The sequence below is a fragment of the Paenibacillus sp. FSL R5-0527 genome, assembly GCF_038008055.1.
Classification (GTDB): domain Bacteria; phylum Bacillota; class Bacilli; order Paenibacillales; family Paenibacillaceae; genus Fontibacillus; species Fontibacillus macerans.
This window is the reverse complement of the sequence record NZ_JBBOYI010000001.1, coordinates 6,708,014-6,938,699: the sequence shown is the minus strand read 5'-3', so window position 1 is coordinate 6,938,699 and position 230,686 is coordinate 6,708,014. Positions and strand designations below refer to the sequence as shown.

Here is a 230,686-nt window from a genome sequence, read left to right as displayed (position 1 = left end):
TCGCCGATGCGTTTAACGTCATGGCCGCCAATATCCAAACGTTGATCAACAGCGTCTACGTGCAGGGAATCCAGAAAAAACAGGCCGAGCTGGAGGCGCTGCAGGCGCAGATCAACCCGCATTTTCTATACAACACACTGTCTACGATCAGCAGCCTGGCCAATTTGGGAGAAACGGAAAAAGTGACCCAAATGGTGCAGGGCCTATCCCGCTTTTACCGCCTCACCTTAAACCAAGGCAACGTGTTTACGCCGCTCGAAAACGAATTAAAGCAGGTCGAGACGTACCTGGACATTCAGCGCGTCAAATACGCCGGGGCGTTTACGGTCCATATCGATGTGGCCCCTTCCATTTTGCAGGTTCAGGTCATGAAGCTCATTTTGCAGCCTTTTGTGGAAAACAGCTTTAAACATGCCTGGTTTGGCGAAACGATCGCCATCATCATCAAAGGGCAAAAAATAGGCGATCAAATCGAGCTGAAAGTGATCGACAACGGCATCGGCATGCGGCCGGAGACGGTGAGCCGGTTATGGATCGGACCAAGCCAAACCGGAGGCTACGGCGTCAAAAACGTAAACGAACGAATCAAGCTGAGGTACGGCGATAAATACGGGATTCGCATCGCCAGCGTTTACGGCGGGGGGACGACGGTGCGCATTATGCTCCCGGCCAATACGGAAGATCAGCCCGCTTTGGAGTAAACCGGTAAATTACCGAATGGGAATCATCGCCAAATCTCTTAAAATCGGTGAATTTGTATAGGTTTTCATTGAAAACCGCTATATTTTTGGAAGCTGCCTGCAAGTATGCTCGAAATATAAGGAGTAAAGAAGTAAACCATCCGGAGGATGACAGATATGACAATCAATGTATTGCTGGTTGATGACGAAGCGATTGACCTCGAGTGGCTGCGCCGCAGAGTGCTGGCCGGCGGATTGAATCTCCAGGTGGCGGCCACGGCCAACAACGGCTTCAATGCGTTAAAAGCGATGGAGCAGGAGCGCATCGACTTGATCCTGTCCGATATCCGCATGCCGATTATGTCGGGGATCGAATTTGCCCGCAAAGCGAAAGGAATCAATCCGCAGGTCAAAATCATATTCATCAGCGGCCACGACGATTTCGAATACGCCAAGGAAGCGATCAGAATCAGCGTGTCGGGTTATCTGCTGAAACCGGTGGAAGACCAGGAGTTGTACAAAATGCTCGGCGAGCTTTGCGCCGAAATCAAACGTGAACGCGACCAGGACCGAACGTTTGCGGAAGCGCTGACCCTGGTGAACGAGGAGCTGCTGCTGCGCTGGCTGAATGACATTTCCCCGGAACAGGTGGAAGGCCATATCCGCGGGTTTTTGGACATGCTCCTGAAAACGGGGACGGCGGCCGCTTTGGTGGAAATCGATGACCTCGAGTGGAAGACCCGAGCGATGGACGAGGACGAACGACGCCGGCAAATCCATAAGGTGATGGATTTCGTTCAGCAGTTTTCGCTGCAAATGAAGATGGGCACTTTTCTCGTCAATCATCCGACGAGGTTCGTCCTGCTGTCGGCCGTTCCGGAAACGACGTTTCTGGAAATGCTCGAAGAGTTGATCCGCGCCGTTCGCCAGATTTCTCCGTTTTCCGTCACCGTCGGCGTCGGCGGATTTGCCTATGACGGGCAGCAGCTGCGCGAGTCTTACCGCCAGGCCCAGGCGGCGCTGAGCGCGAAGTGGCTCGTCGGCAAAGACCGGCTGATCCGGGAGGCCGGCGTGTTTTCGCCGGAAAGCCGGTTTGCGGCCAAACGGACGGACGAAATCCTCGAACGGATGCTGAAGGCGATTCTCAACTATGACCTGGTCACGATCGACGACTGCCTGCTGGAGCTTTTTTATCAAGGGGCGCCCCTCGCCCAGAAAAACGACGTCTACGACCTGATTATCCGGATTACGACCAAACTTCATGCCGATTTGCGGGAAATGGGCGAAAACTTGTACGAGCTGTTGAAGTGGGATTCGCATCAGCCGTTGCTGCTGTTCCAGTTTGAAACGATTCATGACATCATGTCATGGCTGCGGAGACGGTTTTTCGAGCTGTCGGAGCTGCTCTACGCCAAAAAGCGGAAGCAAAAGCGCAAGCTGATCCGGGACATTATGCAGTACGTGGAGAACAATCTGGAGCAAAAAATTACGCTGAAGGAAGTGGCCGCGCAGTTTGACTTTACCCCGAATTATTTGGGTTATTTGTTTAAGGAAGAAACCGGCGTCCATTTCAGCGAATATTTGAACGATCTGAAGACGAAACGCGTATGCGAGCTGCTGACCGAACCTACCTTGAAAATCTACGAAATCGCCGAGCGGATGGGGTATAAAAATATCATTTATTTTAACCGCCAATTCAAGCAGGCCACCGGGATGACCCCGGGCGAATACCGCAAAGCGCAAAAAATATAAGCGGGTATCGTGGAATTAGTATTACTTTTTGTTGCTTAGCTGAATCCCTCTTGAAAACGCTCCCTTCTATAATTAGACATATAGTACGTGTTCAAAAAGTCGGCTTTTCAGCACCGAGAAGGTTGGATGAAGCCTGGGACTGAGTAGCGGAGCGTACGTTTTGGGTACGTGAGCAGCGGAAGGCCCGGCTGAATTCAAGATTCGACGTCGAGCCTGCTTCCTGACCTGCTTCGTGATAAGAAAAACTCTATCGACGAATAATCAAAGAAGACAGACCGCCCTAAGCTGAAGTTTTTCTTGCGATTTAAGGAAGAGACGCTTCGGTGACTATTCATTCTTAAATCTTCAAAAGACGACTTTTTGAACTACCTCATATAGAGACAATCGAGAGGGGAGTATGGATCAGATGAAGCGACGCGGATTTTGGAGCGATGTCATGCAATATAAAGTTCTGCTGCTCATGCTAACACCGGCCGTATTGTTTTTTCTGCTGTTTGCCTATGTGCCAATGGCAGGGATCGTGCTGGCTTTCAAACAATATAACTATACGGACGGTGTGTTCGGAAGCCCTTGGAACGGACTCGACAACTTCCGCTTCTTTTTCGATTCCGGAGATGCCTGGCGGGTGACCCGAAACACGGCTTTGTACAACATTGCCTTTATCGTGATCAACAATGTGATCCAAATTTTTGCGGCGATCCTGCTATTCGAGGTGGCCGGAAAATGGTTTCGCAAAATCACGCAAACGGTAATGTTCCTGCCGTATTTCATCTCCTGGGTCGTAGTAGGCGCCATCGCCTACAACCTGTTCAACTACGACTACGGCACGATCAACGTTATCCTGAACGCGCTTGGACTGGAATCGATCGATATTTACAACACGGCCGCCTATTGGCCAGTAATCCTCGTCGTCGTTTCGGCGTGGAAAGCGCTCGGATACGGTACGATCATGTATCTGGCGGCGATTACCAGCATCGATACGGAAATGTATGAAGCGGCCGAAATCGACGGCGCCAACGTGTTCCAACGGATTCGCAAAATCACGATGCCGAACCTGTACCCGACGGTCATCATTTTGGTGCTGCTGGCCATTGGGAATATTTTCAGAGGAGACTTCGGGATGTTTTACAATATGGTCGGCAATAACGGCCTTTTGTTTTCCTCGACCGACGTTATCGACACGTTCGTGTTCCGGTCGCTTACGACCTCGAACGAGATCGGGATGTCTGCCGCAGCCGGTTTTTATCAGTCCATCCTGGGCTTTGCCACCATCATGCTCGCCAACTATGCAGTACGCAAATACGACAAAGACCGCGCCTTGTTCTAATCCGCAGAGGTTGGCAACTTGAACAAACTGCATAAACACGACGAAAATATTGGAGGTAAACGATATGAGTACGATGGCACCGAACTTGAACCCGGCCGTCCAAACGACGGCGAAAAAACGCAAATCGGTCGACCGCCTGCTGCTGCAGATTATCGGATACGTCACCTTAACTTTGCTGGCGATATTTTGTCTCTTTCCTTTTATTCTTGTGATCTCTTCCTCTCTTACGGAGGAGAGCAAGATCATTGAGAACGGGTTCCAACTCATCCCGACCGACTTCTCGTTAGAAGCTTACAGTATCCTGTTCAAATATCCGCAGGAAATGTTGAACGCATACGGTGTGACGATTTCCGTCACTCTGCTGGGCACGTTGTTCGGGTTGTTCCTGACATCGATGACGGCCTATGTGCTGGCGAGAAAAGATTTTAAGTGGCGGAACCACTTCTCGTTATTCTTTTTCTTCACCACGCTGTTCAGCGGCGGACTTGTTCCGTGGTACCTTCTGATCGTCAATTACCTCGAGCTGAAGGATACGTTGATCGTGCTGATCCTGCCGATGCTGCTTAATGTCTTCTACATCATCGTCATGAAATCGTTCATGGGCAGCATCCCGGAAGCGATTATCGAATCGGCGAAAATCGACGGCGCCAGCGACTTTCAAATCTATAGGCGATTCGTACTGCCGCTGTCTAAGCCGGCATTGGCAACGATCGGTCTGTTTATCGCCTTGGGGTACTGGAACGACTGGTACAACGCGCTGCTGTTCATTTCCAACTCCGACCTGATGCCGTTGCAGTATTACCTGTACCGTTTATTGGGGAACATGGACGGTATGCGTAAAGCCATGATGGCCTCTGGAGCGGTTATTTCGGTGAATATCCCAACTGAAAGTTTGAAGATGGCCATGACGATCGTGGCGACCGGTCCGATAATGATCGCGTATCCGTTTATTCAACGTTATTTTGTGCAAGGCTTGACGATCGGTGCAGTCAAAGGATGACCACAGGGCAACCTGGTTATCACATAGATGCAGCAGTTCATCATATATTAAGGGGGAACTTCAGTAATGAAACTGCAAAAGAAAGCAACGTTTCTTATGATCATGGTGTTGGCATTGACCACTTTGCTCTCCGCGTGCGGCGGTGGCAATAGCGCCAATAGCCCTGATGCTGCGGCTCCGAACAACGCGGCCGCCAATACGGGAAGCGAAGGCGGCTTAGATATCTCAAAGGAAGTAACGCTGAAAATGATTCTGCTTGGCAGCAAGCCAACCGATTACGAGGAGGTATTCGGGGAGCTTAACAAGCTGCTGAAAGAGAAAATCAACGCTACCGTCGAAGTCGAGTTTCTTGATTGGTCCGACTGGTCGCAAAAATATCCGCTGAAATTCGCTGCCAATGAAAATTTTGATATCGCTTACACGGCTAACTGGGCCCTTTATAACGACCAGGTGCTCAAGGGCGGTTTTTTAGAGTTGACGGATGAAATGCTGCAGAAATATGCCCCAAAAACATGGGAAGCGATGCCGCAAACCTCCTGGGATCAAGCGAAAGTGGGCGGCAAGCTTTATATGATTCCGAACAATAACCGGGAAGTGACCGACAAAGTTGTCTTTATCCGCGAAGATTTACGCAAAAAATATAACCTAGAGCCGGTCAATAGCCCGGAAGCCTACGCCGCCTATTTGAAGACGATCGGCGCCAATGAAAAAGGTATCACCCCGTTCGGTGCCAAACCGGCCGACGGCTGGAAATGGCACGAGCTAGATCAAATCTTGCTGGAGCAGCAAAACGAGTGGAATCTAGTGGATTACAGCTTCCCGTTCGCTTATAAACTGGACGATGGCACGGGCAAAGTATTCAACGTCTACGACACGCCGGAATTCACCGAACTGTTGAAGTACTACAAAGATTTGGCCGATAACAACGGCTGGTCCAAAAATATCGTGAGCAACAAAAACGACGTCTGGCAGGATATTAAAGCTGGAAAAACAAGCTCCTACTCTCATACCCTTGGTACGGTTTCCAACAATTTGGGCGAAATGCGCCGCGATAAACCGGAGTATGAGGGCGGGATCGCGGATCTGACGCCGGACAAGAAGAAGATCGGGGCGATTTCCACCCAAAACGGGATGGCGATTCACGCGACATCCAAAAACGCGGAACGTTCGCTGATGCTGATTGACCTGCTGCAAAACGATAAAGAAATTCATGACTTGACCATGTACGGGATCGTTGGCAAACACTATGAGCCGGTGGGCAACGACAAGTTTAGCCCCGGCCCAAATGCTTCCAATTACACTAACTTCTCAAACTGGGGGTGGAACTCGCAGCTGAACCGTACCGATGCTTCCTATCCGGAAGAGGGCAACCAGATCGCGGCGGATTGGCAGCCTAAAGTGTACCATTTCCCGCTGGAAACTTTCGTCTTTGACGATACCAAAGTGAAAAACGAAGTGGCGAACGTCGGCAACGTGATGCTGCGTTATGCGATTCCGCTGGAATACGGTCTGATCAAGGACCTGGACAAAGGTCAAGCCGACCTGATCAAACAGTTGAAAGCGGCCGGGTTGGATATGATTCAACAAGAATTGCAAAGTCAAATCGACGCATTCCTTGCCGCCCAAGCCCAATAAGGGCGTTTAGGATGAAAGGAGGGGCGCCCGTTCTCCTCCATTTCTTTTTTGTGATTACAAAATTGAAGCTGAATCCAATACATAGACGAACGGAGAGGACGATAGCATGAGCACAAAATCGATGAAATTTCCCCCAATCAGCGCTAAGCTGCCGGCGTTTATGCACGGCGCCGACTACAATCCCGATCAATGGCTGCACGACCCGCAGGTGCTGGCCGAAGACATTCGGATGATGAAGCTGGCCCATTGCAACGTGATGGCCGTGGGGATTTTCTCCTGGGCTACATTGGAGCCGGAAGAGGGCGTGTACCGGTTCGAATGGCTGGACCGCGTGCTGGACACCTTTGCGGAAAACGGCATCTACGCCTGGCTGGCTACCCCCAGCGGCGCGCGCCCGGCCTGGATGTCGGAGAAATATCCGGAGGTGCTGCGCGTAGGCGGCAATCGCCAGCGTAATCTCCACGGCATGCGGCATAATCACTGCTTCACGTCGCCGGTCTACCGCGCGAAGGTGACGCAAATGAACATGCGCCTGGCGGAGCGCTATTCCGGCCACCCTGCGGTCCTCGGTTGGCATGTGTCCAACGAATACGGCGGGGAATGCCATTGCGATTACTGCCAAGAGGCGTTCCGCGGCTGGCTGAAGCGCAAATACGGATCGCTGGACGCGCTGAACCGCGCCTGGTGGACGGCGTTTTGGAGCCATACGTACATGTCTTGGTCGCAGGTGGAATCTCCGGCGCCGCACGGCGAGACGATGGTGCACGGGCAAAACCTCGACTGGCGCCGCTTCGTCTCCGATCAGACGATCGATTTCTACAAGCATGAAATCGCCCCGCTCAAGGCGGTGAATCCCGATCTGCCGTGCACGGTCAACATGATGGATCTGTTCTACGGGCTGGATTACCGCGAATTTGCCAAAGCGGTGGACGTTATTTCCTGGGACGCTTATCCGACGTGGCACGAGGCGGAAACGGAAGCCGGCGTGGCGTCCTGGTTCGCCTTCAACCACGACCTGTTCCGCTCATTGAAGAAACAGCCGTTTATGCTGATGGAAAGCACGCCATCCTTAACGAACTGGCAGCCGGTCAGCAAGCTGAAGCGTCCGGGCATGCACCGGCTGTCCTCGCTGCAGGCGGTGGCCCACGGCTCCGACACGGTGCAGTATTTTCAATGGCGGAAAAGCCGCGGCTCCAGCGAAAAGTTCCACGGTGCGGTCATCGACCACGTCGGCCACGAGCATACCCGTGTGTTCCAGGATGTGGCTTCGCTCGGTGAGACTTTGGCCGGACTGACGGAGGTGCTCGGCACAACGGTTCCGGCGGAGACGGCGATCCTGTTCGACTGGGACAACCGCTGGGCGGTCAACGACGCGCAGGGGCCCCGAAACAAAGGGATTCACTATGAAGAGACCGTCATGCAGCAGTACCGCGCTTTGTGGGAATTGGGCGTACCGGCCGACATCATCGGGTCCTTCGACGATTTTTCCGGGTATAAGCTGCTGGTCGTACCGATGGCGTATCTGCTCCGTGAAGAAACCGGGAAAAAGATAGAGCGGTTCGTCGAAAACGGCGGCACGCTGTTCGTCACCTACTGGTCGGGCATCGTCGACGAAAACGACTTGTGCCATCTGACCGGCTTTCCCGGACCTTTGCGGAAGACGCTGGGCGTATGGGCGGAGGAAATTGACGGGCTGCACGACCATGACCGGAACGGCCTGGTGATGGAGCGCGGGAACGAGCTTGGCCTTAGCGGCACGTTTGAAATTCACGAGCTATGTGAGCATATCCATGCCGAAGGTTCCCGAGTGCTGGGCGTCTACAGCGATGATTTTTATGCCGGCAAACCGGCGTTAACCGTAAATCGCTTCGGCGCAGGCAAAGCGTATTATTTGGCGGCCCGCGTCAGCGACCCGGCGTTTTACGAAGCGCTGTACGGCAAGCTCGCCGAGGACGCCGGTGTGCGCCGCGCGCTCGATGCCGCGCTGCCGGCGGGGGTGACCGCGCAGCTGCGCACGGACGGGGAGCACGATTACGTGTTCGTGCAGAACTTCTCCGGCCAAGCGGCTCGCGTCGAGCTGGACGGGCGCGGCTACACGGATGCCGAAAGCGGCGAAGCGCTCCCCGGCCCGCTGCTGGAACTGCCCGTGCACGGCATCGCGATTTTGAAGCGTAAAGCGCAGGAGCAAGGCGCGCAGGCGTAAGGCACAGGTGTAAAACGTAGGTGTAAGCCGCAGGTGTACGGCGAGGCTACCGCATCAGGGCTTCCGATCCTGGAATTGTAGCTGGGAAGTTCCAACTCGCAACTGGGGAGTCAGCCTCTTCGCGTCCTATGGTAAGAATAAGGGACAAAAATGTCGCTATTTTCAGCAGAAACCGGGGATGAGCAAAATAGCGGAATAAAAAGTACTTATTTTCCTCCGGCTGGATAAAAACAGGTAAAAATAAGCGGGCTTCGCAAAAATAGAGCCCAAAAATGTCGCTATTGCAATGAAATGGCACGGAATGAGGGAATAACACCATAAAATGCCGTTATCGCAGGGCTCGGACAATTACAACAAGCGAACTACAAAGCCCACTGCAATAACCGCAACACAGCCACTGCAACACAGCCACTGCAACTGCAACACAGCCATTGCAACACAGCCATTGCAACACAGCCATTGCAACACAGCCACTGCAACACAGCCACTGCAACACAGCTACTACAACATAGCAACTGCACTGCAACAAGGGCAATACTGGCAACCGCAGTACAACAGCCGCTGACCCGATTCAGCGGCTTTTTCAATGCCGGAAAAAGAAGTAAAATGAAAAACAACATTTACTTAACACCGCGAAAGGATGAAGGCACGGATGTCCTCATTGATCTTTGACCCCGCCAGCTATACGGTAACGTGCGGTTCGGATTCCATCGGCTTGCTGGCGAAGGAGTTCGCGCTTCTGCAATTTCTGTACGATCACCGCAACCAGGCGTTTACGCGGGAGCAGCTGCTCGACCGGGTATGGCTGCTGGAATATCCGGTTGAGCGGACGGTGGACGACCATATTTACCGCCTGCGGAGGAAGCTCCGCCACTGGCCGCATATCGCCATCAATACGGTGCGGGGATACGGGTACAGCCTTACGGTCCGCGACAGAAGAGCGGTCGGCAATCCTTCGGTGCAAGATCCGGAAGTGCAAGAGGCGATGAGGGAGCTGTTCAAAAAATACCACTTGCTGGGGCAGGGCAGATCGCTGCTTGCTTTGGCCGACCGGCAGGAAGTGCTGGGGTTTGAAGTGGATGAATTTTATACGCTTTACGTTCATTTCATTCAAGGCGATATCCCCTGGTTTCTGGAAGAGAACGGAATCCCCTTCCGGGAAAAATTGTATTGGATGCTGCTCATGTATCGGGGAATGGCGCTGCGGCGGGAGGAGGTTCTTTCCTTTCTGCAATTATGCGAGAGAGTGCTGGCACTGCACATTCTTCCGGACCGGCAGCACCGGGAAATGGAGATTTTAAACATCCTGGACGTATATGCCGATGCCGGACGGCCCGGGGAGGCGATAAACCGATTCGAAAAGACGCGGCAAACGGTCGAATCTGACGGACTATCCGGCTTTGTCATCCCTGTTGCAATTATGGAAATGTACGTTCAGGTCGTTGCCGGCCAGAGCTCTGAAGCGGAACGCGCCTCCGGCCGGATCGAGCGGCTTTTGCAAGGTTCGCCGTATCTCCGGGAGATCGGACGTTACCATATTGTCAAAGGTCTGCACCTGCTCACCCAAGGGCAGCGCCAGGCTGGAGCCGATTTGATCGACGAAGGACTGGAAGTGCTGCAAGCGTCCATGCATGTGCCGATGCTGCTGGGAGCGGTTTGCCAAATCGTGTTGTTCCTGCAGGAACGTCTGCCGGATGCTCCCCGGCTTGAACAAAAATACCGTGCCTTTTACGATGCCTTGGATAAAGAGTTCGGCTTGTCCCGCTATCGGACCGATCTAAAAGAGGTTATTCAAAAAGCCATCTTTCCATGACGAAGCGGTTTTATGAAGTGGGTTCGACGCCGAATCTTGAATTCAACCGACTCTCCCTCTCAAGTAAGTCGGATTCCGTCTGATTTTCCTCTGACATTGCTCCGTTACAATGTGGCTGTAAGCCGAACGTGAAATGGAGGAATGCCCGGTGCAAAATCAAAATAACGAATCCTGTCCATCCCTGCGGTCGAACCGCAGCTTCCGGCACATGTTTGCCGCCTATGCCCTGGCCACCTTTGGCGATTGGTTTGACGCCCTGGCAATCCAGGTAATTGTCGCTTACCGTTGGGGAGCCGATCCGCTTTTGCTGGCACTGATTCCGGTCACCATGGCGCTGCCGGGAGTCCTGCTGGGCTCTTTTGCCGGAGCGCTGGCCGACCGGCTGCACAAAGCGAAGCTTATGCTTCTGTGCGATCTGGTGACCGCGCTCCTGACCGCGGCCATACTGGCTGTGCCGAACCTGTATTGGCTGCTGCCGCTGCTTGCCTTTCGTGCGGCGGCAGGCGTCTTCCACGTACCGGCTCAGCAGGCACTGACACGCCAGATTGTGCTGCCCGGCCAACTGCTCCAGGCTACAGCGCTGAACGGGTTGGTCGGGCAAGGCTCCAAGGTGGCCGGGCCGCTGCTGGGAGCCGTGGCCCTGGCGGCATTTGGCCCCAAGGCGTGCATCGCGATCAATATTGGCGCGAGGCTCCTGTCCGCAGCGCTGCTGTATCCTCTTGGCCGGCTGCCGAATGGCAACGCGGAACGCATCCACGTTTCCGGCGCCCGGCGTCCGCATATGCTGCGCGGACTCCTTGACGAATGGCGGGAAGGCTGGCTGCTTCTCGCGCAAACGAAACTGCTTAGAAATACGATGCTGTTTGGACTCGTAGCGCTGATCGTTTTGATGATGGTCGATTATCAGTTTGCCGCGCTGTTGCGCGGGATCGCGCCCGGCAACGAATCGCTGATCGGCTGGCTCGTATCCGCGATCGGAGCCGGAGCCGTGCTGGTCCTCCTGCTGCTTAACCGGTTCCGCCGGATTTCCTCAGGCTGGGGACTCGGTGGCGGCTGCGCTCTGATCGGCGGGGGGATCGCCCTACTGGGCCTCTGTCCTCCCGGAATGGGACCGGCATGGCTGCTCGGATTCGGCCTTCTGATCGGTATCGGCAACGGCGCGTATATGGTGACGCAAAATTATGTCCTGCAGAAGGAATCGCCAGAACAGGCGATCGGCCGCGTATTCGGCATTCAAAATACGATCTCCAGCACGATCATGCTGACCGCTCCGCTGGCCGGGGGCGTCTTGATCCGGCTGGTTTCGGCAGGCACCGCGTTTCTGCTGATCGGCCTGCTGCTTGCCGCGATCGGGACGGCGGGCGTGCTGTTTCGCGCGGCCTTATGGCCCGTTTCGCCGCCGGAGAGTGAAGAACCCGGCCTGCCGCCTGTGGCCGAGCGTTCTTATCCGGACGGGGCGTGACCGCCAGGCATTATTTGATGCTAGATTCGAGCAGTGCCACAAATCGACGCCAGGTGGGGGGGCTGTTTAAAGGGGCTGCTTAAAGGGACTGTCTATAGCGCTCGTGTCTTGGTGTCCCTGCCTTCTGCCTGCCTTTGCACGATTATCCCTTTTGCTCATGGAGCAGGGAGCAGGGGGTGGCTAGAGCAAGGGGTCCAAAAAAAAGAGATGAAAAAAACAAAAAAGATGAGGAAAAAATGAGGCGCTTCAGGTGAGATTTTCGGCTTGATAAGGGAACGTGCGTTTGGTATAATGAAATAAATGGAACTTGTGTTCGTATATTCTTGATTCGGGGGCGAGCGGATATGGAAGCCAATGCGGGAACGGAACTTCAACCATTCAGCAGCCGTTATAACAGCGAGCAGGACTGCATGGAGGCGCTAATCGCGATGAAGTGGCCAAACGGCTTCGTCTGCCCGCGCTGCGCTTACACCCGGTGCAGCCGTCTGACTTCCCGGCATATCCCCTTGTTCGAGTGCGGAAAGTGCAAGCATCAAACATCGCCTTTGGTCGGCACGATTTTTGAAGGAACGCATCTACCCTTGCTCAAGTGGTTCAAGGCCCTGGATTTATTCCTGCTTGAGGGCGGCATCTCGGCGCTGCGGCTGCGCCAGGTGATCCGGGTCGCCTACAAGACCGCCTGGCTGCTGCTACATAAAATACGCCATGCCGTCGGGGAGTTTGATGCCCGGGAGCTGCTCTCCGGAGACGTGAAGGTGAACAGCGATCAGTATGGGCGTGATCCGTCCCGGTGTCAGCTTTCGCATCCGTATGCCTCGGCGGTCGTAGCCGGCTGCACGGTCACGGAGTCGGGCGAGCCGGAGCAGGTCAAAATCCGCCTGGTACCGCATAAGAGGGGAGACGGGAAAATGGCAAACCGTCAAGATCTAACCGCGTTTATTGGCGGGCATGTGGATGTCCGTACATCGGCGGTGCAGTCGTTCCTTCAAGCCTTTCGGCTGTATGCGCCCTTGCGGAAAGTGGTGAGAGAGGCGTGGGAATCGCTGAAGAGTACGTATGGAGCCTTGGGACTGAAGCATCTGCAGGCGTACCTGAACGAGTACACTGGACGCCGCCGGCTGCGCCTGTCCGGAGGACTGCCCGGAGCGGAAGAAACGATGCGGCAGGAGTTGCTGCAGATGTGTGTGGCGATTCCGGCGATCCCTTACCGCCGGCTGATCGCGCGCCAACCGAACCAGCCCCTTGCGGCTGCTGCAGCCTGATCGAGACGCTTGAACGGTGGGGGGGTTGATGTGGATTAACTTGATAGGTGGGGGTGAGCATGAACAGTGCGGGCATTGCTGCAGATGGAAGGGTTCAGGGTTCAGGCTACAGCAAAATCACGGTCTTTTCGTTTCACTCGTGTCTTGTCCTTGATCTCCTGTCTTGATCGCTTGTCCGGTCTGTTTCACCTACCCTAAACCTGATTCCTTCTCCTAAGCCCGTCTAAATTATCTCAAACCTATCTGTTTCTCCACCAAATATTTTTTTCTCCCGAGCTTGTCTTGCTCTCTGCTACCTGATTAAATGGGATAATCGTGCAAAGCCTCCGGACAGGGAGTGTTGATCTGCCGCCCCTCTCCCCCCCACTTCCCTATCCTCAAGCTTTTAACGCCGGGCAAAGAACCTCGCCAGCGGCGATGTTTTTCTAATAATATCCATCATATTGTTGATTATTCAGGCCGGGAATTCGGGCCCGGATATAGTATAATGGGGGCACCCGGATAGGAGAGGTGAAGTTTATTGTCAGGCGCAGAACTTAGCATGATGGATTATTTTACGGAACAAAATATAGAGCTCTTCCTGGAGCGATTCCGCTCTCTGGGGCCGCTGCCCGGCATTCTGCTGACCTTCCTGAAATCGTTCGTTCCGCCGCTGCCGACGATTGTGATCGTGGGGGCCAATGCCGCGATTTACGGGATGTGGCTGGGCTTCTTATACTCCTGGATTGGGCTCGTGAGCGGGAGTTTGCTGACCTTTCTGCTGATCCGAAAAGCGGCCGAGACTCCCTTCATGCGCCGCTGGGCGGCCAAGCCCAAGGTGCGGAAAGCGATGATATGGGCACGCAGAAACGGATTCAGCTTCGTATTTCTGCTCAGCATGCTGCCGGTAGGCCCGTTCGTCGTGATTAACATGGCCGCGGGGCTAACGCGGATGCCGGCCGTTTCCTTTGGCACGGCGGTAGCTTTGGGGAAGGCCGTCATGGTCTTCTGCGTGTCCTATATCGGCACGCATCTGTCCGATTTTGCCGCGCAGCCGGCCAAGCTCCTTGGCGTCGCGGCGTTCATTGCGGCTTCCTTGTGGTTGAACCGTAAGCTGCAGAGCTACTTTACGGCAGCCGCGGCCGAGCCCGCCGAGTAAACATGGGATAACAAGACTGGAGTTGGTTTGGCGTTATGAAGACCTGCGTGAAATCCCCCCAAATCAAAGAACCCCCAACTTCTGCGGACTTTCTTTCAAACAGAGCGTAACCGGTTCGAGATGCTGCTGCGGGGCATCCTGCCCGTGCAGTTGGCCTTTGAGCAATTCAACGGTTTTTCGGCTGATCTCCTCAATATTTTGCGTAACGTAGGACACACCGGGCAATTCGGGATTGTCAAAGGTTATGAGCTCGATCCGGTCCAGTAAATGCTGCTCGCTCAAATAATCGTACACGTAATGGGCCAATTGGACATTGACGGTAAAAACAGCGGTAATTTGCTCCCTGTCCTTTAAAAAATCGGTGATTTCCCGTTTCGCCTGATTTTGCTGAAGCGATTGCAATTCAAGCATACACCATAACGTTTTATCGATAGGGAACTGGTGTTTCAAATAGGCTTTTTCATAACCGGCGGCCCGGTCTTCCGTGACCGAATTCGTAATTTCCGGAGAAATATAGGCGATATGCCGGTGTCCCTTGGACAGCAAATACTCGATAGCTTCAAAGGTTCCTTGCATATTATCCGAGGTTACGCTGGCCATGCGAATATTTTTAAAAAACCGGTCTACCAATACAACCGGAAACTTGTCGAACGCCAGCTGAATAATGGTCTCGTTATAATTCTCCGCTTCGGTCGGAAAAATGATCAATCCTTTAACCCCAAAATCCAATAACTGACGAATCCCCAAGGTTTCCCCTTCGGCGGACTCCCGCGTGATCCGCAGCATAATTTGGAACCCTTCCTCGCTGGCGTATTTCTCAATATAGTTGAGCAGCTGTTGATCTATTCGGGTTTTCATGCTGGGGAAAACAACGCCGATCATCACCGGAGAGTTCGAAACAGGCCGCAATTCCGCGGACTGGCGGGAGACGAAGGTCCCTTTTCCCTGGATTCTTTCGACCCACCCTTCCTCGGCGAGGCCAATGAGCGCGTTTTTGGTCGTGATTTGACTAACGCGGTATAAGCTCGACAATTCCTTCTCCGATCCGACCCGATCTCCCGGGCGGAGCACGCCAAGCTTAATCTGTTCTTTGATGCTCTCCTGGATTTGTTTATAAAGCGGCAGTTCTTTCATAGATTCGCACCCACACCTAAATAGGATTGTATTATACTAAGTTGATTATATATTTTGTAAGAAGAAGTGTCTACAGAAATTGGAAATAGAAATTAGTATATTATGTAATGATATTTAAACGAATTTAGACACAGGGAATTCATCTATGTTTATAACTTTATACTATATTTAGTATATATTATTTAGGTGGTATATACTAATATAGATTTTGCAGATGAAACCGCGTCATAGTATATCTTGCCAATGTTTATAGCCGGGAGGTGGCGGAGTACTGAAGCTGCAGTGCAAGAAAACTGCAAGTGAAAATCTCAAGCAATTGAAAGCGCATCCAGAAAAGGGGTGAGGGAAATGATTGTGAAAGCGGACACAGGGCAAGCTAAAAAGTTTTCAGAGAGAATGCTGCCCTATATCTTTATTGGACCTGCCGTAATACTTATCACTTTATTGGCTATCGTGCCTTTGTTTTACTCCGTTTATATCAGCTTGTTGAACTATAATCTGTCTCTGCCAAGCACGATGATCAAGTTTGCCGGGTTGGAAAACTACCGGTATATGTTCAGCAACGGTCCGTTTATGAAGTCCATCGTATGGACGCTGGTCTTCACTTTCTTTACGGTATCCTTGAACGTAACGTTGGGGATGGTCCTGGCGCTTATTTTAAATAACGAGAAAATCAGCAGACAGACGCGGATATTCAAAAGCTTGTTTATTCTTCCGATGATGCTGGCCCCCGTCGTTTCAACAACGATGTGGAAAATTATGTTTGGCGCCATTTACGGGCCTATCAATTATATTATCGAATCCCTCGGACTGAAAGCGGTGGCCTGGACGGGGGAGACGCTGCCGGCAAAGATCGCCGTCATCATGATCGATGTGTGGGGTTCAACCCCCTTTTGCATGCTCATCCTGATCGCGGCTTTGCAAACGGTGCCAAAAGATATTTATGAAAGCGCGTATATCGACGGAGCAAACCGGGTAAACACATTCTTCAAGATTACGTTGCCGCTGATTCGTAATTTTATAGCGCTCGTCGTTTCGCTGCGCGTGATGGATGCTTTAAAAATATTCGATTCGATCATGATTTTGACGGATGGCGGCCCCGGGGATACGACCGAAACGATGGGAACGATGATCTACAAGACGGCCTTTCGTTATATGAACGTTGGGGCCGGTTCCGCGGGAGCGATCATTTTCTTCGCGATTATCGTCGTCGTCACGCTCGTGTTCCTGAAAGTGCTTCGTAACGATCGGCAATAGGAAGGGGGGAGAACATGAAAAAATTTTATGCCGAAAAAAGCGCGCTTTATTTGCTGCTTCTTCTTTTTATCGTCCTGTTTTTGTTTCCGATTTATTGGGCGGTAACGACTTCATTCAAGTCTGTCGGCCAGATTATGAAAGTACCTCCGGAATTTTTTCCCTCCAAGTGGGTTTTGCAGAACTATGTAGAGGTGTTTACGGAGCATCAGATCGGAACATATTTTCTCAACAGCCTGATCGTTGCCGTTGTTACTACGTTGTGCACTTGCCTTGCGGCTACTTTTGCCGGATACGGCTTTTCGCGTTTCAAGTTCAGCGGGAAAGCTTTCTGGCAGTATGCCATCATTGTGATGCGTATGGTTCCGGGGCTGGTATTCATCATTCCCTACTATATTATTTTCCAAAAGCTAGGCATTCTTGATACGCTTTTCGGACTTATTATCGTTTACATTACCGCCTCTCTTCCGTTGGCTATCTGGCTGTTTATGGGATTCTTCGACGAGTTGCCGGCAGAGATGTTCGAGGCGGCCAAAATCGACGGCAGCAGCGAGTTCGGCATTTACTGGAGGATCGCCCTGCCCCTGATCGTGCCGGGGATCGTCGTGGCTTCTATACTCGTGTTTCTGGCTGCGTATAACGAGTTCAGCCTTTCTCTCGTGCTTGTGTTTACGGACCAGAACAAAACGCTTCCGCTCGGTATCAGCGGCATGATTCAACTGCAGAAGGATACGCCGTTCGGCACATTGGCCGCCGCCGGCACCATCGCCTTCATTCCGGCGCTCATTCTGGCGTTGACGACGCAAAAGTATGTGCAAGCCGGGATTACTGCCGGAGCGGTCAAAGGTTAAACAACCATAACAACAAAATTTTGATCAGGGGGTTTCAGATATGGGAAGAAAATTGCAGTTAACGATGACATGCCTGCTGGCAACGACGCTGATCCTCAGCGCATGCGGTTCCAAAAAGGCCGAACCTTCGGCTCCGGAAGGCGAATTTAAGGAAATTACGGTACAAGCCCCGGACGTGCTCGGCATTAAATTGAACGATCTGAACGGAGGAGGAACGCTCGGCGGACAATATGCGGGGCAAAAAATCGTAGTGGCGACAAGAACGGGGGACTTTGCGGACGCGCTGAAAAATGCCGCGAAATACTTTGAGCAGGCTTCGGGAGCGTCGGTGGAGGTACAAAGCTTTCCGGCAGGCACCGATGTCGAGAAAATTCAATTGGATTTGAACACGGGACATCACTTTGACGCGGTGTTGATGCCGGTGGCCAATGTGCACGGCTATGCGGAGGGAGGACTTATCCAGGACTTGCAGCCGTACGTTGATTCCATTGCAAGCCCGAATCTGGACTTGGATGATTTTATTCCAAGCTTATTGCAAAGTTATGGCAAGTATAAAGGAAAGCTGGTTGCTTTCCCGTACAAACCGGATTCGCAGTTGTTTTTCTACCGCAAGGATCTGTTTGAGGATCCGAAAATCAAAGAGCAGTATAAAGCAAAAACGGGCAAAGAACTGGCGGTACCGACCACGGTTGAAGATTTCTTGACGACGGCCGAATTTTTCACGCAGAAGTTCAATCCGGAGTCTCCGACCAAATACGGGTACAGCTCTATGGCTTCCAAAACCAACAGCCGGTTGATTTGGCAAAATCGTTTGGCGGCTTTCGGCGGGAAAGATGTGGATGAAAATTTCAAGCCGGCATTTAACAATGAAGCGGGGCTGAAAGCGATGGAAACGATGGTGGAATTGCGGAAATACGCCCCTTCCGAGTGGCTGCAATTGGGCTGGGACGAGGCGAATGCGCTGTTCGCCAGCGGTGAAGTTGCCATGATGGAACAATGGCCGGGGCTTTATAGCACCATTGAAGGCGATCAATCGAAGGTGAAGGGCAAGGTCGGCTTTGGAGTTACTCCGGGCGGATCGCCTACGATGGGCGGTTGGGCGATCGCGATGACGAGTACGACGAAATATCCCGAAGCTACTTATAAATTTTTGGAGTATGTCACTTCGAAGGACGGGGAATTGCTGAAAATCGATTATACCATGGACCCGACACGTACTTCCAATTACGAACGTCCGGAAGTGATGGCTTCCAATCCGATGTATCCGGCACTGCTCGACTCCTTGTCCGCGGCGAAAATTTTGGTGGATCCGGACGTGCCGTTCGTATCGTCAAAACTGAACGATATTATGGAAAATGCGGTTCAGGCCGTGCTGAGGGACTTCCTTACTCCGCAAGCGGCGCTTGACGAGATGCAGCAAGAGTTCGAAAAAGAAATTAAATTTGCCGGTTTAAGTCAATAGTTGAGGGGAGTTGCGGACAGCATGAGCGGTATGCATACGCGCGGGGAGTATCCGCGTCCACAGTTTGAACGGAGTTTGTGGTTAAACTTGAACGGCGAGTGGCAATTTCAATTCGACGACAAACAGGTCGGGGTTGCCGAACAATGGTTCAAGGACAAGATTCTGGAGCAAAAAATCCGCGTGCCTTTTTGTTACCAAAGCAAATTGAGCGGAATCGGAGTTTCGGAGTTTCACGATACGGTCTGGTACAAAAGGACGGTCGACATTCCCGAGGAGATGAAGGGCAAGCGGATTATCCTGCATTTCGGAGCGGTTGATTACGCTTCCCGGGTTTGGGTGAACGGCCATATGGTCGCTGCACATGAGGGAGGACATACCCCGTTCGCCGCAGACATTACGGATGCGCTGAAGGAGAGCGGCCCGAACGTAATTACGCTGCGTGCGCAAGACTTCAGCAGGGATGTTACCTTGCCGAGAGGCAAGCAATATTGGAGAGAAAAATCCGAACTGATCTTTTATACTTCGACAACGGGAATCTGGCAGCCCGTGTGGATCGAGGCGGTAGAACCGATTCATTTGCGCCGGGTTTACTATTACCCCGATATTGACCGGAATGAAATCGGTATTCAATACGTAGTGGAAGGCTGGACGGAAGATACGGAGATTACGATCCGGACCCAAATCTCTTTTGAAGGGGAAACGCTCGCGGTCGATGAGTGTAAAATGACGGCATCCCGGCAAAAGCGCCGGATCGAGCTGCATGATTTTAACGATCACGGGATGGGGCGCTGGTGGAGCCCGGAGCATCCGCATCTGTACGATGTGGAATACCGTTTGTATGCCGGAGGGGCTTTGCTGGATACGGTCCGCAGCTACTTTGGGATGCGCAAAGTGTCCGTGGACAGCGGCAAACTGTGCCTGAACAACCGCCCGTTTTACATGAAGGCTATCCTGGATCAAGGCTATTTTCCTGGCGGCATCTTGACAGCCCCGGCGGATGAGGATTTAAGACGGGATGTGGAGCTGACCAAACAAATGGGGTTCAACGGTGTCAGAAAACATCAAAAAATTGAAGATCCGCGTTTTCTGTACTGGTGCGATAAACTGGGACTCGTCGTTTGGGGGGAGGCCGCGAATGCCTATGCTTTCAGCGAGAGCTACGTGAAGAAATTTACGGCGGAATGGGCCGAAGCGGTGGATCGCGACTTCAACAGCCCTTCGATCATCACCTGGGTACCGCTGAATGAAAGCTGGGGCATCCCGAACGTGAAGGTGGACGAGCAGCAACGGCAGCACGCCATCACAATGTATCATTTCACAAGATCGCTGGATCCGACAAGATTGGTCATTTCCAACGACGGCTGGGAGCACGCGCAATCGGACTTGTGCACGATCCACGACTACCGGTGGGATTACGGCGAACTAACCCAAAAATACAGCCGGATCGAAACAGCGCTGGATGCGCCGCAAAATCGGGATATGTATGTGAAAGGGTATCGGTATGAGGGACAACCGGTTTTAATGACGGAATTTGGAGGGATTTCCTTCCAGTCCGGAGACCAGAGCGGCTGGGGTTACTCGGGGGCGATCGACGCCGCGGACTTCGAGGTGCGCGTGCGGGCGGTGATCAAGGCGATGCATGATTCACCGCTAATCCAAGGTTACTGTTATACGCAATTAACCGATGTCGAGCAAGAAATCAACGGGCTGCTGACCTTTGACCGCGAATCGAAAATTCCTCTGGGAACGATACGGCGATTTAACGAGGGCAAATTTGAACCGGAGGAGGACCTATGACAACAACGGCAATACCAAGAGCGGAATATCCGCGTCCGCAATTCGTCAGAAATAGTTGGCGCAGTCTGAACGGGACATGGTCTTTTAAGTTTGATGACCGGATCGTCGGGGTTAAGGAAAAATGGTACCAAGGAAAGGCGAATTTTCCGCTGGAAATCACGGTGCCTTTTTGTTATCAGAGCGAACTGAGCGGGATCGAAGACAAGCAGGTACACGAATGTGTGTGGTACGAAAAAACCTTTACGATCCCCGATGAATATGCGGGCAAACGGGTAATCCTGCATTTCGGGGCGGTGGATTACGAATGCAGCGTGTGGGTGAACGGCTTGCCGGCCGGGAAACACCGCGGCGGGTTTGCCTCTTTTTCGCTCGAGATTAGCGATCTGATCGCCGGGAAGGACAATCGGATTACCGTAATGGCCCGGGATTATCTACGGGATTTGACGATTCCCCGGGGCAAGCAATACTGGAAGGCTAAGGGGGAAGTCATGTGGTTTACGAACATGACCGGTATCTGGCAGTCCGTGTGGCTTGAATTCGTTGACGAAATTTATATGGAAAAGGTGCGGTTCACACCGCATTTGGATACGAATGAAATCGAAATTCAGGCGTTTATCGACGGTTGGGATGACCGGCATCGGATAGAGCTGGATACGCGTATCGAATTCGCCGGGGATGTCGTCGCGGAGGAAAGCAGGAGAATCCTGGCGGGCACGGAGGCTTGGCGCGTGAATTTGCGGGACTTTAACGATCACGGCTTGGGACGCTGGTGGTCGCCGGAAACCCCCAACTTGTACGACGTCAGCTTTGAACTTAAAGTCGATGGAGTGACCGTCGATCAAATTGGCAGTTACTTCGGGATGCGCAAAATATCCGCAGACGATGGGAAACTGTGCCTAAATAACCGCCCATACCGTATGAAGCTCGTGCTGGATCAAGGTTATTTTCCGCAAAGCTTGTTGACGGCCCCAACGGAGGAAGCGCTTCGCCGCGACGTCGAATTGTGCAAAGAGATGGGATTCAACGGAATGCGCAAGCATATGATGGTAGCGGACCCGCGATATTTATATTGGTGCGACAAACTTGGCGTGTTGGTTTGGGGAGAGATGGCGGCCGCCTACGTATATAACGAACAATATGCCTACCGCATGATCGAAGAATGGAAGGAGGTCATCGACCGCGACTACAACCACCCTTCCATCGTTGTTTGGGTTCCGCTGAACGAAAGCTGGGGAGTTGCGGATATTTATTATAACGAGAAGCAGCAGCATCACGCGCAATCCCTTTACCATATCACCAAATCGGTCGACTCAACCAGATTGGTCATATCCAATGATGGCTGGGAGCATTGCAAATCGGATTTATGCACGGTGCATGATTACTGCAAAGACCCTGAAACTCTGCGCCGGCGCTACTCGAGCATCGAAAATATCATCGCCGATATGCCCGGCCTGGAAGGAAGAAAGTTTATCTACAACCCGGGTTTCTCCTATCAAGGCGAGCCGGTGCTTTGCACGGAATTCGGCGGGGTAAACTACCATGTCGAGCCGAGTTCTCCTGTCGTTGAGCCCAAAGCGGAGAACGGCGAGCAGTTTGTGTCGCAACTGGTGGACGTGATTCAGCCTTTCGTGGTTTCGGGGCTTGTCCAAGGCTACTGTTATACGCAATTAACCGACACGGAAACCGAAATCTGCGGCTTATTGACATGGAATCGGGAGCCCAAGGTTCCGGTGGAAGTCATCCGTAGAATTAACGAAGGATACGCTGACTTTTAATCGAAGATTGCTCAAACGACGATGGGCCCTCCGGTATCCGGAAGGGCTCATTTTGTTTTGGTTCGATAAGAAAATATCTCTTTTTGTGAAAGCGTTGACAATCATCACGGAAAGCATTATCGTTGTAAAATAAATAAAATATTTGTATTAAAACAAATATTTTATTTCACTTGCCAGACTCAATTTATAAAGGAGGCCAAACATGACTCAACATTCGTTCCGTAATCCGATTTTGGCGAATGGGGCCGATCCCTGGATTATCCGGCATCGCGACGGGAGTTATTATATGTCGGTGACGTTGGGAGACCGCATCGCGCTTTGGCGCAGCGCGACCCTGACCGGACTGGCCGAGGTTCAGCCGAAGACGGTCTGGGTTCCCGCAGCGTCCGGCCCGTATTCCCGTAATTTATGGGCGCCAGAGCTCCATTATATCGAGAATCGCTGGTACATCTACTATACGGCGAACGATGGCGGCGGAGACGACACAAGGAGAGTGTGCGTGCTTGAACTGTCGGGGGATGATCCGCTGAACGGCGAGTGGCGTTTTAAAGGCGCCGTCAATACGGAGTTCCCTGGGCTGGACGGGACGGTATTGCCGCACCGAGGGGAACTGTATTTCTTTTACTCCGGTTACGGATATTTTCCCGATTACGGATCGGCCGTTTATGCCGCCCGCATGGCCAATCCCTGGACCCTGACCGGGCCGAATGTGTTGATTACGGCACCGACGCTAGGCTGGGAGAAGCAGGGAGGGATGGCGATCAACGAAGGCCCGGTGTTTTTGCGGCGGGGCGGCTGGATTTTCCTCGTGTTTTCGGCGAGCGCCACCTGGTCGGATGATTACTGCCTGGGAATGACGAGGATTGCGGAGTCCGCGGATCTTCTGGACGCGAAGGCCTGGATCAAACATGAAGGCCCGGTTTTTGTTAAAAATCCGGAGTCAGGGGTCTATGCGCCGGGACATAACAGCTTCACCGTGTCTCCGGACGGCTCCGAGGATTGGATCGCTTACCACGCCTACTCCTATTCCGAGGCGGAGCAGCCGCGCTCATCGGGATCTCCCCGCAGCACGCGCCTGCAAAAATTCGGCTGGAAGAAAGACGGCATGCCGGACTTCGGCGTTCCGCAAGGGGTCGATACCCCTATACCTCGCCCATCGGGAGAATAAAAAAATATCTTCGGAACAAATATTTTGCAACTAGAAAGACTCCCAAAAATCAGGTTTGCGGAAAATAATGGCGTTGACATGCCGCAAATGCCGGATTACAATCTATCAAAATATACAAAATTATTGTATTAAAACATAATATTAGTTTCGACCGTGCCAATTTTGATTTTGCTGGTGTGTCCTTTTCTGCAAGCTGATTGGATCATGTACCCTATGGCCCAATACGACGGCGGCGGGGCGAGTGCGTTTTGTTGGCCAGAACCGTGGGCGGGAACGAAGGCGGAGAAGCGTCTTATCTCGATCTTAGTGTAAATTCAGGGACTCCCGTCAGCTTGTATGTCACCCGTAAAGGTTGGGAAAATGGGGGGCTGATCGTGAAATGAATAACGTTGCTTTATTGCGGCTTTTTATAGTAAAGTCAATAAAGATAGAACAATTTTTGGGAATACGGTTACGGAGGTTCATATGCTGGAAGTCGGTATACATGAACCAGATAAGCTGGTTCAGGTCGCTCACGCGCTCTCGACGCGCTCTAGGGTCGACATGCTTCGTTTGCTCAACACGCGAAGCATGAATATTATTGAACTTGCCGAGGCCCTTCAGCTTCCGGTGTCGACGGTGGCGAACAACGTGAAGGTGCTGGAAGCCGCCGGGCTGATCAATACGGAACTGCTTCCGGCGGTACGCGGAGCGATGAAGGTATGCAGCCGGAATTATGACGATATTCTGATCTCGCTGAACTCAAGCATCCGGACCTCGAAGGACGGGATGAAATATTACGAGGTCGAGATGCCGATCGGCCATTACAGCGATTGCGAGGTGCATCCGACCTGCGGCATGGCGTCAAGCGAAGGGATGCTGGTGCGGGAAGACGAGCCGGCGAGCTTTTATCATCCCAAGCATGTGGCGGCGCAGATTTTGTGGTTCCGCAAAGGTTATGTGGAGTATCAGTTTCCGCTGGAGATTCCGCAAAACGCACGAATCCAGTCGCTCGAACTGTCCATGGAAATGTGCTCGGAAGCGCCGAATTACGACAATGATTGGCCTTCGGATATTTCCGTGTGGATCAACGGCGTGGAGATCGGCATGTGGACGAGTCCCGGCGATTTCGGCGACCGGCGCGGGGCGCTGAATCCGCCGTGGTGGGAAGATTGGTCGACGCAATACGGTCTGCTGAAGACATGGCGGGTTGACCACGAGCGGACCACGTTGGATATGCAGAAAGTGTCCGATGTGACGCTGAGCGATCTGGGCCTTGACCAGCGTCCGAGCCTGCGGGTGCGGATCGGCGTGAAGCCGGACGCTGTCCATAAAGGCGGGGTCAATCTGTTCGGCAAGCAGTTCGGGGATTATGAACAGGATATGATCATGCAGGTTGCGTATACGCTCGATGATCCGGTCGAATAAAACGATCGGAAACGAAACCATGAACTGGATCTGCTCATGCGCGTAATGTATACATTGGATGAAAATGAGTGAAAAAAGAAAGCCGAGCCGTTAATTCCGGTTTCCCGGAGTTGGCGGCTTTTTCTTATGGGTGAAGCTAGCTGTCGGTATGTCATTGGGGAAAGGGGCCCCTGCATACGTTTTGGTGGGGGCCACCGCGGAAATAGCGGTAAAAAAGGGGTGAATGCGGAATAGCGGATTTTTTTACCGCTATATTTTGAAAGCTAGGAGCAAAAAGCCCTTTTTCCAGGCTTCGACTTCAAATAGGAACAAAAAGTTCCGCTATTTTCCGCAGGAGGAGCAAAATCGTAAGGATAGCGCCCCAAATTACCTCTATTTCCGGCAGAGGCGGTAGCAGAGAGCTTCCCGACTCATTCCTGCCCCGCCTAAAGTCCCGAAGCACCGCAGCTGACCGCAGCTAACCGCAGCTGACGCTTGCCTGCGCATGCTTCTTCACAAGTTCCCCTTCCCCGCCGGGTTGCGCATCAAAGGACCGCAGGAGCCAATTCCTCCGGCACTTCTTCTTCTAGCTCGTCCGTTTATTATAATCAGCCGCAGCAGCATGCATTATAAATTACAAAATTATTGTAACAAACAAAAATATTACAAAAAATCAGTATGAAACCGTTGACAAAGTAACCTTCCATCATTATATTAGGTACAAAGGTTCGGAATTTATGTAATAAATCATAAATTCTGTTCCATATTTCACCAAAGTGAAAAGGGGAGGCCAACATGAAAAAAAGCTTTGCAATGCTGCTCGTTTTGTTGCTGTCAATCTCTTTTGCGTTAAGCGCGTGCGGCGGCGGCGGAAATAACGCTGCGGCGCCATCCGGTAATGAAGAGACGAACGGGCAAAGTGATGAAAGCGCTTCAAGTGGTGGCGGCGAGAAGATCCAGTTATCGTTCTGGACGCTTTTCTCCGGCGGAGACGGCGACAATATGCAGGCGATGATCGATGCCTTCAACAAGGAACATCCCGACATTCAAGTGAAAAATACGAAGCTGGAATGGGGCGAGTATTACACCAAGCTGATTACCGCGGTCGGCAACGGCAACGGGCCGGATGTCGGCATCTCCCACATTTCCCGGCTGCCCGATCTGATCGACCAGGGGGTCGTCACCGAGCTTGACGATGTGGCCGCCGAAGCCGGCGTGGACTGGTCTTCCTTCAACCAAAACATCCTCGACGCCTCCGTGGTGGATGGCGCGCATTATGCGGTGCCGATCGATACGCACCCGTTCATTATGTACTACAACAAGAAGCTGCTGAAAGACGCCGGGCTGCTCGGCGAAGACGGCAAACCGGTCATGGAGCAATCGGCCGACGGCTTCGTTGCTTTCCTGAACACGTTGAAAGAAAAACTGCCGGCAAAAGTGACTCCGTTTGCTTTGTCCAACGCAAATGACGATCCGTTCCGTTTGTGGTGGGCGCTGTACTCCCAGCTTGGGGGCAATGACGTCGTTTCCGACGACTTGACCACCGCCCAGGTAGATACGGACAAGGCGGTTCAGGCGGCCCAATATGTCCAGGATCTTTTCCATAAATATAAAGTCATCAAACTGAACGACCCGGACTTCTACAAAAATTTCCAAAGCGGTACGGCCGCCATTATGATGACCGGGGTTTGGGCCACAGGCACCTGGGAGTCCACGGAAGGGCTGGATTTCGGCGCGATGCCGATCCCGAAAATCTTCGATCAGGAAGCGACCTGGGGCGATTCCCATACCGTGATTCTTCCGGTGACCAAAGATGAAGACCCGGCCAAGCGGAAAGCGGCGATCACGTTTGCCAACTGGCTGGCCGACAACGGCCAAGTATGGGCGAAAGCCGGTCATATCCCATCCAAACCGTCCGTGTTTGAGAAACAGGAGTTTAAGGATCTGCCTTACCGGAGCGATTATGTATCCGTGGCTTCGACCGTGAAGTTCAGCAAACCGTCCACGAAAAACTGGCAAATCCGCGATTTGGCCATGTTCAAATATTTGAATGAAGTATGGGCCAACAAAATGACGCCGGCGGACGGCATCGCCAAAATGACCGAGGAAGTCCAAAAGGTATTAAACGAATAGCGGTTAGATCATGACGCCGGCCGGCTTTGAGGCAAAACGCAAGGTCAAAGCCGGCCGGCCAATGGGGAGGCTTGAAACGATGAAGATGAACAAACTGAGAGCGGACGTGCAGGCATTCCTGTTCCTGCTCCCCTTCTTGGTCGTTTATTTCCTGTTTACGATCTGGCCGATGATCAAGGGCGTGGAAATGAGCTTCTATAAATGGACGCTGATCAAAAAGATGAAATACCTCGGCTTGGGCAACTACGAGCGGATGTTTCAGGACCACGAATTTTGGGCGGCGATCGGACACTCGGCCATTTTCGTCATCACTACGACCCCGGCGATGCTTGCCCTGTCCATCGTGCTGGCGCTGATCGCCAACCGGAACTCCAGGCTGCAGCGGTTTTACCGCAGCGTGTTTTTTATCCCCAGCATTTTGTCCGTGGCGGTCGCGTCCTATCTGGGCTTGTTTCTGTTCCAGCCTTATACGGGACTGGTGAACTCCCTGCTTCACCTGCTGAGGCTGCTTCCGGAAGGCGCGGAAATTTTCTGGTTGTCGGAAACGGGGCTGGCCTGGATCGCCGTTTCACTGCTCACGCTCTGGTGGACGGTCGGCTTTAACTTCATTTTATATTTGTCGGCGATGCAGGATGTCCCGGATGAGGTTTATGAAGCGGCGCGCCTGGACGGGGCCACCGATTCCCAGGTTTTTTGGAAAATCACCCTCCCGCTGCTGAGCCCGATCACCAAAACGATCACCATGCTGCAAATTATCGCTTCATTTAAAGTTTTTATGCAGATCTACGTCATGACCGGCGGCGGTCCTTTGGACCAAACCCGTCCCGTCATCCAGTACATTTGGCAAACGGGTTTCCGCAAAAACGACCTCGGTTACGCCTCGGCCATGTCCTACATGCTGTTTGTCATTTTGCTGGTGTTGTCCGGGCTGCAGTATTGGGTGAACAACCGGAAGGAGGCGAGATAGCATGAAGTGGTTTTACCGGATTTTCTCCCTGTTGATGGCGCTGCTGTTCGCTTTTCCGTTAATTTGGATGCTGGTCGTTTCGGTCAAAAAGGAAGGCATGAAAATCATCTCCGTCGTCGACTGGTTTACCCCGCCTTATTCGCTGGCGGTTTACAACGAAGTCATTACCGGCACCAAACTGTTGGCCTGGTCCTGGAACAGCTTTTTCATCGCCGTCTGCGTCACCGTGCTTACGCTGATCATCGCCGCGATGTCGGGGTTCGCCATGTCCAAAATTCCGTTCCGGTACCGGACGTTTATGTTCTTTTTCATTTTGGCGGGGCTGCTGATTCCCGGCGAAGCGACTTTGATTCCGCTGTATCAGGTGGCCAAGGACATGGAGATTCTCAACACTTACATGGGGCTGATTTTTCCCGTTTTGGCCTCCCCGTTTGCGATCATCGTGCTGAAAAGCTTTTTCGACGGCATTCCGAACGACCTGCTGGAAAGCGTGCAGATGGACGGCGGCGGCATCTGGCGGATTTTCATCAACATCATGCTTCCGCTTACCCGTCCCGCGCTGGTGTCGATCGCGATTCTAACGTTTATCGGCTCCTGGAACAACTTCCTGTGGCCGTTCCTGTCCGTCACCGACGACAACCTGTTTACTTTGCCGATGGGAATCCCGACGTTAATGAATCAATATACCGAAGATTATGTCAAACCGATGGTTATCAACACGGTGGCGTCCCTGCCGATCATGGTGCTGTTCCTGATTTTCGAACGGCAGATCATCAAAGGCGTCAGCCTCTCGGGGATCAAAGGGTAACTATATTTGAACTAAAGAAATGGCGGACTTAGGCAAGAGTGTGAAATGATTCTGAACATTTTACACGGCTGCCCCTTTCCGTACAGTTATTAGTTCAACTCATATACTTGAACTTACGATAGATAGAGAAGGAGAGAAGACGATGACAAACCAACTTATGCGCGGTGAATATCCGCGGCCCCAGTTCGTCCGCGAGAAGTGGGCGAGCCTGAACGGAGAATGGGAATTCGCCTTTGACGATGACGGGATAGGGGAGCGGGAAGCCTGGTATGAGCAGGGAAAAGGGCGGTTCAGCCGGAAAATCACGGTTCCCTTCTGTTTTCAAAGCCGGCTGAGCGGGATCGGAGACACGGCCGTTCACGATCAGGTCTGGTACCGCAAATCATTCACCGTTCCCGATGAATACTACGCGGGCAGAGTGCTGCTGCATTTCGGCGCCGTCGATTACGAGGCCAAAGTATGGGTTAACGGCAAGCTGGCGGCGGTTCATGAAGGCGGACACACGCCGTTTCATGCCGACATCACGGACGTTCTCGTCAAGGGCGGCAATACCGTCGTCGTGAAGGCGACCGACTACAGCCGCGACGTCTCGTTGCCGCGCGGCAAGCAGTATTGGGAGGATCGATCAGCGGGAATCTTCTACACGCGCACGACCGGGATTTGGCAGAGCGTATGGCTGGAGCCGGTGCCGGAAACGTATGTGGAGCGCATCCGGATGACTCCGGACATTGACAAAAACGATCTCGATCTGGAGGTGTTTCTGGCGGGCTGCCGGCCTGGCGCCCAGGTTAGCGTTAAGGCCGTTATATCCTTCAAGGGCGAGTTTGTATCCGAAGACTGCTTCGCCTTGAACCATGCTACGGGGCGCCGCTCCATCCATCTGGAGGATTTTAACGATCACGGCCTGGGGCGGTGGTGGACACCGGAACACCCGAACCTTTACGATTTGGAGCTGACGCTGCTGGTGGACGGGGAAACGGTGGATTCGGTAAAAAGCTATTTCGGCATGCGGAAAATCTCCATTGAAGACGGCAAGCTGCTGCTCAACAATCGGCCTTATTATATGAAAATGGTGCTGGATCAAGGTTATTTTCCGGAAGGGCTGTTGACTGCCCCCAGCGACGACGACTTGCGCAGAGATGTGGAACTCACCAAGGCGATGGGCTTTAATGGAGCAAGGAAGCATCAAAAGATCGAGGATCCCCGGTATTTATATTGGGCCGACCGGCTTGGCCTTCTGGTATGGGGGGAAATGGCCAATGCTTTCCGTTTTTCCGAAACTTACGCGGGCCGTATTACCCGGGAGTGGATTCAGGCCGTGGAGCGGGATTTCAATCACCCGTGCATCGTGGTTTGGGTGCCGCTGAACGAGAGCTGGGGCGTCACCAACATTTTGGTGGACCGGCAGCAGCAGCAGCACGCTTTGTCTCTGTATCATTTAACGAAATCGCTGGACCGGACGCGCCCCGTCATCTCCAATGACGGATGGGAGCTGGTCGCCACCGACTTGCTCACCATTCACGATTATGAATGGCGGCGGGAGGTGCTCGCGGAACGGTATGCCGCGCGGGCAACCGCTTTGGCCGCCAAGCCGGGCAACCGCTGGATTCTCGTACCCGGGTTCCCGGACGAAGGCCAGCCGATCCTGCTGACGGAGTTTGGCGGCATTTCCTTCAAAGCCGGCGATTGGGACGGATGGGGTTATTCCGGGGCCGAAAATGAGCAGGATTTTGCGGCGCGTTTGCAGAATGTAATTGAACCCGTTTTGCAATCGCCGGTGGTGCAGGGCTTTTGTTACACCCAATTTACGGATGTGGAACAGGAAATCAACGGCCTGTTGACCTATGACCGGAAGCCGAAAATTCCGCTGGAAACCATCCGTTCGATTGTTGCGGGAACCTAAAAGCCAGAGGAGAGCAAAATGACCGATTCAATCCGAAAAGACGCCGGCTTGACCCGCCAAGGCGCCGCCCTGATCAACGAAGTTATCCGTACCGAGGTTCCTTACGGAACGCTTGCGCTATGGTTTCTGGGGCAGGAGAGCGTGATTATTAAAGGAGACGGAATTACGCTTTATGTGGATCCATACGTATCGGGCGACCTTGATTCCGGAGACTGGAGACGGACTTTTCCGGCCCCGATCGAACCGGGGGATATTCTGGGGGCCGATTTATGCCTGATCACGCATGAGCATGACGACCATATGGATGGGGGGACCTTGCCCTATTTTCACCGGCAGAACCCGGCGGCGCCGATCGTGGCCCCGGCCTGCTGCAAGCCGGCTTTGCAGGAGATGGGGATTGCGGCCCCGCAAATTTGGGAGGCCGATGACCGCCGCCAGTTGGAGCTGTTCTCCAAACTCCGCCTTACGGTCATTCCCGCCGCTCACGAACAGTTGGAACGGGATGAGGAAGGAAAACCCCGTTACGTCGGTTACGTGATCGAACTGAACGGCGTCACGCTGTACCATGCCGGGGACACGCTGGTGTACCCCGAATTGATCGAGCGGCTGCGGGAGATCCGGCCGGACGTCGCCCTGCTGCCGATCAACGGCCGCGATTATTTCCGCGGGCAGCGCGGCATCGTCGGCAACATGAACTACCGGGAAGCCGCGGAGCTGGCGGCCGCTATCGACGCCGACACTGTCATCCCGCTGCATTACGACCTGTTTGCCGTCAACGCGGAGAAGCCTGGCCATTTCGTGGACGATTTGTACGAACGTTTTCCGGAGCAAAAATGCCATGTCATGGCCTGCGGAGAGCGGTTCGTATACGTGTCGCCGCGGGCGTTTTTGTAGTTGGATTGGCCGCGGGCCCGCGCCGGCCGTCACTCGCCCGACCCGGAGTACAGCTGGAAGATCGCCTCGGCCTCGCGCCTTACCCGTTCGCGCAGCTCCGGCGGTTCCAGCACCCTGGCCTCCGGGCCGCAGGCGAGCACGATCTCGCACGCCGATTCCAGCGTCTGAAATTCGATATCCGCTGTGACAAACCCCTGTTCGTCCGGTTTTGCGGCATGGAGCACTTTGGCGTAACGCTCCCTGCGCAGCCGGTCCAGCCGGGGTTCTTTGACGTTCACCCGCGCCGGATAACGGGGTAACCTGGATTTGAAGTCGGCGGTGGACTGTTCCCAATATTCCGCCAAATTAAAACCGGCCGGCCGCGCGAAGGTTTCAGCGAGCAGCTCCGCGTCTTCCAGCCGGGAAATGCGGTACGTCCGCATCTCGCCGCCGTCCTCCTGCGCCGCCGCCAGGTACCAGACGCTGCGTTTGGCGATAAGGCCCAGGGGGAGCAGCGTGCGTTCCACGGCCGCATCGTCTTTCCGGTAGCGGATGCGCAGCTTCCTTTGCGCCCATACGGCTTCCTGTACGGTGGCCAGCCAGGGGAAGGCTTCACCCGAAGCGTGCCAGCCGGCGCCGTCGATATGGATGCGCTGGCGGATCAGTTCGGCGTCCTGCCGGATCGGGGCGGGGGAAGCGGCCAACAGCTTTTGGTAAGCCGTTTGGAAATGCCCCTGGATTCCCAAATCGCCGAGCAGCTCGTTATGGCTGGTCAGCAGCAGCGAAACGATTTCCTCCGGCCGCATGCCGGTCAGGTTCGTCCGGTAGCTTTCCGCCAGCATCCACCCACCTTGCGAGCCTCTTTCCGCATAAACCGGGATGCCGGCTGCGCTTAACGCCTCCATATCCCGCCCGATCGTCCGCTCCGATACCTCAAGCTCCTTCGCCAATTGGCGGGAGCTCATTTTCCCCCGATTTTGCAGCAGCAGCAAAATGGCCAGCAACCGATCCGCTCTCAAGTGGCGCTCCTCCCTTACAACGTTTTAGAGATTGTTTCAAAACGTCCGCTCTGCTCCTTACGCCCTAGCTTCATCCGACCTCAAGCGTTTTGAAAAAGCGCACTTCGTAAGCATACGCTTCAGTGCTGAAAGCCGACCTTTTTGAACACTTTATTTAATTTTACCATGAATATAAGACAACGGATGTCGTATATGCCCTGTTACACTGCTATAGAATAAACAACACAAAATGGTCAGGGAGGATGTTGACACGATGGACTTAAAGGACATGCAAAGAGAAAAACCGCTGCAGGGGAAAGTGGCGGTCGTCGCCGGGGCTACGCGGGGAGCGGGGCGGGGCATCGCCGTCATGCTGGGTGCCGCCGGAGCGACCGTTTACTGCAGCGGGCGGAGCGTTCGCGGACAGGCGTCGGATATCGGCCGCAGCGAGACGATCGATGAGACGGCCGAAATGGTTACGGCCCGCGGCGGCAAAGGCATTCCCGTACGCACGGACCATACCTCCGAGGAACAGGTGCAGGCTTTGTTTGCGCGAGTGGAGGAGGAGCAGGAGGGGCGTCTCGACATTCTCGTCAACGATATTTGGGGCGGAGAAAATCTGACCCATTGGAACACGCCGTTTTGGGAGCAGCCGCTGGCCGACGGCCTGCTGATGCAGGAGCGCGTGGTCAAGACGCACATGATTACCAGCTACTATGGCGCTCCGCTGATGGTGAAGCGGAAGGCGGGGCTGATCATCGAGGTCACCGACGGCTCCACCTACAATTATCGCGGCAATCTGTATTACAGTCTGGCGAAAATATCGCCGATCCACCTGGCCGCCGCCATGGCCGAGGAGCTGCGGTCCTTTAATGTGACGGCGCTGGCGGTTACCCCCGGCTTTTTGCGGTCCGAACAGATGCTGGATTATTTCGGCGTTGCCGAGAGCAACTGGCGGGACGCTATTCAGAAGGAGCCGCATTACGCCGAATCGGAAACGCCGTATTTCGTAGGCCAGGCGGTGGCTGCATTGGCTGCGGACCCGCAGGTTGCGGACAAAGCCGGTAAGGCGCTCACCAGTTGGGACTTGTCCGACGAGTACGGATTCGCCGACATCGACGGCCGTAAGCCGCATTGGGGCAACTACGCGCGGCGGCAGGGTCTGCCGGTCAACTGAGGCGGGGAGGATGACGAGCTAACGCAAAAAGCGCGAGCGCAGCGTTCCAACCGCTGCCGCTGGCGCTTTTCAGTTTATCCGCCGGCGACAGGTTCCCTCTCCGGGTGGCCTGACAGAACCCGACAGACCGTTCTGATTGGAAATATCCAATAGAACTAAAATTGAATGGCAGATGCAGCGGTTTGATTGGATTTTTCCAATAGATTTGGCTCGCTTGCTGCTAAACGGGCGATTTGAGTGAAATCTATTGGATATTTCCAATGAGAGCTCCAAATTGCGGATGATGCGCGTCAATCTGTTGGATTTTTCCAATGGGAGGTAAAGCGGCGCGCCTCATATTTTCGGAATCCAGTTGCGGTCTGCCCCATTTATTTTCACCGGCGCATTAAGGTCCGCTCCTTTAAAATGTCCCGCCGCTGCGGTTTTGCGCCATATCGCGTTCGAACGCCACGATCCAATCGCCCTGAACGGCCGCGTATCCGGCATCGCCTTCGGCAACAAGGCCGTACAGGTTCTTCACGTCAAGGTACTCCACGCGTTGGCCGTTATCGAATTCCAGCGTAATGTAATAATACGTCCGGGACGAGGAAGAATGCATATGATTATCGCCGTGGTGGCTTGATGAGCTGTGCCGGACATCCATCCGTTTGGACACGATGCGGGCATACCGGGTTTCGCGGGGGGAGCGGGCGTTTTGGACATATTTGACGCCGCTTCCGATGAGCCCTACAATTACGATAACGAAGATAATGCCTATAAAAATCGGGACAAGCGTAAACATAAAATCAAAACCGCCTCCGAAGCCGCCTCCAAAGTCCCCTCCAAAGCCTGCACCGCCAAACAGCGGATTAAAACCGCTCATGATAAGCCCTCCTTAAGTCTCTTTATGGTCTCTTTATGGTTTCCTTATGTTCCCTATGTTCCCTATGTTCCTTATGTTCCCTATGTTCCCTATGTTCCTTATGTTCCCTATGTTCCTTATGTTCCTTATGTTCCTTATGTTCCCTATGTCCCCTTGTGTTCTGCTATATGATATCAACCTGCCTAATCTCGCCGATGTTCTTCCTTATTTACGCAAAACGGGGAGATATGTTTCATCTTACCATGCTTTTCGCACCGATTGTGAACGAATACGAATTGTGATAAACTGGAACCATCTTAAGAAGAACGGAGGGTTCCCCGTGTTGTACATTAAATTCCGTTTTACCACTTTGCGCGGCTAATTGAATAGTGCCAAAGGCTCCGCGCCTGTGCGGGGCAAACGGGATAGGTGTGCTATGATAAAGGGAACCTGCAGGAACTTTAGAATAGAATATGCCTTGTGACCTGCCGCTTTCGGCTGGCGTTTTTCGCTGCCGGGGCGCTTTTTGCCATAGGTCCGTTTGCTTGTAAACACAGGTGTGGCGCCTGTGTTTATTTTTTTCTCAAGGGAGGAAGCAACTATATGGAACAACAACAGCTCGAACAAAAAGCCATCTTGGTTGGCGTGAACTTAAACCATCAGGAAGATTTCGAATACTCTATGGAGGAACTGGCGAATTTGGCGGAAGCCTGCGACATCGAAGTCGTTGGGACGCTTGCGCAAAATCTGCTCAAAATCAATACCTCGCACTATATCGGAACGGGGAAATTAACCGAGGTCAGGGCGCTGCTTGAGGCGCACGAAGGCAATCTCGTCATTTTCAACGATGAGTTGTCCCCTTCGCAAATCCGCAATCTGGAGGCGGACCTGGATTGCAAAGTGATCGACCGGACTGTGCTGATCCTCGATATTTTTGCGCAGCGGGCCAAAACCCGGGAAGCGCAGCTGCAGGTGGAGGTCGCACAGCTCAAATACATGCTGCCGCGCCTCGTCGGGCTGCGGGAGTCGCTGGGCCGCCAGAGCGGCGGCGTCGGCACGAAAAACCGCGGCGCCGGGGAAACGCGCCTCGAGCTTGACCGCCGGCGGATCGAGGAGAAAATTACGGCGCTTAGCAAGGAATTGGAGCTGCTCGTGGCGCATCGGCAAACGCAGCGCAAGCAGCGCAAAAAAAACGAGCTGCCCGTCGTCTCGCTGGTCGGCTACACCAATGCGGGCAAATCGACGATCATGAACGCGCTGATGGAGCTTTACAACCCTTCTCAGGAAAAGCTCGTGCTGGAGAAGGATATGCTGTTCGCCACGCTGGAAACGTCGGTCCGCAGCATTCCGCTTCAGGATAACAAAGCTTTTTTGCTGACCGATACGGTCGGGTTTGTCAGCAAGCTGCCACACCATCTGATCAAAGCGTTCCGCTCGACGCTGGAGGAGGTGGCCGAAGCCGACCTGCTCATCCATGTCGTCGATTATTCCAATCCGGAATACGAGCGGCTGATCGACATCACCAACCGGACGCTGAAGGAGATCGGCATAACGGACATTCCCACGGTTTATGCCTACAATAAATCCGATCTGACCGATCAGGCTATTCCGGAGGTTCGCGGAGATATCGTCTATATGGCCGCAAAACCCCGGATCGGCATCCAGGAGCTGGTCTCCGAAATCCGCAGCCGGATTTTCAAAGACTATGTGCAGTGTCAAATGATGATCCCTTACGAACAGGGGGCATTGGTTTCTTACTTTAACGAGCACGCCAACGTCTTGGAAACGAGCTATGAGCCGGAGGGCACGAAACTGTCCCTGGAATGCAAGCTTAGCGATTACGGAAAATACAAGGAATATGTGATCGAGGCGTTGAAATAACTTATAATAGCCCTCAAATCACGAACTTTCCAAAGGAGACTTAAGCGATGTCGGATATGCTGGTCAAGTTGTACGATTTGCCGCCTTTTGAACCGGTGGAGCAATATGAAGCGGGCACGGGGGTGACGATCCGACGGGCGATCGCCCCGGAAAAGCACGTCGTCGCCAAATGGGTCGGCGAGCATTTCAGCCCGTTTTGGGTCAGCGAATGTGAAGTGGCTTTTGCCCGGGCGCCGATCACCTGCATCATCGCCATCGATAATGGCAAACTGCTCGGCTTTGCCTGTTACGACACGACGGCCAAAGGATTCTTTGGCCCCACCGGGGTCGATGAGCAGGAGCGCGGCAGAGGCATCGGCAAAATGCTGCTGCTGCACACCCTCGATTTGATGCGTCTCGACGGCTACGGTTACGCGGTGATTGGCGGGGCGGGACCCAAGGACTTTTACGCCAAAGCGGCGGGCGCGGTCGTAATCGAAGGCTCGGAGCCGGGGATATATAAAGGAATGCTTCGCTAGTTAGCGTAACGGGAAGCAAAAAGAGCCTCATCCATCATCGTTTGGATGGGGCTTCTGCCTTTTTTGAGAGTGGTTGCTGCTCAGACCAGTAGGTAGAACGTTGAATAGTTGTAAAATAAACAGTTGCTTATCCGGATATATAACCAAACACTTGTTTAAGTGTAAAACATGCAATTAGATCTGTTTAATCTGAAGAGCTGAAGAAAATGGTTGGATGGTAGTTGCAGGAAATGCAATTAAAACCTTTAAATCCGTATCTTAAATTGAACCTAGGTGTAAGTTTTGCAACTATGGCCCAAAGCACATCGATGGATGTTGTTGGCGCGTATACGTAAACCGGATATGAGCGATTAACTTCATCGGCTCGATCAAATGCAAAAATGCATTTCATTTTCTCTAAATTTCCACTCTAAAGCGATTGAAATGCAAAAATACATCTCATTCAGAGCTATATAATAAAAAAGTAACTTTTGACCGGAAATGAACTGCAGTTTCGCATTTGAACCACCCGTTTCGAGGGATTTCGACGAAATTCGCATGCCCTTTTGCATTTCGTGATAGTGAGCTACGTGCATAACGCCGTATCCCTATCCCGTATCCCGTATCCCGTAGCCTGCTAACCGTTTCTTTTTCTATGCTAACGCGGTAGCGTAAACAAAGCCTGGCCAGCGGCCAGGCTTCTCTTATTCGTTTGGGACCGTCGTACATCATACTATCTTCCATAAAACTGTCCTCTACAGCGCCGGCAGCACAACGGTAAACGTCGCTCCCGCACCAGGTTCGCTGGCTGCGGAGATGTGCCCGCCGTGCGCTTCGACGATCGACTGGGAGATCGCCAGCCCCAGTCCGGCGCCGCCTTGTTTGCGCGTCCGCGAGGCGTCGCTGCGGTAAAACCGCTCGAAGACGTGAGGCAGATGCTCTTTGGCGATCCCCGGCCCGTTATCCTTGACCTGAAGCAGTGCCCGTCCGGGCTCGTGAGTCAAGGTTACCGCAATCCGGCCGGTTTGCCGGTCGGTATGCTGAACGGCGTTATGAAACAGGTTCAGCACGACCTGCTTGATTTTATCGTTGTCGCACATCGCGGCCAGCCCCGGATGCAGCGCAAACCGGACCTCCCGGTCTTCGGCCAGCATCCGGAGGTGCGGTTCCATTTCCCGGATCAATTCGTCCAGCAGAACCTGCGTCCGCTGCACGACTGGAGTGCGGTCCAATTTGGCCAGCGTCAGCAGGTCCTCCACCAGCTTCTTCATCCGCCCCGATTCGCCAAGCATGCTGTTCAGCGCCGCGTGAAGCTGCTCCGGCCGGTCGGCGGCCCCCCGCAGCAGCACTTCGAGGAACCCGTGAATCGAGGTCAGCGGGGTGCGCAGCTCATGGGAGGCGTCGGCGACGAAGCGGCGCATCTGCTCCTTCGCCTCCCGCTCCGCCTCAAAGGCGTTCTCCAGCCGCTCCATCATCCCGTTAAACGAAACGCCGAGCCGGTCGATTTCCGATTGCCCCGAAGCCGCCGGAAAACGGTTGCCGAGATTGCCCGCGTTCGTATCCTCCACCGTTTTGACCATCTGGTTCAAAGGATTAAGCGTGCGCCGCAACACCGGGAAATACAACGCCAATCCCCCGGCTAACGCGAGCAGGGAAAGCCCGGCGAACGTCAGCAGCTGCCGAAACACCACCTTCAGCATCGGAGCGGTGTAAATCCCCATTTGCACAAGCCAGGCCTGCTCCCCGTTGTCCCCGGGAAACACCACTTCGCGGAATACGACAAGCTGCTCGTTGCCTTCCCCGTCCTTCATAACGCGGTATTCGCCAGGACGCGATTTGCCCCAGTTCCGGTTAAACAGCTTTCCGTATTCGCTATCGGTCAGCCGGGGGGCGGTAATGCCCGTTTCGGAGGCCAAATCGATAAATTTATAATCGGAGTTGATGATGGCCAGCGAGGAATCGGGCAAAAACAGGAGCGGACGCGGCTCCGGAACGTTTTTGTTTCCGGCCCCGGCCCCGGGGCCGGGGCCTGCAGGCGCAGGTCTTTGCCCGTCGCCTCCCCAATGCTCGGGAGTTTGCCCGCTCCGGTCGAACACTTCTCTCAACGGACCTCTCATCTGTGAAGCCATTTTCTCGGCCTGATTTTTATATATAAAATCCTTCATAATTACGTATTGGAACGCTCCGATCAAAACGAGCAAAGCGGCCAAAATGAACAGGGAACGCGACAGCAGTTGAAACCGCAGCGAACCCGGCAAAAACAAGCTTCGCCATCTTTGCCCAAAATTGCTTTTGTTGAGTTTGGGGCTATTCATCATCGCAAGTTCCTTTCCTTATTAAGAAGGGCTTCAGGGCAAATCGACGCGATAGCCCGCGCCGCGAAGCGTGCGGATCAGCCGGTGCTCTTTGTCGTGCAATTTTTCCCGAAGCGAGCGGATATAGACTTCCACGATATTTTCCTCGCCGCCGAAATCGTACCCCCATACTTTATCCAATATTGTGGTTTTGCTAAGCACGATCCCGTGGTTGAGGATCAGGTATTTGAGCAGCTCGTATTCGGTCGGGGACAGCTCCAGCGGCTGCTCCCGGTATATAATTTCTTTTCTCCGGTCGTCCAGGCGGAACGGTCCGATAACGACTTCGCCGAACAGCGCCGGAAACTGGTTGCGCAGGCGCGCCCCGATGCGGGCCAGCAGCTCCTCGAAGCTGAACGGCTTGACGACGTAATCGTCGGCGCCGATCGTCAGCCCCTTCACCCGGTCGTCCACCTCGTCCTTGGCCGTCAGCATAATGATCGCGACGTTGTCTCCGTTTTTGCGCAGCAGCCGGCACACTTCCCAGCCGTCCATGCCCGGCATCATGACGTCCAGCACAACGACATGCGGCTGAAATTCCGCCGCCACGCTGACGGCGCTCATCCCGTCCGCCGCGGTCCGGACCTCAAAGCCTTCATTCGCCAGACCCAGCTCCAGAAACTGCACGATATGCGGCTCGTCGTCCACCAGCAATATTTTTGCGCCTTTCACGTTATTCATCATAAAAATGCCTCCTATAATATAAGGCCGCAGCCTATCGTCTTCGGATGATCTCTATTATGGCCGATACCGCTGAACGTTTGCTGAAAGCCGCCTTAACGCTGACTTAAACTGAGCGGGCAGGTAAACTGCCCAGGCAGGCGGAACGCGCCGTACATAGCGGATCAGGGTATTTAGCGAACCTTAATCGCCTTCTTTCATCCTGATCGTACCCGGTTTGCCCCGCGATGTAAATTATTCTTTGCATTCCGCCGGTTCGTCCTTGCCGCTCTTGATTGCCACTCAATTTATAAGCTATACTTTTGTCATTAAGTCTTTGAAAAGGGGAGTAACGAGATGGAAAAAGTGTTGATTTTCGGACATAAAAATCCGGACACGGATACGATCTGCTCGGCGATCGCCTATGCCGATTTGAAATCGAAGCTGGGCTGGAACGTGGAGCCGGTACGGCTTGGGGAAGTGAACGGGGAAACGGCGTTTGCGCTGGAGCGGTTCGGCTTTGCCGCGCCCCGGCTGGTGGAAGCGGTGGCCGGGGAGGCGAAGGAGGTCATTTTGGTCGACCACAACGAACGCCAGCAAAGTGTGTCCGACATCGATCAGGTTCGCGTGGCCGAAGTCATCGACCATCACCGGATCGCCAATTTCGAAACGAGCGGCCCGCTCTACTATCGCGCTGAACCGGTCGGCTGTACGGCAACGATTCTGAACAAAATGTACAAGGAAAACGGCATCGAAGTTCCGGCCAATATCGCCGGGCTGATGTTGTCCGCGATCATTTCCGACTCGCTGCTGTTCAAATCGCCGACCTGCACCGAGCAGGATGTGGCCGCAGCCCGCGAACTGGCCGGCATCGCCGGCGTCAACGCGGAGGAATACGGACTCGACATGCTGAAAGCCGGGGCCGATCTGAGCGACAAGACGATCGAACAGTTGATCACGCTTGACGCCAAGGAGTTCGACATGGGCGGGTCGAAGGTGGAAATCGCCCAGGTGAACGCGGTGGACGTAAACGATGTCCTGTCGCGGCAAAGCGAAATCGAAGCCGCGTTAAACGGCATCATCGAACGTAAAGGATTGGACTTGTTCTTGTTCGTCGTCACTGACATTCTGAACAACGATTCCGTGGGCCTGGCACTCGGAAAAGCGGCCGACGCGGTTGAGCAGGCGTACAGCGTCAAGCTGGCCGACAACAAGGCGGTGCTGAAAGGCGTCGTATCCCGCAAATCGCAAATCGTGCCGGTACTGACCGACATTTTCAACAAGCGTTAATCGCAAGTTCGAACTGCATATTACGGAATGAAAAAAGTCTTGAAGCGGCGGGTGTGGCCCGTTTGCTTCAAGACTTTTTTGTTGTAAATACCGTGCGCCCGTCTAAGGGCAGGCGTTTTTCGCGCCTACGGCTGCTCGGCCGCCGGAGTAGGGGCCGGAGCCGGCTTTTTATATTTGAAGATCGGGATCAGAATCGCCGCCCCGGCCAGCATGATGATGCCGGAGACCGCATAGATGCCGACCAGCGGGAAAAACTTTTTGAGCACGCCGGACAACGACATCATGATGACCATCATGCCCATGAACATCGGGCTAAGCACGCCGTTGACGCGCCCGACGTATTCCTGCTCCGTCCATTGCAGAATGAGCGTGTTAATGCCGATTTGGATGCAGGGCATCGTCAGGCCGTTAATAAATTGCAGCGTCAAGGTGAGCGGAACGCTTGTCGAGAAGCCCATACCGGCGATACACAACGCGCTGATCGTTATTCCGAACGCCAGCAGGATCTGCGGCGGGATGCGTTTGGCCAGCGTCATGACGACCGCTCCGCCGATCAGCATGGCGATCCCGTTCACCATCAGCAGAAATTGCAGGAACTCCTCGCTTTTCCCCAGATTTTCCGTGACTAAAAACAACCCCAACGTCTGAATCGTACCGACGGAAAAACCGGCGATCGCAAAGGTCGCGCCGAGCACTTTGAGCACCGGGCTGCCCCAGACGTAGCGGAAGCCGGCCGCCAGCTCCTGGCGGATATTCGATTGCCGGGGCGATTTTTCTTCCGGCGTTTCATCGGCCGGGATGCGGAACAGAACAACCGCTGACAGCAGAAAGGCCACGCCCATCACGCCGATCGAAAGATGAATGCCAAATTGATGATAAGCAAAGATGCCGAGCGACGGCCCCAGCACCATAAAGATGGCGATCAGCGACTGGAACAGGGCCATGCCTTGCTGCACCTGATCGGGATGGACGTGCTGCTTGAACAGCTTCATCACCGACGGCTGAGAGAACTGCGACAAAATCGCCGAAATGAAGGTGGCGAAATAAACGGTTTCCCATGATTCGTACAATAGCGTGATCAATACGACAAACACCGACACCGCGGAAAGAAAGTCGCACCAGATCATCGTTTTTTTCGGCTTCCAACGGTCGGCAAAGGCGCCTCCGATAAAGGAAAACACAAAAATCGGCGCAAACTCCACCACCGAAATCAGCGAGATGGCCAGCGGGTCGTTATGCGTTTTTTCCGAAACGAACATCAAAATGGCGAAATTGCGGACCCAGATCCCAATCTGCAAAAAAATGTTGGAGATCAGAATCGTCTGGTAAAATTTGTTGCGAAACAAACTGGGAGCGGGGGAAGCATGCGCTTGATTAGTCATTATTACCACCTCAATATGGTCTCGTTTTATTAGTGAAGCTTACCCAACTTTCATATAATAAGTGTTTTTGGTTGTTTAGGAAAGAGAAAAAACGATTATAATCGGACATTCCTAAAGTGGTATATTTCAATTTTTAAGTATTTTCGCGGATACCGGAGTATTCGGGAGCATACTTGCCGATTAAGCGATTTTCTCGGATGAGATGTATTTGAGCGGGGCGGCGTTTCTTTAATATAATCGGGAGCGTTGGCGTTGCACCGGACCTTTAAATCCATCAATTATTATAGGAGGTATTTATATTTTGCTAAAACAACTTCATATTAAGCAGACCTGGTTTTCGAATACGCAAAGCGATATTCTGTCCGGATTGACGGTTGCTTTCGCCTTGATTCCCGAAGCGATCGCCTTTTCCATTTTGGCCGGCGTCAGCCCGATGGTCGGGCTTTACGCCTCATTCACAATCGCGGTCGTGATCGCTTTCGCCGGCGGGCGCCCGGGCATGATCTCGGCGGCTACCGGCGCGATGGCGCTGCTGATGGGCGGTCTCGTCCGCGACCATGGCATCGAATATTTATTCGCCGCCACGATTTTGGCCGGGATCCTGCAGATCATCATGGGCATGCTGAGACTGGGAAAATTCATCAGCTTTTTGCCGCATTCGGTCATGACCGGCTTTGTGAACGCGCTGGCGATTTTGATCTTTATGGCGCAGCTGACGCATTTTTCCGGCCAAGGGTGGATGATGTACGCGCTGGTGGCGTTGACGCTGGCGATCATTTACCTTTTTCCGCTGATCACCAAGGCGGTTCCGTCCGCCCTTGTGGCGATCATTGCCGTATCGGTGCTCGCGATCTCGCTGCGCCTTGATGTCAAAACCGTAGGCGACATGGGGGAAATGACGGCGTCCTTGCCCGTTTTCCATCTTCCCGATGTCGCGGTTTCCTGGGAGATGCTGAAAACCATTTTCCCGGTGTCGCTGTCGCTGGCCTTTGTCGGCCTGTTGGAGTCGCTGATGACGGCGACGCTGATCGATGACATCACAAATACGTCCAGCAACAAAAACCGGGAAATGAAAGGCCAGGGCCTGGCCAATATCGTGACCGGATTTTTCGGCGGCATGGCCGGCTGCGCGATGATCGGACAGTCGATGGTCAATATGAAATCCGGCGGACGGACGCGGCTGTCCACGCTGGTGTCCGGCATCGGCCTGCTGTTTCTCGTCATCGTGCTTGGGGACGTCGTCAAGCAAATCCCGATGGCGGCGCTTGTCGGCGTCATGTTTATGGTATCCATCGGGACGTTCGATTGGGGCTCCCTCAAATCGCTGCCCAAAATTCCGCTGTCCGACGCGCTGACCATGGTCATTACGGTCGTGGCCGTTGTCGCTACCGATAATTTGTCCATCGGCGTAGGGATCGGCGTGCTGCTGAGCGCGCTTGTGTTCGCCTGGAAGATGGCCAGCATCCGTGTCGCTGTGAGCCTGGAGCAGGGAGTTAAAACGTATGCCGTGACCGGGCAGATGTTTTTCGGTACAGTGTCCCATTTTTTAAATGAATTCGATCCCGAAGGCGATCCGGAGCATGTGACCGTCGATTTCGCGAAATCGCATGTCTGGGACCAGTCGGCGGTTAACGCGATTTCCAAATTGCTGCACAAGTACCGGCTGCAAGGCAAAAACGTTACGATTGTCGGGCTCAACGAAGAAAGCACCCGGCTCGTCGAACGCATCGGTTTGTCTACGCCGGCCGGGCATGGTTGATCTTGATCCGCTCCCGCCGGAAGCTGAACAAAAAAGCTGTCCCAAAGTCTGTTGGCTTTGCGGGCAGCTTTTTTCAAGATTATAGGCGGTCTGGTGGGATGAGCTGCAAAAGTGCAGCTTATTTTCCGTCTTCAGCCCCTTTCAGGGCTATTGAAATGCAAAAGTACATCTCATTTAAGGCTATACGATAAAAAAGTAACTTTTGAGCGGAAATGAACTGCACATTTGCATTTGAACTGCCCATATTGAGGAGTTTCGACAAAAACCGCATGCACTTTTGCATTTCGCAGGAGTACACCATTTTCCTTATATCGTAACGTGGCGGGAGTGGGAGTGGTATATAGTTCCTTTTACGCGCCCCTTGCTTTTAAGTGGATTTTTGTTCTGGCGGTCCGTTCAATTTAAACCGCTCCAATTGCGACCAAAGCCCTTCTTTGCGCAAAATTTCACGCTGCTTGGGGCCGATCAGGTCGAAATGGGGAAACGGCGAGCGGTTATGGATATATTTCGGGTCAAGCCCGTGCTCGCGGCACCAGGAGGCCAGGCGCCCCAAGTCCGAGCAGCCGACCTTCGTCACCGTTTTGGCGCCGGGAAAACGCGGGTCCAGCCAATAATGGGTCAAATAGGCGATGTCGCCGCGGGCGACGTTTCGTTTCCATTCGTTCAGTTCTTCGCGTGTCACGCCAAAAGCCATGGCCAAGCCTCTTTTCTTTGAGATGTGACTTATTATATCACAGGCCATTTTGCGGTAAAACGCTGCTTACATATTTCCCGGGATTCGGCTGCAATATAAAGAAGTGGCTAAAGACCTGATCATACATTTTACGGAAATGAGGGAACTGAAATGGCAGAAGCGAGGGGCGAAGAGGAAGAAAAGGGGACCCTCCGATGGTGGCAGCTGTCCCTGCTTGGGGTGGCGTCCACGATCGGGACGGGGTATTTTCTGGGTTCGGGAATCGGCATTCGCATGGCCGGACCGTCGATTCTGATTGCTTTTATCCTTGCGGCCATCGGCACTTATACGGTGTTCGAGGTCCTGGCCCGCATGACGGCGGACCGCCCGGAGAAGGGGTCCTTCCGTTCCTATGCGAAACGGGCGTTTGGCCGTTGGGCCGGTTTTTCCAGCGGTTGGATGTACTGGTGCTCCGAACTGCTTATCATGGGCAGCCAATTGACCGCTTTATCCCTGTTTTCGCGGTTTTGGTTTCCCGGCATGCCGATGTGGATTTTTGCGATTATTTATGCCGTGCTTGGATTAGCCGTTATCTTTTTGGGCAACCGGGTATTCGATTCGATGGAAAATGTGCTGTCCGTCATCAAAATCGCCGCGATTTTGATGTTCCTGATTGTGGCCGGGGCGGCGCTCATGGGATGGATACCGGGAGGCGGCAAAGCCCCGGCGTTTCCGCATACGGCGGACACCTTTTTCCCTACCGGCTACCGCGGTTTGTGGTCAGGGTTTATTTTCGCGTTTTATGCCTTTGGCGGTATTGAAGTGATGGGCATGCTGGCGGTGCGCCTACGGAACCCGAAGGATGCGCCGAAGGCGGGCACGGTGATGCTGGTGCTGCTGGCGATCGTGTATTTGCTGTCGATCGGGCTCGCGCTGACCTTCATTTCGTATAAGGCCATCGATCCGAAACGCAGCCCGTTCATTACGGCTTTGGCGAATTACAATCTTCCGTTTATCCCGCATGTTTTTAACGGTGTGCTGATCGTCGCCGGATTCTCCACGATGGTGGCCTCCTTGTATGCCGTAACGACGATGCTGGTCACCCTCGCCAAAGACAAGGATGCACCCCCGCTATTCGCCCGTAAAGCCTGGGGCAAGCGGCCTTTATACGCGATCGGCCTGACCGCCGCCGGGCTGGCCGCTTCCGTCGTAATGTCGTTCGTGATGCCCGGGCGCATTTACGAATACATTACGACCGCCGCCGGACTGCTGCTGCTTTACAACTGGTTTTTCATTTTGGTCACGGCGGGCAAGCTGCTGAAGCTCAGCGCGTTCGGCCGGGTCAAACGCTGGACGGGCATGGCGCTTATCGCGCTTGCGGTGGTCGGTACGCTATTTCATAGTACAAGCCGCCCCGGGTTTTGGGGAAGCTTGATCTTCATCGGCGTCATCGGCATCGTCACGCTGGTTATGCAGTTTACCGTCTGGAAGCGCCGGAAAATCGCGCGGCGCCGGCAGAGCAAGCCGCTGGTGCTGCGCCCGAAGCGCACGACGTGAGTAGAAAGTGCGCGGTCAAAAAGGCCGTTTTGCTCAAAGCCGCTCCAGCAGCAGGAGCGCGGCTTCGTAACCGAAGTACAGCCCGAAGCCGATCAGCGATATACCGGATATGACGGAGATGGTGACGAGAATCCGGTCGGTCAGAAATCTGCGGAATACGCTGGCGAACCCGGCCATCGCCAAATCCCAAACGATCAGTCCGGAAATGATCGCGCAGCTGTTGACGATCAGTTCCTGCGTTCCGGCGGCGGATGCCGCCTGGGCCAGCACCGAGCCGTAAATGCCGAGCCAGAACAAAATGGACAGCGGATTGCTGACGGACATCATGAATCCGAACAGCAACGATTTCATCAGCGGTTCGCCGCCCCGCATTTCGTTCAAATGGATGTTTCCCGCCTGTTTTAAGCTGTCGATGCCGGTATAAGTGAGGATGAAAAAGCCGAACAGCCACAGGAACGTTTTCATAAACGGGGTGTTCAAAAAATGAACAACGCCGAAGTATACGAGCAGCATGTATAAAATATCGGCGGCAAGCGCCCCGATCCCTACAAACCAGGCATGGAAAAAACCGCCGCGTATCCCTTTGTCGAGTTGGGCCGCATTGACCGGGCCGATCGGCGCGGACAGGGATAACCCCAGCAGCACGTAGCTGATGAAACTGTTCATTCAACCCTTCCCTCCAGACTGCGATTTTATCGTGCTTGTACATCCTATTCGGAAAATGCGGCTTGTACGACTAAAAAAAAAACAGTTGCGAAACTAATGGTATTAGTTTAAATTAAAACTAAAGGTCTTAGTTTTGGAGAATTCATTTTCGTAAACCAGTTTGGGGAAGAGGGAATTAATAATGAGAATCCGCAAGTATGGAAAGTTAACGCAACTGTCGTTTCTTCCACGGCTTTTTCCGGTAAATTGCTATTTGGTCGAGGAGGAGGATGGCGTTACGCTGATCGACGCCGCTTTGCCCTACAGCGCCGCCGGGATTTTGCGGGCGGTGCAATCGACCGGCAAGCCGCTTGCCCGCATCGTCCTGACGCATGTTCACGACGATCATGTGGGGGCGCTGGACGCGCTGAAGGCGATGCACCCGGATGTTCCGGTGCATGTCTCCGCCCGGGACGCCCGGCTGATGAGCGGCGACGTGACGCTCGACGCAGGCGAACCGCAAACGCCGATCCGCGGCGGCGTCCCCAAGCGGCTGAACACGCGCGCCGACGTCCTGTTCACGGACGGAGAGCGCATCGGCTCGCTGCTCGCCGTAGCCTCGCCGGGGCACACGCCGGGCTCGTATTCGCTGCTGGACACGCGCAGCGGCGCGCTGATCGTGGGCGACGCCTTTCAGACGCGCGCCGGCATCGCGGTCAGCGGCACCGTCCGCCCGCTGTTCCCGTTCCCGGCGCTGGCCACCTGGAATAAGCCGGCGGCGCTTAACAGCGCGCGCAAGCTGGCCGCCCTGCAGCCGTCCTTGCTGGCGGCCGGGCACGGCGATGTGCTCGAGCGGCCGGGCGCCGCGCTGGAGCGGGCCATCCGCGCCGCAGAGCGGGCGCTTGCGGGCGGTGCGGATCGCCGGCCGCGGGAGGTGTAGCGGCATGTCGCCAAGAATCGGCCTTGACAGTACCGCCGTTTTGATGGCGGCGGTAGAGGTGGCCAACGCCGAGGGAGCCGCTGCCGTCAGCATCTCATCGGTCGCCCGGAAGCTGGGGATCCGGCCGCCTTCTTTATACAATCACGTCAGCGGGCTGGACGAGATTCGCGCCATGCTGGCCAAATATGCGCTGGAGCGGCTGTACGAACACATCGTGGCCGCGGTTGGCGGCCTGAGCGGCGAACATGCTGTCCGCCGCTTTGCCGACGCCTACCTCGATTTCGCGCACGAGCATCCCGGGCTGTACGAAGCCGTGCAAATGGCCCCGAGCCAGGAGGGACGCGAGCTGCAGGAAGCCTCCGGCCGCATCGTCGCGCTGACGCTGCGTTATCTCGGCGGCTTTCCGCTGACCGAGGAGCAGGCGCTCCACACCGTGCGCGGCCTCCGCAGCCTCATTCACGGCTTCGCTTCGCTAGATCGGCAGGGAAGCTTTGGACTTCCGCTGGAGGTGCGGGACAGCCTGCATTTCAATCTCGATTTGCTGCTTGGGGGGCTGGAGCGTTTGGGGGGCGAAAGAAACTGACGGATGCGGTCATATCGGCCGCCCCTTTAATGATCGGCGGAGTTGGCCGGCCCCTCCCTGACGCCGGCTCCTCCGGCGATCCTCCGACGACGCTTCGGCGATCCTCCGCCTTCCACCGCTCTACCAATGCGCCCTTGCGCCTGCTCCGCCCTCCACCGCTCTTCCACGGTACGTCCTTCCGCCTTTTGCACCCTCCATCGCTTTTCCAATGTTCGCCCTTCCGCCTCCGCCTCTCTACGAACCTCCGCGTCTTTCCGCTGTACTTGCGCTATATTCCGCTATCTTATCACCGTTCTTCCGCCATTCCTTCCATTGACAACCTTCCGGAGGACGGTGATAATTTAGGCATAAACCAGTGGATCGCCCCGGGGATAACGTGCGTTTAAGCTGGAGTTGAAGGGAACCGAACGGTTTATTTTTCAACCCGGCAGAAGAGGGGCGTCGCATTTTAACGGACCACAGCGCCGTTATTTCGGCGGGATCGGAATGTCATGCCGCTGGCGATGCATTAACTTTTGCTCAAGCTTTCCCGTAAAAGCTATCCGAAATCATCTAACGGTTGCAGCAGCGGCTATTTGCCGAAAAAAGACCTTTTCTAAATTTTAACGGTTGCCAGCGCCGTTATTTGCCTGATCCAAGCAAAAATTACCGGTTTTCAGCGAAATAAGCTCCATGGCAACCGTTACAATTTGAAATCAACGGGCTTGGAACAAATAGCGCTTGTGGCAACCGTTAGAATATTGGTGTGCTCAGCAAATGTATCTTGCCAGATTTAAATGCACCGCTAGTGATGTCTTGCGATGTAACGGACACAGTTGACCTTGTTTGGCATTTCAGCGCAAGTTTCCAGCCGTTTTCGGGGAAATAAGCGCATCTCGGTCCGTTAGAAAGTGAAACCCGCCTTTTTTGGGGAATAGGAGCATCCATGTCCGTTGCTAGCGAAGTGACGCTAAACCGGATTAACAGCTAACGCTGTTTTGGAGCTGTCTACCGGCGAGGCTTTAAAGAAAACGAGGTGAAACGTGATGGGAAAGAAAAAAGGACAACGGCCCACTCAGGCCGCGGCGTCCTCCGCGGATAAACCGGCGACGCTGAAAGACCTGCTGGGCGGGGATACGATCGCCAAGCTGAAAGCCCAGGCTGAAGAGCTGAAGAAAGAAGAGGAAGCGCGCAAGGAGCAGGCCCGCATCCAGGCCGAGGAGGCCCGCCGGGCCGAGCAAAAGCGGCTGGACAACGACTTCGAGCACCTGCTGAACACGAGCGATATGGACTGGCACAAGTTTAAATCCTGACTTTGACAACCGGGTTTGGCCCATGTTACGCTTGATTAGTCCAAAACTTTTGACATTTGGGGGATGCCCTTGAACAATAAAATCAAGCAGTTCCGCAAGCGGCTGGGGTTAACCCAACAGCAGCTGGCCGCCGCCTGCGGCGTCGCCAGGCAGACGATCAACAGCGTGGAAAACGACCGGTACGATCCGACGCTGGAGCTTGCGTTCAAGCTTGCGCAAATTTTACAGACGAAGGTGGATGATTTGTTTATTTATGAGTAAATTCAACAGCGATTACATCATAATGATGGATGACATCGTTCGCGAAGGGGCGCCCATTTTGCGCGTTGTGACCGAGCCGGTCAGCGTTCCTCCCACCGAGGAGGACCGCGAGGAAATGGCGGCGATGCTGCGCTTCCTCAAAAACAGCCAGGATCCCGAGACGGCCAAAAAATACAACCTGCGCGCGGGCGTGGGCCTGTCGGCCAATCAAATCGGTCTGAACAAGCGGATGTTTGCCGCCCTGCTGACCGACGACCAGGGACATCCCCGCGAAATCGCCATGTACAATCCGAAAATCATCAGCCATTCGACCGCGATGATTTATCTGCCGGAAAGCGAAGGCTGCCTGTCGGTGGACCGCCCGGTGCAGGGCTTTGTGCCGCGCTACGAGAAGGTGCAGGTCAAGGCGTACGACGAGCAGGGAAATGAGGTCAAACTGCGGTTCAAAGGCTACGACGCGATCGTGATGCAGCATGAAATCGACCATCTGAACGGCATCATGTTTTACGATCATATCAACAAAGAGCACCCGTTCAAGCTGCCGAGCGGCGTGCAGATCTCCAGCTTATACTAAAGGAATCGAGAACGGAGGAGTTCATTTGTCAACAAAATCAATTGCCGCCATGATCGACCACACCCTGCTGAAGGCGGAAGCGGGACAAGCGGCCATTCTCAAACTGGCCGAGGAGGCGAAGCAATACGGATTCGCTTCGGTTTGCGTCAATCCGGTATGGGTGGAAACGGCCGCGGAGGCGCTACAAGGCTCGCCGGTAAAGGTATGCACGGTCATCGGCTTTCCGCTCGGCGCGTCGGCGCCTGAAGTTAAGGCGTTCGAAGCGGCCCATGCGATCCGGCAGGGGGCCGGCGAGGTCGATATGGTCATCAATATCGGCGCTTTAAAAGACGGGAACGACGAGCTGGTCGCCCGCGATATCGCCGGCGTCGTGGAGGCCGCGAAAGGCAAGGCGCTGGTGAAAGTCATTATCGAAACGTGCCTGCTGACGGATGAGGAAATCGTGCGCGCCTGCCGGCTTTCCGTTTCGGCCGGGGCCGACTTCGTCAAGACGTCCACCGGATTTTCGACGGGCGGAGCCACGGTGGAGGCGGTGGCGCTCATGCGCCAAACGGTCGGACCGGACGTGGGCGTGAAAGCTTCCGGCGGCGTCCGCACGCTGGCTGACGCGGAGGCGATGATTCGGGCCGGTGCCACGCGCCTCGGAACGAGCGCGGGCGTGGCGATCGCCCAGGGTCAAAGCGGCGCAAGCGACTATTAAGCATGCAGCTGTCCATAGGCGCCAGCGGCGATTAAGCCGGGCTGCCCGGCGGCGAAAGCGCGCGGGACAAACCCGCGTATCCCGAATAAAACATATCATGGAAAACAGGGTGCCATTCCAAAGCGAACGCGGGAATCGGCACCCTTTTTTGCGCCGGAGTCAGGAAATTTTTAACTTTGCCCTCCAAGGTTAAACTTTTTTGCGGCGGCATCCGTTACAGGAACAGAAGGTCGCCCGCGCGGAGCGATCCAACCTAACTCTGGCAGAAAGAGGAAGCTTATGATTCAGATCGATCATTTATCCAAAAAATATATGCGAGGCGGCTGGGCGCTTGACGACGTCACGCTGACGCTGCAGGAAGGCATGGTCGGCCTGCTCGGGCCGAACGGAGCCGGGAAATCGTCGCTGCTGCGGATATTGGCCGCGCTGACGGCCCCCACTTCCGGCGGAGCGGCCTTGTTTGGCGTTCCGCTGACCCGGGCGGAGGAGATTCGCCGCATGATCGGATATTTGCCGCAGCAGTTTCAGGCTTATCCCGGGCTGACCGGGGCGGAATTTCTCGATTTTGCCGGAGTCATGAAAGGGATCAAGGACAAAAAACGGAGGAAGGCGGAAATCGCTGCTTTGCTGGAACAGGTGAACCTGCAGAATCAAGCCGGAAAAAGAGTGCGGACCTACTCCGGCGGCATGAGGCGCCGCCTCGGCATCGCCCAGGCGCTGCTCGGTTCGCCGCGGGTGCTGATCGCCGACGAACCGACGGCCGGGCTCGACCCGGAAGAGCGCGTCCGCTTCCGCAATTTGCTGGCCCGGTTCAGCGTCGGAAGGATCGTGCTGCTGTCGACCCACATTGTCGCCGACATTGAAAGCAACTGCCGGCAAATCGCCGTCCTGAACAAAGGCCGGGTGCGCTTGTCCGGCGAGCTCGACGACCTGCAGGAGCGCGGGCGCGGCAAAGTATGGGAGGCACGCTTGTCCGAACGGGACTTCGCCCGGCTTGATCCGCTGTCCGTCGTTTGGACCCGGCCGGCGGCGGGCGGGCTGCGGTGCCGCATCGTCGGCGAGGCGCCTCCGGCTGCCGATGACGTAACGCCGGTTCAGCCGACGCTGGAAGACGGTTATTTGGCGCTGCTAAGGACGGGTCTCCCGGAAGGAGCGGGGGGACGATGAGCAGATGGCGGCGATTGTTGATGTTTGAACTGCGAATGATTTTTCGCAATCCGTGGTTTTTGGCCATGCCGGTGCTGTTCGTTTTGCTGCTGGTCTGGTTCGTCGGGCGGGTCGCGGTGCGGGAGGCTGATTTTTACCAGGAAGCCTATACGTATATGGCGCTTTTTCACACGATGACGTTAGGCCTCGTCATGCTGCTCGGCGTGCTCACGGTCCGCCGGGATATCCGGCGCCCTTCCTATGAATGGAGTACGGCATTGCCGGTGCCGTATGCGGCCAAAATTTCCGCGAAGTATGCCGCCGGCTTGCTCTATTTTTCGCTGTTTACTTTACTGGCCGGGGCGGTTTACGCTTGGGCGTCCGCGCAAGTCGGCGCTGCTTCCGGGGTGACGCTGGAATTTACGGGCTATTTCGCCGCCAGCTACGAAGTGTCTTATATCGTCACACTGGCGCTGGCGATGCTGCTGGCGATTTGCATTCCGAATCGGGCCTGTTACCTGATTGCGTTTTGCGCCTGGATGTTCGGCACCTTTTTTATGGATATATTCCTGCTGGACCGGAATCACTGGTACGTGCTGCGCGCCTTTCATCTCAGTCAATTGGCGATGAACGGCGATTTGGGAATGGATACATGGGGCATGCGTTTGATCGCCGATGAGCAGGCCGCCTCCCGCCGCTTTGTGCTGGCTTTCGCGCTGCTGCTGTTAACGTCCGGAACGGTGATCCTCGACCGGCTGCGGCCGGCGGGGCGCCGGGCCTATTCCTGGATTGCGGCCGGTGTTGCGCTGCTGCTGACGGCGGGCGCGTTCGTTCCCTACGGCTCGATCTGGCGGGAACGGTATGCCGAGTACGAGGCGAAGCAGCTCGACCCGAGCATCCCCACGGTTAACGAATTTCTGATCGCCCAAGCTTCCTCCGCTTCCCGGAGCGCCGGGGTTTTTGCAATTACCGGTTATGACATTGACCTAAAAAGAACTCCGGACGACCGTCTTCATTTCAATGTCCGGCTGCAAATCCCCGCGAAACGGCTGCATGGAAGCCCGGAGCTAACCTTTACCTTAAACCGGACTTTCAGCGTTGAGGACGTCCGGGTGGCCGGGGCTGCCGCAGCGTTTGTGCAGCAAGGGGAGCGGTTGACCGTTAAGCCTGCGGAACCCGCAACCGGGGAACTTCTTCGAGTGGAGATGAAATACAGCGGGGCGGTGATGGACTATATGCCCCGGAATCAGGCCCAGGAAGCTTACAACGCTTTTGTCCGAGGAAAAAACGTTGATTTGCCGTGGTACATGGCCTGGTATCCGCTGCCCGGCGACCGTCCGGTGTACCTGAAGAAGGGCGAGGCATCTACGCTGCGGCTGGCGGAAGAATTCAGGCTGATGAAAGAATCCGGGGAACGTGGATTTTCGCCGATTCATGTCCGCCTGAACGTTTCCGGTTTTGAAACTCCGCTGTTTTCCAACCTGACGGAATCCGTGCGCCGCCGGGACGGGCAAACGTTTGAAAGCGACGTTTTGACCGGCGTTCGCTTAGTCGGCGGAGAATTTGTCGAGCTGGAGCATCCCGGGCTGCCGGTGCGGATGGTCACGACTCCTTATGCCGTTCGCAGAGTGGAGAAGATGTTCGCAGAGTGTAACGTGATGTACCGATATTTTACTTCCTGGCTCCCCGATTTTCGGCCCAAGCTGGAACAAGTATTGGTGCTGCCCATGTACATTCCCAATAACCTTACGAACTTGGAAGAACGGACCTTGCTGATGAACTGGTTGAGCAGGGACCGGGAAGAAGACTCCGGAACGGATGCCGAAACTTTGATGTATCGGATGCTCCTGGGAACGGATGACGGCAAATTCGAGATTACGGATTCGTACACGGATGTGCGTCCGCAGATTCGCGCCTTGATATGGTATGTGTATTGCCGTGAACAGACGGATTATACGGATGAGGATATGGAAAAAGGACCCCAGAGCAAAATCCTGTCCGATCTTTTTCAGAATAACGTGGGATTGCGGATGGTACGGGAGGTGGAAACCGCCCTGGATGAGGGCAAATCCAAACAGGTCAAGGAAATGCTGAACTATTTTTACAGCCGGGGGTTGGAAATCCCGGACACGCAATTCAACGCGGACAAGGGCAGTATTACTTACAGGGAATGGCTGCGGGAATGGAAGAAGGCGATGCGGATGAGAGGGGAGGGATGACATGATTTCGGACCAGCTGCTGGTAGAGCGGATGGCGGCGGGGGACCGGGAAGCGTTCGAGCTGTTGGTCACGAGGTACCACGGACCGCTGCTCAGTTACGTGACCAACCGGCTCAAGGACCGAAGCAAGGCGGAGGACATCGTCCAGGAGACTTTTATCCGGCTGATCCGCCACCTGAAAAGGCACGGCGGGATGGAACATCTCCGCCCCTGGCTGTATACGGTGGCGCTGAATTTGTGCCGGGATTACTGGCGGAGCGCCTCCTACCGTTCAGAGCATGCCGGTGCGGACGAACTGCCGGACGATGTGGACCCTTCGCCGCAGGCGGAGGCATTGATCGAACGGCAGGAGACGGCGCAGCAGCTTGCCGAATCTTTGGCCCTGCTGCCGCAGGTGCAGCAGGAGGTTGTGCGCATGCGCTTTTTTCACGAACTGAAGCTGCAAGAAATTGCCGAAATGCTGGAAATGCCGCTAAGCTCGGTGAAATCGAACCTTTACAGCGCATTGCGGAAGCTGAAACGCGTACTATGCGGGCCAAAGGGCGCTTCCTCCGCCGGGTCCGGCGAGCGAATGGATACATTTACGGAAAGTGAGGTGCCGATTCATGGAACACTCCATTGATAAAGAACTGAAACGCTTGGAGCAGGAGCTGTGCGAACCGCTGCGGCAGGCTGTGCAGAATGCTCCGGCGCCGTCGGAAACGGCGGCGCTGATCGCGGCCCTGGAGCCGGAATTTGCCGAGCTTCAGGCGCAAAACGCCGCAAAAACGCTCGATTTCAACCCGCACGTCGAAGCGCCTTCGCTGCGCAGATTGCTGCTTAGCCAATTCCGTCTCAACCGCAAAGCGCTCGTTTTGGCCGGCGCGGCCGTATTTTTGATGCTGATTTTGCTGGTTGATCCAAACCGCCCGTTCTCCAATTATTTACTGGGCGATCGTATGCCTAGTTTATTCCCGATGATTACACCCTTGATGCTAATCGCTTCTATGCTGTACAGCTACCGCTCCTGGGACCCGGGCATGCGCGCGGTCGAGAGCATTACGCCTTATCCTCCCGCTCTAGTCGTCTACAGCCGGATGCTTATGGTGATCGCTCTTGTGATCGGCTGGGCGCTGATCAGCTCCGTCGTTGTGGGCATTCGCGTGGAGGCGGCGGGCGAGGCAGGGATGCCCTTTGTGCCGTTTTTGCTGCAATGGCTGGGCATTTCGCTGCTGACCGGCGGGACGGCGATGTACGCATTGTTCCGTTACGGCATGAAACCGGCGCTGTTTTTCGCTTTTGCGGTTTACGTGCTTTGGTTTATGCTGGAAATCCAGGCCCAGGCGGGAGGATGGGCCGCCGGTACGCGGACGGCGCTCGACGCGCTGCTGCTGCTCATCGGGGCGCTGCTGCTGTTCCGCTCGTATTACCGTAGCCGAAGTCTGAAAATAGGTGGAGTGAGGACGGAGAATACGCATGATTACCGTTGAAAATATCGATGAGCCGTTGGACGGCTTCTCCCTGCATATCGATGCCTTGCGGCTGTATCCGGGCCTAACGCTGTTGGTCGGCGCCAACGGGGCGGGCAAAACGACGCTGCTTGAGCTGCTGGCGACCGTCAGGATGCCGCGCAGGGGGAGGATCCTGTACCGGCAGCGCTCCGTGCTTGACGATTTGCCGCTAGTGCGCAGTCAAATCGGTTATGTACCCGCGGAAATCGAATTGTACGAAGAAATGACGCCGTACAAGCTGCTGGCTTATTTGTCCGAACTTAAGGGCTTAACCGGCCCGGATCGGGCGAAGGAACTGCTGGGCGATTTTAATCTGGAATTCTGCCGGAACACCAAGATCAAACGGTTGTCGCTTGGGGTTCAGCGGCGGATTGCCCTTGCCCAATCCCTCTTGGGGGCCCCGAATTTCCTGTTTCTTGATGAGCCGTTAAACGCGATGGATTCCGCGGAGCGCAAGCTGGCGATCAACTATTTGAACCGGTACGCCGAAGGGCGGACCGTCATTGCGGCGGTGCATGAGATGAACGAATGGGCGGCCATGGCCGATTACGTGCTTTGGCTCGATCGGGGGGAGGTTCATTTTTACGACAGGAAATCGCTATGGACGGAAGACTTGCCTTGCCCGATCTGGGAAGGAGTCATTCCCCGTGAACGGTTAGGCGAGCTGCCGCCCGAGCGCCTGATCGAGATTCGGGAGGTCCGGGAGGGGGTATACGTTAAAATGGCGGCGGAATCTCCCCCGTTTCCCGGCCTCACCGAAGGGGAACCGCTGCTGGAAGATGCCTATTTCGTGCGGAAATTCAAGGGGAAGTAAATAAAATATATAATTCACATAAAAATTATCGGATTTTCTATTTTCAAACGGCTTGAGATGTGAGAGAATATGAAAAAACATCGTCATCCCATCACTTTCGAGCGATTTGAAGGAGGAATTATCCATGTCTGAAGAGCGTCAATACGCCCCCGAAACCCTGGCGATCCATGCCGGGCAGGAAATCGATCCGACTACGTATTCCCGGGCGGTCCCGTTGTACCAAACGACTTCCTACGGCTTCCGCGACACCGAGCACGCCGCCAATTTGTTCGGCCTGAAGGAATTCGGCAACATCTACACCCGCATTATGAACCCGACGACCGATGTGTTCGAGAAACGGCTGACGGCGCTCGAGGGAGGCGTCGGCGCACTGGCAACGGCATCCGGTCAGGCGGCGATCACGTTTTCCATTTTGAATATCGCCGGGGCCGGGGATGAGATCGTGTCATCGTCCACGCTGTACGGCGGCACCTACAATTTGTTTTCAACGACGCTGCCGAAGCTTGGCATCAAGGTCAAATTCGTTGATTCCGCAAATCCCGACAACTTCCGCGCGGCCATCACGGACAAGACGAAAGCGCTTTATGCCGAAACGCTCGGCAACCCAAAGGGCGACGTGCTCGATATCGAGGCGGTGGCGGCGATCGCCCATGAGCACGGAATTCCGCTGATCGTCGACAATACGTTCCCGAGCCCCTACCTGCTGCGTCCGATCGATTTCGGCGCGGACATCGTCGTGCATTCGGCCACGAAGTTCATCGGCGGGCACGGCACATCCATCGGCGGAATCATCGTTGACAGCGGCAAATTCGACTGGTCGGCGAGCGGGAAATTCCCCGGCCTGACGGAGCCGGATCCGAGCTACCATGGCGTTGTCTACACGGACGCCGTCGGGCCGCTGGCGTACATCATCAAGGCGCGCGTCCAATTGCAGCGCGACCTCGGCGCTCCGCTGTCGCCGTTTAACGCTTGGCTGCTGCTGCAGGGGCTGGAGACGCTGCATCTGCGCGTCGAACGCCACAGCCAAAACGCGCTGAGGGTGGCGCAGTACCTGGAAGCCCACGACAAAGTGGAGTGGGTCAGCTACGCCGGGCTGCCGAGCCACGAATCCTACAAGCTGGCGCAAAAATATTTGCCGAAAGGGCAAGGCGCGATCCTTACCTTCGGCATTAAGGGCGGCGTAGAAGCCGGGCGCAAGCTGATCGAAAACGTGAAGCTGTTCTCGCACCTGGCCAATGTCGGGGATTCGAAGTCGCTCATTATCCATCCGGCGAGCACGACGCACCAGCAGCTGACGGAAGAGGAGCAACTGGCGGCCGGCGTCAATCCGGAACTGGTCCGCCTGTCCGTCGGCACCGAGTCGATCGACGACATCCTGTACGACCTGGAGCAGGCGATCGCCGCCAGCCAGGCATAATTCAACGTATTATCATTAAGCGAAAAGCCGCTGTTTCGGTGTCGGGATCACTCATCCGGCCGGACAGCGGTTTTTTGTGATCATAGAAGTGGCGGCTGGAGCCCAGGTGCAAGTACCATCATGCTGAAAGGCTGCACAGGTTAGGATGAAGATGAAACTATTGGCAGAGCGGCCGCGTTTAAGATATAGACAGCGCAGAGATAACGAATCCTTAGGGTTGTTTATATACGTTTTGGAGGAGGTTGTTTTTTTGAAAAAGATAAAATGGCTGCTCCCGGCTGCGGCTGCCGCCGGACTGCTGCTGGTAAGCTGCTCGCCGGCAAACCGCCCGGTTAACGGGGGAGAAAACGCTGCGCGGGACGCGTCCCAGCAGGAGCCAGGGAATGCGTCGTTGCCGGCTAATCAGGGAGAGGCAACACGCGTAAAAGTAGCCGAGCAAGGTGGAGCACAGGAAAAGATGCCGGCACAGAGCGTCAAGCTGGCAAAAGGAGAATTTAGCGCAAGCCGGAATGCGAAGGGAGAACTTGTCGCAGTTCCGGCCGGCCTGGCGGATTATAGCATCGACTACGGGGCGGTGGTTGAGCTGGAGGGACAAACGTTGGTGATGGCCAATGTATTTTATGGGGACGATGATGTGATCAAAGTTCTGCTGTCCCATAAAACGGGCGAAGACCAGGTGAAGACCGTCTGGAGCGAGGGGATCACGGACACGAACAACCGCTGGTATAACACGTTTATCGGGCAACTGCTCGTCAAAGCGGACGAGGAGCGGGTGTTGTTTTTGGAGCCGGAAATCATAGGGCAAGGCGGAAAGTATCATCTTTCCGAGTATAATGTGCGGACGGGGAAAATTACGCGGATCAGGGAAGATTTTTGGCCGCTGCCGGAAGATTATGACTATATTTACCAATCCCATTGGGACGGCGAGCGGAAGAAAGTGTTTTTGCAGAGCTACTTGGGTTTGGTGAGAGTGTTTGATTTGCAGGGCGGGAAAGATGATGCTCCGGACCGGTTGTTCCGGGTGATTCCGCACTCGACGACCGGGGCTCCGTCCTTGTTCCTGTCACCTGATTTTGAACGGTTTGCTCATGACGATGAGAGCGGAAAGGTTACTTTCTATGATATAAAAGGCGCTGCGCTCGGGAAAATCAAGCTGTCTGAGGACAAGTATGTTCCGTCCGAAAAAATCAAGTGGAATCCGTCCGGTTCGATCGCTTGGATGGAGTCTTCTCCGGGAGAGCATAGCCGGATTAAAGACATCGATATCGACTATTTAAGCATTGCCCCGCAGCGCATTGATTTCTACGACAGAGACGGGGGCGCTTTGGGATCGATTAAGGCGGATGCGGGGGACGACCGCGCGCTGGATATCGCCGGCTGGCTTGATGACTCCACCGCGCTCGTCAAGTCCTACCGGTTCGAGCCGGACGGCAGCAATACTTATGGGATGGTAGAGAAGGAACCGGCCTATTTCTACTACGATGTTCACAAGAAAGAAAGACGGCCCGCGAGCGAGGCGGATCTGCCGGAAATGCTCCCGGCGAAGGCGCGCACGTCATGGTCGCGAATGGCAGAACCGCATACGTCAGAGCCGCAAACCGGGGTCGTTGTAGAACGGAAAGAAATCGTGTTTCCTAAAGAGTAATAGCCCTAGTACGTACTTTTGAGGTTTCCCGTAACAGTGCAGGTTTCCGACAGGGAACACGCCTGCCGGAAATCTAACGGTTGCAGCAGCCGCTATTTTGCGAAAAAAGCCCCTTTCTAAAATCTAACGGTTGCGAGCAGCGTTATTTGCCTTAATTTGGGCCTCAATAGCTGGTTTTTAGCGAAATAAGCGCTGTGGCATCCGTTAGAGTTTGAAATCGGCGTTGTTGGAGCAAATAGCGGTTGTGGCATCCGTTAGAATGGGGGTGCCGGTTAACAAGCAGGGGCGAGCTTATGCCTGACGCGGAGACAGACCGGCCCCGTCTTGTTCCTTGCCTCATTATTCCAATGTAAAATCGCCCGTTGTTGTGGCTGCCTTGACGCTATATTTACCGCTGCCCACTTTTCCCGCGATCCCTTGATCCGTCCGGCGGCTGAAATCCATGCCCGGGACATTCACCTCAGCTTCCCCGCCTACCGTGGTGAACTCCAGCGATAGCGGCTGATTCTTTTTCAAGACGATGTCGATATCCCCATGGATGGATTCGGCCGTGATGTCGCCGGCCAGATCGACCGTCTGCAAGCCGAGGTCCAGGTCTCCATTCACGGAACTGGCGGCAATTTCGCCTTTCAGGGCGGAGGCCTCGATGCTGCCGTTGACGCTGTTTAGTTCTATTTTGGCCGCTTTAGCGCGGTCTAACGTGATTTCCCCGTTTGTGGTCTCAAGCTTGATGGCCTGCTTCATCTCCAGTTGGAGGTTTCGATGTCCCCACTGACCGTGCTAATGGACAACTTTCCAAAAGACTGCGCCGCCGGAATGGTCACGGTTAACGCCAGATCGGCGCGGAAGCTTTTGCCGTCTTTTTTCTCCCGTTCCGTTTGAATGTACAGCGTATCGCCTTGCTTGTTTAACAAAGGGGTGAGCTCGTTGTCTTTAATGCTGCTTCTTACCTTCCCCGTTAGTTTGGCTTCAATGTCCGATGCAGCGGAGGCGGTGAGCTTTACGTCGGAGGCGGCGGTATCGATGACGATGTTGCGGATTCCTTGGGCGGCGAGATTTTCGGAGAGGGAGATGCGCCGGCTTTTGGCGTTATCGGGATCATCCGTGGAATCGCGGGACACGGCGTCGTCTACGACTTCGGAGACATTATCCAAAATTCCGCCCACCATATCGGTGGTTCCTTCCATCAAATCGGTTTGAAAATCCTCGATGATCCCGTTCAGGTCATTCGGCGTTGCCTGCCGGTCACGGTGCGGAGCGTTCTGGCTTCCGTCCTGCTCTGGGGCCGTTTCCTTGGCTTCCTGAAAAAGGCCAAACGCTTTAAGCGTCTCCCCTTTGGGAAAGGTGACGATGGTTCCGATGGCCCCGATGAGCAGCAAGCCTATGGCAAAATAGACGATTTTTTTCATAGCGAAACGCTCCCTTGAAATCCGGATTTATTTTTGACCAACCGTAAGATCACGCCGTACAGCCGCCCGGCAAGCTGTCTGAGGCCCACGGCAAGCAGGATCCCCAGGCTAAACAACGTCATGGTTGCGAACAAGTTGAAAAGAAACAACTCGAATCCGCGCTGGATCAAGGAGACGATGATCAACAGCGGACTAAGCAGCATAGCGGCGGCGATGATGCTGAGAGAGGCGGCCAGGAGCAGCAGGATCGCTACGGGCAAGGCAACGGCGAGCATATTGATAAAGCTCATTCCAGCGGCCCGCAGCACCGCGCGCATCACATTGGCGAAGCTTTTCTTGCGCTCGGCCACCGAAATACTGTAATCGAGCAGCAGTTCTTTGGCCAGCAGTGAAGGCGTCCCCAGCTTTTTAATGATTTCTTCCTCGCTTTTCCCGGCGGCTGCGCCTGCCTCGAAATGCTCCTCGTAATCGTACAAAATTTCTTTGCGCTCCTCCGGAGGTATGCCGATCAGCAACCCTTCCAGGGTGCGCATAAATTCAGTTCTCTCCATGGCTACTCGTCCCTTCTGCGATAAAGTCATCAACCGCCTTGGCAAATGGCATCCATTGCGCGATAAGTTCGGCAAGCTGCTCCCGTCCCGGCGCGGTGATCGAGTAGTATTTGCGCGGCGGCCCTTCCGAAGAATCGGACAAATAACAGGTCAGGTAGTTGTCTTTGGTCAGCCTGCGCAGGATGGGGTAGAGCGTTCCTTCCGCCAGTTCGATTTTTTCGCTGATTTTCTGCGCAAGCTCATAGCCGTAATAGTCCTTTTGGGAAATCAGAACGAGCACGCAGAGCTCCAGCGCTCCTTTTTTGAACTGTACATTCATTGGCAACACCTCGGTTATCACGGCAGGATACGGAGCAAAAAATACAACAAATAGATTTTATTCAGTACTGGATATTATCTACTAGATGATCTTAGTATAGTATTCTGTACTGAATAATGCAACATACCATTTACATACTGAAGCAATTAGTTTAAAATGAAAGTAAAGTTTCGTTAACCCAAAATTATTGTACCAATACAAAAATGATTATCGTTCTCAATTGCATGCTGCTCCGGGAGATCCCGGGGCAGCATGTGCCATTTTTAGGGGGTTAACAATAGTATTCATTCTCAATTAGCGCTGCCATCCAACATGAAGGGGGAAATATTTATGCGTGCTGTTCAACAAACCTTGCCTGCCGCCGCAAAGCCATCGGCCAATTTGCCTGATCCGGGGAGACGGCGCCGTTCTTCACTGCTTCGTCTGCTGCGGCATCGGGAAATGCTGCTGGCTCTCGCTAGCGGAGCGCTGATGTGCGCCGCTTGGGGGCTGCACGGCTGGCTGCCTTTGTTGTCGATTGTCCTTTATATAACCGCTTATATTGTCGGCGGGTTCGTGAAAGCGCGGGAGGGGCTGGCTACTTTATTTAAGGATAGGGATTTGGACGTTAACCTGCTGATGATCGCCGCCGCGCTTGGAGCGGCATCGATCGGGTATTGGAATGAAGGGGCGATGCTTATCTTCATTTTCGCGTTAAGCGGCGCGCTGGAGTCGTTTGCCGGCGAGCAAAGCCGCAGGGACATCTCGGCGCTGGCCGCGATGAAACCGGAAACGGCCCTGCGGATCGATGCGGACGGAATGAAGGAGGTCGCGGCCGAAACGCTGCTGGTCGGGGATTTGGTCCTGGTAAAACCCGGCGAGGTGATCCCGGCGGACGGAATCGTGAGCAGCGGGGGCTCTTCCGTCAACCAATCCGCGATTACGGGCGAGTCGATGCCGGTGGACAAACGCGCCGGCGACGGCGTATACGCCGGAACGATCAACGGCGAAGGAGCGCTGTATGTGGAGGTGACCAGTCCGGCGGACGGTACGCTGTTTGCCAAAATCATCGCCCTCGTGGAGCAAGCCGAGCGGGAGGTGCCGAAGACGGAGCGCTTTATTAAGCGGCTTGAAGGCGTTTATGCCAAGGTGGTGCTCCTGGTCACTGCGGCGCTTGTTCTGCTCGCCCCGCTGACTTTCGGATGGAGCTGGCCGGCGGCTTTCTATAAAGCGATGGTGTTTCTCGTCGTGGCCTCGCCCTGCGCGCTCGTATCCTCCGTGATGCCGGCGATGCTGTCGGCGATGTCCAAAAGCGCGCGAAACGGCGTGCTGTTCAAAGGCGCCGCTTATATGGACCTGCTCGGCGGCGCGCGCGTCGTCGCCTTCGACAAGACCGGCACGTTGACGGAGGGGATTCCGGAGGTTACCGAGCTGTACGTGGCCGAGGGATATGACCGGCTGCAGGTGCTGGCCGCTTGCGCGGCGGCGGAGAGTTTGTCCGAGCATCCGCTGGCCGAGGCGATCGTGCGCAAAGCCGAAGAAGAGGGCCTGACCATCCGGAGTGCGGATGAATTGCAGGCGCTGCCCGGCTGGGGCATTGAGGCCAAGATCGGCGGCGAGGTGTGGAGGGTCGGCAAGGCGGATGAAGATGATCCGAATTTGCCGCCCGAGTTCGCCGAACGGATGCGGGCCTGGATCGCGGAAGGGCATACGGTTTCCGCGATTCAGGCCAGCGGGGAATACGCCGGACTGATCGCGCTGCGGGACCGGATTCGCCCTCAAGCCAAGGCGGCGGTCGACCGCCTGCACCGGCTGGGGATCGCCGCCGCGATGCTGACCGGCGATCGCGGCGGCACCGCCCGCGCGGTCGCCAGGGAAGCGGGGATCGATCTTGTGTACGGGGACCTGTTGCCCCAGGACAAGGTGGAGCATGTGAAGGCGCTGCGCAGCCGTTACGGCAGCGTCGTCATGGTCGGCGACGGCGTCAATGACGCGCCGGCGCTGGCGGCGGCGACGGTCGGGGTGGCCATGGGCGGAGGCGGAAGCGCCGCGGCGCTGGAGGTTGCCGACGTCGTGCTGATGAACGACAGTCTGGAGCGGGTTGCCGAGGCGATCTCGCTCGCCCGCCGGGCCCGGAGAATCGTCAAGCAAAATCTTGTTTTTGCCGGCGCGGTCATCCTGCTGCTGATCGCGAGCAATTTTTTGCGCGGCATCCCTCTGCCGCTTGGCGTTGTGGGGCATGAAGGCAGCACGCTGCTCGTCATTTTGAACGGGCTGCGGCTGCTCCGGTAATTCGGGGCTGCGCAAAAAAAGCGGACGCCTCTTCATCATTCCTTCATTTAAACTTCACAGAACCGTTCCGGTACGCTTGTTGACACCATGCAGTCGTTTTAACATAATTGAAGTAGATCATAGATTTTCCATCTTGATATAAAAAAACAGTGTGTCGAAGCCTTACTATATAAGTTGAACTAAAGAAAAACGAGAGTAAGGCAAGAGTGTGAAATGATTCTGAAGAAACGGCAGTGGTCGCCTTTGTGAGCGGATTTCTACCTTGTATGAATCTACGTAATCATAGAAATCTGGGAGCAACAGCGATCGTAAGAACATTTCACACGGCTGCCCTGATCCGTATAATATTGTTCAACTTATATAGCAGATTGCCTGAAATAGAGTGCTTACTTTCTATCGATCACACTTTTAGGAGGATGTCATTATGTATAAATCGATTATTATCGGTACCGGTCCGGCCGGACTTACGGCGGCCATTTATCTGGCCCGCGCCAACCTGAACCCGCTGATCATCGAGGGACCGCAGCCGGGCGGACAGCTGACGACGACGACGGAAGTGGAAAACTTCCCGGGATTCCCGGAAGGGATCATGGGTCCGGAATTGATGGACAACATGCGCAAACAGGCCGAGCGTTTCGGCGCGGAGTTCCGCACCGGCTGGGTCAACAGCGTTGATTTGAGCAAACGTCCGTTTAAGCTGCAAGTGGAAGGGATCGGCGAACTCGTTACCGAAACGCTCGTTTTGTCGACCGGCGCGACGGCCAAATATTTGGGAATCCCCGGCGAGCAGGATAACGTTGGACGCGGCGTAAGCACCTGCGCCACCTGCGACGGATTTTTCTTCCGCGGCAAGGAAATCGTCGTCGTTGGCGGCGGCGACTCCGCTCTTGAGGAAGCCGGCTTCCTGACCCGCTTCGCGACGAAGGTGACGCTCGTTCATCGCCGCGATGAGCTGCGCGCTTCGAAGATCATGCAGGATCGCGCCCGCGCCAACGAGAAGATCGAAATGGCGCTGAACCGCACGCCGCTGGAAGTCATCGCCGGCGAAAACGGCGTAACCGGCCTGAAAGTGCGGAACAATGCGACCGGCGAAGAAGAGATTATCAGCGCGAGCGGGGTGTTCGTCGCGATCGGCCACCAGCCGAACACGGCGTTCCTCGGCGGGCAGATCGATACGGATGCGAACGGCTATATCGTGGTCAAACCGGGCACGTCGGAAACGAACGTACCGGGCGTATTCGCTTGCGGCGACGTGCAGGATAACCGCTATCGCCAGGCGATCACCGCCGCGGGCAGCGGCTGCATGGCCGCGATCGACTGTGAGAAATACATCGAAAACCTCGAGCATGAAACGGCCGCAGCGGCCGCAAAATAAAATCATCGGAAAAGTAATATAGTTCCGGATAGGAAGGGAGAAATCATCATGGCAAATGTGATTGTATACACCAGCACCAATTGCCCGCATTGCAAACAAGTGAAAAGCTTTCTGAGCGACAAAGGCGTCGCTTATGAAGAGCGCAACATCGAGCAAAACGACGAATACGCACAGCAAGTTTGGGACATGGGCATGCGCGCCGTTCCGGTAACGGTCATCGGCGAGCACCGCATCTTGGGCATGAACAAAACCCAGTTCGATAAAGCGTTGGCGGAATTGGCGTAAGGCCAGCCGCCAGCCGAAACCCGAAAGAGCACCGCCCTTGCAGCCTGCACGGCCGTCAAGGACGATGCTCTTTTTTGTTCCGCCCAAATCAGCTCAACCATCCGGCGAGAAGCTGAAAGATCAGATACCCTGCCACCCCGCAGCCGAGGAGGGTAAATCCGGCTTTTTTCCGGCCCTGGAACAACCGCATAACTCCCAGGCTCACCAAGGGGGCGATCAGCAGCAAGAAGAACATGACGGCAACAAACATTTCAACGGAAATATCGGAAGTATCCACGATGGTCATGAGCAAACGCATCTCCATGTAAACGATTTATATTTTTTCGGCAATGATATATATCACAAATTCTATGTTTTTTATTATACTTCTATTTTTTAAAAATTGTAATGCGCGAAAGCGGCAAAATTGGGGAGAAATTGCGTCTTTTCGCGCCACGGCCCAAGGGCAGACGTTTCGACAAAACTAGTAAGCTTTTTTAACGGGAGCTATGGTACAATAAGCCTCAAGAAGATGCTGGAACAAGCTATCAAGGCTTGATGCACCGACAACAAGCCGGATAGAGGGAAGGAGCTGTCGGTTGTGGAATGGACATCCATGAGAAAATTTGCTGCAGCGGGAATTGCCGGCACATTGTTGTTCGGCACGGCTTCGGGTGAATGGAAAACCACAATAGCTTACGCCGCGCCTGCGATATCCAGCGTAACGTCGGCCAAGGACATACAAGACCAATTGGCGGCGGGGCTTGAAGCCCGCAAGACGCAAATCAAACTGCTATATAAAGGGAGTACGGCAAAGCTGGAAAGCCTGATGAGCACGGCCATGAGCCAAGCGCTGGATCAGGATCCCTATACGAAATACGTGGTGAATCGCTATTCCTACGAATGGGAAGGAACGTCGGAATTCGCGACAGTTTCGGTCAAATTTCAATACCGGGAGACGTTGGAGCAATCCAACTATGTTTTCGCGAAAATAAAGAGCATCGTGGCGGAAATCATTCAACCGGACATGAACGATCACCAAAAAATCAAAGCGATTCATGACTATGTGGTGCGGTATTTGAAATACGACCAGGATTTGCAAAAGTTTACGGCCTACGAAGGGTTGACGACCCGCGAAGCCGTCTGCCAGGGTTATGCGCTGATGACCTATCGGATGCTCCGGGACGCGGGGATAGACAATCTAATTATCGAGGGCAAAGTGAACAATACCGCGCATGCCTGGAATCTGGTGCTGCTGGACGGCAAATGGTATCATCTCGACACGACATGGGACGATCCGGTGCCGGACGAGGGCGACCGTGTGCGATATACGTATTTTTTGCTGACGGACGATCAGATTCGGAAAGACCATAGCTGGACGCTTAGTTATCCGGCCGCCTCGACCGCTTACCGGGATGTGTTGGGTTCGCTGATTGCCGCAGGCGGAGGGAACACCGGATATTACAAGGAACTATATAAAACGCTGGAATACGATTTGTTTGATGATGGCGCGGTTGTGACAAGCAGAGAAGGAATCCGCAGCAAAGTCGTCGAAGCCCTGAACGACAATCGGTCTTCGGTCACCATCAGATACGGCGGTTCAGAGCAGAGCTTGCTCCGCCATCTCAGAGAGCTCTATACCTTAAACCTTCAAAACATCAAGTATAACGAGGAACAACTTGAAGGCACGAATGATTTGAAGGTTGAAATCGTTTGGGAGAAATAGTGTGTACTATGCAAAACCGGCTTCACGGGAGAAGAAATTCTTCCATGAAGCCGGTTTTTTTGGTGAGGCGTTAACGTTGATCCGGTACTTCGAGATCGCATTTATCCAGCGGAATCAGCTTGGACTTTTTGGTCCATTTGTACCCGAGCCACACGAGAAGGAACAACGGAACGCTGATGTAGGAAACAATGACGCCGTACCAATCGATCGTTTCGCCCGAGAAGGCGGACAGGTTTTGCCCGAGAATGACGATAAAGCAAAGGATGAAGGCGAATATCGGGCCAAACGGGAACCAGCGCGCTTTATACGGCAGATCGTTCAAGTCGCGGCCTTGGGCCATGTAGGCCCGGCGGAAACGGTAATGGCTAATGGCGATGCCAAGCCAGGTGATGAATCCGCACATGCCTGAAGCGTTCAACAGCCAGTTATAGACGACGCCGTCGCCGAACAGCGAAGCCAGGAAAGCCAGCATGCCGACGAGCGTCGTGAGAAGCAGGGCGTTCATCGGGATGCCGCGCCGGTTCAATTTGCCGAGGAATTTCGGCGCCTTGCCGCGCAGGGCCAGGGAATAAAGCACCCGCGAAGAGGCGTACATCCCGGAGTTGCCGGCCGACAGCACGGAAGACAAAATGACCGCGTTCATGACCGAAGCCGCAAAGGCGAGCCCGGCTTTTTCGAACACCAGGGTGAAGGGGCTGACGCCGATGCTTTCCAGACCGCTTTTGAGCAAATTCGGATTCGTATAAGGGATCAGCAAACCGATGACGAGAATAGCTAAAATGTAAAAAAGCAGAATCCGCCAAAAGACCTGCCGGATCGCCCGCGGCACATGCTCGCGCGGGTTGTCGCTTTCCCCGGCGGCCACGCCGACCATCTCCGTGCCTTGGAAGGAGAAGCCGGCGGCCATAAAGACGCCGAGGAAGGTGAAAAATCCGCCGTGGAACGGCGCGTCGCCGATCGTAAAGTTGGAAAATCCGACCGCTTCGCCGCCCATGATTCCGAAGATCATCAGCACGCCAACGACCAGGAAGATGATGACGACGGCGATTTTGATCGTCGCAAACCAGTATTCCGACTCCCCGTAGCCTTTGACCGACAAAATGTTGAGCCCGAGGATCAAGGCGAGGAACAGCACGCTCCACAGGGGCGAAGGACTGTTCGGGAACCAGTATTTGATAATGAGCGTGGCGGCCGACAGCTCGGCCGCGATCGTAATCGCCCAGTTGTACCAGAAATTCCAGCCCATCGCGAAGCCCAGCGAAGGATCGACGAAACGGGAGGCGTAGGTTTCAAAAGAGCCGGAGTCCGGCAGATACGTCGCCAGCTCCCCCAAGCTGGTCATCAGAAAATAGACCATGATGCCGACAGCCGCGTAGGCGAGCAGCGCTCCCCCCGGTCCGGCGGATGCGATCGCGCCGCCCGAGGCCAGGAACAAGCCGGTTCCGATCGAGCCGCCGAGCGCGATCATCGTCATGTGGCGGGCTTTTAAGCCCGGTTTCAGCCGGCCGCCCGTCCCTGTATTTTTATTGCTCATAAGAAAAACACTCCTTCGGTATCCTAATATTCCCTCGGCGCGGGGCCGAAGATGCATTCAGGTACAGGCCGAGGCTTGGAGCGTGCAAAAAAAGGGCCGCGGAAAGGATTCCGCGGCCTGTATATACCGTGTATCCCACCATACCATGAAGATAGCTCAACACGAAGTTCCCCGGGTGACGGGAACCCTCGTGACAGTTCTGTCCCTTTCGGCAACAGCCCCAGCCTACAGCCCTTAGAAGCCGGCTAATAAGCTTCGGCGACGGCGCCTTTCCATCCGGATTCTCTGGCGGCTTCTAAGCGCCTCCTCCGGTGTACTCATCGCAATCGCGACCTCTACCTCACCGTAATGATGAGGTTATTTATTCACTTTGCACTTGAACACATTTTAATAGTATAAAACAAGGTTGGACGGGCGGGCAATGCCAAAATAATGACAACCTGCCGCGCCGAAGCGAATTTTCGGTGAATTTTTTTAATTTCGGGTTTCGCCGCGGTCCCGGTTCGCCATTTGCTGCCAGACGGTGCCGGCGGCTTGTTCGCCGGATTCGATCCGCTCCACGGCCATTCTCGCCTGCAGGCCGACTTCGAACTCGGGATCGTCCGCCGCCGCCCGCAGTGCTTCCAGCGCGTCGTCGGTTCCGACCTCGTACAGGAAGCGGGCGGCCCGCCAGCGGACCAGCTTGCTGCTGTCCCGCAGCGCCGCGATCATCGGCCCCGTGGCCGCGGGATCGCCGATGTCGGACAGCGTGTCGCCGGCGGTGCGCCGCACGGCGGCGGAGGAGTCGCGCAGCGCTTCATACAGCAGCTCCATCGCCTCCGGCGTACGCACGTCGCCGAGGTAGACGACGGCGAGCCGGCGGAGCTGCATCTGCGGGTCGCGCAGCGCCTGGGCCAGCAGCGGCAGCGCTTCGGGGCCCGGCTGCTGCAGCGCCTCGAGCGCGGCGTAGCGGATGCGCCAGTCGCTGTCCGCGAACCGCTCGCGGATCTCGTCCAGGCTCAGCTCGCGCCGCTGCTCGACGAACTCGGTCTCGCTGCGGCCGTGGGCGATCGCCTGGGCGACGATCCCTGCAAGCCGCTCGGGCGGATACGCCGCTTCCAGCTCCTGCTCGACCTCGCGGGCGATCTCCGCGAGCTCCCCGTAGCGCACGCCGTAGTCGGTCAGCTTGCGCTCCTTGATCAGCGTGGCGCTGGCCACCTCCGTAACCGCGTTTACGAACCGCTCGGACAGGGAGATGCGCTCTTCCTTGCTTCCCGCCTTGACCCGGATTTGCATCGGGATGCCGCGGAAAAACTGCACGAATACCTGTGCTTCCCCGTACGCGGCCGCCTCATCGCTCTCCGGGCTCCAGGCGGATTCGACGCCTTCCTGGCCGAATTGTTTTTGCACCTCGGACAAGATGGCGGCCCAGTCGGCGCTGCCTTTCCGGTCCAAAGCGACGAAATCGAGGGTATGGAACACGCTTTTCACCCCGGGGATGCCGAGCAGATTGCGGATCCAGGCAGGGGCGGAGCGTTCATTGTCTGGGGTATATGTTTTTCGAATCCCCGGCTCCAGGCTTTCGTCCAAATGCAGCTTCATCGTATTGGGACTGGGAGTCGGTTCGATAAATACAATTTTCATAAAAGTTTCACATCTCCTTTCCCATATATTGTACCTCAACCTTTCCGTTTGCCCAAGCTTTTCATCCGCCGCTTTAGACCGTCGCCTTGGCTGTCCATCTATTATATAAGTTGAAGTAAAGAAATACGGAAGTTAGGCAAGAGGGTTCAATATTCTAAAAAAGTGACATCCGTACAATCAATAGTTCAACTTATCTAGGCAAAGGAATAAAAAGGAACCCTAACGACACAATAATCTTAGTACATGACATATATTATTCCAGCAACCGGACTTGGCGAATTTGGATTGCCTCCGGGATTGTTTTAGAATGGAAAGAAAGAAATCGGAGAGGAGCACCTGGATCCATGCCGAGAACGCGCTACAACAATCTCGATAACGTAACCACCGACAAAACGTTGAAGCAGTTCAAGCAATGGCGGGAAGAGCGCCGCAGCAAAAAGAAGGACTATTCTTACGTTATTCCCCATTCGCCGCCGGACCTCGATTATTTGCGGCAAAACCGGCGGGACACGACGGTAACCTGGATCGGTCATTCCACTTTTCTCATTCAGTATCTTGGACTTAATATCGTGACCGATCCGGTGTGGGCTTGGCGCATGGGATTGACGCGGCGGCTGACCGCGCCGGGAATCCCGATCGAAGACGTCCCGGACGTCGACGTCATTCTCATTTCGCACTCCCATTACGATCATATGCATATCGCCTCCATTCGGCGTTTGTACGGGAGCGATACGCAGCTGCTCGTGCCGGCCGGCCTGGGGGCCAAAATGATCCGCAAAGGCTTTCGGCGGACGCGGGAGCTGAGCTGGTGGGAAGACCTGCGGGTAGGAGACGCAAAAATCACGTTTGTGCCGACCCAGCATTGGACCCGGCGCACCCCGTTCGATACGAACACGTCGCATTGGGGCGGCTACGTCTTGGAGCCGGCGGTGTCCGGACAGGGCGGGTACGAACGGGACGGCCGCGAACAAGGCGGGCACGAACAGGGCGGGCATGAACGAGACGGCCACGAACTAGGCGGGCACGAACAAGGCCGGCAGGAACAAGGAGGCCAAAAGCCGCAGGTTATTTATTTTGCCGGGGACAGCGGGTATTTCCGCGGTTTCCGGGAAATCGGCGAGCGGTTCAATATCGACGTGGCGCTGCTGCCGATCGGGGCGTACGAGCCTGAATGGTTTATGACGAGCCAGCACACTACGCCGGAAGAGGCGCTGCAGGCTTTCGTCGACGTCAAAGGCAAGCTGATGATCCCGATGCATTACGGCACGTTTCGCTTGGCCGACGATACGGCGCGGGAAGCGCTCGACCGCCTGGAAGCGGACCGCAAACGCCGCGGCATACCTGCCGAGACGGTACGGATTCTGCACCACGGGGAAACGTTCCGGTTGCCGGAGCGGGAGTCGTGAGGGAAAGAAGTTCACGTTTTTGTGGTCTAAAATAAAACCCACCGACCAAGGCGAAGGGCCTGCGGTGGGTTTCTATTTATGCTGGGGCATGGGCGGCGTGCGGAAATAGCGGTACAAAATGGCGTTATTTTCCCTGGGTAAGGGGTTCGGCACAAATAAGGGATTTTTTTGCCGTTATTTTTGGAAAGTGAGAGCTTAGAAGGGAACTTTTCCAAAATTGGTGAAAAATAGGTACCAGAAGTGTCGCTATTCCTCTGATGAGGGGCAAAATATGCAAAATAGCGACCAAAATTGCCGTTATCTCCGAGTGGCTCCCGCAGGGCCAACCATCGTAGCTCAGCTTCCCGCAGCACGGCTCTCTCTCCTTAGTTGACTCCCCGGGCGGCTCCCCGGGCAGCTCTCCGGATGGCTTCCCGGACTGGCCCTCCGGTTTGCCCCTCCGGATTAACTCTCTGGTTCCGCTGTTGCTCTCCCGCTGCACCCGTCGCAGTTTTTCGCCGCTCCCCTCGCACTACCAAGGTTCGGCGAGTAGCAGCGGCACCTTGTCCTGGCAACTTTCGCGAGTTACCGCGTGTCCCCGCATCCGCTTCTTACCACGGCGTCCCGGCCTTCGCCGCTCCCCTCGCACTACCAAGGTTCGGCGAGTAGCAGCGGCACCTTGTCCTGGCAACTTTCGCGAGTTACCGCGTGTCCCCGTATCCGCTTCTTACCACGGCGTCCCGGCCTTCGCCGCTTAACGCCGCGCCTCGGCGAACCGCTGCGCGAGTTCGCGGTAATTCAGCCCGGTAGTAGCGGGCAGCACGACGTCCGCTTTCGGGAACTGCGAGCCGCTGCCGATCGCTACCGCGAACATGCCGGCCGCCTTGATCGCGTCGATGCCGGAGACGGCGTCCTCGATGCCGATGCAGGCGCCGGGCTTCACGCCCAAGGAAGCGGCCGCGGTCAGGAAAATTTCCGGATCCGGCTTGTTGTTTTTCAGCTTGGTCACGTCTACGACAGTGTCGAAGCGGCCTGAGGCGCCGAGGCTGCGCAGCACCGCCGGCGCGTTTTTGCTGGCCGAAGCAATCCCCGTCTTGATTCCGGCTTCCCGCAATTCGCTCAAAAACCGGTCGATTCCCGGCAGCAGGTCGGCGGGCGTAATGCTGCCGATCAGCTCGACGTACAGCCTGTTTTTGCGGTCGGCCAGCTCGTTCATTTCCGCTTCACTGTAGTCTGCGGGCGGATTCGCTTGCCCCAGCAGAAGCTTTAGGGAATCGATCCGGGACACGCCTTTGAGATTTTCGTTAAACTCGCGCGTAAACGGGATGTTCAATTCCTCCGCGATTGCCTTCCAGGCTTGATAGTGGTATTCCGCAGTATCCGTAATGACGCCGTCCAGATCAAAAATGACCGCCTTCAAAACTTGATCCATTTACACAAACCTCCTTCAGCTCGATCCATTTACACAAACCTCCTTCAGCTCGATCCATTTGCACAAAACTGCTTAATCCATTTACATAAAACTCCCTTGACTTGGTCCATTTCCACAAAATTCCTTAGGCTCGGTCCATTTGCACAAAGCTCCTTAGGCTTGATCCATTTTGCATAAAAACCTTCGGCTTGATCCAACCGCATAAAACTCCTTCGGTTTTGATTCCTCATTGATGATTCTGACTTGATCCCTTGTGTTGAAGGTCAATTCAATCTCTATGCATTAAATTGTTTATCTTTATGCAACCTGCTTACAGCAGTTAGCCCTGCAACTCCCGGGTAAGCGCGGCGCCCGGCTGCAGCGTCACGTCTTCATCGTAAAGCTTAAGTCCGATCGCCTCGCCTTCGGCGAGCTCCAGAACGACGCTCTTTTGGCCGATGCGCACGTCGATCAGGCGGCCGCGGAACGTCAGGCGGAAGGCATATTGCTCCCAGTCCTGCGGAATGGCCGGGGCCAGCGAAAGGCCGGATTCCTTGAGGCGCATGCCGGCAAAACCGTACACGATGGACATCCACGTTCCGCCCATGTTGGCCAGGTGCAGACCGTCCTTCGTATTGCCGTGCGTATTGTCGAGATCGAGCCGCGCGGTTTCGATGAAATACTCGTACGCTTTTTCCATATTGCCGATTTTGGAGGCCATGATGCTGAAAATGCAGGAGGACAAGGACGAATCATGGGTCGTAATTTTTTCATAATAATCGTAAGAACGGCGGATCGTTTCATAATCCTGCTCATCCTCCAGCAAAAAGTGCGCGAGCACGGTATCCGCCTGCTTGCACACCTGATAACGGTAAATCGTCAGCGGGTGGTAGTGCAGCAGCAGCGGATAGTTTTCCTTTGGCGTGTTTTCGAAATCCCACACCGCTTTGCGCAGGAACGTGTCGTCCTGCGGGTTAATGCCTAGGCTGGCGTCGTACGGCAGCAGCATCGCGGCGGCGGCTTTGTCCCAAGCGGCGATTTCCGTCTCCGTTACCCCAAGGCGTTCGCAAAGCCCGCGGTAGGCGGCAGGATCGTAGTCCTGCAAAATGGCGCAGCTTTTGGCGGCCCATTTTAAATTGTGCTTGGCCATGACGTTCGTGTAATAGTTGTTGTTGACGCAGCATGTGTACTCGTCCGGCCCGGTCACCTCATCAATATGAAAAGCGCCCTGATAATAATGGCCGATGCCGGCCCACAAGCGGGCGGTTTCGATCAGCATCTCGGCTCCATAGTTCAGCAGAAAATCTTTATCCTGCGCGGCGAGATAATATTGAATGTAGCTGTAGGCGATATCCGCGCTGATATGGTACTGCGCCGTGCCCGACGGGAAAAAGGAGGAGCATTCCGTTCCCGCAATGGTGCGCCAAGGGAACAAGGCTCCCTGCTTATGCCCCATTTGGCGTGCTCTCGCTTTGGCGTCGTCCAGCTTGGAGTAGCGGTAGAGCAAGAGCTGGCGGGCGATGTCCGGCCGGGTCAGCAAAAACACCGGGAACATATAGATTTCCGTATCCCAGAAGTAGTGTCCTTCGTAACCTTCCCCGCTCAGGCCTTTGGCGGAGATGTTGCTGTGTTCGTCGCGGCCGGCCGATTGCAGCAGCTGGTACAGGTTGAAACGGATGCCTTCCTGCAGCTTGTCGTCGTTTTGAATCATACAGTCGGCCGATTTCCAGTAACTGCTCATATATTCCGCCTGCTCGGCCAGCAGGTCTTCAAAGGACAGACCCGACAGCGGCTCGTGCAGCTCCAGCGCCCGCCCCAGGAAGCCGTCGCCGTGGCGCAAATTGTCGGTATATACGTTGTATTTCGTAAAATGCACCGGCCCGGTCAGGGACAAAACGGCCGTATATGTCACTTCGCCGCTGTTCTCGCCGCTGCCGGCTTCAAGCGTGACGGAGGCTTCGCCGTTAAGCCGATGGCGCGTAACGCAGGCGGCTTTCATTTTGGACACCATCGTTTCATCGACGACGTAACCATATTGGCCTTGAACTCCGGCATCCGCGATCGTCATCCGCTTGGCATGGCCGGCGCCGACCCGGGGATCGTTCGGGTTGGTGTAATTTTCGACCTTGCCGTTTACGGTGGACACGATTTTCAAGTTGCCGGTGAAGTTGACGGGCTCGATAGAAATATCAATGGCAAACAATTCGCGGCGCGTGAAAGACACCAGCCGCTTGAACGTCAATTTGACCTCTTTTCCCTGCGGGGATTTCCATTGTACGATCCGCTCCGAATACCCTTTGTCCATGTGCAGGGTCCGTTCGTATCCGGTAATCGTTCCATGATCGAGCCGGAACGGAGCAGCGTCGCCGTCGAAATAAAGCAGCACCGTTTGCGCGTCGATGTTGTTCACCAGCTTTTGCTGCGTGTCCGGAAAGGCAAACAGTTTTTCGCCGTAAGGAATTTCGATCACATCGTGAAAAGCGTTTAAATAAGTGCCGCGAATGCTGGCCATTTCCGGGCCGTACGTTTCCTCAAAATTGCCCCGCACGCCCAAATATCCGTTGCCCAGCGCAAAAACGCTTTCCAAATTGAGCAGTTCGGACTGGGTTAAGGCGGAATTGGCGATTTTCCAGGTCATGGGTTATGCTCCTCTCAGGAAGTGTTATGGTTGAATTTTAGAATCTAAAAAGGTAATGTTATACTAAATATTTTGGATTTTTATCAATATTTTTAGGTGGAGGGAGGATTATGAAGCGAATGCGGTACCTGCGGGAAAATTTCGTGCATCCCCCCGTCGATTATGAGGAAGAGCTGCTGGAAGCGATCCGGACGGGCAACGAACAGGGCGCAAAGCAAGCGCTGGCCAAAATCAACGAACTGGAGGCCGCCGTGCTGGCCGCTTATCCGCTCCGTTCGAAAAAAAATGCGCTGATCGCCTCGTGCACGCTGTTCACCCGCGCGATCATCAAAGGCGGCGTCGATCCGGAAATCGCCTTCCACCTTAGCGACAAAATCATTTTGGACATTGAAAAAATCGGGGACGTGGACCGCGCCGTTCAGTTTGAATACGAGATGCTGGTGCAATTCGTGTCGGTGGTTCGCCGGGAACAGGAAGAGCTGCCTTACTCGCACCTGGTCAACCTGGCGATATACTATATCCGGCAAAATATCTTTGAGGATCTAGCGCTGCCTCAAATCGCGGCCCACTTGAACGTACACCCCAGCTATTTGTCGGACCGCTTCGGGCGCGAGACCGGCATGTCCCTGACCCATTACGTCAACAGCCGGAAGATCGAGGAGTCGAAGCATATGCTGCTCTATACGAACCGCCCGATCTCGGAAATCGCTTTTACATTCAAATTTTGCAGCCAAAGTTATTATACGCAGCTGTTCAAAAAATTTACGGGAGTCACTCCCAGGCAGTTCAGGACAAGCCGGGCCGGGACCGGGTTATCCGAGCGGGGGTGAAAGGCAAAGCCCAGGGTTATACTTTGAAAATAAACCTAATGTGATGATGGGGGATGGTTATGGAATATCGCGTCATTAAAGAAGGAGATCTGTTTCTGCTGACGGATTTAAGCGGCGACATCGCCCCCGGCAATGAACAGGGGCACGGCTTGTATTCGCAGGATACGCGCTTTTTAAGCCGTATGGAGCTGCGCATTGACGGAGATAAGCCGGCGGTGCTGTCGTCCGCCGGGGACAAAAGCTATGTGGCCAACTTCCGGCTGATGAAGGACGTTAAGGATGAAGGGGCCATTGAGGTTAAACGCGACTGCTTTATCTATGACGGCATTTTATATGTTCGTATTGCGATTACGAATTATTTTGTGCATGACAGCCGGTTTGGTCTGTCCGTCGCCTTTGGCGCGGATTTCCAGGACATGTTCCTGGTACGGAAATACCGTGCCGGGGAAGTCGGCTTTATGGAGGAGCCGGTCATCGGCGATGGGGAAATCATGCTCGGTTACGTCGGCGCCGACCGGGAACGGAGACAAACCCGGATTACCTGGGACGCGCAGGGCGGAGCGGTTCATCGGGATGGGACGGTATCGTTTCCCCTATCCCTTAAGCCGAAAGAGGAACGCAAAATCACGTTTTTTATTGCGCCGGTGTCCAAGCGGCATCCTGAGGGCAAGTTGCTCGGCTTTGAGGAAGGGCTGCGGAAGCTGGAACAATCTTACGAGCGGTGGTATGAAGACAACGCCCGCGTGGAATCGGATTTCCCGGTATTTAACGGCCTGTACCAGCGGGGCTTGCAGGATTTGCGCATGCTGACGGCCGATATCGGCTTCGGCGAAACGACGGTGGCCGGACTGCCGTGGTTTGCCGTTCCGTTTGGCCGGGACAGCCTGATCACTTCGCTGTTTATGCTCCCGGCGAACCCGCGCCATGCATCCGGGACGCTGCGCACGCTGGCGGCTTACCAAGGGGAGAAAAGCGATCCTTGGCGCGACGAGCAGCCCGGCAAAATCATGCACGAGATCCGCTTCGGGGAATTGGTCACGACGAAGCAATCGCCGTTTTCGCCTTATTACGGGACGATCGACTCCACGCCGCTGTTCCTGGTCCTGATCGGTGAATATTACCGCTGGACGGGCGACCTGTCGCTGGTCAAGGAGCTCAGACCGAACATCCTGCGCGCCCTGGAATATATCGACGCGTCGCTGCAAGCGGGCTCCGGTTTTATGGCGTACAAGCAGGAGGCGGAAAAAGGCTTCCCGAACCAAGGGTGGAAGGATTCGGCCAACTCCGTCATCCATGAGAACGGAACGTACGCGGCATCGCCGATCGCTTTAGCGGAGGTGCAGGGCTACGTCTACCAGGCGAAGCGGTCGCTCGCTCCCTTGTTCGAGCTGATGGGCGAGCCGGAGGCGGCCCGCAGGCTGGCCGAGGAAGCCGAGGCGTTAAAGGAGCGGTTCGAGTCGGCCTTCTGGATGGATGACGAGCAAAGCTACGCGATCGCTCTTGATAAAGAGCTGCGGCAGGTGCGCAGCGTGACTTCGAACCCGGGGCATCTGTTTATGAGCGGTTTGCCGGAGGGGTCCCGGGCCAAAGCCCAGGCGGAGCGGCTGCTGCGCCGGGATATGTATAACGGCTACGGCATCCGTACGATGAGTACGGATGCGGCCGGCTACTATCCGATGAGCTATCATAACGGCAGCGTCTGGCCGCACGACAATGCGATGATTTTGCTAGGCCTAGGCAAAATGGGCTTCAAAGCCCAGGCGCAGCAGGTGATCGAAGGTTTATTGAAGGCTTCCCGGTACTTCGAATATCAACGGTTCCCCGAGCTGTTCTGCGGCCACGATTCCGAGCTGGGGTATCCGGTTCCGTACCCGACGACCTGTTCCCCACAGGCCTGGGCTGCCGGAACTTCGCTTGCTTTCCTGCAGGTGATGCTCGGTTTGTACCCGGACGCGCTGCGGAAGGAGATCCGGCTGTCGCCGTTCCTGCCGGATGGTATGAACACGTTGCGGGTGCGGCGCATCTCTATCGGAAACGGACATCTGTCCGTGAACGTATCGCGGAACGAAGACGGCGTTACGTTCCGGGCCGAAATTGCGGAAAACACGACCGGATTTGCCGTCGCCGGATTATGATGCTTGGAGTCTATCAAAATGCGGACAACCCTGTTCCCGAAAAGGAGGGAATAGGGTTGTTTTTTGCGCGAAATTGTTGCCAATCCCGGGTAAATCGCGGCCAAGGTTCAATTTATGTACGAATCTATGATATAATCTAAAGCCAGTAGTGATTAACAATAAAGGATGGTAATGCCTAACATGATTAGTACAAACGGTGTAACGCTCCGCTACGGAAAACGGGCACTTTTCGAAGATGTAAATATAAAATTTACGCCAGGCAACTGCTATGGCCTCATCGGCGCGAACGGGGCGGGGAAATCGACGTTCCTGAAAATTTTGTCCGGGGAGATCGAACCGAACCAGGGCGAAGTGTTTATGACGCCGGGGGAAAGACTTGCCGTGCTCAAACAGAACCATTTCGAGTATGACGAGTATCCGGTGCTGGAGACGGTTATTATGGGCCATACGCGACTCTATTCGATCATGAAAGAGAAGGACGCCCTTTACGCCAAACCGGATTTCACCGAGGAAGACGGTTTGCGGGCCGGCGAATTGGAAGGCGAGTTCGCCGAGCTGAACGGCTGGGACGCCGAGCCGGACGCCGCCGCGCTGCTGATCGGCCTCGGCATTCCGCGCGAGCTGCACGATAAGAAAATGGCCGAGCTGAGCGGCAACGAGAAGGTCCGCGTATTGCTGGCCCAAGCATTGTTCGGCCGGCCGAACAATCTGCTGCTCGACGAACCGACAAACCACCTGGACCTCGAATCGATCCAGTGGCTGGAAAACTTCCTGATGGACTATGAAGGCACCGTTATCGTCGTATCCCACGACCGTCACTTCCTGAACAAGGTGTGCACGCATATCGCGGATATCGATTTCGGCAAAATCCAGCTGTACGTCGGCAACTACGATTTCTGGTACGAATCGAGCCAACTGGCGCTGCAAATGCAGCGGGACGCCAACAAGAAGAAGGAAGAGAAAATCAAAGAGCTGCAGGCGTTTATTCAGCGCTTCTCCGCCAACGCTTCGAAATCGAAGCAGGCGACTTCGCGGAAGAAGCAGCTGGACAAAATCACGCTGGAGGACATCCGTCCGTCCAACCGGAAATATCCGTTCCTGCACTTTAAAGCGGAGCGGGAAGCGGGTAAGCAGCTGCTGACGGTCGACGGGCTGACGAAAACCGTCGAAGGCGAAAAAGCGCTGAATAACGTCAGCTTCGTCGTGAACAAAGGCGACAAGATCGCTTTTGTAGGCCCGAACGGCCTGCCGAAAACGACGCTGTTCCAGATCCTCATGGGCGAACTGGAAGCGGACGGCGGGGAGTATAGCTGGGGCGTAACGACTTCGCAGGCGTATTTCCCGAAAGACAACTCGGATTATTTCGACGGGGTGGAGCTCAATCTGGTGGAATGGCTGCGCCAATATTCGAAAGACCAGGACGAAACGTTCCTGCGCGGCTTCCTGGGCCGGATGCTGTTCTCGGGCGAAGAAGCGCTGAAGAAGGCGAGCGTGCTGTCCGGGGGCGAAAAGGTCCGCTGCATGCTGGCGAAAATGATGCTGAACGGCGCCAACGTGCTGCTGTTCGACGAGCCGACCAACCACCTCGACCTGGAGTCGATCACCGCGCTCAACAACGGGCTGATCGATTTCGACGGGACGATTTTGTTTACGTCGCATGACCACCAGTTTATCCAGACGATCGCCAACCGCATCATCGAAATTACGCCAAACGGCATCATTGACCGCGTCATGACGTACGATGAATATCTGGAAAGCGAAGAAATCCAAAACCTGCGCAAATCGATGTATCCGGAAGAGGTTAATGCTTAAACCGGAAAATTAGTTGAGTCATTCAAGCCGCATGGGGGTCCGCCGGACGCCTATGCGGCTTTTTTGCCCAGGATATAGAAAGGGCGGGATTGGCTGCAGGTTACTGATTGCTGGTTGCTGGTTGCTTGTTGCTGATTGCAGGTTACTGATTGCAGGTTACTGATTGCTGATTGTTAGCTGCTAGCTGCTGTTTGCTGGCTACTGGTTACTGGTTACTGGACTAGTTATTGGCTGGGTTGGGCGAAGCGTGCAGAGAGATAGCGGCAAAAAAGGTACTTATTTCGGATGGATGATGGGTGCTGGGCAAAATAAAGGCATTTTATGACGTTATTTTTGGGGCGGACCTGGTAAAAGGCAGTTTTTTTGGAGGTAGAGGAGAAATAAGGACCAAAATGTCCTCTATTGCCGGGGGTTGGCCAAGGATTTGAAAAATAGCGGCAAAAATGTCCGCTATCCGGATGGGGTTGAGGCGGGCGGCAAGATTTTGTGCGGGTTAGCGGGCCAAACCCGGCCTAACTAAGGTCGGCAGCCCGTACCCGCTGGGCCGGGAGACTGGCACCGGATAGCCGGAATCGCAGCATCGGCATTCCAGCGCAGCGCCCGGCGGACATCCGCGGGCAACCGCAACCTGGCATGGCAGCCTGCGCCCGCTGGGCTGGGAGGCTGGCACCCGGATAGCCGGAATCGCAGCATCGGCATTCCAGCGCAGCGCCCGGCGGGCATCCGCGGGCAACCGCAACCTGGCATGGCAGCCCGCGCCAGGAAACGGCATGCATAAAGGCACGGGGTTCCCGTGCCTTTATGTGCTGCGGCAACTTTTTGCCGGGCGAATTGCCCTGAGCGCCGCCTTACCAACCACCCTGCGAACCCGCCGGACGGTCCACCCTACGGGCGTTCTACGACCTGCCGGAAGGGCCGTTCTACGAGCTATCGCACGAGTCGCCGTACAGCCGCCCAACGAGCTGCCATACAGCCGCCCTACGAGCCGCCGCAAGAGCTGCCGCACGGACCGCCCTACGCGAGCCGCCGCAAGAGCTGAGCCGTACGGACCGCCCTACGAGCCGCCCGTACGGCGGCGCTGGTTGTTGGGTTTTTTGTTGTTTTGGCTTTTCAGCGTTTTGGTTTGAAAGCCATCCTTCATTCCCGGCTTACCAGCGGCTTGCTGCTGCTGTTTTTTCTGGGCCAGCTTTTGCCGCATCGCTTCGGCCAAATCGATTTTGCGCGGTTCATTATTTTCGGTCATGGTGATCATCTCCTCGAAATTAGGAAAGGGGCTGTCCCTATTCTATACGTTTTTAAAAGCGTGTACAACGGGAATAATGGAGGCTGGAGCGCTTTTGCCTCGGCCAACACTGTTTCTCTGGACTCACACGGAGGTTATTTGTTACGATGATTAAACGTTTTAATTCCTGACTGGTTCGGGAGAGGTCTGGAGGTGCGGGACTTGGTGGATATATATGAAGATATTCGAAAAGGGGAACGCGGGGCTTGGGTCAGCATTGCCGCTTATTTGGTGCTGTCCGCCTTTAAACTGATCAGCGGTTTTTATTTTGCCTCAAGCGCGCTGCTTGCCGACGGGTTTAATAACTTGACGGACATCGTGGCGTCGGTGGCCGTACTGATCGGGCTTAAAATTTCGCAAAAACCGCCGGATTCCGATCACGCTTACGGCCATTTCCGGGCGGAAACGATCGCCGCGCTGGTCGCTTCTTTTATTATGGCCATGGTCGGCATCCAGGTGATCGTCGACGCGGTCCGCGCCCTGGCGGCCGGCGAACAAACAGAGCCGGATGTGCGCTCGGCGCTGATCGCCCTGGTCTGCGCCGCAGCGATGGGCGGCGTCTATTGGTTCAACCGCCGGTTGGCCAGGCAGATCAACAATCAGGCGCTGATGGCGGCGGCCAAGGACAATTTGTCCGACGCTCTGGTCAGCGTAGGGGCGGCCGTCGGCATTTTCGGAGCCCAATTCGGGCTGCCTTGGCTGGACACCGTTGCGGCTATCGCCGTCGGTATATTGATCTGCAAAACGGCCTGGGATATTTTTCGCGATTCCACACATAATTTGACGGACGGTTTTGACGAAAAAGAATTGCGCGATTTGCGCAGTTCTATCTCGCGAATCCCCGGAGTAGAAGGGATTAAAGACTTAAAAGCCCGCGTGCACGGCAACCATGTGCTCGTGGACGTCGTCATTGAGGTGGAACCTCATCTGACGGTGATTGAAGGCCATGAAATCAGCGACCGCGTGGAGGAACGGATGCGGCGGATCCAAAACGTGATGCACGTCCATGTGCATGTGGAGCCGAAGGGAACGGCCTGAGCGGCTTGATCCGCCGTAAGTAGATATTCATGTTCATGCGGACAAGCGGTCGCCTCATCAAGGAATGGCCGTCAATTTAAGAACAGCCGGGACAGTTTTTGTATGGCAATCACCATGCGAGAACCTGTACCGGCTGTTTTTTTTGGAGATTGCGCGCCGATAGAACTTCTTATCAGCTTACTAAAGTTCCGGCAAAAACCGCATGCCCTTTTGCATGTCGTGGGAGGATGCACTTCCTTGGTATTCGCAGATCGCGGTTCTCAAGCATTCCGTATTTTTAGCAGATAGGGATGAACCCGCTTCCGTGGACTCCCAACGAACGTCCTAAAGCATAGGTCTTTTGGGAATTGCTCCAAATTTAACCATAATGTATCTTCAATTTCACAATAAAACCCTCCGCAAGTCAACGCCCCCAACGATCTGCGAGATTGTTGGCGGCTTCACATCCGTTGCTGGAACGCGGAATAAATAGGACATGTTCCTCTTTTCTTGAAGGATCATTTGGGAAATATGTCTTTGAATACGCTTTCCTATAATGCGAGAATCGACCGATTCAGACACCTTTCGACAAGGGATATAATGGGGACAAGTCCAAAAGAAAGGAGAGTTGAACGAAAACTAGGGACAGCAAGAATTACACAAGGAGGCACAAAACCTATGAAACGAAGCGTCACCATTGCTTTATTGAGCGCCATTTTACTATCTTCCTATACAGCGTTACCGGATCAAGCGTCCGCATCCGCGGCGGCAACCGCAGGATCGGTCACCAAAGGACATATCAACAGCGGGGTCAATCTGCGCACCAAACCTTCTCTTTCCGGAAAGGTGATCGGCCTGGTGAAAAAAGGCTCCCAGGTCACCGTTTTGGACCGAAGCACCAAGTACTTCTATAAGGTGAAAACGCAAGGCGGAACGGTCGGTTATGTCAGCGCCAACCCGAAATACATTACGGTTTCTTCCGGCTCTTCCGCTCCGGCGCCAAAACCTGAGACTTCGGGGACTGTGAGCCGGCAAATCGAGCAGGTGATTCAAACGGGGATGAAGTATCTCGGCACCCCTTACGAGTTCGGTTCGAACCGGAATACGACGACGACGTTTGACTGCTCCGATTTCGTCAGACAAGCCTATAAAGAGGCGCTTGGCATTACCCTGCCGTCCGATTCGCGCAAACAAGGGACCTGGATCAAGGACAACGGCACAGCCGTTTATGACATCGGCAGCCTGAAGCGGGGCGATCTCGTTTTCTTTATGAGCTATAAAGGTTCGAAGGCTTCGGACTACGCGGGCATCGACAAGCAGAGTCAGCGGATAACGCATGTGGCGATGTATCTCGGCAATGGACAATTGCTTCACACCTATTCGACCAAATCGGGCGGGGTGAAGGTAGACCAGCTTGACGGGGCGTGGGTGCACCGCTTTATGTTTGGCGGAAGCGTCCTGAAATAAGCCGGGTTTAGGCCGCCTTCCCGAATTCATATATATTGTTTTCTCGGCCCTTTCTCGGAAAGGGCCGATTCGTTTTTCGGCACCATACGAGCCTGCCTTCACATGAGAACCGCCGGCGGCACATAGATTGAATTATGGCATGATTGCCCAGACCCGCCGGGGGAGATTTCAATCGTGGGAACGAAAGCGAGGGAAACGGATATGATTTGGGAAATCAGTGTGGCGTGCATGGCGGCGGTATTTGCGGTGGTTGCCGTTTTTTTGGCGAGAGTCTTGAGGGCGGCGGAACGCTCGATGCGGCAGGCGGCAGAAACGCTAAACGTTATGCAAAACACGGTTGCCGATCTAAGCTCGGACGTCAAACGCCTTGTGCGTCAGGCGAATGATCTCGCCGCCGATGCGCAGCGCCAGCTGAAGCTGCTGGAACCGGTCCTGGAAGCGGTTCACCTGGCCGGCGAAGCATGGGGTGAGACGGCGCTGACGGCCAAACAGGTGTCCGCGGCGCTGGCCGGCCTCCTTCGGAGCCGTTCCAAAACGGCCAAAGCTTCGGCGGCCGCGGCTTCCAGCGCCAAAGCGGCGGAACCGGAGCAGCGGGGAGCGGCGGATGCTTCAGCGGCCAGTCCGGCAACCGATTCAGCAAACGATCGGGCATTAGGCCAGGCCGATCCGTCCATGAGCGAAAAGGGCACGGACGACGGCTCCGAGGCAGGCTGGGTCAAATGGGCGGATCTTGCCGCCGAGATATGGCGGAAATACCGGAGTTAACCTAGCGGAAACGGCTTCCGGAAGTTTTTTTCGGTTTCACCCCGCAGCCATGAGGGTAATGTAAACGAGTAGTGCGCACTATAGTTCGCTTTATTTTAAGGGAGATATATATGAGAATTTTAATCGTCGACGACAACCCGACCAACATCATTATCATTCGGGAAATTCTGAAAAAAGAGAAATACCGCAACACCGTGTCCGTTTCCTCCACGAAGGAGATGTTTGAACGTTTGGGAGTGCGAAGTCTGGAGCGGATCGAGGAGTGCGGGCCGTCCGATATCGATTTGATTTTGCTGGATATGATGATGCCCGATATGGACGGGCTTGAGGCCTGCCGGCTGCTGCAGCGGTCCGAGCATTTGAAAGAGATACCGATCATCATGGTAACGGCCATCGGCGATTCGAACAAGCTGGCGGAAGCGCTGGATGCGGGGGCGAATGATTTCGTCACCAAACCCATTAACAAAGTGGAGCTGATGGCCCGAATCCGTACGGCGCTGCGGCTGAAGCTGGAAAAAGACTGGCACAGGAACCGGGACCAGCGGATCCAGGAGGAACTGAAGCTGGCGGCGCTCGTACAGAATGCGGTGCTCAGCACCCCGATCCACGATCAGCATGTTGAAATCGATGCCATCTATAAACCTTCCAATGAATTGGCTGGGGATTTGTATGCCTGGTATCCGCTTGGCGAAGGCAGGTACGGCGTTATTTTGCTCGACATGATGGGGCATGGCATTTCCTCGTCGTTGTTCTGCATGTTTATCTCCTCGGTCATGAGAGACACCGTTCATAACTTTGTCGAGCCGGAGAAAGTCATTCAGGAATTAAACCGGCAATTTAATCAATTACATATCGTAAGCAAGCTGATTCAATATTATTTTACGGCGATTTATCTTGTCGTGGACACGCGGCGGAAAAAAATCGACTACGTGAACGCGGGGCATCCGCCGGCGCTGTTCTATAAGCATGACGGGGCGCTCGTCAAGATGGACCGGATCGGTCCGCCGGTCGGGTTGTTTGACGAAATGGAGGTGTATCCTCAAACGCTCTATTACGAGGAGGGCGGGCATATCGCGCTTTATACGGACGGTCTGACCGACGCGCAAAGGGGCACTTTGGAGGAGCGCCAGGCATGGCTCGAACATTCGCTGAAGGGCAGCGGCCACCGCTTCAACCGGGAGGAGATGAACCGGATGTTTTTTGACGAAGGTCTGCCGCGCGAGCGGGAAGACGATAAATGCCTCGTTTGGATCTATTTGAAATGACACAGGAGAGCGGCTTTTTGTTTCAGCTTCGGACATGCTGGGTTATCTTGTAGTAAGAAACTTATTTCAGGAGAGAGTAGCGATGAATACGAGAAAAAGTGAAAAGTTTTCCGCAACGCCGCAATTTGAAAACGGGGTGCGCACCGTGGTTTTGCGCGGAGAGCTGGATTTGTCCGTGGCTCCCGACCTGCGTAAAGTGCTCGAACCTTTGGTAGGAAACGAAGATGAGGACCTGATCATTAATTTGAAGGAGCTAAAATATATCGACAGTACCGGGATTGGGATTCTGCTGTCCATTTTGAAGGCAAGACAAGGGATGCCCGGCCGATTTTTCGTCAGAGAAATCCCCGATCATATTCACAAGCTGTTTGAATTGACCGGGATTGCCAAATTTTTTGCGGAATAGGAGAATTCCCATTAAGGAAAGGATCGAGTATCATGATAGAGGAAATAGAAAGAATCGTCATCAATTTGCCGGCAACCGCGGAGTACGTGGATATTGTCAGGTTAAATTTGTATGGTGTAGCCTCGAAAATGGGTTTTTCGTACGAAGAAATTGAAGACATGAAAGTAGCCGTATCCGAAGCCTGCAACAATTCCGTGCTTTACGCCTACAAGCAGGGGGAGGGTATGATGGAAGTCACGTTCGAAGTTTTGGCCGATGCTTTGTCGATTACGGTCAGAGATGAAGGGGAGAGCTTTGAACCGTGGGACAAGCCGGAAAAGCGCGCCAGTTTACACGATAAAAAGCTGAGCGAAGTGACGGTTGGCGGATTGGGCTTCTATTTGATGCAGGCGCTGATGGATGATGTCGTTGTGGAAAACGAAGTCGGACACGGAACGAAGGTGACGATGCTGCGCCGGCTCCAAAAGAGCGAGGAGAAAGTATGACCGAAAAGCAGACTCCCCATGAGTCGTGGCAAGCAGCGGTTTGTCTGATCAGAGTTTATCAAGAAACGAAGGACAATGAAGTCGCGACGGAATTGATCCGGAAATACGATCCCATGGTCAAAACGGCCGCCAGCAAAATTGCCCGGAACCGGCCCGATTTGTATGAAGACCTGTATCAGGTGGGAGAGATGGCCCTGATCCGGCTGCTTCAGCAGTATGACACCAGCCTTGGCATTCCGTTTGAGCCTTATGCGATGAAAAGCATGATTGGGCACATGAAAAATTATTTGCGGGACAAGTCCTGGTATATCCAGGTGCCGCGCAGAATCAAGGAAAAAGGCGCGCTTGTGCAGCAGGCCATCGACGAATTGACCGTAAAGCTCGAACGTTCGCCCAACGTCAAAGATATCGCCGAATATTTGGAGCTGTCGGTGGAGGAAACGGTCGAAGTGCTCGCCGGACGCGAATGCTATCATTATGTGTCTCTGGATTCGCCGCTTTCCCAGGAGGAAAGCGCAGCAACGCTGGGAGAACTGCTTAGCTCGGAAACGAATGACTATGAAGCATTGGAGAAAAGGATGGATTTGCAGCAGGCGCTTTCGTTTTTGAAAATGCAGGAACAGCAGGTGCTGCTGCTTGCTTTTCAGGAGGGGCAGTCGCAAAGAACGATCGCCCGCAAGCTGGGCATGTCCCAGATGAGCGTTTCCCGCATCCAGAAACGGGCGACGGAGAAGCTCAAACAAATTATGGACCAAATGAACGCGCATTAACAACCTGACATACTAACCTACGAGAATCCGCGCTGCCTTCCGGAAGGAAGGCGGCGTTTTCGGCTTTATTCCACTACTGCAGGGGATCGGGCTTAAACCCGTCATTCGCATCTTCACGGCCTTTTTCCAGCTGCTTCATGTCCTCGCCGAGCTGGATCAAATCCTCCATATCGTTGACCATCGAGCCGTTTTCGGCCTCGGAAATATCCTTATGGCCGGGAAATTCACCGGAAGCGGCGTCCTTAATTTGCTTGCTGACGTATTGCTCCTGCTTGTCTTCAGGTTTCATGGCCGATTTGCCTCCTCTGACTGAGTATGGGGTCATGACAAGTAGTTTGCGCCGATTTCACAAATCACATGTACTATATACATGTCACAAGGACGCCCTTAACCGCACATTCGTCAGGCAACTTATATTTAGAAGGATCTATAGCCTTTGTGGTAACACTATACTATACTGTAGTGATGGAATTCGGATTATAAGGGGAGAACGAGCCGTATGGAAACAGTACTGGTGAACGAATACCGTGGGGGCCTTTTGGAATGCACCCACTTTGGGCATATATGCATCGTGAATGGCCGGGGCGAGGTGGTGAAACGGGCGGGGAATCCGCATCAGCTTATATTCACCCGGTCGGCGGCCAAACCGATTCAGGCGATTCCGGGAATACGGGCGGGCATCGTAGAGGCGTTTGGCCTCGGCGATGCGGAGGTCGCGATCATGGCCGCGTCCCACCGGGCCGAAGCGGCGCATGTCGGAACGCTGGAGCGGCTGCTGGACAAAACCGGGCTTAAGGAAGAAGCCTTGGTATGCGCGCCAAGCCTGCCGCTGGATGAACACGCCAGGGAACGGGTGCTGCGCCAAGGCGGGAATCGGAGACGGTTATACCATAACTGCGCGGGCAAGCATTTGGGCGTGTTGGCCTACTGCAAGCTGAAAGGCTATCCCCTGGACGGCTACAATCGGCCGGAGCATCCGGTGCAGAAAGAGATTCTGGCAACGCTGGCGGAGCTCGCCGGCTGCGCGCAGGACGACATCTCGCTCGGCACGGACGGCTGCGGTTTTCCCGTTTTCGCGCTGCCGCTGTCCGCGTTGGCGGCCGCCTACGTTAAACTGGCCGACCCGGAATTGATTGACGATCCAAAAACGGCGAAGGCCGCCGCGTTCATCGCCTCCGCTATGAACCGGCATCCTCGGCTGGTGGCCGGTTCGGGGCGGATCGATTCAATTTTGCTGGCGGATCCGAATATCGTCGCCAAAGGCGGCTTTAAAGGCGTGTATGCCTTCGCTTTGCGCAAAGAGCGGCTTGGCGTTGCGTTTAAGGTATTGGACGGTTCGGAGGAGGAATGGGGCCTGATCGTTACGGCCATTTTGGAACAGCTCGGTTACGGCAACGAAGAAACGCTCCGCAAGCTGCGGAGCGCCTTTCCGTCTGCGATCAAAAATGATGAAGGCTGGGAGGTTGGTCATGCGGAGACGGCCTTTTCGTTGGGGAATCCGGTTTGACACCCGGCTGCCCGGCGAGAGAGCCGGCAGAACGGACGAACGAATAAACTTCAAAATGTAACGGACACCACGGGCCTTATTCGGCGTGAATGTGTCCGTTTCGGTTTTTTTGCGCAAATAGGGGCTCCCCTGTCCGTTGCTGGAAGTGAAAACCGTGTTTTTTCGGGCAATAGGGTCGTTTGGGTCCCTTAGCCTTGGGGCGTCCACCTGGTCCGACCTGCCGTCACCAACGTTCACGTTTTTGTTCGCGCTATTGTTAGGAACGTTCCGCTAGGCCTTGCTGCGGAGCCGGCCCAACTCCTGGGCGAGCGCTTCGACCTCGGAAATGCTGAGGCGCTCCTTGCTCATCACGATATCGTAGACGTCGCGGATGTCGTCGTATTGCTCCACGCTGAACGCCGAAGCCGACATGGCCGCTCCCGAGGCCATTTTCAGCTTCGTTTTGATCGCCTCAATCATAAATTCAACATTAGCCTGGCTTTTTATGGACAAATCCATCTTCTTCATCCTTCCATAACTTTCGTAGTTCGTATGATACACGACCTCTATGAGCTATTGTATCATGCCGGGGTAAAATTCATGAACCTTTGCGGTGATCCGGCGCAATGCGTTACAATCAGGGTACATCTATACCGGGAGGGGGCGAGCAGGGGAACGTGGAGGTTTGGAAGGGATGGCCGCAGGCCGGTTTGGAGCCAACCAAGCTAGGCGGCGGCGAACTGGACTCTTTTTTTCAAAAAATTTATACCAGGCATCAAGGGAAAACGATCACATTTCTGTGCATTGGCACGGACCGGTCTACGGGTGACGCGTTGGGCCCGCTCGTCGGCACGAAGCTGGCGGAGCGGGGAATAAAGGAAGTCGTCGGCACGCTCCGGGAGCCTTGCGACGCGGGGAATCTGCAGGAACGCATGGCCGCCATACCGCCGGAAAATATCGTCGTGGCCATCGACGCCTGTCTGGGGGCTCCGGGATCGGTAGGTTATTACCTCGTTTCGGAACAGCCGCTGCAGCCGGCGCAATCGGTGGGAAGCAGCTTGCCTGCGGCCGGGCATTACAGCGTAGCCGCCGTCGTCAATGTGAAAGGGCCCAAGCCTTACTGGACGCTGCAGATGACCTCGCTGTACAAAGTGATGCAAATGGCCGATGAAATCGCAGCCGCGGCGGCTGTGCCTTTTGGAAAATAAAACCAAGAAGAAAGAAGGTAGCGTCATGGACAAGATAACGGTTAACGGATTTACGATCGCCTATGAGCGGCAGGGACAAGGCGAAACGGTAGTGCTGCTGCACGGATTTTGCGGCAGTTCCGCATACTGGGAGAAGGTTCAGCCGCTGCTTGCCGGACAATATCAAGTGATTGCCCCGGACCTGAGGGGACATGGCTTCACGGATGCCCCGCTGGGCGCTTATTCCATCGATCAGATGGCCGATGACGTCGCCGGACTCATGGAGGCGCTCGGCATTCCGAAATATACGCTGCTCGGGCATTCCATGGGCGGGTACGTAACGCTGTCTCTCGCGGAGCGTTACGCTTCGCGGCTCGATGGATTCGGGCTGATTCATTCCACGGGATTCCCGGACAGCGAGGAAGCCAAGGAGAAACGGCTGCAGGCGGTGTCGCTCATCCGCGCCGAAGGGATGACCGCGTTTGCGGACGGGCTCGTTCCGGGCCTGTTTGCCGCGGAAACGGCGGCCAAGTCTCCGTCCGACGTGAACCGGGCGAAGGAGATCGGCTACCGTACGCCGCCGCAGGGCGCGGCCGGAGCCGCCCTGGCGATGCGGGAACGCCCCGACCGCCGGGACGTGATGGCCGATACATCGCTCCCGCTGCTGCTGGTGGCCGGAGAAAACGATACGGTCGTTCCGCCGGCGTGGTTATTTACGGCGGAAGGCCCGCACGTAACCAAAGCGGTCATCCCGGGGGCCGGCCATATGAGTATGTATGAGGCGCCGGAGCAGCTTCACACGGTCATCGCCGATTTCCGGCGGCAAGTTTACGGCGGGAAATAAGCGGAAGACCGCGCTGCGCTGCCTTAAGGCCGCCGGAAAGGAATGGAGAGACATGCTGCGGAGAGATTACCTGGTTCGCATGATCGAGGATATGACGGAGATTTTGGGAAAAGTATTTGCGCTTAAACAGGAGAAAAAGACGGTGGAGGCCCGGACCGAGCTGGACGAACTGTACAAAAGGCAGTTTCGCCTGAATTCACAGCTGCTAGGAACCTTGGCGGCCAAGGATATCGTGCAAATGTTCCGCACCGGCGGAGAGATTGAAGCCGATAAGCTGCAGAGTCTTGCCCGGCTGCTTGAGGAAGAAGGCGATTTGCTCATCTCCTCCGGGGAGCGGGACGAAGGGATTTCGCGCTGGATGAAATCGCTGCATCTGTATTTGACGTCGGCGCTTAGCGGCGCGGATCGTTCATTATGGGACTGGGAGAACAAAATCGCCGAGCTAAGGCCGCTGTTAAAAGAGTACCGTCTCCCCGCCGAAACAGGCGTTCTGGTCTTCCGTTACGAAGAACAGGAGGGCCGTTTCGACCAGGCCGAAAACGTCTTGTTCCGGCTCCTGGAGGATGGCGAAATCTCCAAAGATGAAGGACTCGCCTTCTATCAACGGCTTTTGCAGCTTCCGCCGGAACGCCTGGAAGCGGGCGGGCTGCCGCCGGACGAGGTCCGGGAAGGGCTTGCGGAATTGGAAAGCCGTTTTTAGCGGGGCCCGCGTTTGAAGCGGACGGCCGCTATTCCGGAAATAAATAAGAATAACTACGTTAGAAAGGCAGCTGGCATCAAATATGGAATCACTGCAGAATCTCGCGGGCCAACTGGCCGGGCAGGGCAGCCTGATTACGGCGACGATCAGCGGGCGCCGCAAACCGGGCGAAACCGAATACAGCAAAGTGCAGATCAAGCCCGTGGATTTGAAGGGGCGTCTGCATTATCAGTTTGCTTATCACTATCCGAATAAAGTGATCCACCGGAATATTCCGGCCGAATCGTTTGCGGACGAGCTGATGAAATTGTTTGAGGAAACGTTCCGGCAAGGATTGCTTTGTACGGCGGAGGCCGACTATCAGGTGCTCATCAGCAAGAAATTCAAAGTGACCATTCTGAAAAAGGCCCCTTCCCGCAAGCCTTTGGGTACGCTGACGCATAACCGCCGCAAACAATACGTGCTTGAAGAGGGAACGCCGGTGCCGTTTCTGGTCGAGCTGGGCATCATGAACGCCGAAGGCAAGGTGCTGGCCAAAAAATACGACAAGTTCAGGCAGATCAACCGTTTCCTCGAAATGGTGCAGGACGTGCTCCCCCATCTGCCGCAAGGCCGCCCGCTGACGATCATCGATTTCGGCTGCGGTAAATCGTACCTGACGTTTGCGTTGTATCATTATTTGGCGGTGCAGCAGCAGCGGAAACTGAAAATCGTCGGGCTCGACCTGAAGGCGGACGTCATTGAGCATTGCGGGGCGCTCGCCCGCAAGCTGAACTATGACGATTTGCGGTTCCTCGTCGGCGATATTGCCGATTACGATGAATTAAGCGAAGTGGATATGGTCGTCACGCTGCATGCGTGCGATACGGCTACCGACGCGGCGCTGGAGAAAGCGGTCCGCTGGAACGCTGCGGTCATTTTGTCGGTCCCTTGCTGCCAGCACGAGCTGTATAACCAAGTGGACAGCCCCGTATTGGAACCACTGCTTGGACACGGCATCCTGAAGGAACGTTTTTCGGCGCTTGCCACGGACGCGATCCGCGCCAAGCTGCTCGACGTCATGGGCTACAAGACGCAGCTGCTGGAGTTTATCGACATGGAGCATACGCCGAAAAACATCCTGATCCGGGCCGTCAAATCGCCGGGCGGGAATACGGACAAGCTGTGGCAAGAGTATGCCGCTTTCCGCGATTTTTTGCGCGCCGCTCCTTATCTGGAGCGGGCGTGCCGGGATCTGCTGCCGGGGGTGGAGGTTCAAGGGGAGCGCTAATTCTGGCCGGGTAAGTTGTTGACAGTATGGATAAATTTTTAGGTAGGGCTAATTAGGGGAGCTGCTTCATGGCTCCTTTTTTTCTTTTAAATCATCACCTTGCGGGTTGCGGAGATTTTAGCGGTCTCGGCGCGGCGCGGCTCCTAGCTTTAGCTGCCAACTGCAAAAGTGCCTCTTATTTTCCGTATCTGGCCCGTTCAAGGGCATTGAAATGCAAATATGCAGTTGTTTTAAATGGAAGTGGCAAAAAATGGTTGTATAGCGGACATGAACTGCACTTTTGCATCTGAACCTCTATTGCCGGAGCTTTTTTCACTAAATGGCCTGCCCTTTTGCATTTCATTGACTATTCGTTCATATTCGCTCGGGCTCATATTCGCTTGTGCTCGTATTCGCTCGTAAACATCGCTAATCCCTAGGCTCCCTCTCAATTTGCGGGCAAAATCGCATTACTCCCCCCACAATATGGCAAACCGTGTTGCTTTCATTCCAATTCCATTCCGCATCATGAGCAGAAGCGCATTACTCAATCCAACCATGAAACCCGCATTTAGCAGCTTCATTATGCAACAAGTATCTAACATTGCCAGATCAATGAAATTAAGAATACGCATGGACGAAATGGACAATGACTGTAGGTGGGACGAAGGATGCCGTGCGGAAACTGTTGGAAAATGTTAGAAGGGGAGGGGTAGGAATGAGCGGATTCGGGTCATCTGTGCCGGCAGCCGCGGTTTGCGGGACGGGCCTGGCGCTTTGCGGGCTGAACGGGTTGTTTTTTATGGATACGGAACCCGCCCTGCTGCTCGTTTCGGGATGGCTGGCGGTTTCGGCCGCGATGGCCGGGGGTTGGGTTTTAAGATGGAGAAAATCAGAGCGGCGGCGCTTGCTTCGCGACAGCCCTTTGGACGGCTGGCTGCTTGCGGGTCCGTTTGTTCTGGCTGCGCTGTACGGATTAACCTTGCTTGCCGCCAAAGCCTTGTCGGTTCAAGCAACATTTGAGGCCGTTTTGGGCTGGGCTTTTTACGGCGTTGTTGGCGTTGCTGTTTACTTGGCGGCGGGAGAGAAGGGCGGCAGGCGCTTGTTGGAAACAGGCTGGCTGGCGGTCGGGGGGCTGCTGGCCGTAACGGGGCTTGCGGCCGTATACGGCTTGCTGCCGCTGCCGGGGGCTGTTTTGCGGATCGCCGACCGGGAGATCGCCGCGGCGGGGGCGAGACTTGGCGGCTTGCTGCAATATCCGAACGCCTACGGCGCGGTCATGGCCGCGTTTTTGCTGGAGCGCCTGGTCAGGCTGGCCGGCTGGAGCGCGGTGGATTTCAGCCGGGAGCGCCGTTGGCGCGGATACCGGGCGGCCGCATGGGCGCTGCTTTACGCGCTCTGCTTGCTGCTCAGCGAGTCGCGCGGGGCTTTCGCAGCCCTGCTTATCGGCTGGGCGGCGGGTTGTGCCTTGCTGAGCGGGCCCGCACGGCGGCGCTACGTGCTCCACAGCGGCGTTATCGCCGCCGCCGGAGCCGCGCTCGCCCGCCAGCTCGCCGCCGCGCAGCTGGCCCCGGCGCCGCTGCCGGGGCTGCTGGCGCTGGCCGCGGTGCTGGCGGCGGCGCTGCTGCTGGCGGGGCGGGCCGCCCGCTGGCGCGAGGCGCGCAGCAGCAGCTCCGCCCGCGTGGGCGCCGCCGATGCAGGCGTCGCAGGGCGCAGCGCTGCCGGTATGGGCGCCGCCAATGTAGGCGTCGCAGGGCGCAGCGCCGCCAGCATGGGCGCCGCAGGGCGCCGCGCCGCCGCAGAGCCGCGCCGCAGCGGGCCCGGCGGCCCGGACGCTGCTGCACGCGGCTCGGGCGCGGCCGGCCCGGGCGCGCGCCTCTGGCGGCGCCCGCGCGGCCAGCGCAGCAGCGGCGCCACGCGAAGCGGCAGCCCTGCCGGCCGCTTCAGCCCGCGGCGGCGGCCCGCGCCGCTCGGGCGCGCGCTGCTTTGCGCCGCGCGCGGCCGCCCCGGCGCTCGCGCCCCGCAGGCGCCGCCGCCGCGGCCTGCGCCGTGCCCGCGCCGCGCCGCCGCCCGGCCCCTCGGCGGAGCCCTGCGCCGCGCCGCCGCCTGCGGCGGAGCCGCGCTGCTGCTCGCGGCGCCGCTAGCGGCGCTGGCGGCCGCCGGTTTCCCGGGGCGGCTGTTCCGCCCGGAAACGTGGTTCGCCCGCGCCGCGATGTACGGCGACGCCGCGTTGCTGCTGCGGCAGTCGCCGTGGCTCGGACAGGGCGGCGATGCCTGGCGCCAGGCGTTTCGCAGCGTGCAAAGCCATCCTTACGTCGGCAATGAAGCGCACAGCGGCTACCTGGACATCGCCCTCGATCTTGGCTTGCTGGGCCTCGCCGTTATGGTGCTTTGGCTTGGCGCGGCCGCAGTCCGCCTGTTCCGGGCGAGAAGCCCTTTGCTTCCGCCCTTTGCGGCGCTGCTGCTGCATAGCGCCGTCGATTTTGATATGAGCTACGGCATCGTTTGGCTGCTCATCATCGGGATGATCGGCATGGCGGAAGCGGGAGGCGCAGCCCAAACGGAGCCCGGGAAGGAGCGCGGGGCCAATTCGCAGACTGACGTTTTGGGGCAGAGCCGGACTTGGGGAGGGCACGCCAAGGCGCACAATAAAAAGCGCGAGCCGGATATGACGCCGAACGCGCGCACAGCGGAGAAATTGCCGCGGCTCATGCGCGCCGTTTCCGGCTTTGTGCTCTGCGTACTGCTGCTTGCGGCAAGTACGGCCGGCTTTCTGCAGGCGGAGAGCCTTCGGCTGTACCGCTCAGCTTTGTCCTTGGAGGAAGCGGCGGGCCGGAACTCACCCTCTGCGTCGACACAATCACAAGCTGCGGCAAAAACGCAAGGAAATTCCGGCCTTTCCGGCACATCCGTCTCCATTGCCGTTTCTTCTGCGGATGCTGCGGATGATGCGGATGCTGCCCGGAACCGTCAGGCCGCGCTGCTCAAACGGTCGCTAGCCTGTTGGCCGTACCGGACACCGGCGCGGCTGGCGCTGGCCGGCTTGTCCGCTCCGCCCGAGGCGGCGGCCATTCTGCGCGCCGGGCTCGCTTACGATGCGGCCGATCCCGCTTTATGGCTGGCGCTGGGCGGCGCTTTGGCCCGCCAGGGAGACCTTGGCGCCGTCCCCGCCATGAACCGGGCGCTTGAACTGGAACGGTTCGATCCGCATCTCCAAACCGCCGCTTTGCGCGGATTGGAGATGCTGGCCCGGCGCCTGTCGGAGCAGGGGCGGCCGGAGCAAGCCAAGGCGGCCGCCGCGGCGGGAGCGCGGACCTACGCCCGCTACGCCGAACTGGCCGACTCGGTCAGAACGTCCGTGCGGCGAAACGACCGGCGATTTCGCCTGACCGCCGAAGCCGTCATTCTGGGTGAAGCGCTGCGGCACATGGCCGATTCCGCCGCTTCCTCCCAGGCGCGGCTGAATTAGCCCAAGCTGAACGGTTGCCCGGCGGCGTCGCTTACCGTAAGTTTGCCCGCCGCGCTGCGCGTTCGCTTAACCTCCAAAAGCCGCCCGGAACGCCGCGGCCAGCTTTTCCCGGTCGATCCGCCACAGTTCCGCCAATTCCCCGCTGACCTCCCGATCCCACCAGTCGGCGAGCACTTTCCGGTTGCTGTGGTTTTCGTGGATCCAAAGCAGGTTGCCGATCACCTTTTTGTAATACAGCGTTTCGCCCTCCCGAATCAGGTTTTCGGGAATATATACGCCAAGCCTTTTTATGGCGCGGTACAGCTCATTGTTGCAGCTCCGGCGGATTTTGCGCGGACTGGGGAGGGACTCCTGATGTTTTGCGGAGAAGTTGCCTGCCATATTGCGAGACCTCCTTTTTCACCAACATATGCACCCGCTCCCGCCTGAGTTCGCTTTGCTCCTAAGCCGAAGTAGAATGCATGTCCCCCGCTATGATAGAATAGACTTTGATCATAGGGACATTTTTGCAGGGCGGACAAGAAAACAAGAAGCGACGAGGAAAGAGGACGAAACGGTGGAGTGGATATCAAATCTAATCAGCACATTATTGGATTGGGTTCAGCAATTGGGGTACTTCGGCATTATGCTCGGTTTGATGATCGAGATCATTCCCAGCGAAATCGTGCTGGCTTACGGCGGATATTTGGTGCATATGGGCAGCATTAATTTCGTGGGGGCGGTGTTTTTCGGCGTTGTCGGCGGCGTTATCGCCCAGTTGTTCATTTACTGGATCGGGCGTTACGGCGGCAGACCGATTTTGGAAAAGTACGGGAAGTATATTTTGATTAAGAAAAAACATATCGACGTGTCCGAAGCCTGGTTTTTGAAATACGGGTCAGGCGTCATTTTTACCGCCCGGTTTATCCCGGTGGCGCGGCATGCGATTTCGATTCCGGCCGGGATGGCCAAAATGCCTGTCGGCAAGTTTTTGCTGCTGACCACGCTGGCGGTGATTCCCTGGTCGATCCTGTTCGTGTATTTGGGGATGCTGCTCGGCGAACAATGGCAGCATGTCGATGAGAAGGCGGGCCCTTACATCATGCCGATTCTGCTTGGCGCTTTGGCCTTGCTGATCGTGTATGTCGTCGTTAAAATGTACAGCAACAGGAAAAAAGCGGCGAAATAACGCTGCGGGCGCGTTAGAGGCGCAAAGGAACCGAGAACTAACCGAGAACAAAGGAAGAAGGCGGAAGGTATGCTGAAAATAGAAACATTTACGTTGGGGCCGCTGCAAACGAACGCTTACCTGGTCCGGGGCGACGATGAGAAGCGGGCGATCGTGATCGACCCGGGCATGAACCCGGGCCCGCTGCTGCGCGCCGTCGAAGGGCTGGAGATCGAAGCGATTCTGCTGACGCACGCGCATTTTGACCATATCGGCGGGGTCGACGAAATCCGCAAGCTGAAAAAATGCCCGGTATACGTCCACCCGCTCGAGAGCGAATGGCTGACCACGCCGAAGCTGAACGGCTCGCTCATGTGGCCGGAGGTGTCGCCGCCGATTTCGACCGATCCGGCCGAATACGATCTGGCCGAGGGGCAGAAGCTCCGGCTGATCGGGCGCGAATTTACCGTCTATCATACGCCGGGACATTCGCCGGGCAGCGTTAGTTTTTTGTGCGGGGACGAGCTGTTTTCCGGAGACGTGCTGTTTCGTTTAAGCGTCGGGCGGACCGATTTGCCGGGCGGCCGGGAAGCGGATTTGTACAATTCGATCCGCGGCAAGCTGTTCCGGATGCCGGATGAAGTTAAGGTTTACCCGGGGCATGGCCCCAAAACGGCGATCGGTTTCGAACGGGCCAACAATCCTTACGTTTCCTGAAAATTGTGTGAGAAAAACGTCTATCGACGTATTTTCAAGGAAGCCAAACCTTCGCTGTACCGGGGTTCGCGCCGCAACCTGATCGTCGCCGAGCAGATGATGCCGCGTTACCCCTATTTAACGGAAATAGAATGGTTTAAGAAGGACGACCCGGCGGGATCAACTGTAAAAGTGCATTCTATTTTTCGGCAAATCCTCATTTTAGGCGGTTGAAGCGCAGAAGTGCATCTCATTTCGGATAGTACGACAAAAAAGTAACTTTTGCCCGGACACGAACTGCACTTTGACATTTGAAGCGCTGGTTTAGAGGAGGTTCGACAAAAACCGCCTGCACTTTTGCATTTCGCGGGCTTCCCCCGTCAACGGCGAAATTACAACAAATTTCATGAAAAAGTGCAAAAATAGTGGACAAAAGTACATAGCTTTGGTAGGATGTACTTAATTAAAACATTGTAACTTTTGCGAAGCACGCAAGCTGTGGAATTGTCCCGGTTTGCGTTCTTTTTTGCTTTTATTTCCAATCGTTATGTTCGCCGCTTTCCTTTGCCGGTTCGATTTTGCTAAAATAAGGATAACAGATTGCAAACCGGAGGACCTCTAACGTGGATATCGAGCTGGCATTGCGCGTCCTGATCGCGGGGATATGCGGGCGCCCTGACCGGGTTCGAACGCAAGAACCGCATGAAAGAGGCGGGCGTTAGGACGCACTATGTCGCCCGCGGCCGGAGCGGCGCTGATGATCATCATTTCGAAATACGGCTTTCAGGACCAGATCGGCTGGAGCAGCTGCATATTTCCGTACCCGGCTTTGAAGCGGAGCGCAGGGATGAAGAAATCGAGTTGGAACTGCCGGTGAAATTTAAGTCGGGGGCGAATCTGGAAACCTTGCTGTCGTCCATGAATGAAGATATTAAACGGATGAAAGTAGAGTAACGGGCCGGAGGTTGCCTATCTTTCATTTTTTTAGTAGGATAATAAAATAACTTATTATTGAATGAATCAGGGAGGTAGACGATGCTTCATTTGGGAGAGAAAATTGTGATCGTCGGCGATGCCTTTGAGCAGAATCTTCCTGTTGGGGAATATGGCTACGTAATTGCTTATGACCGCAATCCGGATAACGCTTTTGACTATGTCATCAGATCTCCTAAGACGGGGCGGAATTACTTCGTTCCGCAGAGCGATATAGAATCCGAAGAACGGCTGATTGAGCAGGAAGTAGAGCGCAGAACACAGGAAGCACTGATCGATTACGCTTTGGCTACGCACAACGAGAAGCTTTTCCGGCAAATCATGAACGGCGAAAGCAACGATGCGGGCGAGCAAAACGAATCAACAAAGGAAGTAATGTCCCAGGCGGAATTCATCAAGCAGGTGAATTTGCGGGCATGGATATAAAGAGCCGGCGTTTGCCGGCTCTTTTTCTGTCCAACGAAGTCCAATTCAAAAAAACACCTCCGTCCCTTTTGAAGCAAAATGGGGAGCGGAGGTGTTTGCTTATTTATAATACGAAGCGATAAGCGGGACCATGTAGCCCGCGTTGTCACCGACTCGATTGCCATGATCATCCAGTACTCAAATATCATAGCAGACGAATGTAAAATTGAATGGATTTTTAAATAATGCTATTTTTGGGGTTGAAGCGAGATGGCCCGCGAATAGGTAACGATTGAATTGAGGGGGATTCTACAATATAATTTAAATCAATTGTATGGACATGGTAGAATGGAGCAATCAGGTTTTCCTGGCTTGAATAAAGGAGGGCAACAAAGTGAGTATCCAGATGAAGGACGTTGAACATGTGGCCAAGCTGGCCCGCTTGCATTTGACCGACGAGGAGCGGGAAATGTTCACGGAACAATTGAACGCTATTTTACAATATGCCGAGAAGTTAAATGAGCTGGACACCGAGCAAATCGAGCCGACGACGCATGTGCTGCATCTCAGCAACGTCATGCGGGAGGACGTGGTCAAAGAGAGCCTGCCGCCGGAGAAAGTATTCCTTAACGCGCCGGACGAAGAGGACGGGCAGTTTAAAGTTCCGGCCGTGCTGGAATAGGAATAGGTCCTGCATTCGGACCGGCATTCATTTGGGCGACATTTAGCTGAAACGTGAAAATTGAAGGAGGAAATAAGCTTGGCGCTGTTTGATTTGCGTTTGCAGGAGATACATAATCAACTGCACAACAAGGAGCTGTCCGTATCCGATTTGGTCGGCGAAGCCTTCGCCAAAATTCGGGAACGCGACGAGAAGATCGGGGCGTTTTTGACGCTGAACGAAGAAGGAGCCCGGGCCGAGGCCTCGCGGCTTGACGATAAGCTGGCTTCCGGGGAGCAACGGGGACTGCTGTTCGGTTTGCCGATCGGCATCAAGGACAACATGGTGACGGAAGGGCTGCTGACAACATGCGGCAGCCAGTTTTTGAAGAATTACAATCCGATCTACGATGCAACGGTGGTCGCGAAGCTGAAGCAAGCGGAAGCGGTGACGATCGGGAAACTGAACATGGACGAATTCGCCATGGGCGGATCGAACGAGAACTCCAGCTTCCATCCCGTGCGCAATCCGTGGGATTTAAGCCGCGTTCCCGGCGGTTCAAGCGGCGGATCGGCGGCGGCGGTGGCGGCCGGGGAAGCGTTTTTTGCGCTGGGTTCCGATACTGGCGGTTCGATCCGCCAACCGGCTTCGTACTGCGGTGTCGTCGGCCTGAAGCCGACTTACGGCCGCGTATCGAGATACGGGCTGGTGGCTTTTGCTTCCTCGCTGGATCAAATCGGTCCGATTACGAAAAATGTCGAGGATGCCGCTTACGTGCTGCAGGCGATCGCCGGACACGACCCCAAGGACTCCACTTCGGCGGATGTCGTAGTTCCGGATTACCTGTCGGCGCTGACCGGGGAAATTTCCGGGCTGAAAATCGCCGTGCCGAAGGAATACCTGGAGGGCGTCGACCCGCAGGTTAAAGCCGCGGTGCTGGAAGCTCTGCGCGTGCTGGAAAGCCTTGGCGCCGTGTGGGAAGAAGTTTCGCTGCCGCATACCGAATACGCCGTGGCGGCTTACTACCTGCTCGCGTCCTCCGAGGCGTCGTCCAACCTGTCGCGGTTTGACGGCGTCCGTTACGGCGTGCGCGCGGACCATGCCGGAAGCCTGCTCGATCTCTATTACGACTCGCGCAGCCAGGGCTTTGGTCCGGAAGTGAAGCGCCGTATCATGCTGGGGACTTACGCGCTCAGTTCGGGTTACTACGATGCCTACTACTTGAAGGCCCAGAAGGTCAGAACGCTGATCAAACAGGACTTCGACCAGACCTTTGCGAAATACGACGTCATTATCGGCCCAACGGCGCCGACGACGGCCTTCCCGTTGGGCTCGCAGGTCGACGATCCGCTGACGATGTATTTGAACGACATTTTGACGATTCCGGTCAGCTTGGCCGGCGTTCCTGCGCTGAGCGTGCCGTGCGGTTTTGCCGAGGGAATGCCGGTTGGCCTTCAGATCATCGGCAAGCCTTTTGACGAGAGCGCGATCCTGCGCGTGGCCCACGCGTTCGAAGCGAATACGGATCATCATCTGAAGCGTCCGGCGTTGTAAGAACCCCCATAGAATCCATTCAAAGTTTGCAGGAGGACAGGCCATGTCAATATCCAATTATGAAACGGTGATCGGGCTGGAGGTGCACGTGGAGCTGCATACGAAAACGAAAATTTTCTGCGGCTGTTCCACCGAATTCGGCGCACCGCCGAACACGCATACCTGCCCGGTATGTCTCGGGCATCCCGGCGTTCTGCCCGTGCTGAACCGCCAGGCCGTCGACTACGCGATGAAGGCGGCGATGGCGCTGAACTGCGAAATCGGCGATGTAAGCAAATTCGACCGCAAAAATTACTTCTACCCCGACTCGCCGAAAGCTTATCAAATTTCGCAATACGATCAGCCGATCGGCTTGAACGGATATATCGATATCGAAGTGGACGGGCGGACGAAACGGATCGGCATTACCCGCTTGCACCTGGAGGAGGATGCCGGCAAGCTGACGCACGTTGACGGCGGGTTCGCCTCGCTGGTCGACTTTAACCGCGTCGGTACGCCGCTGATTGAAATCGTGTCCGAGCCGGACATTTCCTCGCCGGAGGAAGCCAGAGCTTATCTGGAGAAGCTGCGGGCGATCATGCTGTATTGCGAAGTGTCCGACGTGAAGATGGAAGAAGGCTCGATGCGCTGCGACGCCAACATCAGCTTGCGTCCGCACGGGCAGCAGGAGTTCGGCACCCGGGCCGAACTCAAAAACATGAACTCGTTCCGCGGCGTGGTCCGCGGGCTGGAATACGAGCAGCTTCGCCAGGCCGAGATCTTGGACGAGGGCGGAGAAGTCGTACAGGAAACGCGCCGTTGGGACGAGTCCCAAGGCAAGACATTTTCGATGCGCGGCAAAGAGGAAGCGCATGACTATCGTTACTTCCCGGACCCGGATCTCGTGACTTTGCATATCGACCAAGCCTGGAAGGACCGGATCCGCGCCTCGATTCCCGAGCTGCCCGATGCGCGGAAGGCGCGGTACACTGCGGAATACGGGCTGCCGGAATATGACGCCGGCGTCATCACGTCTTCCAAGGCGCTGGCCGATCTGTTCGAGAACAGCCTGGAATATACGAAGGACGCCAAAGCGGTATCCAACTGGATCATGGGCGATTTGCTCGGCTATTTGAACACCAACGGCCTGGAGCTGGCTGATGTGAAATTGACAGGGCAAGGGCTTGGCGAAATGATCGGGCTGCTGGAAAAAGGCACGATCAGCTCGAAGATCGCCAAAACCGTATTCAAGGAAATGCTGCAAAGCGGCAAGCTGCCGCAGCAGATCGTCGAGGAGCAGGGCCTTGTGCAAATCAGCGACGAAGGCGCGATCAAGGCGATCGTGGACGAGGTGATCGCGGCCAATCCGGCTTCCGTCGAAGACTACAGGGCGGGCAAGGAGAAGGCGATCGGCTTCCTGGTCGGCCAGGTGATGAAGCAAAGCAAAGGGAAAGCGAACCCGGGGCTTGTCAACAAGCTGCTGGTGGAAGCGCTGAAAGGATAAGCAAGCCGGATTGCGGGCGGCCGGCGGCGAGCGAAGCAAGCTGCAATCCGGTACCGCACGGCTGGGGGGGAATTCGATGATCGCGAGATTGCCGCTGGAGGATGCCGATATCGTGGAGCAAATCTGGAGCCTGCAGCATCAAGCCTACAGGCTGGAGACCAGAGCCGTAGGGCTTGCGGAGGCTCCGCCCCTGCCGGATACGTTCGATTCGATCCGGAGCAGCGGGGATGCTTATTACGGCGTGCTGTCGGAAGACGGGGAGCTGCTGGGGGCTGCCGCCGTTCGGAGCGAAGCTCCCGGCACATTGGATATCACCCGCCTGATGGTGCACCCCGAACGCTTGCGGCAGGGCATCGGCTTCTCCCTGGTGCGGTACGTCCTTGACAACCATCCGGAAGCGAAGCGGTTTACGGTGGCGGCCAGCTCGCAAAACGCCCCGGCGGTCGCTCTATACCGCCGCTGCGGCTTTGTGCCGGGCGAAACGGTCCGCTCCGCCGCCGGCGTGGAACTGACGCTATTCCGTCTGGAAAGATAAAAGGGTTACGGCTAATTAAATATCCTGTGGCATGGGGATTGCCGGAACCTCGTCAAAGCGCGGGTGACAGGAGCTAAAGCGGCTTCTGGCACCCGGCGCTTTTTCTTTTTCTCCGCCTTTTCGCGGGCTCTTTTCGGGCGGGCCCATTTCATCCCATGTTACAGGCAGAGGCGATATCGGTTATTATTAAAAGATAAAGGTACTCCCGTACGGATATGACAGGCTCATAGAAAGGGGGAGGGAGAGATGACGCCGGATATGATGCCGATGCAGCCGCCGGCCGGGCCTGAGCGGACGAAAGGCTACAAGCCGCGGCGGCGTAAACGCAAAGCGATCGCCTGTTTGCTGTCCGCTCTGTTTCCGGGTTTGGGCCATTTGTATTTGCGCCTGTTTTTCCGGGCCATCGCTTTTATTTATTTTGTGCTTATCGACGCGTCCGCACTGATTTACTTTTCTTCCGTGCGGATGGCGATTAACGTACCGCTGCTCGTGCTGCTGGGATTGCTGATTCCGGCCGCATATTTCTACAGCATTTATGACGTGCTTCAATCCACCGACGCGCTGAACGCCCGTATGAGAAGAGAGCCGGAAGCGCACGGGGGGCGGCCGCCGGAAGCGGGCCGGAACCCGGGCTCGGGGGTGGGCCAGGGGATTCGCGCAAGCATCCTGCTGGTTGGCGGAGGCGCCCTGATGTTTTTGCTTCGGCAAAAGCCGGTTTGGCTGCAGGATTTGATTCAATACGGCGCGGAGTATATCGTGTCGGCCGCTTTGATCATGACGGCGCTGATTATGATGGTCCGCGAAGGGCGGCGCCGTTATTGGCGTTCGGGGCGTTTGACGGCTGCTGCGCTGCTCCTGTCGGTTGCCGTTCTTTTGCTGCTCGACAAGTTTACCGGCCTGGACGATATGCTGCTCCTTCGCAAGTGGTGGCCGCTCCTGTTCGTGTTTTGGGGGCTGGAGCATATTTTGGCCCTGGTCTGGAACTTTCGAAAAAAGCTCCGTCCGAAGCGCCTGCTGCGGGTGGATGCCCAAGGGCTGTTGCTCTCCATGTTTATTTCTTTTTCCGTGTTTGCCGTGACCCAGCAGGATCACTACATGCACCTCTGGAACCGGGTAAGCCTCGATTTGACGGCGGCCGGGACGGAGTACAGCGCTCAGGAGGGCTACCGGGTCGAGAAGCCGGAGCTTGAAATCCCGATCGACCTGGATACCGGCAAAATCGCGATCGACGGAATCAACGGGGATATCGAAGTGAAAAAGGCGAGCATTGAAAATGTCATTGTCAAATATACGGTTTGGGTGGATCAACTGGGAACGGAGGATGCCCGGAAAATCGCCGCCGGGACGTCCGTTGCCGCGAATGAAGGGAGCACGCTGGGTCTCTCCGTGCAGGACAAGGCGTACGGGGAGAGCGGCCGGCGCCACCCGCGCGTGGATCTGACCGTCGTGCTGCCGGAAAACCGCTTTTTGGATTTGGATATTTCCACCTCCAGCGGCGGCATTACGCTGACGGGGGTTCAGGCCATGAAGCAGGTCAAGCTGCAGACCGGAAACGGGGATTTGCGCCTGTGGGACGTCATCGGCGATGTCTCGGCGAAAACGCTGAACGGCGATATTGAACTGTACCGGATTTTCGGCGACGCCCAGGTTGACACCCAAGGAGGGAATGTCAAGGGCAGAGGAATTACCGGAAAAGCTTCCTTGTCCACCCTCGTTGGCGATATTACGCTGACGGAGGCGCAGGACGCGATTAAAACGAACACGAAAAACGGGAATATTCGCGTGGACGGCGTGCCGTCCGAGCTTCAGGCCGAATCCTTGAACGGCAAAGTGCATATTTCTTCCTCGTCGGTGGGGGGAGACTGGGATGTGTACAGCGCGGTCGGGGAAATCCGCTTTGATCTTCCGGAGGTTGGCGACTACACTTTGGAAGGTTCCAGCGGATATGGGGATATTTTTACCGAAATGCCGTTTACCGTAGAGGATAAGGAAATTAAAGGAGCCGTCGGCACCGGCAAATACCGGGTGAAAGTCGATGGGAACAGCAATTTGATCGTGAACCGGAACTGAAGATTTTGCAAAATAGTTCTTTTGTTCGGGAAGGCCTGGTTTATACTGCGTTGACAAAAGTTTTATCCTAAACGTACAATAAAATTACAGATTCTTGGAAAGTTGCTTGATCTGGAATGAGTTTATTTAAAGGCGGTGGACCTATTGACAACGCGCGTACAGCATGCTTTGGAGCAGCTGAAAAATAACGGTGTCCGCATTACGCCGCAGCGTCACGCCATACTCACTTATCTTATGGAATCGCTGAGCCATCCTACTGCGGATGAAATCTACCGCTCCTTGGAACCCCGTTTTCCGAACATGAGCGTGGCGACGGTATATAATAATTTGAAAATGTTAATGGAAGCAGGTATGGTCCGCGAGCTGACCTATGGCGACAATTCGAGCCGCTTTGATGCCGATGTATCCGACCATTACCATGTGATTTGCGAACGATGCGGCAAAATCAAGGATTTCAGCTACCCTTCGCTGGAGGATGTGGAGCGCAAAGCGGAGGAAGCGACCGGGTTTCAAATCCGCGGCCATCGGCTGGAGCTGTACGGCGTTTGCAGCGAATGCCGGATGGAACATTGATATAGCGAGTTGTTTGCCTGCGGGTTTTGTATAACGTGCGGGATTCCTTGGGGAATTCTTCACGTTTTTATTTTTAGCAAGCAGCGGGGAAATCTAGTATGCGGAGGTAGGGCATTGAGGAGCAGGAAAAGCACTTATCGCAGAAAAAGACGCGGCGGCAAGCTGAAATGGTGGTTTGGACTCGTAATTGTGATTGCAGGCATCTATTGGGCGGCTACGGCATTACTGCCTAACCGCAGCCATGTCAACCCGGAATGGTACGGGAAGGTGGAGAAACCGATATTCCTCGGCGGGGAGCTGTTGGACGGTTCGGCCATGGGTGAGGGGGACGGTTTGAAGCTGCCGCTCCCTGTCATTCAATCGGCCATTGATCCGAATGTTAGGTATGAAGAGGGGACGAAATCCGTTATTCTGACCACGCCGCGGAAGCTGGTTTTCCTTAAGGCGAATGAAAAGATCGCCAAAATCAACAACAAGCCGACGGAGCTGCTGTTTGCTCCGGAGGAGAAGGACGGGGTTCTGTACCTGCCGGCTCATCTGCTTGCGGAGATTTACGGAGCCGAAGTGCAGGAAGACCCGGAATCGGGAGCCGTCTTGCTGGCCAAAGCGGGGGAGAGCGTGCAGCAGGCCAGCGTGCAGACGTCATCGCGGGACAAGGATGCCACGGTGCCGCTGCGCACGGGGCCGAACATTCACCAGCCGGTCCTGGCGGATATGAAGCCGGATACCGAGCTGCGCATCCTGCAGTCGGCCGATGATTGGTATTATGTCCAGATGAACAACGGCTATACGGGATATGTACGTCATAAGAACGTGCTCGTCGGGGAGAAAAGAACGGTTCCGGAACTGAAGCTGGAGCTCTCTGCGGACAAGCAAAAGCGCATGTCCAAGAAGATCAGCATGACCTGGGAGGCCGTATATCAAGTCGCGCCCAATCCCGCCTCCATCGGCAAGCTGCCGGGCGTGAATGTGGTGAGCCCGACCTGGTTTTCGCTGGCGGACAATGAAGGGAATGTGCAAAGCAAGGCCGACATCGCGTATGTGAAATGGGCTCATGCCCAAGGGATGCAGGTGTGGGGGCTGTTCAGCAACAGCTTTGATCCGGACCGGACGACGGAAGCGCTGGCGAATTTCGACCGGCGGCTGACGACCATTTTGCAAATGCTTCATTACGCCCAAATTTACGATCTGGACGGAATTAATATCGACTACGAAAACGTATATACCGAGGACAAGGAAAATTTGATCCAATTCGTTCGCGAGCTGCGCCCGCTCGCCGAGGAGCAGGGACTGATCGTCTCGATCGACGTCACCCCGAAATCGAACAGCGAGATGTGGTCTGCTTTTCTGGACCGCGCGAAGCTTGGGGAAGCCGTGGACTATATGATATTAATGGCTTATGACGAGCATTGGGCGGCCAGCCCGGTTTCCGGCTCGGTTGCTTCGCTCCCGTGGGCCGAATCCTCCGCGACCCGGATTTTGCAGGAGGATGGTGTTCCTCCGGAGAAGCTGATCCTCGGCGTTCCGCTCTATACGCGGATCTGGACGGAAACCGAAAAAGACGGCAAAACGGAAGTCAGCTCGAAAGCGATCGGCATGAAGCGGGCTCAGGAAATTATCGCCGAAAAGAAGCTGAATCCCCGCCTGGCCGAAGAAACCGGGCAGAATTATGTGGAGTACAGCGATAAGGAAGGTCTGCACCGAATATGGCTGGAGGATGCAACGTCTCTGGCCCGGCGCGTGGAGCTGGCCAAATCGCTTGATCTGGCGGGCATCGCCGCCTGGAACCGAAGTTTTGCTTCGGATGAGGCCTGGGATGTGCTTAGTGGAATCATAGAATAGTTTATAGCAAAAAAAGCGGATCGCTCTCCCAAGCGATCCGCTTTTTTGCATAATTCTATCCGTTTTTGGCCGTAGTGGCGGTTCCTTGCTGCTCAAGTTGGTCCGCCGTGATATTGGCCTTGGCCGGGTCAAGGGTAAGCATCGTTTTGCAGAACATGCAGCGGTCGGTTTTCCCGAGCATTTTGGTCAATTTATGGCATTCCGGACATTCCAGTTGAACGGCCGAGGTCGACAGCATGCCGGCCCAAAAATAGACCGCCAGGCTGCCCAGCATCGAAATTAACCCGATGACCAGGCCGATGCCGGCGACGATTTTGCCGGATTGTCCCCAAAATACGATCCCCGCGGTCCCAAGCACCATCAAACCCATGCCAAGCATGGTCAGCAGCAAACCCCAAAGCCGGAATTCATTGATTTTACTTGATTTAAAAAACATCGGGCAAACCTCGATTCCTTATAAATTGCTCCGGTATCTGTGTCCGGCGCGCTCCCGTCCAAAACCTTCGCCAGCCAAAAAATGCAAGAAGGAAACTTTAACTAGGCGTAGAACTATATTATAACGAATTGGCAGGAATACGCCAAGGTGGGAGGCTATTCGTGGAACCAACCATTTTTTCGATAATGGACGAAGAGAAGGCCGGCCGTCAGGCGATCGGAGCGATCGGATACCGCCAGGACAACGGAAGTTCTCACGACACGCTGCTGCACGATTTCGAGTTTCTGATCCTGGTGGTGCATCATGGATTGGAGGAGCGAGGGATTCGGGTCGAGCATTGCCTAAGCGGCGACGCTCATTATCAGCTTTTGCATCTCGATTGCAGCGACATTGAAGACTGGGTCATTGCCGGGGATAACCGGGAACTGGTCAAATCCTTTTTGCATGGGGAGATTATTTGGGACATTGCCGGGGAATTGGCGGCTTTCCGTTCATATATCAATCAGTTTGAAGACGGCATCAGGGAAAAGCGCAAATTGAAAGAGTTCGCGAAATTCCTTAAGATGTACAGCGAAGCCAAGAAGCTCACTGCGGCCCAGGACTTGCTGGATGCGTATTACAGCGTGCTGCAGGCGCTCAAGCATTATGCCCGGATCGAGCTGATCGAGCAGGGGATACTGCCGGAGAGCCGGGTGTGGGAACAGGTGCGGTCCTTAAACTCGGTCGTTTACAAATTGTTCGACGAGCTGACGGATAATTCGGAGACGCTGGAGCAGCGCATCCAACTCGTTCTGCTGGCTTGCGAGTTCTCTTTGACAAGCAAAATGGAAAGCTGCTGTTCGCCGCTCTTGCGCATATTAGGCAGCCGCAAGGAAGCCTGGAGCATTCAGGAACTGATGCAGCTTCCCGAACTTGCTCATGTGAAGGACGAACTTCCCCTCGTGCTTCGAAGATTGGTGTATAGGGGGCTGATAAAGGAGTCCGCCAAGACCCAAAAAGAAAGCAAAGGCGAACAACGCGAATTGCGGTATTGGGTTTGAAAAGGCCGTTTGAAGTTCCTATATAATTCCTGCAACTTAGGGGGTTGACTCCTGGGTTGAATCTGTGATACATTATATCTCGCCCTTAAAAAGGCAACGAAGTTTTGAAGCGTCAATCGGCATTATGCCGAAGATTTTTTCAAAAAACTTCTTGACTTAATAAAGGCTGATGTGATATATTAAAAAGGTCGCTGCTGAAATGAATTAGCGACAAATAAGATGAGATTGAGCTCGGCATTATGCCGAATTGAATATCATCATGAATGGTTTGATCTTTGAAAACTGAACAACGAGTGAGTATTAAATGAGAATTAAAATTCTCGTCAGTTTTTCTAAATGAGCAAGTCAAACAACCTTTATTGGAGAGTTTGATCCTGGCTCAGGACGAACGCTGGCGGCGTGCCTAATACATGCAAGTCGAGCGGACCTGATGGAGTGCTTGCACTCCTGATGGTTAGCGGCGGACGGGTGAGTAACACGTAGGCAACCTGCCCGTAAGACCGGGATAACTACCGGAAACGGTAGCTAATACCGGATAATCAAGTCTCTCGCATGGGAGGCTTGGGAAAGGCGGAGCAATCTGTCACTTACGGATGGGCCTGCGGCGCATTAGCTAGTTGGTGGGGTAACGGCTCACCAAGGCGACGATGCGTAGCCGACCTGAGAGGGTGAACGGCCACACTGGGACTGAGACACGGCCCAGACTCCTACGGGAGGCAGCAGTAGGGAATCTTCCGCAATGGACGAAAGTCTGACGGAGCAACGCCGCGTGAGTGATGAAGGTTTTCGGATCGTAAAGCTCTGTTGCCAGGGAAGAACGTCCTGTAGAGTAACTGCTACAGGAGTGACGGTACCTGAGAAGAAAGCCCCGGCTAACTACGTGCCAGCAGCCGCGGTAATACGTAGGGGGCAAGCGTTGTCCGGAATTATTGGGCGTAAAGCGCGCGCAGGCGGCTGTTTAAGTCTGGTGTTTAATCCTGGGGCTCAACCCCGGGTCGCACTGGAAACTGGACGGCTTGAGTGCAGAAGAGGAGAGTGGAATTCCACGTGTAGCGGTGAAATGCGTAGAGATGTGGAGGAACACCAGTGGCGAAGGCGACTCTCTGGGCTGTAACTGACGCTGAGGCGCGAAAGCGTGGGGAGCAAACAGGATTAGATACCCTGGTAGTCCACGCCGTAAACGATGAGTGCTAGGTGTTAGGGGTTTCGATACCCTTGGTGCCGAAGTAAACACATTAAGCACTCCGCCTGGGGAGTACGGCCGCAAGGCTGAAACTCAAAGGAATTGACGGGGACCCGCACAAGCAGTGGAGTATGTGGTTTAATTCGAAGCAACGCGAAGAACCTTACCAGGTCTTGACATCCCTCTGACCGCTGTAGAGATATGGCTTTCCTTCGGGACAGAGGAGACAGGTGGTGCATGGTTGTCGTCAGCTCGTGTCGTGAGATGTTGGGTTAAGTCCCGCAACGAGCGCAACCCTTGACTTTAGTTGCCAGCATGTAATGGTGGGCACTCTAGAGTGACTGCCGGTGACAAACCGGAGGAAGGTGGGGATGACGTCAAATCATCATGCCCCTTATGACCTGGGCTACACACGTACTACAATGGCCGGTACAACGGGAAGCGAAGGAGCGATCTGGAGCGAATCCTAGAAAAGCCGGTCTCAGTTCGGATTGCAGGCTGCAACTCGCCTGCATGAAGTCGGAATTGCTAGTAATCGCGGATCAGCATGCCGCGGTGAATACGTTCCCGGGTCTTGTACACACCGCCCGTCACACCACGAGAGTTTACAACACCCGAAGTCGGTGAGGTAACCGCAAGGGGCCAGCCGCCGAAGGTGGGGTAGATGATTGGGGTGAAGTCGTAACAAGGTAGCCGTATCGGAAGGTGCGGCTGGATCACCTCCTTTCTATGGAGAATCGCTTCCTGCGATGGAAGCATTCAAATAGCTAACTCAGGTTAGCAAACTTACTCACTCGTTGGTCAGTTTTGAGAGTTCAAACTCTCATGCGTTTGGTGATGATGGCGGAGGGGTTCCACGCGTACCCATCCCGAACACGACCGTTAAGCCCTCCAGCGCCGATGGTACTTGGACCGAAGGGTCCTGGGAGAGTAGGACGTCGCCAAGCGCAGCCCATTTTTGGGTGCATAAATAAATATTGTTATGGGCCCTTAGCTCAGTTGGTTAGAGCGCACCCCTGATAAGGGTGAGGTCGGTGGTTCGAGTCCACTAGGGCCCACCATAATCCCATAACATGTGCTGCGTGTTTTTTGGTAGAAGTCGCCGATAATTCATTCGGAATCGCCTTCACAGCATGACGTTAATTTTTGGGATAAATCTATGGGGCCATAGCTCAGCTGGGAGAGCGCCTGCCTTGCAAGCAGGAGGTCAGGAGTTCGATCCTCCTTGGCTCCACCATACTTTATTGTTTCCAACACTTACCGGTTGAACGGTGAGGCAGGAGATGATAAGATATTCTTCCGCCGGTAAAATGGCGAAGAAACTTGATCCTTGAAAACTGGATAACGAAACGAAATTTGCGTTTTAGAACAATCCTTTTAGCTGAACTTGTGTCAAAACAAGTGAAGATATTAGTGGTTTGATGTTTTTCCTTCGGGAAAAATCATGGTTAAGCTACTAAGAGCACACGGAGGATGCCTAGGCGCTAGGAGCCGAAGAAGGACGTGGCGAACAACGAAACTGCCTCGGGGAGCTGTAAGCAAGCATCGATCCGGGGATGTCCGAATGGGGAAACCCGGCTGGGGTAATACCTAGTCACTCATCACTGAATCCATAGGTGGTGAAGAGGCATACCAGGGGAACTGAAACATCTAAGTACCCTGAGGAAGAGAAAACAATAGTGATTCCGTCAGTAGCGGCGAGCGAACGCGGATTAGCCTAAACCGAAGAGCTTGCTCTTCGGGGTTGTGGGACGTCTCACATGGAGTTACAAAGGCGGAGGTTAGACGAACAGGTCTGGAAAGGCCGGCCAGAGAAGGTAAAAGCCCTGTAATCGAAAGTCTCCGCCCTCCGAGACGGATCCCGAGTAGTGCGGGGCACGTGAAACCCCGTATGAATCTGCCAGGACCATCTGGTAAGGCTAAATACTCCCTAGCGACCGATAGTGAAGCAGTACCGTGAGGGAAAGGTGAAAAGCACCCCGGAAGGGGAGTGAAACAGAACCTGAAACCGTGTGCTTACAAGAAGTCAGAGCCCTCTATATGGGTGATGGCGTGCCTTTTGTAGAATGAACCGGCGAGTTACGTTTGCAAGCAAGGTTAAGGCGAGAAGCCGGAGCCGCAGCGAAAGCGAGTCTGAATAGGGCGAATTTAGTTTGTAGGCGTAGACCCGAAACCGTGTGATCTACCCCTGTCCAGGGTGAAGGTGCGGTAACACGCACTGGAGGCCCGAACCCACGTACGTTGAAAAGTGCGGGGATGAGGTGGGGGTAGCGGAGAAATTCCAATCGAACTCGGAGATAGCTGGTTCTCCCCGAAATAGCTTTAGGGCTAGCCTCGGTGTGACAGTCGTGGAGGTAGAGCACTGATTGGGTGCGGGGCCCGCAAGGGTTACCAAGCTCAGTCAAACTCCGAATGCCATAGACTGATTCACCGGGAGTCAGACAGTGAGTGCTAAGATCCATTGTCAAAAGGGAAACAGCCCAGACCATCAGCTAAGGTCCCCAAGTGTGTGTTAAGTGGGAAAGGATGTGGAGTTGCACAGACAACCAGGATGTTGGCTTAGAAGCAGCCACCATTTAAAGAGTGCGTAATAGCTCACTGGTCGAGTGACTCTGCGCCGAAAATGTAACGGGGCTAAACACACCACCGAAGCTATGGCTTGATCGTAAGATCAGGGGTAGGGGAGCGTTGTATGTAGGTTGAAGGTGTACCGTAAGGAGCGCTGGACTTCATACAAGTGAGAATGCCGGTATGAGTAACGAAAAGATCAGTGAGAATCTGATCCGCCGAAAGCCTAAGGGTTCCTGAGGAAGGTTCGTCCGCTCAGGGTAAGTCGGGACCTAAGGCGAGGCCGAAAGGCGTAGTCGAAGGACAACAGGTTGAAATTCCTGTACCACCATAATCCGCTACGAGCGATGGGGTGACGCAGGAGGGTAGTGACGCGGGGCGATGGAATGCCCCGTCCAAGCAGTGAGGCTGGTGTGTAGGCAAATCCGCACACCGTAAGGCTGGGCTGTGATGGGGAGGGAAAATTTACAGTACCGAAGGTCATGATCTCACACTGCCGAGAAAAGCCTCTAGCCAGGAGAAGGTGCCCGTACCGCAAACCGACACAGGTAGGCGAGAAGAGAATTCTAAGGCGCGCGGAAGAACTCTCGTTAAGGAACTCGGCAAAATGACCCCGTAACTTCGGGAGAAGGGGTGCCCCGGTAGAGTGAATAGCTCGAGGGGGCCGCAGTGAAAAGGCCCAAGCGACTGTTTAGCAAAAACACAGGTCTGTGCGAAGCCGCAAGGCGAAGTATACGGGCTGACGCCTGCCCGGTGCTGGAAGGTTAAGGGGAGCGGTTAGGGGTTAAACCCGAAGCTGTGAACCGAAGCCCCAGTAAACGGCGGCCGTAACTATAACGGTCCTAAGGTAGCGAAATTCCTTGTCAGGTAAATTCTGACCCGCACGAATGGCGTAACGACTTGGGCGCTGTCTCAACGAGAGATCCGGTGAAATTTTAATACCTGTGAAGATGCAGGTTACCCGCGACAAGACGGAAAGACCCCATGGAGCTTTACTGCAGCTTGATATTGGACTTTGATACGATTTGTACAGGATAGGTGGGAGCCTAGGAAGTGGGAGCGCAAGCTTCCATGGAGGCGACGTTGGGATACCACCCTGATCGTATCGGAGTTCTAACCCAGTACCGTAAGCCGGTACGGGGACCGTGTCAGGCGGGCAGTTTGACTGGGGCGGTCGCCTCCTAAAGAGTAACGGAGGCGCCCCAAGGTTCCCTCAGAATGGTTGGAAATCATTCGTAGAGTGCAAAGGCAAAAGGGAGCTTGACTGCGAGACTGACAAGTCGAGCAGGGACGAAAGTCGGGCTTAGTGATCCGGTGGTACCGCATGGAAGGGCCATCGCTCAACGGATAAAAGCTACCCTGGGGATAACAGGCTTATCTCCCCCAAGAGTCCACATCGACGGGGAGGTTTGGCACCTCGATGTCGGCTCATCGCATCCTGGGGCTGAAGTAGGTCCCAAGGGTTGGGCTGTTCGCCCATTAAAGCGGTACGCGAGCTGGGTTCAGAACGTCGTGAGACAGTTCGGTCCCTATCTGTCGTGGGCGCAGGAAATTTGAGAGGAGCTGTCCTTAGTACGAGAGGACCGGGATGGACGCACCGCTGGTGTACCAGTTGTTCCGCCAGGAGCACAGCTGGGTAGCTAAGTGCGGACGGGATAAGCGCTGAAAGCATCTAAGCGTGAAGCCCCCCTCAAGATGAGATTTCCCAATTAGTAAGACCCCTTGAAGACGACGAGGTTGATAGGCCTGAGGTGGAAGTGCAGCAATGCATGGAGCTGACAGGTACTAATCGGTCGAGGGCTTATCCAAACAAATACCCCGAAATGGAGTAGGGGAACTAAAACAGCAAATTTGTTTCGTATCCAGTTTTCAAGGATTAACACCTTGAAAATTTAATTAATGTTCCCTGATAGCTCAGTCGGTAGAGCACTCGACTGTTAATCGAGTTGTCACAGGTTCGAGTCCTGTTCGGGGAGTCATAGTCCCCAGAAAGTGTGGGTTTGCTTCTAAGCTTATACCGATTACTTTCTGGGGACCCCAAAACACGTGGAGAGGTGTCCGAGTTGGCCGAAGGAGCACGATTGGAAATCGTGTAGGCGTCACAAGCGTCTCGAGGGTTCGAATCCCTCTCTCTCCGCCATTAATCATATGGCCCGTTGGTCAAGGGGTTAAGACACCTCCCTTTCACGGAGGTAACAGGGGTTCGAATCCCCTACGGGTCACCACTTTCTTAATAGCTTCAAGCAGGGGTGAGAAACCCTATTAGGGGTTCGTCGGAGCATAGGCTTCGATAGGAATACTTCGCAGTCTCAAGCGAAGCGAGAGTATCCCCTACGGGTCATTGCTTTCTTAATATGTTTCAATTGGGGTTAAGAATCCCCCGAGAAGAGCTTTATTTACAGAAGTACTTGATTTGTTGCTATGTTATCTGGTACAATAAGATTTGTCTTTTCCATGGAGGCTTAGCTCAGCTGGGAGAGCATCTGCCTTACAAGCAGAGGGTCGGGGGTTCGATCCCCTCAGCCTCCACCATATTGTATTTTAACGACGCGGGGTGGAGCAGCCCGGTAGCTCGTCGGGCTCATAACCCGAAGGCCGCAGGTTCAAATCCTGCCCCCGCAATTAACTCCAAAATTAGTGATGAAAAGCTTAGGCTTGCTCGGATCGGTTTGTGGAGTTCGCAATTATCAGTGTGGAGCCGTGGTGTAGAGGCCTAACATGCCTGCCTGTCACGCAGGAGACCGCGGGTTCGAATCCCGTCGGCTCCGCCATTTATATCTAATTGCAAGGCTCGGTAGCTCAGTCGGTAGAGCAGAGGACTGAAAATCCTCGTGTCGGCGGTTCGATTCCGTCCCGAGCCACCATTAAAAAACGAAAATTAAAAGCCGGTGTAGCTCAATTGGTAGAGCAACTGACTTGTAATCAGTAGGTTGGGGGTTCAAGTCCTCTCGCCGGCACCACGTGGAGGCTTAGCGAAGTGGCCAAACGCAGCAGACTGTAAATCTGTTCTCTGACGAGTTCGGTGGTTCGAATCCATCAGCCTCCACCAGTTTTATCTAATAGGGGCATAGTTTAAAGGTAGAACAGCGGTCTCCAAAACCGTTAGTGTGGGTTCAATTCCTGCTGCCCCTGCCAGTTTTGAAACTTGAATAATATGGCGGTCGTGGCGAAGTGGTTAACGCACCGGATTGTGGCTCCGGCATTCGTGGGTTCGATCCCCATCGATCGCCCCATATTTTCAACTTTATTGGGGATTAGCCAAGCGGTAAGGCAACGGACTTTGACTCCGTCATGCATAGGTTCGAATCCTATATCCCCAGCCATTTATAAGCGGACGTGGCTCAGCGGTAGAGCATCGCCTTGCCAAGGCGAGGGTCGCGGGTTCGATTCCCGTCGTCCGCTCCATTTTTATCTTTGGCGCCATAGCCAAGTGGTAAGGCACAGCTCTGCAAAAGCTTTATCCCCAGTTCGAATCTGGGTGGCGCCTCCATTATTTTTACTTGCGGGAGTGGCGGAATCGGCAGACGCACAGGACTTAAAATCCTGCGGTAGGTGACTACCGTACCAGTTCAAGTCTGGTCTTCCGCACTTTGTATATATTTTATATTTGCCGGTGTGGCGGAATTGGCAGACGCGCGCGACTCAAAATCGTGAGGGAAACCGTGGAGGTTCGAGTCCTCTCACCGGCATATTCAAAATGATCAGCTCTTAAGAGGAGGATGCTCCTATCTTAAGAGCTTTTTTTGTATGATGAAAAAGAAGGGAAGGCGAAGTTGGGGAAGACTCAGAGTGATTTATGATTTTATTACCTGAATCTGTGTACGTGCTTTTGCTTATTATAATGAATTTTGAGATAAAAAGCCGTGAATAGCACCTCAAACCAAATAAGGTTGGGGTGCTATTCATTTTGTGGTTACGGGCGAAAAATCTGCGTGGGAGCTATGTTTTACCGAGGTTTGTGGAACGGTATGACAAGAAATAATGATTGACACCAATAATCGTTATAATTACAATTAAGTCATTAATCGTAATTATTACTATTAAAGAAGGGCGGCCGGAATTTTTGTGTCTTTGACCATGCCGGCCTAAAAAATTTATCGATGGAGGTAGATATGCGAATATTGGTAAGAAAGTTATTGGGGAGAAAGGCATTGCCAGCCCTAACGTACTTATTGGTTATGTTATTGCTCGTTACCGCTTGCAATTCCGGAACAACCGGGCATGAAAACGCGTCCGCGGACCCCAAAGATTTTACGGTCAAGGAGGAATTGGTTTTAGCGGTAGGAAAAGTGGATATCGGGATGTTCGACCCGAAGAAGGGCTGGGGAACGCACGCCCAGATTCGCCTGACTCACAGTTCGCTGCTAACCATTGATTCCGATCTGAACTTCATCGGAGATCTGGCCAAATCCTATTCCGTCAGCGCGGATGGATTAACGTGGACCTTTCCTCTCCGTGAAGACGTGAAATTTTCCAGTGGCGAACCTGTAACGGCCGAGGATGTCAAGTTTACATATGAAATGCTCAAGGAAGACGGTATAAAGTTTGATTTGTCTTTCGTCAAGTCGATCGAAATAGCGGACGGGAATACCATCCTCATTCATCTGAACGAGCCCCGTTCCACCTTTGTTAGCCAACTCACCGAAATCGGGATTGTTCCCAAGGCTCACTATAACGATCAATATTCCAACAATCCGATCGGTTCGGGACCCTATAAGGTCGTCCAATATAATGACGGCCAGCAGATCATTATGGAGTATAACCCGTATTGGTACGGGAAGGAGCCGCAATTCAAAAAATTGACGTTTCTGCTGCTGGAAGAGGACGCCGCCCTGGCCGCGGCGAAAGCCGGGCAAGCGGACATGGTCTATGTCCCGCCAACCTTTGCGGAACAACAAGTTCCAGGGATGACGCTTCGCACATTCGAAAGCATCGATTCCCGGGGAATCATGCTGCCCACCGTACCAAGCGGCGGCAAGGGAAAAACGAATGACAAAGAAGTGGAAGTCGGGAATGATGTGACCTCCGATCTGGCTATCCGCCAGGCGCTGAACATCGGGCTGGACCGCCAGAAACTGCTGGATGTGGCGCTGGGCGGGTACGGTCAAAAAGCATACTGCCTGTGCGATAATATGCCTTGGTTTAACGAAGAGACGGTTGTAGAAGACGGAGATATTGAAGCGGCGAAGCAAATTTTGGCCCGCGGAGGCTGGGCGGATGCCGATCAGGATGGCATTGTGGAAAAAGACGACCTGAAGGCGGAGTTCGACATGTACTACAGCTCCAGCGATCAGCTTCGCACCGACCTTTCGCTGGCCGTTGCCGACCAGGCCAAGGAATTTGGCATCAAGATCAATCTGATCGGCGCGACCTGGGATGAAATTTACGTCAAAGGCAAAACCGCCGCGGCAGCATGGGGAGGCGGAAGGCATCATCCTCACCAGTTGTATACGATGAATTCCTCCAAGGTTATCGACACGGGTTACAACAATATGTCCAACTATCGCAATGCCAAAGTTGATGAATATCTGGATCATGCGCTTACGGCAACCACGCAGGAGGAGGCCAATAAATACTGGAAGCTGGCGCAATGGGACGGACAGACAGGTTTCAGCGGAATCGGAGACGCCCCGATCGTTTGGCTGGTTCGCGTAGACCACTTGTATCTGGCCGATGAAAAGCTGGATCTCGGCAAACAGCCGGTTCACTCGCATGGTCATGAATGGGCGTTGTTCGGCAATATTACCGAATGGACATGGGGGAACCAGTCCGCTGCCGATGATCATATGTAAAGAAGGGGGATTCGCTTGATCAGAAGTATATCGATTCGTTGCATTCGCGTAGTAACCCTGCTGATTGGATTATCCATGTTGACCTTCTCCCTCGTCCAACTTTCGCCGATCGATCCCGTGAATGCTTATATCGGCGGAGACAGCTCGGCATCGCCGGAGCAAATCGAGAAGTTCAAAGCTTATTGGGGCGTCGACCAAAGTCCGGTAGAGAAGTATTTTTCCTGGGCGGGGGCGTTATTGCAAGGCAATTTCGGCACTTCTTTGCTGTATCGCAGCCCGGTCATCGATATTATTCAAAGCCGCTTTTTAACCTCGCTGGCGTTGATGGGAACGGCGTGGGTACTGTCCGGAGTGATCGGATATGCACTGGGCAGCATGGCCGCCATGAATCGCGGGAAGATGATTGACAGAGCGATCAAATGGTACAGCTACACGCTGGTGTCGACGCCGATTTTCTGGATGGGTCTCATCCTGATGATCGTTTTTGCGGTTTGGCTGCATTGGTTTCCCGTTGGTCTGGCTGTACCGGCGGGAGTTATGGAGAGCGAGGTGCGGTTCATCGACCGGCTGCATCACTTTGTTTTACCGGCGGTAACCTTAAGCATTTTGGGGGTAGCCAATGTCGCCATGCACACGCGTGAGAAAATGATCGACATCCTGAATTCGGAATACGTCGTGTTTGCCAGGGCCAGGGGAGAGAGCGGGTGGCAAATCTTCAAAAACCACGGCTTCCGCAACTCCATTCTTCCGGCGATTTCGCTTCAGTTTGCGTATTTTGGCGAGCTGTTTGGAGGTTCCATGCTTGCCGAGCAGGTATTCGCTTATCCCGGACTCGGCAGCACCTTAACGACGGCGGGGTTGAAGGGCGATCTTCCGCTGATGGTGGGCATCATTCTGATCAGTTCCTTGTTCGTTTTTGCCGGAAACCTGATCGCCGATGTACTGAACAATGTAATCGATCCCCGAACGAAGGAGGCGCGGTAATGCAGTCCGTACAAGAAGGATTTAATGCTCGCAAAAAAATGATCCGGATGCTCGTTGCCTCGATTGGTTTTCTGTTTGTGCTGCTGCTGCTCAGCTTTTTGCTGAGCGACGACAATCTTCGTTTGGGCGCAGGGGGCAAAAACCGGGCTCCAAGTATCAGTCACCTGTTTGGAACCGATTGGCTGGGAAGAGACATGTTCACACGGACGATCAAAGGCTTGCGTCTGTCGCTGACGATCGGCGCGTTTACTTCCTTGCTCAGTGTGGTGATTGCCGTAGTCATGGGGATTTGTGCGGCAACGTTCGGCAAAGCCGTGGATGCCGTCATTTCCTGGGTCATCGATTTGTTTATCGGCATGCCCCATCTTGTCTTTATGGTGCTCATTTGTTTTATTGCCGGCGGGGGCCTCTATGGCATCGTATTGGGGATTTCACTGACGCATTGGACAGCGCTGGCCAGAGTCGTCCGATCGGAGGTGCTCCAAATCAAAAATGCCGAATATATTCAAATCTCCAAAAGCTACGGGAAATCCCCTTGGTATATAGCCAGAAAGCATCTGCTGCCGGCGATTTTTCCGCAAATGATGATCGGCTTTCTGCTCATGTTTCCTCATGTAATCTTGCATGAAGCGGCACTGACCTTTTTGGGATTTGGCCTGTCTCCGCAAACGCCGGCTGTAGGCATTATTCTGTCGGAAGCGATGAACCATATTTCGACCGGAAAATGGTGGTTGGTCGTGTTTCCCGGCTTGCTGCTGGTCACGGTGATCAAAAGCTTTGACAGTATCGGCGAACAGTTCCGTATTTTGACGGAGCCGGTCAGTTCTCACGAATGAGCCGATGCTTCCGAAGCGAGTTTTGTACGAAGTTGATCAGGAAGCAACGCTCACAAAACTTTTAGGAGGCTAGCATGGGAGACGCTGAGAAGAACGTTTTGTTGAAGGTGGAGGATTTGTCGATTGGATTTTCACAATATTTGAAGGGGACACACAAGCGAATCATTCGTCCCATAGCGAATATGCATGTGGAAATTGGCGAGGGGGAAATCGTGGCGGTTGTCGGAGCTAGCGGCTCCGGCAAAAGCTTGCTGGCTCACGCCGTGTTGGGGATACTGCCCGGGAATGCGATCTGCAGCGGGAAAATGTTGTATAGAGGGGAAGAACTGACGGAAGAAAGAAAGAAGCGCCTGAGAGGGAGTGAAATTTCGTTCATTCCGCAATCCGTCAATTATCTCGATCCGCTGATGCGCGTAGGGCGGCAGGTTCAGATCGGACTTGACCGGAAAATTGCAAAGAAAAAGCAAGAAGAATTGTTTGTGCAATACGGACTGCAAGAAAGGGATGGGCGTCTTTTTCCGTTTGAATTGTCGGGAGGCATGCTGCGCAGGGTGCTGTTTGCCACAAGCGTCCGGGAAGGGATCAAGCTGGTCATTGCCGATGAACCTACGCCGGGAATCCATCCGCAGGCGCTTTCCGAAATCTTGCGGCAATTGAAGCAATTCGCGGCCGATGGGGCAGGGGTGATGCTGATTACCCATGATATCGTGTCTGCGCTGGAAATCGCGGATCGGGTGGCGGTTCTCAAGGACGGAACGACGATAGAAATTTCGGATGCGGCGGCATTTGCCGGTAACGGGGAGCTTCTCCAGTCCGAATATACGCGCCGGTTATGGAGGGCTTTGCCGCAGAATGATTTCGATCCGGAATGGAAGGAAAGGGGAGTTGGGGAAGCTTGGCTTTAGTTGGAGAGAATCTGGGCTACTATTATCGGAAAGATCACTGCATACTGCAGGACATAAACATCACGATTGCCCCGGGTGAAGTGCTGGGATTGTCGGGCTACAGCGGATGCGGCAAAACAACGCTGGCCCGAATGCTCGCCGGTTATGTTCCGCCGCGCGCCGGCCGCGTTATGCTGGACGGGAGGCCGCTTGCGCGGCGCTCTTTTCGTCCGGTGCAATTGATTTATCAGCACCCGGAAAAGGCGATTAATCCAAAGTGGCGAATGAAGGATGTGTTGAACGAATCCTATACCCCCTCCCCGGAGATTCTCGAGGCTTTTGAAATCCGCAAGGAGTGGCTGGACCGCTGGCCGCTTGAGCTGTCGGGAGGCGAGAAGCAGCGTTTTTGCATTGTTCGCGCGCTCCATCATGATACCCAATATATTATTGCCGATGAGATGACCACTATGCTGGATGCCATTACACAGGCACAAATTTGGCGCGCGTTTTTGAACATTTGCCAAAGCCGGTCCATCGGCGTCGTTGTGGTCAGCCATGAGGAGAGCCTGCTTCATCGGTTGTGCGACCGCGTATACAAAGTAGGGCAGCATTAAAATCAGGAACTCCGTTATTGGGGCATTCCGAGGTAATTCGGAGCGATTGACATAAAGGAGAAGAGCAAGTAAAATAATTAAATCGTAATAATTACGAATAGAAGGAGATGTTTTTAAATGAGAGTTGTTATTACCTTGGCGTGCACCGAAACGGGAGACCGCAATTACACGACCACCAAAAATAAGAAGACGCACCCCGAACGCATGGAATTGCGCAAATACTGCCCTAGGCTAAGAAAATACACGCTGCACCGCGAAACGCGCTAGGAGGGTTTATATGTTGGCTGAACAAACATCAAAGAAAATTCCGGTCACGGTTCTAAGCGGTTATCTGGGATCCGGGAAAACGACCTTGTTAAATCATGTTTTGCATAACAAGGATGGATTGAAGGTAGCCGTTATTGTCAATGACATGAGCGAAGTTAATGTGGACGCCAATCTCGTAAAATCGGGGAACGCATTGTCAAGAACGGAAGAAAAGCTGGTGGAGATGTCCAATGGCTGCATCTGCTGCACGCTGCGGGACGATTTGCTGCGCGAGGTGCAGAAGCTGGCCGGCGAGGGGCGCTTTGATTACATTCTGATCGAATCGTCGGGTATCAGCGAACCCATCCCGGTGGCGCAAACCTTTACTTATGCCAATCCGGATTTGGACATCGATTTAACCGCCCTGGCCCGATTGGATACGATGGTTACTGTCGTTGATGCCAACCGCTTCTGGCACGACTTCGCATCGGGGGAAAGCTTGCTTGACCGTAATCAGGCGGTGGGAGAAACCGACTATAGAGATATTGTAGATCTTTTGATCGATCAGATTGAAACCTGCGATGTTTTGCTGTTGAACAAGTGCGATCTGGTGGAGGAGAAGGAGCTGGTGAAGCTGGAGGCCGTATTGAAGAAGCTTCAACCGACGGCTAAAATCATTCGGACCGTGAATGGAGCTGTGGACCCCAAGGAAATTTTGAACACGGGTTTGTTTGATTTTGAAAAGACGAGCATGTCCTCAGGGTGGATTGCGGAGCTTACGAATAAAGAGCATACTCCGGAAACCGAGGAATATGGAATAGGGTCCTTTGTGTATCGCAGCAGAATTCCGTTTCATCCTCAGCGTCTCAGTTATTTTTTAAACAATTGGCCTGTCGAAGTAGTTCGTGCCAAGGGACTGGTATGGATCGCAGCGCGTGGCGATATGGCGGCATCGTTAAGCCAGGCAGGTCCTTCCATTCAGTTTGGTCCCGCAGGTTATTGGTTGGCGGCTTTACCGGAAGATCAGCAGCGCGAAGTGTTGGACAGCGAACCCGAAGTTCTGGAACGCTGGGATAATACCTGGGGCGATCGAATGACCGAACTGGTCTTCATCGGTATGGACATGAATCAAAAAGATATTGAGAGAAGGCTGGCCCGTTGCTTGTTGAATGAAGAAGAAATGAAGCAGGATTGGAATAAATTCAATAATCCGCTGCCTTGGCCGGTTTACAAATCGTAATTTCTACGATATTATGTTTTCGATAAATACGTAATGATTACGATTAAAAGGAAGAGATTGATGTGATTTTATCTTCTATGCGCGATGTTGTGTTTGGATATGGGAATGAGCCTGTTATCGAAAACTTGTCTCTGGACATCCATACCGGGCAATTTATCGGCATTGCGGGGCCGAACGGTACGGCCAAAACCACGTTGCTGAAGCTGATGTTGGGGCTGCTTAAGCCTTGGAGCGGTTCGGTCCGGTTGGGCCGCGTCCGGGAAGACGGTTCAAAGTTGGCTGTGGGGTATGTGCCGCAGCAAGTGTCTTCCTTCAATGCCGGCTTCCCCAGCAAGGTCATCGAGTTGGTTCGTTCGGGGTGCTATTCCCGCCTCGGATTATTCGGCCGTTTCAAGGAGGAGCAGCGGCAGGTTGTAGAGCGAAGCTTAAAACAGGTTGGCATGTGGGAGTATCGCGATCGTAAAGTCGGTGAGCTGTCGGGAGGCCAAAAACAACGCGTCTGCATCGCCCGCGCGCTGGCCCAGGAGCCGCAAGTGCTCGTATTGGATGAGCCTATGACGGGGATTGATGCGGCAAGCCGGATACAGCTTTACGAGTTGTTAAGACATAACGTAAAAGACCACGGCCGAACAGTTATTATGGTCACCCATGGGCTTGAGGAAACGGCGCCGTATCTCGATACGTTGATTCAATTGGAGCGGAAGGAGGATGAGGGCTGGCGATGTTCGGTTACGAATTTATGCAGCGCGCCTTTTGGGCAGGGGGCTTAATAGGCATCATCGCACCGCTGCTCGGAGTTTATCTCATGCTTCGCCGTCAGGCGCTGATGGCGGATACGCTGTCCCATGTGTCCCTGGCCGGGGTAGCTTTGGGCTCGATGATGCAGCTAAATCCTTCCCTCAGCGGTTTTGCGGTGGCCGTTGCCGGAGGGATTGTGATCGAGCAGCTTCGCCGTTCCTACCGTACATACAGCGAGCTGCCGGTAGCGATCATCATGACTTCGGGGCTGGCACTTGCTGTAGTGCTGATGAGTTTAAAGCAAAATTGGGGCAAAAGCTTCAGCTCCTATCTGTTCGGTTCCATTGTCGCGGTGAGCGATACCCAGTTGCTGCTGATCGCTGCCGTGGCGCTGGTCGGGGTGCTTTATTTTATCATCTTGCGGCGTCCTCTCTACAATCTGACCTTTGACGAGGAAACGGCCGCGATATCCGGCGTCCGGGTCAAGCTGCTGTCTTTTTCCTTTGCCGTGCTGACCGGGATGACCGTCGCCGCCGCCATGCCGGTCGTGGGCGTGCTTCTGGTTTCGGCGTTGATCATATTGCCGGCTTCGCTGGCTTTGCGCGTCGCCTCCGGTTTTACGGCGGCGATCCTGATTTCCGTCGGCACCGGCCTGGTTGGCGTTTTTTCCGGTCTGAGTCTTTCTTATTATATCAATACGCCGCCGGGAGGGACGATTGCGCTGATCCTGCTCGTTTTCCTGTTGACCACGCTGTTGCTGCAGAAGCTGCTGCGGCTGCGCGGGCGGCAAGTTACCAAAAAACAATATCAAAGTAAGGAGCATGTGAAAAATGAAATTTTGGAAACATAGCTTAACCGTTTTATCCTTATCATTGATGCTGGTTGCGGCCGGTTGCGGCTCGAATGTAGACACATCGGGAAATGCCGCGGGAAATAACGGCTCGTCCACAGCGCCTGTAGCGGCTGCGGATAAGCCTGCAACGGAAACGCTGGAGATCAAGACGAGTTTTTACCCGATGTATGAATTCACACGTCATGTAGCGGGGGATCTGGCCCATGTGGAGAATCTGGTTCCCGCCGGGATGGAACCGCATGATTGGGAGCCGACCGCACAGGATATGGCTGCCATTACCGATGCCGACGTGCTCGTGTACAATGGAGCGGGCATGGAAGGCTGGGTGGAGCAGGTGCTGGACAGCGCCACGGGCACCGGGGTCAAGGCGATTGAAGCCAGCCGCGGGATCGAGATTATGGAAGGCTCGGAAGAGCATGAACATGGCGAAGAGGCTCATGACGAGGGCGAACACGCTCATGAAGAAGGTGAGCACGCTCATGAAGACGGTGAACATGCTCATGAAGAAGGTGAGCATGCTCATGAAGACGGTGAACATGCTCATGACGAGAGCGAACACGCTCATGAAGAAAGCGGGCACGATCACGATCACGGTGGCCTGGATCCGCACGTATGGCTGTCGCCGGCGCTGGCGATTCAGGAAGTTCGCAACATTGAAAAAGGCTTGTCCGAAGCGGCTCCGCAATACGCAGACCAGTTTAAAGCCAATGCCGATGCTTATGTAGCCGAGCTGGAAGCGCTCGACAAAGAATTTGCCGAGGCCTTTAAAGACAGCAAGCGCAAGGATTTCATTACCCAGCATGCCGCCTTTGGTTATCTGGCCAAACAATATGGACTGACTCAAGTGCCGATCGCCGGGCTCTCTCCCGAACAGGAGCCGTCGGCTTCCCAGATGGCTGGAATTGTCGAGTTTGCGAAGGAACATAATGTGAAGACGATCTTTTTTGAGACACTGGTATCTTCCAAGGTGGCCGATACGATCGCTTCCGAAATCGGGGCAAAATCGGCGGTTCTGAATCCGCTTGAGGGTTTGACGGAAGAAGAGATCGCCGGCGGTCTCGACTATATTGGAGTGATGCGGCAAAATCTGGAAGCGCTGAAGTCGGCGCTGAACGAATAGCGCCATAGTTAATGCTGGGGGATATGAAACCGGGGGAGATGAAAGAATGGAGAACAAGTCGAATCGTTTGATTCAAGCTATGGAGTCCAAAGGTTTGCGTATTACCACGCAACGCAGATGGATCGCGGAGCTGTTCTCCGTCTCCACCGGATTCGTGCTGCCGCGCGAGGTTCACGCTTATATAGCAGAACATCTTCCGGGGGTCAGTTACGACACGGTGTACCGCAATCTCCGTTTGCTGACGGAAATTAACCTGATCGAACAATTCGATTTTCCGGAGGGGGTCCGCTTCAAGCTGAGATGCGGTCCTGACCGTCATCACCACCATCTCATCTGCATAAAATGCCAGCAAACCTTTCCGATCGATTTTTGTCCACTGGATAACGGCATCGAAATGCCGGAAGCGTTCCAGATCATATCGCATAAATTCGAAGTCTTCGGTCTATGCGGCTCATGCGCCGCAAGTTAAAGGAGGAATCTCAAACATGGCTAAAAAATCGAAGGTCATTAAAGAACAGAAAAGACAAGCTCTGGTTCAAAAGTATGCCGAAAAGCGCAGAGAGTTGAAAGAAAAAGGGGATTTTGCGGCTTTGCAAAAACTGCCCCGCGATTCATCGCCCACCCGTCTGCATAACCGTTGCTCGGTATCGGGGCGGCCAAGAGGATATATCAGCAAATTCAAGGTGTCCCGGATCGTATTTCGCGAGCTGGCTCACAAAGGGCAAATTCCCGGCGTGAAAAAGGCCAGCTGGTAATCTTAGGCCAAGGAGCAAGAGTTGTGAAAGGAGCCCTGTCATGGCCTTTTCTGCGGTTATATCTATTAACCCTTTTTTATTTTAGCGCTAACCCGATATTGAATGTTATTATTCCTTTAAAGGGCGAATCCCTGGGCGCCGATAATACGACAATCGGAGTCATCATGGGGGCGTATTTGTTTACGACGATGTTTTTTCGGCCCTGGGCAGGCCGTATGATTCAAAAATACGGACCGATCAAAGTGTTGCGCACGATTCTTGTGATCAATGGCTTCGCGCTCATTTTATACACATTTACCGGACTAGGAGGCTATTTCATTGCTCGTATGCTGCAAGGAGTATGCACCGCTTTTTTCTCCATGACCTTACAGCTGGGCATTATCGATGCGCTGCCGGACAAGGACCGTTCACAAGGGATTTCGATGTATTCCTTATGTTCTTCCATGCCGGGGATTATCGGTCCACTGCTGGCTTTTGGCATGTGGCAGGCCGGAGATACAAATAGGTTTACAGCGGCCATGATCGCAATTGCCATCCTTACAGGGGTGGTGGGCTATAGCGCTAAAATGGACAAAAAAGAGGCAGAGCCGGCTTCGGGCCAGGAGGGACAAGGAGCGACGATGCTTCAATCCTACGTCCAGTTAGTCCGGAACCCGCATTTATTCAAATGCAGCGTTCTGATGCTGATCGCTTCTCTAGTATTTGGAGCGGTGACCACCTTTATCCCGCTATACGCCTCGCAAATTCAAAGCGGCAATGCGGCCGTTTATCTCATGCTTCAGGCAGGGGCCGCAGTCGCAGCCCGCTTCGTGTTAAGGAAGAGGATTCCTTCGGACGGGAAATGGCATTCTTCTTTTGTCATGGCCATTATGCTCATTTTAGCTGTAGCCGCGCAATGTGTAAGCTTTTCGATAACGGGTGGCGCTGTGTTTTTTTATGCCGGCGCAATCTTAATGGGGTTAGCTCAAGCACTTCTTTATCCTACGTTAACATCGTATTTAACGTTTGTCCTGCCACCCTTGAATCGCAATGTGCTCATTGGACTATTTATTGCCATGGCTGATTTAGGCGTTTCGCTGGGCGCTGTCATCATGGGCCCGATCGCGGACCTTTCCTCTTATTCTTTTATGTATATGATTTGCGCGATCTTAGGCGTATCAATGATCATTTTTGCCTATGATCGACGTAAGATTTTTGTTGGGTCAAGGTAAAGGTAAGGGTGTCTTATCCAAGAGGTACGCCTATTAACGGCATGAGGTGATGGTGGTGGATCCATTTACGGCCCGAAGACTTGAAACGATTTTGGACGGCTACATTGAAGTGAAGGTTCCTCCAAATGTCCGCTCCTCTGTCCGCTTAAAATACGAGTGGAATGAGGAGGGGCTGACTTTGCTTGAGGAACGGCCGCATTCCCACGGACGACAATGGATCGGATCAGCCATCGTACAGTTTCGTTTGGAGCAAAATAAATGGAGCGTGTATGTCAAAAATTCGAACCATGACTGGGAACCGGTCAAATCCATTGCGCCTAATCCGGATTTCGAGCAGCAGTTGGAACTGGTCGAACTGGATCGTGAGGGAATCTTTTGGGTTTCATAGGTCGGATCAAATCGTCGTATAAAGTCATCGTTTATTATCGTAAAAATTACGATTAAACAACTGGGAGGTGTTGGTTATGGAGCTTTTTGATTGCCTTATTGTAGGCGGAGGAGCTGCGGGAATCGGTTTGGGCAGCCTGCTGCAAGAGCTTAACGTGAAACGCTTCAGTATTCTCGAGAGAGGGAGCATTGGGGCGTCCTTTAGAATGTGGCCCAAGGAAATGCGAATGATCACTCCGTCTTTTACGGGCAATGCTTACGGGATGCTGGATCTCAATGCCATCACCCTGAAAACCTCCCCGGCCTATACGCTCGGAACGGAGCATCCTTCCGGCGAACAGTATGCGAACTATTTACAGGCTGTAGCCGAATATAAAAAGCTGCCCGTACAAGCCGGGGTGGACGTGACCGGGATACGTCCTCAACCGGATGGAAGCTTTGAACTGGATACATCAAAAGGCATCCTGCGCAGCAAATTCGTGATCTGGGCGGCCGGAGAATTTCAGTATCCCGAACTGGCCGGATTCCCCGGAGCGGAATATGGCATTCACAACAGCCTGATTCAGGAATGGAAAGATGTACAGGGCGAAGAACACGTCATTATTGGAGGTTACGAAAGCGGCGCTGACGCGGCGGTTCACTTGGCGAGATTGGGCAAGAGGGTAACGGTGATCGACCGTAATTTTCGCTGGACGGAAAAAGGCAGCAGCGACCCGAGCATGGAGATCTCTCCTTTTACAAAGGATCGTTTGAAGGAGGTTGCCGACGGACAGGTGGAGTTGCTGGCAGGTTATGAAGTCCATTGGATAGAACCGGCAGACGATGGGGGATATCTCGTTTATTGCGAGGGGGCTTCGGGCAACAGCCATTTTCTTAAGACAAGTTCTCCTCCGATTCTGGCTACCGGCTTTAGGGGAAGCGTGGAGCTCGTTCAGCATTTGTTTGAGCGGGATGATCGCGGGGATGTGCTGCTCAATGAGGTGGATGAATCCACGCTGACACCGGGATTATTTGTGTCCGGCCCCGGTGTCCGGCATGGTCATTTGATTTTCTGCTTTATCTATAAATTCAGACAGCGCTTTGGCGTTGTGGCGGGAGAGATTGCCGAGCGTCTGGGGCTGGATACAGGAACGCTGGAGGAATACCGGAAGCAGGGAATGCTGCTCACGGATCTAAGCTGTTGCGGAGAAGATTGCCAATGCTGACGAAAGTCCGATCCAAACCGCAGAGTGTGGTCATGATCGGCTTTGAGTCCTCCGGCAAATCGACGTTATTCCGCGGGCTTACCGGTCAGGAAACCGGTGAGGAAGCTAATTTTCGCGGCTCTACCGTAACGATGCACAGAGGGGTCTTAACCTCCGAAATGGATTTGGCCGATCTTCCCGGGATCCGGGTCGAAGATGACAGCATGACCACGAGAACGGCGATGGAGGCCGTTACGGATGCGGACATCATCATGCTGGTCGTACGAGCTACGCATGCTGCCAAGGAGCTTCCGCTGCTATTGAAAGCGGCAAATCCGGAAGGCAAGCGCGTCCTGTTAGTACTTACCTTCGCCGATAAAATACCGGCGCGTTTGCCGGAGCTTGAGCGATATTATAGCGACTGGCTGGGAATTCCCGTCTATACGGTCGATGCCCGCAGGTTCGCGTTTGCGGACAGGACGGAACTGCTTCGGCGTTTGAAAGAAGCCCGAACGATTCGTTCCGGCGCCGGGGAGCTGCTGCCCCGGCAATTTCCCGCCATGCAGCCGCAAACCACCTGGTTGGAGCATCCGGTATGGGGACGTACCTTGTCACTGCTGCTGACGCTTTTAATGTTTGCGGTACCGGTACTGCTGGCTTATCTGTTATCGGCATGGCTGCAGCCGATCGTGAATCGTCATGTCATAGATCCGGTAAAGTCTTGGTTTGAAGGATGGCCTGTGGTTCTGCGTTCTTTCCTCGTCGGCGATTACGGGGTGCTTACCCTTGGTTCGTATTCTTTCCTGTGGGCGTTTCCGGTCGTTCTGCTGCTGGGCATCAGCGTTGCCTTGGCGGAGGAAAGCGGCCTCAAGGATCGAATTACCGATTCCCTGGACGGCCCGATGCGCCGTATCGGACTAAACGGCCGCGACCTTATTCCGGTTTTGTCCGGATTTGGCTGCAATGTGGTTGCGGTATTCCAAAGCCGCGCCTGCAGTGCCTGCACCCGGAAATCATGCGTATCGCTGATTGCCTACGGCTCCGCCTGCAGCTATCAGATCGGAGCCGCCTTGTCGGTGTTCGGGTCGGCGGGTCATCCCTGGCTGTTCTTGCCTTATATATTTGTGCTTGGTCTTGTAGGGGCTCTGCATACAAGGGTTTGGAACCGGAAGCCGGGCCAGCTCGCCGCTCAGGCTTACGAGACCAAAACCTTTTTGCAAAAACCGGGAATTCGTGCCGTAAGCTGGCGGCTTCGCACCGTGATTAAGCAGTTTCTGCTGCAGGCGATGCCGATTTTTATTGTTATTTGTTTGGCAGCCGCTGTTTTGCAATCGACGGGCCTGATGGCCTGGTTCTCGGCGATGGCAAGACCCGTTCTCCAGTTGTTTCATCTGCCGCCCGAGGCGGCGAGCGGTATTGTGTTTTCCATGGTGCGCAAAGACGGGCTGCTCGTTTTAAATCAGGGAGAAGGGGAGCTGCTGCGGTCGATGGGGGCGGGTCAGGTTTTTCTCCTTGTATATCTCGCTTCCACGTTTACGGCCTGTTTGGTCACATTATGGACCGTCAAGAAGGAAATGGGCTGGTCCTTTGCTTCTTCGCTGGCGGGCAAGCAACTGGTGACGTCGCTTGTTTCTTCCGCAATCATTATGCTTGTGGCGGTAAATTAATATTCTGGGATACAGGTGAGGAGTTGAACGAAGTATGGGCAATCTGGCTAAGGAAGAGGAAAAAATTACGTTGCCCAAATTTTAAGGATTTATTTGCGGATCGGAGGGAGCCTGTTGGCATACATCAGCACTAAAAACGAAGAGGAAAAGGTGATCAGCGTCCAATCCGAAGAACAATGGCAACGGAGGGATTTGGAACTCGCCAACTGGCTGCGGCGGGTTAAGCGAAGAAGACGTGCCAAACAAACCGTGTTGCTCGGCAATATAGAAGTTGATGCGGAGATGTTTGGTACGCTTGCTTGCCTCAAGCGAATGAACATCCAAACCGAATTTTCCTGTGCGGGCGTCAGCCCGCTGGATGAACCGGAAGATCATTCGCTTTACGCCTATATAACTATGTTCTCATCCGAGAAAACCGACCGGTTCGTGCAATTTGCCATGGGGCGGATGAGGCATCGTTTGCTTGTAACGTTCGAGCCGTCGCGGAACCGGTACGATCTTTCTTCTTTTTTTATCGGACATAACCGTTCCTTCTGTCTGCTCTTGCAGCGCTGCGCCGAGACGTTTGCCCGGCTTGAACAAGAGCGGACAGCAGAAAAGTTAACTATAAAATACGGATTGGGTAAACATACCGATTGATGAAAACAGAGAACAAAGGTCATATGACAATTTCCCCCTTTCTTTGTTAGAATAAAAAGACGGAATATTTTCTGACGAAAAACGTCCGTCATCAAGCCGGATGCTTTGTATATCGAGGAAGGGAACGTGCGATGTTATGAAAGAAAGCCAATCCAAGGTGAGAGAAATGCTGGACACGATGGCGCGGAACGGATGGAGAGTGACCGAACAGCGAAGAACGCTGGCGCAAATTTTTGCCGATCATGAAGGTTATCTGTCGCCCAAAGATGTCTATGATCAAATGTCCATCCGTTATCCAAGCATGAGCCTGGACACAGTATACCGCAATCTCCGGATGTTAAGTGAGATGGGGGTATTGGAGCATTTCTACTTTATGGATGGCGGCTTGAAATTCAAGGAGAATTGTACGGCGCACCATCATCATCACTTGATTTGCGTTAATTGCGAAAAAACGCTTCCTTTTGATTATTGTCCGATGGACCATGGCCTTGAGTTGCCGGGGAACTACAAAGTGCTGCGGCATCGTTTTGAGGTTTACGGGATTTGCGAGGGATGCCAGATGCAGCAGAATGAAGAACCCATGGAGTAGAAGACAAGATACCTGCAACGTATCCATTTATCATTAAGCATGCGATCTCATCGGGAGAGCATGCTTTTTTTAAGATATCAGAAAGTATAAACTTCGTAGGGAAGGTTTCTGATATCGCAAGAAAAACTAACTCTAAAAGAGGTCAGTATCCTTTCGAAGATCAACACACGCTGCCCGGACGCTTTGCATGATTATCCCCTTTGATCAGATAGCAGAGAAATGGACAGGAGCTGGCCTCACTCCGGGCCCCTGGCCGCCCTGAACGAGAGGGATAATCGTGCAAAGATAGCCTGAGGGACACCAAGGCCCGAACCCTATAAGGGGTTGCCCGGATCGTACAGGAATTTCCCGGGATTTGGCCCAGCATGCTGATGGATAAAATTACTATTAAAATGTATTGATGTGCTAATGGAGGAATCGACGTCCAAGGAAACCGGGGAACGGGTGATGTTTCAATTTGCCTACAGGCAATTGGAACTGATTCCGATCCGGCCGCAAGGCCAGGTTCAAGACGTGGCCGTTTTTATCGGGGAGCATTTTTCAAAACAGGTTCTGCTCAGGAAGTTGGAGGAAGCCGTTAGTTCCGCATAAGCTGGTCAGAAAATAAAAAGAAGCGGCACGTTAGCGTGTCCGCTTCTTCTTTTATCATCAATCTGTGTTAGTCGGCTACGCAGGCGGCAAACTGCTTGTGGAACCATTTCTCGTCCAAATTCCGTCCGATGACCACGAATTCGCTGGTTGGCACCTCATCCGGTTTCCAATCCCGGTCCGGGTATGCGCCGAACAGCATGTGAATGCCCTGGAAGACCACTCTTTTTTTGCTGCCTTTGATATTGAGGACCCCTTTGTAGCGGAACGTGTTCACGCCATGTTCGATTAGCCACTCGTTAATGAAGCGTTCTACCTTTTTCAAATCGAGCGGGCGGGACTCGCGGAAAAACACGGAGAACACCTCGTCATCGTGATCGTGGTGCTCTTCTTCCAGAAACCCGGGTTCAAGCTCCAGTTTCTTCTCCAAATCAAAAGCGTTGATGCCCAGGATACGCTCGATTTCGATCTGCGATTGCTGCGTACGGTAAATCTTGGCCGCCTGGTTCATTGCGCGCAGGCGCCCTTCCAACTGCTCAAGCTCATCTTCGGAAACGAGGTCCGTTTTGTTCAAAAGCAGCACATCCGCAAAGGCGACCTGCTCCTGCGCTTCATGGCCCTCATCCAGATGCTGTCCGGCATGCTTGGCGTCCACTACCGCGACGATCGCGTCCAGTTTATAGAAATCGGCCACTTCGTCATCCACGAAAAAGGTTTGCGCCACCGGGGCGGGATCGGCCAAACCTGTGGTTTCGATCAGGACGCGGTCAAAATCGGCTTTCCGGCGACCGCCCATTCCGAGCTTCGCATTTTTCAAATCAGCGAGAATGCGGATAAGATCGCCCCGCACCGTACAGCAAATGCAGCCGTTGTTCATTTCAAATATTTCTTCGTCCGCGCCGACGACTAGCTGATTGTCGATCCCGACTTCTCCGAACTCGTTGACAATGACCGCAATTTTCTGGCCATGATTTGCGGTTAACACATGGTTAAGCAAGGTTGTTTTTCCTGCGCCGAGAAACCCGGTCAACACAGTGACGGGAATACGAGGATCTTGTAAAGTGGTCATCTTGTTCACTCCTTCACCTAGGGATACTGGTCATTTAATCGTAATTATTACTATTAAATTATAGAAGCTAATGAGCGGATTGTCAAATTCTGCATCGCACGAAACAACACGGAGTATTTTCCCTGAGGATAATTCGAGCAATTTATTCAGGCTGATGATGTTAAATAGACTTGTCATATAAGATTCATTAAGATATTATATTAATCGTAACAATTACGAAAAAGGGGTATTCACCATGAAATTTGATAGGTTCTTAAGAAATCACTTTCTGAAGTTTGGCATCTTATTGGCAAGTATCAGTTTGATTAGCGCATGTTCCCAGTCTTCTTCAGGCACTGAGGCCCAAAAACACATTCATTTTCTTTATAATTTCTCAACGAATTCTTTGGATCCTCATGTGGATTCAAGTTATGTTCCGTTGCGGGCAGGGATAACGGAAACGCTGATTCGCCTGGATGAAGAAAATCTATCCATTGCGCCTTGGCTGGCGGAAAGCTGGGAAGGTCAAGATGGGCAGCATTGGACGATTAAAGTGCGGGAAAACGTCACGTTCCATAACGGTAAGAAAATGGATGCTGAAGCGGTAAAAGCCTCCCTTGAACGCGCATTGAAGGAGAGTGTGGCGATTCAAAATGCGCTCAAAGTCGAAAAGATCGAAGCGGTAGACGATTACACGCTGAAAATAACAACCAAGGTGCCCTTTCCGGAGTTCGTATCCGAGCTTGTGAATCCGAATGTCTCCATTATTGATGTAACGGAAGAAGACATTGTCAACCATCCTGTAGGAACCGGCCCTTTCGTGTTAAAGTCGTTCTCGCCGGGGAGCAAGCTTGAGCTCGAGCGCTATGATGATTATTGGGATGGGGCTTCCAATCTGGATTCCGTAACGTTTGCTTTTAATGAGGATGCGAATGCCCGCTCGCTCGCACTGAAATCCGGGCAAGTGGATATCGTTTATCGTCCGGAGGTGGAAAGCTTGCAATCCTTGAAAGATCAGGATGGGATGAAAGTTGAATCCACCTCGACCTTCCGTGTACACCAAATGACCATGAATATGCAACGTAAAAGCTTGCAGGACGTCAATGTGCGCCGGGCGGTTGATGCGCTCATCAATCGGCAGAAGATTGTCGATACCATTTTGTTGGGCAACGCTGAACCTGCTCTCGGGCCGTTTTTGCCATCACTGCCGTTCGCGCCAACGTATGAACAGCATGAAACCGGAGCCGACATAGCGGTCAAGTACTTGGAAAAAGCAGGTTACTCCCTGGCAGACGGGAAAATGCAAAAAGACGGCGAACCGCTTAAATTTATCCTGTTAACCTATAGTGCAAGAGCCGATTTGCCGTTAATCGCGCAAGTTTTTCAGTCGGACGCCAAACAGATCGGAATCGAAGTCGACATTCGCCAGATTGATGTCCCTGAGGAATACATGGCATCCAACCGCGATTGGGATCTTGCGACGTATAGCAATCTAACCGCCCCGCGCGGAGATGCCGGGTATTACTTGAATGCGACTTATCACCCTACGGGCGCCCTTAACTTTAGCGGTGCTCAGGAGCCCGAACTGACGGCCATGATTGATCAACTCAATCAAACCGTCAGCCAGGAAGAACGTGCATTACTTGCCGAAGAAGTCGCTGATTATGTCCACGAACATATGATTAATTCGTTCATTCTGCATCCTTCGACCATTGTGGCCTATAACGAAAACAAAGTGAAAAATTGGGTGACGACCCGAAGCGAATATTATATGATCACCAACCGGTTGGATGTGAATTAAGTGATTCAAATTTTGGTGCGCAAATTTCTGGAAGTCCTGTTGTTTTTGTTATTCATTACGTTTGTCAGCTTTTTGTTTATTCGGCTTGCGCCTGGCGATCCGGTTTTAACCATTTTGAATGTGGATGAACTATCCGTTAGTCAAGTGCAAGTAGAGGCCCTGAGAGAGGAAATGGGATTCAACGAGCCGCTGCTTGTCCAATATGGACATTGGCTGCTTAAATTCATTCAGCTTGATTTCGGTACCTCTTATATGACCGGCCAACCCGTCATGGATGTCATTTTCAGGGGGGTACCCGCTACCCTGGAATTGGCGGTTGGCGCGCTTATCGTCATGTTGGTTGTGTCGATCCCGCTTGGTTCGCTATCCGCTCTTTACCGGAATAGCTGGATAGACCATGTAAGCAGAATCCTCTCCATTCTTGGAGCGGCCGTCCCCAGTTTTTGGCTTGGCCTGCTGTTCATTGATTTATTCGGTGTGCGGTTAAACTGGCTTCCCACTATGGGGAGAGACGGCCTGCTCACCTGGGTGTTACCGTCTCTGACGCTGGGCCTAGCGATCTCCAGCGTATATGTTCGTTTGCTTCGTTCCAGCTTGCTTGATTCGCTCAGCCAGGAATTTATCCGTGCGGCGAGGGCCCGCGGCTTATCCGAGCGAAGAATCTTTTTCGTTCATGCGTTCCGGCACAGTCTTCCTCCCGTCATTACCTTTTTCGGAGTCAGCCTGGGAAGCTTGATTGGCGGCGTGCTGGTCATTGAAGTATTGTTTGCGTATCCGGGGATCGGCAAACTTGTCGTGGATGCCATACGCGGGCGCGATTATCCCCTCATTCAGGGATACATTCTCATGATGGCGGTGATTGTTTTTGTTGTGAATACGTGCGTGGATTTGTCTTACCGGTATTTAAACCCTGAAATGAAGCTAAAAGAAAAGGCGGTGAGCGGATGAAGGAATGGTCTTTACCATGGCCGAAAGTAAAAAAGCGCAGATGGCTAGGGGGGATCGCATGGATGTGCGTACTCCTGACAGGGCTCGTCGTCATTTATGCCTTTTTTGTCTTGCGTCATGATCCAACATTAACGAATCTGGACAATCGCCTGCAGGGCGCAAGCCTGCAGCATCCGCTCGGGACCGATCAATTGGGTCGGGATGTGCTGACCAGGCTCTTGCTGGGGGGACAGCAAACCATCGGTTACAGCTTGCTGGCACTGATCGTTTCCCTCGTCATCGGGATCCCTTTTGGTCTTATCTCAGGGTTTAGACGCGGGCTGGTGGATCGGATTTTTATGCGCATTGCCGATGGATTTTTAGCCTTTCCGGATACGATCGTGGCCATTGTCCTGAGCGGCTTGCTTGGAGCGGGAATCGGCAATCTGGTGTTGGCGATTGTCATCGTAAAATGGGTCAGTTATGCCCGTCTTGTTCGCAGCACCGTTTTAGCGGAGTCCCAAAAAGACTATGTGCTCATTGCCCGAACAAACGGGCTGTCTCCCGGCAAGATCATGCGCAAGCATTTATTTCCTCATATTGTAGGGCATGTTCTCGTACTTGCCAGTCTCGATCTTGGAAAAGTGATTTTGCTCATTTCGGCCTTTTCATACATTGGGCTTGGAGCGCAGCCCCCCATTCCTGAATGGGGAGCCATGCTGAATGATTCTCGGCCTTATTTTCAGTCAAAACCCGAATTCATGATCTATCCCGGTTTGGCGATCGTGATTGCCGTGCTGCTGACGAATATGCTGGGGGATTATTTGCGCGATCTTTTTGATGTCAAGAAGGAGGTGCAATCGTGATGTTGTCGATCAGACAGGTATCGATTCGCAGCGGAGACAAGAAACTTGCCGACAACGTATCGCTCTCCATCCGCGAGGGAGATTGGTATGCCCTGGTCGGACAAAGCGGGAGCGGGAAAACGTTGCTCTCTCAAGCCATCGGCCGCATGCTTCCCCCTAATTTGCAGGCAGAGGGGAGCATTTTTTATAAGGGACGGGATTTATTTGTTCTATCGCCTGGACAGATGAGAACGATTCGCGGCTTAAAACTGTCCTATGTGTTTCAGGATTATCAGGGTTCTTTCACCCCCTTTAGAACGATTGCCCAGCACTTTGAAGAATACCAGAAAACTCACGGCAACGCCGATTCCCGGGCCCGGCAACGAAGCGCACTGGACGCGCTTGCTTCTGTCGGGTTGGATGAGACCGTGTACAAGCGGTATCCCTTTCAGTTGAGCGGGGGGCAGCTTCAGCGTGTCTCCATTGCGATGACGCTGTTGTTGTCGCCGGATTTATTAATCGCGGATGAAATCACCACGGCATTGGACAGTGTCTCCGGGCACAAGATTTTGGAATTGCTTGCAAAGAGACAGAAGGAAACCGGCTGTGCCATTCTGTTTATCACGCATGATTGGCGCCCTGTCAAACGTTATGCGAACCGCATCGCTGTCATGAAAGAAGGCCAAGTGGTTGAAGCAGGAGAGAAAGATCATGTGCTTGGCAACCCGCAGCATGCGTATACCAAACAATTAATCAACGCGGCTCCAACGCTTGATCGCATCCTTTCAACAAGTGTCCGTGAGGAGGCGGAGATCGTATGAAGTTGCTTACGGTGAAAAACCTGACCAAATCCTATCAAGGACAAAAAACGGCGATTCATCCTCTCTCTTTTGAACTGCATCAAGGCGAATGTCTTGGTCTTGTCGGTGAAAGCGGCTGCGGAAAAAGCACGCTCGCCCGCTGTTTGCTGCGCATCGAAACGATCGACGGAGGCTCGATTTATTTCAAGAATGAAGCGATTGAACGCCTGAATGAGCGCCGATTGCACGCTTACCGGCAAAAGATGCAGATTGTGCTGCAAAATCCATCGGCCGCGTTGAACCCGAAGCTGAAAATAGAAGATTCCCTAATCGATCCCTACGAACAGTATCGAAAACAGCTGAGTCTGCGGCATTTTTCCTATACCTCGAAGAAGGCCTTTGTGAAGCAGCTTCTTGATGCCGTCCAGCTGCCCGAGAGCCTGGCGGACCGGTATCCCCATGAATTAAGCGGGGGACAGCGCCAGCGGGTGACGATTGCCCGTGCGATCAGCATCGAACCGGAGCTTCTTGTATTGGATGAACCTACCGCAAGCCTGGATGTGATCTCGCAAGGGGCGATTCTTGCTTTATTGGCGGAGCTGCGCGTATCTTTGAATTTGTCTTACTTATTCATTTCGCACGATCTGGCCGCTGTTGCGCAAATGAGCGGGCGAATTCTGGTGATGAAAGAAGGGCGGCTTGTCGATCAATTCCATCGCGAACATTTGTTGTCAGATGAACGGCATCCGTATACCAAAGAGCTCATTTCAATTTTTTAGCAACTTAGAGGAGGAAGAGATGAACATTAGAACGGATGTTTCTGTGAATGAAGTTACGAATGAGCAAATTCCGGCTGCGATCGATTTTATGGCGGGCATACGCAGGGAAGTGTTTCCCATGCTCCAGAATGATCCATTACCAAAAGACATGTTGCATTTTGAACAGGTTTATTTGGAACCCGAGGATGCTTCATTTTTTGTAGCCGCCGCAGAAGATGGCCGAATAATCGGAACCATCGGCGTGCTGCGTTACAACGAGCGTATTGAAGCAATACGCGGTCGCTATAATCAAGAAAGCGTAGCGGAGATTGTCCGGTGTTTTGTCGGACCGGCAACCCGAAGAAGAGGGGTCGGCTCCCTTCTCTTTCGGGAAGCAGCAAACTTTGCCAAGGATGCCGGGTACTCGATGTTGTATTTGCACACTCATCATTTCTTAAACGGCGCGGTAGCGTTTTGGCAGCGTCAGGGATTTTCAATCTTCCTGGACCAACGGGACGATTGGGAAACGGTTCATATGGAAAGGTGCGAGTCGCTTTTATTCTTAGTAGAGTAGTTAGACGATACTTTCAATAATAAATATGATTAGTATAGATAAACCAAACAGGGGCATAAGTATACCTAGTATCAATAAGGTGAGTATAACTCCTATAGACCATGGTTTATTTATTCGTTTAGGCCTGTTTAAATCTCCAGGTTTTATTTTTTTCATCCATGAAAAGAATCCCATCGCTATGGCTGCAAGGAATGCGATGCAAACAAGCAAGTTTAGAATTTTATTAGCGATCCCAAATAAGTGTCCTTCATGAAGAGGAATTCCCCAAGTAAACCACTTTCCTATAATTCCATAATCATCATAGTTTATTCTGGCAATTAGTTTTCCGGAATATTGATCGAAATAGGCGGTTGTTTCTTCGTACGGGCTAACATCCAGCCCGGTGACGCCCGTGTTGCTTCATCTGTTACGGTATTGTGAAAAAATATTGAATACGGGAATTTATCCACGCAAACGCAAATAAGGCGGATCGATGATCATTCCAGTGAGCGTTCATTCCTTGACAGGAATATTCTGTTTTATGTATATTTTAAGCGATTGATGCAATAAATATTGAAGTAAGGAGGTAGCCATACAGTGCAATTTCGGGTACTGAAAGAAGCCTGAATGAGGTGACCACCGGTGAAATAACCCCTTTCTTATTTTAGGAAGAGAAGCGTGCTGTATGGGAAGCAAAATCATATGGACACAACGGTATTAAGCGCACTTGCGGAATCTAACCGTCTACACATTGTTGAATTACTGCGTGAAGGCCCCCTCACTGTCGGGGGAATAACCGAGCGGCTCGAGCTGCGGCAGCCTCAAGTATCCAAGCATCTCCGCGTGCTGCTTGATGCGGGAATCGTGGACATGCAGGCTGACGCCAATCGCCGAATTTATCGGCTGCGGCCGGAGCCATTTCAGGAGATGGACGAGTGGCTAGATTCCTATCGTCATATATGGAACGAGAGGTTCGACCGATTGGATTCTTACCTTCAAGATTTGATGAATCCCAAAACTAAACATTAGTAAAAGCAGAACTGGCGGCATCAGGGACGTTCCCTTTGCCGCCTGTTTTTCTTTAAGATTAGAAGTTGACAGACACTGAAAATTACTGTAAGTTGCGGCGGACGAGCTTGATGAGCTGATTTCCTGCTATTTGTCGGTTCTTAACGGGTTGATGGTTTTAAATATCCAGGAAGCCGGAGGTTACCGCATTCCACAGGTCGGCATGTTACTGCGGCTCATCGTTCCGCACCAATGAACGCCCCAAGTCAGCAATCTGTGAGAAACGCTCGAACGAGAGAGATGATATAGTATTTCGCAGATATTACTTTAAGTTGGGGAGTTGATCGCAACAGATGGGGAAGATCATTTTAACTATGCAGCTGTCGCTGGATAGCGTGGTATCGGATGAACACCTGTGGATGATGCTGAGCGAAGAGATTTTAGAGGATTACTTGGATTATTACAATACGGTAGACACAATCATGGTGGGGAAAAATAGTTACGCCTCACTGGCCGAGTATTGGCAGCAGGCGGAAAATTCGTCCAATGATCTGGAACGGGCGATAGCGCGGCGGATGAACGAAATTCCCAAAGTGGTCATCTCTCATTCCGAAGTGGATTTAGTATGGAGAAACTCGGAGCAGATCCTGGTCACAGACGAGGAAACGCTCGCCCGGGAACTGGAAGCGCTCAAAAACCGCGTAAATCAAATCTCCGTCGAGAGCGGGGCAAAGACATGGCAAACCTTCATCCAAAATGAACTATATGACGAGCTGTGGCTGCTCGTTCATCCGGTGATCGCTTCTCAAGGCGATAAACTGTTTGCTCTGGCCGATAAACAGCAATCCCTCCGGTTAATCGACAACAAAACGTACCAAAACGGTGTAATCGGATTGCATTATCAAAAATAATAGCAAGTTTGATTGAAACTTCACAGGCTTATCGCTAAAAAGATAAGCCTGTGTTATTTTTGGCATGCCTGATTAAGTCCGGTTGCATTCATTCAGTTTGGGCGCCGGTTTCCGCTCTGAAATATAGGAGCCGGCCAAGGTCAGCAAAGTTCCGATGATCGTGGCCCAGGTGATTTCTTCGTGTAAAAAAAGCGCTGAAGCTGCCACGGTGATCACGGGAACGATATAAATGTATACGCTCGTTTTCACCGCCCCAAGAATGCCGACCGCCAAGTTCCAGGTAACGAAGCACAAAGCGGACGCCCCCAGGCCCAAGAATAACAGGTTGGCAAGTACCGACAGATCCAGAAAACGCTGCATCCCAAACTTGAATTCGAGCGGTCTCAGCAAGGGCAGCATAAAGAGCAGGCCATAGAAAAAAACTTTACGCGTGGCGCCGATTGTGGGGTGCTTCAATTCGCTGATTTTCCGCATGATGACGGAATACACCGCCCAGACCGCCGAAGCGAGCAGAGCCAAAAGGTCGCCGATCGGATGTACCTGCAGCAGGAAACGGCCGTTGAACATGATGAATGCGATCCCCGTCAGGGCAATGCCGAAACCCGCTATAAATGGCCCGGTTAAGGGTTCGTCTTTTAACAAAAAGTGAGCCAATACCGCCGTAAAAAAAGGCACGATCGATACGATGACGCCGACATTGGCGGCCAGCGTATAGGTCAATGCGACGTTTTCCAGAAGGAAATATAATGTTACGCCGCAAAGTCCAGCCGCAACGAACAGCAGTTCCTCGCTCCAAGACTTGCTTTTGACGGGATACGGGTAGAGCAGGAGGAGAAAGACGAATCCAAGGGTAAAGCGGAAAAAAAGAATCTCTATGGGAAGAAAGTCGGTCAGCAAGATTTTAGTGGAGACAAAGGTGGTCCCCCAAATGATGATCGTTGCTGCCGACAGGAGATGTCCGAACGTCATCTTACGCTGACGCCTCATACCGGAACATCCTTTGCCTGCTGCGGTGCGGTTTCGTTGTCGAAGATACGCATATACTGCTTGGGCGTCAAACCGATCAGCCGTTTAAAGAATTTAGTGAAATGGCTCTGGTCGCTAAAACCGCATTTCAAGGCAGCTTCCATCGGAGATACTCCCCGCTCCAACAACCGTTTTGCCTGGTTGATGCGAATCGTCTCCAGGTAGCTGTATGGGGAAATCCCTTTTTGTTTGGTAAAAGATCGCAGCAAATGGTATTTGCTTAGTCCGGTCAGTTCACTGAGCCGATTTAGCGTGATGTTTTCAGGGAAGTGAGACTCCATATATTCGCATACCGTTCTGATTTCGGCACTCGGTTCATTGGCGGACAAACGGGGCGTGGCGTCCGAGTTATCCCGAAGCAGTTGCTCGATCAGAAGCAGGAGCATTTCTTCTTTATGAAAACCCGTCTCCCCTTCCATTAACAGTTGGTGCAAATCGTGCAGGTATCCGGCAAGTTCGCTGCGATAAAGAACCGTTTGGGAAAAGCGGGGCAAGTAGGCCGTTCCCGTAATTTCCTGCACATACTGGCGCATGACTTCCGGATCAATATTAATGCAACGGTAGTCCAGCGATCTTCCGTCAACCTGTTCGCAGGCGTGGGGTTCGCGAAGGTTAAAAATAACGACATCCCCGCTATTGATAATATACTCCTTCCGATTGCACGAGAGCAGACGTTTGCCCTGTTCTATAAAGCCGATAACGTAATAATCGTGAAAATGGTTAGGAAATTTCTGCATTATTCCCACAAAGCGGTAAGCTTCCACGTTTAAATCAGGATCGAAAACAACCGTCCTGATTTCGCGCACATTGCGTGTCAACTACGTTGCACCTTCTCTCTTTACGAATGATGCTGTCATTATAATACATGAATTGAAACGATTCTTGTATGATATTGCTGCAACAGCCCCGCTAAGAAAAGCCCTTTCTTCATCCCATACGAGCAGGAAGAGAAAGGGCCTTGCTATCTCCATGTTGGTTTATGTTATTCGCTTGCTTCCATTTGCAAGCTTTCGCTTTCCAACGGCCGTGGCTTGGCGGGCAGGTCGTACGCTTCGCGGATCAGCGAGAAGTAATGATCGCCGCGGACGATTTCATATTCCGGCCCCAGCGCTTCGCTCATCCGGACGACGTCCGACGGCGTCATACTCCAGGCGAGCAGGCCGAGGGAGACGAACAGCGGGGATTCGCCATCCCAGCCGGCCTTGGCCTCCCCCAGGATGCGCAGGCCGTCCTGGACCGTGCTGATGCCCTGGATCGTCGACACCGGTAGCGAATCGTTTAAGATCTCGACGCCGTGGCGATCTTCCCAGCTCAGGAACAGGCCGGGCGCTTTGTAATAGCGCTCGTAGGCGCGGGCGTAGGATTCGCCTAATGGGACGTTTTCGCCGTCAATCCGGTTCAGCACGTAAGAAAGGCCCATGCCGGTTTTTTGGAGATACTCGTAGGACCGCTTCAAATAATCGGCGAAGCTCGATTCCGGCCAGGCTTCCGGATAAAAGTAGCCTGCGCCGGAAGGCCCGGCGATAATCAGGTCGTTCTCCGTCGCCGTCTTCCGGTAATAATTCAACATCGCCGGAGCCGCATCATACAGCAGCGGGCTCGAGGTCCAGTTGATCGGCACCTTGCCGCGGGCCGGGTCGTCCCATAGATTCCGCATCCGGTGCTGGTTGTACTGGAAGTTGTCGCCCTCGCTGAACGTATAAGTAATATAGATTTTGTTCTCCAGCTTGGGCGTCCGGGGAGCTTTCGCTTTGACCGGCTGGACTTTGGTGCCGGAAAAAACGGTCAGATTACTAAACCAGTCGGCGGCCAGCACATATACCCCGTAATTGGACGTCACTTCCACCGAGCTGAATTCGCCGGCAACGTCGTTGCTGAACCAGCCAAGGTAAGGCGTGCCCGGCTCGACCTCGGACAGAATTCGCTCAAACAGCGCTCTCTGCTGCGGATCGTTCACTTCGAGCCAGAACACCATCGCCTTATTGGCAACGGCATAGTCGCGCAGGTAGCCGTAAGGCTCCTTCTGCTCGGAGGACGGCGGATCAACGTTCCCGGCGGATACCTTGTATTGGTTCCACATGACAACGGAGGCGGTCAGCTCGCGCGTGCCTTCCGGAGGATTAAACCGGTAGACGAAATAACGCCCGTTGTCGGCAAAACGGTGCCCGCCGTCTCCGGCGGAAACCTGCGAGTCCTGCCGGTCGTACAGGAACGGCTCTTCCTCCGGTGTGCCCGGAATGAACTGCGCGATCATCTCCCCGTCCGCCTTAACGACAACCTCGTGAACGGCAGGACCCCAGCCGTCCTGGGGAAAGGCGTCGTCGAAACGCAGATAAACCGATTCATCCCCCAAAAATCCGGATAAATCAAAATCGTACGTTCCTTTGTTGCTGGCGTCGCGGATCTGCTCGGTCTCCTCCGCGATCACTTCAAACGATTCGGGCAGCCCCGGCGGGATGCTGATCGACGTGTTTGGGCTGAGCCCGATCAGCATGCGGTGCGTCGTTTTGCTCCATAAGTTTTCGTACTGCCACGTATACGCGTCCATGCGGTCCTTGAATTTGCCGCGAAGATCGTCGGCCACCTTCAAGTTATAAGGGGCCGCCTTAAGCAGCTCCGCCAGCTCGGGGCTGGCGACGACGGCGTCCTTTATTCCGGCCAAAGTTGTGGCGACGTTAATCGAGTCGGGCACCTTCGGGTCGTAGATGATCATGCCTTTGACTTCATTTTTGTATTTCCGAACAAGATTCCAATAATCGTCGTGCAGCGTGTAGGGTACCTGGAGATCGTTCAGCCAGGTCAGCTTGCCTTCTTCCTGGTTCTCCAGCAGGTAAATCCGCGGCTCCGTGCGGTTAACGACTCCTTGCAAGGTGGCCAGCAGCAGCCGGATATCGCCGGGAATTTGGTACACGTCAGCGACATCAAGCCGCTTTACCTTCGCAAAGGTTGGAAGCGCTTGCGATTTGGGCCAGCTGATGGTGTTCTTTTGCGGCTGCGCTGAGGATTGTGCATTGGCTGAGGTGGTGCCTAGGGTTAAGGACAACGTGCATAACAATACGAAACATGTCATCGTCAGCTTTCGAATCAAGCTCGTTCACCTCGGATCCTCATAATGTGGAGCCATCGTTGGCGGCCGGACGCTCCTTCCCTCCTTCTTCGGCTTTTTGCACGACAACACCTGAATAATATGTTAAATATATCTAATTATCCTTGTCAAGCAGCCAAACAACATAAATGCAATAAATGATACTTTCGAACGTCTTGATTAGACTTATGGAATTAGACATTGACTAAATGACATAAATGATATAAGTTTGGGAGTAGGAGAGATTAAAGATAGGAGAACCAACGATGCAAAATGAACGGATACCGTTATATATGCAAATCCAGCGGCATTTTAAAGATTTGATACAGCGGGGACAATTAAAGGAAAACGACAAAATCCCCTCCGAAAAAGAGCTGATGGAGCAGTTTGACGTCAGCCGGATCACCGTCGCCAACGCCCTGACGCAGCTGGCCAAGGACGGTTGGATTTACCGTATCCCGGGCAGAGGGAGCTTTGTCGGCGAAAATATCAACGAGCTGCTGGGCGGCTCCCATGTCCGTGAACCGGGTTCGGGTTCGGGGGCGCAGAACGGCCTGGGCAATGCGGGGAGCATAGACGAAGCGGTCAGTGCGGTCAGTGCGGGCGGGGAGAGCAGTGCGTCTAGCGCGTCCGATGCGTCCGGTGCGTCCAGTGCGGCCGGTACAAGCGAAGCGGTAAGTGTGGGCGGGGCTGTTGGTGGGGGCACGGCAACCGCCGGAGCGCCGGCGGACAAAATGCCGCCCGCCAAAGATATTCCGCCGCCCGGGGCTGGAGGAAGAAAGACGATCGGCCTCGTTATGCCGCTTCTCGTCGATTATTTTGGCATCCGCTTGATCCAGGGCATCAACAACGTCATCGAAAACAGCGGGTACAGCTTACAGATCGTGCTGACATACAACTCGATCGACCGCGAAAAAGAGGCGATTCAAGATCTGCTCCGCAAAGGGGCGGCGGGGCTGATCATTTTCCCGTGCGACGCGGAAACGTACAACGAGGAAATCCTGGCGCTAAAGCTCAGCGGTTTCCCGTTCGTGCTGCTCGACCGCTATTTGCCGGGGATCGCCACGAACGTGGCCCGCAGCGACGGCCTGATCGGCGGGCGGCTTGCCGTCGATTATTTGTGGGGCCTCGGGCACCGCGATATCGCCATCTGCTCCGATTCACCGCTGCCGACGATCACGGTCGAGGACCGGATCAACGGCTACATGGAGGCTTTGAAGCAAAAAGAGGCGATGATTAATCCGGCGCTCATCCTGACCGATTTCAACGTCGACTACAGCGGGATCGACAAAACGCATCCCCTGTACCGGTTTATCAAAAACCGGATCGCCACGGCCTACATTACGCTGAACGGACGGCTGGGGCTGCATATTCATTCGATTTGCAAAGAGCTGGGCCTTAAAATTCCGGAGGATGTATCGGTTCTTACCTTTGACGATCCTTCGCCGGGCCTGCATGAGTGGGGCTATTTTTCGCATATTTCCCAATCCGAAGTCGAAATGGGGGAGGCGGCCGCCAACATTTTGCTGCAAATTTTCGAAAATCCCGACAAAAAGGAACCGGGTTATGCCAAGGTTATTTTGCAGCCGAAATTGATCGAAAGCCGGTCCACCGGCCCGCTGATCCGCGAGAAGCGATAATCCAAACGGCCTGCGAACAATCCGGGCGTCTGCATGAACCATTATGGCAGGCGTCTTTTTTGTGCGGAAAATAGCGATAAATGATATATCTAATATCTTGACATAAATGACATGGTAAAATATATTTAATGATACAAATGACTAGTCAAATGTAAGCGCTTAAGTTGGGGCGGAATTCGGGTAAGGAGGTCAGAAGCAGGTATGGAAAAAACGGCAGAACGGGAGGGGAGTTCTTCTTTCCGGAGGGGGAGTCGGCGGGTATACGGCAGGCATAAGGACGCTTGGATCGCTGCGGTCATCCTAGTGCCGATGTTTTTGTTTTGGCTGATCGTCTCCGGTTTTCCGACGTTGTTCGGCTTTGGGCTCGGTTTTTTTGAATGGGTCGGTCTGGCGTCCTCGCCGAAATTCATCGGGTTCGATAATTTTATCAGCTTTTTCAACAACCCGGTGTATACCGAAGCTTTGTGGCGGTCGGTGTGGCTGGGCGGACTGGTCACGGTTATTACGCTGGCGGCGGGCTTTGGGGCCGCGCTGCTGATGAATATGCCGCTCATGGGCAAAGGCTTTTACCGCTCGATTTGGTATATCCCCGCCGTAACCGCGACCGTGGCGACGACGCAGGTGTTCAATATTTTTTTGGATTCGAACAACGGGGTCATCAACAATTTGCTGAAAGCGCTGGGCAAGGAACCGGTCGTTTGGCAGTATTCCGTATCCTGGGGCATTTTCTGGATCGTCGTTTATTCCGTCTGGAAAGGCGTCGGAGGAGCGGCGCTCATCTGGCTCGCCGGACTGCAGTCGGTCGACGTTTCGCTGTACGAGGCGGCGGAGATCGACGGGGCCGGACGGTGGGGAAAGCTGCGCTACGTCACGCTCCCCGGCTTGAAGCCGATCGCAACCTATATCGTGATCACCAACCTGATCGCGGCGATTCAGATCTACGAACAGGTGCTGTTCATTACGAACGGGGGGCCATATGGGCAAACCGAAGTGCTCGTCTTCCGCATTTACCGCGACGGATTCTGGGACTTCAATTTGGGCATGGCCGGCGCCTCGTCTTTGATTATGGCGGTCATCGTGATCGTCATCACCGTGCTGTATTACAACTGGTCGACCCGTACGGACAAACGGACGGCAATTCCGATCAAACCGGTTAAAAAGGGGGCGGGCAGCCATGCCGGAAACGTTAAGCGCGAAGTTTAAAAAGCAATGGAGTCCCGTATACCTGCTGGGCCATATCCTGCTGCTCGGCATCGGCCTGATTTTGCTCTATCCGCTGATTTTCATGGTGCTCGCCGGATTTTTTACGAAAACGGAGTTTACCTCTACCGTGCTGGGGATTTTCCCGCTTCCGAAAGCGCCGACGCTGGAAAATTTCAAGGCCCTGATCGTCGGATCGACCGACGCCGCCGTCACCACCTATTTGAAAAACTCAATCATCCGCACGGCCTACAACACGTTTTGGGCGATTCTGACTTCTTTTTTGGCCGGTTATGTATTTGCGCGGCTCCGGTTTAAAGGAAGGGATACGCTGTTTCTAATCCTGCTGGCGACGCAGATGATCCCGGGCACGCTGGCGATCATTCCGACGTACCTGGAATTTGCCCGCTTTCCGTTTGCCGGGGGCAACCATATTTTCACCGGAGGAACCGGCATTTTGGACTCGTGGTGGATTTATTTGATCGGCGGGCCCGCCATCAACATTATGGGCACGTTTTTGGTCAAGCAATCGCTCGAAAAAATTCCGCTGGAAATCGATGAAGCGGCGATCGTCGACGGCGCCGGGACGGTCCGCCTGATTTTTCAAATTCTATTCCCGCTGCAGCTTCCGATTATGGCTTTTATCGCCATTACGACGGCGCTCGGTACGTGGAACGATTTCATTACACCGTTTTTCTATACGACCAGCGATCATTTGCAAACGCTTCCGGCGGCGATTACGAGATTGTCCTCCGTCGGGGCCAGTCCGGGCGCGGTAATCAACTACCCGATGATCATCACGCTGAGCCTTGGCATTACGCTGCCCGCGCTGCTGATTTTTGCCTTCTTCCAGAAGTACATCGTCCAAGGGTTGGCCAACACGGGGATCAAAGGGTAGGTACATGCGGCCTGTCTGCTTTTTGGAGTGAACGTCGCTACACATGATTTCTTATAAATGGAGGGGTACGAATGCGGCTTAAAAAGATGAGCGCCATCGCGCTTACGCTTATGTTATCCATCGGTTTGGCAGCTTGTTCGTCAGGGGGGAGCGGGACGGCCGGAGGCAACGCGGGGACGGGCGAACCCGGCGCGGCGCAGTCGGAAGGCGGTGGCGCAAACACGCCGGAAACGGCGGGCGGCACGACGATCACTGTACTCAATGAAGGTGCGGTCGGTATCGGCGTTGGGGTGCTGAACGATTTGCTGGAGAAAAAGAAGCAGTCCCTCATTAAGGATGAAACGCAAAATCCGCGCATTGCGGAGGAGGACTTCTCGTATACTCCCGGCCAACCTTTGAAAAAAGCCGGCGTATTCCCGTATTATTACCAATCGATCATCATCGATAAGCTCAAGAGCAAGAACATTACCGTCAAAACGGAGGATTGGGGCTGGGGCGAGCCGCTGATCCAGAAGCAAACGGCCGGGTTTCTGGCGAAAAACATGCCCGACATCATCGTCGGCGAAACGCAAATGCCGGGCTTTGCCCAGCAGGGCCTGCTGGAGCCGTTCCCGGAGGAGATGGCCAAGGAAATTCGCGAAAAAACCGCCCCGGCGGCTTGGAAGCCGATGGAATACGACGGGCAAATTTACGGCTTCGCTTCCCAGCCGGGCGTCAGCAGCTTGTTTTGGAACAAGAAGCTGGTGCAGGAGGCTGGCCTCGATCCGAACCAAGCGCCGGCGACCTGGGAGGAGTTCGCCGCCAATGTGCAGAAGGTGACGGAAGCCGGGGGCGGCAAGTTTTACGGGGGCGGGGTGTACGCCGGGCCGAACGCGGGCGGATATTTGCGGTACGGCACGCTGCTTGTCATTAACGGCGGCGGTTTTGCCGACGATCAGGGCCAGCCGGTGTTCAACTCGGACGCCAACGTAGAAACGGTGCAGTTCCTGAAGCGGCTGAATGCGGGCCATCCGGCGGGGCTGATGGTCAATACGAACGAGGGCACCTATTTCGACGCCTTCAAAAAAGGGCAAATCGCTTACCTGATCGACGGCCCCTGGCGCGCGATCGAAAGCGCGCAGATCGGCATCGACTACGGGATGGCGCAAATTCCGCTGTCACCGGACGGCCAGCCCGGCAACATTACGATCGGCGCGGCGTTCCACGCCGTACCGAAGGACGCGAAAAACAAGGAGGCGGCGTTCGAATACATCCGCGCGATGTACAGCGGGGAAATTCAACAGCTGATCGCCGATACCGGAGTCCGCTCGCCGGTGCTGAAATCGATCGCCGAATCGGAAGGCTACAAGTCCGCCCATCCGGAGATGTACCAGCATTATCTGGCCATGTCCGGCAACGTGCAGGGGCTGCCGACGTTTGCGAAGGAAGATTCGAAGGTGTGGCAAATGTTCGGCGACGCGGTCACTAAATCGCTGATGACAAACGGGGACATCAGGTCGATTTTGGATGAAGCGCAGAAAAAAGCGGAGGCGGTTACGAAGTAAAACGGCGGTTAGGCGGATAGTTGGATAGGAGGACTGCAAGAGGCCAGTCCTCTTCTTTTGTAAATTTAAAGGAGAGAGTGATGCAGCATGCCGTATGAAACAAATCAGATCATGACGCAAAAGGCCAAACAGCGGCTTACCAAGCTGGAGAGCTACATATATCGTCCTGTGGAAACCTTGGCCGTGACGGCTTGGGTCACGCGGGAGCCGGTCCCTTACGCGGAGCGGAAAAGCGGAAAGCAGACGGAGCTCAAGGCCGGCGGCAAATGGGGAGAGCTGTGGGATTGCGCCTGGTTCCATTTTCGCGGGGAGGTTCCGGAGGCGCTTGCCGGCAGTAAGGTGGTGCTGCTGATCGACATTAGCGGAGAGCTATGCTTGGTGGATAAGGAGGGAGTTCCTTATCAGGGATTAACGAACGCCAGTTCCGGGTTCGACTACAGCTTGGGGCGTCCCGGCAAGCGGGTGGTGGACGTCAGTCCGGCGGCTAAAGGCGGGGAAACGATCGATTTGTGGGGGGACGGCGGCAACAACGACCTGTTCGGAGAGTTTCGGAGCGGTACCTTGCAGGAAGCTTGCATCGCCGTCTGCAACGAGGAAGCCCGGAGTTTGTATTACGACCTGGAGGTGTTGATCGAGCTGGCCGAGCAATTGCCGGAAACGAGCGCGAGAAAAGCGCGGGTGCTTCAAGCCGTATACGAAGCGGCGAACCTGCTGGCCGAAATCAACGACGAGACGGTGCGCCTGGCGAAGGAGCGGGTATCCGGCGAATTGGCGATGCGGGGCGGCGATCCCGTATTGACGGTCAGCGCGATCGGGCACGCGCATATCGATCTGGCCTGGCTGTGGCCGATCCGGGAAACGATCCGCAAAGGCGCGCGGACGTTTTCGACGGCGCTGCGCAATCTGGAAAAATACCCGGACTATGTGTTTGGCGCCAGCCAGCCCCAGCTCTACCAGTGGATGAAGGAGCATTATCCGCAGCTGTACGAGCGGGTGAAGGAGCGCGTGCGGGAAGGCCGCTGGGAGGCCCAGGGAGCGATGTGGGTCGAGCCGGACACGAATATTTCCGGGGGTGAGGCGCTGGTGCGGCAAATCCTGTACGGAAAACGGTTTTTCCGGGAGGAGTTCGGCCGGGAGATGAAGGTGCTGTGGCTGCCTGACGTGTTCGGCTATACGGGAAGCCTGCCGCAGCTATTGAAGAAATCCGGCGTCGATTACATGATGACGCAAAAATTGTCCTGGAGCACTTACAACACGCATCCGCATCACAGCTTTATGTGGGAGGGAATTGACGGGACGAAGGTGCTGACGCATCTTCCGCCGGAGGATACGTACAACAGCCCGGCCGCGCCGCGGTCGCTGGCGAAAATCGAGCGGAGCTACCTCGACCGGAACGTATCCGGGCACGCGCTGATGCTGTTCGGGATCGGCGACGGGGGCGGCGGCCCGGGCGAGGAGCATCTGGAGCGGCTGGCGCGGGAGAAGAACCTGCTCGGCCTGCCGCCGGTCGTTCAGGAGCCCGCGCTCGCGTTCTTCCGCCGCCTGGAGCAGGAGGCTGCGCGTTTCCACACCTACCGCGGCGAATTGTACCTGGAAAAACATCAGGGGACGCTGACGACGCAGGCCCGGAACAAATGGTACAACCGCAAGCTGGAGAAAGCGCTGCGCGAGCTGGAGTTTGCGGCTTCGCTGCTGTGGGCGCTGGGCGGAGGGGCGTATCCGGCGGGACGGCTGGAGGCGATTTGGAAGGAAGTACTGCTGTACCAGTTCCATGATATTTTGCCGGGGTCTTCGATCACGAGAGTTTACGACGAGTCTTTGGCGCGTTATGAGGCGCTGTTTGGCGAGGTTCGGCCGATGATCGAGGAAATGTACGGCAGGGTTGCCGTTTTGGCCGGGTTGGCGAATGAGCCGGTGTTGTTTAATTCGCTGCCGTGGGAGCGGCGGGAATGGGTGGAATACGGCGGCCGATGGCATTTTGTGAGCGTGCCGGGGATGGGCTGGCGGCCTTTGCGGGAGGCGAGTTCGGAAATGCTTGAGGTTCGCCCGGAACCGGGGGCGGGGGGTGAAGTGCTCGTAGCCGAGGAGCGGCGGCTGGAAAACGGGGGGCTGGCGATTCGCTTCCATGAGGACGGCAGCATCGCTTCGGTGTACGATAAGGCGGCCGCGCGGGAGGTGCTTCGAGACGGCGCCAGGGCCAATGTGTTTACGGTGTACCACGACGACGGCGATGCCTGGGATTTCCCGCGCGATTACCGCGAGACGGTCGCGGGAGCGATGAAGCTTGTGAAGGTGTCTCCTTTCGTGCAAGGGCCGAAGGCGGTCGTCAAGCAGGAATACCGGTTCGGAGACTCCGTGCTGACGCAAAAAATCAGCCTGTTTCAAGGCGGCGGCACGCTGCAGTTTGAAACGGAGGCCGATTGGCGGGAGTCGGCGAAAATGCTGCGGGTGGCTTTTCCGGTGAACGTCGTCAGCGAGCAGGCGAACTGCGAGATTCAATTCGGCGTCATCAAGCGGCCGACGAGCCGAAACAACCGGATCGAGTTCGCGCGGGACGAAATTTGCGCCCACCATTACATCGATCTGTCGCAGCCCGATTACGGCGTGGCGCTGCTGAACGACAGCAAATACGGGCACAGTGTGGACGGAAACGTGATCGATTTGAACCTGCTGCGCAGCCCGGGATATCCGGACCCGGCGGCCGACCGGGCGCAACACAAGTTTACGTATGCCTTGTACCCGCATGCGGGCGATCTCATCGAGGCCGGAGTCTACCGCAAAGGCTACGAACTGAACGTTCCGCTGACGGTGGTGGGGCCGGGGACGGTGGTGGACGGGGAGAATGCTGGGGAGAGCGGTGTCCGGACCGGCGGTGGAAATGCCGGCAACACCGGTGGCGGGACCGTCGGCAAGCACGCCGATAAGACCGTCAGCGAGCACGACGGCAAGATCGTTGGCGGGCACGACGGCAAGATCATTGGCGGGCACGACGGCAAGATCATTGGCGAGCACGACGGCAAGATCATTGGCGAGCACGACGACAAGATCGTTGGCGAGCATGACGGCAAGATCGTTGGCGGGCACGACGGCAAGATCGTCGGCGCGCATGGTGACAAGATCAATGGCGAACTGGTCCGGCTGCGGCAATTTGTGCAAATCGATCACCCGAACGTGATGGTGGAAGCCGTCAAAAAAGCGGAAGACAGCGACCATTTGATCGTCCGCTTGTACGAGACGGCCGGAGCCGGAGCGCGGGCCGGGCTGGCGTTTGGGTTCGAGTGCTCCGCCATTGAAGAGGCCGACTTGCTGGAAAATCCGCTCCGCTTGCTGGCGGAGGGGGAAAGTCGTATTAACCTGCAATTTACTCCTTTTGAAATCAAAACGATCCGCGTCCGTTTATAACGGGCGTTAAAAGAGAAGCGAAGGAGGAGCGGTGAATGCAGAGTCAGGGACGGGAAGAACCGCGGACGCAAAGGCGTGAGGAGGAGAGGTTTGCGAACACTCAAGGGCGCAAGGAGGAGTTTCTGGAGAATACCCGAGGGCGTGAGGAAGAACAGCAGGCGCACACTCCAGGCCGCGAGGAGGAGCGCACTGGCTTTCAGGAAGGAGGCGCGTACGGCCCTTCCTACGATCTCCAGACGGACTTTGTCATGGTCTACGGGATCGATGAATCGACGCCGCGGCGGATTCGCGAATGGACGGACCGGGGCTACCGGGTGCATTTGATGACCGGCGTGTCGTGGGGCGGCTATCAGGATTATTTGAACGGCAAAGTCGACGGGCGGTCCCATTGGGATGAAGCGCAAAAATACGAGGACGGCGAAACGATCATCCACGGCACTTCGGCCGACATCCCTTACATGGTGCCGACGATCGCCTACGCCGATTTCCTGGCCGGCCGAATTCGCCCGGCCGTCGATGCCGGGGTGGACGCAATCCATCTGGAGGAACCGGAATTTTGGGTCGAAGGCGGCTACTCCGAAGCGTTTAAGCGGGAGTGGCAAAACTTTTACAACGAGCCGTGGATCGCTCCGCATGCATCGGAGGACGCGCAGTACCGCGCCTCCAAGCTGAAGGCGTATTTGTACGCCCGCTGTCTGGACCGGATCTGCTCGGCGCTCAAGGAATATTCGCTCGTTCGCTGCAACCGGCCGCTGCGGTTTTTCGTGCCGACGCACAGCCTGATCAACTATGCGCAGTGGCGCATCGTCAGCCCGGAATCGAAGCTGCTGGATCTGCCCTCGATCAACGGCTATATCGCCCAGATCTGGACGGGAACCTCCCGCACGGCCAACGTGTACGAGGGAAAGCGGGCGGAACGCACGTTTGAGACGGCGTTTCTGGAATACGGTATCATGCAGGAGCTTGTTCGGGGAACGGACCGCCGCATGTGGTTTTTGCACGATCCGATTGAGGACGATCCGAAGCGGACCTGGGCCGATTACCGCGAAAATTACATCAAAACGCTGACCGCGTCGCTGCTTCATCCGGAGGTGTCGCGCTATGAGGCGGCTCCTTGGCCGAGGCGCGTTTTCGAGGGGCGTTATCCTTCCGAAGACGGCAGCGGGAAAGAGGGGATTCCGCGCGACTATGCCACGGTGCTGCTCACGGCGATGCATACGCTGCGCGACATGGAGCAGGCCGATGTAGAGGTGGACGGACCCGGCGTCTTGGCCGGCGTTTTCCTGGCGGATTCAGCCATGTATCAGCGCAAGCGCATCGGCGTGAAAACGGCCGGATTCCTGATGAAATACGACGGGACCAACGAAGTGGAGCTGACCGATGAGGACGCGGTGGAGCTGCTCTACTTCTCCGCTTTTTACGGCCTGACGCTGCCGCTGGTCAAGCACGGACTGCCGGTTAGGCCGGTGCAGCTTGACAACGTCCGGCGGTTTCCGGGGTATCTGGACGGGTATCGGCTGCTGGTGCTAAGCTACGAGTTTATGAAGCCGGAGTATCCGGATTTGCACAGCGCGCTGGCGCAGTGGGTCCGGGAAGGCGGGGCGCTCATCTATGTCGGCGACGACAGCGATCCGTACCATCGGGTGCGGGAATGGTGGAACCGCGGCAAGCGGAAATATGCTTCCCCGCGCGAGCATCTGTTCGAATGCCTCGGCCTGTCCGCCGATGCGCCGGAAGGGCTGACGCCGGTTGGGGACGGCTGCGTTTCCTATTTGCGCGTGCGTCCGGAGCGGTTTGCGGAAAGCGCCGAAGGGGCGGAACGGCTGCGGCGTGCCGTGAGGGAGGCGCTCGCGGCTCTGGATGGCGGCGAGTCCAGGGTTCGCTGGGAATCCGCGAATTATTTTAAAATCCGCCGGGGTCCGTACGTGATCGCATCCGTAATGACTGAATCCGTGAGCGATTCGCCGCTGGAGCTGAAAGGGCGGTTTGTGGATTTGCTGGATGCGGGGCTGCGCATCGCGGATCGAGTTATCGTACCACCGGGGAAACAGGCGCTGCTATACGATTTGGACTATGCGGGGGCGCTGATCAGTGAAAGGGGGGTGTCGATCGGTGAATTGAGGTTGCCGATCAGCGAAACGAGGTTGCCCATCAGCGGAACGAGGTTGCCGATCGGCAAAGCGAGAGTGCCGGACGGCGGGGAGGGAGCGACGGCTAACGAACCGGTAAACCCGGCTGACGGAGCGCGCGCGCCAAGCAGCGAAGCAGGAACACCGCGTTGCGGAGTGATCGCCGCTTCCTCGCGGATTGAAGATTACACCGAAGACGGCCGGACGATTTCGTTTACGGTCCGGGGGCCGCGGCCGCTGCAAGCGGTGGCCCGCGTTCGCTGCAAAGCGAAACCTGCGGCGGTGACCATGCAGGCGGGGGGCGGCGGAGATCAAGCGCCGGCGCAAGCCGGCATCCGGCTTCCCTTCGATTGGGATGCGGCGTCCCAAACGCTCCTGGTGCGTTATGAGCACGGCGAAGAGAAAACACGCATTATAATCCATAAAAGTGAGTGATCAAAAGCGGCCTTTTTGAACTACCTCTAAAAAACGGATTCCATGCAGGGAGGCAGATGACTATGAATAACGTTTTACGCCCGCCGGCCGTTCCATTGGTGACGATCGATCCTTACTTCAGCGTATGGTCGATGGCGGACCGTCTCACCGATGATTTTACGCGGCACTGGACCGGCAAACGAAACGCGCTTACCGGAATCATCCGGATCGACGGCGTCCCCTGGCGCTTCGCCGGGCTGCTTGAGCCAAACGCGGAAAACTACTACACAGAGCCGGAGGCGATCCCGCAAACCGGGCTTGAAGTGACTCCGCTCTCCAGCATTTATCGTTTTGAGGCGGCGGGAGTCCGGCTTGAGGTGAAATTTACGAGCCCGCTGCTTTTGGATGATCTTGAGCTGCTGTCGCGGCCCGCTTCCTACGTGCATTTCCGCGTATGTTCCGTGGACGGCCGGCCGCATTCCGTGCGGATCTATTTTGACGCGACCGGGGAATGGAGCGTAAACACCAGCGATCAAAGCATCGTGTGGCGGCAGGAAAAAACGGACGGCTTGACGCTGCTGCAGGCCGGCCATGCCGAGCAGAACTGCCTGAACGCTTCAGGAGACGACCGGCGGATCGATTGGGGCTACTTTTATTTGGCGGCGAGAGAAGGAGCCGATATCCGCACCTTTATGGACACCGCCGCGGCCCGCAAGGCATTTGCGAGAACCGGGGAAGCGGAGCTGGAGCCCGGCGGCATCGGAAAGAACCTGTCGCGAATGCCCCAGCCGCAGCCGGTGAGGGACTGTCAGTTCGTCATGGCCTGCGTGTGGGACTGCGGGGAAGTAGCCGAAGCGGAGAAGACGAATTTGATCGTGCTCGCTTACGACGATGTTTACGCGATCGAATATTTCGGCCAGAAGCTGGAGGCTTATTGGAAAAAAGGCGGCCAAACCGCTCCGGCGATGCTGGCGGAGGCGTACCGGGAGTATGCCGAAATCATGGAACGCTGCGGCTCATTCGACCGGCAGCTTCGGGCGGACGCGGCTGCCGCCGGCGGTGATAAATACGCCGACATTCTGGCTTTGTCCTACCGCCAGGCCATCGCCGCGCACAAACTGGTCACAGGCCCGGAAGGCGAGTTGCTGTTCATGTCCAAGGAATGCTTCAGCAACGGCTGCATCGCGACGGTGGACGTAAGTTATCCTTCGATCCCGCTGTTTTTGCTGTACCGGCCTGAGCTGGTGCGGGGAATGATGCGGCCGATTTTCCGCTATGCGGCAAGTGAAGCTTGGCCGTTTGATTTCGCGCCGCATGACGTCGGACAGTACCCGCTGGCGAACGGCCAGGTGTACGGGGGAAACGCCCTGGACGGACAAATGCCGGTCGAGGAATGCGGCAACATGCTCATCATGGCCGCCGCGGTCAGCTTGGCCGACCGGAACATGGAGTTCGTGCGGGAGCATCGGGAGCTGTTGAAAGGGTGGGCGGACTATTTGCTGGAACATGGGCTGGACCCGGAAAACCAGCTTTGCACGGATGATTTTGCCGGCCACTTGGCCCGCAACGCCAATCTTTCGGCGAAGGCGGTCATGGGGGTGGCCGGCTATTCGCTGCTGCTCGGTCTGCTTGACCAGCCGGAAGAAGCGGAGCGCTACAAGGCCGCGGCCAAAGAGATGGCCGTACGCTGGGCGGAACTGGCCGAGGAGCGGAGCGGCGGAAAAAATGGAGACAGCGGGGCTCACTGCCATACTGTGCTGGCGTTTGGCCAAGAGGGCACGTGGAGCCTGAAATACAATTTGATCTGGGACTTTTTGTTTGGCACCCGCTTATTTGACGAGGAGATCGTCCGGCGGGAAGCGGCCTGGTATGTGTCGCATGGGGACCGGTACGGCGTGCCGCTGGATAGCCGCGAGCATTACACGAAGGCCGATTGGCTCGTTTGGGCCGCTTCGCTGGCGGAGAACCGGGACGATTTCCTCCGGTTGATCGAGCCGCTTTGGGATTTCCTGAACGAAACGCGCGACCGCGTGCCTTTTTCGGATTGGTATGACACCCGGACGGCCCGGCAGATGAACTTTCAGCACCGCAGTGTGGTCGGCGGGATGTTTATCAAGCTGCTGCAGGAGAAAGGCTTAGGTTCGGCGGGAAAATAAACGGCATAACGAAGCCGATCTGCGTGCGGGTGCAGGTCGGCTTTGGTGTTTTACAAGCGGCCGGGCGGACAGATTGGAAATATCCAATAGAATCGGAGTTTTAGTGGTACATACAGTTGTTAGATTGGATATTTCCAATAGATTGGGCCTAAGCGGCCACTAGCGTTGCATTAACTTTCAATCTAGACAACTTGCAGCCCTGATACATGCCAGATTTCCTGGCATTCAGATTTCCTGGGATTCAGATTTCCTGGGATCCGGATTTTCTGGGGAAATGATCATGTTTTCAAGCCGATAATGCGCTCGCTGGAAATCTAACGGTTGTAGCAGCGGCTAATTTGCGAAAAAAGCCTTTTTCAAAACTCTAACGGTTGTGATCGCCGTTATTTGCCTGAATCTAAGCAAACTAAGCCGGATTTCAGTGAAATAAGCGCTACGGCAACCGTTACAATTTGAAATCAACGTTTTTGGAACAAATAACGCTTGTGGCAACCGTTAGAATATTGGTGCAGCTAGAAAATGTATCTTGTCAGATTTAATGCAATGCTAGTGCTAAGCGGCGGCCAAAACGGGGGATGGCAGCGAATTCTATTTGGATATCTTCCAAAATGAGAGCTCAGATGAGAGCTCAGAATGGCGCGCGCTTCCCGCCGATCGGTTGGAATTTTTCCAATGAGCCTTGAATGGTGGCGTACCTCCCCCTAATGGTACGCCGGCAGGGATACCGCCTCGATCCGGAGATCGCCGTACAGGCTGGTCTGCGCGGTTGAGCAGGAATAGGCCGTGCCGCCGGTGAGGTCGAGCAGGGTCAGCCGCTCGCCGTGTTTGGCCCCGGTGTCGATGCCGAGGCGTCCGGCGGCCTGCCAGATCGCGCCGGGTTTGGCGCCCAGTTTGTAGGTCGGCGTGTGGCCGAATACGACGGTGTATCCGCAGTCCGGCGCGGCGTTCCAAAAGTCTTCGCGAATCCCGGTAAGGTCTTCGGGGGATTGGCGTTCCAGGGAGCGGCCCGGACGGATACCCGCGTGCACGAACAGCCAAGGGCCTACGGTCGTATAAAAAGGCAGCCCGCTTAACCAATCCAGCCGGGCATGCGGGACAAGCGCCCCGGGAATTGGGCCGGCCTGTTTCAACAGGTTCATTTCCAAATTCCCGAGCAGAGCTGTCGCCCCGTCCAAGGCGAGCTGCTGGATCTGCTCCAGCGTTCCCCAGGTATCCGGGTCCGCGTTAATGTAATCGCCCAGCAGAATCAGGCGATCCCGCCGGGCATCGTAAGCGGAAGCGGCCAGCAGCAGCTTCAGTCCTTCCCCGTGGCCGTGAATGTCGGAGATCGCCAGCAAGCGCGATCGATGGGTGAGTGGGTTCATTTTGCCGTAACCTTTCGTTCTTCGTTTTGACGCGCAGCATAAATATACGCGTTTGCCTTGGGCAGCATGACGGTGTGCCGGGTGTTCACCGGAAGCGGCGACGCGCTTAGCACGTACAGCTTGTGCCCTGTGTCCGTTTCGGCCATGACCCGCCAGCGCGTCCCTTCGAAGGTGCAGTGAACCACGTTTACGGGCAGAAGGTTTTCTCCTTCCCGGCCCTCCGCGGCAACGCTGCCTTCGATCAGCCGCAATTGCTCCGGCCGGAACAGCAGCTCGGCTGCGGCGCCGTCCGGCAGACCGGAGCACTCCGGCCCCGCGGCGCCTTCGATACGGGTTGCACCTTCCGGGCGGGGAACGTCATTCCCGCTCCCCGCGCCGCCGATGCGGATCGCGTACCCGCCGCCGCGGCTTCGCTCCAGCCGCCCGGGCAGGCGGTTGATGGCGCCGAGCAGGGAGGCGACCCACGGGCTGGCCGGGCGGGTAAAGCACTCCTGCGGCGTTCCGATCTGGTCGATGGCGCCGCCGCGCAAAATGAGCAGCCTGTCGGCCATCGAAAAAGCCTCCTCCGGGTCGTGCGTGACGTGGAAGACGCTCATGCCCAGCTTGCGGAACAGATAGGCCATCTCCGCGCGCATTTCGATGCGCAGGCGCATATCGAGATTGGACAAAGGCTCGTCCAGCAAAATCAGCTTGGGGCGGGTGGCCAAGGCGCGGGCGATAGCGACCCGCTGCTGTTGTCCCCCCGACAGCTGTGGAGGCAAGCGGCGCTCCAGGCCCCCCAGATGCAGCAGTTCCAGCAGCTCGCCGACCCGCGCGGCCTTTTCCTCGCGCCCCAGCTTCCTCAGCCCGTAGGCCACATTGTCGAACACGTTCATATGCGGCCAGAGGGCGTAGTCCTGAAACACCATGTTGACGTTTCGTTTCTCGGGCGGGACCATCCCGCCAGGAGAAGCGATCGTTTCGCCCTTCAGGCGGATTTCCCCGTCATCGGGGCGGGACAATCCGGCGATCAGCTGCAGCAGCGTCGACTTTCCGCACCCGGAGGGGCCCAGCACACTGATAATTTCGCCTTCCTTCATATCGAAAGAGACGCCGCCAAGCGCCTGAAACGAACCGTACCGTTTCGTCAGCCCGCGAATTTCCAGCAACGTGCCGGCCGAGGGAGTTTCGGTCGAAAACGTTCCGTTTGAGGACGTCCCGATTGAGGACGTTCCAGCCGTGGACGTTCTAACCGAGGACATGCCGGCCGAGGACATGCCCGTCGCGGGCATGCCGATTGTGGATGGGCCCGCAGTTGTCTCTCTAGTAGTCATGACTTGACCTCCTTGCGCCGCAGAAGCACTTCCAGCAGCAAAATAATCAGGACGACAACGGTCCCGCCAAAAACGGTGGCCGCCGAGGCGTACCCGAACTTCATGTCTTCAAAAGCTTTGTTGACGGATACCGGAAACGTGATGAAATTCGGCGGGAACAAAATCGAGTTGACCGCCAAATCGAACACGCCGGACCCGAACGCCGCCAGTCCGGCGGACAGCAGCGCACCGTGGATCAGCGGAGCCAGTACGCGGCGGATCCGGCCCAGCCAGGTGTCCCCGTTCAACTGAGCGGCATGCAGCAGGCTGCCCGGCACCTTGGCCATCGCCCCGATCAGCACCCGCGTGATGACCGGGATCGCCCCGGCGATCGCCGCCAGCACGAGAATGGACGGTTTGCCGTAAAGCAGCAGCCCGATATTGTCCAACCAGCGCTGATTCCATACGAAGATGTAACCGATCCCTAGCACGACGCCGGGCACGGCGAGCGTGACGAGCGATAAAACCTCAATGCCGCGTTTGAGGCGGAACTGGGAATAGTTCAGCACGTAAGCCGCCATCAAGCCGATCAGCAGGCCAAGCGCGGCGGCAAGCAGCGCGATCGCAAGCGAACGTTCAAGCCCGACGAGCAGTTCGGAGCCGCTGTGAAACAGGGAGCGGTAGTGTTCCAGAGTCAGGTTCCCGGGCTGCAGACCGCCGGTCTGCGTTTTTAAAAAAGACAGCAGTACATTGGAACCGATCGGAATGCCGATGACAACCAGCAAAAAGGCCAGATTCAACGCGGCGAGCGGCCATTTGAGGCGCCCGGCCGGTTTCGGCACCGCAGGCACGGCGCGGGCCGACAAGAAGTCGAATCTGGAGCGGCGCAGCGCGTAAAACTGCACCAGCATCGCCGCGCCGATCAGCAGCACGAGGTAAAAGGACAACACCCCGGCCATGTCAAAACGGATCGGCGACGTATACAGCGCCGAGTAGATCGAATAAGGCAGCGTCGGGAACCGGTACACGGCCGCGATCGAAGCCGGAAGCCCGAAATCGCCGACCGTGTCCATAAACACGAGCGCCGCTCCGGCGAGGAAGGCAGGAAGCAGCAGCGGGGCCTGAATCGTGCGCCAGACCCGCCACGGGGAGGCGCCGCTGAGCCTCGCCGCCTCCGCCAGCTGCTCCACCTTCCACTCCATCGCCGAGCGCACGCTTAAATAAGCGAGCGGAAATTTGCTGAGCGTCATGACCGCGATCAGGCCGGCCGGCTGAAACACCGCCGGGGTGATCCAGGTCCAGCCCAGCAGCTTCGAGGCCAGGCCGCCGCCCGCCGAAAACATCACCCAGCCCTGGGCCAAAATGAAGGAGGGCATGATCAGCAAAATCCAGACGGCGGCGTCCAGCAGCCGGGCAGTCGGGAACTGCCGGCTGGAGCGGACCATCGCCAGTCCCCCGCCGAGCAGCGTAGCCAGAACGGTCGTTCCGCTGGCGAGAACGACCGAATTTTCCAATGATTTTTGCCATAATGGGCGGCGGAAGATTTCCAGCAGCAGGCTGAGATCCCCCCGTTCCCAGTTGCCGAAAAACACGCCAGGCAGCAGCACCTGGATGAACACGGCCAGCAGGGGATACAGCACGAGCACGAACAGGATCAGGCTGACGGACCACCCGAGACGGTCTTGCGTTTGTCGCAGCATAGGCCGGTTATTTTACCGCTTTATCGGCGAACCATTGTTTGATTTCCGCCTCATGCTCCGCGGCCCAGACGGCGTCGGCGGCAACCAGCTTGGCGTTCGGATCGCGGTCTTCCTTCGGTTTGGCCCCTGCGGCGGACGGCTCGAAATAAGCTTCATCGCCGCGGTCGACCAGTTCTTGCTGCGTTTTCGGATCGAGCAAAAACTCGATGAATGCTTTGGCGGCGTTCAGGTTTTTTGTATCCTTCTGAATCGCGGCCACCCGCACGGATGCCGGTGCGCCTTCTTCCGGCCAGACGATGCCGATCGGCTCGCCGGAGGCCAACATGCTGTAGGCGTTCGATTCCTGCAGGGCGGCGATTTTCACTTCGCCCGCGGTCAGGGCTTGTACGACCTGCGGATTTTTCGGATACACGCGGAGGCCGTTGTTAAACCAGGAGTCAAAAAACGTTTTCCCCCCGTCCATGCCTTCCTGCTCAAAGAAACGGGCGACGAACGGATAGGCCGGAGCGGCGATCGCCGGGTCCGCCGTGGCGATGATGTCCTTATATTCCGGTTTGGCGAAGTCCGCCCATGATTTTGGGGCCTGGTCTTCCGTAAAGCTGTTTTTGTTGTACACGATCACCCCGGCCGCGTGGGCGCCCGTCGGGTAGTAAGCTTGGTTTTCAGGCACGTAGCCGCGGTAGGTTTCCGTCAAGTTGGCGGCGTTGTCGGGCGTCCAGCCCGTAAGCAGCTGCCCCTGCTGGCCGAGCCCGTTGATCGACGGCATCATGTCCGCCCAAACGACGTCCCAATGCGGATTGCCTTTCTCCGCCTCGATGCGCGACATGATTTCCGCCCCGTTCCCGGTGACGAGATTCACCTTGTACCCGGTGCTCTTCTCAAACATTTCGGCGATAATATCGTCAAAATCGTTCAGGTAGACGGTAAGCGTTCCTTCGTCCTTGGCAGGTTCTTCCGTGGAATCGGCGTTGCCGCCGTCTGCGCCTTGCGCGGCTCCCGATCCATTTCCGGCGGCTTCCGCACCGGCGCCACCGGCCGTATTTTGCGCGCCGCCGCTTCCGTTTCCGCCCGCTCCTCCGCAGGCGGTCAATGCCAGCGACAACAGCAGCGTCAACAACAGTAAACCGATTCCCCGATTTCGTTTATTGTTCATCTCCATACTCCCTTCAAGGCGTATATTTCACGTCGGGGCCCTTGACGCACTTGCCCTTCGGCCTCCTCGCTGCTTCAAATTTAACAACCAACAATCAGCAACATGTTAACGCAGCGTACGATTTATGTTAAATAATATTTATATATATTGATATTAGTATAGATTTAATCTATATTTCTGCTCAGAAGGGGGAATCGCGACATGAACATACAACAGTTAAAAGTGCTGCAGGAGATCGGCTCGGGAAAAACGCTGCGGGAGGCGGCGGAAAAGTTAGGGTTAAAGCAGCCGACGGTAAGCTTTCATTTGCGGAAGCTGGAGGAGGAGCTCGGCCTGGAACTGACCCGCAAGTCGGCCCGCAAGTTGCGCCCGAGCGAGGCTGCCGCCGATCTGCTGCCTTATGTGCGGCGCATCGTGGCCCTGACCGCAGAGATGGAGGAGCGCGCCGCCGAACATCGGGAAGGAAGGGGAGGCAAGCTGCGGCTCGGGGCGAGTTATACGCCGGCCACTTATTTCCTGCCTCCTTACTTCGCGGGATTTCAGAAGCTGCACCCGGACGTCAGGCTGCTGCTGTCGGTCAAAAAAGCCGACACCGTGCTGGCGATGCTGCGCAATTACGAAGTCGACGCGGCGATCGTCTCCTTGCCGGATACGGACCCGCAGGACATGATCATCGTCCCGCTTGTCGCCGATGAGCTGCAGTTGGTGCTTGCGCCGGCGCACCCGCTGGCGCAGCAAACCGGGCTTACGGCCCGCGATTTACGGGTGGAGACGTTTTTGCTGCACGAGCCGGGATCGACTTCCCGCCGGTTAACCGAAGCGTGGGCGGCGGGGATCGGGCTGCGGTTCCATGCGGTGATGGAGCTTGGAGCGATCGAAACGATGAAGGAAGCGGTGAAATGCAACATCGGGATCGCCGTGCTGCCCCGGCGGAGCGTGGTGCGGGAAACCGCGTCCGGCGAGCTGATCTGCCGCGATCTGCCGGGGTACAGCAACAGCCGGCGGATATGCCTCGTGTACCGGGAGGAAAAGTCGCTGTCCCCCAGCGTTCGCAGATTTAACGAATACCTCCTGGAGCAGCTTCCGAAACATTGACCGAAAAAAGAAAACCCCTCCTCTGCAAAGAGGAGGGGCTATTGCAGCCGTATAAGGCATCAGAAGCGAAACGTTATTTTACCGTCCGCATCGTGGTCTCTGACGATCGCCCTTAAACGGAAAAGCTCCAGGCGGTTGCACTCGCACTCAAGTATGCCGTTTTCTTCCCCGTTTTCCGCCGGGAAGGTGCGGAAGGCGGCGCGGAGGTTTAAATACCGCTGCAAATCCGCCTGAATTTCCCGGTAATTCCGGCATTGGATCAGCACGGTGTAGGTAAATTTAAAGCCTTGAACCGGTATTTTTACCGCCTCAAAGGCGAGGATATATGCGATCACGGAATAGACCGCCTGATCGAAGCCAAAATGGAAGCCGGCTGCAATCAGGATCGTACAATTGAAGATCAGAATGATCCATTCCGGCGATATGATTCCAAAGCGCATAAACTCTGCGGCCTGTTCCGCGGTATCCAGGGCGCCGCCGAAACGAAGCGCCAGGCCGATGCCCATGCCGAGCGACAGCCCGCCGAGCAGTGCGGCAGGAAGCTGTTCGCCGGTCAGGGACGGGTAAGGGTGCAGTATGATCGTTCCCAGCGAGAAAACGAGCAGGCCCAACACGGTGAAAATTCCGAACGTGAAGTCGATTCTGTTACGTTGAAGCAGCAGAAAAGGGACGTTAAACAAGAAAAGAAACAATCCCAACCTCATTTCCGTTTTGAAAGCGAATAAAGCGGACAATCCGGTCATTCCGCCCACGACAATGCCATGGGGCATCAGGAATAATTCCAGCCCGATGGAAGCGAGCAAGGCTCCGGCGATCACGCCCAAACAGCGTATTGCCGTATGGCTCTGATGCCGCACGATGTTCATGGGGGAGCCGACGCTGCCCTTTTGTTTCAAATGAGCCCCTCCTTTCGACTAGCGTATCAACTGCCTCCACTCAATAGGATCTGTTTAATTTGCTGTTGGTGCAGCCGTTCGCCGAGAACGACAACCATCGCTTCCGCGGTCAGAAGCAAATCGGCGCCGGGGTTGACGTGTTTCGTATGGTTTTTCTCGATCACCGCGATAATGGTCGCCCCGGAGCGCTGCCGGATCCGCAGTTCGCCGATCGTTTTGCCGATCGCTTTATAGTGGGGTTCGAGTTTGTACCATTCAATGATGAGATCACCCAGGGCCACTTCGATATTTTCTAGTGCCGTCGGCTGATACGTTACCCCTCCGATGATGGATGACACGTATCTCGCTTCGTCGTCGTCGAGCGAAACCTTAGAGATGCTGGTATCGGGATCGTCATCGTCAAAATGATAAAGCTCGCGCCGGCCATCGTCGTGAATAATAATGGTCAGTTTTTCACCGCTACGGGTTTGGATCGCAAATTTTTTACCGATTCCCGGCAGAATGGTTTCTTTGAGATTCATTTGAGTCAAGCCTCCAGTTTTATGGTCGCTTTCTGATTTTGGGTATTGCAAAACAAGCCTGAAGCTGCGGGCCGTTTGGACCGGCTTAAGGACTTTGTAAAACCGAAAAAAATGTCAAGCCGTAAACATACTTGTGAATTTAATGGGCATTAGCAGCAGCCGTTTCAAAAACAGGCAAAACAACGGGCGGAATTGAACCCAGGCGGCGATCAATACCAGCACCACTTCGGCAGGCACTTTGAAGAAACCCTGCACGGTTCTGTCGATGAAAAGCTTGCCGTGAGGCGAGGAAGCGTTGAGACGCAAAGGTGTTTTGTGAGAATTGTGGTAATCCGTTTCAAACGCCTCCCTCTCCGTGGCCTCCGGAACGACCGGAGCCCAGGAGAAGGTAGGGAGGAATAAGGTCAACAACAACGAGAACAGCAGCAGCGGGGAAACCGCAAGTTTGCCCAGCCCATCGATCCGCGTTTTCATGATGCCCCCTCCTCTTCGTGTAAAATGGATTATTTTAAGGATAGCATATAAAGCGTATTTAATGAAAGGAAACAGCCCGTTTTAGATCAGGAAGTAACGGATCAGCACATATGCGGCGGAAAGCGCCACCGATAAAATCATAAGCGGAAAACCGTATTTCAAAAATTTCATAAACGTAATCGGTTCGCCCTCCTTGGCGGACATGCCGGCTGCGATCAGGTTCGCGCTGGCGCCGATCAGTGTGCCGTTGCCGCCCAGGCAGGCGCCCAGCGCCAAACTCCACCAGAGCGGCTCCAGGTTGGCGATGCCCATGCTCCCCATATCCTGAATCATCGGGATCATCGTGGCGACAAACGGGATGTTGTCGAGGAACGAGGAAGCGATGGCGCTAAGCCAGAGAATCAGCATGGACGTCAGCAGCGCATCTCCACCGGTCAGATGAATGGCCCATTCCGCCAGCCGCTTGATCGTGCCGGTATCGATCAGCCCTCCCACAAGCACGAACAGTCCGATAAAGAAAAAGATCGTCGGCCATTCGACAGTTTGAAACGCCCGTTCCATCACGTGCTCTCCGGTGATCAACAGCAGCAGGAACGCGCCGGCGAGGGCCACCGTGGCCGATTCCAGATGAAGCGTCTGATGCGTAAAGAACCCCAGCAGGGTGAACCCCAAGACGACAAGGCATTTGACGAGCAGCTTTTGATCCGTGATTAGGCCGTGCAGGCTGATGTTCATAATGCTCTGTTGATGTTCCGGCGCCGTTTGCAGGCTTTTGCGGAACATTAGGATGAAGATCGGCAGCGTCACGGCCATGATCAAAATCGCGATCGGGGTCAGGTTTTGCAGGAAAGCGGTGAAGGTCAGCTCTTTCACGGCGCTGCCGATCATAATGTTCGGCGGATCTCCGATCAGGGTGGCCGTGCCGCCGATATTCGAGGCGATGACCAGCGAAAACACATAAGGAAACGCCTTGACCTTCAACTGGCGGGTAATGCTGAAGGCGACCGGAACCATCAGAATGATGGTCGTCACGTTGTCCAGAAACGCGGAGCCGATCGCCGTGATCAAAGCGAGCAGCCACAGGATCGTAACCGGGTTTCCTTTGGCCTTGCGGGCCGTCCAGATCCCGATATATTTGAAAAGCCCCGTTTCCGCGGTCGTGTTCACGATGATCATCATGCCGATGAGCAGTCCCAGCGTGTTGAAGTCGATGTGATGAACCGCCGATTCCTGATCGACGATGCCAAGCGCGATCATCAGGACCGCACCGGCCATGGCCAGCAAGGTCCGATGGATTTTTTCCGAAATAATGAGTGCGTACGTCAGCAAAAAGATGCCGATCGCCCAGATGGCTTGTTGCTCCATAAAAACCCCTCCCAGACAGTTTGCCATGATCCGAGGTGCCCTTAGATTTCCATGCAGGGGCCGAATTATGCCTTACAGGTCCGAAAAAAGGCAAAAAGAGCCCGCAACGTGGCAGGCTCCTCCGATAACTGTCATTTTCTTTTGTATAGTTGTGCTTTTCCATTATATTATCTGCCTTTTGAATTGTAAAGACAAAACCGCCGCCGTTTGCCGGGCCGCTTTCTGCCCTATAGGCCGAAGCCTACCTCGACTTAGGTCCAGGATGAAAAACCGTCCCCGGTCCGTTTTGAAAAACCCCGGTTCCTCCTAGAATAGAGACATAAGGTTGATCAAATGAGAGGCGGTGATAATCAATGAGAACAAATCGACCGAACGGTTTCGCACTTTTACTGATTGCCCTGGGGGTTCTGATCTTGCTTGGGAAGCTTCCGCAAATTTTCGGATTCCTGACTCCCGTTCTGGGCAGCCTTTTAGGGCTTGTGATCGCGGCGCTGATGGTAGGGCTTGGGATTTACGGCATCCGCCAAGGGAATGCGTTTTTCGGATGGATCGTACTGATCATCGGCGTCATTTCCCTGATCTCCAAGCTGGCTTGGTTGATCGTCCCGGTGCTCGGCATCGGATTAATCGTATACGGCATTTCCTCCCTGCGGGGAAGAAGGGGTTACTGATACAGGGAATAAGCATTGTCACTTGAAAAACGGATGAACCGAAAGGTTAGGAGGGAAGGCAAGCATGAGTGTATTTCGTCGGGTACGGGATATCACGGTAGCCACATTAAACGAAAAATTGGAGCAATCTCAAGATCCGGTGCGGTTGATCGACCAGTTTCTGATTGAAACCCGCCAGGAAATCGCCGAGGCGGAGAAGCTGCATTATCAATACTCCGGACACGCCAAACAGCTCAAGCAGCAGGTGGATCAGGCGAAGGTGATGCGTGACAAGCGCGAGGAACAGGCGCTGCTCGCCCTTAAAGCAGGGGAGGAGCACCTGGCCAAGCTGGCGCTTCAGGAGAAGCTGCTGTATGAGGAAAAGATCGAACAGTATTCCGAATTGTACTCGCAAAGCCTGGAGTCATTGCAGGAGCTGGAAAGTCAGCTGCATGAGCTGAAAACCGAATATCAGGTTGTTTACAGCAAACGCCAGTATTATTTTGCCAGAATGGAGACGCTCCGTTTGCAGCAGCGGATGAACCAGCGGATGAGCGGGTACGGCGCGGCGGATGTGCCGAAAATGTTCAACCGTTTGGAGGACCGGGTTTCCGATATGGAATGGGAGGCCCGCAGCCTTCGCGAGTTGCGCAAAGCCGGCGAGGATTTTGCCAATCAGGCCGGGTCCATGATTCAGTCGACTCTGGAACAGGAGCTCTCCCGATTGAAGCAGAAGCTGAATAAGCCAAAAGGAGAGTAAGGCTATGAACAAATTGTACCGTTCCAGAAGAGACCGTTGGATCAGCGGTTTGCTCGGCGGACTCGGCGAGTATTTGGGCGTCAGTTCCTGGGTGCTTCGTCTGCTGATGCTGATCAGTATTCCGATTACGGGCGGAACGACGGTATTCATCTATTTTATCGCGGCCCTGGTCGTTTCCAAAGAGCCTTATGCACCGTACGATCCGTATTATAACGGCGGATGGCCGGGCGGAGGGTTCGGACCGTCTTACGGCCCCAGACGTCCCGATGATTTTAGAGATCCGCGTTTCCATGACCGTCCTCCCTATGGCGGAGGAAACGGAGGCGCCTACGGCAACCGGCCGCCGCAGTACGGTTCGGGAGCGCCGGGGGCGGGCTTTTCGGCCGGCGGGGCGTCCAACCTGGATTCGATGATGGAAGATATCGAGAAGAAAGCGATGCAAAAAGAACTGGAAGAGCTGCGCAAAAAGCTCTCCAACTACGAGAAGGGAGAAGTGTAAAACATGGGAGTATTTAAAAGAATTAAAGATATCACGAAAGCGTCGGTTAACGATTTGCTCGATAAGGTAGAAGATCCGATTGTGATGCTCAACCAATACTTGCGCGATATGGAGGCGGAAATCCGCGACGCCGAGGTGACGGTGGCGAAGCAGATGGCCAACGAGCGCAGAATGAAACAGCGTTTGGATGAGGCCGCCCGCATTTCCGCCCAGCGCGAAGCGCAGGCTGAACTGGCTCTCCGCAACGGCCAGGAGGAAGTGGCCCGCAAAATGCTGGAGGAGAAAATCCATTACGATCAAAAGCAGACCGAATTCGCCGAGCTGCACGCTCAGGCTGAAGCGCATGCCGCTGAACTGAAACAGCAACTGCACGATATGAAGGATGAATTCTACAAGCTGCGCAACAAACGCAACGAGCTGGTCAGCCGCGCGCAAATGGCCAAGGCTAGAAAGCAGATGTCGCAAATCAGCACCCTGCATTCGATCGAAAGCGGCAATGCCTCGCTTGGCTTCCACCGTATGGAGGAGAAGATCATGCAGATGGAAGCGGAGGCCGAAGTAGCCGGCGTCGCCTACCGGGGAACAACGCCTTCTACGTACATCAACCCGGCTGATGCCGAAAAACAGCTGAAGGTCGATGCCCAGCTTGATGCGCTGAAAGCCAAATTGAATGGCCTCGCAAAACCGGAGGAAAATAAGGAATAAGCTACACGTCGTTTGGGACTTGTGGTATGCTAAGTCATGGTAAAGCCATACGGCACGGATTCATGCCGTCATGGCTTTTCCGATTCTTTGAACCTGCGAAGGAGGTGCGGCATGGAAAAGCGGAAAAGGTTCTTGGCCATCGGACTTATTGGACTTGGGGTTCTGCTGATATTTGGAAAGTGGCTGAGTTTTTTTACCATCGCCGCCCTCTTCTTTTTGGTTTTTGGGATTTATTCAGTGCGCCGTGGTGAACGAGTGAAGACGGGGTATATATTCCTAGCGATCGGCGGCGGCATCATCCTGCTGGACAATTTTATGCTGGTTCTGGCGATCCTGATGATATCGCTCGGCTTCTATTATGCCAAAGTCCGCAAAACCCAGCCCCAGGGCAATTACGTGCAAAAACAAAACATTACGTCCAGCGTTCATTGGGACCGCGATCCTTGGAGTTTGCGGAACACCAGCATGTGGCATGTGCTCGGGGAGCTGGATATCGACTTGTCGCTCGCCATCGTGGAGGGGCAAAGCAATATTTTGATGTTCCAGGGGATCGTCGGCGACGTTGACCTGGTGGTGCCGGAAGATTACGGCGTCGAAATCGAAGCGTTTGTCCTGTTCGGACAAATCGACTTTGGTCCGGACAAAGAGACGGGGATGTTGAATCGGCTGTACTGGAAGTCGCCGAATTACGACGCCCGCGAACAAAAAGTGAAAATTATGATTTCCTACCTTGTAGGAGATGTTGATATACGGTTAACTTGAGACAGGAGGATCGCCCCGCATGAGAAAAAGAAAACCGAGCAATATGGTGTCCCGCGGCATGCGCGGAGGAATTCTCCTGTCCGTTATTATTGTGGCAGCCACTTTTTACGTGCTGTATACATACGGATATTTCAGGCCGCAGGCGTCCTGGCCGACGGGAATCCGGGCGGGCCTCACGCTGTTCTCGCTGCTGGTCGTGATCGGTGCCGCCTATGGCTTCTTTCAGGGGTACCGGCCGAAGCGGAAGATCGATGAGCTGCGCGACGCGCTGCTGCAATGGGAAAAGGGCAGCCAGGTCGGCATGGTTCCCCGGCTGGGCGAGGATGAAATAGGCAGGCTGGGGGAACAGCTGGAGCGTATCGGCAAACGTTGGGAAGAGCAGGTCTCTTCCCTGCAGCGGTTGTCGACGCATAACGCCCAGCTCGCCGAGCAGGCGCGGGTGTCGGCGATCGTCGAGGAGCGGCAGCGGCTGGCGCGGGAGCTGCATGACGCGGTGTCCCAGCAGCTGTTCGCCATATCGATGACCGCCACGGCCGTGAGCCGGACGCTGGAGAAGGATTTCGACAAGGCGCAGCGCCAGGTGGAGCTGATCGAGGAGATGGCCTCCGTGGCCCAGTCCGAGATGCGCGCGCTGCTGCTGCATCTGCGCCCGGTTTATTTGGAGGGCAAGGAGTTGTCCCAAGGTTTACGCGACCTTGTGCGGGAGCTGAAAACAAAGGTGCCGATGGATCTGACGCTGGAAATGGACGAAGACCTGAACCTGGGGAAAGGGATCGAAAACCACTTGTTCCGGATCATCCAGGAGGCCATGTCCAATACGCTCCGCCATGCCAAAGCGGATAAGATGGAGATTCGGATCCACCGGCGGGGCGAGGCGGTCAAGGTGACTTTGCGGGACAACGGGGTCGGTTTCCAAATGGACGACAAAAAGCAGGCTTCGTACGGTTTGTCGACGATGCAGGAGCGCGTGCACGAGGTCGGCGGCTCGATTCAGTTCATCACCGCGCCCGGCAAGGGAACGCGGATTGAGATCACGATACCTTTAATCCATGAAGAAAGCGGGGGGACGGACAGCGATGGAGCTGGACAATGAACAGGAAATCAAAGTGCTGCTGGTCGACGATCACGAGATGGTGAGAATCGGCCTGGCGGCTGTGCTGGGAACCGAAGAAGGGATTGAGGTCGTCGGAGAGGCGAGCAGCGGGGAAGAAGGCATCCGGCTGGCGCAGGAATACAAACCCGACGTCGTGCTGATGGATTTGGTCATGGAAGGGATGGACGGCATCGAGGCGACCCGGGAGCTGCTGAAAATGCACCCGGAATGCAAGGTGATCGTGCTGACCAGCTACCTTGACGACGAGAAGATGTATCCGGTGATCGAGGCGGGCGCGTTCAGCTATCTGCTTAAAACGTCGCGCGCGTCCGAAATCGCCGAAGCGATCCGCGCCGCGGCCCGCGGCCAATCCGTGCTCGAATCGCAGGTGGCCTCGAAAATGATGAACCGGTTCCGCCAGCCCAAGGTGGAGGCGCCGGCCCACGAGGAGCTGACCGAGCGGGAGATGGACGTGCTGCGTCTGCTGGCCCAGGGCAAATCCAACCAGGATATCGCCGACGAGCTGATCATCGGCGTCAAAACGGTGAAATTCCACGTGACAAACATATTGGCGAAGCTGGGGGTCGAGGACCGCACCCAAGCGGCCATTTACGCATACAAAAACGGCTTGGCGGAGTAATGGACTTCGCCGGGCCGTTTTTGCGGTTTGCCGGGGATCGATCTAGCCGATGAGGGAACACAATGCTGCAATACGCCATGTTATTACAGTTCGTAATACTGCAAACTGTAATACTGCAATATGCAATGGTGTACCATGGATGTTGTATCCACGGATGTTGAACCATGGATTCCCGGAAATTTAACGGTTGCAGCAGCGGCTATTTTCCGAAAAAAGACCTTTTCTAATTTCTAACGGTTGTAAGCGTCGTTATTTGCTTGAATCTAAGCCAAAATAGCCGGATTTCAGTGAAATAAGCGCTATGGCAACCGTTACAATTTGCAATCAACGTTTTTGGCACAAATAACGCTTGTGGCAACCGTTAGAATATTGGTGTGGCTAGAAAATGTATCTTGTCAGATTTAATGTAACGCTTGTGGGGAAATAAGCAAATAGCGCCATCTGGGTCCGCTAGAAAATAGAGGACAGGAATGGCAGGATAAACGGCTGAGGGCTGGCGAATCTGTATATTACTAGAAATGTATGTGGCCATTCGATGGCTAGGGAGGCGAAAATGATGCAGAACCGCAAGTTGTGGAGCTATAGCCTGGTCGTTATCGTTTGCGCGCTGCTGCTGCTTGGACTGCAGCGGTTTAAAAACGAACAATCCGATCTGGCCGGGGGAGGTGATCCGGTGTCTGCCGGCGATTCGCTGCAAGCTGCAGGCGGGCAATTGGAGAAGCTGCTTGCGATCGGGACGGCGTTGACGCCGGACCCTTACCTGGTAACGGTCAAGTGGCAGGGAAAGTGGAAAACGCAGCTTGCGGAGGAGGAAGCGGCCGGCGCGCTGGCCACTCGGCTGGGTCTGTCCGAACCTCAGGCGGAAAATGTTCAGGGTCACACCGTATACAAAGCGAACGGTTCCAGCGAAGGCGTTCGCCTGACGCTGGATGTTACGGCGCAGAGCGAGGGGCAGTATTACGTCGTGCTGCGGCTTGAAGGCGCCGGCGGCACGGCGGGGAGCGCGGAGCGTATGCTGGACGTTCAGCAGCTTGCCGGCGAATCCCTGGCCGATGAAGGCGTGCAGATCGCTTGGAACGCGGCCGTTCAGGGCATCGGCCTGGCAAGGGCGGGTGCGAGTACAGGGACGGAAAGCAAACCGGCAGAAAGGGAGCAGTCAGAGAGCGAACCGAGCGAACCGAGCGAGTCGAAGCTGGGTACGGCAAGCGAGTCCCCGCCGGAGGTAATGGGCGATTTGCCGTCGGGCGCAATGGGCAATTCCCCGCCGGGCGTAACGGGCAATTCCTCGTCGGGAGTAACGAGTGATTCGCCGCGGGATGCGCCAAGCGAACCTGCACCTGCACCGGCGGGGCGAACCGTTTCCGCAGTGCTTGCGGGATTGGAACAGCGGATCGAGGATGAGTTGGGCCAGAAGCTGGAACGCGTGGAAGGCTTTGAAGACGAGCTGACGGCAAGCCAATCTTACGCTGTGCCGGGGTTTCCGATTACGGCGCAAAGCGGCAAACGTCAGGTTGCGCTGCAGTTGGCCGTCCACCGCAATGCGGACACGGGCATGGACGAGATTGCGGTCGGGTCGCCGTTGTTGACGGTGGAGTATTAACGCCCGTAGCCTGTATTGGTGATGGGGTATAGAACAACTAAGTTGGCTGGAGTCCGTCAATAAGGCGGATTCTTTTTCGAATGTAGAGGGGCAAAGGAAGCATGAAAGAACTAAGCGGCAAGCATACAGCCAACTCGAAACTGGTTCAGCGGGAAAGTGAAGCTAGTCATTTCCCGGCCGACATTCCGGGCGATATTTCAGTTTATGAAACGGCGGAGCTGTACGGTGAGCGGGGGCGCTTTCGGGTGCTGCAGTTTGGTGACGGGGCTGTACAGGGAGCGATGGATATAAAGCGGCCGGAACGGATCATACTAGAATATCCGCGGGCGATGCTTCATTTGCTGGAGCATAATGTGCCGGATTGCGACAAAGTGTTTATGATCGGCCTCGGAGCGGGGACATTGGCGGCGCATTTTGAGGCAGCGGGCAAGCAGGTGCTCGTCGCGGAAATCGATGAGCGCGTTGTCGCTATCAGCCGCAGCCATTTTGGATATGCCGGGAGTTCCGTGCGGATCGGCGATGGGCGGCGGATTTTGGAGGAGCAGCAGGCCGCCGGTTTTGACGGAATGATTATTGACGCTTTTACGGAAAAAGGGACGCCGCGGCATCTTATTTCCTCGCCGTTTTTCAGGCTGTTGGCGGAGAAGCTTCGCCCCGAGGGAATCGTCCTGCTTAACGTGTTTGGCAGAGGGAAACGCGATGAACTAACGGCGGCGATCGCGGCGACGCTGCGGGAACATTTTGCTTATGTCCGAGTTTTTTCTCTGCCGGCGGAGCATACTCATGATAAGCGGAACATGGTCATTGCGGCCAGCCGCCAGCCGATAGGTTATGACCGCCGCCATCTGGCCGGGTTTGATGAGATCGAGCTTCAAGAAGGCTATATCATCAGAGATCGAAGCTGGTAGTCGGTTATGTTATCGAACAGGGTAGCTACATGAAAATTATATAAGTTGAACTAAAGAAAAGAGCAAGTTAGGCAAAAGTGTGAAATGATTCTGAAGAAACGGCAGTGGTCGCCTTTGTGAACGGATTTCTACATCATTCGAATTTAGTGGATTAAAGAAATCCGCGGGCAACAGCGATCGTAAGAACATTTCACACGGCTGCCCTATGCGCGTTCGATCAATAGTTCAACTTATATAGATGAAAATTAGATGAAGTTTTCTGAAAACTTAACAATTTTTGAAGCTTTTTGAGATTAAGGTGATGGCAACATTTTGCCGAATGTGCTAAAATAGCATCACATCTCGTGATGCCTTGTAAAGAGATATCCTTGATTGGGAATTGAATAAAAATACACTATATTACATAGAAAGAATGAGGAGCCATGGCTGAAAATCAACATCAACAATCACCTCAGGCACCTGGGGCGGTATTTTTTATTTTCGGAGCAACCGGCGACTTGGCACGCCGCAAGCTATTCCCCGCGATTTATTCGCTGTATCGTGAAGGCCGGCTGGCCGAGGATTTTGCCGTCATCGGTGTTGCCCGGCGTCCGCGTTCGCCGGAGGAGTTCCGCGAAGACTTGCACGCTTCGATTCAAGAGTTCTGCCGTTATAAAATCGAAGACACTGAGCAGTGGGCGCGGTTTGCCGATCATTTTGCATATAAATCGCTGGACATCAACAATGTGGACGGCTACCACGAGCTGCGCGAACTGACGGAATCGATGGAATCCCGATTTGGCATTCCCGGCAACCGCCTGTTCTATCTGGCGCTGGCTCCGGAACTGTTTGGCAGCGTGTCGTTAAACCTGAAGAAAGGCGGCATGCTGGACACCCAAGGCTGGTATCGCCTCGTCATCGAGAAGCCGTTCGGTTACGACTTGGAGTCGGCCCATAAGTTGAACGAAGAGTTGAACCAAGTGTTTAAGGAAGAGGAAATTTACCGGATCGACCACTACCTGGGCAAAGAGATGGTACAAAATATCGAAGTGATCCGCTTCGCTAACGCCTTTTTCGAGCCGCTGTGGAACAATAAGCATATCGCCAACGTCCAGATTACGCTGAGCGAAACGGTCGGCGTTGAAGAGCGCGGCGGTTATTACGACCATGCGGGCGCGCTGCGCGATATGGGACAAAACCATATGCTGCAAATGCTCACCATGATCGCCATGGAGCCGCCGAGCCGGCTTTACGCGGAGGATATCCGCGACGAGAAAGTGAAGGTGCTGCGTTCCCTGCGTCCATACGAAACGGCAGAGGAAGTCAAAGCGCACGTTGTGCGCGGCCAATACACCGCAGGGGAAGCGGGCGGCAAGAAATTGCCGGGGTATCGCGAGGAAGATAAAGTTGATCCGAACTCCAACACGGAAACGTATTTTGCGGCGAAAGTATTTGTCGACAACTTCCGTTGGGCCGGCGTTCCGTTCTATATCCGGACCGGTAAGCGGCTGCCCGTCAAAACGACGGAGGTGGTCGTTGAGTTCAAGCAGATGCCGACAAACGTGTATCTCGGCCAGAAGCATTCGCTGGAGCCGAACCTGCTCGTTATCCGCGTCAATCCGATGGAAGGCATCTACATCAAAATCAACGCCAAAAAGCCGGGTTCGGAATCGCAAATCGAACCGCTGGCGATGGAATTTTGCCAAAGCTGCCTGGTCGGCATCAACTCGCCGGAGGCTTATGAGCGCTTGCTGCACGATGCGGCGCAAGGCGATTCCACATACTTCACCCGTTGGGACGAAGTCGCCGCCGCTTGGGCGTTCATCGACCATATCGCCGCAGCCTGGGCGCAAAACCCTGCCGACGTCAGCCCTTATCCCGCCGGTTCCTGGGGACCGAAGGAAGCGGAAGAGCTGTTGGCTAAAGACGGCTTCCACTGGTGGCCGGTCAACGGTCAAGAGGAAGACAACGTCGTTTGGATCGCTCCCGATCAGAAGTAACCCTTTTGTAACGGCGGCGCATGTTTGCGGAATATGATATATTAACCTAAAACACCTTTATGTCCCTTGATGGGGTAAAGGTGTTTTTGCGTAAACAAGGAACAAAATATGTTACAATAAAAAACGTGAATTTGTGGACGAGAGGAATGTGAGCATGAGCAAAGCATTGGAACAAGTGCTGCAGCAGGAGGTCGACAAACGGCGCACGTTTGCGATCATCTCCCACCCGGACGCCGGGAAAACAACCTTAACGGAAAAACTGCTGCTGTTCGGCGGCGCGATTCGCCTTGCCGGTTCGGTCAAAGCGCGCAAAGCGAGCAAACACGCCACCAGCGACTGGATGGAAATCGAAAAGCAGCGGGGGATTTCCGTAACTTCCTCCGTCATGCAGTTTGATTATAACGGGCACCGGGTCAACATTTTGGATACGCCGGGCCACCAGGACTTCAGTGAAGACACGTACCGCACGCTGACCGCGGCGGACAGCGCCGTGATGCTGATCGACGTCGCCAAAGGCGTCGAGGCGCAGACGATCAAGCTGTTCCAGGTATGCGCCAAGCGGGGAATTCCGATTTTTACGTTTATCAACAAGCTCGACCGCGAAGGGCGGAATCCGTTTGAATTGATGGAAGAGATCGAGCAGGTGCTGGGTATCCGCTCCGTACCGATGAACTGGCCGATCGGGATGGGCCGGGAGCTGTCCGGGGTATACGACCGGATGAAAAACCAGGTGGAGCTGTTCCAGGGGGACGATCATTCCACCATTCAGGTGAAAAAAGTCGAGGACTACCGCGACCCGGTCATTCGTGAAATGGCTGGCGAATACCTCCATGAACAGCTGTGCCAGGACCTGGAGCTGCTGGACGTGGCGGGTGATCCGTTTGATCTGGAGAAGGTGAGACGGGGCGAATTGACCCCGGTATTTTTCGGCAGCGCGGTCAACAACTTCGGGGTGCAGACATTTCTGGAAAACTTCCTGCAGCTGGCGCCAAAGCCGGAGCCGCGCCGCAGCACGGCGGGGCTGGTCGAACCGACGAACGAGAAGTTCAGCGGATATGTTTTCAAAATCCAGGCGAACATGAACCCGGCGCACCGCGACCGGATCGCCTTCCTGCGCATCGTGTCGGGCAAATTTGAACGCGGGATGTCTGTGAAGCATGTACGGGCGGGCAAGGAGATCAAGCTGTCCCAGCCGCAGCAGTTTTTGGCGCAAGACCGGGACATTGTTACGGAAGCGTACCCGGGGGACATTATCGGGTTGTTTGACCCGGGCATTTTCCGGATCGGCGATTCACTCAGCCAAGGCAGCGAAATTGTGTTTGACGAGCTGCCGACGTTTTCGCCGGAAATTTTCGCGAAGGTCACGGTCAAAAATGCGCTCAAGCACAAGCAATATCAGAAAGGCATCGATCAGTTGACCGAAGAAGGCACGATTCAGGTATTTACGACGGTTGGCTTTGAGGATACGCTGCTTGGCGTGGTCGGCCAGCTGCAGTTCGAGGTGTTCGAATACCGGATGAAAGGGGAATACGGCGTCGACGTGATGCTGCAGCGGATGCCGTTCCAGTTCGCGCGCTGGATCGTGGCGGACAAAATCGATCCGTCCAAATTCCGCATCAACTCGACGCTGGTCAAGGACAAAAAGGGCAATTACGTCGCCTTGTTCGAAAACGAATATGCGATGCGGACGGCGATGGAGAAAAATCCGGATGCGCAGTTTCTTGAGACAGCGCCTTAATCCGTCCCGGACATTTACTGCAAACAAGCCTTCTTTCGGCCGGCATGGGCCAGAAGAAGGCTTGTTTGCTTCACCCCGCGGGCCTCGTTATCTCAAAGGCTTCAGATTCAAGGCGTCGACCTGTTGCTTTAGAACGGAAACGAGCTCGTTTTGCTTGGCGTCGTCGAGGTTTTTCCAGATCAATTCAAACACGACTCCCAAACCCGGCAGGGCCGCCTCCTGAACGTCGATCGAGCCCTCGATCATGTCCCGCAGCGCCGCCTCGTCCTTGCCGTTGATTTTGTGCATGATCGCTTCGCGCAAAGTGAGCGTAATGGCCGGCATAGCGATTCCTCCTTTATCGATGGTACCTGTCCAATGCTTAATGTGTCCTGTAAACCGGGGGAAAATTCAAGTTTGCCGGGGATTGTGGTATACTTAATCGAATGAAAAAATGCCCGGGTGGTGAAAATATGGCGCATGCGAACAAAAAACAATTTGCCGTGATCGGGATGGGCCGGTTCGGTTTAAGCGTAGCCACTGCGCTCAGCAATATGGGATTGGATGTGTTGGCAATTGATGCGGACGAGCACCGGACGCAATTGGTAGCCAATTTGGTCACGCACGCCGTTTCCGCGGATTCGACCGATGAAGAAGCGCTGCGGGCGCTAGGTATTCGCAATTTCGACGTCGTCGTGGTCGCGATCGGCGAAGACATACAAGCGAGCATTTTAACGACGCTGATTTTGAAGGACTTAGGCAGCCCGCTCATCGTGGTGAAAGCCCAAAACGAGCTGCACGGCAAAGTGTTGCAGAAGATCGGCGCGGATAAGGTGATTTATCCGGAGCGGGATATGGGCTTAAGGGTTGCCCATCATTTAACGTCACCGAATGTGCTGGATTATATCGAGCTGTCGGACGAGTACAGTATCGTGGAGATGCGCGTCTCTGCGGAGATGGTCGGCAAAAACCTGATTGAGCTCGATATTCGCGCCCGTTTCGGCTGCAACGTGATGGCGATCAAGCGGGGCGCCCGGATGAACATTTCTCCTTCGGCCGCGGAGCGGCTGACGGCCGACGATGTCCTGGTCATCGTCGGCGAGAAGAACGACCTGACCAAACTGGAACTGGCTTACGCGGAAGCTTAGCATGAACCTTTAGTATAAGGATGGCCTGATATTATGGAGATACTGTCTCCGCAGAATCCCCGCGTTAAGGAATGGGCGGGGCTGCTTGAGAAGAAAAACCGGGACAAGCAACATAAATATTTGATTGAAGGCGTTCATTTGGTGCAGGAGGCGCTTCTGGCAGGGGCCGAAATGGAATGCGTCTGCTACGATATCGACGGCGGCATTCCGGCGGACCTGCAGGCGGCGGCGTCCGCGCGCCTTGATGTGCAGTGGATCGGCGTGTCCTCCGCCGTGATCGGCAAATGCAGCGATACGAAGACGCCACAGCCGGTGTTCGCGGTCGTCCGCAAGGACCGCGGGGCGCTTGCTCCGCTCCTGGACAAGGAGCGGAGTTTGGTGGTGGTGCTGGACGGCGTGCAGGATCCCGGCAACGTCGGCACGATCATCCGCAGCGCCGACGCGGTCGGTGCGGACGGGGTGATCGTCGGCGCAGGCTGCGCCGACATTTACGGGCCCAAGGTGCTGCGCGCCACGATGGGCTCGATCTTTCACTTTCCGGTGGTGAGCGGCAAGCTGGAGGAGGTGCTGCCGCAGGCGAAGCGGCGCGGCATCCGGCTGGCCGGGACGAGCCTGCAGGCGGCGGCGAACTGCTACGCCTACGACTTCACCGGCCCGGTCTGGCTGCTGTTCGGCAGCGAAGGCGGGGGCCTTAGCGCTGAAGTCCGCGAACTGATGGACGACGGCCTGCTCATCCCGATGCGCGGCCGCGCGGAATCGCTGAACGTGGCGATGGCCGCATCCGTGCTGCTGCACGAGGCGATGCGGCAGCGGTATTTTTCGCAGCAATAATTCTCGTCCACAACCCTAAATAAGTGTTCAGGGATAAGCATAAAGCAAATAAAAAAGACGCTTACCTGGGCAAGTTCCCCAGCACAAGCGTCTCTTTTTATTGCAATTCAGTTATGCTGATACGGTGGCGCTTACTTTCAGGAAGCTCTTCCCCGTTAGAATTCAGTGTCCTACACCATGATGAATAGTAGTAATATCAAGCTTGGTCAGGTTTCCGATAGGAGTAAGAATTGTAACAACCGGGGGACTGCGAATATAAAATCACAGAACGCTACCAATAAAACCAGTTTCTTTTTAATTGTTTATACCGAATTTTTGCATCTTCATTTGCGTGATTTTGATATTGTTCAAACAGTCCTACACATTTAAGCATATCCTGTCCGCTGTGAATTTCAATAGCGTATGCTAAACAATCTAAGACGTAACTTAGCCCTCGATCATAGTCATTTTTCTTCAAATAATAGTATCCCAAACCCGATAACAAGCCTACAAATCGATCATCAGTATAATGCAAGCTCATTTTCCCGAGACGACATTGTTGTTCTTGATGCTTTAAAAAGGACTCATATTGTTCAAGTATAGAATCAATGTTAATATTGAACTTGTTAGCTGCAATCACGATTTCACATAAGGCTATAAATACTTCATTTTCTCTAGTTGAAATATAATTCAAGTATTCCGGCAGAACCTCGACCTTGCCGGACAATAATTGATAAGTGTAACGGTTGCCTTCAGCCCATTCCTGAAACTGGTGGATTACAGCCTTTTCTTCTTCATTCGGCTTCTTAACCCAGCTACAATCCGTATACAAAGAAACATAGTGCAATGCATCCTCATATCTGCCATATTCAAAATGGGTTACACCTAATATTAAATAAGCATACAGAATATAACCAATAATCGGCTTTTTGGTTTCTGGCGATTTCTTACTACCGTTCAGATCATAGTGAACCGTTGCCCTGATTTTTAATTTTTCCGCCAGTCCCGCTGTCTTATCCCAACGGCGAAATGAAGCAAACACATTGATTAATTCATTAAGCGCATCCAGTTGATACTGCTCTTCCAGCCGATCAACAAAATATTCAAAATGTGAGGCCAGTAATAAATTCTTATTTTGGTCTTTAGACAACTTTAAAGTAAATAATCGGTATTGGCAAAGTGCCAACCGCTCGGAATGCTGTTTCTGTTCACTTTCCGCAATCGATTCGTAAAGCAAGGCGGCCGCGTCCCGCTTCCCTTCTCGAAAAAACTGCTCAGCCAGATTAAACAACTGTGGAATGTAAGAAAGATTATCCAACATCAACCTAACCACTTGCTCGATACAATCGAGTTTGTTTAAACCGGCACAACGTTTTAGAAAAGGACCAAGCCTGCGCCAATCCGGGCTGGCCTGAAAAAAGCATTCATCGATGTATAACTCGTAAAAATACCCTTCGGGAAGTCCCATTCCTGCCGTGATCCGATCAAGCTGCCGCATGGCAATGGGCCGATGACCGTTGATAATGCCGCTTAACGTTCCGCAATTGATCTGCGTAAGTTCGGAAAATTGATTTAACGTAAAATTATTACCTCTCAAAAATTCTTCCAGCCGGCCACGGATAGTTTCCCTCTCTTTTTCCAACGTCTTCAATTGGACACCTCCTTTACTCATTTATGGAATATAAAACCATATATTAACTAAACGACGGTCAATAGAAAAAGAGGAAAAATGTGTAACAAATATCGAATAGGTTAAAAAATCTCTTTCCAGAATAATGATCACTTTAAACATTGAGGGCACTCCGACTTTGGGTGCCCTCTCTTGCTTAATTACTGCTAAAGTGATCTACAATTTGATAGTAAAGTCCTTCGATTCTTGCTTTCTCCGATTTAGGTAAACCAAGCGTCCGACTCTTTGTGCTGCACATCCAGCACGAGCAATGGATCTTGGCCTTCGACAGCCTGCCATATTGGTTGTTTTGTATACGCCACTGAAAGTGTTCGATTAGTTTTCTCTTACGATTAATAACTCTTGATGGTGTGGTTCTGTGTTGGGGACATCGTTTCACTCCTTGATTGAATTGTTAACACCTATTCCAGTTGTAATAATAGACGCTAGTTTTAAGATTTCATTTTTTGCTTATGATTGGGTTCATCCTGCTAATCCTTAATATTCTTTATTGCATTTGTTACTACTTTATTGCCATTTGATACTACATTTATGTTGAAACTAAATCCAAATAATGTTATCGTAATTCCATGAAACCATTATGTTAAGAGTGATGCGGATTGTTAAATCATTATAGCGTGAAAGAGGCAGCCTCCATTTTATCGTTGAATGAGGAAACGGTTCGACGATGGATTAGAGATGGCAAGCTGAAAGCGGAAGAAATCGGCGGCAGGGTAGGTTATAGAATTGCAGAAGATGAGTTGAAGAGATTTATTTTAGCGGAAAAAGGTGTAAATTCATTTACGGAAGAAGTAATCGCCAAATTAGGTGCACCAGACAATTTATTTAATAGTATGTTTGGCGGGTGCCATTATTTTCAGTCCATATTAAAACAGAAGCTGCGGAAAAATGATGATACAACTGTACAAACCGAAAACCGGTCCGAAAGTCAGTTGGAAATTATCAAAGAGGAGTTGGAACTGCAAACAAAGGCGACCTTTATTAAAAGTGAAATTGCCAAGTTACAGTTCCAATTAGAGCAGATTGAGCATGAAATTTTAGCGCTGAAGAAGCTTCAAGCATTAAATAAAGAGCAAAATAATTAAATCTCATACCGGGGGGGAAAGCGTATGCGCAAATTTAATTCCGAGAAATTAGGAGTAACCAAGGAGTATAAGAGGCAGCTTTACGTTGACTCGGCTAAGATGAATCGTTTTAAGCAGAGTCAATTTAACGGAAAAAAAACGCTCAAGGATCATTATACGGGCAATACTTTACACATCGATTCGGGCGCTGCTAAAAATAAACACGGTTTAAAAGCATATACCAGGCATACCGCCGACACCGATCATATAGTTCCAGTAGAGACTCTACATAGCCAATTAAAAAACAATCCTTATCTATCGGATAACGATGTCAAGGCAATTGCCAATATGAAGCAAAACCTTCGTGTGACGAGCGGAAAGTACAATAGAAGCAAGTCGGCGAAAAGTAATATCGAAGTGGCTTTAAACGGCAAAAGTGATATTAATTTAATGGGGAGAACAAAGGTTGTAGCGGACGATATTAAAGCGAGGACGGTCACGGGGGCGCTTACTTCCGCTTTAACAGTTAAAAATGTAAATACATTGTTTGCGGAAGGGATAAAGGGTTCATTGGAAGCTTCGGCAATTCCTTTAGCCATTATGGGGGTGCAAAACCTTGTACTGGTGGCAAAAGGCGAAAAAAAACTTGAAGACGCGATAAAGGATGTGGGAAAAGGGACTGCCTTAAGTGCCGCTACGGGCGGATTTATAAATGTTGCTTCCACCGGACTTTCGGCCTTAAGCAACAGTTCCGCCAAATGGTTGCAAACCATAGGGAGATCCAATGTCGCAGCGCAAACCGTTGCCGTGTCTATTCTCGTCAAAGATTCCTTAGTGAGCTATATCCATGGTGAGATCGATGGCAGGCAGTTTATGGAGCAGATTGGTGAGAAAGGCGTGAGCATGGTGGCCGGGGTTCAAGGAGCTATCATCGGGCAGATGCTAATCCCTGTCCCCTATGTGGGCGCTTTTGTCGGCTCGATGGTCGTTTCCGCAGTTTGTGTTGAAGTCTATAAATACGCGATTAAACTTAAAAAGGCGTATAAACCGCTCAAAAATTTAGAAGCGAAAATAGAAGCCCTCGCCATATCGGCCTTAGATGAGATGGAGGTGCAAAGGAATCATTTAAAGGATTGTATTGGACAGGAGTATGACAGGTGGGAAGATGAATTTAATTCAGCCTTTGATGCAATGATTTCTGCGGCATTAAATGATGATGTGAATGAGGTTACAAACTCATTTGATCAAATTTTATCCATATTCGGTGAAAACGTTGCATTCAAATCGTTTGAAGAATTCGAACAATTTTTCATGGATGAAAATGCCGTTTTGAAATTGTAGGGGGATGACCATGATTAGGTTCGTTAAAAACATGATGGAAGCGGATAAACTTAATGTTCTTGCCGAAAAGCGAAACGGGCAGGCCTTTGAAAAGCTTGCGGCGGCAGAAATGAAGATTGCTGGGCAGTACTCAAAAACATTAATGGCGTTGGAAAAGTTATCAAATCGAAAAAAGGGGATTCTGAGGACCTCAATCTATGATTTTATTGAAGTATACGAAAAAATCATGCGGATTGACTTTGTTGAGAGTGACGGAATCAAGCAATTGGATCTGAAAACCGTTGTTCCCGAAAATTTTAAGGCTAATGGTTTGGATCTTTATCTAGAGAATAAAGAACTGAGTACAGAGCAAATATTAAGCGCCTTTATCGTTAAAGGAGGAGTTTCCGGGGTCATTGCAAAAGAAGCGGAACTAAACGCGAGGCTCGCTTCGATAAGAAACAGCACGGCCGATGTTGTTTTATCGCAAGCGGATACGATTTGTGTCGCATTGGAAGGAATCGAAACCAGAGCGCATAAGATCTCGGATTTATTAGCCAAATTGAATATTTTGTTTAGAAAAACAACTGACACGACTTCAGCAATCATCAGTGAAAAGGGCATAAGCAGATTAAATTATACCAAACTAGATAAAGAGAAACTAATGACCTGCATAAATGCGGCTTCCACAATAAAGAAAATTCTAGATACGCCATTAATTGATACTAAGGGGAGAATTACCGAGGAGTCCATTGAGGCTATTCGGGTTGGCAATGATCACTTGGAGCAATTATCTATGAATATAGGGGAAAATAACATATGAAAAGAATTGTTGTATCCGAACATTGTGCGGCATGCGGATCTTGCACATTAGAAAGCGATTTATTAATCGAGCTGCCCGACGGCAAAGCGGCACCTGCCGGGACCGGGCTGATCTCCAACGATCAATACGCTTCGTTTATTAGGATTATGGAAAATTGTCCCGTTAAGGCCATTTCGGTTGTTGACGAAGAAATAACTCAGCTGCGCGGAACCGCGAGTATTGGAGAATTAAAGAATCTGATCGACCAAAAACTTAAGGGATTTGAAGTTGAATTACCCAGCTTTGATGATTTTGATTTTGTGGCAAAGGACTATTCTGTTCCATTAACAGTAGTAAGCAGTCATGTCTCTGATTATGAATATTCTACCTACGACAAAGCCAATAGCGAAGGATTTAAGGAATTTGAAAGAACTGCATACTCCCAGCGGAAAACGATGGTACAGGCGTTGTTGATCAGCTATAAAACCAAACAATTATCGAAGTTTACATATTATAGAAACGAAGGTGGAAACTATTATTACGAAATATGCAAAGAGTTGTCGGGGATTTTAAATGAGATCGAAGTGTTAGCCAAGGCGCTTACTCATGGAAAGATTAATCTGCCCGATGATTTTGCGGTGTTCGAGGCAGGTCCCGATTATGGTTACGACGGAGATCTTTATTGTTATAAATTAAGGAATATCGTGCAGCTTCCAGATTGGGAAAATGACTTTGAATCCGTTTCATATTATGAGACCTATATTGATTGTGAAGAATCAGATGGTAACTATAGATATAACCTTTACAAAGCTGAAGAAAAGTTTAAGGAACATGTGGCCTTCGAATTGTCCTTAAAAATCGGCAAATCCATGTATGAATGGATCGGTCAAGCGATAAAGCCATTTCAAGAAACGGTCAGGAAGCGAATCAACGATAAGGTCATTATTATTAAAACAGCACTAAAAGCTTGTAAAGTAAGCGATATGGATTCTGATGCAGACCCGTCGAGCGCCATTAAAAACGAGTTAATGGAATTAGTTGAAAAGATACAGGATGTGCGGCTTACTCAGGAATCAATATTTAAAAGTATTGATACCGATTATAATTCGGATTATCGGTTCAGCTCGGAAAGCGAGGCCAGAGAAGCGGCAAGGAACAGACTACTGAGATATTATGATAGCTGCAAAGATTACCTTTCTGCAGGTCATCTTCCCAATATTAGCGAAGATCTAAGCAAGAAGTATCAGTCTCAGATTGAAGCGATTTTTAGCGCATTTAAAACAAATGTGCAAGCCGTATTTGATAAGTATGAAGTGAACTACCCTCCTGTTTCGATCCAAGCCCGCTCGGACAAGCAAACGATTACAGTTCATCTGGCTTCATTTGAAGACTGTTCTTCAAATATGGGTTGGGAATTAAGAGATTTTATCGATGAAAAAATAATCGGATTCTCCGGTAAGGTCAAACATTACGATTATTTTAAATATGATGCAAGCGAAATTGATATTTTCAGTACCTCCGAATGGAAAAAAGGTTTTTTTGGAAACGTTGAAAAAAAGAAGTATAATTACTTGCTAAGCTTCGGATCGATAATGAACGGTTTTAATCGAGCTTGCGAAGCCTGCTGTGAATATACTTTTAATGACGGCTTTCTGCAGGCTTATTTAAATATACTCGTTGAAAACTTTATTGCGGAATTTAATAAAGAAGTAATTTCAAAGATTGCTTGGGTTGAAAAAACAAGATAAAAGATTATAGGGAACGGCTCTAAATAAGTGTAAAAAAATCCAAAAGACTGGATAAGGTTCGACATTCCATTCGATCCTTACCCCAGTCTTTTTTCATCCGTTAAGTAGCGAAATACAGGGGATATGGTCAAGTTGAATCTACCGCTCAACTGTTATTTGCCAAGATAGGTTGCGATATAATAGAAGTATATAAGTATACTATGCGCACGGTGAAATGAAAGGGAAGTAGAGGTAATGAGCAATCCGGAAGCTTTTTTTATACGAAAAAAACAAGAATTGGGCGTTGAACTTAATGAGGTACAGAAGCAAGCGGTGCTCCATACGGAAGGGCCGTTGCTTCTGCTCGCTTCGCCCGGGTCGGGCAAAACTACGACGATGATTATGCGGATAGGTTATCTTATCGAGGAGAAAAACGTGGATCCCCGCCGCATCAAGGCGGTTACTTTCAGCCGGGCGTCGGCGAACGATATGAAGGAGCGGTTTAAGCGCTTTTTTCCCCAGCTTCCGGCGGTTGATTTTTCGACGATCCACAGCTTTGCCTATGAGGTGATGCGGGAATATTTTCGGAAGACGAATAGGGCTTTTCGCATCATTGAGGGCAATTGGGATACGGAGGAGGAAGGAAAGTATGATCCGCATCGTCCGCCGCTGCACAAAAAAGTCATTTTGCGGAATTTGTTCGAATCCATCGTTGGCGAGAAGATGACCGACGATCAGATGGAGGAACTGACCACCTACATCAGCTACATCAAAAACAAAATGATTCCTGCGGACGAATGGTCTTCGGTGCGGGTGGATGTCCCCGAGGCGGAACGGATTTTGCGTGAATACGAGAGTTTGAAAAGGACGGGGTATGACGGGCTGCTGGTGGATTTTGACGATATGCTTGTGCTGGGAAACGAGGCTTTGCGGGAGGATACGGAGCTGCTGCGGCGGTATCAGGAACGTTTTCGGTATGTGTTAACGGACGAAAGCCAGGACACTTCCCAGGTACAACATGCCATTATCGAAAAATTAGTCCGGGAACACGGCAATTTATGCGTGGTCGCCGACGACGACCAGTCCATTTACAGCTGGCGCGGCGCGGAACCGGCCTATCTGCTGAACTTCAAGCAGGTATACCCGGATGCCGTCACTTTGTTCATGGAGCAAAATTACCGTTCCTCGCAGGACATTGTTGCCGTTGCAAATCAGTTTATCAAGCGGAACAAAAACCGCTACGACAAAAATATGTTCACGAGAAACCCGCCGGACAAGCCGATCAAGATCAGAAGTTTTTCGGATTACCGGGATCAATCGAAATATCTCGTGCGGGAAATCCAAAGATGCGAAAATCTCTCCGAAGTTGCCGTGCTTTACCGCAACAACTCGTCGTCCATCGCCTTGATGAATCAGTTTGACCGGGCGGGCATTCCTTTTTATATGAAGGATGCGGATCAGCGTTTTTTCTCGCATTGGGTCGTCGAGGATGTTTTAAATTTTATGCGGATGACGTTTACCGATAAACGGGCGGACATTCTGGAGAAGATTCACCTGAAATTGAACGGGTATATCAGCAAGCAGCAGATGGCCGCGTTAAAGCGGATCGACAATAATGAGTCGGTTTTCGACAATTTGCTGCGGCATGTCCCATTGCAGGATTATCAAGTAAAGCCGTTGCTGGAGAGCAAGGAAACTTTTCAGCAGATGAGAGGGATGCCGCCGCGGCCGGCCATTCGCGTCATTCGGGGTCGTTTGGGTTATGAAAAAGCGCTGGAAAAGCTCTGTCAGCGGCTTGGATTTCGCAAGGAATATTTGATCGGCATCCTGAATACGCTGGAAGACATTGCCGACGGGCTGGACACGATGGAGGCGTTCGCCGACCGGCTGAAGCATCTGGAGTCCGTACTAAAGCATGCCAAGTTTAGAAAAGACCAGAACGCCGTGACCTTTTCAACGTTTCATAGCGCCAAGGGACTTGAGTTTGAACGGGTGTATATGATTGACCTCGTGGAAGGCATCATTCCATCTTCCGATGATCTTGGCGCGGATGACATGATGGAAGAAGCCGTCCGCTTGTTCTATGTCGGCATGACCCGGGCGAAAAAACATCTTGAGCTGGCCGCGTATCGTAAGAGAGACGGTGAGGAAGCCGTGAAGTCGCGGTTTGTAACGGCCGTCAGGGACATCATGAATCCGCAAAAAGAAGAAAAAGCGGGGGACCACCGAAGTAAAGATAGCCGTGAAAAAGTTACAGGGAACAACTCTAAGGCAGGGGTTCCGTTCAATCCCAACGCGTTTCGCAACAAGGCGGATTTGACTCCGGAGATGTCCGTTCGCCACAGGGTATTCGGGTCAGGGACGATCATCAAGATCGATGAGGATCAAGACCGGATTCACATTCGTTTCGCTTCGCGGGAAAAAGAATTGTCCATAGCCACTTGTCTGGAAATGGGGCTGCTGGAGCCGGTATGATATTGTGAAAAAGCCCCGAAAACCATAAGCGCATGGTTTCCGAGGGCTTGCAGTTTGTTTCAGATACGGGCCTTTTCGGAGGCGGGGGTGAGATCGAGCGCTTTTTGATTCAGTTCGAGGTCCTTCAAATATTTACGGATTTTCGATTCAAGCTGATCGATGATCAGCCGCTGCATCTCCGGGATATGTTCTTCCATGCAAAACCCGGATACCGTCAGGGTGCCGTCGCAGTAAGATTTCGTCTCATGGACCGCCATGTTCAGCTTTTCTTTATACAGCCTTTTTACAGCGCCGTTGGCCGGTTTGATTTCATAGTAGCGGTTCGTTTCGATCAGCAGTTTCCAGGGCGTTACTTTAAAATTCAGTTGATCCCGCCGTAGATCTCCGGTGACCTGGTACAGTTGTTTTGAGCTGTTCATGATGAAATGTCCCCTTGAATGTTTATGCTGCAAAATGAATGCGTCATATGAAAAAAGAACTAAAAAGTGATACTAAAGAACTATAAAACAAATAAGAAGGAAAAACAAGTGTTAACTATTATCCTGGTTCTTTCCATGTCCTTCTTTTTTTGCCCTGTCCCGCATAACTTGTATAGAAGCTTTACCGGTGCAAGGGGGCTGGACAATGCGAATACGGCGCGGGTGGAAAAGCCGGAGAAGAAGACCGCGAAGCAGGCGGACGCTGTGGATCGTCATCTTGGCGATCGCCTTTTTTGCTGTGTTTGAATTTTTTCAATATGTCGAAAAGCATATGCGGGAGCCGATCATTCACTTGGCCCAAATCCGGGTCAAGCAAATTGCCACCGATTCGATTAATGACGCCATCGCCGCCCAGGTGGCGAGCGGGCAGCAGGTCGAAGACTTGATTGATTGGAAAACCGACGATTCCGGCAAAATCACTGGATTTATGTTAAATTATTCGGCGCACATGAAAATCACGTCCGAGACGATTCAGACGGTAAGGCGTACGCTGGAAGACGTGTCGAGGCTGTCGGAGCATATCCCTCTCGGCCAGGCGCTCGGCAGTCCCATTCTCGCTTCGTTTGGACCCAGCATTCCCATTAAAATCGAACCGAAGGGCGACGTCAAGGTGGACCTGAATACGCGCCGGCAGGATGCGGGGATCAACATGATTCTGGTGGAGGTGTTTTTGCGGGTGAAGACGGAGCTGGCCGTTGTCGTTCCCTTCGATATGCAATCGCAGGTCGTGGAAACGGAAATCCCGGTTTCCTACTTGCTCGTCGTCGGCGATGTCCCGATGTATTATTATGACAGCAAAGGCAATCCGGTCGGAGAAAGCCAGGCGAACGCGCCGAATATCGCTTTGCCGTCGCTGCCGGGAACGGAGGAGAAACTGGAGCGGCAGCTGCCGGACGGAATGAACTCCGAACCGGGGAATGGCGCGGCGCCGGAAGCCGATCCGGGCGAGCCGGACGCCGAACGGGAACCGGCGGAAAACGCGGGACAGAACGCAGGCGAACACGCGTCTTCTCCCTGATTCGGATAGGAAATGAAAAGGGCCGATCCATGTGTCAGGAGCCGGCCCTTTTATTTTTTTGTGCCGCTTCGGCGGTTTCCCATTTTTTGAGCAAAGGATACGGATCAAACGCCCAATCCGCACTGCCCGTATCGCGGTAGATGCCGTAATGGAGATGAGGGGGGAATTTGCCCGACGTGCCGGGCGGACCGTATCCGCTGCTGCCGACCCAACCGATCGTTTGCCCCGGTTCGACGATGTGGCCGACTTCAACGCCTTTGGCATAGCCTTGCAGGTGTGCGTAGTAATGATAGCGGTTGTAAATGTCGCGGATTCCGATACGCCAACCGCCATATGGGTTCCAGCCCTTCGTTTCCACGATGCCGTAGCAGACGCTGCGGACGGTCAGGCCCATCGGGGCGAACAGGTCGGTGCCTTCGTGGATCCTGTTCCCGCCCCATCCCCGCCGGTCTCCCCAGGTATCCCGGTATGTATAGTTGCTGTGAAGCGGCAGCGGGAAGGCGCTGTCCGACAGGTCCAGCCTGCCAAACGTTTTGTACAGCTTGGCGAACTGGCGGATCCGCTCCACGGCCGAATCGCTCTGATAATAACGCCATAACGCGATGCGGAAATCGTCTTCGTTGTAGCCGAAGCCAAGCAAATAGGAGGCCATGGTAAACAAAGCGTCCCGGTCGTTTTTCGGGTCGGCGGCTCCGTCGGACGTCGCGTCCTTGCCGATGCCTCCGAACAATCCGATCGTCGCCGGATTCCGGTCTTCCGGATCGGGGTTAAGCGGCCCGGCCCAAAAGGCTTCCTTAAAGCGAATTCCGGTCAGACGGTCTTCCTGCTGTTTTTTCCGCGGCGTGATGGTGCGTTCATATTGGTCCACCGCCGCCAGCCAATACCATGGGATTTGGGTCAAAATTTCCATTTCTTTGTAAAGGCTGCGGCGCAGCTCGTACACGTTTTTGGCGGAGCCGGCAGCGGCCGTACCCGGCGCTTCGGCATAAGCGGCTCCAAATCCGGGAATCGTCCACAAAGACGAAAGGATTGCCACGCAAATCAAGCATCGAGCATATTTGCTGAAGGAGATCGGATGAGACTTCACGTGATGATTCCTCCTTTACAGGTTTGTTGAACGTTCCTTAGCTTGAGGCAAATGCTGTGTTTTTATTCCATTTCATAGGTTTTTCTGGACGATTCATGGTATAATAAAGACCGCTACGGCTTATTTCAAGAGAAAGAAGGTCTGTTGCCTTGGCTAAACAACTCCAGCCTAAACCGGATTGGATCCGGATCAAGCTGACAACCGGCGACAATTATCAGGACATCAAAAATATGATGCGTTCCAAAACGTTACATACCGTGTGCGAGGAGGCGCGGTGTCCAAACATATACGAATGCTGGGCGAACCGCACCGCAACTTTTATGATTCTCGGGGATATTTGTACCCGGGCTTGCCGTTTCTGCGCGGTAAACACCGGCATGCCCACCGAGCTCGATCTGCAGGAACCGGAGCGGGTGGCCGAAGCGGCGGAGCAGATGAATCTGCGCCACTGCGTCGTCACCAGCGTAGCCCGTGACGATCTGCGCGACGGCGGGGCCGGCATTTTTGCCGGGACCATTGCGGCGATTCGCGCGCGCCTGCCGTTTTGCAGCGTGGAAGTGCTGATTCCCGATTTTCAGGGGGATGAAGAGGCGCTTCGCACTGTTATGGAAGCAAAGCCGGACATCCTAAATCACAACATTGAAACGGTGGAGCGGTTGTCCGACCGGGTGCGGGCAAAGGCGAAATATCGCCGTTCTCTCGAACTGTTGCAGCGTGCCAAAACGATGAAGCCGGATATTCCTACGAAATCGAGCATCATGCTCGGCGTCGGCGAGGAATGGGAGGAAATCCTGCAGGCGATGGACGATCTGCGCGCCGTCGATTGCGATATTTTGACGATCGGCCAATATTTGCAGCCTACCCCTCAGCATTTGCGGGTGGAGAAATACTATACGCCCGAACAATTTGCGGCCCTAAAGGAAGAGGGATTGAAACGGGGATTCAGCCACGTCGAATCCGGACCGCTTGTCCGCAGTTCCTATCATGCGCATGAGCAGGTGAAATCGGCCAAGAGCCGCAAGGAAGAAGGCGTTCCAACATCATCCTAATAGCTGATTTAAGGAGGAAACACCCTTGATTCAAATCGGCGGAAGAACCTACGAACTGATTCAGAACTACAAAAACGCCTGGGACCCTGAAGCCTTCAAGCAAAGATACAGCGAGGTTTTGGACCGTTACGATTACATTATCGGGGATTGGGGGTACGAGAAGCTCCGCCTGAAAGGTTTCCTGCGGGACAATCATCCGAAAGCGAACCGGGATACCGCTTTTTCCGGGATTACGGATTATATCAACGAATATTGCAATTTTGGCTGCGCCTACTTCGTGCTCCAGAAAGTCAAGGACAATCATAATCATGCGGAAACGGGGCACGCGGGCAGCAAATAGGTGTCTGGGCTTAGCGGCTGGCTGTCAGACCATGGGCAGCTGGCTGCTAGAACGGCCTGGGCTGCTGAACAACAGGCTGCTAGAACGGCCGTGGGCTGCTGAACACGGGCTGCTGGATGGTCTAGCTGCTGAACAACAGGCTGCTAAACTCGCGTGCGGGGTATGTACGTTCAATACATGGCGGTAAAAAAGGTGGTATCTTTTGTTCAAGATTTCGTTAAATGCGTTGGCTTTTGAATCGATACAGGTCGCCCGCCGGAAATCTAACGGTTGCAGCAGCCGCTATTTATCGAAAAAAGCCCTTTTCTAAATGCTAACGGTTGCGAGCGCCGTTATTTGCCTGACTCCAAGCAAAAATTGCCGGTTTTCAGTGAAATAAGCTCCATGGCAACCGTTACAATTTGAAATCAACCGTATTGGCACAAATAGCGCTTATGGCAACCGTTAGAATATTGGTATGCCCAGGAAATGTATCTACACGCCTTATCTCCTAGCTTGTTTGCTTCAGCTTCGCCCCCTGTTCTTCGGACAGCCCCGTAACTTTAGCAACCAGCGGTATCTCCATTCCCTCACGCAGCATATTAAGCGCCGCCTTTACTATCCCTTTCTCCAAACCTTCCTCCCTACCTTCCTTCAAACCTTCCTCGTACTCCCTACGACTCCACGCAGGCATCAGTTTCATAAGGGAGCACCTTCATGAATTCAAACCGCAAAATCGGTTGTAGCGGCGTGCTCATCTCCAGCGATCAGCATGGGAAAGCAATGCCTTCGATTGATAAGGCTATTTGCTATGTACTTTTTGATAAGATAAGGTAAAATCTAGCGGTGGTGTCATCTTATGCAACGGGAGAACAAGAGAAACGTCCCACAAGACAACCCAAGCTATGCTAGAGGCTGAATGAAATTGAATGTTTGTGATATATTTTGATTGATTTTTGCTGATTTTGTGATACTATAAGAAACGGATAGGTGATGAAAATGCTTACAGAAGAAAGATACGATTTGATTATGAAGCGCTTACAGGAGCAGGGCGTCGTTAAGCTTCAAGAGTTGGTCGAGCTGCTGGATGCTTCGGAATCAACGGTTCGCCGCGATCTTGTCGATCTTGAAAACCGGAATCTGCTCAAGCGGATTCACGGAGGAGCCACGCTGGCCAATCAGAAAAGCTGGGAGCCGGGCATTGAGGAAAAAACGTTCAAAAACATTCAAGAAAAGAACGTTATTGCCCGTTTGGCCGCCGAACAGCTTGTGGACGGGGAATGCATCTATCTGGACGCCGGAACGACAACGCTGGCGATGATTCCTTTTATTGAAGCCAAAGATGTCACGGTTGTTACGAACGGTTTGTCACATGTCGAAGCGCTCGTCAGCAAAAACATCAGAAGCTATCTATTGGGCGGGATGATGAAGGTGCATACTAAAGCCGTGATCGGCAGCATGGCGCTGCAAAACCTGGACAATTTCCGGTTTGACAAGTGCTTTCTGGGGACGAACGGAGTTGACGCGGGGATGGGTTATACAACGCCCGATCCGGAAGAGGCCATTATAAAAAGACGGGCTCATCAACTATCCGGACGCACCTACGTGCTGGCCGACTCCAGCAAAATCGGAGACATCACTTTTGCCAAATTATTCGATTTGGAGGAAGCGATTCTAATCACCGAGTCGCTGCCCGACGCTTGGCGCGGACCCATCACCGAGAAAACTAAAGTAATCGAGGGATAACCATGATCTATACTGTAACGCTTAACCCTTCCATCGATTATGTCGTGGAAGTGGAGGATTTGAAGCTGGGCGGTTTGAACCGGATGAGCCGGGATTTAAAGCTTCCCGGAGGAAAAGGAATCAACGTGTCGCGTGTGCTGAACCGGCTTGGCGCGGAGAATACGGCGATCGGCTTCCTTGGCGGGTTTACCGGCCGCCATATTGAAGATTTGCTGCGCGGGGAAGCGGTTCGTACCGATTTTGTGCATGTCGCCGACGATACACGGATTAACATTAAGCTGAAGCACGGAGAGGAAACGGAAATCAACGGCCAAGGTCCGAAGATTCGTCTGGAGGAAGAAGAAGCTTTGATGCGCAAGCTGTCGGCGTTAAAGCAAAACGATGTTGTGGTCCTGTCCGGCAGCATCCCCTCGTCACTCGCCGCCGATTTCTATCAGCGGATCATCGGCGTTTGCAGAGCGACCGGCACGGATTTCATTATCGATACGACCGGGGAGCCGTTAAAACAAGCGCTTGCCAGCCGGCCGCTGCTGATCAAACCGAATCATCATGAATTGGCCGATTTGTTTGGCGTGACGCTGGAATCCAGGGAACAGATTGTCGCTTACGGCCGAAAGCTGCTTCAGGAGGGCCCGCGCCACGTCTTGATATCGATGGCGGGCGACGGAGCTTTCTTCATCACCGGAGAGGAAGTTTACTACGCGAACGTTCCGTCCGGCCATGTCCGGAACTCGGTCGGAGCCGGAGACTCGATGGTCGCCGGGTTCGTCGGCACGCTCGCGCTGGGGGGGGACGCTCTTGAAGCGTTCCGCACGGGCGTCGCTTCGGGAAGCGCAACGGCGTTTTCCGATGACTTGGCGACGCGGGAGCGGATCGATGAGCTGCGGCCACAGGTGGAAATTTCCCGTTGGTCATGAGCCGAGGGTGAACGGGGATGTTTTAGGCCATCGGCATGTTTCGATACATGCATGTTTATATCGATTTTGAACTTGGTATATAAGTTGAACTTAAGCAGGAGTCTAACTTATATAGATTCTTATAGGGAGTGAGTACCATGAGAATTACGGATCTGATGATTAAAGAAACGATGATTATGGATTTACAGGCCTCCAGCAAAGAGGCGGCGATCGACGAGCTGATCGCCAGCCTCGCGGCCAGCGGCAGAATCAATGACCCGGCAAAATTCAAGGCAGCGATTCTGAAGCGCGAGGAGCAGGCGAGCACCGGGATCGGTGGGGGAATCGCTATGCCCCATGCCAAAACCGCTGCGGTGAACGAGCCGACCGTCGTGTTCGCCAAAAGCGGCCAAGGGGTCGATTATGACGCCCTGGACGGCGAACCCGCTTATTTGTTCTTTATGATCGCCGCTCCGGAAGGCGCGGGGAACACGCATCTTCGCACGCTCGCCGCGCTTTCGCGTCTGCTGATTGACAGCGGCTTCATCGCCAAATTGAAGGAAGCGAAAACGCCGGACGAAGTGGCGGCGCTGTTTGATGCCAAACAAGCCGAGGAAGAGGCGGCTAAAGAAGTGGAAAGCGCGGCTGGAACTAACGGTGGAACGGGCGGGAACAAGAGCGGCCCGAGCGCGAACAGAGCGAATACCAACGTGACCGGTGGGAATGCAGCGAAGAAGGAAGTGCCGGCAGCTGTCAGCGGCGGTCCGGCGGACGCGGAACCGTTCGTCGTCGCCGTTACCGCTTGCCCTACGGGGATTGCGCATACATTTATGGCTGAAGACGCGTTGAAGAAAAAAGCCCGCGAGATGGGGGTAGCCATCCGCGTTGAAACCAACGGCTCGGAGGGCGCGCAGAACGTGCTTACCGCCGATGAAATCCGCCGCGCCCAAGGCGTTATCGTAGCGGCGGACAAAAATGTGGAGATGGCCCGGTTTGAAGGGAAGCCGGTCCTGCAAAGACCGGTCTCCGACGGTATCCGCAAGCCCGAGGAGCTGATCCGGAAAGCGGTGAGCGGCGATGCGCCGATCTACCGCGGCGGCGGCGCCAAATCCGCTGAGAACGGAAACGAGGAGCGGAGCGGGCGCAGCAAAATTTACAAAGATTTGATGAGCGGGATTTCCCATATGCTGCCCTTTGTCGTCGGCGGCGGGATTTTGCTTGCTGTCTCGTTCCTGATCGAGCAGGTGGCCGGGGAGAACAGCCCGCTGTTCCAACTGCTGCAAACGATCGGCGGCGGAAACGGGGCTTTCCATTTCCTGATTCCGATTTTAGCCGGCTTCATCGCTTTCAGCATCGGCGACCGCCCGGCCCTGATGCCCGGGATGGTCGGGGGTCTGATGGCCGTCAACGCCAACGCCGGCTTCCTTGGCGGGCTTGCGGCAGGTTTCCTGGCCGGGTATGTCGTTATCTTGCTGCGTAAGGTTTTCGCCGGGCTGCCGAAAACGCTGGATGGACTCAAGCCTATTCTGCTGTATCCGATATTCGGCCTTTTGATCGCCGGCTCCATTATGTTCTACATTGTCGATCCGATCTTCAGTTGGATTAACACAGGGCTTATCGATGTGCTGAATCACCTGGGTACCGGAAACATGGTGATTCTCGGACTTATTCTCGGCGGTATGATGGCCATCGATATGGGCGGGCCTTTCAACAAAGCCGCTTACGCTTTCGCCATCGGGGTGTTTACGTCGAGCGGAAACACCAACGGAGCGATGATGGCCGCCGTTATGGCCGGCGGGATGGTTCCGCCGCTGGCGATCGCTTTGGCCACGACGTTTTTCAAAGGCAAATTTACGGAGCAAGAGCGTAAATCCGGGGTGACGAACTACGTGCTTGGTCTCTCCTTTATTACGGAAGGCGCCATTCCGTTTGCCGCGTCGGACCCGATGCGCGTTCTGACCTCATGCATTCTGGGCTCGGCGATCGCCGGCGGGCTGACACAGCTGTGGAAAATCAACGTTCCCGCGCCGCACGGCGGTATTTTCGTCGCCGTTCTCGCCAACCATGCCCTGCTGTTCCTGCTGGCGGTGCTGATCGGCTCGGTCGTTTCCGCACTGGTGCTCGGGATATGGAAAAAGACTTTGGCGGCGAATTAAAACGGGGAATCCCGTTATACCGAAAAGAACTGCCTTAGGGTATATTCAGCAAACGCAAAAACGCCTGCGGAACGGCAACGTCCGCAGGCGTTTTGCATTAAAATTTAGGATTTAACGGATAATTGCAGGATGCCTTGTTTGTAGCTCCATTTCAGGGCCGGGTATTTTTGCCGGAAGTCGTGCAGCTCCACATAAGACTCGCCATCGACGACTTTGACGCTTTTGGAAGCCGTGGAGAAACCGATCGTCTTGCCGCTGTCGTCCGTAATCGTCAGCTTCTGCGCAGCGGCGTTCCAGGCCGGCTCGCTTTGCACTAGCGCAGCCAGGACGCGAACCGGGGCGTATACTTTTTTACCGCTTTCCAGCACGTCGACATACCCGGAGAAGGATGCGCCGTTAATCGTCAGGGAAGACGGGCTTCCGCTCAGCTTGATTTTCCGCACCCCAGCCTGATGTAAACCGGCGATCAGTTGGGCTGCCGCACTGCCTTTCACTTCGATGTCCGGCTTGAGGCCGACGTGGTTGAAGTCTTCCCCTTTCGGCGTTAAGTAACGCTGAACGGTTAATTTCAGCGAGCCGCCGTTCGACAAGGAGAAAAGATTCTGGATTCGCGCTTTGCCGTACGTTTGCGTACCGACGACCTTGGCGATTCCGTTGTCGCGCAAAGCGCCCGTTAATATCTCCGAAGCGCTGGCCGTCAGCTCGTTGGTGAGCACGACGACGGGCATCCCGATATTTTCGCCGCCCTTGACCGTATACGGCTGCAGCGTCTCGCTTTGATCCGCCGTATACATCAGCACGCCTTCCTTCATAAAATGCTTGGCGATATTCGCCGCCGCTTCCACATAGCCGCCGAGATTGTCCCGCAAGTCGAGCACCAGCGCTCCTATGCCTTGTCCCCGCAGTTTGCTTAATTCATCGGCGAATTCTTTATCCACGTTTTCGGAAAAGGAAGAAATCGCGATATAGCCGACCCTGCTGGAAGGAATAAGCATCCCGGTCACGGACGGCAACGAGAAATGCCCCCGCTTGATCGGAAAGGTCAGCTTTTGCCCGTTGCGGTTCACCGTTATATTGACGATCGTGTTCTCCTGGCCTTGTATCCGGGCGATGTCTTCGCTGCCGGTTACCGCCTTCCCGTCAACCAGCGTGATGATGTCGCTGCGCTTCAGGCCGGCGTTCGCCGCCGGAGAGTCTTCGATCACATCGGTGATATACAGCTTGCTGCCGGTAAACCGAAACGTGGCCCCAATGCCGACATATTCCTGGTTCAGGCCTTCCTCAAAGCTCTGCAGCTCTTCCTTGGTGAAATAGTCGCTGTATGGGTCGTCAAGGGAATAAACCGCTCCCCGGATGGCATTTTCCAAAAACTGCTCCCTGTCCACCCCTTCGATGTTGTACGCATCCAAAAGATCCAACACTTCTTCAAGCACGACCAGATCGGAATTTTCGGCCGCTTCATTCGCTTCGTTCGCCGCAGCGCTGCTTTCCGCGGCGCCGGCCGCCTGCGGCAATCCTAACAGCGACAACGCTAAAAGCGGGATGATAACGTACTTGCGGAAATGGTTCTTCTTCATATTGGGTTCGTCCTTTGCTAAATTTTCTGGAGCCTTGTCCCAAGAATCAGCCTAGGAAAGCGTTGCGTACGCGGTCCCAAAAAGGGAACGGACGATAGCGCATGAAGCTGACCTTCTGGTCGGCCACCCGGCAGCGCACGGAGATCAGGTCGTCCATGGGCAGATTGATGTGGTCGACCGTAAGCAGCAGGTTTTGCTCTTTTTTGGAATAGATGTCGCAATGATGATGCTTCGGCAGCACAAGCGGCGAGCCCATCGTCCGGAACACCCGGTTGTTGATCGAGGCGATTTCGGTAATTTGCAGCGCTTCGATCGACGGGTGGATCATGGCTCCGCCCAGGCTTTTGTTGTAGGCGGTGCTTCCGCACGGAGTAGATACACAGATGCCGTCTCCCCGGAACATTTCGAACATTTGATCGTTGATGTCCACTTGAGCGACAACGGTGCCGTCCACGCCTTTCAGCGTAAATTCGTTCAGACATATGTAGGAGGAGGTTCCCGACTTCTTTTGAATCTCCAGTTCGATAAGCGGGTAACGAACCATCCGGGGCTTGGGGAATCCGGAGCCCGCGTGTCCGCCCATCATGCTGACGAGTTCGGGTATCTCGTCGGCCTTCCAGTCGGCGTAGAAACCGAGATGACCGGTATGAACTCCGACAAAAGCGATGGATGGAATCTGATCGATAAACGTATGGAAGGCGTGCAGCATCGTGCCGTCCCCTCCGATGGAAACGACGATGTCCGGGGATTTGGCGTCGAACTGCAGGCCCTGCTGGGCAGCCAGTTTATGAAAAGATTCGCTTAAATCGACAGATAACTGATCGCCACGGTCTAGCACATAATATCTCAAGATGACAAGCTCCTTTGAAGATCCTTTTGTAAAGATCATAATCAATTCCCCGGCAGAACACAATGTTTCGTTTCTTCCCCCATCCTATTCAAAAATTCAACTTAAATATTTCTTCGGCTTTGCAAGCCAGCGATGAATGATTCTCGACAGGACAGACAAAATAATCAGCGTCAAGACCAGCGCAAGCGCCAGCCGGAACGCCGCCGGAACCGACCGCCAGCCGGGAAGCCGCGCGGCTTCCGCGGGCGAAAACAGGCCGAAGGCCGGCGCGGCGCCCATGACGGGTTCCCAAATCAGGAGCAGCAAAGCCGCGGCAACCAGACCGTGTAGAAAGCGGGCGAACAGAAACGGTAAATAACGCAGATCGCTGCTGTTTAAGATGCTGGCCACCTGAGCATGCACCGAAAGCCCGCCCCAGGATAAAATAAACACCGCCGCCGCCGCTTTGTACATCAGCGGGATGCCTTCGGGAGCGGCGGAAGACTTGGCGCCGAGCGTAACTTCAAACAAGCCGCCGACGATCGCCTCGGCCAGCTCCGCGGGGAGCCCAACCGCGGGCAGCAGCCAACGCAGGGCGGCATACAGGACGTTCATGACGCCGGAGGCGGTCAGAATCTCCAGGATGACGGAGAAGAACACGACGAGTCCGCCGACGACGGTCATAAGCTGCAGGGACGAAACGACGGCCTGGCGCAGCAGTTCGCCGAGGCTCCGTCCGTCGCTGGTCCGGGCCTGGTGCATGGCCTGCAGCGCTTGCCTCAAACTCAGCCGCCGGGAGGAAGCCGCATCGGCGCGAACCTCGGTTCCGGGGGCGCCCGCCCGGTAAAACCGCATGATTCCTCCGATCAGCAGCGCCCCGCCGTAGTGGGCAAGCGCGAGCGCCCCGGCCAGCTTCGGGTTGCCGAAGAAACCGACCGAGACGGCGCCGATCAGAAAGATCGGGTCGGAGGAAGTGGTAAAGGCGACCAGGCGCTCGCCCTCTTCGCGGGTAACGAGGCGCTGCTCGCGCAGTTTGGCGGCTAGCTTGGCGCTGACGGGATACCCGGATGCGAATCCCATAGCCAGTACAAAGCCGCCGCTGCCGGGAATGCGGAAAAGCGGCTTCATCAGCGGATCGAGCAGCTTGCCCAAAAAGTGCACGATCCCGAATCCAAGCATGATTTCGGAGATTACAAAAAACGGGAACAGCGACGGAAACAGCACATCCCACCAAATCGCCAGCCCGCGGACGCCGGCTTGCCAGGACTGTTCCGGATAGCGCAGCATCAGCACGGCCAAGGCCGCTAAGGACATGAGCAGAAAAAAGGCAACCATTCGTTTTATGACCATAGTAACGCGCCTCCACATCGGATCATAGTGAAGTTTATGTATTCTGTGGGACAAACAGCACAAAAAAATAAACTAAACGGCCGCGGCAAATACTGATCTTTCGGTATTTTTGTGCTAGAATAAATTTAGATGATAAAATTGAAACTTTAGTACCAGCTTTCCTTACGATCATGGACTTCGCAGAAGTAAAATTTTGTGGATGGAGTGATGATAATGAGCATTGTTGCAGGTGTTCTCGTATGCGCTTTTGTGTACGTTATCCGGGCCTCTCTCGTCCATTCCGGTGAAGAGGACTGGAGCAGCTACTGATCGTTTTGATGTTTCATACCCACACGCAGAAGCTCCGATAGGAGCTTTTATTTTTTTTTGCTATAATAAAAAGAGTTGAAAAGCAGGCGGTGAGTATATGAATCCAACCTTAAGCCTCTATGACAATCTTGGCGGCGGCCCAACGCTGAGGCGGCTTGTGGAAGCCTTTTATCCCAAGGTACAGAAAGATCCGCTGCTTGGACCGCTGTTTCCTGAGGACATTACGCCGGTTATGGAGAAGCAGTACATGTTTTTGACGCAGTTTTTCGGCGGGCCGCCCTTGTATTCCGATGCGTTCGGCCACCCGATGATGCGGGCGCGGCATATGCCGTTCCCGGTGACGAGGGAGCGCGCCGAAGCCTGGCTGGCCTGCATGCGGGCCGCCCTGGAGGAGATCGGAATCGAGGAGCCGCTCCGTGGGTTCGTGCTTGAGCGCCTTTCCGGTCCCGCTTTCCATTTCGTAAACACACCTTAGGACAAGACGCCGGACATACGCCGAAGGCGGACTTTTGGAAAGGAAGTTGGAGCATTGGAACTAGAACCCCTTTATCAGATCAAAATTACCTGCGCTTACTGCGAACACGAGTTTTCGACGTCGCGCGTTAGGCCGAGCTTTAAGCGGGCCGTGCGGACGGATAGCGATTTCTGCGGATATTTTCAGAAGGAGAATCCCGATTATTACGTCGTCAGGGTATGCCCTTCCTGCGGATTTGCTTCCACGGAGAACTCCACAGACAGACTGAACGACAAGCAGCGGGCGCTGTTTCAGGAAGCGATCGGCAGCAAGTTCATCAAACGGGATTACGGCGGGCACCGCGACTGGGCCGCTGCTCTCGAGACATACAAGCTTGGGCTGCTGTGCGCGCAAACGATCGGGGAGAAGGAGCGGATTATCGCCAGCCTCTTGCATCATATCGCCTGGCTCTACCGCTACCGGAACAATGAACAGCAGGAGAAGCGTTTTCTGCAGTATTCGCTGGAATCTTACGTTCGCGTATATGAAACCGAGGGCGTGGGAGGAAGCGACGCCAGGCTGATGTATTTGATCGGCGAGTTGAACCGCCGCGTCGGTAATTACCACGATGCCGTCAAATGGTTCAGCCGCGTCATTAACGACAAGAAGATCATGGACGCTGCCATGATCCGGGCATCGCGGGAGCAGTGGGCGGTGCTGCGCGAGGAAATGCTTGGCGCCGGACACGAGCTTCCGGAGGAAATGCAGAGTTAACGCCGGATCACCGGAAGGAATATTGGATGCCTGCCGGATCAAATTATAAAGGGCCGTTCTTTGAATGAACGGCCCTAATTGCAGCGATAAGCGTTGCCTGCGAAAGCGTCTGGTGGGTTAGCGCCTTAACACCGTGTCGGTGAGCAAGTAGTCGTTGTCGCAGTCCAGCACATGGACCTTGTTTCCGCAGCAGGGGAACACCAGCAGCTTTTTTTTGCCTTCGCTGATGGATTTGAGGTCGCGCGGTTTTAACGGGAGCAGCACATTGCCGGCGCCGCAAAAAGGACAATCCTGTACATACACGTCTCCCATGACCACATCGTAAGGCCAAGACCGGTTAAACGGAATCATGAGCTTTGCTTCGGATCCCCGGGCTTCGAGTCGCCCGCCGGTTCGGACGCGGAAGGTTCCGCGCCGGCTTCGGCCGGTTTGCTTCCGGCTTCTTCCTTGGCGAGCTCGGCGATCTTTTGGAGTAAAATGTGCTGCGGCATATGCATCAGGTGCTCGAGCGGCACCTTTAATTTCGCTGCTAATTTAACGGCGGTGTCCGGTGAAATTTGTAGCGGCTTCATATGAATATCCCTCCTGTCGAGCTGGTAGCTATATAATAGCATACTTTTCAGCCTGCTTAGGCATCAATAATAAACGATTGAAGAAAGGATGAGACAATATCCATGACATTATTCAATGGACCCCTAGATCCGGCCTGGGAACTTGACTCGATTTTCCCGGGAGGCTCTTCTTCCGCGGCGTTCCGCGAATTTCTGGAGACGTTGGAACGCGATATTGCCGGTTACCACGCAGCGATCAAGGAGATGGGCGCGCCGGCCTCGGTTAAGGACACGGAAGCTTTTGACGGAATCATTGAAGGGCTGCAGGCGGCCTCCGCCAAACTGACGGAAGCGGGCAGCTTTGTATCCTGTTTGACGGCCCAGGATCAGCATGACAAGAAGGCGGTTCAACTGGACGCCAAAGTAACGTCGATTCGGGCCGCGTACAACAATGTGACGACCTTGTTCTGGAACGTGCTGCGCTTGACGAGCGACGAGGTGTGGGCGGACTGGATGAAGCGCGGCGAGATCGCGCCGCTTTCCTTCGTGCTCAGCGAAAAACGCGACGAAGCCCGCGAGAAGCTGCCGCCCGAGCTGGAGAGCCTGGCTTCGGACCTGGCTATCGACGGTTACCACGGCTGGGGACAGCATTACGACACGATCGTCGCCAAAGTAAACGTGCCGTTCCAGGAGCCGGGCGGCGAAGTGAAGATGCTGTCCGTAGGCCAAGCGGCCAACAAGCTGGACGATCCGGACCGCGGCGTCCGGGAGCGGGTATTTGCCAGCTGGGAGGAAGCCTGGAGCAATTCCGCCGATTATTGCGCGGACACGCTGAACCGGCTGGCGGGCTTCCGTTTGAAACTGTACGACAAGAGGGGCTGGGACGATATCCTGAAGGAGCCGCTGGCGATCAACCGCATGTCGGGCGCGACGCTGGATGCGATGTGGCGGGTGATCGAGGAGAACAAGCCGAAATTCGTCGCTTATTTGGAGCGCAAAGCGAAGCTGCTGGGACTCGATAAGCTGAACTGGGCCGATGTGGACGCACCGCTCGGCAAAGTGACGGAAGAAATCACGTACGACCAGGCCGCGCAAGATATCGTCAAGCAGTTCGGCGGCTTTAGTCCGAAATTGGCCGAATTTGCGGCCGAAGCGTTCCGCAAGCGCTGGATCGAAGCGGAGGACCGCTCCGGCAAACGGCCGGGCGGTTTCTGCACCGCGCTTCCGGTCAGCAAGCAAACGCGGATTTTCATGACGTTCGGGGGAACGCTTTCGAACGTGTCGACGCTGGCTCATGAGCTCGGTCACGCCTATCATCAGTATTTGATGGAGGAGCTGCCGGTGTTCAACCAGGATTACGCGATGAACGTCGCGGAAACCGCTTCGACCTTTGCGGAAATGATCGTGTCGGACGCCCTGGTGAAAAACGCGGCAAGCAAGGAAGCGAAAATCGTGCTGCTCGCCGACCAAATCCAGAGATCCATCGCCTTCTACATGAACATCCATGCCCGCTTCCTGTTCGAAACGCGCTTTTATGCGAAGCGCCGGCAAGGCTTGCTGGACGCCGGCGAATTGTCCGCGCTGATGGAGGAAGCGCAGCGGGAAGCGTACCGCGGGGCGCTGGGCAACTATCACCCGCACTTCTGGGCTTCCAAGCTGCATTTTTACATCACGGATGTACCGTTCTATAATTTCCCGTATACCTTCGGGTACATGTTCAGTACCGGCATTTACGCGATAGCGCAGCGGGAAGGCCAGGCGTTCGCGGAGAAATACGACGCGCTGTTGCGGGATACGGGCCGGATGACGGTGGAGGAGCTGGCCGCCAAACATCTGCAAGTTGACTTGACCAAGCCGGATTTCTGGCGCGAGGCGATGGCGTTATCCGTGGCTGACGTCGATGCGTTCCTGGAATTGACAAAATAAATCGTGTGATTGGGCCCCCGTCATATTGTGGCGGTGAGGGCCCGTTTTTTTTACGGCCACGCTCAATCATCACGAAGCTAACGGACCCCAGTGACGGTAGTCGTTCCAAATCAAGGAGAACATTGTTATAGGCCATCAGTCCGACCTAAATCAACTGCCAAACGAATTAAAGTATTAACACTCGCTGTCTGGGGACTTTGCACGATTATCCCGTTTGATCAGGTTGCAGGGAAACAAACAAGCTCGGGAGAAGAAAATAATTGGTGGAGAAACGGCTAGATTCGAGATATTTACTCCACCGCACCGTTCCGGCGTCTCGATCAAGCTTTCGCATCCGTACGCCTCGGCGGTCGTAGCCGGCTGCCCCGAATCAAGAATTTAAGAACACAAGTTCCATTTATTTCATCATACCAAACATGCGTTCTCTTATCAAGCCGAAAATCTCACCTGACCCGCCTCATTTATTCCTCATCTTTACTGTTTTTTCTTCTCTCTTTTTTTGGAACCCTTGCTCTAAGCCACCCCCTGCTCCCTGCTCCATGAACAAAAGGGATAATCGTGCAAAGGCAGGCAGCAGGCAGGGACACTAAGACACAAAGACCCTTTAGACAGCCCAATTACCTGGCGTCGATTTGTGACACTGCCCGAAACGGCTACGGTTCAAAAGGCTGTGTAATTAAAAGAAATTACAGTCATATTTTGCATAGTAATTATTAACCAAATTTGTTGTATATTGTTGAACGTTATATAATTATGACCTATAATGAGACATAAGCCCTATATAATGGGGACTTACATGGGAAGGGAGGGTGGATATGCTGAAAATCGATGAAATTTCACTCGCCAGACAAGTGGAAATGGCATTTAAGGAGCTGGAAGAGGAGCTTTCCGGATTAACGTCAGGCACCGTATTCATCCAAATCCGCAACAATACCATCGGAAAATTCGGAATCCGCCACAATCCGATTGCCGGACGGAACGGGCATCTCGCCGATGAGGGCGCAGGGCTGACCATGGAGCAGATGCAATGTTTTCGGAGGATGGCCCTCGAATCGTTAAAGTTCAAACGGTATTGGACTCACGGGGAAATCAGCTATGAATTTGCGCTTCGCCAAGGAACGATTGTCGTCGATGCCATATTGGAATCGAATTACAACATGGCCAATTTGTTGATCCAACGCTACTCGCGTAAAGATGCCATCCATACATACAAACAAGATAAGACCTCTTAAACCGCGGTAAACGGGGACTCATTAAAGGGGAACAGGCGACCTGCATATGCAGATCGCCTGTTCCCTATAGTGTTAAATGATAGGAGAATGCAAGTTACAGGTTCGAACGACCCGACAATTGCTGCTCCGCCAATTGAACCAGACGTTTCGTAATGTAACCCCCGAGGGAGCCGGTTTCACGGGATGTGTAGTTCCCGTAGTATCCGTCTTGCGGAATTTGGACGCCCAATTCTTGAGCTGCTTCAAATTTCAGTTGTTGCAGCGCGGCGTTGGCTTCACGAACGATAAGGTTGTTTCGGCTTCCGTTTCTACCTGCCATCGTTGTCACCTCCTTTGCCTTTGTGGTGTTAGTATGGTTCCTAGGGAGAAAAATATGCGGGTAGACTTCGATCTTTAGTAGTGGTAATTATTTCATTTCAGAAATCGGCGGCCAGCGGCGCAAAAAGGCCGTCCATCATCGCAGATGGATGATGGACGGCCGCTTGGTTTCGTATTGAGGCATGGCAAAAAAGGATCAGGAGTCGGTTTCGGGAGCGGATTCGCCCTCAGGGTAAACGATATCCAGGTTCAGGTTCAGCTCTACGGTTTGCTGCGGCTTTAAATCAATCAACCCGGTCTGCTCGGCAGGCAGCGGGGAATTTGGGGCATCCGGGAGCCAGGTGTAAGGTTCGATGCAGAAAAACCGGTCGGCTTCGCCCTTGGAATAGATAACCCAAAATTTAAAATGTTCCGGATCGGCGGAATAACGCAGCCCGTATCCGTCATCCCGGGTCAACTCGGCCACCGCGGGCTTGCCGCCGATGTTCAGCATCGTATCGCAATCTACGCCCTGCAGGTTCATCCCTTCGTTTAAAGCTTCCCAGGGACCTAAAGGAGCGATCTCACCCGTGGGGATCAGCTCTTCATCGGCTTTGAACAGCCCGCTAACCGGCAGCTTCAGGTTCCAGCGGCCAGGTTCGCCGTCGATGAGGAACCAGGTGTGAAGGCCCAAACCGAACGGTGCGGCTTTTTGCCCCAGGTGCGTGATTTTAAAGGTTTGCTTCAAAGAAGCGCCCTGCAGCCGCAAGGTCATTTCAAGTTTCAGCGGTTCGGGAAATTGCCGAATCCAATTCGGATCGTCCGAGGTGACGAACTCCGTGGTGATGGCGCAGCCTTCGTCGTCTTCCTCGATATCGCTGACGCGCCAGGGTTGCGTGCGGTGCAGCCCGTGGATATGGTTGTCGTTTGCCGTATTGCGGTCAAACTGATATTCCTGGCCCGCGTAAGTGAAGTGCCCCCTGCGGATCCGTCCCGGCGGAATCAGCAAAGGGATGCCGAAATGGTACGGCTTTTGCAAATAGAAATCCAGTTCGCTTTCGTCCGGGCACCGCAGCACATCGCGCTGCTGAACACGGTCCCATATGCGAATCACGTTATTGCCAAGGCGGGGTAGCAGCGTGACTTCAAGTTCGTGGCTATGTAAGATATACGTATCGTAACCGTTCCATTGCCCTTTGGTCACCTTTTTCATATCGTTGCTCCTTTTCCCACATAATTATCTGTTCCTTAAGCTAAAACTAATCATAACATTTTTTTGCGGTAGACGAAAAATGAATTTGACATGGACGGCAAACACTTTTATGATGATAATCAATAGAAGCGGGTTTCTGGAGGTCCGGGCGGCCTCAAGGATTCGCCATAGCGACAATGCGATGATGAGGGCAAGTAAGCGAAACGTTCGTCCTGCAGAAAGCCGGTGGTTGATGCGAACCGGAGGAGGAGCTTTGGCCGAATGGGCCTCGGAGCGCCGGACAGAACCGCGGGCAGGCGGGAAGCCTTGCTGCGATGCGAAGTATGCCGGACGGGTCGTTCCACGTTACGGAATCAGTAAGGCTGAATTTGGCCCAAGGTTGGCTTGCACAAAGGGTGGCTCTGTTGCAAGGACCTGGAGAATTCGGCGAATAAGGGTGGCACCACGGTCTCACGTCCCTTGCGGGAGTGAGGCCTTTTTTGCATTTAAATCGAGGAGGTCAATGAATGATGAAAAAAGTGCTTTCCGGCATCCAGCCAAGCGGAAAACTGACATTGGGAAATTACATCGGAGCGATCAAAAATTTCGTAACCCTGCAGCACGATTACGCCTGCAACTTTATGGTGGTCGATCTTCACGCCATCACGGTTCCACAGGAACCGGCCGCGTTGACGGAGCAGTCCGAGGCCGTTGCGGCGCTGTATATCGCGGCGGGCATCGATCCGAACAAAGCGAACGTTTATCTGCAATCCCATGTAATGCAGCATGCCCAGCTCGGATGGCTGTTGACCACGCTCACTTCGATGGGCGAGCTAGAGCGGATGACCCAGTTTAAAGACAAATCGGCGGGCAAAGAATCGGTTGGCGCGGGATTGTTCGTGTACCCGGCCTTGATGGCGGCGGACATCCTGGTTTATAATGCCGATTTGGTGCCGGTAGGTGAGGATCAGAAGCAGCATTTGGAGCTGACCCGGGATTTGGCGGGACGTTTCAACCACCGCTACGGCGACTATTTTACGATTCCGGAGCCGTATATTCCGGAGGTCGGCGCGCGGATCATGTCTTTGGACGATGCCTCGAAAAAAATGAGCAAAAGCAACCCGAACCCGGGCAGTTACATCGCTTTGCTGGACGAACCGGACGTTATCCGCAAAAAGATCAGCCGGGCGACGACCGACTCGGGCCGCGAGGTCAAATTCGATCCGGAGAACAAACCGGAAGTCAGCAACCTGATTACGATTTACAGCCAGTGCGCCGGTTTGACGATCGAAGAAGTGGAGAAGCGCTACGAAGGCCAAATGTACGGTCCGTTCAAAAAGGATTTGGCCGAGGCCGTCGTCAGCGTGATCGAGCCGCTGCAGCAGCGGTACCGCGAGATCCGCGAGTCGGGCGAGCTGCGTCAGATTTTGCGCCAGGGCGCGGAACGAGCGTCCGAAATGGCGGAAAAAACGCTGCAGGACGTACAGCGGCTGATGGGGTTTGTCGTTAAGTAAAAAAACTATAATTTAAAAACTAAGCTATCGCAGCAAAACATCGCAGACAAGCCTTGATATAGCTGGGTAAAGCAGGGAATCCATTGCCGGAGTTGACGCTGAATCAGAGGCGGACAGTGTCTTCCCGGCTTTTTGGGTTGCTTCGGTGATCAAGTTGAGCAACTATGGAAGCATGGAATCGTCAACGATGTAGAGGCGTCACGATCCGGTGGGTTCAGCGGATCTACCTTCTGCACCGTAGCCGTTTCGAGCAGTGTCACAAATCGACGCCAGGCGGGGGACTGTCTAAAGGGACTGTCTAAAGCGTGCGTGTCTTGGTGTCCCTGCCTGGCTGGCTGCCTTTGCACGATTATTCCCTTCGTTCAGGAGCAGGGAGCAGGGGGGGCTAGAGTAGGGCTCCAAAAAAGAGAGAAGAAAAAAACAAAAAAGATGAGGAAAAAATGAGGCGGTTCAGGTGAGATTTTTGACTTGATAAGGGAACGCGTGTTTTGTATAATGAAATAAATGGAATTTATGTTCGTATACTCTTGATTCGGGGGCGAGCGGATATGGAAGTCAATACGGTAACGGAACTTCAGCCATTCAGCAGCCGTTATAACAGCGAGCAGGCCTGCATGGAGGCGCTGATCGCGATGAAGTGGCCAAACGGCTTTGTCTGCCCGCGCTGCGCTCACACCCGGTGCAGCCGTCTGACCTCCCGGAATATCCCCTTATTTGAGTGCGGAAAGTGCAAGCATCAAACATCGCCTTTGGTCGGCACGATTTTTGAAGGAACGCATCTCCCCCTGGTGAAGTGGTTTCAGGCCCTGGAGTTGTTCCTGATGGAGGGCGGCATCTCGGCACTGCGGCTGCGCCAGGTGATCCGGGTCGCCTACAAGACCGCCTGGCTAGTGCTTCACAAAATACGTCATGCCGCCGGGGAGTTCGATGCCCGGGAGCTGCTCTCCGGAGACGTGAAGGTGAACAGCGATCAGTATGGGCGTAATCCGTCCCGGTGTCAGCTTTCGCATCCGTACGCCTCTGCGGTCGTAGCGGGCTGCACGGTCACGGAGTCGGGCGAGCCGGAGCAGGTCAAAATTCGCCTGGTGCCGCATAAGCGGGGAAGCGAAAAAAGGGCAAGCCGTCACGATCTAACCGCGTTTATTAGCGGGCATGTGGATGTCCGTACATCGACGGTGCAGTCCTTCCCTCAGGCCTTTCGGCTGTACACTCCCTTGCGGAAAGTGGTGAGAGAGGCGTGGGAATCGCTGAAGAGTACGTATGGAGCCTTGGGACTGAAGCATCTGCAGGCGTACCTGAACGAATACACCGTACGCCGCCGTCTGCGCCTGCAAGGAGGACTGCCCGAAGCGGAAGAAACGATGCGGCAGAAGTTGCTACAGATGTGTGTGGCGATTCCGGCAATCTCTTACCGCCGGCTGATCGCGCGCCAACCGAATCAGCCCCTTGCGGCTGCGGCCTGATCGAGACGCTGGAACGGTGGGGGTTACTTGATGCGGATCAACTTAATGGGTAGGGGTTAACATGAACTGTGCGGGCGTTGCTGCAGACGGAAGGGTTCAGACTACAGCAAAATCACGGTCTTTTCGTTTTCCTCGCGTCTTGTCCTTGATCCCCTATCTTGATCCCTTGTCTTGATCCCTTGTCTTGATCCCCTTCCGGTATGTTTTACTTCCTTTAAACCTGATTTCTTCTCCTAAGCCCGTCTAAATTATCTCGAGCCTACCTGCTTCTCCACCAAACATTTTTTTCTCCGAACTTGTCTTTCTCTCTGCTACCTGATTAAACGGGATAATCGTGCAAAGTCCCGGACGGCGAGTGTTGATCTGCCGCCCCCCAATTCCCAATTCCCAATCCTCAAGCTTTCGGATGCCCTTCCGCGTTTCTTGCCCACGATCGGTTTTCGACTTGACTGGCAAGCAAGGATTATAAGGTTGAGCCAGACACCTCTTCTGTCCGCCTATCTTAGATAATTGAACACCTTCAACTCAAGGACTCACGCTGATTTTTGCTCTGCGAAAGATGAGTTTATAAAGGCCGCTGGACAATCCCAGCGGCCTTTGTGTCACCAAATTGTCAAAATAACCACGCGATATTCCGATGATTGTCAAACACTTTCTTGGTTTGTTATGATAAAGTTTATAGCGAGAGCGAAATATTGCCGAATAATTTACGGATTTATAGATATAGCTTAGTCCAAACTCAATACTAATTTGTAGGAGGATGAATCGCGCGTGGACAAACCATTAAGATATCAGGCTTCTTCGGAATCCGCTGCGTTGTCCGTGAGACCTACTCCTCCGGGAGAGACGGCGACTTGGAGAGATTTCATCGCTTTGACCAAGCCGGGAATCCTGCGTTCGAACCTGATCGCGGCCTTCGCCGGTTTTTGGTTGGCTTCACATTGGCAACTGCAATACGGCAAGCTGGTTTTGATGCTGCTGGGAACGATGCTGGTCATGGCCTCTTCGTGTGTGTTTAACAACTATTTTGACCGGGAAATGGATATGAAGATGGCTCGCACGAAAAACCGCGCCCTTCCGACCGGGAAGGTAGCCCCGAAAACGGTGCTTTGGTACGCGGTTGTTTTGGGCATTTTGGGCCTTGCCGTTTTGTTTGCGTTTTCCGGTCCGCTGGCCGGCTTGTTCGGCGCAGTAGGCATGTTCGTTTATGTCGTTGTTTACACCCTTTGGCTGAAAAGAACTTCGACCTGGAGCACCTCCATCGGGGCGATTTCCGGAGCGATGCCGCCGGTCATCGGCTACGTCGCGGCGTCCGGTACCGTCGATCTGGGCGCGTGCCTGCTGTTTGCCATGTTGTTTTTGTGGCAACCTCCGCATTTCTGGGCGCTTGGCATCCGGCGGACGGAGGAATACCGCGCGGCCGGTTTTCCGCTGCTGCCCGTTGTGAAGGGCATTCCGCGGACGAAGCTGCAGATGATCCCGTATCTGGTGTTGCTCGTACCCATTCCGATTCTGATGTACGTTTATGACTATACGGGGATCTGGTTTTTGGTGATCGCGGAAATTTTGTCGGTCGCCTGGCTGCTGATGGCGCTGACGGGCTTCCGCACCAAGGACAACGATGCTTGGGCGAAAAAAGTATTTCTGTTCTCCGTAAACTATTTGACGGTGAACATGATCGTTATGATTCTCGATACCGTACGGTTGTGATGGAGGTCTAAGGGATGGCTGTTTTGAAAAAGTACAAGTGGACCTGGATTTTGCTGGCGATATGCGTTGTTTTGGCGGGATATCTGCTGTGGGACACGTATGCCGCCAAGCCGAAGCTTCCGGTCATCCGGCCGGTGGGCGAGTTCAGTATGCAAAATGTGGACGGCAAGACAGTCACCCTGGAGGACACGAACGGAAAGGTTAGATTGTTTTATTTCTTCTTTGCCAACTGTCCGGACGTTTGTCCGATCACGACGTTCCGGCTAAGCCAGGTGCAGGATATTTTGAAGGAAAAGGGCTTGTTCGGCAAAGACGCGTCCATTGTCTCGATCACCTTTGACCCGCAGCGGGATACGCTGGAGAACGTCAAAGCGTTCGGTGATAAATTCAAAGCCGATTATTCGGGCTGGTATTTCCTGCGCGGGGATGAGCAAAAAACGATCGATTTGGCGATGAACTCGTTTCAAATCCTGATCAACAAGGATAACGACGGAAACTTCGTGCATATGGACCTGATCGGGATGGTCGACCGCGAGGGACGTCTGCGCGAAATTTACCGCCCCGAGGCGACGCCCGAGGAAATCGCTCAAGGCGTGATCGACTTGGCCAAGGAGTAAGCCGGTCGTAAAGATTTGGAACAAGGACAGGGCCTGCCCGCGAACTTATTGGTTTACATGAACAGCTGGTTTACATGAACAGCTTAATACGAAGCCGGCGGAGGATATAGAATAAATTCCTCCAGTCCGGCTTTTTCCAATTGGGCGATTAAATATTCGTCAGGCGTTCCTTCTACTCCGGCGTACCCCCGTCTGGTATAGATTTGTTCGGCATCGGGAAAAGCGTCCCTGAGGACCGCGCGGATTCTTTTCCCGGACGGATCGTTGTCCAGAAACAGATAAAGCTCGTCGTCCCCCGCCTGCTTGCGCAGGGATTCCAGTTTTGCCGTGTTCAGTGTACCAAAGGTGCAAAGGATGCGCACCTCATCGCCCAGCAGGCGGCGCAGCTTGCTGCGGTCGTTTTTGCCTTCGACAATGATGCTGACGCTCAATCTAAAATCACCCCGGAAAGTATGATAGGATCGGTTTGGTATGCTTTTAGTTTATACCGGGCGGCGGGGGCGATGCAAAGTGGGCTGGGCTGATTTGCTGCGGGATGGATCATGACTCGCGGATCATGACCCGCGGATCGTGGCTTGCGGATCGTGGTTCGCGCCAACCGTTAAAGCAGGAAATGATCGGGAAATGAACGAATAAAGTCGTTTGAGTCCGTTGCTAGGGGAAAGTCCGTTAGGGGAACCGTTCTCTGTGAAGACAGCCGCCAGACGTTATGTTAATGTGTTAAAATAAGTCAATAACCCGCTCAGGTTAATACTGCGGAATATCGTTCAGGATAGAAAGGTGAATCGTAATCAAATGCTTGGGCTTGAGTTAAAGCGAAATGCCAGAATCGGAGGGGAAGGCGAAGCTTCTTCCCGCAGCCAATACTGCATCCGCAAGGTCCTTTCCGTCAGCGAGCTGGCGGTCGTGTATGCCGCGCGAAATGAAACGGACGGAAGCCGATGCGTTGTGAAGGAGTTTTGCCCGGGCCGGTTCGTGTACAGGAGCAAGGACGGAGCGACGCTGCGCCGCAAGGCCGGCACGGCGGCCGATAAATATGAAGTGCTCTGGAACGCTTTTCAGCAAGAAGGGGCACTGCTGGAGAAGCTCGACCACCCGGGCATTGTACGCTGCCTGGACCGTTTTGAACAGAACGGGACGGCGTATATCGTGATGGAATATTGCGAAGGCGTCACGCTCGACAAATACATAGCCGCTAACAAGGCGGCCATTGCCCCGCGTTTTTTCTACGAAACGATCCTTCCGTTCATCGACACGCTGGATTATTTGCACCGCTTCGGCATCATTCACCGGGATTTGAAGCCGGGCAATCTGATGATCGCAAGCGGGGGGGCCTGCAAGCTGCTTGATTTCGGCTCGGCGGCGGCAACGGGGGGAACGGAGGAGAGACGGCCGATTTTAACGACCGCGGGATACTCCCCGCTCGAGTTGTATTCCGAGCAGTCCCGCCAGGGGTCGGAGAGCGATATTTACAGCCTGGCCGCCGTGCTGTATTTCTGCTGCCGGGGCCACGCTCCCACCGATGTCCGCAAACGCTTGTTTGAGGAGCGGCAGGAGCTGGTCGACGCGGAGATGAAACGCGCCTGGCCGTTTTTGTCCCGGGCGATCGAACGCGGGCTGGCCGTGCCCGCGGACAAGCGCCGCATTTCGCTGGACCGGTTCAAAGCGGCCATCCGTCTCGAATGCAGGCTCAGCTGGCTGTATCGGCGCGGGTATAAATATTAGTGCTCGGTTTGATCGCTTTGTAGCGCAGCTCCAGTTCGGTAATCCCGTCCTCGAAGGTAATGTACAGCTTGTCGTTGTATTCGAGGGTTTCCCGCTTGTTGTTTGCCAGCGGCGTACGGCCCCGAACAAGCGAGCAGCGCGATTTGTTTTGTACGATCAGGGTGCCTCCCTTGCCCGCCGTAAAGAAAATGTTCCGCGCTTCCGGCAGCGGCTCGTTGACGTCAAGGCTTTGGAACAACTCGCCAAGGTTGACGGTTCGGCCGGGGAACGAGGTGAGCGGCCACGATTTGACCGGAACTTCGCTGCCGCTGGCCGTGGCCAGGAAATAGCCCTCCAGTTTGCCGGCAAAGGCCGGCTTGGGCCGCAGCCAGAAATACAGGGCAACGCCGATCAGCGCCAGCACAAGCCCGCCGGCGATGGACCATTTCAGCACCGTATATTTGGATTTGATTTTCAGCGCCAGATGCGCCGTGACCTGGGCGCCTTCCGGATCGGTGGCGGTAATCGTCAGCTCCGATCCGCCGGTCCGCAGCGGCGAAATGTTTAATTGATCGCCGGCCAGTTCGGCCCGGGCCGCCTTGCCGGCCGCATCCTGCAGCGCAAAGCTCAGCTTGTCCCCATTTTCATCCAGGAACAACGTGTTTAAATCAAGCTCCGTCGGCCCGTCCTCTTTCGTTAGCTGAAGCTGCTCTTTTCCTTGAACAACCGGGGCCAGGTTGACGATTTTCTGAACAGTTGCCGGTGTGTTCCGGAAAAAGGTATCTCCCTCCATTTTCACGTACCACTCGTATTCCCCGGATGCGCTGAACGTGTGCTCGGCATAAAACCTGGTTCCTTCGTTTTTCATTTCCACCACGTTTTCGGTGTTTGCGGTTTTATCCAGGACGACCAGTTCGGCGCTTAGTCCCTGATAAAGCTCCTTCTCCTGCAACGGCTCGTTCGAACTGGCGTCGATCAATAGCGCTTCGATTCCGGCGGGTTTACCTTTAATCGCTTTCCCGTCCGTCAGCCTGGCCTTCGCCTCCATGGCGTAGCTGCCGAGCAAGCTGATTTTTACCAAATCTCCCGAGCTTCCCTTGAATTTAAGCGTCGCGGTTCCCTTTTTCGGCGCGGTGATTTTCAGCAGAGTATAGCTGTTCGACTTGAACAAGCGAATATTTTTGGACTCGTAGAACAACTGCGCGTCCTTCAGCGGGCGCGCGGATAACAAAATGATGTTGGCTTCGCTCATGGAGGAGTTGGGGATCTCCACCTGAACCTCCTGCAATTTGCCGGAAGCGGTCACCCCGGCCACGGGCATCAGCACGGAGCGCATTTCTCTGGCGAAAATCTGATTGAAAATTTCCGGCAGATCATCCGCGCTGCTTGTCGTATAGAAAGCGCCTCCGGTACTCTGAGCGATCCGTTTCAGTTCATCGGGATTTACCGTACCGTCATGATTCAACCCGATCGTGTAAATGGGGTACCCGTGTTTTTGGGCCATTTTGATCGCGGCATCGCTGTCTTTCGCCGAATCTTCCTTGGTTCTGGATTGCCGGTATGGGCCGAAATCCGTTTCTCCGTCGGACAGCAGGATGAGAAACGGTTTGCGGCCTTCCGTTTGCTCATCGTTTGCGGAAGCCATCAGCAGCTTGCTGCCTGTGAGCAGGCCCAGACCCAGATCGGTGTAGCCCGTGCGGCGGAGTCCCTCGATCTGCCGCTTGATCTCGTCCCGTTTGGAGGCGACGGAGATGGGGGTAAGCGGCATGGACTTCACGATTTGATGATTGTAGGCGGCGAATCCGATGCGCGTCCGGCTGGCGTCGCTGATATCCATAAACATGCGGACGACCTCGCCCGCCATTTTGTCCGGATCGGCATGGTTCATCGAATAGCTCGTGTCGAGCACGAAAATGGCGTCAAAGGCTTCCTGATTTTGCGGTTTTTGCTGCTGTCCGGCGGCCTGAACGGGAACGGAAAACGAGCAGATCGTTACAGCCAAAAGCAAAAACAGGAACATAGTCCTAGAAATGATGAAAAATGCAAATGTTTGTCGATTCTTCTTTTGAACCATTATCCAATACCCACCTCAATTATCTAAAAATTTACAAAATAGATATATTACACTATCTTTCAACTATCTCCTTTATATCGGACCAGCCACTTTGAATTTGTATAGAGTTCCAAAAAATAGGCCTTTAATTGGATAATCATCCCTTTCATAGGTTTTTCTATAGGTCCAAAATCCTTATTTCGGGAGCAAATGCTACAGATTGACAATTTAGGCGGACGCTGTTTATGATTACCCCTAAAGGCCTGACCGGAAGGTGCCGGTTTTGAAAGAACCTAAATACAGAGCACTATTTTTAGGGGCCTGCAGCCGCATGAAATATGGGGTTTTTGGCATAGGCAATGCGTCTTTGAAGAAGCGGGAGGAGGACAAAAAGATCTATGGATATCATCAATCAAACCAACCGAACGATGCTGTTTGATGAGATCAATCCGGAGAAACTGGACTTGCTGACGATTGTGGGCGATGTTAAAGGGATCGACAGCTTAAGCGACGACAAGATCAAGGAGATCAACGAGCACCTGCTCGTGCGCAGCTTTGACGAATTTTTGACAAAGTTTTCGCCGTGCGTGTATTCGTTTTTCAACGCGGCGAACCAGAAAGTCGTTTATACGCTGAAAAAGCCCGAGGGCATTGCAGAGGATGCGATTTCGGAAATCCGGATCGACCAGAACAACGACTTTCTGAAAATGCTGTTTACGCTGATCGACACGAAGCGGAGCCAAGGCATGACCAATGTCGATTTCAAATTCGAGAATTTGCTCGATATGATTTCGCCGAAAAAGGTGATGGACGATATCCGGCAGGTGCGCAAAGAAATCCATTACTTGTACGGACAATATGAAAAGCTGGATGAAGAGGATCCGAAAAAGCTGGATTTGGGCGATAAGCTGAACGCTATGTTTGAAGAGGCAAGTGCAAATTATAACAATGTTATGGCGATGCTGCCGCTGGCGATCGAGGACATTAAAACGCGGCTTCTGCTGGGGGGCTCCAGTGAGGAAAAGGACGCCGAAGCGGTGCAGATCGGGATGCTGACGATCGGAGAAAGCGGCGAATTGAAAATCATCGAGGCGCCGAAGAGCGAAAGCACGGAGCTGGTGCTGCTCGACGAGAAGGGTTCCAACGGGTTGGCGCTCGTCTTCGAAGACGATTACAACTCGATTACGGAGGCTCCGTCCGGTTATGTTCGCGACTTGGTTGTACGTACCTTTAGCCCGTTACCGGCCGTGAGCACGGAAGTCAACGTGGAACAGGAAGTGCAAAATTACAACACGTATCTGGAATTTTACAAGACGGCCAAGGACGATTTTGTGAAAACGGTCAAGCCGCTTGTCGAGAAAATTTTGGGCGTGAAAATGTTTTTTGACCAATATGCCGTGAAGAACAGAGGGATGCAGCCGTCGATGCTCGTCACGAACAACAAGCTGGATATGACCGTCAAGAGCGCCAACATCCCGCGGCTGGAGACGTATCTGAACACCGTCAACGCGAAAAACGATTTCACCGATACGATCTGGTTCGGCATCGTGCCTTCGGTGGAGCTGGAAAGCGCGGGCAAGGTGAAGGTCAGCCGCGAGCGCTTCAAGGGCAACGAGAAAATCGTCAAGCAGGACGGCAACAACATGGAATCGCTGGCGATGCTGCTTACGGTCGTGAAGGAGTTCAAAGTGCAGGTTTTCTTCAGCTTCGAATCGGGCGAGGAGACGACGTTCAACAACATCGCCACTTCGGGAGTCGACAAATACATCGACAAATGCGCGCCGCTCATCCGCAAGGATTACAGCGAATTCGCCATCCCGTGCCTGCCGAACTTTACGGTTATCCCCAAGGAGAAATCGGGCGTGATCATCGACAGCCGCATGGTTCAAACCGAAGGCGGAGCGGCCCGGCTCTCCCGGGAGAAGGAAGACATCCTGAAGCTGTGGATCGAGGGCGTTTATGTGGGGGCGTCTTACGTCGCCGCCGGGATTGTGGCCGCTTATCAGTGTCCGGAATACCTGAGGGAATCGTTCAAGAACACGAGCAAGGAGTTTCCGGGCGTGCGCTTCGACATCGAAGCGGGCGACAACAGCCTGCGCGCCGTGACGACCATGGCCAAAGAAATCACCGGCTTCACGAATACGATCAAGGATTCGATCAACCGGAAAAATTTCGGCTTTGTGTTCTCCTCCGAAAACGCGCAGCTCCAGGGCAAGGACATTCGCCGCATCACCGTTTACAAAGCGAGAAGCCTGGCGGCGTCCGAGGACGGATTCGACTCGATTTACAAGACGCTGGTCAGCACGTATATTGAGCGGATTTTGCGCTTCCAGACCGCCGACTTCAAGCATGAAAATATCATCAAATTTTTCAGCAACAACCCGAGCAGTCAGAAGAGCCAATGGCTGGCCAAGCGGGGCTTCATCAACTCGATCATCTATGACGGGGACGATATGAATTACGTCATCGACGAGAAAAACAACCTCTGCCATATCGACTTGATCTACAACGGCAACGTGAAAAATCTCGAAGTGATGATCACCAAGGGCACAAGCCCTGTCAAAGCATGATGCAAGTAAATGACCGGGCGGTCAAGACGCGGGAAATCCGTTTTTGGCCGGCTCGGGGAATACGCAACTGTCGTATGTAGGAGGACCGGCCGCTATCCGGCGACTGACCTCGTTACATAAATTCCGGGGCGCTATATAGGTTGAGCTAAGAAGTAGGGCAAGGGTAAGCAAGAGGGGGAAATGATTCTGAAGAAGCTGAAAGCTTTCTGCAAGAAAGCTGCTTCGGAAGCATCAGCTTGAGTTCGCCTTTGTGATCGTAAGAACATTTCACCCGGCTGCCTTTTTCTGCAATATCATTAGCTCAAACAATAGCGCAACGCCCTGGAGCCATCATATTTTTACTCTAAGGAGGATGTATTTTATGGGATTCAGACTGAAAGTTGAAGGAGCCGAAACAATCGAGCTCGGGCTGGACAACATCCAGAAGGTGTACTACGACACCGATACGCCGGACGACTCCAACGCCAGATCCACGGACGTAGGCTCCACGCTGAGAATCATCGGCAAAATCATCACGGCGACCGACGGCGACAAGGCCGACGATACGCTGAAGCTGGCCCTGTGGTCGCTGGTTCCCGCGGAAAAAGCGGACTGCTACCGCAAGCTGACGCTGGAAGTTATCGCCGCCAACCAGGTGGTGCGGGAGATCGTGTTCCCGAACGCATTTGTGGTTGACTACAAGGAAGCGTTTGGCGACACCGAAGGCGTAGGGCAATTCGAGCTTTATGTGAAGCAGAAAAAAGACAAGACCGAACTGGCCAAGCTCAATGGCGGCTATCCGGTCAACGACATCTAAGCTTGCGTCACCCGGGCGCGGGGCGCCCGCATTTCGTAAATCTCAAGAGGCCCCAGGCCTCTTGAGATTTACTGTACCTATCACGAATTCGAAAGTAGGGAAGCATTTGGCGGACTATTACGAACGGCTGGGCGTTTCCCGGAATGCGGAAGCCTCCGAGATCAAGGCCGCTTACCGCAAGCTGGCCAAGCGACATCATCCGGATGCGAACCGGGGAGACCCCCAGGCGGAACAACGGTTTAAAGACATCGTCGAAGCCTATGAAACGTTAAGCGACGCGGAGCGCCGGGCCGCTTACGATGAGCGCTTGCAGCGCGGGAACTTCGGCACGCCGGGGAAAAGCGGAAAGCCAGGGCCGGAAGCGCAGCGGCGGACCGGCGGCGGGGCGGCGGCAGCGGAACCTTTCGATCCCGCGCGGATGAGGGAGCAGTTTGAGCAGTTTTTTGCCATGCCGCGCAAAGGACAAAAGGACTCGGAACAAGGGAAGAGCGCCGAAGGGAAAAATCCGCTGGATACTTCCGCCTTGTTCAATAGTTTTTTCGGCTATCGCAAGAAATAGCAAATGAGCCTAAATTCATCTGACGGGGGTAGCTGCCTGTGAAGACGGAGAAATCCGCTTGGATCGGATACGTTGAACTAATGATTTATGCCATACTGGTCGGTTTGGTGATCTATGTATTGCTGCGGCCGGTTTATTATGTGGCGCAAATGGGCACGGTTGCGGTGTCCGCCGTGATCATCTCGGCAATTATCTGGACGGGGGGCGACCCGAAGCTGCGTCCGGACAGGAAGCCGCAGGAAGTGAGCAAAATCGTGCTGCTCGATGACGACGGAGAACGGGTGAAGGAATGGCTGATCAAAGGGGAGACGTCCGTATTGATCGGCAAGAAATCGGATCAAGGCGAAGTGGACATCGATTTGACGGATTGCGAGTACGCCTCGCTGGTCAGCCCGGAGCATGCCGTGCTGAACCGCGTCGGCGCCGAATGGTATATCGAGGACGCGGAATCTTACAGCGGGACGGGGATTCGCAAGGCGGGGCGCAGCGACGCGAATCGGCTCATTGCCGAAGAGCCGGTACGGGTCGGTGCGGGAGATATGATTTTTATCGCGAACACCAGGCTGTTGATTAAATAAGCGGTACTCCCACTTACATTTACATACGGAGGAATGAATCGAAAAATGAGCCTGACGAGATGTATGAACGGGCATATGTTTAGTTCGAGAAAGCACGGCAACACATGCCCCTACTGCAATACGACCGTGGAGCAGCCCGCCCGCGCGCCCAAAAACGCGCAGAGCCCTGCGGCCGCCGCGGACATGGACGAAAAAACGATGCCTTATCTGGGGGAAACGACCGGGATTCAGCCGGTAACCGGCTGGCTGGTGTGCGTTGAAGGTCCGCAAATGGGCCAAGACTACCGGATCATGGCGGAGAAAAACTTTATCGGCCGCGCCGAAGAGATGCATATCCGGATCATCGGCGACAACGCCGTGTCCAGACGCAATCATGCGGTCATTGTCTATGATCCGAAGAAGCGCAACTTTTACCTGCTGCCGGGCGATGCCTCGGGACTTGCTTATCACAATAATGAGGCGGTGTACTCTCCCGTGGAACTCAACGCCTACGATTTGATCCAGCTCGGGCACAGCAAGTTTGTGTTTGTGCCGTTATGCGGTCCGCATTTCGAGTGGGACAACGGTTAGGAGCCGGGATGATGGGGATGGATGATTGGTTCACTACTGATGTGCTCGTGGTCTATGCGGCGGTGCTTGTCGTCGTCGTTGTTTTGATCGTTGTACGCCAAAGGCTGCGCGCGGCCGTAACCGCGGGCCCGTCCCGGAAGGCGGCGCCTTCGCCGGAGCTCGCGAGCTCGGAGCAGCAGCCGGACCGGGAAATTTCGCTCGGCAATGCGCAGACGATCGGCCGGCGTACGGAGCAGGACGACTACTTCGCCAGCGCCGTGACCAAGGTGGGCACGCTGGCCGTGCTTGCCGACGGGATCAGCGGCGTGTCCAACGGGCGGATGGCCAGCACGCTGGCGGTCACGATGTTTTCGCGGGAGTTTCTGAAGCTGGATGATGCCGGGGATATCCCGGAATTTTTTCACAAGGCGTCGATTGTCAGCAACCGGGCCATAATGGAGCAGCTTGGCGGAGCGATTGGAGGCACGACGCTCGTCGCCGCCGTGATTTCGGATCACAGACTGCATTGGGGCGCGGTCGGGGACAGTCTGATTTTGCTGTTCCGGGACGGAGAGTTTCTGCCGGTGAATTCCAAGGATACGTTTGAGAGCGTGCTCGAAGCCAGGTATTTGGCGGGGGAGATCGGCCGGGAAGAGGTCAGCGGCAATCCGATGAAAAATCAACTGACCAATTATTTGGGCTACGGGGGCTTTATGAGCATGGAGATCGGCGAGCCGATCCCGCTGGAGCCGGGGGACATCGTTATCCTGTGCAGCGACGGCGTTTATGACGCGCTGACGGAAGTGGAGATGGAAGAGATCCTGATGCAAAGGATGCCGCCGCAGGATACGGCGGAGGAAATGATCGCTTGCGTGGAGCGGAAGAGCTACAAGCATCAGGATAATGCGACGGTCCTCATTCTGGAGCATTAATCATCACCCTCGCGTGTGTGCACGGGGGGGAACGGGGGAACGCATGAGGAAGGAGAACAGCGATTTCAAGACAGCATTCGTCTCCGAAGCGGGTTCGCATTTCGACAACCGGGATTATTTTGCTTTCGTGGAGCTTGACGACATGGCCTGCTATGTCATTGCGGACGGCCTCGACCTGGATAAGGAAGTGCGCAGCGCGCAGATGGCGGTTGAGGTGATTCTGGAAAGCTTTATGGAAAAGCCGTCGATGTCCCGCCGCAAAATCCGCCAGGATCTGGAGGCGGCGCACGAATGGCTGAAATTCGAAAGCCGCCGGGTCCGGCTGAAGGCAAGCGTGCTGGTCGTCGTCACGGATTATACGCGGATGGTGTGGGCGACCTGCGGGAACGCGCGGCTGTATCAATTCCGCGGCGGCCGGGTGAATTTGCGCTCCAAGGATCAGAGCCTGACGCAGCTGATGCTGGATCAGGGAAGGCTGGCCGAGGACCGCAACCACAATCACGAAGAGCGCGGCAATCTGCTCAATTACATGGGCAGGCCCGACCGCTTCGAGCCGTATGTTTCGGACAAAATGCCGCTGTCGGACGGCGATGTGCTGCTGCTGGCGACCCAGGGCGTCTGGGAGCAGGTGGATCTGCCGGAAATGCTGGACGCGCTCGCGGAAGCAAGCGATCCGGAGAACTTGACCGATACGCTGGAGGAGGTCGTGCTCAGCAAGCAGCAAAAGTCGGTCAATAATTATACGGCGGCCGCCGTGTATGTGAACAAGACGTTTACGGAAAAACCGAAAAACATCAAAAAGTGGATTTTGCGCGGCGCCATGCTGCTGCTGACGCTGGCGATTACCGGTGGCGGCGTCTGGTACGTCAAGGCGAAGCAGGCGGAAAAGCTGGCCCAGACGGCCGTCTTGATGGTCGAGAGCGAGGAGGACGGGGACCGGTACGCTTCCGCCGGCGACTACGCCAAAGCGCTGAAGTCCTACAGCGAGGCGAAGAACGCCGCCAGCAAGCTGAAGGACAAGCTGCATTTTCAGCTGCTGCGCGGCAAGCAGCAGGTGGCGCAGTTCCTGAGCGACGGCGACGGCTATGTGCAGGACGGCAGCTACGACATGGCGGTGGACAGCTACAACGATGCGCTGAAGCAAGCGGACAAATACAAGCCGTTTAAGGCGGAGGATATCAAAGCGAGGATTGAACGCGCCGGGGCGATTGAAGCCTTGTCCGAGGTGATCAAAGAAGGCGATAAGCTGTTTCAGGAGCAGGATTACAACGGAGCGCTCGCGGTTTTCCAAAAAGCGAATAAAGCGGCGATTGAAGCGGAATACGAGAGCGGGCAAAAGAAAGTGGAGGAGAAGATCGAGCAGACGCAGGCCAAGATCGACAACATTTACAAGGAAACGAGAACGCTGAAGGCGGACAATTTGGAGAAAAAAGGCGACCGCAGCCTCGCTGCCATGGATTACGCCGCGGCGATCGAGTCTTACAAGCTGGCGCAGGAAATTTATCAGGAAATCGACAAGCTGGAGCGGGTGCTGGCGATGGAGCGCAAAATCTCCCAAGCCGACGAGAAGCTGAATCCCGCCGTTCCGGCGGCAGGTTCATCCGGTGAGGCTGCCGGGGCGGGCGGCAGCGCCGCGGGCACTCTGAATCAGCAGCAGCAAGCTGCGGAGGATTCAGCAGGCGGCGGTCAAGCTGGGGGAAGCCAGCAGGCGTCCGGCGCGGCGGCGGGTTCGTCCGCTAAGGAGCCGTCCGGGACTCCTTCGGGCGGCGGCGAAAGCGCGGCCGGGGGAACCGGTACAGCCGGCACAACAAGCGGTAACGGCAAAGCTGGCGGAAACGGCAACGGCAAAGCTGGCAACGGCGGCAGCAAAGCTGGCGGCAACAGCGGGGAAGGCGGAACCAGCGGCAAAGGCGGGAATGACACAACCGGCGGGAATGGCGGCAACGGCACGAACGGTGGAAACGATGGAAACGGCTCGGCTGGCGGAAATGCCGGAGCCGGAAAGACCAGTGAAAACGCCGGAGATGGCGGTAACAAGCCGGATACGGGAGCCAAGGCCGGTAACGGTGCGGATAGTAAGGCAAATGAAAGTGCGGATGCCAAGTCCAATACCGATGCCGATGCCGATGCGGGCGCCAAATCCAATACCGATACGGGAACCAAGACCAATGCCGGTACGGATGCCAAATCCAATACCGGTACGGACACCAAATCCTATGCCGGTGCGGACACCAAATCCTATGCCGGTGCGGACACCAAATCCTATGCCGGTGCGGACAC

Annotated in this window: 199 protein-coding genes, 18 tRNA genes, 3 rRNA genes, 1 pseudogene and 1 riboswitch (2 of these 222 cut by a window edge); of the genes and pseudogenes, 171 read left to right on the top strand and 50 right to left on the bottom strand. The window is 54.2% G+C overall.

Annotated features, from left to right (window positions below; all coding sequences use genetic code 11):
- The 10 genes from NYE69_RS31325 to NYE69_RS31280 all read left to right on the top strand — a co-directional run.
- Nucleotides 1-701, top strand: the 3' end of a protein-coding gene (locus tag NYE69_RS31325; RefSeq protein ID WP_340929970.1) for a sensor histidine kinase. It extends 1,015 nt beyond the left edge of the window; the window shows 701 of its 1,716 coding nt (coding positions 1,016-1,716); its start codon lies off the left edge, out of view; the stop codon is at nt 699-701.
- Between the two features lie 156 nt (nt 702-857).
- Nucleotides 858-2,432, top strand: coding sequence for a response regulator (locus tag NYE69_RS31320; protein WP_340929968.1), 1,575 nt, complete (start codon nt 858-860; stop codon nt 2,430-2,432).
- A gap of 406 nt (nt 2,433-2,838) precedes the next feature.
- Complete coding sequence (locus NYE69_RS31315) at nt 2,839-3,759, top strand: ABC transporter permease (RefSeq protein WP_340929966.1); 921 nt, start codon at nt 2,839-2,841, stop codon at nt 3,757-3,759.
- A 73-nt stretch (nt 3,760-3,832) separates the two neighbouring features.
- Complete coding sequence (locus NYE69_RS31310; RefSeq protein ID WP_445744853.1) at nt 3,833-4,759, top strand: carbohydrate ABC transporter permease; 927 nt, start codon at nt 3,833-3,835, stop codon at nt 4,757-4,759.
- 66 nt (nt 4,760-4,825) lie between these two features.
- Nucleotides 4,826-6,394: an ABC transporter substrate-binding protein gene (locus tag NYE69_RS31305; protein ID WP_340929962.1), complete on the top strand. Its 1,569-nt coding sequence runs from the start codon at nt 4,826-4,828 to the stop codon at nt 6,392-6,394.
- Between the two features lie 106 nt (nt 6,395-6,500).
- A complete protein-coding gene (locus tag NYE69_RS31300) occupies nt 6,501-8,597 on the top strand; it encodes a beta-galactosidase (RefSeq protein WP_340929961.1) in 2,097 nt (698 codons plus the stop codon).
- Nucleotides 8,598-9,249: 652 nt separating this feature from the next.
- A complete protein-coding gene (locus tag NYE69_RS31295; protein ID WP_340929960.1) occupies nt 9,250-10,410 on the top strand; it encodes a winged helix-turn-helix domain-containing protein in 1,161 nt (386 codons plus the stop codon).
- Nucleotides 10,411-10,543: 133 nt separating this feature from the next.
- Nucleotides 10,544-11,872 carry an MFS transporter gene (locus NYE69_RS31290; protein WP_445744806.1) on the top strand — a complete coding sequence of 443 codons (1,329 nt, stop codon included), beginning with the start codon at nt 10,544-10,546 and terminating at the stop codon, nt 11,870-11,872.
- 344 nt (nt 11,873-12,216) lie between these two features.
- A complete protein-coding gene (locus tag NYE69_RS31285; protein WP_340929956.1) occupies nt 12,217-13,134 on the top strand; it encodes an IS1595 family transposase in 918 nt (305 codons plus the stop codon).
- 544 nt (nt 13,135-13,678) lie between these two features.
- The gene (locus NYE69_RS31280) at nt 13,679-14,272 is read left to right on the top strand and encodes a TVP38/TMEM64 family protein (protein ID WP_328271383.1); all 594 of its coding nucleotides are present in this window, start codon (nt 13,679-13,681) and stop codon (nt 14,270-14,272) included.
- 63 nt (nt 14,273-14,335) lie between these two features.
- Here the strand turns inward: NYE69_RS31280 and NYE69_RS31275 are convergent, their stop codons facing one another.
- Nucleotides 14,336-15,406 carry a GntR family transcriptional regulator gene (locus tag NYE69_RS31275; protein WP_340929954.1) on the bottom strand — a complete coding sequence of 357 codons (1,071 nt, stop codon included), beginning with the start codon at nt 15,404-15,406 and terminating at the stop codon, nt 14,336-14,338.
- Nucleotides 15,407-15,754: 348 nt separating this feature from the next.
- On the opposite strand from NYE69_RS31275, the gene NYE69_RS31270 reads away from it, so the two are divergent.
- From NYE69_RS31270 to NYE69_RS31215, 12 genes are all read left to right on the top strand, one after another.
- Complete coding sequence (locus tag NYE69_RS31270; protein WP_036619645.1) at nt 15,755-16,663, top strand: carbohydrate ABC transporter permease; 909 nt, start codon at nt 15,755-15,757, stop codon at nt 16,661-16,663.
- Nucleotides 16,664-16,677: 14 nt separating this feature from the next.
- The gene (locus NYE69_RS31265; RefSeq protein WP_340929951.1) at nt 16,678-17,511 is read left to right on the top strand and encodes a carbohydrate ABC transporter permease; all 834 of its coding nucleotides are present in this window, start codon (nt 16,678-16,680) and stop codon (nt 17,509-17,511) included.
- Between the two features lie 40 nt (nt 17,512-17,551).
- Nucleotides 17,552-18,973: an ABC transporter substrate-binding protein gene (locus NYE69_RS31260; RefSeq protein ID WP_036619649.1), complete on the top strand. Its 1,422-nt coding sequence runs from the start codon at nt 17,552-17,554 to the stop codon at nt 18,971-18,973.
- Nucleotides 18,974-18,994: 21 nt separating this feature from the next.
- Entirely contained in the window at nt 18,995-20,770 is a 1,776-nt protein-coding gene (locus NYE69_RS31255) for a glycoside hydrolase family 2 protein (protein WP_340929949.1), read from the top strand.
- A complete protein-coding gene (locus NYE69_RS31250; RefSeq protein ID WP_340929947.1) occupies nt 20,767-22,545 on the top strand; it encodes a glycoside hydrolase family 2 protein in 1,779 nt (592 codons plus the stop codon). The genes NYE69_RS31255 and NYE69_RS31250 overlap by 4 nt, the downstream gene beginning before the upstream one ends.
- Nucleotides 22,546-22,747: 202 nt before the next feature.
- Complete coding sequence (locus NYE69_RS31245) at nt 22,748-23,713, top strand: glycoside hydrolase family 43 protein (protein ID WP_340929946.1); 966 nt, start codon at nt 22,748-22,750, stop codon at nt 23,711-23,713.
- Between the two features lie 465 nt (nt 23,714-24,178).
- On the top strand, nt 24,179-25,120 hold the full coding sequence (locus tag NYE69_RS31240) for an ArsR/SmtB family transcription factor (RefSeq protein ID WP_328271377.1): 942 nt from the start codon (nt 24,179-24,181) through the stop codon (nt 25,118-25,120).
- A 774-nt stretch (nt 25,121-25,894) separates the two neighbouring features.
- Nucleotides 25,895-27,232: an ABC transporter substrate-binding protein gene (locus NYE69_RS31235; protein ID WP_340929945.1), complete on the top strand. Its 1,338-nt coding sequence runs from the start codon at nt 25,895-25,897 to the stop codon at nt 27,230-27,232.
- A gap of 79 nt (nt 27,233-27,311) precedes the next feature.
- Complete coding sequence (locus NYE69_RS31230) at nt 27,312-28,199, top strand: carbohydrate ABC transporter permease (RefSeq protein WP_340929943.1); 888 nt, start codon at nt 27,312-27,314, stop codon at nt 28,197-28,199.
- Nucleotide 28,200: 1 nt separating this feature from the next.
- Nucleotides 28,201-29,007: a carbohydrate ABC transporter permease gene (locus NYE69_RS31225; protein ID WP_036619663.1), complete on the top strand. Its 807-nt coding sequence runs from the start codon at nt 28,201-28,203 to the stop codon at nt 29,005-29,007.
- Nucleotides 29,008-29,149: 142 nt separating this feature from the next.
- Nucleotides 29,150-30,910 (top strand): glycoside hydrolase family 2 protein, encoded by a 1,761-nt coding sequence (locus NYE69_RS31220; protein WP_340929941.1) that lies wholly within the window; start codon nt 29,150-29,152, stop codon nt 30,908-30,910.
- 18 nt (nt 30,911-30,928) lie between these two features.
- Nucleotides 30,929-31,804 carry an MBL fold metallo-hydrolase gene (locus tag NYE69_RS31215; RefSeq protein ID WP_155620858.1) on the top strand — a complete coding sequence of 292 codons (876 nt, stop codon included), beginning with the start codon at nt 30,929-30,931 and terminating at the stop codon, nt 31,802-31,804.
- Nucleotides 31,805-31,833: 29 nt separating this feature from the next.
- Here NYE69_RS31215 and NYE69_RS31210 read toward each other — a convergent pair whose 3' ends face one another.
- Nucleotides 31,834-32,802 carry a helix-turn-helix transcriptional regulator gene (locus tag NYE69_RS31210; RefSeq protein ID WP_340929939.1) on the bottom strand — a complete coding sequence of 323 codons (969 nt, stop codon included), beginning with the start codon at nt 32,800-32,802 and terminating at the stop codon, nt 31,834-31,836.
- 253 nt (nt 32,803-33,055) lie between these two features.
- Between NYE69_RS31210 and NYE69_RS31205 the strand changes: the two genes are divergently transcribed.
- A complete protein-coding gene (locus tag NYE69_RS31205; protein WP_340929937.1) occupies nt 33,056-33,958 on the top strand; it encodes an SDR family oxidoreductase in 903 nt (300 codons plus the stop codon).
- Between the two features lie 400 nt (nt 33,959-34,358).
- Here NYE69_RS31205 and NYE69_RS31200 read toward each other — a convergent pair whose 3' ends face one another.
- A complete protein-coding gene (locus NYE69_RS31200; RefSeq protein WP_373281420.1) occupies nt 34,359-34,820 on the bottom strand; it encodes a DUF2500 domain-containing protein in 462 nt (153 codons plus the stop codon).
- A gap of 582 nt (nt 34,821-35,402) precedes the next feature.
- On the opposite strand from NYE69_RS31200, the gene hflX reads away from it, so the two are divergent.
- Both hflX and NYE69_RS31190 read left to right on the top strand, forming a co-directional pair.
- A complete protein-coding gene (gene hflX, locus NYE69_RS31195) occupies nt 35,403-36,680 on the top strand; it encodes a GTPase HflX (RefSeq protein WP_340929935.1) in 1,278 nt (425 codons plus the stop codon).
- 47 nt (nt 36,681-36,727) lie between these two features.
- Nucleotides 36,728-37,198, top strand: coding sequence for a GNAT family N-acetyltransferase (locus NYE69_RS31190; protein WP_328271314.1), 471 nt, complete (start codon nt 36,728-36,730; stop codon nt 37,196-37,198).
- 734 nt (nt 37,199-37,932) lie between these two features.
- On the opposite strand, the gene NYE69_RS31185 is transcribed toward NYE69_RS31190, so the two are convergent.
- Both NYE69_RS31185 and NYE69_RS31180 read right to left on the bottom strand, forming a co-directional pair.
- The gene (locus NYE69_RS31185; RefSeq protein ID WP_328271316.1) at nt 37,933-39,492 is read right to left on the bottom strand and encodes a HAMP domain-containing sensor histidine kinase; all 1,560 of its coding nucleotides are present in this window, start codon (nt 39,490-39,492) and stop codon (nt 37,933-37,935) included.
- Nucleotides 39,493-39,525: 33 nt separating this feature from the next.
- Entirely contained in the window at nt 39,526-40,212 is a 687-nt protein-coding gene (locus tag NYE69_RS31180; protein WP_124333474.1) for a response regulator transcription factor, read from the bottom strand.
- Between the two features lie 336 nt (nt 40,213-40,548).
- On the opposite strand from NYE69_RS31180, the gene NYE69_RS31175 reads away from it, so the two are divergent.
- On the top strand, nt 40,549-41,481 hold the full coding sequence (locus NYE69_RS31175; protein ID WP_328271313.1) for a manganese-dependent inorganic pyrophosphatase: 933 nt from the start codon (nt 40,549-40,551) through the stop codon (nt 41,479-41,481).
- A gap of 125 nt (nt 41,482-41,606) precedes the next feature.
- Here NYE69_RS31175 and NYE69_RS31170 read toward each other — a convergent pair whose 3' ends face one another.
- Nucleotides 41,607-42,863, bottom strand: coding sequence for an MFS transporter (locus NYE69_RS31170; RefSeq protein WP_036619675.1), 1,257 nt, complete (start codon nt 42,861-42,863; stop codon nt 41,607-41,609).
- 301 nt (nt 42,864-43,164) lie between these two features.
- On the opposite strand from NYE69_RS31170, the gene NYE69_RS31165 reads away from it, so the two are divergent.
- Nucleotides 43,165-44,622 carry a SulP family inorganic anion transporter gene (locus NYE69_RS31165; protein ID WP_328271312.1) on the top strand — a complete coding sequence of 486 codons (1,458 nt, stop codon included), beginning with the start codon at nt 43,165-43,167 and terminating at the stop codon, nt 44,620-44,622.
- Between the two features lie 367 nt (nt 44,623-44,989).
- Here the strand turns inward: NYE69_RS31165 and NYE69_RS31160 are convergent, their stop codons facing one another.
- Nucleotides 44,990-45,316: a hypothetical protein gene (locus NYE69_RS31160; RefSeq protein ID WP_036619677.1), complete on the bottom strand. Its 327-nt coding sequence runs from the start codon at nt 45,314-45,316 to the stop codon at nt 44,990-44,992.
- Nucleotides 45,317-45,466: 150 nt separating this feature from the next.
- On the opposite strand from NYE69_RS31160, the gene NYE69_RS31155 reads away from it, so the two are divergent.
- Complete coding sequence (locus NYE69_RS31155; protein ID WP_340929931.1) at nt 45,467-46,852, top strand: amino acid permease; 1,386 nt, start codon at nt 45,467-45,469, stop codon at nt 46,850-46,852.
- A gap of 33 nt (nt 46,853-46,885) precedes the next feature.
- Here NYE69_RS31155 and NYE69_RS31150 read toward each other — a convergent pair whose 3' ends face one another.
- Nucleotides 46,886-47,518 (bottom strand): LysE family transporter, encoded by a 633-nt coding sequence (locus tag NYE69_RS31150; RefSeq protein WP_124333452.1) that lies wholly within the window; start codon nt 47,516-47,518, stop codon nt 46,886-46,888.
- A gap of 181 nt (nt 47,519-47,699) precedes the next feature.
- Here NYE69_RS31150 and NYE69_RS31145 point away from each other — a divergent pair, with 181 nt between their 5' ends.
- Nucleotides 47,700-48,437, top strand: a complete 738-nt coding sequence (locus NYE69_RS31145; protein WP_051985250.1) for an MBL fold metallo-hydrolase — start codon at nt 47,700-47,702, stop codon at nt 48,435-48,437.
- A gap of 4 nt (nt 48,438-48,441) precedes the next feature.
- The gene (locus NYE69_RS31140) at nt 48,442-49,020 is read left to right on the top strand and encodes a TetR/AcrR family transcriptional regulator (RefSeq protein ID WP_340929928.1); all 579 of its coding nucleotides are present in this window, start codon (nt 48,442-48,444) and stop codon (nt 49,018-49,020) included.
- A gap of 26 nt (nt 49,021-49,046) precedes the next feature.
- Here NYE69_RS31140 and NYE69_RS31135 read toward each other — a convergent pair whose 3' ends face one another.
- On the bottom strand, nt 49,047-49,229 hold the full coding sequence (locus NYE69_RS31135) for a hypothetical protein (protein WP_127463452.1): 183 nt from the start codon (nt 49,227-49,229) through the stop codon (nt 49,047-49,049).
- A gap of 816 nt (nt 49,230-50,045) precedes the next feature.
- Between NYE69_RS31135 and NYE69_RS31130 the strand changes: the two genes are divergently transcribed.
- From NYE69_RS31130 to NYE69_RS31080, 11 genes are all read left to right on the top strand, one after another.
- Nucleotides 50,046-50,312, top strand: coding sequence for a YqkE family protein (locus tag NYE69_RS31130; RefSeq protein ID WP_340929925.1), 267 nt, complete (start codon nt 50,046-50,048; stop codon nt 50,310-50,312).
- Between the two features lie 69 nt (nt 50,313-50,381).
- Nucleotides 50,382-50,573: a helix-turn-helix transcriptional regulator gene (locus tag NYE69_RS31125; RefSeq protein WP_036619684.1), complete on the top strand. Its 192-nt coding sequence runs from the start codon at nt 50,382-50,384 to the stop codon at nt 50,571-50,573.
- Nucleotides 50,566-51,147: a peptide deformylase gene (def, locus tag NYE69_RS31120; RefSeq protein ID WP_036619685.1), complete on the top strand. Its 582-nt coding sequence runs from the start codon at nt 50,566-50,568 to the stop codon at nt 51,145-51,147. Before NYE69_RS31125 ends, def begins: the two co-directional genes overlap by 8 nt.
- 49 nt (nt 51,148-51,196) lie before the next feature.
- A complete protein-coding gene (gene deoC, locus NYE69_RS31115; protein WP_036619686.1) occupies nt 51,197-51,847 on the top strand; it encodes a deoxyribose-phosphate aldolase in 651 nt (216 codons plus the stop codon).
- A gap of 279 nt (nt 51,848-52,126) precedes the next feature.
- Nucleotides 52,127-53,014: an ABC transporter ATP-binding protein gene (locus NYE69_RS31110; protein WP_340929922.1), complete on the top strand. Its 888-nt coding sequence runs from the start codon at nt 52,127-52,129 to the stop codon at nt 53,012-53,014.
- A complete protein-coding gene (locus NYE69_RS31105) occupies nt 53,011-55,212 on the top strand; it encodes an ABC transporter permease/M1 family aminopeptidase (RefSeq protein WP_340929920.1) in 2,202 nt (733 codons plus the stop codon). The genes NYE69_RS31110 and NYE69_RS31105 overlap by 4 nt, the downstream gene beginning before the upstream one ends.
- Before the next feature lies 1 nt (nt 55,213).
- Nucleotides 55,214-55,834 carry an RNA polymerase sigma factor gene (locus NYE69_RS31100; RefSeq protein ID WP_340929918.1) on the top strand — a complete coding sequence of 207 codons (621 nt, stop codon included), beginning with the start codon at nt 55,214-55,216 and terminating at the stop codon, nt 55,832-55,834.
- Nucleotides 55,818-56,681 (top strand): hypothetical protein, encoded by an 864-nt coding sequence (locus NYE69_RS31095; protein ID WP_340929916.1) that lies wholly within the window; start codon nt 55,818-55,820, stop codon nt 56,679-56,681. The genes NYE69_RS31100 and NYE69_RS31095 overlap by 17 nt, the downstream gene beginning before the upstream one ends.
- On the top strand, nt 56,668-57,516 hold the full coding sequence (locus NYE69_RS31090) for an ATP-binding cassette domain-containing protein (protein WP_340929915.1): 849 nt from the start codon (nt 56,668-56,670) through the stop codon (nt 57,514-57,516). The genes NYE69_RS31095 and NYE69_RS31090 overlap by 14 nt, the downstream gene beginning before the upstream one ends.
- A 124-nt stretch (nt 57,517-57,640) precedes the next feature.
- Nucleotides 57,641-58,933, top strand: coding sequence for a homocysteine synthase (locus tag NYE69_RS31085; protein ID WP_340929914.1), 1,293 nt, complete (start codon nt 57,641-57,643; stop codon nt 58,931-58,933).
- 250 nt (nt 58,934-59,183) lie between these two features.
- Complete coding sequence (locus tag NYE69_RS31080) at nt 59,184-60,578, top strand: WD40 repeat domain-containing protein (protein ID WP_340929912.1); 1,395 nt, start codon at nt 59,184-59,186, stop codon at nt 60,576-60,578.
- Between the two features lie 339 nt (nt 60,579-60,917).
- Here the strand turns inward: NYE69_RS31080 and NYE69_RS31075 are convergent, their stop codons facing one another.
- The 4 genes from NYE69_RS31075 to NYE69_RS31060 are packed head-to-tail and all read right to left on the bottom strand — an operon-like array spanning nt 60,918 to nt 62,857.
- Nucleotides 60,918-61,322, bottom strand: a complete 405-nt coding sequence (locus NYE69_RS31075; protein WP_340929910.1) for a DUF4097 family beta strand repeat-containing protein — start codon at nt 61,320-61,322, stop codon at nt 60,918-60,920.
- Entirely contained in the window at nt 61,319-61,987 is a 669-nt protein-coding gene (locus tag NYE69_RS31070; RefSeq protein ID WP_340929908.1) for a DUF4097 family beta strand repeat-containing protein, read from the bottom strand. The genes NYE69_RS31075 and NYE69_RS31070 overlap by 4 nt, the downstream gene beginning before the upstream one ends.
- Nucleotides 61,984-62,538, bottom strand: coding sequence for an HAAS signaling domain-containing protein (locus tag NYE69_RS31065; RefSeq protein ID WP_340929907.1), 555 nt, complete (start codon nt 62,536-62,538; stop codon nt 61,984-61,986). Before NYE69_RS31065 ends, NYE69_RS31070 begins: the two co-directional genes overlap by 4 nt.
- Nucleotides 62,525-62,857, bottom strand: coding sequence for a PadR family transcriptional regulator (locus NYE69_RS31060; RefSeq protein ID WP_124333459.1), 333 nt, complete (start codon nt 62,855-62,857; stop codon nt 62,525-62,527). The genes NYE69_RS31065 and NYE69_RS31060 overlap by 14 nt, the downstream gene beginning before the upstream one ends.
- A gap of 330 nt (nt 62,858-63,187) precedes the next feature.
- Between NYE69_RS31060 and NYE69_RS31055 the strand changes: the two genes are divergently transcribed.
- From NYE69_RS31055 to NYE69_RS31045, 3 genes are all read left to right on the top strand, one after another.
- Nucleotides 63,188-65,128, top strand: coding sequence for a heavy metal translocating P-type ATPase (locus tag NYE69_RS31055; RefSeq protein ID WP_340929904.1), 1,941 nt, complete (start codon nt 63,188-63,190; stop codon nt 65,126-65,128).
- Nucleotides 65,129-65,552: 424 nt separating this feature from the next.
- Nucleotides 65,553-66,503 carry a thioredoxin-disulfide reductase gene (gene trxB / locus NYE69_RS31050; protein WP_036619700.1) on the top strand — a complete coding sequence of 317 codons (951 nt, stop codon included), beginning with the start codon at nt 65,553-65,555 and terminating at the stop codon, nt 66,501-66,503.
- Between the two features lie 48 nt (nt 66,504-66,551).
- Nucleotides 66,552-66,788: a glutaredoxin family protein gene (locus NYE69_RS31045; protein WP_316561107.1), complete on the top strand. Its 237-nt coding sequence runs from the start codon at nt 66,552-66,554 to the stop codon at nt 66,786-66,788.
- An 88-nt stretch (nt 66,789-66,876) separates the two neighbouring features.
- Here NYE69_RS31045 and NYE69_RS31040 read toward each other — a convergent pair whose 3' ends face one another.
- Nucleotides 66,877-67,074, bottom strand: coding sequence for a hypothetical protein (locus NYE69_RS31040; RefSeq protein ID WP_036619705.1), 198 nt, complete (start codon nt 67,072-67,074; stop codon nt 66,877-66,879).
- A gap of 309 nt (nt 67,075-67,383) precedes the next feature.
- Between NYE69_RS31040 and NYE69_RS31035 the strand changes: the two genes are divergently transcribed.
- Nucleotides 67,384-68,493, top strand: a complete 1,110-nt coding sequence (locus tag NYE69_RS31035; RefSeq protein WP_340929901.1) for a transglutaminase domain-containing protein — start codon at nt 67,384-67,386, stop codon at nt 68,491-68,493.
- A 70-nt stretch (nt 68,494-68,563) separates the two neighbouring features.
- On the opposite strand, the gene NYE69_RS31030 is transcribed toward NYE69_RS31035, so the two are convergent.
- Both NYE69_RS31030 and NYE69_RS31025 read right to left on the bottom strand, forming a co-directional pair.
- A complete protein-coding gene (locus NYE69_RS31030; RefSeq protein WP_340929899.1) occupies nt 68,564-70,027 on the bottom strand; it encodes an amino acid permease in 1,464 nt (487 codons plus the stop codon).
- Between the two features lie 144 nt (nt 70,028-70,171).
- A riboswitch (Lysine riboswitch) is annotated at nt 70,172-70,373 on the bottom strand.
- 128 nt (nt 70,374-70,501) lie between these two features.
- A complete protein-coding gene (locus NYE69_RS31025; protein ID WP_340929897.1) occupies nt 70,502-71,650 on the bottom strand; it encodes a virulence factor in 1,149 nt (382 codons plus the stop codon).
- A 344-nt stretch (nt 71,651-71,994) separates the two neighbouring features.
- On the opposite strand from NYE69_RS31025, the gene NYE69_RS31020 reads away from it, so the two are divergent.
- Nucleotides 71,995-73,056, top strand: coding sequence for an MBL fold metallo-hydrolase (locus NYE69_RS31020; protein WP_340929895.1), 1,062 nt, complete (start codon nt 71,995-71,997; stop codon nt 73,054-73,056).
- Nucleotides 73,057-73,789: 733 nt separating this feature from the next.
- Here NYE69_RS31020 and pgmB read toward each other — a convergent pair.
- Both pgmB and NYE69_RS31010 read right to left on the bottom strand, forming a co-directional pair.
- On the bottom strand, nt 73,790-74,467 hold the full coding sequence (gene pgmB, locus NYE69_RS31015; RefSeq protein WP_340929893.1) for a beta-phosphoglucomutase: 678 nt from the start codon (nt 74,465-74,467) through the stop codon (nt 73,790-73,792).
- A 319-nt stretch (nt 74,468-74,786) separates the two neighbouring features.
- Nucleotides 74,787-77,084, bottom strand: coding sequence for a glycoside hydrolase family 65 protein (locus tag NYE69_RS31010; RefSeq protein WP_340929891.1), 2,298 nt, complete (start codon nt 77,082-77,084; stop codon nt 74,787-74,789).
- Nucleotides 77,085-77,203: 119 nt separating this feature from the next.
- On the opposite strand from NYE69_RS31010, the gene NYE69_RS31005 reads away from it, so the two are divergent.
- From NYE69_RS31005 to NYE69_RS30995, 3 genes are all read left to right on the top strand, one after another.
- Nucleotides 77,204-77,914 carry a helix-turn-helix domain-containing protein gene (locus tag NYE69_RS31005; protein WP_340930588.1) on the top strand — a complete coding sequence of 237 codons (711 nt, stop codon included), beginning with the start codon at nt 77,204-77,206 and terminating at the stop codon, nt 77,912-77,914.
- Nucleotides 77,915-77,973: 59 nt separating this feature from the next.
- Nucleotides 77,974-80,049 carry an amylo-alpha-1,6-glucosidase gene (locus NYE69_RS31000; RefSeq protein ID WP_340929889.1) on the top strand — a complete coding sequence of 692 codons (2,076 nt, stop codon included), beginning with the start codon at nt 77,974-77,976 and terminating at the stop codon, nt 80,047-80,049.
- A 180-nt stretch (nt 80,050-80,229) separates the two neighbouring features.
- Nucleotides 80,230-81,861: an ABC-F family ATP-binding cassette domain-containing protein gene (locus NYE69_RS30995; protein WP_340929888.1), complete on the top strand. Its 1,632-nt coding sequence runs from the start codon at nt 80,230-80,232 to the stop codon at nt 81,859-81,861.
- Nucleotides 81,862-82,915: 1,054 nt separating this feature from the next.
- Here the strand turns inward: NYE69_RS30995 and NYE69_RS30990 are convergent.
- Nucleotides 82,916-83,104: a hypothetical protein gene (locus tag NYE69_RS30990; RefSeq protein WP_036619715.1), complete on the bottom strand. Its 189-nt coding sequence runs from the start codon at nt 83,102-83,104 to the stop codon at nt 82,916-82,918.
- Nucleotides 83,105-83,308: 204 nt separating this feature from the next.
- Here NYE69_RS30990 and NYE69_RS30985 point away from each other — a divergent pair, with 204 nt between their 5' ends.
- The 7 genes from NYE69_RS30985 to NYE69_RS30955 all read left to right on the top strand — a co-directional run bounded on the left by NYE69_RS30985 (nt 83,309) and on the right by NYE69_RS30955 (nt 89,318).
- Nucleotides 83,309-84,181: a cation diffusion facilitator family transporter gene (locus NYE69_RS30985; protein ID WP_411828926.1), complete on the top strand. Its 873-nt coding sequence runs from the start codon at nt 83,309-83,311 to the stop codon at nt 84,179-84,181.
- 657 nt (nt 84,182-84,838) lie between these two features.
- A complete protein-coding gene (locus NYE69_RS30980; RefSeq protein WP_328272685.1) occupies nt 84,839-85,627 on the top strand; it encodes a C40 family peptidase in 789 nt (262 codons plus the stop codon).
- Between the two features lie 174 nt (nt 85,628-85,801).
- Nucleotides 85,802-86,392: a DUF948 domain-containing protein gene (locus NYE69_RS30975; protein ID WP_340929884.1), complete on the top strand. Its 591-nt coding sequence runs from the start codon at nt 85,802-85,804 to the stop codon at nt 86,390-86,392.
- 110 nt (nt 86,393-86,502) lie between these two features.
- Nucleotides 86,503-87,657, top strand: coding sequence for a fused response regulator/phosphatase (locus NYE69_RS30970; RefSeq protein WP_340929882.1), 1,155 nt, complete (start codon nt 86,503-86,505; stop codon nt 87,655-87,657).
- 82 nt (nt 87,658-87,739) lie between these two features.
- On the top strand, nt 87,740-88,063 hold the full coding sequence (locus NYE69_RS30965; RefSeq protein ID WP_036619720.1) for an STAS domain-containing protein: 324 nt from the start codon (nt 87,740-87,742) through the stop codon (nt 88,061-88,063).
- 32 nt (nt 88,064-88,095) lie between these two features.
- Nucleotides 88,096-88,548, top strand: coding sequence for an anti-sigma B factor RsbW (gene rsbW, locus NYE69_RS30960; RefSeq protein WP_340929880.1), 453 nt, complete (start codon nt 88,096-88,098; stop codon nt 88,546-88,548).
- Nucleotides 88,545-89,318, top strand: a complete 774-nt coding sequence (locus NYE69_RS30955; protein ID WP_036619724.1) for a sigma-70 family RNA polymerase sigma factor — start codon at nt 88,545-88,547, stop codon at nt 89,316-89,318. The genes rsbW and NYE69_RS30955 overlap by 4 nt, the downstream gene beginning before the upstream one ends.
- Nucleotides 89,319-89,391: 73 nt before the next feature.
- Here NYE69_RS30955 and NYE69_RS30950 read toward each other — a convergent pair whose 3' ends face one another.
- Nucleotides 89,392-89,607, bottom strand: a complete 216-nt coding sequence (locus NYE69_RS30950) for a hypothetical protein (protein WP_115311344.1) — start codon at nt 89,605-89,607, stop codon at nt 89,392-89,394.
- A 210-nt stretch (nt 89,608-89,817) separates the two neighbouring features.
- Here NYE69_RS30950 and NYE69_RS30945 point away from each other — a divergent pair, with 210 nt between their 5' ends.
- Nucleotides 89,818-90,825 carry an asparaginase gene (locus NYE69_RS30945; RefSeq protein ID WP_328271603.1) on the top strand — a complete coding sequence of 336 codons (1,008 nt, stop codon included), beginning with the start codon at nt 89,818-89,820 and terminating at the stop codon, nt 90,823-90,825.
- Nucleotides 90,826-91,095: 270 nt separating this feature from the next.
- Here NYE69_RS30945 and NYE69_RS30940 read toward each other — a convergent pair whose 3' ends face one another.
- Nucleotides 91,096-91,323, bottom strand: a complete 228-nt coding sequence (locus tag NYE69_RS30940) for a DUF1128 family protein (protein ID WP_036619730.1) — start codon at nt 91,321-91,323, stop codon at nt 91,096-91,098.
- 107 nt (nt 91,324-91,430) lie between these two features.
- On the opposite strand from NYE69_RS30940, the gene yyaC reads away from it, so the two are divergent.
- From yyaC to NYE69_RS30910, 6 genes are all read left to right on the top strand, one after another.
- A complete protein-coding gene (yyaC, locus tag NYE69_RS30935; protein ID WP_340929873.1) occupies nt 91,431-92,012 on the top strand; it encodes a spore protease YyaC in 582 nt (193 codons plus the stop codon).
- Between the two features lie 25 nt (nt 92,013-92,037).
- Nucleotides 92,038-92,835: an alpha/beta fold hydrolase gene (locus NYE69_RS30930; RefSeq protein WP_340929871.1), complete on the top strand. Its 798-nt coding sequence runs from the start codon at nt 92,038-92,040 to the stop codon at nt 92,833-92,835.
- Entirely contained in the window at nt 92,768-93,535 is a 768-nt protein-coding gene (locus NYE69_RS30925) for a DUF6483 family protein (RefSeq protein ID WP_340929869.1), read from the top strand. The genes NYE69_RS30930 and NYE69_RS30925 overlap by 68 nt, the downstream gene beginning before the upstream one ends.
- An 82-nt stretch (nt 93,536-93,617) precedes the next feature.
- Nucleotides 93,618-94,805 (top strand): class I SAM-dependent methyltransferase, encoded by a 1,188-nt coding sequence (locus NYE69_RS30920; protein WP_328273373.1) that lies wholly within the window; start codon nt 93,618-93,620, stop codon nt 94,803-94,805.
- Between the two features lie 68 nt (nt 94,806-94,873).
- A complete protein-coding gene (locus tag NYE69_RS30915; protein WP_328273374.1) occupies nt 94,874-95,095 on the top strand; it encodes a hypothetical protein in 222 nt (73 codons plus the stop codon).
- A gap of 407 nt (nt 95,096-95,502) precedes the next feature.
- Nucleotides 95,503-98,253 (top strand): O-antigen ligase family protein, encoded by a 2,751-nt coding sequence (locus tag NYE69_RS30910; protein ID WP_340929867.1) that lies wholly within the window; start codon nt 95,503-95,505, stop codon nt 98,251-98,253.
- Between the two features lie 66 nt (nt 98,254-98,319).
- Here the strand turns inward: NYE69_RS30910 and NYE69_RS30905 are convergent, their stop codons facing one another.
- The gene (locus tag NYE69_RS30905; protein ID WP_036619740.1) at nt 98,320-98,634 is read right to left on the bottom strand and encodes a hypothetical protein; all 315 of its coding nucleotides are present in this window, start codon (nt 98,632-98,634) and stop codon (nt 98,320-98,322) included.
- Between the two features lie 175 nt (nt 98,635-98,809).
- Here NYE69_RS30905 and NYE69_RS30900 point away from each other — a divergent pair, with 175 nt between their 5' ends.
- From NYE69_RS30900 to NYE69_RS30850, 11 genes are all read left to right on the top strand, one after another.
- A complete protein-coding gene (locus tag NYE69_RS30900; protein WP_340929864.1) occupies nt 98,810-99,421 on the top strand; it encodes a DedA family protein in 612 nt (203 codons plus the stop codon).
- A gap of 69 nt (nt 99,422-99,490) precedes the next feature.
- The gene (locus NYE69_RS30895) at nt 99,491-100,117 is read left to right on the top strand and encodes an MBL fold metallo-hydrolase (RefSeq protein ID WP_036619742.1); all 627 of its coding nucleotides are present in this window, start codon (nt 99,491-99,493) and stop codon (nt 100,115-100,117) included.
- Nucleotides 100,118-100,798: 681 nt separating this feature from the next.
- Entirely contained in the window at nt 100,799-101,050 is a 252-nt protein-coding gene (locus NYE69_RS30890; protein ID WP_340929861.1) for a hypothetical protein, read from the top strand.
- Nucleotides 101,051-101,131: 81 nt separating this feature from the next.
- Nucleotides 101,132-101,515: a hypothetical protein gene (locus NYE69_RS30885; RefSeq protein WP_036619744.1), complete on the top strand. Its 384-nt coding sequence runs from the start codon at nt 101,132-101,134 to the stop codon at nt 101,513-101,515.
- A gap of 373 nt (nt 101,516-101,888) precedes the next feature.
- Entirely contained in the window at nt 101,889-102,176 is a 288-nt protein-coding gene (gene gatC / locus NYE69_RS30880; protein ID WP_328272563.1) for an Asp-tRNA(Asn)/Glu-tRNA(Gln) amidotransferase subunit GatC, read from the top strand.
- A 78-nt stretch (nt 102,177-102,254) separates the two neighbouring features.
- Complete coding sequence (gatA, locus tag NYE69_RS30875; RefSeq protein ID WP_340929858.1) at nt 102,255-103,709, top strand: Asp-tRNA(Asn)/Glu-tRNA(Gln) amidotransferase subunit GatA; 1,455 nt, start codon at nt 102,255-102,257, stop codon at nt 103,707-103,709.
- Nucleotides 103,710-103,752: 43 nt separating this feature from the next.
- Nucleotides 103,753-105,192 (top strand): Asp-tRNA(Asn)/Glu-tRNA(Gln) amidotransferase subunit GatB, encoded by a 1,440-nt coding sequence (gene gatB / locus NYE69_RS30870; RefSeq protein ID WP_340929857.1) that lies wholly within the window; start codon nt 103,753-103,755, stop codon nt 105,190-105,192.
- Nucleotides 105,193-105,268: 76 nt separating this feature from the next.
- Nucleotides 105,269-105,727: a GNAT family N-acetyltransferase gene (locus NYE69_RS30865; RefSeq protein WP_340929855.1), complete on the top strand. Its 459-nt coding sequence runs from the start codon at nt 105,269-105,271 to the stop codon at nt 105,725-105,727.
- 246 nt (nt 105,728-105,973) lie between these two features.
- The gene (locus tag NYE69_RS30860) at nt 105,974-107,797 is read left to right on the top strand and encodes a DUF4097 family beta strand repeat-containing protein (protein WP_340929853.1); all 1,824 of its coding nucleotides are present in this window, start codon (nt 105,974-105,976) and stop codon (nt 107,795-107,797) included.
- A 144-nt stretch (nt 107,798-107,941) separates the two neighbouring features.
- The gene (gene perR / locus NYE69_RS30855) at nt 107,942-108,370 is read left to right on the top strand and encodes a peroxide-responsive transcriptional repressor PerR (protein WP_036619751.1); all 429 of its coding nucleotides are present in this window, start codon (nt 107,942-107,944) and stop codon (nt 108,368-108,370) included.
- A 114-nt stretch (nt 108,371-108,484) separates the two neighbouring features.
- Nucleotides 108,485-110,212 (top strand): glycosyl hydrolase family 18 protein, encoded by a 1,728-nt coding sequence (locus NYE69_RS30850; RefSeq protein WP_340929851.1) that lies wholly within the window; start codon nt 108,485-108,487, stop codon nt 110,210-110,212.
- A 55-nt stretch (nt 110,213-110,267) separates the two neighbouring features.
- On the opposite strand, the gene NYE69_RS30845 is transcribed toward NYE69_RS30850, so the two are convergent.
- Nucleotides 110,268-110,648, bottom strand: a complete 381-nt coding sequence (locus NYE69_RS30845) for a DUF2614 family zinc ribbon-containing protein (RefSeq protein WP_036619754.1) — start codon at nt 110,646-110,648, stop codon at nt 110,268-110,270.
- A gap of 161 nt (nt 110,649-110,809) precedes the next feature.
- On the opposite strand from NYE69_RS30845, the gene NYE69_RS30840 reads away from it, so the two are divergent.
- The 41 genes from NYE69_RS30840 to NYE69_RS30640 all read left to right on the top strand — a co-directional run bounded on the left by NYE69_RS30840 (nt 110,810) and on the right by NYE69_RS30640 (nt 135,769).
- Nucleotides 110,810-111,688 carry a nucleotidyltransferase-like protein gene (locus NYE69_RS30840; RefSeq protein WP_328273384.1) on the top strand — a complete coding sequence of 293 codons (879 nt, stop codon included), beginning with the start codon at nt 110,810-110,812 and terminating at the stop codon, nt 111,686-111,688.
- Nucleotides 111,689-112,044: 356 nt separating this feature from the next.
- Nucleotides 112,045-113,598: ribosomal RNA gene (locus NYE69_RS30835) — 16S ribosomal RNA — on the top strand.
- 103 nt (nt 113,599-113,701) lie between these two features.
- Nucleotides 113,702-113,818: ribosomal RNA gene (rrf, locus tag NYE69_RS30830) — 5S ribosomal RNA — on the top strand.
- A gap of 37 nt (nt 113,819-113,855) precedes the next feature.
- A tRNA-Ile gene (locus NYE69_RS30825) sits at nt 113,856-113,932 on the top strand.
- A gap of 100 nt (nt 113,933-114,032) precedes the next feature.
- Nucleotides 114,033-114,108, top strand: a tRNA-Ala gene (locus NYE69_RS30820).
- A gap of 209 nt (nt 114,109-114,317) precedes the next feature.
- Nucleotides 114,318-117,248 (top strand): 23S ribosomal RNA (locus NYE69_RS30815).
- Together the 16S, 23S and 5S rRNA genes with 18 tRNA genes alongside form the textbook arrangement of a ribosomal RNA operon.
- A gap of 94 nt (nt 117,249-117,342) precedes the next feature.
- Nucleotides 117,343-117,415 (top strand) — tRNA-Asn (locus NYE69_RS30810).
- A 72-nt stretch (nt 117,416-117,487) separates the two neighbouring features.
- Nucleotides 117,488-117,579, top strand: a tRNA-Ser gene (locus tag NYE69_RS30805).
- A gap of 10 nt (nt 117,580-117,589) precedes the next feature.
- Nucleotides 117,590-117,664 (top strand) — tRNA-Glu (locus tag NYE69_RS30800).
- 231 nt (nt 117,665-117,895) lie between these two features.
- A tRNA-Val gene (locus NYE69_RS30795) sits at nt 117,896-117,971 on the top strand.
- Nucleotides 117,972-117,987: 16 nt separating this feature from the next.
- Nucleotides 117,988-118,061: transfer RNA gene (locus NYE69_RS30790), tRNA-Met, on the top strand.
- 72 nt (nt 118,062-118,133) lie between these two features.
- A tRNA-Asp gene (locus NYE69_RS30785) sits at nt 118,134-118,210 on the top strand.
- A gap of 17 nt (nt 118,211-118,227) precedes the next feature.
- Nucleotides 118,228-118,303: transfer RNA gene (locus NYE69_RS30780), tRNA-Phe, on the top strand.
- A 20-nt stretch (nt 118,304-118,323) separates the two neighbouring features.
- Nucleotides 118,324-118,399 (top strand) — tRNA-Thr (locus tag NYE69_RS30775).
- 3 nt (nt 118,400-118,402) lie between these two features.
- Nucleotides 118,403-118,488 (top strand) — tRNA-Tyr (locus NYE69_RS30770).
- Nucleotides 118,489-118,500: 12 nt separating this feature from the next.
- A tRNA-Trp gene (locus tag NYE69_RS30765) sits at nt 118,501-118,574 on the top strand.
- Between the two features lie 22 nt (nt 118,575-118,596).
- A tRNA-His gene (locus NYE69_RS30760) sits at nt 118,597-118,672 on the top strand.
- Between the two features lie 15 nt (nt 118,673-118,687).
- A tRNA-Gln gene (locus tag NYE69_RS30755) sits at nt 118,688-118,762 on the top strand.
- Between the two features lie 7 nt (nt 118,763-118,769).
- Nucleotides 118,770-118,844 (top strand) — tRNA-Gly (locus tag NYE69_RS30750).
- An 11-nt stretch (nt 118,845-118,855) separates the two neighbouring features.
- Nucleotides 118,856-118,929: transfer RNA gene (locus NYE69_RS30745), tRNA-Cys, on the top strand.
- A 12-nt stretch (nt 118,930-118,941) separates the two neighbouring features.
- A tRNA-Leu gene (locus NYE69_RS30740) sits at nt 118,942-119,027 on the top strand.
- A gap of 21 nt (nt 119,028-119,048) precedes the next feature.
- Nucleotides 119,049-119,128 (top strand) — tRNA-Leu (locus NYE69_RS30735).
- Nucleotides 119,129-119,590: 462 nt separating this feature from the next.
- Nucleotides 119,591-121,231, top strand: coding sequence for an ABC transporter substrate-binding protein (locus NYE69_RS30730; protein WP_340929848.1), 1,641 nt, complete (start codon nt 119,591-119,593; stop codon nt 121,229-121,231).
- 15 nt (nt 121,232-121,246) lie between these two features.
- Nucleotides 121,247-122,215 carry an ABC transporter permease gene (locus NYE69_RS30725; protein WP_340929846.1) on the top strand — a complete coding sequence of 323 codons (969 nt, stop codon included), beginning with the start codon at nt 121,247-121,249 and terminating at the stop codon, nt 122,213-122,215.
- The gene (locus tag NYE69_RS30720; RefSeq protein WP_328271559.1) at nt 122,215-123,051 is read left to right on the top strand and encodes an ABC transporter permease; all 837 of its coding nucleotides are present in this window, start codon (nt 122,215-122,217) and stop codon (nt 123,049-123,051) included. The genes NYE69_RS30725 and NYE69_RS30720 overlap by 1 nt, the downstream gene beginning before the upstream one ends.
- Nucleotides 123,052-123,125: 74 nt before the next feature.
- Nucleotides 123,126-123,956, top strand: a complete 831-nt coding sequence (locus NYE69_RS30715) for an ATP-binding cassette domain-containing protein (protein ID WP_340929844.1) — start codon at nt 123,126-123,128, stop codon at nt 123,954-123,956.
- A complete protein-coding gene (locus NYE69_RS30710; protein WP_328271561.1) occupies nt 123,947-124,549 on the top strand; it encodes an ABC transporter ATP-binding protein in 603 nt (200 codons plus the stop codon). The genes NYE69_RS30715 and NYE69_RS30710 overlap by 10 nt, the downstream gene beginning before the upstream one ends.
- Before the next feature lie 117 nt (nt 124,550-124,666).
- Nucleotides 124,667-124,816, top strand: coding sequence for a 50S ribosomal protein L33 (rpmG, locus tag NYE69_RS30705; RefSeq protein ID WP_082672940.1), 150 nt, complete (start codon nt 124,667-124,669; stop codon nt 124,814-124,816).
- Nucleotides 124,817-124,826: 10 nt separating this feature from the next.
- A complete protein-coding gene (locus NYE69_RS30700) occupies nt 124,827-126,035 on the top strand; it encodes a GTP-binding protein (RefSeq protein WP_328271562.1) in 1,209 nt (402 codons plus the stop codon).
- A 62-nt stretch (nt 126,036-126,097) separates the two neighbouring features.
- Nucleotides 126,098-126,805 carry a metal ABC transporter ATP-binding protein gene (locus tag NYE69_RS30695; RefSeq protein WP_340929836.1) on the top strand — a complete coding sequence of 236 codons (708 nt, stop codon included), beginning with the start codon at nt 126,098-126,100 and terminating at the stop codon, nt 126,803-126,805.
- The gene (locus tag NYE69_RS30690) at nt 126,751-127,623 is read left to right on the top strand and encodes a metal ABC transporter permease (RefSeq protein ID WP_328271588.1); all 873 of its coding nucleotides are present in this window, start codon (nt 126,751-126,753) and stop codon (nt 127,621-127,623) included. Before NYE69_RS30695 ends, NYE69_RS30690 begins: the two co-directional genes overlap by 55 nt.
- Nucleotides 127,604-128,746 carry a metal ABC transporter substrate-binding protein gene (locus NYE69_RS30685; RefSeq protein WP_328271564.1) on the top strand — a complete coding sequence of 381 codons (1,143 nt, stop codon included), beginning with the start codon at nt 127,604-127,606 and terminating at the stop codon, nt 128,744-128,746. Before NYE69_RS30690 ends, NYE69_RS30685 begins: the two co-directional genes overlap by 20 nt.
- Before the next feature lie 46 nt (nt 128,747-128,792).
- Nucleotides 128,793-129,215 (top strand): Fur family transcriptional regulator, encoded by a 423-nt coding sequence (locus tag NYE69_RS30680; protein ID WP_328271565.1) that lies wholly within the window; start codon nt 128,793-128,795, stop codon nt 129,213-129,215.
- A gap of 16 nt (nt 129,216-129,231) precedes the next feature.
- A complete protein-coding gene (rpsN, locus tag NYE69_RS30675) occupies nt 129,232-129,501 on the top strand; it encodes a 30S ribosomal protein S14 (protein WP_340929833.1) in 270 nt (89 codons plus the stop codon).
- 23 nt (nt 129,502-129,524) lie between these two features.
- Nucleotides 129,525-130,712: a staphylopine family metallophore export MFS transporter CntE gene (gene cntE, locus NYE69_RS30670; RefSeq protein WP_340929831.1), complete on the top strand. Its 1,188-nt coding sequence runs from the start codon at nt 129,525-129,527 to the stop codon at nt 130,710-130,712.
- Between the two features lie 55 nt (nt 130,713-130,767).
- Nucleotides 130,768-131,100: a DUF3024 domain-containing protein gene (locus NYE69_RS30665; protein WP_445744805.1), complete on the top strand. Its 333-nt coding sequence runs from the start codon at nt 130,768-130,770 to the stop codon at nt 131,098-131,100.
- Between the two features lie 76 nt (nt 131,101-131,176).
- On the top strand, nt 131,177-132,304 hold the full coding sequence (locus tag NYE69_RS30660; RefSeq protein WP_340929828.1) for an NAD(P)/FAD-dependent oxidoreductase: 1,128 nt from the start codon (nt 131,177-131,179) through the stop codon (nt 132,302-132,304).
- A complete protein-coding gene (locus NYE69_RS30655) occupies nt 132,298-133,950 on the top strand; it encodes a nucleoside recognition domain-containing protein (RefSeq protein WP_340929826.1) in 1,653 nt (550 codons plus the stop codon). The genes NYE69_RS30660 and NYE69_RS30655 overlap by 7 nt, the downstream gene beginning before the upstream one ends.
- Before the next feature lie 114 nt (nt 133,951-134,064).
- Nucleotides 134,065-134,589 carry a hypothetical protein gene (locus tag NYE69_RS30650; protein WP_340929824.1) on the top strand — a complete coding sequence of 175 codons (525 nt, stop codon included), beginning with the start codon at nt 134,065-134,067 and terminating at the stop codon, nt 134,587-134,589.
- A gap of 136 nt (nt 134,590-134,725) precedes the next feature.
- Nucleotides 134,726-135,178, top strand: coding sequence for a Fur family transcriptional regulator (locus NYE69_RS30645; RefSeq protein WP_328271572.1), 453 nt, complete (start codon nt 134,726-134,728; stop codon nt 135,176-135,178).
- A gap of 408 nt (nt 135,179-135,586) precedes the next feature.
- Nucleotides 135,587-135,769, top strand: a complete 183-nt coding sequence (locus tag NYE69_RS30640) for a hypothetical protein (RefSeq protein WP_340929822.1) — start codon at nt 135,587-135,589, stop codon at nt 135,767-135,769.
- Between the two features lie 67 nt (nt 135,770-135,836).
- Here NYE69_RS30640 and NYE69_RS30635 read toward each other — a convergent pair whose 3' ends face one another.
- A complete protein-coding gene (locus NYE69_RS30635; protein WP_340929821.1) occupies nt 135,837-136,835 on the bottom strand; it encodes a CobW family GTP-binding protein in 999 nt (332 codons plus the stop codon).
- 235 nt (nt 136,836-137,070) lie between these two features.
- Here NYE69_RS30635 and nikA point away from each other — a divergent pair, with 235 nt between their 5' ends.
- Genes nikA through NYE69_RS30605 form a run of 6 tightly spaced genes read left to right on the top strand, consistent with a single transcriptional unit; the run spans nt 137,071 to nt 142,519 of the window.
- Nucleotides 137,071-138,615 carry a nickel ABC transporter substrate-binding protein gene (gene nikA, locus NYE69_RS30630; protein WP_340929819.1) on the top strand — a complete coding sequence of 515 codons (1,545 nt, stop codon included), beginning with the start codon at nt 137,071-137,073 and terminating at the stop codon, nt 138,613-138,615.
- Nucleotides 138,616-139,563, top strand: a complete 948-nt coding sequence (gene nikB, locus NYE69_RS30625; RefSeq protein WP_340929817.1) for a nickel ABC transporter permease — start codon at nt 138,616-138,618, stop codon at nt 139,561-139,563. It begins immediately after the preceding gene.
- On the top strand, nt 139,560-140,408 hold the full coding sequence (gene nikC, locus NYE69_RS30620; protein ID WP_445744804.1) for a nickel transporter permease: 849 nt from the start codon (nt 139,560-139,562) through the stop codon (nt 140,406-140,408). The genes nikB and nikC overlap by 4 nt, the downstream gene beginning before the upstream one ends.
- Nucleotides 140,408-141,208: an ABC transporter ATP-binding protein gene (locus tag NYE69_RS30615; RefSeq protein ID WP_340929816.1), complete on the top strand. Its 801-nt coding sequence runs from the start codon at nt 140,408-140,410 to the stop codon at nt 141,206-141,208. The genes nikC and NYE69_RS30615 overlap by 1 nt, the downstream gene beginning before the upstream one ends.
- Nucleotides 141,205-141,966: an ABC transporter ATP-binding protein gene (locus tag NYE69_RS30610; protein ID WP_340929814.1), complete on the top strand. Its 762-nt coding sequence runs from the start codon at nt 141,205-141,207 to the stop codon at nt 141,964-141,966. Before NYE69_RS30615 ends, NYE69_RS30610 begins: the two co-directional genes overlap by 4 nt.
- A 19-nt stretch (nt 141,967-141,985) precedes the next feature.
- Nucleotides 141,986-142,519 (top strand): GNAT family N-acetyltransferase, encoded by a 534-nt coding sequence (locus NYE69_RS30605; RefSeq protein WP_340929811.1) that lies wholly within the window; start codon nt 141,986-141,988, stop codon nt 142,517-142,519.
- Here NYE69_RS30605 and NYE69_RS30600 read toward each other — a convergent pair.
- A pseudogene (locus tag NYE69_RS30600) lies at nt 142,520-142,918 on the bottom strand (PepSY domain-containing protein); the annotation flags it as partial.
- A gap of 282 nt (nt 142,919-143,200) precedes the next feature.
- Here NYE69_RS30600 and NYE69_RS30595 point away from each other — a divergent pair.
- Nucleotides 143,201-143,527 (top strand): ArsR/SmtB family transcription factor, encoded by a 327-nt coding sequence (locus NYE69_RS30595; RefSeq protein ID WP_340929809.1) that lies wholly within the window; start codon nt 143,201-143,203, stop codon nt 143,525-143,527.
- A 332-nt stretch (nt 143,528-143,859) separates the two neighbouring features.
- Nucleotides 143,860-144,417 carry a dihydrofolate reductase family protein gene (locus tag NYE69_RS30590; protein ID WP_340929808.1) on the top strand — a complete coding sequence of 186 codons (558 nt, stop codon included), beginning with the start codon at nt 143,860-143,862 and terminating at the stop codon, nt 144,415-144,417.
- A 72-nt stretch (nt 144,418-144,489) separates the two neighbouring features.
- On the opposite strand, the gene NYE69_RS30585 is transcribed toward NYE69_RS30590, so the two are convergent.
- The 3 genes from NYE69_RS30585 to NYE69_RS30575 all read right to left on the bottom strand — a co-directional run bounded on the left by NYE69_RS30585 (nt 144,490) and on the right by NYE69_RS30575 (nt 148,531).
- The gene (locus tag NYE69_RS30585) at nt 144,490-145,404 is read right to left on the bottom strand and encodes a DMT family transporter (RefSeq protein ID WP_340929806.1); all 915 of its coding nucleotides are present in this window, start codon (nt 145,402-145,404) and stop codon (nt 144,490-144,492) included.
- Nucleotides 145,401-146,261 (bottom strand): AraC family ligand binding domain-containing protein, encoded by an 861-nt coding sequence (locus tag NYE69_RS30580; RefSeq protein WP_051985258.1) that lies wholly within the window; start codon nt 146,259-146,261, stop codon nt 145,401-145,403. The genes NYE69_RS30585 and NYE69_RS30580 overlap by 4 nt, the downstream gene beginning before the upstream one ends.
- Before the next feature lie 164 nt (nt 146,262-146,425).
- Nucleotides 146,426-148,531: a GxGYxYP domain-containing protein gene (locus tag NYE69_RS30575; RefSeq protein ID WP_340929804.1), complete on the bottom strand. Its 2,106-nt coding sequence runs from the start codon at nt 148,529-148,531 to the stop codon at nt 146,426-146,428.
- Between the two features lie 263 nt (nt 148,532-148,794).
- On the opposite strand from NYE69_RS30575, the gene NYE69_RS30570 reads away from it, so the two are divergent.
- The 7 genes from NYE69_RS30570 to NYE69_RS30540 all read left to right on the top strand — a co-directional run bounded on the left by NYE69_RS30570 (nt 148,795) and on the right by NYE69_RS30540 (nt 161,911).
- Entirely contained in the window at nt 148,795-150,168 is a 1,374-nt protein-coding gene (locus tag NYE69_RS30570) for a GntR family transcriptional regulator (protein WP_340929802.1), read from the top strand.
- A gap of 201 nt (nt 150,169-150,369) precedes the next feature.
- A complete protein-coding gene (locus NYE69_RS30565; protein WP_340929800.1) occupies nt 150,370-151,371 on the top strand; it encodes a carbohydrate ABC transporter permease in 1,002 nt (333 codons plus the stop codon).
- Entirely contained in the window at nt 151,343-152,266 is a 924-nt protein-coding gene (locus NYE69_RS30560) for a carbohydrate ABC transporter permease (RefSeq protein WP_124333222.1), read from the top strand. Before NYE69_RS30565 ends, NYE69_RS30560 begins: the two co-directional genes overlap by 29 nt.
- Nucleotides 152,267-152,337: 71 nt before the next feature.
- A complete protein-coding gene (locus NYE69_RS30555; RefSeq protein ID WP_155621477.1) occupies nt 152,338-153,810 on the top strand; it encodes an extracellular solute-binding protein in 1,473 nt (490 codons plus the stop codon).
- 87 nt (nt 153,811-153,897) lie between these two features.
- Complete coding sequence (locus NYE69_RS30550) at nt 153,898-157,212, top strand: alpha-mannosidase (protein ID WP_340929797.1); 3,315 nt, start codon at nt 153,898-153,900, stop codon at nt 157,210-157,212.
- A gap of 35 nt (nt 157,213-157,247) precedes the next feature.
- On the top strand, nt 157,248-159,776 hold the full coding sequence (locus NYE69_RS30545) for a hypothetical protein (protein WP_340929795.1): 2,529 nt from the start codon (nt 157,248-157,250) through the stop codon (nt 159,774-159,776).
- Nucleotides 159,777-159,838: 62 nt separating this feature from the next.
- Nucleotides 159,839-161,911 (top strand): glutaminase family protein, encoded by a 2,073-nt coding sequence (locus tag NYE69_RS30540; protein WP_328272199.1) that lies wholly within the window; start codon nt 159,839-159,841, stop codon nt 161,909-161,911.
- Between the two features lie 701 nt (nt 161,912-162,612).
- On the opposite strand, the gene NYE69_RS30535 is transcribed toward NYE69_RS30540, so the two are convergent.
- Genes NYE69_RS30535 through NYE69_RS30520 form a run of 4 tightly spaced genes read right to left on the bottom strand, consistent with a single transcriptional unit; the run spans nt 162,613 to nt 167,420 of the window.
- On the bottom strand, nt 162,613-163,275 hold the full coding sequence (locus NYE69_RS30535) for a metallophosphoesterase (RefSeq protein WP_340929793.1): 663 nt from the start codon (nt 163,273-163,275) through the stop codon (nt 162,613-162,615).
- Nucleotides 163,272-164,588, bottom strand: coding sequence for an ABC transporter ATP-binding protein (locus NYE69_RS30530; RefSeq protein WP_340929792.1), 1,317 nt, complete (start codon nt 164,586-164,588; stop codon nt 163,272-163,274). The genes NYE69_RS30535 and NYE69_RS30530 overlap by 4 nt, the downstream gene beginning before the upstream one ends.
- On the bottom strand, nt 164,585-166,267 hold the full coding sequence (locus NYE69_RS30525) for an ABC transporter permease (protein WP_340929789.1): 1,683 nt from the start codon (nt 166,265-166,267) through the stop codon (nt 164,585-164,587). The genes NYE69_RS30530 and NYE69_RS30525 overlap by 4 nt, the downstream gene beginning before the upstream one ends.
- A 7-nt stretch (nt 166,268-166,274) precedes the next feature.
- Nucleotides 166,275-167,420 (bottom strand): extracellular solute-binding protein, encoded by a 1,146-nt coding sequence (locus NYE69_RS30520; protein WP_340929786.1) that lies wholly within the window; start codon nt 167,418-167,420, stop codon nt 166,275-166,277.
- 201 nt (nt 167,421-167,621) lie between these two features.
- Here NYE69_RS30520 and NYE69_RS30515 point away from each other — a divergent pair, with 201 nt between their 5' ends.
- The gene (locus NYE69_RS30515) at nt 167,622-168,515 is read left to right on the top strand and encodes a LysR substrate-binding domain-containing protein (RefSeq protein WP_328272557.1); all 894 of its coding nucleotides are present in this window, start codon (nt 167,622-167,624) and stop codon (nt 168,513-168,515) included.
- Between the two features lie 59 nt (nt 168,516-168,574).
- Here NYE69_RS30515 and NYE69_RS30510 read toward each other — a convergent pair whose 3' ends face one another.
- The 4 genes from NYE69_RS30510 to NYE69_RS30495 form a co-directional block, all read right to left on the bottom strand.
- Nucleotides 168,575-169,411: a YitT family protein gene (locus NYE69_RS30510; RefSeq protein ID WP_328272556.1), complete on the bottom strand. Its 837-nt coding sequence runs from the start codon at nt 169,409-169,411 to the stop codon at nt 168,575-168,577.
- 26 nt (nt 169,412-169,437) lie between these two features.
- Nucleotides 169,438-169,932 carry a cation:proton antiporter regulatory subunit gene (locus NYE69_RS30505; protein ID WP_340929784.1) on the bottom strand — a complete coding sequence of 165 codons (495 nt, stop codon included), beginning with the start codon at nt 169,930-169,932 and terminating at the stop codon, nt 169,438-169,440.
- Between the two features lie 114 nt (nt 169,933-170,046).
- Complete coding sequence (locus tag NYE69_RS30500; protein ID WP_328272553.1) at nt 170,047-170,406, bottom strand: hypothetical protein; 360 nt, start codon at nt 170,404-170,406, stop codon at nt 170,047-170,049.
- A gap of 81 nt (nt 170,407-170,487) precedes the next feature.
- On the bottom strand, nt 170,488-171,771 hold the full coding sequence (locus NYE69_RS30495) for an ArsB/NhaD family transporter (protein ID WP_328272552.1): 1,284 nt from the start codon (nt 171,769-171,771) through the stop codon (nt 170,488-170,490).
- Nucleotides 171,772-172,124: 353 nt separating this feature from the next.
- On the opposite strand from NYE69_RS30495, the gene NYE69_RS30490 reads away from it, so the two are divergent.
- The 11 genes from NYE69_RS30490 to NYE69_RS30440 all read left to right on the top strand — a co-directional run bounded on the left by NYE69_RS30490 (nt 172,125) and on the right by NYE69_RS30440 (nt 183,105).
- Nucleotides 172,125-172,442 carry a hypothetical protein gene (locus NYE69_RS30490; protein WP_328272550.1) on the top strand — a complete coding sequence of 106 codons (318 nt, stop codon included), beginning with the start codon at nt 172,125-172,127 and terminating at the stop codon, nt 172,440-172,442.
- Between the two features lie 64 nt (nt 172,443-172,506).
- On the top strand, nt 172,507-173,181 hold the full coding sequence (locus NYE69_RS30485) for a PspA/IM30 family protein (protein ID WP_340929781.1): 675 nt from the start codon (nt 172,507-172,509) through the stop codon (nt 173,179-173,181).
- A 4-nt stretch (nt 173,182-173,185) separates the two neighbouring features.
- Nucleotides 173,186-173,680 (top strand): PspC domain-containing protein, encoded by a 495-nt coding sequence (locus tag NYE69_RS30480; RefSeq protein WP_328272548.1) that lies wholly within the window; start codon nt 173,186-173,188, stop codon nt 173,678-173,680.
- A 3-nt stretch (nt 173,681-173,683) separates the two neighbouring features.
- Nucleotides 173,684-174,385: a PspA/IM30 family protein gene (locus tag NYE69_RS30475; RefSeq protein WP_326045120.1), complete on the top strand. Its 702-nt coding sequence runs from the start codon at nt 173,684-173,686 to the stop codon at nt 174,383-174,385.
- Nucleotides 174,386-174,496: 111 nt separating this feature from the next.
- Nucleotides 174,497-175,147, top strand: a complete 651-nt coding sequence (liaF, locus tag NYE69_RS30470) for a cell wall-active antibiotics response protein LiaF (RefSeq protein WP_328272547.1) — start codon at nt 174,497-174,499, stop codon at nt 175,145-175,147.
- A gap of 19 nt (nt 175,148-175,166) precedes the next feature.
- Nucleotides 175,167-176,240, top strand: coding sequence for a sensor histidine kinase (locus tag NYE69_RS30465; protein WP_278739580.1), 1,074 nt, complete (start codon nt 175,167-175,169; stop codon nt 176,238-176,240).
- Nucleotides 176,224-176,880 carry a response regulator transcription factor gene (locus tag NYE69_RS30460; protein ID WP_036619793.1) on the top strand — a complete coding sequence of 219 codons (657 nt, stop codon included), beginning with the start codon at nt 176,224-176,226 and terminating at the stop codon, nt 176,878-176,880. The genes NYE69_RS30465 and NYE69_RS30460 overlap by 17 nt, the downstream gene beginning before the upstream one ends.
- 553 nt (nt 176,881-177,433) lie before the next feature.
- Nucleotides 177,434-178,480 (top strand): hypothetical protein, encoded by a 1,047-nt coding sequence (locus tag NYE69_RS30455; RefSeq protein WP_328269974.1) that lies wholly within the window; start codon nt 177,434-177,436, stop codon nt 178,478-178,480.
- A gap of 101 nt (nt 178,481-178,581) precedes the next feature.
- Nucleotides 178,582-179,388 (top strand): spermidine synthase, encoded by an 807-nt coding sequence (locus NYE69_RS30450; protein ID WP_340929775.1) that lies wholly within the window; start codon nt 178,582-178,584, stop codon nt 179,386-179,388.
- Nucleotides 179,389-179,810: 422 nt separating this feature from the next.
- Nucleotides 179,811-181,367: a glucose-6-phosphate dehydrogenase gene (gene zwf / locus NYE69_RS30445; protein ID WP_340929773.1), complete on the top strand. Its 1,557-nt coding sequence runs from the start codon at nt 179,811-179,813 to the stop codon at nt 181,365-181,367.
- 154 nt (nt 181,368-181,521) lie between these two features.
- Entirely contained in the window at nt 181,522-183,105 is a 1,584-nt protein-coding gene (locus NYE69_RS30440; RefSeq protein ID WP_036619796.1) for a peptide chain release factor 3, read from the top strand.
- A gap of 87 nt (nt 183,106-183,192) precedes the next feature.
- Here NYE69_RS30440 and sspI read toward each other — a convergent pair whose 3' ends face one another.
- Nucleotides 183,193-183,429, bottom strand: a complete 237-nt coding sequence (sspI, locus tag NYE69_RS30435) for a small acid-soluble spore protein SspI (protein ID WP_036619797.1) — start codon at nt 183,427-183,429, stop codon at nt 183,193-183,195.
- A 128-nt stretch (nt 183,430-183,557) separates the two neighbouring features.
- On the opposite strand from sspI, the gene NYE69_RS30430 reads away from it, so the two are divergent.
- A complete protein-coding gene (locus NYE69_RS30430) occupies nt 183,558-184,232 on the top strand; it encodes a potassium channel family protein (protein WP_124333212.1) in 675 nt (224 codons plus the stop codon).
- Nucleotides 184,233-184,265: 33 nt separating this feature from the next.
- Entirely contained in the window at nt 184,266-185,063 is a 798-nt protein-coding gene (locus NYE69_RS30425) for a TrmH family RNA methyltransferase (RefSeq protein WP_340929770.1), read from the top strand.
- A 271-nt stretch (nt 185,064-185,334) separates the two neighbouring features.
- Here NYE69_RS30425 and NYE69_RS30420 read toward each other — a convergent pair whose 3' ends face one another.
- On the bottom strand, nt 185,335-186,693 hold the full coding sequence (locus tag NYE69_RS30420; protein WP_340929768.1) for a helix-turn-helix domain-containing protein: 1,359 nt from the start codon (nt 186,691-186,693) through the stop codon (nt 185,335-185,337).
- Between the two features lie 638 nt (nt 186,694-187,331).
- Here NYE69_RS30420 and NYE69_RS30415 point away from each other — a divergent pair.
- From NYE69_RS30415 to NYE69_RS30395, 5 genes are all read left to right on the top strand, one after another.
- On the top strand, nt 187,332-187,817 hold the full coding sequence (locus NYE69_RS30415; protein WP_340929767.1) for a helix-turn-helix domain-containing protein: 486 nt from the start codon (nt 187,332-187,334) through the stop codon (nt 187,815-187,817).
- Between the two features lie 24 nt (nt 187,818-187,841).
- Nucleotides 187,842-189,137, top strand: coding sequence for a hypothetical protein (locus tag NYE69_RS30410; RefSeq protein WP_340929765.1), 1,296 nt, complete (start codon nt 187,842-187,844; stop codon nt 189,135-189,137).
- Nucleotides 189,138-189,147: 10 nt separating this feature from the next.
- Nucleotides 189,148-189,939 carry a hypothetical protein gene (locus tag NYE69_RS30405; RefSeq protein ID WP_340929764.1) on the top strand — a complete coding sequence of 264 codons (792 nt, stop codon included), beginning with the start codon at nt 189,148-189,150 and terminating at the stop codon, nt 189,937-189,939.
- Nucleotides 189,936-191,666 carry a ferredoxin gene (locus NYE69_RS30400; protein WP_340929763.1) on the top strand — a complete coding sequence of 577 codons (1,731 nt, stop codon included), beginning with the start codon at nt 189,936-189,938 and terminating at the stop codon, nt 191,664-191,666. The genes NYE69_RS30405 and NYE69_RS30400 overlap by 4 nt, the downstream gene beginning before the upstream one ends.
- A gap of 234 nt (nt 191,667-191,900) precedes the next feature.
- Nucleotides 191,901-194,120, top strand: a complete 2,220-nt coding sequence (locus tag NYE69_RS30395; protein WP_340929762.1) for an ATP-dependent helicase — start codon at nt 191,901-191,903, stop codon at nt 194,118-194,120.
- Between the two features lie 59 nt (nt 194,121-194,179).
- Here NYE69_RS30395 and NYE69_RS30390 read toward each other — a convergent pair whose 3' ends face one another.
- Complete coding sequence (locus NYE69_RS30390) at nt 194,180-194,539, bottom strand: hypothetical protein (RefSeq protein WP_155619532.1); 360 nt, start codon at nt 194,537-194,539, stop codon at nt 194,180-194,182.
- A gap of 205 nt (nt 194,540-194,744) precedes the next feature.
- Here NYE69_RS30390 and yunB point away from each other — a divergent pair, with 205 nt between their 5' ends.
- Nucleotides 194,745-195,617 (top strand): sporulation protein YunB, encoded by an 873-nt coding sequence (gene yunB, locus NYE69_RS30385; protein WP_340929761.1) that lies wholly within the window; start codon nt 194,745-194,747, stop codon nt 195,615-195,617.
- A 34-nt stretch (nt 195,618-195,651) separates the two neighbouring features.
- Here the strand turns inward: yunB and NYE69_RS30380 are convergent, their stop codons facing one another.
- Nucleotides 195,652-196,704, bottom strand: coding sequence for a M23 family metallopeptidase (locus tag NYE69_RS30380; RefSeq protein WP_340929759.1), 1,053 nt, complete (start codon nt 196,702-196,704; stop codon nt 195,652-195,654).
- A 149-nt stretch (nt 196,705-196,853) separates the two neighbouring features.
- On the opposite strand from NYE69_RS30380, the gene lipA reads away from it, so the two are divergent.
- Both lipA and NYE69_RS30370 read left to right on the top strand, forming a co-directional pair.
- Nucleotides 196,854-197,753: a lipoyl synthase gene (gene lipA / locus NYE69_RS30375; RefSeq protein ID WP_340929757.1), complete on the top strand. Its 900-nt coding sequence runs from the start codon at nt 196,854-196,856 to the stop codon at nt 197,751-197,753.
- A gap of 25 nt (nt 197,754-197,778) precedes the next feature.
- Complete coding sequence (locus tag NYE69_RS30370; RefSeq protein WP_340929756.1) at nt 197,779-198,093, top strand: YutD family protein; 315 nt, start codon at nt 197,779-197,781, stop codon at nt 198,091-198,093.
- 490 nt (nt 198,094-198,583) lie between these two features.
- Here the strand turns inward: NYE69_RS30370 and NYE69_RS30365 are convergent, their stop codons facing one another.
- A complete protein-coding gene (locus NYE69_RS30365) occupies nt 198,584-198,775 on the bottom strand; it encodes a hypothetical protein (RefSeq protein WP_340929755.1) in 192 nt (63 codons plus the stop codon).
- Nucleotides 198,776-199,071: 296 nt separating this feature from the next.
- Between NYE69_RS30365 and NYE69_RS30360 the strand changes: the two genes are divergently transcribed.
- The 3 genes from NYE69_RS30360 to NYE69_RS30350 all read left to right on the top strand — a co-directional run bounded on the left by NYE69_RS30360 (nt 199,072) and on the right by NYE69_RS30350 (nt 202,870).
- On the top strand, nt 199,072-199,818 hold the full coding sequence (locus NYE69_RS30360; protein ID WP_340929754.1) for a DeoR/GlpR family DNA-binding transcription regulator: 747 nt from the start codon (nt 199,072-199,074) through the stop codon (nt 199,816-199,818).
- A 2-nt stretch (nt 199,819-199,820) separates the two neighbouring features.
- The gene (pfkB, locus tag NYE69_RS30355) at nt 199,821-200,735 is read left to right on the top strand and encodes a 1-phosphofructokinase (protein ID WP_340929752.1); all 915 of its coding nucleotides are present in this window, start codon (nt 199,821-199,823) and stop codon (nt 200,733-200,735) included.
- 137 nt (nt 200,736-200,872) lie between these two features.
- A complete protein-coding gene (locus NYE69_RS30350) occupies nt 200,873-202,870 on the top strand; it encodes a PTS fructose transporter subunit IIABC (protein ID WP_340929750.1) in 1,998 nt (665 codons plus the stop codon).
- Between the two features lie 104 nt (nt 202,871-202,974).
- On the opposite strand, the gene NYE69_RS30345 is transcribed toward NYE69_RS30350, so the two are convergent.
- From NYE69_RS30345 to ylbJ, 3 genes are all read right to left on the bottom strand, one after another.
- Nucleotides 202,975-204,447, bottom strand: a complete 1,473-nt coding sequence (locus NYE69_RS30345; RefSeq protein WP_340929748.1) for a S41 family peptidase — start codon at nt 204,445-204,447, stop codon at nt 202,975-202,977.
- Nucleotides 204,448-204,493: 46 nt separating this feature from the next.
- Nucleotides 204,494-205,297 carry an NAD kinase gene (locus NYE69_RS30340; protein WP_036627564.1) on the bottom strand — a complete coding sequence of 268 codons (804 nt, stop codon included), beginning with the start codon at nt 205,295-205,297 and terminating at the stop codon, nt 204,494-204,496.
- A gap of 96 nt (nt 205,298-205,393) precedes the next feature.
- Nucleotides 205,394-206,626 carry a sporulation integral membrane protein YlbJ gene (ylbJ, locus tag NYE69_RS30335; RefSeq protein WP_340929745.1) on the bottom strand — a complete coding sequence of 411 codons (1,233 nt, stop codon included), beginning with the start codon at nt 206,624-206,626 and terminating at the stop codon, nt 205,394-205,396.
- A 406-nt stretch (nt 206,627-207,032) separates the two neighbouring features.
- On the opposite strand from ylbJ, the gene NYE69_RS30330 reads away from it, so the two are divergent.
- Together NYE69_RS30330 and NYE69_RS30325 are read left to right on the top strand one after the other, a co-directional pair.
- Nucleotides 207,033-207,410, top strand: a complete 378-nt coding sequence (locus NYE69_RS30330) for a globin domain-containing protein (protein WP_036619818.1) — start codon at nt 207,033-207,035, stop codon at nt 207,408-207,410.
- A 54-nt stretch (nt 207,411-207,464) separates the two neighbouring features.
- Nucleotides 207,465-208,163, top strand: a complete 699-nt coding sequence (locus tag NYE69_RS30325) for a DUF2225 domain-containing protein (RefSeq protein WP_036619821.1) — start codon at nt 207,465-207,467, stop codon at nt 208,161-208,163.
- A 117-nt stretch (nt 208,164-208,280) separates the two neighbouring features.
- Here NYE69_RS30325 and NYE69_RS30320 read toward each other — a convergent pair whose 3' ends face one another.
- Both NYE69_RS30320 and NYE69_RS30315 read right to left on the bottom strand, forming a co-directional pair.
- On the bottom strand, nt 208,281-208,514 hold the full coding sequence (locus NYE69_RS30320; RefSeq protein ID WP_036619823.1) for a hypothetical protein: 234 nt from the start codon (nt 208,512-208,514) through the stop codon (nt 208,281-208,283).
- Nucleotides 208,511-208,735: a YycC family protein gene (locus NYE69_RS30315; protein WP_340929742.1), complete on the bottom strand. Its 225-nt coding sequence runs from the start codon at nt 208,733-208,735 to the stop codon at nt 208,511-208,513. Before NYE69_RS30315 ends, NYE69_RS30320 begins: the two co-directional genes overlap by 4 nt.
- A 102-nt stretch (nt 208,736-208,837) precedes the next feature.
- Here NYE69_RS30315 and NYE69_RS30310 point away from each other — a divergent pair, with 102 nt between their 5' ends.
- Together NYE69_RS30310 and NYE69_RS30305 are read left to right on the top strand one after the other, a co-directional pair.
- On the top strand, nt 208,838-210,640 hold the full coding sequence (locus NYE69_RS30310) for a M3 family oligoendopeptidase (protein ID WP_340929741.1): 1,803 nt from the start codon (nt 208,838-208,840) through the stop codon (nt 210,638-210,640).
- An 815-nt stretch (nt 210,641-211,455) separates the two neighbouring features.
- Nucleotides 211,456-211,872 carry an O-methyltransferase gene (locus tag NYE69_RS30305; protein ID WP_328272393.1) on the top strand — a complete coding sequence of 139 codons (417 nt, stop codon included), beginning with the start codon at nt 211,456-211,458 and terminating at the stop codon, nt 211,870-211,872.
- Nucleotides 211,873-211,966: 94 nt separating this feature from the next.
- On the opposite strand, the gene NYE69_RS30300 is transcribed toward NYE69_RS30305, so the two are convergent.
- Both NYE69_RS30300 and NYE69_RS30295 read right to left on the bottom strand, forming a co-directional pair.
- Entirely contained in the window at nt 211,967-212,191 is a 225-nt protein-coding gene (locus NYE69_RS30300) for an alpha/beta-type small acid-soluble spore protein (protein ID WP_340929739.1), read from the bottom strand.
- A gap of 195 nt (nt 212,192-212,386) precedes the next feature.
- Nucleotides 212,387-213,382, bottom strand: a complete 996-nt coding sequence (locus NYE69_RS30295; protein WP_340929738.1) for an aldose 1-epimerase — start codon at nt 213,380-213,382, stop codon at nt 212,387-212,389.
- Between the two features lie 509 nt (nt 213,383-213,891).
- Here NYE69_RS30295 and trpS point away from each other — a divergent pair.
- The 4 genes from trpS (at nt 213,892) to NYE69_RS30275 (ending at nt 218,665) form a co-directional block, all read left to right on the top strand.
- Entirely contained in the window at nt 213,892-214,875 is a 984-nt protein-coding gene (trpS, locus tag NYE69_RS30290) for a tryptophan--tRNA ligase (RefSeq protein ID WP_340930585.1), read from the top strand.
- Nucleotides 214,876-215,423: 548 nt separating this feature from the next.
- Complete coding sequence (locus tag NYE69_RS30285; RefSeq protein WP_340929736.1) at nt 215,424-216,338, top strand: IS1595 family transposase; 915 nt, start codon at nt 215,424-215,426, stop codon at nt 216,336-216,338.
- A gap of 771 nt (nt 216,339-217,109) precedes the next feature.
- Nucleotides 217,110-218,048: a heme o synthase gene (gene cyoE, locus NYE69_RS30280; protein ID WP_340929735.1), complete on the top strand. Its 939-nt coding sequence runs from the start codon at nt 217,110-217,112 to the stop codon at nt 218,046-218,048.
- Between the two features lie 14 nt (nt 218,049-218,062).
- Nucleotides 218,063-218,665 (top strand): SCO family protein, encoded by a 603-nt coding sequence (locus tag NYE69_RS30275; protein ID WP_340929733.1) that lies wholly within the window; start codon nt 218,063-218,065, stop codon nt 218,663-218,665.
- Between the two features lie 83 nt (nt 218,666-218,748).
- Here NYE69_RS30275 and NYE69_RS30270 read toward each other — a convergent pair whose 3' ends face one another.
- On the bottom strand, nt 218,749-219,096 hold the full coding sequence (locus NYE69_RS30270) for a toprim domain-containing protein (RefSeq protein ID WP_036619841.1): 348 nt from the start codon (nt 219,094-219,096) through the stop codon (nt 218,749-218,751).
- A 349-nt stretch (nt 219,097-219,445) separates the two neighbouring features.
- Between NYE69_RS30270 and NYE69_RS30265 the strand changes: the two genes are divergently transcribed.
- Nucleotides 219,446-220,390 carry a serine/threonine protein kinase gene (locus tag NYE69_RS30265; protein WP_340929731.1) on the top strand — a complete coding sequence of 315 codons (945 nt, stop codon included), beginning with the start codon at nt 219,446-219,448 and terminating at the stop codon, nt 220,388-220,390.
- Here the strand turns inward: NYE69_RS30265 and NYE69_RS30260 are convergent.
- On the bottom strand, nt 220,356-222,377 hold the full coding sequence (locus NYE69_RS30260; protein WP_340929730.1) for a vWA domain-containing protein: 2,022 nt from the start codon (nt 222,375-222,377) through the stop codon (nt 220,356-220,358). The two genes, NYE69_RS30265 and NYE69_RS30260, sit on opposite strands and share 35 nt — an antisense overlap.
- Before the next feature lie 443 nt (nt 222,378-222,820).
- Here NYE69_RS30260 and NYE69_RS30255 point away from each other — a divergent pair, with 443 nt between their 5' ends.
- The 7 genes from NYE69_RS30255 to NYE69_RS30225 form a co-directional block, all read left to right on the top strand.
- Nucleotides 222,821-224,992, top strand: coding sequence for a transcriptional regulator (locus tag NYE69_RS30255; RefSeq protein ID WP_340929727.1), 2,172 nt, complete (start codon nt 222,821-222,823; stop codon nt 224,990-224,992).
- A 361-nt stretch (nt 224,993-225,353) separates the two neighbouring features.
- A complete protein-coding gene (locus tag NYE69_RS30250) occupies nt 225,354-225,788 on the top strand; it encodes a hypothetical protein (protein ID WP_036619850.1) in 435 nt (144 codons plus the stop codon).
- Nucleotides 225,789-225,849: 61 nt separating this feature from the next.
- Nucleotides 225,850-226,347 (top strand): DnaJ domain-containing protein, encoded by a 498-nt coding sequence (locus tag NYE69_RS30245; protein WP_340929725.1) that lies wholly within the window; start codon nt 225,850-225,852, stop codon nt 226,345-226,347.
- Nucleotides 226,348-226,385: 38 nt separating this feature from the next.
- A complete protein-coding gene (locus tag NYE69_RS30240; RefSeq protein ID WP_340929723.1) occupies nt 226,386-226,925 on the top strand; it encodes an FHA domain-containing protein in 540 nt (179 codons plus the stop codon).
- 45 nt (nt 226,926-226,970) lie between these two features.
- Nucleotides 226,971-227,495 carry an FHA domain-containing protein gene (locus tag NYE69_RS30235; protein ID WP_128629825.1) on the top strand — a complete coding sequence of 175 codons (525 nt, stop codon included), beginning with the start codon at nt 226,971-226,973 and terminating at the stop codon, nt 227,493-227,495.
- Between the two features lie 11 nt (nt 227,496-227,506).
- Entirely contained in the window at nt 227,507-228,406 is a 900-nt protein-coding gene (locus tag NYE69_RS30230; RefSeq protein ID WP_340929720.1) for a PP2C family protein-serine/threonine phosphatase, read from the top strand.
- 43 nt (nt 228,407-228,449) lie between these two features.
- Nucleotides 228,450-230,686, top strand: the 5' portion of a protein-coding gene (locus NYE69_RS30225) for a serine/threonine protein phosphatase (protein WP_340929719.1). Its footprint extends 103 nt past the window's final position; only the first 2,237 of its 2,340 coding nucleotides appear in the window; the start codon lies at nt 228,450-228,452; the stop codon falls past the right edge of the window.

Bases quoted from the DNA above. Each gene is read 5' to 3' on its own strand.
- NYE69_RS31320 (WP_340929968.1), top strand. From the start codon at position 858: ATGACAATCAATGTATTGCTGGTTGATGACGAAGCGATTGACCTCGAG.
- NYE69_RS31315 (WP_340929966.1), top strand. From the start codon at position 2,839: ATGAAGCGACGCGGATTTTGGAGCGATGTCATGCAATATAAAGTTCTG.
- NYE69_RS31310 (WP_445744853.1), top strand. From the start codon at position 3,833: ATGGCACCGAACTTGAACCCGGCCGTCCAAACGACGGCGAAAAAACGC.
- NYE69_RS31305 (WP_340929962.1), top strand. From the start codon at position 4,826: ATGAAACTGCAAAAGAAAGCAACGTTTCTTATGATCATGGTGTTGGCA.
- NYE69_RS31300 (WP_340929961.1), top strand. From the start codon at position 6,501: ATGAGCACAAAATCGATGAAATTTCCCCCAATCAGCGCTAAGCTGCCG.
- NYE69_RS31295 (WP_340929960.1), top strand. From the start codon at position 9,250: ATGTCCTCATTGATCTTTGACCCCGCCAGCTATACGGTAACGTGCGGT.
- NYE69_RS31290 (WP_445744806.1), top strand. From the start codon at position 10,544: ATGGAGGAATGCCCGGTGCAAAATCAAAATAACGAATCCTGTCCATCC.
- NYE69_RS31285 (WP_340929956.1), top strand. From the start codon at position 12,217: ATGGAAGCCAATGCGGGAACGGAACTTCAACCATTCAGCAGCCGTTAT.
- NYE69_RS31280 (WP_328271383.1), top strand. From the start codon at position 13,679: ATGGATTATTTTACGGAACAAAATATAGAGCTCTTCCTGGAGCGATTC.
- NYE69_RS31275 (WP_340929954.1), bottom strand. From the start codon at position 15,406: ATGAAAGAACTGCCGCTTTATAAACAAATCCAGGAGAGCATCAAAGAA.
- NYE69_RS31270 (WP_036619645.1), top strand. From the start codon at position 15,755: ATGATTGTGAAAGCGGACACAGGGCAAGCTAAAAAGTTTTCAGAGAGA.
- NYE69_RS31265 (WP_340929951.1), top strand. From the start codon at position 16,678: ATGAAAAAATTTTATGCCGAAAAAAGCGCGCTTTATTTGCTGCTTCTT.
- NYE69_RS31260 (WP_036619649.1), top strand. From the start codon at position 17,552: ATGGGAAGAAAATTGCAGTTAACGATGACATGCCTGCTGGCAACGACG.
- NYE69_RS31255 (WP_340929949.1), top strand. From the start codon at position 18,995: ATGAGCGGTATGCATACGCGCGGGGAGTATCCGCGTCCACAGTTTGAA.
- NYE69_RS31250 (WP_340929947.1), top strand. From the start codon at position 20,767: ATGACAACAACGGCAATACCAAGAGCGGAATATCCGCGTCCGCAATTC.
- NYE69_RS31245 (WP_340929946.1), top strand. From the start codon at position 22,748: ATGACTCAACATTCGTTCCGTAATCCGATTTTGGCGAATGGGGCCGAT.
- NYE69_RS31240 (WP_328271377.1), top strand. From the start codon at position 24,179: ATGCTGGAAGTCGGTATACATGAACCAGATAAGCTGGTTCAGGTCGCT.
- NYE69_RS31235 (WP_340929945.1), top strand. From the start codon at position 25,895: ATGAAAAAAAGCTTTGCAATGCTGCTCGTTTTGTTGCTGTCAATCTCT.
- NYE69_RS31230 (WP_340929943.1), top strand. From the start codon at position 27,312: ATGAAGATGAACAAACTGAGAGCGGACGTGCAGGCATTCCTGTTCCTG.
- NYE69_RS31225 (WP_036619663.1), top strand. From the start codon at position 28,201: ATGAAGTGGTTTTACCGGATTTTCTCCCTGTTGATGGCGCTGCTGTTC.
- NYE69_RS31220 (WP_340929941.1), top strand. From the start codon at position 29,150: ATGACAAACCAACTTATGCGCGGTGAATATCCGCGGCCCCAGTTCGTC.
- NYE69_RS31215 (WP_155620858.1), top strand. From the start codon at position 30,929: ATGACCGATTCAATCCGAAAAGACGCCGGCTTGACCCGCCAAGGCGCC.
- NYE69_RS31205 (WP_340929937.1), top strand. From the start codon at position 33,056: ATGGACTTAAAGGACATGCAAAGAGAAAAACCGCTGCAGGGGAAAGTG.
- NYE69_RS31200 (WP_373281420.1), bottom strand. From the start codon at position 34,820: ATGAGCGGTTTTAATCCGCTGTTTGGCGGTGCAGGCTTTGGAGGGGAC.
- hflX (WP_340929935.1), top strand. From the start codon at position 35,403: ATGGAACAACAACAGCTCGAACAAAAAGCCATCTTGGTTGGCGTGAAC.
- NYE69_RS31190 (WP_328271314.1), top strand. From the start codon at position 36,728: ATGTCGGATATGCTGGTCAAGTTGTACGATTTGCCGCCTTTTGAACCG.
- NYE69_RS31185 (WP_328271316.1), bottom strand. From the start codon at position 39,492: ATGAATAGCCCCAAACTCAACAAAAGCAATTTTGGGCAAAGATGGCGA.
- NYE69_RS31180 (WP_124333474.1), bottom strand. From the start codon at position 40,212: ATGAATAACGTGAAAGGCGCAAAAATATTGCTGGTGGACGACGAGCCG.
- NYE69_RS31175 (WP_328271313.1), top strand. From the start codon at position 40,549: ATGGAAAAAGTGTTGATTTTCGGACATAAAAATCCGGACACGGATACG.
- NYE69_RS31170 (WP_036619675.1), bottom strand. From the start codon at position 42,863: ATGACTAATCAAGCGCATGCTTCCCCCGCTCCCAGTTTGTTTCGCAAC.
- NYE69_RS31160 (WP_036619677.1), bottom strand. From the start codon at position 45,316: ATGGCTTTTGGCGTGACACGCGAAGAACTGAACGAATGGAAACGAAAC.
- NYE69_RS31155 (WP_340929931.1), top strand. From the start codon at position 45,467: ATGGCAGAAGCGAGGGGCGAAGAGGAAGAAAAGGGGACCCTCCGATGG.
- NYE69_RS31150 (WP_124333452.1), bottom strand. From the start codon at position 47,518: ATGAACAGTTTCATCAGCTACGTGCTGCTGGGGTTATCCCTGTCCGCG.
- NYE69_RS31145 (WP_051985250.1), top strand. From the start codon at position 47,700: ATGAGAATCCGCAAGTATGGAAAGTTAACGCAACTGTCGTTTCTTCCA.
- NYE69_RS31140 (WP_340929928.1), top strand. From the start codon at position 48,442: ATGTCGCCAAGAATCGGCCTTGACAGTACCGCCGTTTTGATGGCGGCG.
- NYE69_RS31130 (WP_340929925.1), top strand. From the start codon at position 50,046: ATGGGAAAGAAAAAAGGACAACGGCCCACTCAGGCCGCGGCGTCCTCC.
- def (WP_036619685.1), top strand. From the start codon at position 50,566: ATGAGTAAATTCAACAGCGATTACATCATAATGATGGATGACATCGTT.
- deoC (WP_036619686.1), top strand. From the start codon at position 51,197: ATGATCGACCACACCCTGCTGAAGGCGGAAGCGGGACAAGCGGCCATT.
- NYE69_RS31110 (WP_340929922.1), top strand. From the start codon at position 52,127: ATGATTCAGATCGATCATTTATCCAAAAAATATATGCGAGGCGGCTGG.
- NYE69_RS31105 (WP_340929920.1), top strand. From the start codon at position 53,011: ATGAGCAGATGGCGGCGATTGTTGATGTTTGAACTGCGAATGATTTTT.
- NYE69_RS31100 (WP_340929918.1), top strand. From the start codon at position 55,214: ATGATTTCGGACCAGCTGCTGGTAGAGCGGATGGCGGCGGGGGACCGG.
- NYE69_RS31095 (WP_340929916.1), top strand. From the start codon at position 55,818: ATGGAACACTCCATTGATAAAGAACTGAAACGCTTGGAGCAGGAGCTG.
- NYE69_RS31090 (WP_340929915.1), top strand. From the start codon at position 56,668: ATGATTACCGTTGAAAATATCGATGAGCCGTTGGACGGCTTCTCCCTG.
- NYE69_RS31085 (WP_340929914.1), top strand. From the start codon at position 57,641: ATGTCTGAAGAGCGTCAATACGCCCCCGAAACCCTGGCGATCCATGCC.
- NYE69_RS31075 (WP_340929910.1), bottom strand. From the start codon at position 61,322: ATGAAGCAGGCCATCAAGCTTGAGACCACAAACGGGGAAATCACGTTA.
- NYE69_RS31070 (WP_340929908.1), bottom strand. From the start codon at position 61,987: ATGAAAAAAATCGTCTATTTTGCCATAGGCTTGCTGCTCATCGGGGCC.
- NYE69_RS31065 (WP_340929907.1), bottom strand. From the start codon at position 62,538: ATGGAGAGAACTGAATTTATGCGCACCCTGGAAGGGTTGCTGATCGGC.
- NYE69_RS31060 (WP_124333459.1), bottom strand. From the start codon at position 62,857: ATGAATGTACAGTTCAAAAAAGGAGCGCTGGAGCTCTGCGTGCTCGTT.
- NYE69_RS31055 (WP_340929904.1), top strand. From the start codon at position 63,188: ATGCGTGCTGTTCAACAAACCTTGCCTGCCGCCGCAAAGCCATCGGCC.
- trxB (WP_036619700.1), top strand. From the start codon at position 65,553: ATGTATAAATCGATTATTATCGGTACCGGTCCGGCCGGACTTACGGCG.
- NYE69_RS31045 (WP_316561107.1), top strand. From the start codon at position 66,552: ATGGCAAATGTGATTGTATACACCAGCACCAATTGCCCGCATTGCAAA.
- NYE69_RS31040 (WP_036619705.1), bottom strand. From the start codon at position 67,074: ATGACCATCGTGGATACTTCCGATATTTCCGTTGAAATGTTTGTTGCC.
- NYE69_RS31035 (WP_340929901.1), top strand. From the start codon at position 67,384: ATGAGAAAATTTGCTGCAGCGGGAATTGCCGGCACATTGTTGTTCGGC.
- NYE69_RS31030 (WP_340929899.1), bottom strand. From the start codon at position 70,027: ATGAGCAATAAAAATACAGGGACGGGCGGCCGGCTGAAACCGGGCTTA.
- NYE69_RS31025 (WP_340929897.1), bottom strand. From the start codon at position 71,650: ATGAAAATTGTATTTATCGAACCGACTCCCAGTCCCAATACGATGAAG.
- NYE69_RS31020 (WP_340929895.1), top strand. From the start codon at position 71,995: ATGCCGAGAACGCGCTACAACAATCTCGATAACGTAACCACCGACAAA.
- pgmB (WP_340929893.1), bottom strand. From the start codon at position 74,467: ATGGATCAAGTTTTGAAGGCGGTCATTTTTGATCTGGACGGCGTCATT.
- NYE69_RS31010 (WP_340929891.1), bottom strand. From the start codon at position 77,084: ATGACCTGGAAAATCGCCAATTCCGCCTTAACCCAGTCCGAACTGCTC.
- NYE69_RS31005 (WP_340930588.1), top strand. From the start codon at position 77,204: ATGCGGTACCTGCGGGAAAATTTCGTGCATCCCCCCGTCGATTATGAG.
- NYE69_RS31000 (WP_340929889.1), top strand. From the start codon at position 77,974: ATGGAATATCGCGTCATTAAAGAAGGAGATCTGTTTCTGCTGACGGAT.
- NYE69_RS30995 (WP_340929888.1), top strand. From the start codon at position 80,230: ATGATTAGTACAAACGGTGTAACGCTCCGCTACGGAAAACGGGCACTT.
- NYE69_RS30990 (WP_036619715.1), bottom strand. From the start codon at position 83,104: ATGACCGAAAATAATGAACCGCGCAAAATCGATTTGGCCGAAGCGATG.
- NYE69_RS30980 (WP_328272685.1), top strand. From the start codon at position 84,839: ATGAAACGAAGCGTCACCATTGCTTTATTGAGCGCCATTTTACTATCT.
- NYE69_RS30970 (WP_340929882.1), top strand. From the start codon at position 86,503: ATGAGAATTTTAATCGTCGACGACAACCCGACCAACATCATTATCATT.
- NYE69_RS30965 (WP_036619720.1), top strand. From the start codon at position 87,740: ATGAATACGAGAAAAAGTGAAAAGTTTTCCGCAACGCCGCAATTTGAA.
- rsbW (WP_340929880.1), top strand. From the start codon at position 88,096: ATGATAGAGGAAATAGAAAGAATCGTCATCAATTTGCCGGCAACCGCG.
- NYE69_RS30955 (WP_036619724.1), top strand. From the start codon at position 88,545: ATGACCGAAAAGCAGACTCCCCATGAGTCGTGGCAAGCAGCGGTTTGT.
- NYE69_RS30950 (WP_115311344.1), bottom strand. From the start codon at position 89,607: ATGAAACCTGAAGACAAGCAGGAGCAATACGTCAGCAAGCAAATTAAG.
- NYE69_RS30945 (WP_328271603.1), top strand. From the start codon at position 89,818: ATGGAAACAGTACTGGTGAACGAATACCGTGGGGGCCTTTTGGAATGC.
- NYE69_RS30940 (WP_036619730.1), bottom strand. From the start codon at position 91,323: ATGGATTTGTCCATAAAAAGCCAGGCTAATGTTGAATTTATGATTGAG.
- yyaC (WP_340929873.1), top strand. From the start codon at position 91,431: ATGCGTTACAATCAGGGTACATCTATACCGGGAGGGGGCGAGCAGGGG.
- NYE69_RS30930 (WP_340929871.1), top strand. From the start codon at position 92,038: ATGGACAAGATAACGGTTAACGGATTTACGATCGCCTATGAGCGGCAG.
- NYE69_RS30925 (WP_340929869.1), top strand. From the start codon at position 92,768: ATGAGGCGCCGGAGCAGCTTCACACGGTCATCGCCGATTTCCGGCGGC.
- NYE69_RS30920 (WP_328273373.1), top strand. From the start codon at position 93,618: ATGGAATCACTGCAGAATCTCGCGGGCCAACTGGCCGGGCAGGGCAGC.
- NYE69_RS30915 (WP_328273374.1), top strand. From the start codon at position 94,874: ATGGCTCCTTTTTTTCTTTTAAATCATCACCTTGCGGGTTGCGGAGAT.
- NYE69_RS30910 (WP_340929867.1), top strand. From the start codon at position 95,503: ATGAGCGGATTCGGGTCATCTGTGCCGGCAGCCGCGGTTTGCGGGACG.
- NYE69_RS30905 (WP_036619740.1), bottom strand. From the start codon at position 98,634: ATGGCAGGCAACTTCTCCGCAAAACATCAGGAGTCCCTCCCCAGTCCG.
- NYE69_RS30895 (WP_036619742.1), top strand. From the start codon at position 99,491: ATGCTGAAAATAGAAACATTTACGTTGGGGCCGCTGCAAACGAACGCT.
- NYE69_RS30890 (WP_340929861.1), top strand. From the start codon at position 100,799: ATGAAAGAGGCGGGCGTTAGGACGCACTATGTCGCCCGCGGCCGGAGC.
- NYE69_RS30885 (WP_036619744.1), top strand. From the start codon at position 101,132: ATGCTTCATTTGGGAGAGAAAATTGTGATCGTCGGCGATGCCTTTGAG.
- gatB (WP_340929857.1), top strand. From the start codon at position 103,753: ATGTCAATATCCAATTATGAAACGGTGATCGGGCTGGAGGTGCACGTG.
- NYE69_RS30865 (WP_340929855.1), top strand. From the start codon at position 105,269: ATGATCGCGAGATTGCCGCTGGAGGATGCCGATATCGTGGAGCAAATC.
- NYE69_RS30860 (WP_340929853.1), top strand. From the start codon at position 105,974: ATGACGCCGGATATGATGCCGATGCAGCCGCCGGCCGGGCCTGAGCGG.
- NYE69_RS30845 (WP_036619754.1), bottom strand. From the start codon at position 110,648: ATGTTTTTTAAATCAAGTAAAATCAATGAATTCCGGCTTTGGGGTTTG.
- NYE69_RS30720 (WP_328271559.1), top strand. From the start codon at position 122,215: ATGCAGTCCGTACAAGAAGGATTTAATGCTCGCAAAAAAATGATCCGG.
- NYE69_RS30715 (WP_340929844.1), top strand. From the start codon at position 123,126: ATGGGAGACGCTGAGAAGAACGTTTTGTTGAAGGTGGAGGATTTGTCG.
- rpmG (WP_082672940.1), top strand. From the start codon at position 124,667: ATGAGAGTTGTTATTACCTTGGCGTGCACCGAAACGGGAGACCGCAAT.
- NYE69_RS30700 (WP_328271562.1), top strand. From the start codon at position 124,827: ATGTTGGCTGAACAAACATCAAAGAAAATTCCGGTCACGGTTCTAAGC.
- NYE69_RS30685 (WP_328271564.1), top strand. From the start codon at position 127,604: ATGAAATTTTGGAAACATAGCTTAACCGTTTTATCCTTATCATTGATG.
- NYE69_RS30680 (WP_328271565.1), top strand. From the start codon at position 128,793: ATGGAGAACAAGTCGAATCGTTTGATTCAAGCTATGGAGTCCAAAGGT.
- rpsN (WP_340929833.1), top strand. From the start codon at position 129,232: ATGGCTAAAAAATCGAAGGTCATTAAAGAACAGAAAAGACAAGCTCTG.
- NYE69_RS30660 (WP_340929828.1), top strand. From the start codon at position 131,177: ATGGAGCTTTTTGATTGCCTTATTGTAGGCGGAGGAGCTGCGGGAATC.
- NYE69_RS30655 (WP_340929826.1), top strand. From the start codon at position 132,298: ATGCTGACGAAAGTCCGATCCAAACCGCAGAGTGTGGTCATGATCGGC.
- NYE69_RS30645 (WP_328271572.1), top strand. From the start codon at position 134,726: ATGAAAGAAAGCCAATCCAAGGTGAGAGAAATGCTGGACACGATGGCG.
- NYE69_RS30640 (WP_340929822.1), top strand. From the start codon at position 135,587: ATGGAGGAATCGACGTCCAAGGAAACCGGGGAACGGGTGATGTTTCAA.
- NYE69_RS30635 (WP_340929821.1), bottom strand. From the start codon at position 136,835: ATGACCACTTTACAAGATCCTCGTATTCCCGTCACTGTGTTGACCGGG.
- nikA (WP_340929819.1), top strand. From the start codon at position 137,071: ATGAAATTTGATAGGTTCTTAAGAAATCACTTTCTGAAGTTTGGCATC.
- nikC (WP_445744804.1), top strand. From the start codon at position 139,560: ATGAAGGAATGGTCTTTACCATGGCCGAAAGTAAAAAAGCGCAGATGG.
- NYE69_RS30615 (WP_340929816.1), top strand. From the start codon at position 140,408: ATGTTGTCGATCAGACAGGTATCGATTCGCAGCGGAGACAAGAAACTT.
- NYE69_RS30610 (WP_340929814.1), top strand. From the start codon at position 141,205: ATGAAGTTGCTTACGGTGAAAAACCTGACCAAATCCTATCAAGGACAA.
- NYE69_RS30605 (WP_340929811.1), top strand. From the start codon at position 141,986: ATGAACATTAGAACGGATGTTTCTGTGAATGAAGTTACGAATGAGCAA.
- NYE69_RS30595 (WP_340929809.1), top strand. From the start codon at position 143,201: ATGGACACAACGGTATTAAGCGCACTTGCGGAATCTAACCGTCTACAC.
- NYE69_RS30590 (WP_340929808.1), top strand. From the start codon at position 143,860: ATGGGGAAGATCATTTTAACTATGCAGCTGTCGCTGGATAGCGTGGTA.
- NYE69_RS30585 (WP_340929806.1), bottom strand. From the start codon at position 145,404: ATGAGGCGTCAGCGTAAGATGACGTTCGGACATCTCCTGTCGGCAGCA.
- NYE69_RS30570 (WP_340929802.1), top strand. From the start codon at position 148,795: ATGCAAAATGAACGGATACCGTTATATATGCAAATCCAGCGGCATTTT.
- NYE69_RS30565 (WP_340929800.1), top strand. From the start codon at position 150,370: ATGGAAAAAACGGCAGAACGGGAGGGGAGTTCTTCTTTCCGGAGGGGG.
- NYE69_RS30560 (WP_124333222.1), top strand. From the start codon at position 151,343: ATGCCGGAAACGTTAAGCGCGAAGTTTAAAAAGCAATGGAGTCCCGTA.
- NYE69_RS30555 (WP_155621477.1), top strand. From the start codon at position 152,338: ATGCGGCTTAAAAAGATGAGCGCCATCGCGCTTACGCTTATGTTATCC.
- NYE69_RS30550 (WP_340929797.1), top strand. From the start codon at position 153,898: ATGCCGTATGAAACAAATCAGATCATGACGCAAAAGGCCAAACAGCGG.
- NYE69_RS30545 (WP_340929795.1), top strand. From the start codon at position 157,248: ATGCAGAGTCAGGGACGGGAAGAACCGCGGACGCAAAGGCGTGAGGAG.
- NYE69_RS30540 (WP_328272199.1), top strand. From the start codon at position 159,839: ATGAATAACGTTTTACGCCCGCCGGCCGTTCCATTGGTGACGATCGAT.
- NYE69_RS30535 (WP_340929793.1), bottom strand. From the start codon at position 163,275: ATGAACCCACTCACCCATCGATCGCGCTTGCTGGCGATCTCCGACATT.
- NYE69_RS30530 (WP_340929792.1), bottom strand. From the start codon at position 164,588: ATGACTACTAGAGAGACAACTGCGGGCCCATCCACAATCGGCATGCCC.
- NYE69_RS30525 (WP_340929789.1), bottom strand. From the start codon at position 166,267: ATGCTGCGACAAACGCAAGACCGTCTCGGGTGGTCCGTCAGCCTGATC.
- NYE69_RS30520 (WP_340929786.1), bottom strand. From the start codon at position 167,420: ATGAACAATAAACGAAATCGGGGAATCGGTTTACTGTTGTTGACGCTG.
- NYE69_RS30515 (WP_328272557.1), top strand. From the start codon at position 167,622: ATGAACATACAACAGTTAAAAGTGCTGCAGGAGATCGGCTCGGGAAAA.
- NYE69_RS30505 (WP_340929784.1), bottom strand. From the start codon at position 169,932: ATGAATCTCAAAGAAACCATTCTGCCGGGAATCGGTAAAAAATTTGCG.
- NYE69_RS30500 (WP_328272553.1), bottom strand. From the start codon at position 170,406: ATGAAAACGCGGATCGATGGGCTGGGCAAACTTGCGGTTTCCCCGCTG.
- NYE69_RS30495 (WP_328272552.1), bottom strand. From the start codon at position 171,771: ATGGAGCAACAAGCCATCTGGGCGATCGGCATCTTTTTGCTGACGTAC.
- NYE69_RS30490 (WP_328272550.1), top strand. From the start codon at position 172,125: ATGAGAACAAATCGACCGAACGGTTTCGCACTTTTACTGATTGCCCTG.
- NYE69_RS30485 (WP_340929781.1), top strand. From the start codon at position 172,507: ATGAGTGTATTTCGTCGGGTACGGGATATCACGGTAGCCACATTAAAC.
- NYE69_RS30480 (WP_328272548.1), top strand. From the start codon at position 173,186: ATGAACAAATTGTACCGTTCCAGAAGAGACCGTTGGATCAGCGGTTTG.
- NYE69_RS30475 (WP_326045120.1), top strand. From the start codon at position 173,684: ATGGGAGTATTTAAAAGAATTAAAGATATCACGAAAGCGTCGGTTAAC.
- liaF (WP_328272547.1), top strand. From the start codon at position 174,497: ATGGAAAAGCGGAAAAGGTTCTTGGCCATCGGACTTATTGGACTTGGG.
- NYE69_RS30465 (WP_278739580.1), top strand. From the start codon at position 175,167: ATGAGAAAAAGAAAACCGAGCAATATGGTGTCCCGCGGCATGCGCGGA.
- NYE69_RS30460 (WP_036619793.1), top strand. From the start codon at position 176,224: ATGGAGCTGGACAATGAACAGGAAATCAAAGTGCTGCTGGTCGACGAT.
- NYE69_RS30455 (WP_328269974.1), top strand. From the start codon at position 177,434: ATGATGCAGAACCGCAAGTTGTGGAGCTATAGCCTGGTCGTTATCGTT.
- NYE69_RS30450 (WP_340929775.1), top strand. From the start codon at position 178,582: ATGAAAGAACTAAGCGGCAAGCATACAGCCAACTCGAAACTGGTTCAG.
- zwf (WP_340929773.1), top strand. From the start codon at position 179,811: ATGGCTGAAAATCAACATCAACAATCACCTCAGGCACCTGGGGCGGTA.
- NYE69_RS30440 (WP_036619796.1), top strand. From the start codon at position 181,522: ATGAGCAAAGCATTGGAACAAGTGCTGCAGCAGGAGGTCGACAAACGG.
- sspI (WP_036619797.1), bottom strand. From the start codon at position 183,429: ATGCCGGCCATTACGCTCACTTTGCGCGAAGCGATCATGCACAAAATC.
- NYE69_RS30430 (WP_124333212.1), top strand. From the start codon at position 183,558: ATGGCGCATGCGAACAAAAAACAATTTGCCGTGATCGGGATGGGCCGG.
- NYE69_RS30425 (WP_340929770.1), top strand. From the start codon at position 184,266: ATGGAGATACTGTCTCCGCAGAATCCCCGCGTTAAGGAATGGGCGGGG.
- NYE69_RS30410 (WP_340929765.1), top strand. From the start codon at position 187,842: ATGCGCAAATTTAATTCCGAGAAATTAGGAGTAACCAAGGAGTATAAG.
- NYE69_RS30405 (WP_340929764.1), top strand. From the start codon at position 189,148: ATGATTAGGTTCGTTAAAAACATGATGGAAGCGGATAAACTTAATGTT.
- NYE69_RS30400 (WP_340929763.1), top strand. From the start codon at position 189,936: ATGAAAAGAATTGTTGTATCCGAACATTGTGCGGCATGCGGATCTTGC.
- NYE69_RS30395 (WP_340929762.1), top strand. From the start codon at position 191,901: ATGAGCAATCCGGAAGCTTTTTTTATACGAAAAAAACAAGAATTGGGC.
- NYE69_RS30390 (WP_155619532.1), bottom strand. From the start codon at position 194,539: ATGAACAGCTCAAAACAACTGTACCAGGTCACCGGAGATCTACGGCGG.
- yunB (WP_340929761.1), top strand. From the start codon at position 194,745: ATGCGAATACGGCGCGGGTGGAAAAGCCGGAGAAGAAGACCGCGAAGC.
- NYE69_RS30365 (WP_340929755.1), bottom strand. From the start codon at position 198,775: ATGAAACTGATGCCTGCGTGGAGTCGTAGGGAGTACGAGGAAGGTTTG.
- NYE69_RS30360 (WP_340929754.1), top strand. From the start codon at position 199,072: ATGCTTACAGAAGAAAGATACGATTTGATTATGAAGCGCTTACAGGAG.
- pfkB (WP_340929752.1), top strand. From the start codon at position 199,821: ATGATCTATACTGTAACGCTTAACCCTTCCATCGATTATGTCGTGGAA.
- NYE69_RS30350 (WP_340929750.1), top strand. From the start codon at position 200,873: ATGAGAATTACGGATCTGATGATTAAAGAAACGATGATTATGGATTTA.
- NYE69_RS30345 (WP_340929748.1), bottom strand. From the start codon at position 204,447: ATGAAGAAGAACCATTTCCGCAAGTACGTTATCATCCCGCTTTTAGCG.
- ylbJ (WP_340929745.1), bottom strand. From the start codon at position 206,626: ATGGTCATAAAACGAATGGTTGCCTTTTTTCTGCTCATGTCCTTAGCG.
- NYE69_RS30330 (WP_036619818.1), top strand. From the start codon at position 207,033: ATGAATCCAACCTTAAGCCTCTATGACAATCTTGGCGGCGGCCCAACG.
- NYE69_RS30320 (WP_036619823.1), bottom strand. From the start codon at position 208,514: ATGATTCCGTTTAACCGGTCTTGGCCTTACGATGTGGTCATGGGAGAC.
- NYE69_RS30315 (WP_340929742.1), bottom strand. From the start codon at position 208,735: ATGAAGCCGCTACAAATTTCACCGGACACCGCCGTTAAATTAGCAGCG.
- NYE69_RS30310 (WP_340929741.1), top strand. From the start codon at position 208,838: ATGACATTATTCAATGGACCCCTAGATCCGGCCTGGGAACTTGACTCG.
- NYE69_RS30305 (WP_328272393.1), top strand. From the start codon at position 211,456: ATGCTGAAAATCGATGAAATTTCACTCGCCAGACAAGTGGAAATGGCA.
- NYE69_RS30300 (WP_340929739.1), bottom strand. From the start codon at position 212,191: ATGGCAGGTAGAAACGGAAGCCGAAACAACCTTATCGTTCGTGAAGCC.
- NYE69_RS30295 (WP_340929738.1), bottom strand. From the start codon at position 213,382: ATGAAAAAGGTGACCAAAGGGCAATGGAACGGTTACGATACGTATATC.
- trpS (WP_340930585.1), top strand. From the start codon at position 213,892: ATGAAAAAAGTGCTTTCCGGCATCCAGCCAAGCGGAAAACTGACATTG.
- NYE69_RS30285 (WP_340929736.1), top strand. From the start codon at position 215,424: ATGGAAGTCAATACGGTAACGGAACTTCAGCCATTCAGCAGCCGTTAT.
- NYE69_RS30275 (WP_340929733.1), top strand. From the start codon at position 218,063: ATGGCTGTTTTGAAAAAGTACAAGTGGACCTGGATTTTGCTGGCGATA.
- NYE69_RS30255 (WP_340929727.1), top strand. From the start codon at position 222,821: ATGGATATCATCAATCAAACCAACCGAACGATGCTGTTTGATGAGATC.
- NYE69_RS30250 (WP_036619850.1), top strand. From the start codon at position 225,354: ATGGGATTCAGACTGAAAGTTGAAGGAGCCGAAACAATCGAGCTCGGG.
- NYE69_RS30235 (WP_128629825.1), top strand. From the start codon at position 226,971: ATGAGCCTGACGAGATGTATGAACGGGCATATGTTTAGTTCGAGAAAG.
- NYE69_RS30230 (WP_340929720.1), top strand. From the start codon at position 227,507: ATGGGGATGGATGATTGGTTCACTACTGATGTGCTCGTGGTCTATGCG.